General features: G+C 37.2%; 165 protein-coding genes, 1 tRNA gene, 3 pseudogenes and 4 riboswitches. Of the genes and pseudogenes, 131 read left to right on the forward strand and 38 right to left on the reverse strand.

All coding sequences use genetic code 11. From position 1 onward, the window contains the following. Positions 1-329 precede the first annotated feature (329 nt). From FCI53_RS08240 to FCI53_RS08255, 5 genes are all read left to right on the forward strand, one after another. On the forward strand, positions 330-836 hold the full coding sequence (locus tag FCI53_RS08240; RefSeq protein ID WP_138417721.1) for a CBO0543 family protein: 507 nt from the start codon (positions 330-332) through the stop codon (positions 834-836). Positions 837-1,028: 192 nt separating this feature from the next. Beyond that, on the forward strand, positions 1,029-1,244 hold the full coding sequence (locus FCI53_RS08245) for a hypothetical protein (protein WP_138417723.1): 216 nt from the start codon (positions 1,029-1,031) through the stop codon (positions 1,242-1,244). Positions 1,245-1,936: 692 nt separating this feature from the next. Further along, entirely contained in the window at positions 1,937-2,494 is a 558-nt protein-coding gene (locus tag FCI53_RS21805; RefSeq protein WP_246050052.1) for a phage integrase N-terminal SAM-like domain-containing protein, read from the forward strand. A gap of 39 nt (positions 2,495-2,533) precedes the next feature. Continuing rightward, on the forward strand, positions 2,534-2,920 hold the full coding sequence (locus FCI53_RS21810; protein WP_246050053.1) for a tyrosine-type recombinase/integrase: 387 nt from the start codon (positions 2,534-2,536) through the stop codon (positions 2,918-2,920). A gap of 303 nt (positions 2,921-3,223) precedes the next feature. Next, entirely contained in the window at positions 3,224-3,700 is a 477-nt protein-coding gene (locus FCI53_RS08255; protein ID WP_138417725.1) for a CarD family transcriptional regulator, read from the forward strand. Positions 3,701-3,843: 143 nt separating this feature from the next. Here FCI53_RS08255 and FCI53_RS22295 read toward each other — a convergent pair. From FCI53_RS22295 to FCI53_RS08275, 4 genes and pseudogenes are all read right to left on the reverse strand, one after another. Next, positions 3,844-4,233: pseudogene (locus tag FCI53_RS22295) on the reverse strand (transposase); the annotation flags it as partial. Between the two features lie 179 nt (positions 4,234-4,412). Continuing rightward, positions 4,413-4,604 (reverse strand): hypothetical protein, encoded by a 192-nt coding sequence (locus tag FCI53_RS08265; protein WP_138417727.1) that lies wholly within the window; start codon positions 4,602-4,604, stop codon positions 4,413-4,415. Positions 4,605-5,075: 471 nt separating this feature from the next. Further along, complete coding sequence (locus FCI53_RS08270; RefSeq protein WP_138417729.1) at positions 5,076-5,279, reverse strand: cold-shock protein; 204 nt, start codon at positions 5,277-5,279, stop codon at positions 5,076-5,078. Positions 5,280-5,804: 525 nt separating this feature from the next. Next, a complete protein-coding gene (locus tag FCI53_RS08275) occupies positions 5,805-6,425 on the reverse strand; it encodes a hypothetical protein (protein WP_138417731.1) in 621 nt (206 codons plus the stop codon). A gap of 385 nt (positions 6,426-6,810) precedes the next feature. Here FCI53_RS08275 and dprA point away from each other — a divergent pair. The 3 genes and pseudogenes from dprA (at position 6,811) to FCI53_RS08295 (ending at position 9,985) form a co-directional block, all read left to right on the forward strand. Continuing rightward, positions 6,811-7,604, forward strand: a pseudogene (gene dprA / locus FCI53_RS21815) (DNA-processing protein DprA). Between the two features lie 27 nt (positions 7,605-7,631). After that, complete coding sequence (locus FCI53_RS08290) at positions 7,632-8,156, forward strand: hypothetical protein (RefSeq protein ID WP_138417737.1); 525 nt, start codon at positions 7,632-7,634, stop codon at positions 8,154-8,156. Positions 8,157-8,212: 56 nt separating this feature from the next. Then, positions 8,213-9,985, forward strand: a complete 1,773-nt coding sequence (locus tag FCI53_RS08295; protein ID WP_138417739.1) for an ankyrin repeat domain-containing protein — start codon at positions 8,213-8,215, stop codon at positions 9,983-9,985. 891 nt (positions 9,986-10,876) lie between these two features. Here FCI53_RS08295 and FCI53_RS22195 read toward each other — a convergent pair. After that, positions 10,877-11,249, reverse strand: a pseudogene (locus tag FCI53_RS22195) (helix-turn-helix domain-containing protein); the annotation flags it as partial. A 190-nt stretch (positions 11,250-11,439) separates the two neighbouring features. On the opposite strand from FCI53_RS22195, the gene FCI53_RS08305 reads away from it, so the two are divergent. The 11 genes from FCI53_RS08305 to FCI53_RS08355 all read left to right on the forward strand — a co-directional run bounded on the left by FCI53_RS08305 (position 11,440) and on the right by FCI53_RS08355 (position 25,375). Beyond that, on the forward strand, positions 11,440-12,183 hold the full coding sequence (locus FCI53_RS08305; RefSeq protein ID WP_171038109.1) for a MurR/RpiR family transcriptional regulator: 744 nt from the start codon (positions 11,440-11,442) through the stop codon (positions 12,181-12,183). Between the two features lie 89 nt (positions 12,184-12,272). After that, positions 12,273-13,724 carry a glycoside hydrolase family 1 protein gene (locus FCI53_RS08310; protein ID WP_138417743.1) on the forward strand — a complete coding sequence of 484 codons (1,452 nt, stop codon included), beginning with the start codon at positions 12,273-12,275 and terminating at the stop codon, positions 13,722-13,724. A gap of 121 nt (positions 13,725-13,845) precedes the next feature. Continuing rightward, positions 13,846-14,496 carry a histidine phosphatase family protein gene (locus FCI53_RS08315; protein ID WP_171038110.1) on the forward strand — a complete coding sequence of 217 codons (651 nt, stop codon included), beginning with the start codon at positions 13,846-13,848 and terminating at the stop codon, positions 14,494-14,496. A gap of 227 nt (positions 14,497-14,723) precedes the next feature. After that, on the forward strand, positions 14,724-16,670 hold the full coding sequence (locus FCI53_RS08320) for a beta-glucoside-specific PTS transporter subunit IIABC (protein ID WP_138418016.1): 1,947 nt from the start codon (positions 14,724-14,726) through the stop codon (positions 16,668-16,670). A 395-nt stretch (positions 16,671-17,065) separates the two neighbouring features. Continuing rightward, complete coding sequence (licT, locus tag FCI53_RS08325) at positions 17,066-17,923, forward strand: BglG family transcription antiterminator LicT (protein ID WP_138417747.1); 858 nt, start codon at positions 17,066-17,068, stop codon at positions 17,921-17,923. 167 nt (positions 17,924-18,090) lie between these two features. Beyond that, positions 18,091-19,941 carry a beta-glucoside-specific PTS transporter subunit IIABC gene (locus FCI53_RS08330; RefSeq protein WP_138417749.1) on the forward strand — a complete coding sequence of 617 codons (1,851 nt, stop codon included), beginning with the start codon at positions 18,091-18,093 and terminating at the stop codon, positions 19,939-19,941. Between the two features lie 260 nt (positions 19,942-20,201). Continuing rightward, positions 20,202-21,638 carry a glycoside hydrolase family 1 protein gene (locus FCI53_RS08335; protein ID WP_138417751.1) on the forward strand — a complete coding sequence of 479 codons (1,437 nt, stop codon included), beginning with the start codon at positions 20,202-20,204 and terminating at the stop codon, positions 21,636-21,638. 230 nt (positions 21,639-21,868) lie between these two features. After that, positions 21,869-22,135, forward strand: a complete 267-nt coding sequence (locus tag FCI53_RS08340; protein ID WP_138417753.1) for a phosphocarrier protein HPr — start codon at positions 21,869-21,871, stop codon at positions 22,133-22,135. 6 nt (positions 22,136-22,141) lie between these two features. Further along, a complete protein-coding gene (gene ptsP, locus FCI53_RS08345) occupies positions 22,142-23,857 on the forward strand; it encodes a phosphoenolpyruvate--protein phosphotransferase (RefSeq protein WP_138417754.1) in 1,716 nt (571 codons plus the stop codon). Between the two features lie 466 nt (positions 23,858-24,323). Further along, on the forward strand, positions 24,324-24,944 hold the full coding sequence (locus FCI53_RS08350; RefSeq protein WP_138417756.1) for a hypothetical protein: 621 nt from the start codon (positions 24,324-24,326) through the stop codon (positions 24,942-24,944). Between the two features lie 86 nt (positions 24,945-25,030). Next, positions 25,031-25,375, forward strand: coding sequence for a four-helix bundle copper-binding protein (locus tag FCI53_RS08355; protein WP_138417758.1), 345 nt, complete (start codon positions 25,031-25,033; stop codon positions 25,373-25,375). A gap of 120 nt (positions 25,376-25,495) precedes the next feature. Here the strand turns inward: FCI53_RS08355 and FCI53_RS21380 are convergent, their stop codons facing one another. Beyond that, positions 25,496-25,648 (reverse strand): hypothetical protein, encoded by a 153-nt coding sequence (locus tag FCI53_RS21380; RefSeq protein WP_171038108.1) that lies wholly within the window; start codon positions 25,646-25,648, stop codon positions 25,496-25,498. A 15-nt stretch (positions 25,649-25,663) separates the two neighbouring features. Further along, positions 25,664-25,906 (reverse strand): hypothetical protein, encoded by a 243-nt coding sequence (locus FCI53_RS08360; protein WP_138417760.1) that lies wholly within the window; start codon positions 25,904-25,906, stop codon positions 25,664-25,666. Between the two features lie 530 nt (positions 25,907-26,436). Between FCI53_RS08360 and FCI53_RS08365 the strand changes: the two genes are divergently transcribed. The 8 genes from FCI53_RS08365 to FCI53_RS08400 all read left to right on the forward strand — a co-directional run bounded on the left by FCI53_RS08365 (position 26,437) and on the right by FCI53_RS08400 (position 33,467). Then, positions 26,437-26,979, forward strand: a complete 543-nt coding sequence (locus tag FCI53_RS08365) for a CueP family metal-binding protein (protein ID WP_138417762.1) — start codon at positions 26,437-26,439, stop codon at positions 26,977-26,979. A 443-nt stretch (positions 26,980-27,422) separates the two neighbouring features. Continuing rightward, positions 27,423-28,256, forward strand: a complete 834-nt coding sequence (gene lgt, locus FCI53_RS08370; protein WP_138417764.1) for a prolipoprotein diacylglyceryl transferase — start codon at positions 27,423-27,425, stop codon at positions 28,254-28,256. A gap of 123 nt (positions 28,257-28,379) precedes the next feature. Beyond that, positions 28,380-28,997, forward strand: a complete 618-nt coding sequence (locus FCI53_RS08375) for a class I SAM-dependent methyltransferase (protein WP_138417766.1) — start codon at positions 28,380-28,382, stop codon at positions 28,995-28,997. Between the two features lie 75 nt (positions 28,998-29,072). Further along, the gene (locus FCI53_RS08380; RefSeq protein WP_138417769.1) at positions 29,073-29,330 is read left to right on the forward strand and encodes an amino acid decarboxylase; all 258 of its coding nucleotides are present in this window, start codon (positions 29,073-29,075) and stop codon (positions 29,328-29,330) included. 205 nt (positions 29,331-29,535) lie between these two features. After that, positions 29,536-29,988 (forward strand): CopY/TcrY family copper transport repressor, encoded by a 453-nt coding sequence (locus tag FCI53_RS08385; RefSeq protein ID WP_138418018.1) that lies wholly within the window; start codon positions 29,536-29,538, stop codon positions 29,986-29,988. A 20-nt stretch (positions 29,989-30,008) separates the two neighbouring features. Then, a complete protein-coding gene (locus FCI53_RS08390) occupies positions 30,009-30,224 on the forward strand; it encodes a cation transporter (RefSeq protein WP_138417771.1) in 216 nt (71 codons plus the stop codon). A 17-nt stretch (positions 30,225-30,241) separates the two neighbouring features. After that, positions 30,242-32,698 (forward strand): heavy metal translocating P-type ATPase, encoded by a 2,457-nt coding sequence (locus tag FCI53_RS08395; RefSeq protein ID WP_138417773.1) that lies wholly within the window; start codon positions 30,242-30,244, stop codon positions 32,696-32,698. Between the two features lie 466 nt (positions 32,699-33,164). Beyond that, positions 33,165-33,467, forward strand: coding sequence for a DUF2933 domain-containing protein (locus tag FCI53_RS08400; protein WP_138417775.1), 303 nt, complete (start codon positions 33,165-33,167; stop codon positions 33,465-33,467). Positions 33,468-33,735: 268 nt separating this feature from the next. On the opposite strand, the gene FCI53_RS08405 is transcribed toward FCI53_RS08400, so the two are convergent. Further along, positions 33,736-34,596: a glycine betaine ABC transporter substrate-binding protein gene (locus FCI53_RS08405; RefSeq protein WP_246050060.1), complete on the reverse strand. Its 861-nt coding sequence runs from the start codon at positions 34,594-34,596 to the stop codon at positions 33,736-33,738. Between the two features lie 414 nt (positions 34,597-35,010). Here FCI53_RS08405 and rlmD (FCI53_RS08410) point away from each other — a divergent pair, with 414 nt between their 5' ends. Next, a complete protein-coding gene (rlmD, locus tag FCI53_RS08410) occupies positions 35,011-36,504 on the forward strand; it encodes a 23S rRNA (uracil(1939)-C(5))-methyltransferase RlmD (protein WP_138417779.1) in 1,494 nt (497 codons plus the stop codon). A 7-nt stretch (positions 36,505-36,511) separates the two neighbouring features. Here rlmD (FCI53_RS08410) and FCI53_RS08415 read toward each other — a convergent pair whose 3' ends face one another. Both FCI53_RS08415 and FCI53_RS21385 read right to left on the reverse strand, forming a co-directional pair. Beyond that, positions 36,512-38,002, reverse strand: coding sequence for a recombinase family protein (locus FCI53_RS08415; RefSeq protein WP_138417781.1), 1,491 nt, complete (start codon positions 38,000-38,002; stop codon positions 36,512-36,514). Continuing rightward, a complete protein-coding gene (locus FCI53_RS21385; RefSeq protein ID WP_171038111.1) occupies positions 38,002-38,148 on the reverse strand; it encodes a hypothetical protein in 147 nt (48 codons plus the stop codon). Before FCI53_RS21385 ends, FCI53_RS08415 begins: the two co-directional genes overlap by 1 nt. A 495-nt stretch (positions 38,149-38,643) precedes the next feature. Between FCI53_RS21385 and FCI53_RS08420 the strand changes: the two genes are divergently transcribed. The 3 genes from FCI53_RS08420 to FCI53_RS08430 all read left to right on the forward strand — a co-directional run bounded on the left by FCI53_RS08420 (position 38,644) and on the right by FCI53_RS08430 (position 40,251). Beyond that, positions 38,644-39,024: a hypothetical protein gene (locus FCI53_RS08420; RefSeq protein WP_138417783.1), complete on the forward strand. Its 381-nt coding sequence runs from the start codon at positions 38,644-38,646 to the stop codon at positions 39,022-39,024. Continuing rightward, positions 39,011-39,583 carry a helix-turn-helix domain-containing protein gene (locus FCI53_RS08425; protein ID WP_138417786.1) on the forward strand — a complete coding sequence of 191 codons (573 nt, stop codon included), beginning with the start codon at positions 39,011-39,013 and terminating at the stop codon, positions 39,581-39,583. Before FCI53_RS08420 ends, FCI53_RS08425 begins: the two co-directional genes overlap by 14 nt. A gap of 353 nt (positions 39,584-39,936) precedes the next feature. After that, positions 39,937-40,251 (forward strand): hypothetical protein, encoded by a 315-nt coding sequence (locus FCI53_RS08430; RefSeq protein ID WP_138417789.1) that lies wholly within the window; start codon positions 39,937-39,939, stop codon positions 40,249-40,251. Between the two features lie 170 nt (positions 40,252-40,421). Here the strand turns inward: FCI53_RS08430 and FCI53_RS08435 are convergent, their stop codons facing one another. Together FCI53_RS08435 and FCI53_RS08440 are read right to left on the reverse strand one after the other, a co-directional pair. Next, complete coding sequence (locus tag FCI53_RS08435; protein ID WP_138417791.1) at positions 40,422-40,805, reverse strand: hypothetical protein; 384 nt, start codon at positions 40,803-40,805, stop codon at positions 40,422-40,424. Further along, the gene (locus FCI53_RS08440) at positions 40,798-41,481 is read right to left on the reverse strand and encodes a hypothetical protein (RefSeq protein WP_138417793.1); all 684 of its coding nucleotides are present in this window, start codon (positions 41,479-41,481) and stop codon (positions 40,798-40,800) included. The genes FCI53_RS08435 and FCI53_RS08440 overlap by 8 nt, the downstream gene beginning before the upstream one ends. Positions 41,482-42,101: 620 nt before the next feature. Here FCI53_RS08440 and FCI53_RS08445 point away from each other — a divergent pair. From FCI53_RS08445 to FCI53_RS08490, 10 genes are all read left to right on the forward strand, one after another. Further along, complete coding sequence (locus tag FCI53_RS08445; protein WP_138418020.1) at positions 42,102-43,064, forward strand: tRNA dihydrouridine synthase; 963 nt, start codon at positions 42,102-42,104, stop codon at positions 43,062-43,064. A 223-nt stretch (positions 43,065-43,287) separates the two neighbouring features. Continuing rightward, complete coding sequence (locus FCI53_RS08450) at positions 43,288-44,250, forward strand: DMT family transporter (RefSeq protein ID WP_138417795.1); 963 nt, start codon at positions 43,288-43,290, stop codon at positions 44,248-44,250. Positions 44,251-44,362: 112 nt separating this feature from the next. After that, the gene (locus FCI53_RS08455; protein WP_138417797.1) at positions 44,363-44,821 is read left to right on the forward strand and encodes a Dps family protein; all 459 of its coding nucleotides are present in this window, start codon (positions 44,363-44,365) and stop codon (positions 44,819-44,821) included. Positions 44,822-45,001: 180 nt separating this feature from the next. Beyond that, positions 45,002-46,375 (forward strand): TrkH family potassium uptake protein, encoded by a 1,374-nt coding sequence (locus FCI53_RS08460; RefSeq protein WP_138417799.1) that lies wholly within the window; start codon positions 45,002-45,004, stop codon positions 46,373-46,375. A 31-nt stretch (positions 46,376-46,406) separates the two neighbouring features. After that, positions 46,407-47,774, forward strand: a complete 1,368-nt coding sequence (locus FCI53_RS08465) for a TrkH family potassium uptake protein (protein ID WP_138417801.1) — start codon at positions 46,407-46,409, stop codon at positions 47,772-47,774. Between the two features lie 438 nt (positions 47,775-48,212). Next, on the forward strand, positions 48,213-49,172 hold the full coding sequence (locus tag FCI53_RS08470; RefSeq protein WP_138417803.1) for an AAA family ATPase: 960 nt from the start codon (positions 48,213-48,215) through the stop codon (positions 49,170-49,172). Then, positions 49,173-50,438, forward strand: coding sequence for a DUF58 domain-containing protein (locus tag FCI53_RS08475; RefSeq protein WP_138417805.1), 1,266 nt, complete (start codon positions 49,173-49,175; stop codon positions 50,436-50,438). It begins immediately after the preceding gene. Continuing rightward, on the forward strand, positions 50,438-52,657 hold the full coding sequence (locus FCI53_RS08480) for a transglutaminase TgpA family protein (protein ID WP_138417807.1): 2,220 nt from the start codon (positions 50,438-50,440) through the stop codon (positions 52,655-52,657). The genes FCI53_RS08475 and FCI53_RS08480 overlap by 1 nt, the downstream gene beginning before the upstream one ends. A gap of 79 nt (positions 52,658-52,736) precedes the next feature. Next, positions 52,737-52,838, forward strand: a riboswitch (purine riboswitch). A 142-nt stretch (positions 52,839-52,980) separates the two neighbouring features. Beyond that, positions 52,981-54,501: a glutamine-hydrolyzing GMP synthase gene (gene guaA / locus FCI53_RS08485; protein ID WP_138418022.1), complete on the forward strand. Its 1,521-nt coding sequence runs from the start codon at positions 52,981-52,983 to the stop codon at positions 54,499-54,501. 93 nt (positions 54,502-54,594) lie between these two features. Then, positions 54,595-54,696, forward strand: a riboswitch (purine riboswitch). 121 nt (positions 54,697-54,817) lie between these two features. After that, the gene (locus tag FCI53_RS08490; protein ID WP_138417808.1) at positions 54,818-56,122 is read left to right on the forward strand and encodes an NCS2 family permease; all 1,305 of its coding nucleotides are present in this window, start codon (positions 54,818-54,820) and stop codon (positions 56,120-56,122) included. 318 nt (positions 56,123-56,440) lie between these two features. Here the strand turns inward: FCI53_RS08490 and FCI53_RS08495 are convergent, their stop codons facing one another. Continuing rightward, positions 56,441-56,878 (reverse strand): Hsp20/alpha crystallin family protein, encoded by a 438-nt coding sequence (locus FCI53_RS08495; protein ID WP_138417810.1) that lies wholly within the window; start codon positions 56,876-56,878, stop codon positions 56,441-56,443. Between the two features lie 779 nt (positions 56,879-57,657). On the opposite strand from FCI53_RS08495, the gene FCI53_RS08500 reads away from it, so the two are divergent. The 14 genes from FCI53_RS08500 (at position 57,658) to purD (ending at position 72,054) form a co-directional block, all read left to right on the forward strand. Further along, positions 57,658-58,251, forward strand: a complete 594-nt coding sequence (locus FCI53_RS08500; protein ID WP_138417812.1) for a DUF2179 domain-containing protein — start codon at positions 57,658-57,660, stop codon at positions 58,249-58,251. Next, positions 58,199-58,444 carry an NETI motif-containing protein gene (locus FCI53_RS08505; RefSeq protein ID WP_138417814.1) on the forward strand — a complete coding sequence of 82 codons (246 nt, stop codon included), beginning with the start codon at positions 58,199-58,201 and terminating at the stop codon, positions 58,442-58,444. Before FCI53_RS08500 ends, FCI53_RS08505 begins: the two co-directional genes overlap by 53 nt. Positions 58,445-58,555: 111 nt before the next feature. Next, a riboswitch (purine riboswitch) is annotated at positions 58,556-58,657 on the forward strand. Between the two features lie 141 nt (positions 58,658-58,798). Beyond that, on the forward strand, positions 58,799-59,290 hold the full coding sequence (purE, locus tag FCI53_RS08510; RefSeq protein ID WP_138417816.1) for a 5-(carboxyamino)imidazole ribonucleotide mutase: 492 nt from the start codon (positions 58,799-58,801) through the stop codon (positions 59,288-59,290). Next, the gene (purK, locus tag FCI53_RS08515; protein ID WP_138417818.1) at positions 59,277-60,413 is read left to right on the forward strand and encodes a 5-(carboxyamino)imidazole ribonucleotide synthase; all 1,137 of its coding nucleotides are present in this window, start codon (positions 59,277-59,279) and stop codon (positions 60,411-60,413) included. The genes purE and purK overlap by 14 nt, the downstream gene beginning before the upstream one ends. Before the next feature lie 18 nt (positions 60,414-60,431). Continuing rightward, positions 60,432-61,724, forward strand: coding sequence for an adenylosuccinate lyase (gene purB, locus FCI53_RS08520; protein WP_138417820.1), 1,293 nt, complete (start codon positions 60,432-60,434; stop codon positions 61,722-61,724). Positions 61,725-62,203: 479 nt separating this feature from the next. Then, positions 62,204-62,917 carry a phosphoribosylaminoimidazolesuccinocarboxamide synthase gene (purC, locus tag FCI53_RS08525; RefSeq protein WP_138417822.1) on the forward strand — a complete coding sequence of 238 codons (714 nt, stop codon included), beginning with the start codon at positions 62,204-62,206 and terminating at the stop codon, positions 62,915-62,917. Next, positions 62,914-63,165 (forward strand): phosphoribosylformylglycinamidine synthase subunit PurS, encoded by a 252-nt coding sequence (gene purS / locus FCI53_RS08530; protein WP_138417824.1) that lies wholly within the window; start codon positions 62,914-62,916, stop codon positions 63,163-63,165. Before purC ends, purS begins: the two co-directional genes overlap by 4 nt. Continuing rightward, on the forward strand, positions 63,162-63,848 hold the full coding sequence (gene purQ / locus FCI53_RS08535) for a phosphoribosylformylglycinamidine synthase subunit PurQ (RefSeq protein ID WP_138417826.1): 687 nt from the start codon (positions 63,162-63,164) through the stop codon (positions 63,846-63,848). Before purS ends, purQ begins: the two co-directional genes overlap by 4 nt. Next, entirely contained in the window at positions 63,832-66,057 is a 2,226-nt protein-coding gene (gene purL, locus FCI53_RS08540; protein ID WP_138417828.1) for a phosphoribosylformylglycinamidine synthase subunit PurL, read from the forward strand. Before purQ ends, purL begins: the two co-directional genes overlap by 17 nt. After that, positions 66,033-67,448 carry an amidophosphoribosyltransferase gene (purF, locus tag FCI53_RS08545; protein WP_138417830.1) on the forward strand — a complete coding sequence of 472 codons (1,416 nt, stop codon included), beginning with the start codon at positions 66,033-66,035 and terminating at the stop codon, positions 67,446-67,448. The genes purL and purF overlap by 25 nt, the downstream gene beginning before the upstream one ends. Positions 67,449-67,463: 15 nt before the next feature. After that, positions 67,464-68,489, forward strand: coding sequence for a phosphoribosylformylglycinamidine cyclo-ligase (purM, locus tag FCI53_RS08550; RefSeq protein ID WP_138417832.1), 1,026 nt, complete (start codon positions 67,464-67,466; stop codon positions 68,487-68,489). Next, positions 68,486-69,106, forward strand: a complete 621-nt coding sequence (purN, locus tag FCI53_RS08555; protein WP_138417834.1) for a phosphoribosylglycinamide formyltransferase — start codon at positions 68,486-68,488, stop codon at positions 69,104-69,106. The genes purM and purN overlap by 4 nt, the downstream gene beginning before the upstream one ends. Next, the gene (gene purH / locus FCI53_RS08560; protein ID WP_138417836.1) at positions 69,084-70,616 is read left to right on the forward strand and encodes a bifunctional phosphoribosylaminoimidazolecarboxamide formyltransferase/IMP cyclohydrolase; all 1,533 of its coding nucleotides are present in this window, start codon (positions 69,084-69,086) and stop codon (positions 70,614-70,616) included. Before purN ends, purH begins: the two co-directional genes overlap by 23 nt. Before the next feature lie 166 nt (positions 70,617-70,782). After that, complete coding sequence (purD, locus tag FCI53_RS08565) at positions 70,783-72,054, forward strand: phosphoribosylamine--glycine ligase (RefSeq protein ID WP_138417838.1); 1,272 nt, start codon at positions 70,783-70,785, stop codon at positions 72,052-72,054. A gap of 117 nt (positions 72,055-72,171) precedes the next feature. Here the strand turns inward: purD and FCI53_RS21390 are convergent, their stop codons facing one another. Then, the gene (locus FCI53_RS21390; RefSeq protein ID WP_171038112.1) at positions 72,172-72,345 is read right to left on the reverse strand and encodes a hypothetical protein; all 174 of its coding nucleotides are present in this window, start codon (positions 72,343-72,345) and stop codon (positions 72,172-72,174) included. A 138-nt stretch (positions 72,346-72,483) separates the two neighbouring features. After that, entirely contained in the window at positions 72,484-73,722 is a 1,239-nt protein-coding gene (locus FCI53_RS08570) for a helix-turn-helix domain-containing protein (RefSeq protein ID WP_171038113.1), read from the reverse strand. Positions 73,723-73,925: 203 nt separating this feature from the next. Here FCI53_RS08570 and FCI53_RS08575 point away from each other — a divergent pair, with 203 nt between their 5' ends. The 4 genes from FCI53_RS08575 to modB all read left to right on the forward strand — a co-directional run bounded on the left by FCI53_RS08575 (position 73,926) and on the right by modB (position 77,105). Continuing rightward, positions 73,926-74,144: a hypothetical protein gene (locus tag FCI53_RS08575; RefSeq protein WP_138417842.1), complete on the forward strand. Its 219-nt coding sequence runs from the start codon at positions 73,926-73,928 to the stop codon at positions 74,142-74,144. A gap of 360 nt (positions 74,145-74,504) precedes the next feature. After that, positions 74,505-75,521, forward strand: a complete 1,017-nt coding sequence (gene moaA, locus FCI53_RS08580; protein WP_138417844.1) for a GTP 3',8-cyclase MoaA — start codon at positions 74,505-74,507, stop codon at positions 75,519-75,521. Positions 75,522-75,645: 124 nt separating this feature from the next. Then, positions 75,646-76,449 carry a molybdate ABC transporter substrate-binding protein gene (modA, locus tag FCI53_RS08585; protein ID WP_246050054.1) on the forward strand — a complete coding sequence of 268 codons (804 nt, stop codon included), beginning with the start codon at positions 75,646-75,648 and terminating at the stop codon, positions 76,447-76,449. Next, entirely contained in the window at positions 76,446-77,105 is a 660-nt protein-coding gene (gene modB / locus FCI53_RS08590; protein WP_138417846.1) for a molybdate ABC transporter permease subunit, read from the forward strand. Before modA ends, modB begins: the two co-directional genes overlap by 4 nt. Before the next feature lie 589 nt (positions 77,106-77,694). Here the strand turns inward: modB and FCI53_RS08595 are convergent. After that, the gene (locus tag FCI53_RS08595; protein ID WP_246050055.1) at positions 77,695-78,009 is read right to left on the reverse strand and encodes a YgaP family membrane protein; all 315 of its coding nucleotides are present in this window, start codon (positions 78,007-78,009) and stop codon (positions 77,695-77,697) included. A gap of 148 nt (positions 78,010-78,157) precedes the next feature. On the opposite strand from FCI53_RS08595, the gene FCI53_RS08600 reads away from it, so the two are divergent. From FCI53_RS08600 to FCI53_RS08680, 16 genes are all read left to right on the forward strand, one after another. Then, positions 78,158-79,900 carry an adenine deaminase C-terminal domain-containing protein gene (locus FCI53_RS08600; RefSeq protein ID WP_138417850.1) on the forward strand — a complete coding sequence of 581 codons (1,743 nt, stop codon included), beginning with the start codon at positions 78,158-78,160 and terminating at the stop codon, positions 79,898-79,900. A gap of 54 nt (positions 79,901-79,954) precedes the next feature. Next, positions 79,955-81,031, forward strand: a complete 1,077-nt coding sequence (locus FCI53_RS08605; RefSeq protein ID WP_246050056.1) for a DUF3048 domain-containing protein — start codon at positions 79,955-79,957, stop codon at positions 81,029-81,031. A 25-nt stretch (positions 81,032-81,056) separates the two neighbouring features. Continuing rightward, positions 81,057-81,359 carry a YerC/YecD family TrpR-related protein gene (locus tag FCI53_RS08610; protein ID WP_138417852.1) on the forward strand — a complete coding sequence of 101 codons (303 nt, stop codon included), beginning with the start codon at positions 81,057-81,059 and terminating at the stop codon, positions 81,357-81,359. A gap of 71 nt (positions 81,360-81,430) precedes the next feature. Next, positions 81,431-82,420, forward strand: a complete 990-nt coding sequence (locus tag FCI53_RS08615; protein WP_138417854.1) for a Gfo/Idh/MocA family protein — start codon at positions 81,431-81,433, stop codon at positions 82,418-82,420. Positions 82,421-83,152: 732 nt separating this feature from the next. Next, positions 83,153-83,839 carry a heptaprenylglyceryl phosphate synthase gene (gene pcrB / locus FCI53_RS08620; RefSeq protein ID WP_138417856.1) on the forward strand — a complete coding sequence of 229 codons (687 nt, stop codon included), beginning with the start codon at positions 83,153-83,155 and terminating at the stop codon, positions 83,837-83,839. Between the two features lie 30 nt (positions 83,840-83,869). Further along, positions 83,870-86,086, forward strand: coding sequence for a DNA helicase PcrA (gene pcrA / locus FCI53_RS08625; RefSeq protein WP_425457168.1), 2,217 nt, complete (start codon positions 83,870-83,872; stop codon positions 86,084-86,086). A gap of 19 nt (positions 86,087-86,105) precedes the next feature. Then, positions 86,106-88,118 carry an NAD-dependent DNA ligase LigA gene (ligA, locus tag FCI53_RS08630; protein ID WP_138417860.1) on the forward strand — a complete coding sequence of 671 codons (2,013 nt, stop codon included), beginning with the start codon at positions 86,106-86,108 and terminating at the stop codon, positions 88,116-88,118. 2 nt (positions 88,119-88,120) lie between these two features. Further along, positions 88,121-89,296, forward strand: coding sequence for a CamS family sex pheromone protein (locus FCI53_RS08635; protein ID WP_138417862.1), 1,176 nt, complete (start codon positions 88,121-88,123; stop codon positions 89,294-89,296). A gap of 613 nt (positions 89,297-89,909) precedes the next feature. Next, on the forward strand, positions 89,910-91,436 hold the full coding sequence (putP, locus tag FCI53_RS08640; protein WP_138417864.1) for a sodium/proline symporter PutP: 1,527 nt from the start codon (positions 89,910-89,912) through the stop codon (positions 91,434-91,436). Between the two features lie 528 nt (positions 91,437-91,964). Then, positions 91,965-92,255, forward strand: coding sequence for an Asp-tRNA(Asn)/Glu-tRNA(Gln) amidotransferase subunit GatC (gatC, locus tag FCI53_RS08650; RefSeq protein ID WP_138417868.1), 291 nt, complete (start codon positions 91,965-91,967; stop codon positions 92,253-92,255). A 13-nt stretch (positions 92,256-92,268) separates the two neighbouring features. Next, the gene (gatA, locus tag FCI53_RS08655) at positions 92,269-93,738 is read left to right on the forward strand and encodes an Asp-tRNA(Asn)/Glu-tRNA(Gln) amidotransferase subunit GatA (protein ID WP_138417870.1); all 1,470 of its coding nucleotides are present in this window, start codon (positions 92,269-92,271) and stop codon (positions 93,736-93,738) included. Then, positions 93,738-95,168 carry an Asp-tRNA(Asn)/Glu-tRNA(Gln) amidotransferase subunit GatB gene (gatB, locus tag FCI53_RS08660; protein ID WP_138417872.1) on the forward strand — a complete coding sequence of 477 codons (1,431 nt, stop codon included), beginning with the start codon at positions 93,738-93,740 and terminating at the stop codon, positions 95,166-95,168. The genes gatA and gatB overlap by 1 nt, the downstream gene beginning before the upstream one ends. A 99-nt stretch (positions 95,169-95,267) precedes the next feature. Further along, on the forward strand, positions 95,268-96,182 hold the full coding sequence (locus FCI53_RS08665; RefSeq protein WP_138417874.1) for a diacylglycerol kinase: 915 nt from the start codon (positions 95,268-95,270) through the stop codon (positions 96,180-96,182). A gap of 227 nt (positions 96,183-96,409) precedes the next feature. Then, positions 96,410-97,798, forward strand: a complete 1,389-nt coding sequence (gene rlmD / locus FCI53_RS08670; RefSeq protein ID WP_138417876.1) for a 23S rRNA (uracil(1939)-C(5))-methyltransferase RlmD — start codon at positions 96,410-96,412, stop codon at positions 97,796-97,798. A gap of 108 nt (positions 97,799-97,906) precedes the next feature. Continuing rightward, a complete protein-coding gene (locus tag FCI53_RS08675) occupies positions 97,907-98,341 on the forward strand; it encodes a CBS domain-containing protein (RefSeq protein WP_138417877.1) in 435 nt (144 codons plus the stop codon). Positions 98,342-98,820: 479 nt separating this feature from the next. Further along, positions 98,821-100,101 (forward strand): MFS transporter, encoded by a 1,281-nt coding sequence (locus FCI53_RS08680; protein ID WP_138417879.1) that lies wholly within the window; start codon positions 98,821-98,823, stop codon positions 100,099-100,101. Between the two features lie 73 nt (positions 100,102-100,174). Here FCI53_RS08680 and FCI53_RS08685 read toward each other — a convergent pair whose 3' ends face one another. Next, positions 100,175-100,357, reverse strand: a complete 183-nt coding sequence (locus FCI53_RS08685; RefSeq protein ID WP_138417881.1) for a helix-turn-helix domain-containing protein — start codon at positions 100,355-100,357, stop codon at positions 100,175-100,177. A gap of 369 nt (positions 100,358-100,726) precedes the next feature. On the opposite strand from FCI53_RS08685, the gene FCI53_RS08690 reads away from it, so the two are divergent. The 8 genes from FCI53_RS08690 (at position 100,727) to FCI53_RS08725 (ending at position 110,048) form a co-directional block, all read left to right on the forward strand. Next, positions 100,727-102,187 carry a SulP family inorganic anion transporter gene (locus tag FCI53_RS08690; RefSeq protein WP_138417883.1) on the forward strand — a complete coding sequence of 487 codons (1,461 nt, stop codon included), beginning with the start codon at positions 100,727-100,729 and terminating at the stop codon, positions 102,185-102,187. Between the two features lie 38 nt (positions 102,188-102,225). Further along, positions 102,226-102,642: a universal stress protein gene (locus tag FCI53_RS08695; RefSeq protein WP_138417885.1), complete on the forward strand. Its 417-nt coding sequence runs from the start codon at positions 102,226-102,228 to the stop codon at positions 102,640-102,642. A gap of 234 nt (positions 102,643-102,876) precedes the next feature. Beyond that, a complete protein-coding gene (locus tag FCI53_RS08700; RefSeq protein ID WP_138417887.1) occupies positions 102,877-104,283 on the forward strand; it encodes a response regulator in 1,407 nt (468 codons plus the stop codon). A 217-nt stretch (positions 104,284-104,500) separates the two neighbouring features. Next, positions 104,501-105,760 (forward strand): ABC transporter substrate-binding protein, encoded by a 1,260-nt coding sequence (locus tag FCI53_RS08705; protein ID WP_138417889.1) that lies wholly within the window; start codon positions 104,501-104,503, stop codon positions 105,758-105,760. A 67-nt stretch (positions 105,761-105,827) separates the two neighbouring features. After that, a complete protein-coding gene (locus FCI53_RS08710; RefSeq protein WP_138417891.1) occupies positions 105,828-106,751 on the forward strand; it encodes a carbohydrate ABC transporter permease in 924 nt (307 codons plus the stop codon). Between the two features lie 19 nt (positions 106,752-106,770). Further along, the gene (locus tag FCI53_RS08715) at positions 106,771-107,625 is read left to right on the forward strand and encodes a carbohydrate ABC transporter permease (protein WP_138417893.1); all 855 of its coding nucleotides are present in this window, start codon (positions 106,771-106,773) and stop codon (positions 107,623-107,625) included. Positions 107,626-107,640: 15 nt separating this feature from the next. Beyond that, positions 107,641-108,267, forward strand: a complete 627-nt coding sequence (locus FCI53_RS08720) for a YesL family protein (protein WP_138417895.1) — start codon at positions 107,641-107,643, stop codon at positions 108,265-108,267. A gap of 53 nt (positions 108,268-108,320) precedes the next feature. Beyond that, entirely contained in the window at positions 108,321-110,048 is a 1,728-nt protein-coding gene (locus FCI53_RS08725; RefSeq protein WP_138417897.1) for a sensor histidine kinase, read from the forward strand. 161 nt (positions 110,049-110,209) lie between these two features. On the opposite strand, the gene helD is transcribed toward FCI53_RS08725, so the two are convergent. Together helD and FCI53_RS21395 are read right to left on the reverse strand one after the other, a co-directional pair. Further along, complete coding sequence (gene helD / locus FCI53_RS08730) at positions 110,210-112,492, reverse strand: RNA polymerase recycling motor HelD (protein ID WP_138417899.1); 2,283 nt, start codon at positions 112,490-112,492, stop codon at positions 110,210-110,212. Positions 112,493-112,498: 6 nt separating this feature from the next. Beyond that, entirely contained in the window at positions 112,499-112,669 is a 171-nt protein-coding gene (locus FCI53_RS21395; protein WP_171038114.1) for a hypothetical protein, read from the reverse strand. Positions 112,670-113,069: 400 nt separating this feature from the next. On the opposite strand from FCI53_RS21395, the gene FCI53_RS08735 reads away from it, so the two are divergent. From FCI53_RS08735 to rnjA, 3 genes are all read left to right on the forward strand, one after another. Then, complete coding sequence (locus FCI53_RS08735; RefSeq protein WP_138417901.1) at positions 113,070-113,687, forward strand: class I SAM-dependent methyltransferase; 618 nt, start codon at positions 113,070-113,072, stop codon at positions 113,685-113,687. Between the two features lie 544 nt (positions 113,688-114,231). Continuing rightward, positions 114,232-114,651 (forward strand): universal stress protein, encoded by a 420-nt coding sequence (locus FCI53_RS08740; protein ID WP_138417903.1) that lies wholly within the window; start codon positions 114,232-114,234, stop codon positions 114,649-114,651. A gap of 314 nt (positions 114,652-114,965) precedes the next feature. Beyond that, complete coding sequence (rnjA, locus tag FCI53_RS08745; protein WP_138417905.1) at positions 114,966-116,636, forward strand: ribonuclease J1; 1,671 nt, start codon at positions 114,966-114,968, stop codon at positions 116,634-116,636. A gap of 115 nt (positions 116,637-116,751) precedes the next feature. Here the strand turns inward: rnjA and sstT are convergent, their stop codons facing one another. Further along, positions 116,752-118,011: a serine/threonine transporter SstT gene (gene sstT, locus FCI53_RS08750; RefSeq protein WP_138417907.1), complete on the reverse strand. Its 1,260-nt coding sequence runs from the start codon at positions 118,009-118,011 to the stop codon at positions 116,752-116,754. A 554-nt stretch (positions 118,012-118,565) separates the two neighbouring features. Here sstT and FCI53_RS08755 point away from each other — a divergent pair. The 8 genes from FCI53_RS08755 (at position 118,566) to scpC (ending at position 126,490) form a co-directional block, all read left to right on the forward strand. Then, complete coding sequence (locus tag FCI53_RS08755; protein ID WP_138417908.1) at positions 118,566-120,002, forward strand: glycoside hydrolase family 1 protein; 1,437 nt, start codon at positions 118,566-118,568, stop codon at positions 120,000-120,002. A gap of 572 nt (positions 120,003-120,574) precedes the next feature. Next, positions 120,575-120,919 (forward strand): ArsR/SmtB family transcription factor, encoded by a 345-nt coding sequence (locus FCI53_RS08760; protein ID WP_138417910.1) that lies wholly within the window; start codon positions 120,575-120,577, stop codon positions 120,917-120,919. 16 nt (positions 120,920-120,935) lie between these two features. Further along, entirely contained in the window at positions 120,936-122,234 is a 1,299-nt protein-coding gene (locus FCI53_RS08765) for an arsenic transporter (protein WP_138417912.1), read from the forward strand. Positions 122,235-122,253: 19 nt separating this feature from the next. Further along, on the forward strand, positions 122,254-122,673 hold the full coding sequence (gene arsC / locus FCI53_RS08770) for an arsenate reductase (thioredoxin) (RefSeq protein WP_138417914.1): 420 nt from the start codon (positions 122,254-122,256) through the stop codon (positions 122,671-122,673). Positions 122,674-122,967: 294 nt separating this feature from the next. After that, a complete protein-coding gene (locus tag FCI53_RS08775) occupies positions 122,968-123,342 on the forward strand; it encodes a fluoride efflux transporter FluC (protein ID WP_138417916.1) in 375 nt (124 codons plus the stop codon). Next, the gene (gene crcB, locus FCI53_RS08780; RefSeq protein WP_138417918.1) at positions 123,339-123,701 is read left to right on the forward strand and encodes a fluoride efflux transporter CrcB; all 363 of its coding nucleotides are present in this window, start codon (positions 123,339-123,341) and stop codon (positions 123,699-123,701) included. Before FCI53_RS08775 ends, crcB begins: the two co-directional genes overlap by 4 nt. Before the next feature lie 471 nt (positions 123,702-124,172). Continuing rightward, on the forward strand, positions 124,173-124,817 hold the full coding sequence (locus tag FCI53_RS08785) for a LytTR family DNA-binding domain-containing protein (RefSeq protein WP_138417921.1): 645 nt from the start codon (positions 124,173-124,175) through the stop codon (positions 124,815-124,817). Between the two features lie 158 nt (positions 124,818-124,975). Next, positions 124,976-126,490 carry a succinyl-CoA:acetate CoA-transferase ScpC gene (gene scpC, locus FCI53_RS08790; RefSeq protein WP_138417923.1) on the forward strand — a complete coding sequence of 505 codons (1,515 nt, stop codon included), beginning with the start codon at positions 124,976-124,978 and terminating at the stop codon, positions 126,488-126,490. Positions 126,491-126,641: 151 nt separating this feature from the next. Here the strand turns inward: scpC and FCI53_RS08795 are convergent, their stop codons facing one another. Both FCI53_RS08795 and treP read right to left on the reverse strand, forming a co-directional pair. Continuing rightward, entirely contained in the window at positions 126,642-127,976 is a 1,335-nt protein-coding gene (locus FCI53_RS08795; RefSeq protein WP_138417924.1) for a sulfatase family protein, read from the reverse strand. Between the two features lie 180 nt (positions 127,977-128,156). Then, a complete protein-coding gene (gene treP / locus FCI53_RS08800) occupies positions 128,157-129,611 on the reverse strand; it encodes a PTS system trehalose-specific EIIBC component (protein WP_138417926.1) in 1,455 nt (484 codons plus the stop codon). A gap of 370 nt (positions 129,612-129,981) precedes the next feature. Between treP and FCI53_RS08805 the strand changes: the two genes are divergently transcribed. The 3 genes from FCI53_RS08805 (at position 129,982) to FCI53_RS08815 (ending at position 133,374) form a co-directional block, all read left to right on the forward strand. Further along, positions 129,982-130,902 carry a LysR substrate-binding domain-containing protein gene (locus tag FCI53_RS08805; protein ID WP_342774185.1) on the forward strand — a complete coding sequence of 307 codons (921 nt, stop codon included), beginning with the start codon at positions 129,982-129,984 and terminating at the stop codon, positions 130,900-130,902. 269 nt (positions 130,903-131,171) lie between these two features. Continuing rightward, positions 131,172-131,273: riboswitch (purine riboswitch) on the forward strand. A 169-nt stretch (positions 131,274-131,442) separates the two neighbouring features. Then, positions 131,443-132,039 carry a xanthine phosphoribosyltransferase gene (locus FCI53_RS08810; RefSeq protein ID WP_138417927.1) on the forward strand — a complete coding sequence of 199 codons (597 nt, stop codon included), beginning with the start codon at positions 131,443-131,445 and terminating at the stop codon, positions 132,037-132,039. Between the two features lie 18 nt (positions 132,040-132,057). Beyond that, complete coding sequence (locus tag FCI53_RS08815) at positions 132,058-133,374, forward strand: nucleobase:cation symporter-2 family protein (RefSeq protein ID WP_138417929.1); 1,317 nt, start codon at positions 132,058-132,060, stop codon at positions 133,372-133,374. 146 nt (positions 133,375-133,520) lie between these two features. Here FCI53_RS08815 and FCI53_RS08820 read toward each other — a convergent pair whose 3' ends face one another. Further along, the gene (locus FCI53_RS08820; RefSeq protein WP_171038115.1) at positions 133,521-135,254 is read right to left on the reverse strand and encodes a methyl-accepting chemotaxis protein; all 1,734 of its coding nucleotides are present in this window, start codon (positions 135,252-135,254) and stop codon (positions 133,521-133,523) included. A 370-nt stretch (positions 135,255-135,624) separates the two neighbouring features. Next, complete coding sequence (locus FCI53_RS08825) at positions 135,625-135,981, reverse strand: helix-turn-helix domain-containing protein (protein ID WP_138417933.1); 357 nt, start codon at positions 135,979-135,981, stop codon at positions 135,625-135,627. A gap of 191 nt (positions 135,982-136,172) precedes the next feature. On the opposite strand from FCI53_RS08825, the gene sda (FCI53_RS08830) reads away from it, so the two are divergent. Further along, positions 136,173-136,304: a sporulation histidine kinase inhibitor Sda gene (sda, locus tag FCI53_RS08830; RefSeq protein ID WP_138417935.1), complete on the forward strand. Its 132-nt coding sequence runs from the start codon at positions 136,173-136,175 to the stop codon at positions 136,302-136,304. Positions 136,305-136,376: 72 nt separating this feature from the next. Here sda (FCI53_RS08830) and sda (FCI53_RS08835) read toward each other — a convergent pair whose 3' ends face one another. Next, complete coding sequence (gene sda / locus FCI53_RS08835; RefSeq protein ID WP_138417937.1) at positions 136,377-136,520, reverse strand: sporulation histidine kinase inhibitor Sda; 144 nt, start codon at positions 136,518-136,520, stop codon at positions 136,377-136,379. A 374-nt stretch (positions 136,521-136,894) separates the two neighbouring features. Between sda (FCI53_RS08835) and FCI53_RS08840 the strand changes: the two genes are divergently transcribed. The 3 genes from FCI53_RS08840 (at position 136,895) to gndA (ending at position 140,530) form a co-directional block, all read left to right on the forward strand. Beyond that, the gene (locus FCI53_RS08840; RefSeq protein WP_138417939.1) at positions 136,895-137,584 is read left to right on the forward strand and encodes a Na-translocating system protein MpsC family protein; all 690 of its coding nucleotides are present in this window, start codon (positions 136,895-136,897) and stop codon (positions 137,582-137,584) included. A gap of 614 nt (positions 137,585-138,198) precedes the next feature. Further along, entirely contained in the window at positions 138,199-138,939 is a 741-nt protein-coding gene (locus tag FCI53_RS08845) for a Cof-type HAD-IIB family hydrolase (protein ID WP_281279517.1), read from the forward strand. 172 nt (positions 138,940-139,111) lie between these two features. Beyond that, complete coding sequence (gndA, locus tag FCI53_RS08850; RefSeq protein ID WP_138417941.1) at positions 139,112-140,530, forward strand: NADP-dependent phosphogluconate dehydrogenase; 1,419 nt, start codon at positions 139,112-139,114, stop codon at positions 140,528-140,530. Positions 140,531-141,503: 973 nt separating this feature from the next. On the opposite strand, the gene zwf is transcribed toward gndA, so the two are convergent. After that, the gene (zwf, locus tag FCI53_RS08855) at positions 141,504-142,985 is read right to left on the reverse strand and encodes a glucose-6-phosphate dehydrogenase (RefSeq protein ID WP_138417943.1); all 1,482 of its coding nucleotides are present in this window, start codon (positions 142,983-142,985) and stop codon (positions 141,504-141,506) included. Positions 142,986-143,275: 290 nt separating this feature from the next. Between zwf and FCI53_RS08860 the strand changes: the two genes are divergently transcribed. After that, a complete protein-coding gene (locus FCI53_RS08860; RefSeq protein WP_138417945.1) occupies positions 143,276-144,043 on the forward strand; it encodes a TIGR01457 family HAD-type hydrolase in 768 nt (255 codons plus the stop codon). A gap of 682 nt (positions 144,044-144,725) precedes the next feature. Beyond that, positions 144,726-145,241 carry a GNAT family N-acetyltransferase gene (locus FCI53_RS08865; protein ID WP_138417947.1) on the forward strand — a complete coding sequence of 172 codons (516 nt, stop codon included), beginning with the start codon at positions 144,726-144,728 and terminating at the stop codon, positions 145,239-145,241. Positions 145,242-145,467: 226 nt separating this feature from the next. Here FCI53_RS08865 and FCI53_RS08870 read toward each other — a convergent pair whose 3' ends face one another. Further along, complete coding sequence (locus FCI53_RS08870; protein WP_138417949.1) at positions 145,468-145,698, reverse strand: DUF2164 domain-containing protein; 231 nt, start codon at positions 145,696-145,698, stop codon at positions 145,468-145,470. A gap of 72 nt (positions 145,699-145,770) precedes the next feature. Between FCI53_RS08870 and FCI53_RS08875 the strand changes: the two genes are divergently transcribed. Then, positions 145,771-145,977 carry a YdbC family protein gene (locus FCI53_RS08875; protein WP_138417951.1) on the forward strand — a complete coding sequence of 69 codons (207 nt, stop codon included), beginning with the start codon at positions 145,771-145,773 and terminating at the stop codon, positions 145,975-145,977. Between the two features lie 466 nt (positions 145,978-146,443). On the opposite strand, the gene FCI53_RS08880 is transcribed toward FCI53_RS08875, so the two are convergent. The 3 genes from FCI53_RS08880 to FCI53_RS08890 form a co-directional block, all read right to left on the reverse strand. Next, a complete protein-coding gene (locus tag FCI53_RS08880) occupies positions 146,444-147,928 on the reverse strand; it encodes a UDP-N-acetylmuramoyl-L-alanyl-D-glutamate--2,6-diaminopimelate ligase (RefSeq protein ID WP_138417953.1) in 1,485 nt (494 codons plus the stop codon). Positions 147,929-147,997: 69 nt separating this feature from the next. Beyond that, entirely contained in the window at positions 147,998-149,005 is a 1,008-nt protein-coding gene (gene mreBH, locus FCI53_RS08885; protein ID WP_138417955.1) for a rod-share determining protein MreBH, read from the reverse strand. Positions 149,006-149,729: 724 nt separating this feature from the next. After that, the gene (locus FCI53_RS08890; RefSeq protein ID WP_138417957.1) at positions 149,730-149,861 is read right to left on the reverse strand and encodes a YflJ family protein; all 132 of its coding nucleotides are present in this window, start codon (positions 149,859-149,861) and stop codon (positions 149,730-149,732) included. Between the two features lie 146 nt (positions 149,862-150,007). Between FCI53_RS08890 and FCI53_RS08895 the strand changes: the two genes are divergently transcribed. From FCI53_RS08895 to FCI53_RS08925, 7 genes are all read left to right on the forward strand, one after another. After that, the gene (locus tag FCI53_RS08895; RefSeq protein WP_138417959.1) at positions 150,008-150,664 is read left to right on the forward strand and encodes an MOSC domain-containing protein; all 657 of its coding nucleotides are present in this window, start codon (positions 150,008-150,010) and stop codon (positions 150,662-150,664) included. A gap of 251 nt (positions 150,665-150,915) precedes the next feature. Then, complete coding sequence (locus FCI53_RS08900) at positions 150,916-151,290, forward strand: DnaJ family domain-containing protein (protein WP_138417961.1); 375 nt, start codon at positions 150,916-150,918, stop codon at positions 151,288-151,290. Positions 151,291-151,369: 79 nt separating this feature from the next. Continuing rightward, entirely contained in the window at positions 151,370-152,038 is a 669-nt protein-coding gene (locus FCI53_RS08905; protein ID WP_138417963.1) for an SOS response-associated peptidase, read from the forward strand. 620 nt (positions 152,039-152,658) lie between these two features. Continuing rightward, entirely contained in the window at positions 152,659-153,237 is a 579-nt protein-coding gene (locus FCI53_RS08910; protein WP_171038116.1) for an RNA polymerase sigma factor, read from the forward strand. Next, a complete protein-coding gene (locus tag FCI53_RS08915; protein ID WP_171038117.1) occupies positions 153,237-153,644 on the forward strand; it encodes a zf-HC2 domain-containing protein in 408 nt (135 codons plus the stop codon). The genes FCI53_RS08910 and FCI53_RS08915 overlap by 1 nt, the downstream gene beginning before the upstream one ends. After that, a complete protein-coding gene (locus FCI53_RS08920; protein WP_138417969.1) occupies positions 153,644-154,747 on the forward strand; it encodes a hypothetical protein in 1,104 nt (367 codons plus the stop codon). Before FCI53_RS08915 ends, FCI53_RS08920 begins: the two co-directional genes overlap by 1 nt. After that, positions 154,747-155,622 carry a hypothetical protein gene (locus tag FCI53_RS08925; protein ID WP_138417971.1) on the forward strand — a complete coding sequence of 292 codons (876 nt, stop codon included), beginning with the start codon at positions 154,747-154,749 and terminating at the stop codon, positions 155,620-155,622. The genes FCI53_RS08920 and FCI53_RS08925 overlap by 1 nt, the downstream gene beginning before the upstream one ends. 186 nt (positions 155,623-155,808) lie before the next feature. Here FCI53_RS08925 and FCI53_RS08930 read toward each other — a convergent pair whose 3' ends face one another. Continuing rightward, entirely contained in the window at positions 155,809-157,179 is a 1,371-nt protein-coding gene (locus tag FCI53_RS08930; protein WP_246050057.1) for an alanine/glycine:cation symporter family protein, read from the reverse strand. Positions 157,180-157,355: 176 nt separating this feature from the next. On the opposite strand from FCI53_RS08930, the gene FCI53_RS08935 reads away from it, so the two are divergent. Genes FCI53_RS08935 through FCI53_RS08945 form a run of 3 tightly spaced genes read left to right on the forward strand, consistent with a single transcriptional unit; the run spans position 157,356 to position 159,009 of the window. Continuing rightward, a complete protein-coding gene (locus tag FCI53_RS08935; protein WP_138417973.1) occupies positions 157,356-157,826 on the forward strand; it encodes a low molecular weight protein-tyrosine-phosphatase in 471 nt (156 codons plus the stop codon). Positions 157,827-157,843: 17 nt separating this feature from the next. Then, a complete protein-coding gene (locus FCI53_RS08940) occupies positions 157,844-158,149 on the forward strand; it encodes a YtxH domain-containing protein (RefSeq protein WP_138417975.1) in 306 nt (101 codons plus the stop codon). 32 nt (positions 158,150-158,181) lie between these two features. Then, on the forward strand, positions 158,182-159,009 hold the full coding sequence (locus FCI53_RS08945) for a YihY/virulence factor BrkB family protein (protein ID WP_138417977.1): 828 nt from the start codon (positions 158,182-158,184) through the stop codon (positions 159,007-159,009). Positions 159,010-159,450: 441 nt separating this feature from the next. Here FCI53_RS08945 and FCI53_RS08950 read toward each other — a convergent pair whose 3' ends face one another. The 3 genes from FCI53_RS08950 to FCI53_RS08960 all read right to left on the reverse strand — a co-directional run bounded on the left by FCI53_RS08950 (position 159,451) and on the right by FCI53_RS08960 (position 163,540). Further along, a complete protein-coding gene (locus FCI53_RS08950; protein WP_138417979.1) occupies positions 159,451-161,385 on the reverse strand; it encodes a heavy metal translocating P-type ATPase in 1,935 nt (644 codons plus the stop codon). Positions 161,386-161,719: 334 nt separating this feature from the next. Further along, positions 161,720-162,895 (reverse strand): MFS transporter, encoded by a 1,176-nt coding sequence (locus FCI53_RS08955; RefSeq protein ID WP_138417981.1) that lies wholly within the window; start codon positions 162,893-162,895, stop codon positions 161,720-161,722. A 291-nt stretch (positions 162,896-163,186) separates the two neighbouring features. Next, positions 163,187-163,540 carry a hypothetical protein gene (locus FCI53_RS08960; protein WP_138417983.1) on the reverse strand — a complete coding sequence of 118 codons (354 nt, stop codon included), beginning with the start codon at positions 163,538-163,540 and terminating at the stop codon, positions 163,187-163,189. A gap of 387 nt (positions 163,541-163,927) precedes the next feature. On the opposite strand from FCI53_RS08960, the gene FCI53_RS08965 reads away from it, so the two are divergent. The 3 genes from FCI53_RS08965 (at position 163,928) to FCI53_RS08975 (ending at position 166,233) form a co-directional block, all read left to right on the forward strand. After that, entirely contained in the window at positions 163,928-164,320 is a 393-nt protein-coding gene (locus FCI53_RS08965) for an OsmC family protein (protein WP_138417985.1), read from the forward strand. 139 nt (positions 164,321-164,459) lie between these two features. Beyond that, positions 164,460-165,290 carry a YfkD famly protein gene (locus FCI53_RS08970; RefSeq protein WP_138417987.1) on the forward strand — a complete coding sequence of 277 codons (831 nt, stop codon included), beginning with the start codon at positions 164,460-164,462 and terminating at the stop codon, positions 165,288-165,290. Between the two features lie 664 nt (positions 165,291-165,954). After that, positions 165,955-166,233, forward strand: coding sequence for a transposase (locus FCI53_RS08975; RefSeq protein WP_342774190.1), 279 nt, complete (start codon positions 165,955-165,957; stop codon positions 166,231-166,233). A gap of 14 nt (positions 166,234-166,247) precedes the next feature. Here the strand turns inward: FCI53_RS08975 and FCI53_RS08980 are convergent, their stop codons facing one another. Next, positions 166,248-167,063 (reverse strand): mechanosensitive ion channel family protein, encoded by an 816-nt coding sequence (locus tag FCI53_RS08980; protein WP_138417991.1) that lies wholly within the window; start codon positions 167,061-167,063, stop codon positions 166,248-166,250. A gap of 118 nt (positions 167,064-167,181) precedes the next feature. Here FCI53_RS08980 and FCI53_RS21400 point away from each other — a divergent pair, with 118 nt between their 5' ends. The 4 genes from FCI53_RS21400 (at position 167,182) to pdaA (ending at position 170,361) form a co-directional block, all read left to right on the forward strand. After that, the gene (locus FCI53_RS21400) at positions 167,182-167,343 is read left to right on the forward strand and encodes an SE1561 family protein (protein ID WP_171038118.1); all 162 of its coding nucleotides are present in this window, start codon (positions 167,182-167,184) and stop codon (positions 167,341-167,343) included. Between the two features lie 201 nt (positions 167,344-167,544). After that, entirely contained in the window at positions 167,545-168,852 is a 1,308-nt protein-coding gene (locus tag FCI53_RS08985; protein ID WP_138417993.1) for a Na+/H+ antiporter family protein, read from the forward strand. Between the two features lie 215 nt (positions 168,853-169,067). Beyond that, positions 169,068-169,232 carry a hypothetical protein gene (locus FCI53_RS21405; protein WP_171038119.1) on the forward strand — a complete coding sequence of 55 codons (165 nt, stop codon included), beginning with the start codon at positions 169,068-169,070 and terminating at the stop codon, positions 169,230-169,232. A gap of 343 nt (positions 169,233-169,575) precedes the next feature. Next, positions 169,576-170,361 (forward strand): delta-lactam-biosynthetic de-N-acetylase, encoded by a 786-nt coding sequence (gene pdaA, locus FCI53_RS08990; protein ID WP_138417995.1) that lies wholly within the window; start codon positions 169,576-169,578, stop codon positions 170,359-170,361. A gap of 255 nt (positions 170,362-170,616) precedes the next feature. On the opposite strand, the gene FCI53_RS08995 is transcribed toward pdaA, so the two are convergent. Both FCI53_RS08995 and ppx read right to left on the reverse strand, forming a co-directional pair. Then, a complete protein-coding gene (locus FCI53_RS08995) occupies positions 170,617-172,704 on the reverse strand; it encodes an RNA degradosome polyphosphate kinase (RefSeq protein WP_138417998.1) in 2,088 nt (695 codons plus the stop codon). A gap of 31 nt (positions 172,705-172,735) precedes the next feature. Beyond that, complete coding sequence (ppx, locus tag FCI53_RS09000) at positions 172,736-174,280, reverse strand: exopolyphosphatase (RefSeq protein ID WP_138418000.1); 1,545 nt, start codon at positions 174,278-174,280, stop codon at positions 172,736-172,738. A gap of 135 nt (positions 174,281-174,415) precedes the next feature. Here ppx and FCI53_RS09005 point away from each other — a divergent pair, with 135 nt between their 5' ends. Next, positions 174,416-175,300 carry a DNA-3-methyladenine glycosylase family protein gene (locus tag FCI53_RS09005; RefSeq protein ID WP_138418002.1) on the forward strand — a complete coding sequence of 295 codons (885 nt, stop codon included), beginning with the start codon at positions 174,416-174,418 and terminating at the stop codon, positions 175,298-175,300. A 112-nt stretch (positions 175,301-175,412) separates the two neighbouring features. Here the strand turns inward: FCI53_RS09005 and FCI53_RS09010 are convergent, their stop codons facing one another. After that, positions 175,413-176,792, reverse strand: coding sequence for a tetratricopeptide repeat protein (locus tag FCI53_RS09010; protein ID WP_138418004.1), 1,380 nt, complete (start codon positions 176,790-176,792; stop codon positions 175,413-175,415). A gap of 161 nt (positions 176,793-176,953) precedes the next feature. On the opposite strand from FCI53_RS09010, the gene mbcS reads away from it, so the two are divergent. The 9 genes from mbcS to FCI53_RS09055 all read left to right on the forward strand — a co-directional run bounded on the left by mbcS (position 176,954) and on the right by FCI53_RS09055 (position 185,661). Next, positions 176,954-178,534 (forward strand): acyl-CoA synthetase MbcS, encoded by a 1,581-nt coding sequence (gene mbcS, locus FCI53_RS09015; protein ID WP_138418006.1) that lies wholly within the window; start codon positions 176,954-176,956, stop codon positions 178,532-178,534. A gap of 880 nt (positions 178,535-179,414) precedes the next feature. After that, a complete protein-coding gene (locus FCI53_RS09020; protein WP_138418008.1) occupies positions 179,415-181,541 on the forward strand; it encodes an ATP-dependent Clp protease ATP-binding subunit in 2,127 nt (708 codons plus the stop codon). A gap of 383 nt (positions 181,542-181,924) precedes the next feature. Then, positions 181,925-182,776, forward strand: a complete 852-nt coding sequence (locus FCI53_RS09025; protein WP_138418034.1) for a dimethylarginine dimethylaminohydrolase family protein — start codon at positions 181,925-181,927, stop codon at positions 182,774-182,776. Between the two features lie 97 nt (positions 182,777-182,873). Then, on the forward strand, positions 182,874-183,077 hold the full coding sequence (locus FCI53_RS09030) for a PLDc N-terminal domain-containing protein (protein ID WP_342774187.1): 204 nt from the start codon (positions 182,874-182,876) through the stop codon (positions 183,075-183,077). Further along, entirely contained in the window at positions 183,077-183,913 is an 837-nt protein-coding gene (locus FCI53_RS09035) for an ABC transporter ATP-binding protein (RefSeq protein ID WP_342774188.1), read from the forward strand. Before FCI53_RS09030 ends, FCI53_RS09035 begins: the two co-directional genes overlap by 1 nt. A 75-nt stretch (positions 183,914-183,988) precedes the next feature. Beyond that, complete coding sequence (locus FCI53_RS09040) at positions 183,989-184,765, forward strand: ABC transporter permease (protein ID WP_138418010.1); 777 nt, start codon at positions 183,989-183,991, stop codon at positions 184,763-184,765. A gap of 127 nt (positions 184,766-184,892) precedes the next feature. Beyond that, positions 184,893-184,965 (forward strand) — tRNA-Ala (locus FCI53_RS09045). 122 nt (positions 184,966-185,087) lie between these two features. Beyond that, positions 185,088-185,354 (forward strand): type II toxin-antitoxin system Phd/YefM family antitoxin, encoded by a 267-nt coding sequence (locus tag FCI53_RS09050; protein ID WP_138418012.1) that lies wholly within the window; start codon positions 185,088-185,090, stop codon positions 185,352-185,354. Beyond that, entirely contained in the window at positions 185,341-185,661 is a 321-nt protein-coding gene (locus tag FCI53_RS09055) for a type II toxin-antitoxin system RelE/ParE family toxin (protein WP_138418014.1), read from the forward strand. The genes FCI53_RS09050 and FCI53_RS09055 overlap by 14 nt, the downstream gene beginning before the upstream one ends. The last annotated feature ends 1,078 nt before the right edge of the window (positions 185,662-186,739 follow it).

The following is a 186,739-nucleotide window of genomic DNA, read 5'->3' on the forward strand; positions in this document are numbered from 1 at the left end:
CTTATGAGTAAGTAGGAAAATTATAAATGGAATTATGATTGACCTGAGTTTGTGAATGAATACAATTGACTATAGCCTTAGCGGTGTGGAATAAGGAAAGTTGTCATTTCCTTAATACGTAGTAGACTTATACTGCGCAGTAAATATTTTTAATTTTTAATTGAATTTGTGAAAAAGCAGTACAAATTATCTGATTGTCTTTCTTATTTACTAATACTTTGCAACAAAAATCTTCACAATGATAAGATAAAAAAGTTATTGTGTATCCCTATAACTATATCTGACTTGGGAAAGGATAGTAATACGAATATCCGCGGAGGAATGGTTTAATGTACATTTTAATTAATGTTTTCTACTTAATAGCAGGATATATATGGGGAGATTTGAAAAACTGGAAGAAGTATTATTCAACCATCTTATTCCTCATTATTGGAGATTTTCTATATAATTTTCTGCTTTATAATGAGTCCATGTGGCTTTTTCATGATTTAATATTACCTAATCATACTCTGATTACAATCTTAGCTATGGTTGTTTCTTATTCTGCGACAGTGTTAATTTATCTGGGAAGATTTCCTGAAGGATGGCAAAAACGTTTTCTATGGTTTTTATTATGGGTTGGACTATATATGACAATAGAGTTCATAAACAGTAAATTAGGGTTTATCACATATCATAATGGTTGGAATTTGTGGTGGTCTTTCTTATTTACAGGTATTATTTTCTTCATTTTACCTATACACCACAAACGACCTATCCTAGCTTGGTTAATATCAATTGTAATTATAATCTCTTTATTGGGTATTTTTGATGTGAAAATAAGTGATATGAAATAGAGTAGACTAATCTTTGGAAGAAGAATAGTTGAAGATGATAAACCTAGAATACACTATCATAAAAATACAGAATAAAGATAACTTCTAGTGTAAACATACAAAAGTTTTATGGAGGTATTTCTATGCCAGAAAACCCGAAGATTACGCGAACTAGGCACATAATGGATTACATATCAAGAGAAATTAATGATAATGCGAATGTTAGTATATTTTATAGCAGATGATAAAAAGCCAAGGGAATTATGGTTAATTTATTATGAAGAACTTGATGTTTATATTAGTAAAATAACAGGGGCTTTGAGATATGAACGAGCTACAATACCAGTCGGATACACTTCTGAAGCTGTTAATAAAGAAGTACCGAGCAAAGCCGACATAGTTATGGGGTGTGTAATTTGTGGATACTAATTTTTATTGTATTTATCTTTTTTAACATAATTGCATATTTTGTTCCCAAAAAGATAACTAAAATAGAAATCTATGCGACATGTTTTTTTGCTTATGCATATGGTATGACTACTGATATGATATTAGATTTGCATCTTAACCTTTATGGTTATTTTCAGAAGGGATTTCAATGGATGGGGCTTCTCGGTATCATTTTATACTTTCCTTCAATAAGCTTTTTATTTCTAAATTATTATCCTTCTAAAAAAAGGTGACCAAAAAATGGTTTTACATTTTGCTTTGGTCTGTGTTCGCAGTTATTTTTGAATGGCTTTCTGTACAAGCTGGATATTTTTATTATAATGGGTGGAAACTTTGGTACTCTGGAGCGCTATATCCATTCATATTTTTAATTCTTGTGATGAATCATAAATTGGTTAAAGGACTGTTAAAAAAGTTCCATAACTCTTCTTAAACTATCGGGATTTTTGAAGAAGAAAATACGAAATAACTACAGAGCATTTGCTTCGCAGTACAACGATACTGTAAATACAAAACCATTAAGAGACGATTACTCCAAAGTAATTGTCTCTTTCTTACTTAAAGGCTAATTTCTAAGAAAATAAATAATCTACGCATACTTAGTTGGTATTTTTGGTGTTTGAATGGGTAATCCTTAGTTTACTAATTAAAACTAAGGAGAGTTGATCTTTATGAACCTAGCAGAGCAAATATTATCAGATTTAGTGGTAGCTTTAAAAGATTTGTACCCTAACATCGAAGTGGAAAATACCAAGAATAAATTGTCTACTGTTTTATCTGAGTATTATATTCAAAGAGTTGGGTTAGGTGAGGTTCATCCTGATCTTGAGGATAAAATACAATTGTTCATTTCGGCAAAAAGACTTGAAGGATTAAGTTCTATTACTCTTGATAACTATCTCCTAGAATTAAGTATGTTTGCTGACATCGTAAAAAAGAAGGCTGAGGACATAGCTATAGCAGACATTCGAATGTACCTAAGTAAAGAGGGGACGTTAAAAATGAGCACAATTAGAAAGAAACTATCTATTTTAAAGAGTTTTTTTAGTTGGTTAGTTTCAGAGGAATATATTAAACATGATCCAACTACTAAATTGAAAGCTCCAAAAGACGAATACAGACTTCCTAAATCCTTATCAATTGAAGAACTGGAAATGTTAAGAGAAGCCTGTGAAACAGATAGACAACGTGCTTTTCTTGAAGTATGCAACTGGCTGTCGTTTATCTGAAGTTCATGGATTAAATAAAGCTGATATCAATCAACAGAATTGAGCACTTTAGTTATAGGTAAAGGTGATAAGCAAAGGGAAGTCTATTTTTCAATTAGAGCAATGTATCATTTAGGTAAATATTTAAAAGAACGAAAAGATGATTGTGAAGCCTTGATGATTACAGATAGACAACCTTATAGAAGATTATCTAAACGAGTAATACAAAGAGAAATAGGAATAATCGCGAAAATAGCAGGTTTGCATGACAAGGTTAGTCCCCATGTTTTAAGACATACTTTTGCAACATTAACATTAAATAATGGAGCTGAACTCGTAGCAATTCAAGAATTGTTAGGTCACAATTCGCCGGATACCACACTAAGGTATGCAAAAATAACTCATGAAAGAAAACGTGAGCAGCATAAAAGATATCTAATTCAATAAAAGTGATTGTCATTAGACGGATACTGTGCAATAAATGTTTTTGAATTCAGGTGGCTTTGTGAAAAAGTGACTGGACCGATTTAGTCGTTTTCAATGGAAAGCTGATCTACGCTAATTATTAGGGGTTTTGAATATATGCTGGGAAATTAACCTTCCTTTATTGGTAATCAGATAAAATCCCAATTGTTTTTGTTTTTTTATATTTTTAAAGATAAATTAGTTGACTGTGAAGATTAAATTATGGTATTATTAAAAATTTGATAAAAAACAATAAATATGATATACTTAATAAGGTTACCATATATGGAGGTGGTTTTTTTGTTTGAAATTGGCGATAACATTGTTTATCCAATGCACGGAGTAGGTATAATTAAAGCCATAGAAGAAAAGGAAATCTCAGGGGAAAAACAACAGTATTATGTCATAAAAATGTTAATCAGTAATATGCAAGTCATGATTCCTACGGGTAAAATATTGAGTTCAAGTATACGCCCAGTTACTGACATAATTGCATTAAAACACATCACACACATTTTTCTGCATGGAGAATCAGATAGATTACTGCCGTGGAAACAGAGGTATAAAGTGAACACGGACAAAATAAAAACAGGTAAAATACAAGAAGGTGCTGAAGTTGTACGTGATTTAAAGCGTATGAAGAAAGAGAGAGCGCTTAATACAAGCGAAAAAAAAATGTTTGATAACGCACATGAATTTTTGATTAGTGAACTAAGATTAATTAAAGGGATCACTGAAAATCAAATTAAAATTTTCTGTTAAGGTTAATTATAGATAATGTATTACATCTCCCGAAAATATCCTGAATTTTTTGGGGATATGATTATTATTAAAAGTAAATCATTTCAAAGACATTCAACTTACTTTTAGTGCATTGGTATGTCAACACTAGACTGGACAAATAATTAAAGGTGCGTTGCTTTGTATTCAGCTGGTGTTTGATAATCTAATGAACTGTGGATACGAACATGGTTATACCAATGGACGTAATCAAAAAGTTCAAGGAAGTTCTTGTTGGTTAAGGAAAACACGACCATGTACAAATTCAGTTTTAATAGTTTTAAAGGTAGCTTTTTCTACGGCATTGTCAAAGGGTGTTCCTTTGTTACTTTATGATCGCTCGATTCCAAATGTCTTTAAAGCCTCATCAATAAGTGTTTTTAAATTCACTTCCCCAATCAGTGTGAAATAACTCCAGGCGATGAAGATTATATAGAACCGTTGCGAAAGCACGCTGAACTAATGCTGCATCCTTGTTAGGACCAGCACTTGTATCCTATAATTTCACGGTTATATTAAGTGATCGTCTATCCTTCGTATTTGACTGATACTACTCAAAAAAAGTTTGTTTGTGAAAGAAGTACTTTATAATAAAGAAGTTTTATTGAGGAAATAGTTGGCCTAACAATTGGATATTTATGCGTATGTATGTTTGTACCAAATTGCATTTTAAAGTTTAAAGGTAAGATGTACGCTATCCAATTTTTACCTTGTTCTTCAGCATATTAACAATTATGGAGGCGTTTGATAATAATTGTTCACGATAGCTGTCCTCGACTTCCTTAGAAGCCAACAAAGGTTCCATTTTTTGATGTAAGTAATCTTCTAATTTTAATTGGTTTTCCATTAAGAATGCGTTTAAATTTTCCTTTGTTGTGATTTTCATTTTCAATCTCTTCCTTCAATAATTTTTCAACTTCTAATTTATTTAGTATGAAAGTTCACTATATATATTAAAAAAAACTTTAAAGAAAAATCAATACTTAAATTATATTTCCACCACCATAGTTCTAAGAACAATATCAATTGAAGGCTTAGGTTCAAACTGTATATTTAATCTTAAAGAAGATTACTGCCCGTTAGACAGTTCAGATTAAAAATTCAAATTGAAAAAGTAGCTCAATTGAGGGTACAAATTGAACTTCTGTACTCCCAAACTGAACTACTTATATATACATTTAACATATTGTCAATCCAGTATGTTATACTGTAAACAACCTTTGAAGTTTTAAACTTTTTTTATTACTTGTACCATCTCCCTACTCGAACGTTGAGTAGGGTTTTTTATAGGATTTTATACAGACAACAAAAAAACAGGCCCCCATATAAAGAGCCTGTTTGTATAAACTATTTAAGATTAAGCACCTTTTTCAACGTTAGCAGCTTGTGGTCCACGGTTACCTTCTTCGACATCGAAAGTTACGCTTTGACCTTCTTCAAGTGTTTTAAAGCCTTCACCTTGGATAGCAGAGAAGTGTACGAATACATCGTCTTGTCCTTCTACTTCGATAAATCCAAAACCTTTGTCTGCATTAAACCATTTTACTGTACCTTTTTCCATTTTTGTTGCCTCCTAGTGCGTTACCACACATTGTATTACTATTCTTGCCCAAAAAGTATCATCAAGACGAAACGTCAATATTCATACTATCCTTTACACCGAACAAAAATAATTCTTATTCATCATAGCAGTAATCGATAGTAATTGCAAATCTTTGGGTTTAACTAAAATAGTAAAAATCCCATAAAGAAAAAGAAGAGCAACCATGCAATACAAACAAAGATCTTATAATTATCATTCTAATTAAGTTATCTTTGTTGAACTGAACGGGCACTTACTTTGAGAAGAACAACTAACAAAGCGAAGCCCTTGCTGCACAGTACAAATATACTGTTCAAAAGGAGCATGCAAGATTAGGTTAGTAAAGTTAAGTAACTGACTTCTTTTTTCTACTCTATTAAATAGAACCAAAAACGGGTCGGGCTTTTCATTGTAACCTTGGATATAAAAAAGTGTTTATTGTATATGAGTTTTTATTAAAAAACAGAAAAAGAGATGCTAGGATTTACTCCCAAGCGTCTCTTTTTAATGTAATCGGAACCTATACCCTTTTTGGGTCTCCTCGCTAGTCAATTTATCAAGTGCCCGGTTTACTTCTTGATTCGAATCATCTGCTTTGTATTCTTGCTTCCAAGTCCACGATAGTGAATTCGTTAAGCGTGAAAGGCTCGATCGTAAATGTTCTCTTTGCATTTCAGTTGCGTTCGATTGAATATCCGGATGGATAATTTCCGTGAGTTCTGTTAGTGTACGTGCGAGGTAATTTATCCATTCAAAAGAATTCTCAGAATAGTAGTTTGGTTTTTCTTTCATTAATTCGGCTAAAATAATTAATCTAGCCTCTCTATCTGTAAACCGTGATTGATCTAATACTTTTTTTATTGCCCTGGATTTTTGAAGATTAGTTAAGTCGTCAAAAAGGGCATCCTTATCAAGTTTCTTTAATGCATCAGCATCTATTCCAGTTATTTTACGATTAAGTAATAAATTGTACAGGCTAGTGAACTGCTTCTTAGATATGGACATATTAACTATTACCTCAAGTGCGTGCTGACTTGCTCTCTTCTTTGCAACCTCATTGTTTAAGTTCTTATCAATCTCGCGACTCTTTTTCATGCGTTTCATTTGAGCGGGTTTTGGCTGCACTTTGTCTATCAGTTCCTTGTCAGAATAATTTCCTATATTTTGTATGTACTCTATTGCTGATTGCTCTTCTGCACCAATAATTTTTTTAGAAGTATTATTGAGATGAAAACGTATTGTCTCCCTTTCTAATTTTGTACCAATTTTTATGCTGATTCTTGTAACTTGAACTTTTTTGTACTCATGATTAGAAGGATAGACTTACCAGATGAAATCATTATGGGTTGCATTGACAATGGTTAAGGGGTTAGGACCAAAAAGAATAAAAAGTCTGTACTACACTTTTCCAAAGTTAAAATTAGTAGATTTTAAAACTCCAAGAATTGAAGAGATAAAAAAAGTAATAAGAAATAAAAAAGTAAATGAATCGTTATCAGACTATACATTAATGGAACAGTATGTAAAAAAGGCAGAAGCCGACATAAAATATCATAAAGAAAATGATATAGAAGTTATTACTATAGTTGATAAGGAATACCCCGAAATATTAAAACAAATTGATAACCCTCCTATTGCCTTATATTGTAAGGGAAACATTGGTCTATTACAGTCACAAAAGACTTTGGCTATTGTGGGTACGAGAAATCCAACAAATACTGGTGAAAAGATGGCAAGAAGAACTGCCGAAATCTTTTCAAATAAAGGTTACGTTATTATAAGTGGACTAGCTTTAGGAATTGATACGGAAGCTCATATTGGAACCCTTGAGTCGAACGAAAAACGATTGCTGTTTTAGCCAATAGCCTAGATAAAATTTTACCTAAAGAGAATCAGCAATTAGCATTCGATATTCTTAATAAAGATGGTTTACTTGTCTCGGAATATCCGTTAAATGCCAAAACATTTCGTGCCGCCTTTGTTCAAAGGGATCGCATTCAAAGTGGGCTATCACTTGCTGTTTGCCCAGTACAAACAGATATCGTGGGAGGTACACAACATACTATTGAGTTTGCAAGAAAACAGGATCGTGTACTATTTTGTCCTGCCCCGACGGAAGATGTACCATCAACAAAAGGGATTAGGAAATTGCTAAAAGAAGGTGTATTACCAATTAATAACGGTCAAGACATTCCAGTTATTGAAAGGGCTATTTCAGAAAAAACACAAGAATTGTCTGATTCAAATCAATTAATCTTTGAAAGTGATAATAGCAACCTTCAACAGTTGAATCTGTTTGATTAAATTAGTCTGTAAAGGGGGGAGTTAATATTGACAAGTCTAGTTAAGGAGAATTTTGACACTCCAGAGGATATTTTTAATGAAATTGAAAAGGCTCTAAACGAAAATGATATTGAGGTGTACTCGAAAATAGATCATGACTATCATTTTATAATAGAGATTGGTTCGGATGAGAAGAAGATTGGTCGACTGAAAATTTATTATAATAAATTTTATCAATGTACATCTGTCTATATTATTGATCCAATAAAACCTAGTTATTTTAATATACTTTCTCAATTATTGCCGATTAAAAAGAAAAATGTCATACAGGAAGATCAATACATATCCTATTTACAGAATAATTATCACGCAAAAGTTGTATGTTTGTATGAGACGAATGACTATGTTTGCTATTCGATTTCTATGAAAAATGAGGATGTTTGGGTCAAAATAATAAAAAATGAAAAATTAGAATGTCAATTCTTAATGGGAGATTTTGACCTATTTGATCAAGTTCAATGTGTATTTGAAGATGAAATGTCAGCCTACTTAAATCTTGCATTAGCTGAATGAAAGATATTTTGGATAAAAGTGAGAGGGGGTAATTTAATGGTAAAGGTGGTAATCTCATGACTAAAACATTCTTCAACTTGGTTAGTGAAGGAAATGAACAAGAAATTAAAGATTTACTAGTGCATGGCCAGCAAGCTGATATTAAGGATAAAAACGGAAGGACCCCCTTGATGTATGCAGCATATTTTAACCATATTCGTATTATAGAAATGTTGGTTGAATATGCCCCACATAATCTAGATGTAACTGATCGTTATGGAAATACAGCATTGATGTTAGCATCTTATCGGGATAATGCAGATAGTGTGAAGTTATTATTGGTATTTGGAGCAAATTATTCTATTAGAAATGAAGATGGATTAAGGGCATATGAAATTGCCAATAAGTATAAATGCAATTGTGAAATAATACTACGTAATCGTTATATTGAAGGAAATATACAAAATTGGCAGTTATCTGCTGCCTATTCTGGAGATTTAAATATATTAAAAAAAATTCCTCATTCTAATTTGTGTCAATTGGATATTATTGTTTCAGCAGCACATTCTGATAATCGTGAGATAATGGAATGGACTTTTAAAAAAGGAATAAATAATTTCAATCAAATTCATAGAGCTTTTATTAGATTGATAATTAATAAAAATAATGAACTTATAAGTTTTATTGCAGATTTTATAGATATAGAAGAGCATATTAATTATACACATAATTATTCTTTTAATGAACTTGCTGTAATGAATCTACAAATGCAACAAGATTTAACTCCATTAAAGGCTTGTGTACAGTATGGAAATGAACATATTCTAAGGAAAATACTAAGTTATCTTCCTAATATAAATATGCAATCTGGATATTATAAGCAAACGCCCCTTATGTTAGCGTGTAAGCTTGGTAAATTAAAAACTGTAGAAATTCTCTTAAATGCAGGTTCTAATCTCGTAGTGGAGGATAAAGATAACAAGAGAGCTATAAATTATGCAATCGAAAATGGATATGTGGAAATTACAAGACTCTTGTTAGAAAGAGGATCTGAAATTGGAGAAACTATTGCGGATATTAAAAGTCTAATTGAAATATTTGTTAATGACAACACTAAAATGCTTGAACTGCTGTTAGAATATGGTCTAAATCCTAATAAAGACTTTAATGACAGGTACTTGCCTTTTGGTATGGAGTATTCATTTATAAGAAATATCAAATTCCGGAGTTTATTATCTTTTACGGCTGTAACTTTATCTTGTAATTGCATGAGGTTATTATTAGGTTCAGGAGCAGATACAAATCTAGGGTATCCATACACTGCTTTATCTTCTTTAGTAAGTGCAAGGAATAACGATTTCCCTTTACATATTAATCTAAATAGAAATTTAACTAAATTTAGAAATGAATGTTTAAAATTATTACTTGAGTATAACGGTGATGTTAACGTTATCACAACTAATGGAGAGCATATAATAATTCATGCTTTTGAAAACTTTATTCCATCAACTATAAATCTATTACTAAAATACTCCAAATGCTTGGATGTTAATATTGACCATCCGACAGTTTTAAATTATCTAAATGAAAAACATAATTTAGACAGTAGAATAATATCTACATCAACTATTGAGTTAGTTACGAAATTATATAATCTAAATTTGATAACAAGACAAATTCTAACTAAATATCAAACATCTTATGATAGATCTTGCAAAATATTATCTGGTAGAAATACAGTTTGTTTTAGTTGTTATAAGCCAATCTCAGAAGTAGAAAATAAAAAATGTAACAAATGTAACTGGATAATATGTGAATGCGGATCTTGTGGATGTAATTATATTGGATAAACGAACTGTTGAGGTTTATATAACCAGTGTAAAAAAACAAATGAAAAAAACTTTTTATTTAATGCAGCTATACAATATAAAAATGAGAATACTCAAAGATTTATTGATATGTTTATAGAAGACATACTGACAAAACACTCCATCTTCCATTTTATGTTGTCAAAAACTAATTTATACGTTAGCAAAATGCTAACATTTTGCTAACGCAATCAAGTGAATAACAGTAAATTCACGTTAAAGATGTTACACCTCTGATTTGCAAAAACGTTGTTATACCGTACCTTTGTAACACGTCGTTAACGATATTACACACTCTCACCTTAGGGGCGGCATGATGTAAGATAAAAAGTGGTACAGGCTCGCCCGGATGCGCACGCATAAGCAAAACCGCGTAAAGTCCCTGAAATTGGGGCTTGGAGAGGAATTGCTTATGACGGGAGCATCTAGCCTGTGCAACTAGATTGCCGTTCCAACCTATGATATGAGTGGGTTTTTAACTAAGGTGAGAGTGAAATGCTAACATTTTGCTAACATTGAGGTTTTTAACGGAGGCTTCTCATAAGTTCACTGAACTTTTGAGAGGCTTCTTTTTTCATCTTTTGCCGTTTGGTCATCTGTATTACCAAGCCTATTCTAAACTGTTCTAGTGCGACACCAACTACATAAAAGGAGTAATGGATTAGAGGAAATTTAGAAGTAATTTTCATTGCCTATTCCGTTTTCCATACAGACATGTTGAAGCTTTCGCAGAAACTGTTTTGAAAGAAAGGCGGTAGCGTAATAAAGATCCCCCTGTTAGTCACAGACTATTTTTCAATGTCTATAACTACAAGGAGATCTTTTTATTATTGATTTAAAATGAATATTATTCACACACAGAATGGCTCTGCTTTATCCTTTGTCTGATTTCTCCTTCATATGATTTATATCATCTCTTGGTGGGAGACCAAACATATGGGAATATTCTCGATTGAATTGTGACGGGCTTTCGTATCTTCTCAAAATGCGCCATCGGTAATATTTGTCCAAATTACTAATAACATTCGCCTAGCTTCCTGTAGTCTCAATTGTTTTTGGAACTGAATAGGGTTTATAGCCGTAACCGCTTTAAAGTGGCGATGAAGAGAAGCAACACTCCTATTTGCATATTCTGCAAGCTCATCAATTTTATAGGACTCGTCATAATTATTGATATATGTTCAATAACGTCTCCTATTCGCCTACCGTTGGTCCCCTATATTGCCATTTGCTTTAAATCCTCTCCATCCCAAACCTTGTAAAATCCAATAGAGACCTTATTTACCGTGAGGAGGAACGAGAAATGCTACCACCTTGTATGGTAGTAAGAGAAGCCATTTCCTAATTAAATTTAGCCGGAAGACAAAAGAACCCATAAAGTCGTATAATAATAATGTGGCATGCAGGATAATAAGATAGTAGTTGAGGTGGGGAACTTGGAACAACTAATTTATACTCTCTTAGCGTACATAAATAATTCTCTTGAAAAGGATATTAACTATTCGATAGCATTAAGTCTATTGGAACAAAGTGATAAAATAGAGGGATTCTCATTAGAAACAGCAGCTGAAGCGTGTAATGTTGCGCCGTCTACCATCAATCGTTTTTGCAAAAGGATAGGATTTAAAAATTTTTCACACCTAAGAAATAGTGTTGGTACATTTTCGAATGAACGTAATGATGAATTCTTGAACAATGACAGGTTTGAAGAACAACTAAAAGAAAATGTTGAAATGATTGAAAATATCAAATTAGAACAGATGGAGCGGATTGTTACAACAATTCACAAATCTAGAAAAATTGTTCTTTTAGGTTTTGAAAAGAATCAAGTCCAAGCGATGGAGCTACAAAAGAAATTGTTCCATCTAGGGAAATTCTGTGAATGTAGTACGAATCTTTTTAAACAAGTGGATGCTTTGTCTCTATTAACAGAGAAAGATATGATTATCACCATTTCTATTCAGGGAAACATCTTAATGAAGGATTTCTCCATCATTGATAAAATTAAAGCATCTAAAGGTAAGAAATTACTTATTACCTTTTCTGATGACTTCCACCAGACAGAAGTGTTTGATGAAGTTCTACAGTGTGGAAAAATTGAAAATAGTGTGGTTAGCACCTATACATTATTACGCTTGTTTGATGTACTGGTCCACAGGTATCAAAAGCAGTATCCATAAAAACTGGTCTCAATGAGACCAGTTTTTTTCATGTCATAAGTGTATCATTAATGATAGCTACTAAATAAAAAAATTGGGAGGTAACATTTATGACTAAGAGTCGTTTTCCAGAAGGTTTTTTATGGGGGGGAGCAACAGCTGCTAATCAGGTAGAAGGTGCTTATAATGAAGGTGGTAAAGGATTATCGATTTTTGATATGGTTCAGTTCGTTCCAAAAGAAGAACGAGGCAATGACATTGAGATGGATGTTAAAAGTAAAAAGGAATTAGAAGAATTATTGGCTGGTAAGGAGGGTGACAACTTCCCAAAACGTCGGGGGATTGATTTTTATCATCGCTATAAGGAAGATATTGCGTTATTTGCGGAAATGGGATTCAAAACCTTCCGTATGTCCATTTCATGGCCGCGTATTTTTCCTAATGGTGATGATAGTGAGCCGAATGAAGAAGGCTTAGCATTCTACGATAAAGTGTTTGACGAGTTGTTGAAGTATGGTATTGAGCCATTAGTGACACTATCTCACTATGAAATTCCATTAAGCCTAGTTCAAAAATACAATGGTTGGGCAGACCGCAGTGTAGTAGATTTGTTTGTTAACTATGCAGAAACAGTGTTTAACCGTTACAAAAATAAGGTGAAATACTGGTTAACCTTTAATGAGATTAACATTTCTGTATTCTCGCCATACATTGGAAGCGGAATTTTAATCGACGAAGTAGATCATAAGGAGCAAGCTGTATACCAAGCACTACATCATCAATTTGTCGCAAGTGCTAGAGCAGTAAAAGCATGTCATGACATCATACCAGATGCAAGGATTGGCTGTATGCTTGCGCGTATGGAAGTTTATCCCGAAACGTGTAATCCAAATGATGTCTTAGCTACTTTAGATGAGGATCAAAAGAATTTATTTTTTACGGATGTTCAAGTACGAGGTTACTATCCAAGCTTTATGCTTCGTTATTTTGAAGAGAAAAATATTGAGATTGACATGCTTCCAGGTGATGAAGAACTTTTATTAAATCACACAGTAGACTTCCTGTCGTTCAGCTACTATATGTCGATGGTTGCTACCGCTAATGATAAGGAAAAAGAATTAGGAAACTTCTTCACGGGCGTGAAAAACCCATACTTGAAAGCATCCGATTGGGGCTGGCAAATCGATCCTAAGGGGTTACGCATCACGTTGAAAAAAATGTATGACCGTTACCAAGTTCCTTTATTTATTGTAGAAAATGGATTGGGTGCCTACGATAAAGTGGAAGAAGACGGTTCGATCAATGATGATTATCGCATTGACTATCTAAAAGCGCATATTGAACAAATGGGAGAGGCAATAAAAGAGGGGGTGGATCTAATGGGTTACACTAGCTGGGGTTGTATTGACCTTATTTCTGCAGGTACCTCTGAAATGTCTAAGCGTTATGGGTTTATCCATGTAGATCAAGATGACTATGGTAAAGGGACACTAGCAAGAACGAAGAAAAAATCGTTTGACTGGTATAAACATGTTATTGCAACGAATGGGGAAAAGCTGTAATTGTTAAATAGACAGTGTTCTAATCCTTGAATGGGTTGGAGCGCTGTTTTTATGAATATTCATAGACATATCAGACTGTAACGAATTGTCTTTGAAAATGGAGGAGATTGAAGGTGTTCTCATGGGGAAAGTAAAATTATATCTAATCAGACATGGAAAAACATATTTAAATCAGTATGAAAAAATGCAAGGTTGGGCGGATAGCCCCTTAACAGAAGAAGGTAAAGTAGTTGCGCTCGAGACGGGGAAGAAATTAGCTAATATTTCCTTTGACCGTGTCTACACAAGCGATTTAGGAAGAACGGTTGAAACTGCAGAAATTCTTCTCGGACAAAATCATTATAACGACAATTTAGCCATTAGAAAGACAAAGGAATTTAGGGAATTATTTTTTGGGAGCTTTGAAGGGGAGTATAATGAGGTTGCTTGGAGTAAGGTAGCCAAGGAGAAGGGGCTGTCGAGCAATGAAGAAATGATACGCGACCACCCAATGGAAGAAATAGTGGAGTCCATGCATAAGGCGGACCCACTACACCAAGCAGAATCTTTCGAAGAGTTCTCAAGACGTATTAAAAAAGGGTTAGAACTCATTATTGCTGAAAGACAAAAAGAGGATGAAAATATACTGCTTGTTAGTCATGGTGTTGTGATCATGCATTTAATTCATAAGTTTTCCGATGAACCGATTATCCCAATAGAAATTAACAACTCTAGTATTTCACATATCGAGTATGCTGAAGATAAATATAAAGTCATTTCTTATAATCAATAAAGCAATTTGGCAAAGTGAAAAACATTTAAAAAAAGCGCTTGAAAACGTTTTATTTGCATGCTATAATTTCCTTAAATTCAATAAAACATTTAGGAATGTTACCAATTACGGGCATAACCTGAATGGATAGAAACGCACTACTATGTGTGCATTCTGTCCATTCAGGTTTTTTTATTCCCTAAAATTCATTCCTAATAAAAAATTATAAAAGGAAGAAGGTATTCATGATGAAATACGAGCAACTGGCCAAAGATATTATTAAAAATGTCGGTGGAAAAGAAAACGTTAACAGTGTTGTGCATTGTGTGACTCGTTTGCGATTTAAGTTAAAAGATGAAAGTAAAGCGAACACAGAAGTATTGAAAAATATGGATGGGGTAGTTACGGTCATGAAAAGTGGTGGCCAGTATCAAGTGGTTATTGGAAACCATGTCCCAGATGTGTACAAAGAAGTTTTGGAGGTTGGAGATTTTTCCAAAAGTCAAAACGAAAGTGATACGGAAGAAGAAAAAGGAAGTATTCTTAATCGATTTGTAGATATGATCTCTGGAATTTTTACACCAATTTTAAGTGTTTTAATTGCAGCCGGTATGATCAAAGGTTTAAATGCATTGTTTGTTGCACTTGGATGGCTAGATGATACAAGTGGAACTTACCAAATTTTAAATGCAACAGGCGATGGTCTCTTTTACTTCTTACCAGTCCTATTAGGTTACACAGCAATGAAAAAGTTTGGCGGTACACCGTTTCTAGGTATGGTTATTGCAATGGCGCTTGTGTATCCGTCTTTAGAAGGAATACCAGGGTCTAGTGAGCCGCTTTATACATTGTTTGCAGGAACTGTATTTGAATCACCTGTTTATATTGAATTTTTAGGTGTTCCAATTATTTTAATGACTTATTCTATGTCTGTTATTCCAATTATTATTTCAACGTTTTTCGCAGCAAAAGTAGAAAGATTCTTTGCTAAAATAACACCAGCTGTTGTAAAAACCTTCGTTGTACCAATGGCAACGCTGTTAATCATTGTACCGATTACCTTTATTGTTATTGGGCCAATTGCAACTTGGGCAGCACAATTGTTAGGTGATGGAACGGTTTGGATATATGATCTAAGTCCTGTTATTGCAGGTATCTTTGTCGGTGCTTTTTGGTTAGTATTTGTAATGTTCGGACTTCATTGGGGACTTGTTCCTATTGCCATTAACAACATAACAGTTCAAGGCGCTGATCCGGTAATTATACCAATGATGTTTGCGCATTCATTCGCTTTAGCTGCAGCAATTTTAGCTGTATGGATTAGAACAAAAAATAAAAAGACGAAAACACTAAGTGCACCGGCATTTATGTCCGCTCTTTTTGGTGTAACTGAACCTGGTATGTATGGTATCGCATTACCACTTAAAAAACCATTTATCTTCACACTGATCGCATCAGGTATCGGTGGAGGTATCTTAGGTCTCTTCGGAACAACTGCTTATGTAATGGGTGGTATGGGTATATTCCAAATTCCAAGTCATATTCATCCAGAAGAAGGGATGAACTTGGCGTTTGTCGGGTCGTTTATTGGTATTGGTGTAGCTAGTGTACTAGCATTTGTATTAACTTATTTCTTTGGTGGATTTGGAAAAGAAGAATCTACACAAGAGACTTCGAAAGAAAATGAAACAACACTATCTTCAAATGAAGGTGGAAAAGTTGAAATCGTAAGCCCATTAAAAGGAGACATTGTTCCATTAAATCAAGTTTCTGACGAAGCATTTGCAACAGGTCTTCTAGGTAAAGGTATTGCAATTGAGCCTTCAGAAGGTAAACTAATTGCACCAGTATCTGGTACAGTAACTGCTTTATTCCCAACTAAGCATGCTGTTGGTCTTACAACGGATGAAGGAGTAGAGTTATTGATTCATGTTGGAATGGATACGGTGAATCTTGAAGGTAAATTCTTCACGGGACATGTAGCACAAGGGGACCGTGTAGAAAAAGGAACACTACTTGTAGAATTTGATATTGCATCTATTAAGAAGGCTGGTTATAAACTTACTACACCTGTACTTGTAACCAATCATGATGCCTATGAGCTGACAACTACAGATCAAAAACAAGTCAATGTAGATGATGTATTAATCATAGTAGAAGATGGTACTGAACAAACTGCAAGCAATGCAGTATAAATAGTTATATGGAACAGCAATGTAGTACACCTCCTTGCTGTTCCTTTTTTAGATTAAAATGATAAAACAGTAGTTACAAGTAAATACGGTTGAAGTAACACAGCATCACAACGTCGCCTCGTTTATTGGAGGGTTGGGAAATAATCCATTGACAATATAGTATTAGAATGTTATAAATTATAAAAGATACCGTTTACAATTAAATGAAGTGGATTGTTACTGTTCGGCAGGCAAAACCTAAATTTGTAGAAGAATATTTGACTTTTCGATATTCTTTATACTTATTTGGGTTTTTTTATTTTTAAAAAACTAATACTATAAAAAAAGTGGCGTGCTCGGAAAAATGCCAAGTTCTTTCTATATTAAGTATAAATTTTTGAACAAGGGCTGATTAAATGGAGATCAAAAAAGTATTTAATAATAATGTAGTTTTGACCGAAAATGACAAGCAGCAAGAAATGGTTGTAATGGGGAAGGGATTAGCGTTTCAAAAAAAGGTTGGACAACCGATTGAGTTAGATAAAATTGAAAAAAAGTTTGTGCTAGAGGATCAAGGGTTGTCAGATAAATTAGCGGAATTACTCGTAGATACGCCAGAGGAATACTTAGAACTTTCTCATCGTATTTTGGATTATGCAAAGTCTCAGTTATCCTATAAAATTGATGATTACCTTTACGTAGCTTTAACAGACCACCTGCATTTTGCTGTTAGTAGGCAAAAAGAGGGAATTGAAATTAAAAATCCACTCGTTTGGGAAATCAGAAAGTACTATAAAGAAGAATTTCAGGTTGCATTAAAAGCCCTTGATTTCATAGAAGAAGAGACAGGGGTTAGATTTCCTGAGGATGAAGCGGGATTAATCGCTCTTCACCTATTAAACAGTCAGCTGACTGGAGACAATATGGACGCTGCTATTCAAGTAACGAAAATGGTCAATAATATTCTAAATATAGTCAAATATCATTTCGATATGAAGCTTGATGAAAGTTCTATTAATTACGAAAGGTTTCTAACTCACTTGCGTTTCTTTGCTATGCGTTTTGTTCGTAAAGAAATGGAGCAGGAAAGTCAGACGGATGAGTTTTTATTTGAGCAAGTGAAAAAGAAATATGAACAAGCTTACTTGTGTAGCGAAAAAATTGCCAAGTATGTGGCAAAGACGTATGATTGGAACATTTCTAATGATGAAAAAATATATTTAACCTTGCATATTCACCGTGTAACAAACCGTCAAGCATGGATTAATAACTAATATTTATAGATTGTCTCGATAGAAACTAAATTGCCTTTTGTTAGTATATGTAAAAGGATATTAGACCTTTGCAATACTTGGACAAAGCCAGTTTAGTTTTTTCTTATGTCAGTGACAAATAAGGCGTACACCACTAAAATTGAATCATGACTAAAGGAGGCACGGCAATGGATTATGCACAGATAGCTAAAGATATAGTAATGTATGTAGGTGGAGAAGACAATATTAGTTCAGTAGGCCATTGTACAACTCGCTTAAGATTTAAACTGAAAAATAGTGATTTAGTTGATAAAGCTCTAGTTAGTAAATTACCTGGTGTAATTCAAGTGAAGCAAATTGCAGGCCAATTTCAAATTGTAATAGGAACAGAAGTAAATGATGTTTTTCGAGAAATAATGAAACAGACACAGTTAGAGGACACGAATAAAAAGCAAAGTCGTGACGAAAAAGGATCGCTATTTAATGGAGCTATTGATATAATATCAAGTATTTTCACGCCTTTATTAGGGACGATGGCTGGTGCAGGTATTTTAAAAGGATTCTTAATCGTTGCAACTTCGCTAGGTGTGTTAACAGAGGCGGATGGAACGTATATCATATTACATGCTGCAGCAGATAGTCTATTCTACTTTTTACCAGTTCATCTTGCCTTCACAGCTTCCAAGAAATTTAGTACTGACCCGCATGTGGCGGTTGCTATTGCATGTGCACTATTTTACCCTGATATTATTAATGCATATAATCAGGAATTGGACCTCAATATTTTTGGGATCCCTGTTGTGTTGATGACGTATGCCACTTCAGTTATCCCAATTATACTAGCAATCTATGTTACCTCTAAGATTGAGTCCATTTTGAATAAAGTTTATCCAAGCACCATAAAAAAATTCTTTATACCATTAACCCTAATCGCTATGATGGTACCTTTGACTTTATTAATTTTTGGTCCAATAGGAAACACTCTCAGCGAATGGCTTGGGGGCGGTTATTCCTTTGTTTATGATAATAGTGCATTAGTTGCGGGAGTGTTACTGGGGGCTTCTTGGCAAATTTTGGTTATCTTTGGATTACACTGGGGGCTTGTCCCAATTGCATTAAATAATTTAAGTCAATTTGGCCAAGACACATTTACTGCTATGATTACTCCAGCTATTTTTGCTCAAGCAGGCGCTGCTTTAGGTGTTTGGCTAAAAACGAAACAAAGCAAGGTGAAATCTATTGCTGCACCAGCAACAATCGCTGGCTTGTTCGGTGTAACAGAGCCAGCAATTTATGGAGTTACGTTGCGTTTTAAGAAACCTTTTATTATTGGGTGTGTTGGTGGGGCCATTGGTGGAGCCATTGTTGGTGTCTCAGGTGCAGGATCCTCCTCGGTAGGTGTACCAGGAATTACTACCTTACCTATTTTCTTCGGTGAGGGATTTGTGTTGTTTTTATTAGGTACCTTGATTGCCTTTTTAATCTCGATGATTATTACTTACTTCTTAGGTTATGAAGTGGAAATAGAAAGTGAAATGATCAAGGAAATCGATGACCGATCCAAAGTTGAGAATAAAGCGCTTGATGACTCGATTGTACTTAGTCCGCTAACAGGTGCAATCATAAGCTTAGAAGATGTAAACGATGATGTGTTTTCCTCGGAGGCAATCGGGCCCGGTGTTGCCATTGTCCCAATTGAAGGAAAACTACATGCACCATTTACTGGTTCCGTTACATCCATATTTCCAACGAATCATGGCATTGGTCTCACCTCAGATGCAGGCATTAAAGTGCTCATCCATATTGGTATCGAAACAGTGCAGTTAGACGGTAAATTTTTCGATATGAAGGTAAAGTATGGAGATAGGGTAGAGCAAGGGCAAGTGCTTGGGACATTTGATATTGAAGGTATTACAAAGGAAGGTTTCGAAATCACTTCCCCAGTTGTCATTACAAACTCTCATGAATACTTAGATGTGATCAATGGAGAAGATGAAAATACAGTGGCTGGTGATCGTTTATTGACAGTCTTAAAGTAAATATGAAGTATTTGTTAAGTATAATAGAAGGTAGTAGGTAAACCTTTACATTCTAACAGTAGAATGCTATATTATATATACAAATAAATATAATTTATGGATTGTTACTGATAAGCAGGCAAAACCTAAGTTGCTATAGAAATGGGAGAGGTTCTTCCAATTTTCTATAGTGGCTTAGGTTTTTTTATTGGTAATGACCCAGTTATCTCTTAATACAAGAGAAAATAATGATTTATAAATTTTAATTGAGGTGATGAATAATGACAGTTAAATTTCCAGAAGGATTCCTATGGGGCGGTGCAACTGCTGCAAACCAACTAGAAGGTGCATATCAAGAGGGTGGAAAAGGGCTTAATTTGGCTGATGTATTACCAGGAGGTAAAGAAAATAGATTAAAACTTTTATCATCAACTGGATTCGATTTTGAAATCGATAAATCAAAATACACTTACCCTAACCATGAGGGTATTGATTTCTATCACCGCTATAAAGAAGATATTGCTTTATTTGCAGAAATGGGATTCAAAACATTCCGTATGAGTATTGCTTGGTCTCGTATCTTTCCAAACGGAGATGAACTAGAGCCAAACGAAGAAGGGCTAGCATTTTACGATCGGGTATTTGATGAACTAGCTAAATACAATATCGAGCCATTAGTAACGATAGCTCACTACGAAACACCACTACACCTTATCAAAGAATATGGTGGTTGGAGAAATCGTAAATTGGTTGAATTCTTTGAACGCTATGTAACCGTTCTATTCAACCGCTACAAAGATAAAGTGAAATATTGGTTAACATTTAATGAAATCAACGGTGCGACACACATGCCACTACTTGGACTTGGTTTTTCACCTGAAAGTGAAGAAACACGTCTGCAAGACAGCTTCCAAGGACTTCATCATCAATTTGTTGCAAGTGCCAAAGCTGTGCAACTAGGACACGAAATTATTCCAGGTTCACAAATTGGTTGTATGTTAATCTATGCACCTGTTTATTCTTATGACAGTAATCCTGAAAATGTTGTCTATGCACAGCAAGAAGCCCGTATATTTAATAATTTCTGTGGAGATGTACAGGTTCGTGGTGAATATCCAAGTTTCATCGACCGTTACTTCAGAGAGAATGATGTCAATATTGAAATGGAAGAAGGGGACCTTGAGCTAATTAAAGAAGGTACAGTTGATTTCATTTCATTCAGCTATTACATGTCACGTACGGATAAAAAGAACAAAACACCTGAAGAGATCGGTCAAGGTAACTTAATTGGAGGAGTAAAGAATCCATTCTTAAAAGCTAGTGATTGGGGATGGGAAATCGATCCAGTCGGTCTACGTGTTTCTTTAAATGAATTATATGGTCGTTACCAAAAGCCTTTATTTGTAGTCGAAAATGGTTTAGGTGCCTATGATAAGGTTGAAGAAGATGGAAGCATTAACGATGACTATCGAATTGATTATTTAAGAGAACACATTAGAGCTATGGGCGAAGCGGTTGATGATGGCGTAGAATTAATGGGCTATACGTCTTGGGGGTGTATCGACTTAGTTAGTGCATCTTCAGGTGAAATGTCGAAGCGTTATGGCTATATCTATGTAGATAAGCAAGATGATGGCAGTGGTACATTTGAACGTAGTAGAAAAAAATCGTTCTTCTGGTATAAAAATGTGATTGCAACAAATGGTCAAGAACTTTAATAAATGGTTGGTATACAGATACTTCTTATTTAGGTTGAACGGAGAGAGAATAGATCTTCTATTCTCTCTTTATTCTTAAATCTTTTAAATATGAGTTGAGAATTATAGATGAGTCATGCAAAACATCTCCAATCAATCCTGTGCGTAGGGTGGAAATTCGATTACATTGGAAATTAAAGCAGAAATGAATAGATAAATAGTGTAAAAAAATGGAAGTGAGGAGAATAGGAATGGTACAAAAAACATTAACAATTACAGATAATACAGGAATTCATGCCCGACCGGCGACGACTCTAGTAAATAAAGCAGGAACCTTTAATTCAGATGTTACATTAGAATATAACGGTAAATCTGTAAACCTAAAATCAATCATGGGGGTTATGTCACTAGGTGTCCCTAAAGATGGAAAAATTACAATTAAAGCTGAAGGTTCCGACGAGCAAGAGGCCATTGACGCAATTTACGAAGTGATTAAACAAGAAGGATTAGGAGAGTAATCACATATGAGTAATGTAATCGGTATAGCAGCTTCAAAAGGGATTGCCATTGCTAAAGCATATGTTTTGGCTACTCCTGATCTGTCTTTTGAGAAAAAGAAAGTAGAAGACTCAGAATCTGAAATTGAACGCTTGGACCAAGCAATACAAATTTCAAAGCAGGAATTAGAAAAAATCAAAGAAAACGCTAGAAAATCATTAGGGGATGAGCATGCAGAAATTTTTTCAGCTCACCTATTAGTATTAACAGATCCAGAAATGATAAATCCGATTCAAGATAAGATTAAATCAGAACAAGTTAACGCAGAGGCTGCGCTTGAAGAAACTGCAAATATGTTCGTAGACATGTTTAAAGCAATGGACAATGAATACATGAGAGAACGTGCAGCAGATATTCAAGACGTAACAAAACGTGTGAAGGCACACTTGTTAGGTGTTACATTTCCTGATCCTGCATTAATTGATGAAGAAGTAGTTGTTATAGCAGAAGACCTTACACCATCAGACACAGCACAATTAAATAAGCAATTTGTAAAAGGATTCACTACAAATATTGGTGGGCGTACATCTCACTCCGCTATTATGGCAAGATCGCTAGAAATCCCAGCTGTAGTCGGGACAAAGACAATTTTAAGTGATGCTTCTGACGGCGACATGATTATTGTTGATGGTATTGATGGCATAGTTATCATTAACCCAAGCGAAGAAGAACTTGCCTCTTACAAAAAGAAACAAGAAGACTTTGAAGAGCAAAAACGTGTTTGGGCCAAGTTAAAAGATGAACCAACTGTTTCTGCTGACAATGTACATGTGGAGTTAGTTGCTAATATCGGTACACCCGAAGATGTTACAGGTGTTATAAACAATGGTGGTGAAGGGGTAGGGCTTTACCGCACGGAGTTTTTATACATGGGTAAAAGTGAACTGCCAACGGAAGAGGAGCAGTTCGAAGCTTATAAATCGGTTCTAGAGCAAATGGGAGAAAAACCTGTTGTCGTTCGTACATTGGATATTGGTGGTGATAAAGAACTTAGTTACTTAAAGCTTCCAGAAGAGATGAATCCATTTTTAGGTTACCGTGCGATTCGTCTGTGCATAGAGCGTGATGATATTTTCCGTATACAGTTACGTGCACTATTACGTGCTAGTACATATGGTAACCTAAAAATCATGTTCCCAATGATTGCAACTTTGGAAGAATTCCGCCAAGCAAAGGCAATTCTTTTAGAAGAGAAAGAAAATCTTAAGAGTGAAGGATATGACATTTCTGAATCTATCGAAGTGGGAATTATGGTTGAGATTCCTTCCACTGCAGTAGCTGCTCGTCAGTTTGCGAAAGAGGTTGACTTCTTCAGTATCGGAACAAACGACCTTATCCAATATACCATGGCTGCAGACAGAATGAACGAACGTGTTTCATACTTATATCAACCATATCATCCAGCAATACTAAACCTAGTTAATAATGTGATCGAGGCTGCACATGCAGAAGGTAAATGGGCTGGAATGTGTGGTGAAATGGCTGGAGATTCCATTGCAATTCCAATTCTATTAGGTTTAGGCCTTGATGAATTTAGTATGAGTGCAACTTCAATCTTACCTGCACGTACACAAATTAAAGACTTGTCTAAGGAAAAAATGACTTCTTATAAAGACGACTTTCTTTCTATGGATACTGCTGATGAAGTGGAAGCATTAATTAGAAAAATATCTAAACAATAATTCAAAACACTCTCACCGTAGGGGCGGCATGATGTAATAATAGAAAGCGGAAAGGGATTGCCAGGCGCGACACGCATAAGCAGAGCGCCGCAAATGATCTGCTCTTTGGTCATTGGAGGTGAACTGCTTATGACGCTAGCGACTAGCCCTTGTAGCTGGACTGCCGTTCCAAACCTTGATGTATAAGCATTTCGGGGCAGTATGCTAACAAACTGCTAATATAAAGTTTAAAATATGACTTCTCATTAATTTCTTTGAAATTTTGAGAAGTCTTTTTTCTTGTGCTTACATTAAAAGTAAATTTAAGATGTTAATATAATAATTAATTGACAAGGTTGATTTACCTTAACGATGTACAGATTGTCATTATAAATTTAAAATTTGGATGTTTATTTTTAAGGGAGAGAACGGTTTGAAAACTATCGATACTATTTTTGAGGAATTTTTAGAACAATAGAAAATGAGGTTGAAAGAAAAAACATTTCGTGAATATGAAGGAGTACTTTTCCTCTTTAAGGATTATCTGAATATGTATGGATATCTAACTTTAGATGATGAAAAACGTAAGAGATGGGAAGCTCAATTTGAAGAAGATGAAGAGAGTTTCACGAAGTTATTTGGTCAGGAAGAAATAACAGAATATCAAATAAGTGAATTTCTGGACTATTTTATGATACGTAAAGTAGTGGCATCGAAATCGTTAATGAAGAATTCCGTTCGAGTGATGAAGAAGTTTTCAAAATGGATGACGGAAGAGGGCTTTAGTGATCATAATTATCAAGATTTTTTTGAAGAAGCGAAAGATCTCCCAAAAGTTGAAAAGCTTGCTGAATTGCTTTTTTATTACGCTCGAAATGCTCCGCAATTACCATACGAGGATGTAATAGAAAGTTCATTTCTAGTGGAAAAGATAGAAAAAGAGAAGTTGTGGTTAGAAGATGACTTTGGGGCTGATATGATTGGTCCTGTCCTAGTTTCAAAGGAGATTTCAAATTTATGTCAGGAAGGCTGGAGAATAAATCTGGAAATAGGCAAATCTGCAGACAACTGGTATATTTTGGAGAGTGGAAATGTGTATCGTTATTAATACCGACATTCATTTCCTTCTCTTGAATAGGAGTTCATGTTGGTACAAATACTAATCTCGAAAAAATTATATGGAGGTTTTTAGATATGGGTGTATTATCAGCATCACCAACTAACATGGATAACTGTATTGATGCGTGTGTGAAGTGTGCGAGAGCTTGTGAAGAATGTACAACTGCTTGTTTACAAGAACCAGACGTACAAGCCAGAGTTCATTGTATCCAAACATTAAATGATTGTGCAGAAAGTTGTTTACAAGCAATAGCTTATATGGCAAGAAATAGTGCACTTTCACAACAACACTGTCAACTATGTGCAGCAATCTGTGAAACATGTGCGATCGAATGTGAAAAGTTTCAAGATGCACATTGTCAAGAGTGTGCGAAAATTTGCCGAGAGTGTGCAGAAGTTTGCCGTATGATGGCTTCTTAATAATGTGATTTTCCCCCTTTTAAAAAGAAAGAGGTTATGGAGTGTACGTGCTTTGCACGCAAAGGAGCAAAAGTGATACTCGTATCTCTTTTGCTCCTTTGATATTTTTGTATATTTCATCTACTTTTCTTGTTCTTTATTATAATTTTTCAATGCTAACTTAGTAGCATAGTACACAACAGCCCCTATTATGATAAGGTTGATTAACCAACCTAATATTCCAAAACCCATCATTCCAATACCATATCCATTCATCATTCCACCGCCCATCATGTTCAAGCCCTCCTACTAGAAGTCACTCATCATGTTTTGGTTGTTATCGTTTTGCATATAGCCATCTTGGCCATGGCAGTTATCAAACATTTCTTTCTGTTCTTTTGTTGAAAGGTCAGGATGCATTTCTTCAATATATGGCTTCATTTGTCCAAAATTAACAAGTCCTTCCCCTTCCCCATTTGTTGCAGCCGAAGTGAATGTTGCACCACCTAATAGAACAGCTCCTGTTAGTACACCTACTACGATTTTTTTCATTTGTAACATCTCCTTTCTTGATTACTATTATTATATCTCTGTTAAATGAAGATTTTATGTAGAACTTATGTGGAAGTTGTGAAGAATAACAAAAGCAGATGTATAGGAACTTTCCAAAAACTTAAAGGCTTTGTTGTATAATCATCCGATCCAATGATGTTGCATTGAAGAATTGTGTTATTAGGTGTAATGTTGCAGGATATCTTAGCAATATAACGTAGAGTGGAAAAAAACTGATAATGTTAACCAATTTAATTTTATAGGGTAAGATTTAGTGATGAAAAAAGAAGTTGTTACGTATAAGTTCCCTTACAACCAACGTATACAAATAAATTTCTACTGATAATGGTTTGTTATCCAGGTTGAATTTATAGTCGTGCAGGCTTGTTGGAGAAATTCAATAAATCTTCATAGATTCTGCAAAATTAACTATTATAATAAATGAGATCATAAAGATATAAAAGAACTATAATGTAAGCTTGTATGGGATATTATTTTAGCTAAAGTAATACTAGAGGAGCTGAAACAAGATGAACAAAAAAATAATGATTGCAGGAATTGCAGTTGTTGTACTTATCGCATTAGTTGTATTAACTAACGTAAGTGATAATCTAAATCAAAATAAAGGGGAAGCACAAGATATAAAAAAGTTGATCAATGATTACACGTTAGGGAACGTACAAGCCCAAAATGCTTCAGTAACGTCTGAGGAACTAATTGTAACGGGAAGTGACAGCAATGAGGAAGTTTATGAAATGCCTGAAGATGAGTTTTTTGTATCTATTGCACCATACGTCGAACAAACACATCCTTGTTCCAACCATAGCTTAACTGGTTGCCAAGGTGAAATGGCAAAAGAAGATTTTGAAGTGTATATTGAGGATGAAGAAGGCAATGCAGTAGTGGATGAAACGATAACATCGCAAGCAAATGGATTTATTGATTTATGGCTCCCGCGTGACAAAACCTATAGTATTAAGATTTCAAACGAAGGAAAATCTGTAGAGTCCGATTTGTCCACATTTGAAGGAGATAACACTTGTATAACAACGATGCAGTTAACAGACGCTTGAGAGAAACTATCCTCATTTATCGGATAGTTTCGTTTACGCCTACGAACCGGCAACATATGACGTAGGCGTTTTTCTATAGGTTTATACTCCTATCTTGTATTATCTGTCATCTTACTATTTAGAAATAATCCAAACGTTTATAAATAGAAGATCAGACGATATGCTTCGTTTGGTTCTGTTCCATTTACTCTAATAACAGAAAAGGGGGTAAAGCAATTTATCTATCCCCAATTCTCCCATAATCATCTTCGTTTTTAAAATCTCTTCCTTTAATTAGCAATCAATAAAAAGCTTTTAGAAATTTATTTAATTTCTGCATGAAAAATCGATAATTTATATTTATAATTCTGTCATACGAAAGGTATAGTTATTGTGAATGGTAATTAGTTAGACATATACCTTTTCTAATTTACAAATAAATAAAGGTATGAGGAGAAGTATAAATGAAGCCATTGATCAGTATTGGGCCCTTTACCCTGTATTTTTTTGGGTTAATGATTGCAATAGGAGCAGTAATTGGTATCTTCCTATTTATTAGAGGGGCAAAGAAACACGGGATGAACCATAATGTATTGTTAGATGTAGCAGTTTATTCTGTAATTGGGGGAATTATAGGGGCAAGGCTGGTTTATGTCCTTGTTTATAACCCTTCTTTTTATTTAGCGAATCCTATAAACATATTATTTGTTCATCAGGGAGGACTTTCTATTCACGGTGGAATAATAGGAGGTCTGTTAGTAGGGTATTTGTTATTAAAGTATCATAAGATTCCGATTTGGAAAACACTCGATTTAGTTGCACCCTCGTTGATATTAGCACAAGGAATAAGCCGAATAGGGTGTGATGTATTTGGCGGTCCTATTTCTTCAAGTTTGCCTTGGGGGATGGAAGTAAATGGAGACTATTTACATCCTGCTCAGGCATATGAATTTATATTAGACTTTATCTTATTTGGTTATTTATGGTTGAGGTTAAAGCGAATCTCTTATAATGGCCAGGTATTTTTACACTATTTAATAGGGTTCATGATTATCAGAGGAATTGTAGAATTTTCAAGAATAAACCCAATTATTTTGGGACCATTTACAGTTAGTCATTTAATGAGTTTGTTAGGAATAATTGTTGGAATTATTTTAATCAAATATCGTAAAAAAACAGAATTGGTTAAAAAACATCATTTCATTAAATTCAAAAGTAGCGATTTTATAAAGGTTGTTCTATTGGTGCTAGTTTTGATCTTATCGTCGCTACTATTATATTTTGGTGTGCAAGGCTAAGTTTTCCATCAAGTTGTGAGGAGGATAGGAATAAAAAAAAAGGATTTCGATTCTACAGTCTATAAATTAATCACATATAACAAGTAAATACTTACACTGATGTACTTCTAGGAGAGATTCCTAATGGAAAAGAATTTAACTGAAAAGATCAAGAACCGGTATAATTGGGTATCAAGTATATATGATTCCATGGATAAGATGATAAAGGAGAGTTGGAGGGCAGACTTGCTCAAAAAAGTAAAAGGTAACGTTCTAGAAGTAGGTGTCGGTACTGGTGCAAATTTGCCTCTTTATCCTGACAATATTCATTTGACAGGCGTTGATTTTAGTTTAGGTATGTTAAAGCAGGCAAGGGAAAAAGTGAATTCTCTTGCGCTACCATATCCAATAACTCTTATAGAAATGGATGCACAACAAATGGACTTTCCAGACAATACGTTTGATAATGTCGTAGCCACATGTGTTTATTGTTCCGTGCCTGACCCTGTACAAGGACTAAAAGAAATGGGCAGAGTCTGTAAACCTGATGGAAAAATCATCTTGTTGGAACATATGAGAAGCGAAAATGAAGTAATAGGAAAAATGATGGATATATTAAATCCTATTACAGTAAATATGTGGGGGGCAAATATTAACCGTAAGACATTGGATAATATAAATCAGGCGGGCTTAATGATTGAACGGAAAGAGGATTTACTTTATAGCATTGTTAGAAAGTTGGTAGTTAAACCTAATAAATAACCATACAAATAGCTATATTCATTGTGTCTTTATTCTACGATGTATGTTTTCATTAAAATCCTAGGGGGGATCGACTTGATAGATATTCAATTAGAAGGAAAGCGGGCTATCATCGATGTTCGACTACAAGCTTTAGCAGGGGAACATCCCGGTAACGATGTTATAAATTATATAAAAAAATCACCATCGGATAGAGATTTTGAAATACATGTCCCTCACAAAGCAAACCCTTTGTTAAAGAAACTAGAAGATATTGGAATGAACGTAATTAGGCATAAAGTGAAAGAAGACCACTATTACTTAATTATAACTAGAAAGCAAATAACTAATTAAATGAACGACAGTTAATCGATTCAAAAGTATCGATTAACTGTTTTTTTGAAATAATCATGGGTATGTTCCGTTCCGTGAGGACTATATAAAAATTATGAAGTAATTGTGAATTAGATTAAATTTGATTGACAATTATTGTTTACAGTCGTAAACTTAAAATATAAACAGATTACAATTGTAAACAAAAAAGGTGATAAAAGTGAAAATGGAAGATAAGTTTCAAATAACAGATGCTGAATGGGAAGTCATGCGTGTAGTTTGGACGCTTCAACAAGCAACCAGCAAAGATATTATAGAGGTTTTACAATCAAAGAAAAACTGGAAGCAGGCAACAGCGAAGACATTGATCGGTCGATTAGTTCAAAAGGGGATGTTAGATACAGAAAAAGATGGAAAAAGATATCTTTACACTGCTGCTGTCGATGAAAATGAAAGTGTTAAAATGTTGCAGGATAGATTGTTTGAACGTATTTGTAATAAAGAAGTAGGCAAAACAATTGCAACAATGATCCTAGAATCAACTTTAAGTCATGATGATATTAAATTATTAGAAAAAAATTTAGAGATGAAGAAAAGTCAAGCGGTAGAAGAAGTGAAGTGCAATTGTGTACCAGGGCAATGCCAATGTAAAGGGCATCTTCATCAAAATCATCATTAAAAAATAAGAAGTGTTAAGGAATGGGAAAAGTAACTATAAATATTACAGGTATGAGTTGTGGACACTGTGTCAATAAAATTGAAACGGCACTAAAAGAGCAGAAGGGTGTAGGGAAAGCGAAAGTTAACCTTAAAAAAGGTACTGCTGTTGTAAAGTACAATGAATCCATACTGACATCTGACAAAATAACAGAGGTAGTTGGTGAAGTAGGGCATCAAGCGGAATTAGCTAATTAAGCGAAAGGGTGAGAAAGGTGACTACAAAAACATTAAATATTGAAGGAATGACGTGTGCATCCTGTGCACAAACAGTTGAAAAATCTACAAAAAAGCTTCAGGGTGTTAATACTTCAAATGTTAATTTAGCAACTGAAAAACTCAGTATAGATTTTGATGAAAATAAAGTTTCTATAGAAGACATTCAAACTGCTGTTGATAAGGCAGGTTACAAGGCAATAGCAGATACAGAAAAGAAGACCTTTTCTATTTCAGGGATGACGTGTGCATCCTGTGCGCAAACGATTGAAAAAGCAACTAGCAAGCTAGATGGTGTAATCGATTTAAACGTAAATTTAGCAACTGAAAAAATGAATATTCAGTATGATTCTTCTGTTGTTACTGTTTCTGATATTACCGATGCTGTAGCAAATGCAGGGTATGAAGCGCGTGAAGATGTCGGTTCATCCTCAGAATCAGTAGACGAAGACCACGAGAAAAAGGAAAGAGAAATAAAAAGTTTGTGGAAAAGATTTTTAATTTCAGCTATTTTTGCAACACCATTGCTCTATATCGCAATGGGACATCTAATAGGAGCACCATTACCACGTTTTATTGATCCTGAATTTAATCCAGAAGCATTTGCGCTGGTTCAGCTTGTACTAACGTTACCTGTAGTGGTTGTGAACAAAAGTATTTATTTTGTGGGTTTTAAAACGTTATTTCGTGGACATCCAAACATGGACTCTTTAATTGCAATTGGCACAAGTGCTGCATTCTTATATGGTGTTTTTGCAACTGTTATGATCCTTTCTGGGGAAATAAGTTTTGCAAATGATTTATACTTTGAAACAGCAGCAGTTATTTTAGCGCTAATTACATTGGGGAAATATCTTGAAACCTTAACAAAAGGAAGAACATCAGAGGCAATTAAAAAGTTAATGGGCTTAGCACCTAAGACAGCTAGGCTTTTCAGGGATGGAAAAGAAGTAGAAATATCGATTGATGAAGTAGTTGTAGATGACATTGTAATTGTTAAACCTGGTGAAAAGCTACCTGTTGATGGAGTGGTTACAGAGGGGACGACAGCTGTAGATGAATCGATGCTTACCGGCGAAAGTATTCCTGTTGAAAAGAACACGGATGACCCTGTCATTGGTGGAAGTATTAATAAAAATGGAACGATTCAATACCGAGCAACAAAAGTCGGTAAAGATACAGCACTATCGCAAATAATTAAATTGGTTGAAGACGCACAAGGATCGAAAGCACCAATAGCTAAAATGGCGGATATTATTTCAGGTTACTTTGTGCCAATTGTAATAGCACTTGCAATACTTTCTGGCTTAGCATGGTACTTTGCAGGACAAACTGGATTATTTGCATTAACAATTTTTATTTCGGTATTAGTTATTGCATGTCCTTGTGCTTTAGGTTTAGCAACTCCAACAGCTATCATGATTGGTACTGGTAAAGGTGCTGAGAATGGTGTACTCATTAAAAGTGGTACTGCACTGGAAACAACCCACAAACTAAAAACAATTGTATTTGATAAAACTGGGACGATTACAGAAGGAAAACCTAAAGTCACTGACACCGTTACAGTGAATGGACTATCAGAATATGAGTTGTTAAGTTTAGCAGCTTCAGCTGAAAAAGGGTCTGAACATCCTTTAGGGGAAGCGATTGTAAGAGATGCAGAAGAAAAAGGATTAGATTTATGGAAAACAACTGCATTTAATGCTATTCCAGGACACGGAATTGAAGTAACAGTAAATGATAAAAATTTGCTATTAGGAAACAAAAAATTGATGGATGATCGTAATATCTCATTAGGTTCACTTTCAGGTACTTTAGATCAGCTAGCCGATGGTAAAACACCGATGTATATTGCAATAGATGATAAAATTGCTGGAATAATTGCTGTAGCAGATACCGTTAAGGAAAATAGTGTGAAGGCAATTGAGAAACTGCACCAAATGGGAATAGAAGTAGCAATGATTACTGGTGATAATAAACGAACAGCTGAAGCAATTGCAAAGCAAGTAGGTATCGATAGAGTACTGAGTGAAGTATTGCCAGAAGACAAAGCTAGTGAAGTGAAAAAACTTCAAGGGGAAGGTATCAAAATTGCGATGGTTGGAGATGGAATTAACGATGCACCGGCGCTTGCTCAAGCTGATGTTGGGATTGCAATTGGATCTGGAACAGATGTCGCAATGGAATCAGCTGATATTGTTCTAATGAGAAGTGACCTAATCGATGTTCCGACAGCAGTACAGTTAAGTAAATCTACGATAAGAAATATCAAAGAGAATTTATTTTGGGCATTTGCCTATAACACGGCTGGCATTCCGGTTGCGATGGGAATACTATTCCTATTCGGAGGACCACTGTTAAGTCCTATGTTTGCAGCAGCTGCTATGAGCTTTAGTTCTGTATCTGTATTACTAAATGCATTAAGACTAAAAAGGTTTAAACCCTCTACTAATTAACACAAAAACTAATATAATAAAGACGAAGTGTAAAATGCAAACAAAGGTAATGGTGTTTGTGTAAAATTCACAATCTTGGCAAAAATTTTGCATTAATTCTGCACAATGAAGCCTTAAGATAAGCTTATAGAAGTTAAATAAAAACCAAAACGGCTCAGACGACGTGCTGAATTTTATCCAGGTGCAACCGTCCGTAAGACTCCCACTGCAAAACATGAAGTGAAACGGAGATGTTTAACTGGGAGTAAAACTATCGCTTTCACCCCGAATGGATCAACTAACACTCAGTGGGGGAAGAGCAAAAACCCACACTGAGTGAAGTTTCACTTTATATAAATATTCTAAATCTATTATAGGAGTGAACAATACGAACTAATGAAGATGCACTAAAAGAAGTTATTGGTGACAGAGGATGTGAGGTCGTAGCCTAAACGGCGTTTGGTAATGATTGTTGGAGGTGTTAATTATGGACTGGGCATTGCTTTTAGTTCTTCTGATTTGTCCATTGATGATGCTTTTTATGCACGGTGGTCATAAGGGGCATAAACATGGTGGTCGAAAAAAAGGCAGTCACTCACACCATGGACATGGTGAACAAAGCCACAAATTAAATGAACATGTAGGTAGTTCTAGTGGAGTAGAAAGACTAGATAGTTATAAAGTAAAGCAATTAGAGGGAGAAATTGAGTTCTTAAAAGAACAAAATGAATTACTACAAAAGAAAGTAGAAGATCTTTCACATGATGTTACTCATAAATCGAAAATCTAAATAAATTAAAAGAGGGTGTTACTAAAAGATAAGCTTTAGTTACATCCTCTATTTTCATAATTTGCAAACAGTTTATCTATATTTTTATTCATAAAATCTGGATTATGACTATTACAAACAATCATCTGGTTATCTAATTTTGCTCTCGTCTTCAAACCGTTCTTTTAAGTATCGGGTTTATTGATTCTTTGTTTTTTTAGAAAAAAAATTTTATCACTTTATCATATGTAAAAAAGGATACCTTGCTAGAGGTATCCCTTTTCATAGTTTATTCTGTTGGCAACTCCTCAATACTATCAATATCCATATACGCTGGCACAACAAAACCTTGTTGAGCACCTTCTAGACTTGGTCCCAAGTCCACAATTTCATCTTTATACTGCTCAGCATAGGAGGCAGCACCTACAGGGAGCCAGGCGATTAACATTCCATCGATTTCTCCTTTAGAAAGAGATTCGAATGCGATCCCCATATCGAGTGATGTTAATTCGACATTGTAGCCCAATTCTTCAAGAACAAGGGTAACAACATTGGTGGAAGAAAGTTCAGTATCCCAGTTTACATAGGCCAGTTCAACGGTGTCTCCATCTACTGGTTCAATACCTTCCATCCAGCCTTCCACTTTATCTCGATTGTCTGCGATCCATTCTTCTGCCGCATCTCGAGGCTCTATATCTTCGTCCTGGCTGAATAGTGACATCACGGCATTCATGTCAGCTACTTCCCAATAGAAGTTGTCTAGCAGCTGATAGGCTGATGGATGTTCATCTTCAAGGCCGTGCCGTACCATCGTATGTATGTTTTCCTCTGCCCCTAGAGTTCCTTTAGGATCCTCTAAGAATTTCAAATCATTTTCACTGAACATCCAATGCGGTTGCCAAAGAGTAACCACAATTGGTTCTTCATTTTCTATGGCATTTTGCAGCTCCGTGATCATTGCTGGTTCGGAACTTGGCGTCAGTTCCACATCTAAATTATATGCATCAACGGTTTCTTGCGCGATATTCATCGTTCCGGATCCTGGCTCAATCCCCACAATTTCATCAATTTCAGCTGAAGTGTTTTCTTCGGTGGTATTTTCTTCGCCATCAACATCTCCCGATTGGCAGCCTACTAACAACAATAACATCCCTATGCTGAAGAGGATGATGCCTTTATTTACTTGTAATCTCATCTTCTCGTAAACCCCTTCCATAAAAGTTTTTACTAAAATTGCCAATAATTTTATGATAGAGCAGAACAAGTTAAAGGGCAAAACCGATAACAGCGATTCTAAGCCAATCTTAGAGGAAACATATAATTCAGTGAGGTTTATCGGCAATTTTTGTCAAAATTCTGCCATATTTGATTTTTAAAATGGATATTTATGTAAACAGCATCCGAAAAAACGGGAGCTATTCTATTATCTACTTTATGTTGAACCTGCTGATGAAGAATTGCTAATCCAGTATTTGGAGGGAAGGTTTTTACGATAGGCGTTTTACTGCTAACTTCGTGTAGTATATAATGTAAGTTTAAGTAAGAAGAAAGATGGGAAGTGCCTATGACGAAACAAAAGAATCGTGGATATAATAAAACGCAAAAAAAACACAACCGTTCTAATAAAAAATATAATAAACAGAGCCCTTCACAGGGAGGCCGTAAAAATAGCAAATCCCAAGGCAAGCCTGCAATAACCAATGTGGGTCGAGGTAAACAGAAAACTGTAGCAGCGCAGGTTAGTTGCTCAGGATTGACTGATGAAGGCAAAGGTATTGTCCAGTGGGAAGGGAAACAACTAGAGGTAGCGCATCTGATGCCTGGGGAAAAGGCTGAGGTAGTTATATCCTCAAAAGGGCGATATGTAAATGCGGAGTTGAAACGGGTGATTACACCGTCTAAGGACCGAGTGAAGCCAGCATGCACCTATTATTACGAATGCGGTGGGTGTCAGCTGCAACATATGAACGCACAGGCGCAAATGCGTTTTAAACAAGAAACGATCGATGCACTGATGCAGCCGTTCGGTAAGCCGGAAGCCATTTTAACGATGGACGATCCGTATGATTATCGTAATAAGAGCCATATGTCATTTGGTCTGAATAAGGAGCGGCAAATCATTGGCGGGCTATACGCCCAGAATACCCATCAGATCATATCGATGGAACAGTGTCTCATTCATGATCCGAAAGCCGATGAGATAGGGGAAACCATTAAGGATTTGATGAAATCCTTTAAAATGCAGCCATATAATGAAGACACTGGACGAGGCTTCTTGCGTCACGTGCTTGTGAAAGTTGGTAAGGTAAGTGGCGAGATTATGGTCGTGTTAGTAGTCGCATCATCTGTTTTTAAGGGTAAGAATAACTTTGTTAAAGCATTAAGGAACGCCCACCCAGAGATTACCACGATATTGATGAATGTGAATAACCGGAACACAAGCATGGTGCTCGGGGATCAGGAAAAGGTGCTGTTTGGTAAAGGAACGATAACAGACACTCTTTGTGGGTTGAAGTTCGATATCTCAGCGAAGTCTTTTTATCAGATTAATCCGATCCAAACGGAAAAGTTGTATGCAAAGGCGATTGAAATGGCACAGCTGACAGGTAAGGAAACGGTGGTGGATGCCTACTGTGGAATTGGTACGATTGGCCTAGTTGCTAGTCAAAAAGCTGGAAAAGTCATTGGCGTGGAGCTGAACAAAGATGCGGTAGGCGATGCAATACGCAATTCTAAGCGCAATGGTGTGAAAAATGCTCGTTTCTACCAAGGGGATGCCGGTGAGTTCATGGTACAAATGGCAGGCCGCGGCGAAAAAGCCGATGTGGTGATTATGGATCCGCCAAGAAGCGGTAGTGATGAAGCGTTTTTGTCTAGCGTGGTGAAGTTGAAGCCGAAGCGAGTCGTATATGTCTCCTGTAATCCAGTGACACAAGCACGAGATATGAAGTACTTGGTGAAGAACGGATACGAAGTGGAAGGTATTCAGCCAGTAGATATGTTTCCACAGACAGTGCATGTGGAGTGCATTTCACAGTTAGTTTTAAAAAATGATTGAGGGGGAATTATAACCCCTCAACCTTAGAAAACTTGTAGTAAATCTTAATATCCTTACTTTCTCTCACTTCGATTTTATCAATAAAACGTAGTAACATTTCGGATGTTAATTTGTTGAAATGTAAAAATCCTTTAAGTTGTTCTAAGATGGCAGATATTTTACTTGTTTCGTGACTTTCTGCCATCTCTTTTTTTATCTCTACTTTTTCTAATTCTAGTTGTTTTAGTTTTTCTTGTGTCAGATTTACAAATTCGTCATAATCCTTTTTAGAAATCTCCTCGCTAATAAACTTTTGCAAGGCATTCCGCTTCAGTTCCATTTGTTTCTCAATCTGTTTTTCAATAGTTAGTAGTCTAGACTCACTCTTTTTTGTAGCATCCTTGACCTTTTGTTTAATCTTATTTTCTAGGTTAGGTTTATCTAAACTACTAGATATTTTCTTGAGGTCATCAAGGATTATTTCAATCAGTTCTTGTTCCTTAACTACATGGTTAGAACATGCTTTATTACCATGTTTAGCGTGAGTGCCACAAATATAACCTTTACGGTTGGCACGATACCACATTCCATTTCCGCATTTGGAGCAGTATGCGATATTAGTAAAAAGGTGTTTTTCCTTTCTAGTTCCACCCCTACCTCTTCTAGCTTTTTGTTCAAGTATCTTTTGCACTTGTTCAAAAACATCTCTTGAAATTACAGGTTCATGAGTATTAGGAATAGTTATCCATTCGTTTTGGTCATTTGCTTTACGTGTCTTGTTTGTCACGTTTGTAGTGGTTTCTCTGCCTTGTACAAGGTCTCCTACATAGTGAGGGTTCTTTAATATCTTCTTAACGGTTGAGCCTTGCCAATAAACCCCTGCATTAGCTTTTCCAATAACTTGCGAAGGAGTTGGAATATCCTTATTAGTGAGATACCTTGCAATTTTATCATGTCCCCAACCTTCTATATACTTGTCAAAGATGTCACGTACAATATCTACCGTGTAATCACCTCTTATTAGTAGCTTCCCCTTATTAAGATTGTAGCCATAAGGGGGAATGCTCCCCATAAATTTTCCGCTCTTGTATTTCATGTGATAAACAGATTTAATACGGTCACTAATTCGTTGGCTTTCACTTTCATAAATCCAAGCATATAGACCGAACATAGCTTGTTTTGAGAAATCTTGTGTATCTACTTTTCCATCTAAAGTTATCAAGCGAACCCCTTTTGTTTCAGCTACTCGCTTAAGTTGATATAGTAGTTCCACATTCCGCCCTAATCTGCTTAACTCTTTAGCTACTATTACATCAAATTCCTTGTTCTCAGCATCACAAAGAAGTTTTTTTAACCCCTCACGTTTGTCTGTTGTACCAGTTTGAACATCGGTATAGAAGTCGTAAAGGTCTAAGTCATTTTCATTGATGTAATCTAAAATCATATGCTTTTGATTTTCAGGTGATTCTTTTTGCCCATCGTTATTGGTAGAAACCCGAACATATCCTACTACTTTCATTATTGTCGCCCTCCATTGGTAGCGACTATATCTACTTGTTTATTATTGTAAGCGGCAGATAGTACTTTTTCAATTTCTTTATCTAACTGATTTAGAAGTAATAACATAAATTCTTGTTTTCCAATAAATTCCCTTTCAATTTTCATTATTATCTCTCCTCTCAACGTAGCAATCGTTATATGTGAAAAATAGTTGCCATTATTTTTGGGAGAGAAGAAAGACTTTCTGCTGAATTCAATATTTATATTTACCTTATTACTGTCTGTACTACCCCCATGGAGTGCCTAGTCAACGAAATGTCCTAATATTCTTTTAGGTATCCATCGTGTTACTTATACAAAAAAATTGTGAATCGATTGTGTGTACAAAGTTTATAAAAGTTTAACCTAAATGCAGAAATTAAAATTTTATGAAGTTCTTACTATTAGCTGGTATTCTCTCGGCTCATTTATATAGGAAATATTAAGGTATCTTTGTTATTTCTATAGAAAGGTAAGGGCTATTCGTGTGGTCGTCTATTTAATTTAATTTAATTGTACGTAAACATTTCTAAAAAATTGGGCAACTATTTAAGAGTAAAATCGATTACTAGTGTGTGAAGCGGATAACCGCTAAATATTAACAAAGAGGAGAAATGTATAATGGGGAATTTGTTATTGCATTACACGAAGAAGGAAGTAAGAACAGGGTTTGAAAATTTAATGAAGGAAAGGGAGGAAATTAAATATCAAGCTATTCTTTATTGTGTTGAAGAGGGGTGGTTAGAGGTTGGTCTATCAGAGAATGACAGAGTTATTGTGTTTACTGAATTATCGAATGAGTGTAAATCGGTTGATGAATTACTTATGAAATTAAATAAAGGTTATGGTAAAGATGCGATGATTATGGAATGTTTAACTGAAGGTTACTTAACTCTAGTAGATTTACCTGATGGTTCATATATTGTGTGTGAGGAACTTCCATTTACAAACCATGACTTAACACTTGTACTAGAGGTAGGTGATAAAGATGATAAAAAATAAAGAACAAATAGTTAAAGAACTTCCTAATCATATAGTTAATAAAGGGTATTCTCAGATACCAGACTGTGTGACTATGTGCTATGATTTAACAACTGACGAGAAAGCACTTTATTGTTTTCTATTGAAAAACTTTAATTCCAAGATGGGGTATGCTTACCCATCTTGGGATTACATCAAACTGATCCTGAACAGAGGAGATGGAAAAGTTAATAAAACTATTCAAGGATTAGAGGAGAAGGGACTTATAAGAAAGAAAAAAGTAAGAGGTAAAAGAAATCGCTATTATCTATGTACCTTAAAAAACGTCCCTTGCATAAATTTGAGTGAAGCTACATTCTACTTTAAGAAAATCGTTGAGGAATATGATATAGAAGTTGAAGTATGGAATGTTATAAAAGAAGTAATAAGGAGTGAGAAGTATAATTGGTATAAAGAGAACTATTGTGATGAAATTCTAATAGATTATTATCTCTATCTAAAAGATGTTGTAAGTAATAGTCTTGGTATAGATATTGAATTGGGTTTCATAAAAGAAAACAAGAAAGAGTTTCCCTTTTAATTTAGGCTCTGTATACTTTGTGTACGGAGCTATTTATTTGCTTTTTGGTAAGAAGAGTACAGCGTTTTGAGTAATAAGTTCTTACATTCAGCAAAGGGTTTTATTAAAGGATAGAGGTAGTTCTGTTGAATGAGAGTAGGTGGTTTTCATTTAGCATACAATACATACTTATTAATATATATTTAGTAATTTATATTTCTAAAATAAAGATTAAGAAAATAAAAATGCTTTTAGGTGTTGGTATTACTTCAATATTAATTTTCGGCTAATAATAATTGGAAATTTACGATTGGAAATATTAAATAGTTTAATGTAACATTTATAAAGACAAATGTTTAAAGGAGAGTGTAAAATTGCAAGCAAAAAAAGTTTCAACTCAATCTAATGTAGTAACAAAACAAGATTCAAAGGATAGACTAGGTTCAGCTGTTGTTTCATTAATAATAGGTATTTTTTCTATATTACTACTTCTTCTTGGTCCTGTAGGTGTGATTATTTCTGGTATATTATCGATTGTTGGTTTAACCTTGGGGTTAAAAGCAAAGAACTCGTCTAGTGGTAGAGGATTAGCTATTGCAGGTATTACATTAACTATAATACCATTAGTGATTTTTGTGTTGGTAATTATCGCATCAATTGTACTAGCTATTGCAGGCTTATCTCTATAGTAGGTGTAATTATCGATGCTTCGTTTTTATAATACATAAGTTAGAAGTGAAATTAAGTTTTGTTAGTGTTGGTTGTTCTTATATCATAAGAAGAGTATAGAACTTTATCGTGTGCTATTACTTAACAAGGTAATAGCCTTTTACTTTGAAAAATTTGTATACACCAAAACTTAATTGCGTTTAATCCGTTTATAATTAGAAAAACTAAATTTAGCAGCAAAATAACCTCCAAATTTAGTATCTTCAATCTGTACCTCTTCAACGAAATACCTAACCCCATTATTATAGCCGATGATAGCAATATCATCTCTATCAATAAATTTATCTGGAAATATAAAATCTGAATAAGGCGGGGAAGAAAAGTATCCCTTATTAACTCTTTCTTTTTTTAAGTGATTTTGTACCCATTCATGCCTGAATTGTTCTACTTTATTAGTATTTTGTTTAGTGAAGATATAAGTAGTATTTATATCATAATAGTCTAAACCGATAAATAGTGTGCAATCTTGTAAAATTAAAGGGTTATTTTTCTTAATAAACAAATTTTCAATCATCTTCTTTACCTTCAATCCTAGAAATAATTAACGCATGCTTAAGTTCCTCTATTTCTTTAACTAAATCTGTTAAATCTTTCTGTATAATTTGCATTTGTCCTTCGCGTTCATCTAAATTTATCTCTATATTTCTAATAATTTTTCTTGATGCACGGTTATCTTTTGGGTAAGTATAATATGTGATTTTTGCATTTACACTTTTGGGATTATCAGAATTAAAATAACTTATTGCTGAATCATAAAAAAAGATTACTTCTTCACCTTTTTCTAGTAAAGGCGTTCTTTTAAACATTGGAAGTTTATTGAGAGTAGAATTGCCATAAGGTATATCAGGATCCAATATAATATTAATATCATATGCAGCACCACCACCAGAATTTTTAAAATGAAAGTTAAGAAAATTGGAGTTTTTTACATCTGGTATTAGTCTAAGAGTGACAACAGGTTCTTCTTGTGCAATTCTTTGTTTTCTAGTTTCATTAAACATTAGAAAATTTACAAATAATAAACTTAATCCACCTAATGTTGCAATTGAAGTTGATATTGCTGAGATACCAGTAAATAGATTATTACTAATACTAATATTTAATAGTTGTTTATACAACAGAATAATCATTAGGGAAAAGAAGCTTAGAAAACAAGTGAAAATACCTAGACCATATAAAAGCTTTTTCAAAATTAAACAACTCACTTTCCAATAAATGTTAGACTCGGTTTGTAGAACCGCCGATTATGTTTATATTTCGACATAAAATTTAGATATCCTTTTCGTTTAAGCATATAGGAAGGAACTATTCGGATTTGTAAGTAAGCTACTTTAATTTTTTAAGAGCAACTGAATGCAATTTATAATAAAAAAAGAGCGGTTCTAATTACCGCCCTCAGCTATAACATAAGTAGATATAGTTCACTAGTAGTTTATTTTACCCGTTAAAAACACTCAACACACGTTGAGTCTGTCGCACAATTAACATTAAAGTCGTCTAACTAAAACACTCATGCTAGTTTTAAAAAAGTTGTTTGTACGTTTTTAATTTCGTTGCTTCAAATTTAATAAATTCCCGGGTTTTCCATAATCTCCCGGGGTTTTTTATGTTTAAAACAAGGTGCTGTGCCATGCTCCAGGTCATCTTAACTTACTCGATTTTCTTTGAACTTTTTATTTGTTATATTATTGTGTGTGTAATAAATTATAGTTTGTTAAAAACTATTTAATAAAGGTATAAGTGTGAAAGAACTAGGTTTTTTAAGTTAGGATCAAGTAGACCTTATATCATAATGAGAGGAAATATATATATGAATAAGATAGATAATTTTTGGCATGACTTACCACGGCCATTTTTTGTACTGGCACCAATGGAAGATGTGACAGATGTTGTTTTCCGTCATGTAGTAAGCGAGGCGGCTAGGCCTGATGTGTTTTTTACAGAGTTTACAAACACGGAAAGTTATTGTCATCCCCAGGGGCGCGATAGTGTGCGTGGGCGCTTGACTTATACAGAAGATGAACAACCAATTGTTGCCCATATATGGGGGGATAAACCCGAGTATTTCAGGCAAATGAGTATTGGAATGGCGAAAGAAGGTTTTCGCGGTATCGATATTAATATGGGCTGTCCTGTACACAATGTGGCTGCGAATGGGAAAGGATGCGGTCTAATCCGTCGCCCAGAAGTTGCTGCAGAGCTAATTGAAGCTGCTAAAGCAGGGGGATTGCCCGTCAGTGTGAAGACGAGACTTGGTTACACGGATGTAGACGAATGGCGCGACTGGCTTACCCACTTATTGAAACAAGACATCGTGAATCTTTCTATTCATCTTCGTACTAAAAAGGAAATGAGTAAAGTCGATGCGCATTGGGAACTAATCCCAGAGATTAAGAAGCTTCGTGACGAGGTGGCGCCAGATACACTGTTGACGATCAATGGGGATATTCCTGACCGTCAAACAGGCTTGGAACTCGTTAACAAATACGGTGTAGATGGGGTTATGATTGGGCGAGGTATTTTTAATAATCCATTTGCCTTTGAAAAAGAGAAGAAAGATCATAGCAGTATGGAAATGCTCGATCTCTTAAGATTGCATCTCGATCTCTATGATAAATATACAAAGTTAGAACCCCGTCCATTCAAACCTCTCCGTCGCTTTTTTAAGATATATGTTAAAGGATTTCGAGGGGCGAGTGAATTAAGAAATCAATTGATGGAAACAGAGTCAACAGATGAAGTACGTGCATTGCTCGATAATTTTGAGTTATAAAATGTTGATCGTACGGGGCGCAATGTCTGGATACAAGGTGAAAATGAAGTGGGACTGTTAAGTTGTCTAAAGAAGCAGAGACCTAAAGGGGTTCCTGCTTCTTTTTAATGGTGTAATCCTTCAATAAATTACCACCGAAAAGGGTAAACACATCATTTGCTTCTCCTATGACAATGCCGTATTATATGCTTATTTGAATTCATAGATTTAGGAGATGACATAGATGAAAGGGATATTCCAAAATAAATGGTCCGTCATAGCAATAGCGGTCTTTTGTTCGATTTTATGGGGGAGTGCTTTTCCAGTCTTGAAAGTAAGTTATGAAGAATTGCAAATGGCTCCAGATGATACGATTGCTAAAATTGTCTTTGCAGGCGGTCGATTTCTACTAGCTGGCCTGATTGTTTTGGCGTTCCTATTAATTTCGAACCCAAAGCAGATCAAGATCACAGCAAAACAATTATTAGTACTAGTGATCTTGGGGCTAGTACAAACGACATTACAATATTATTTCTTTTATAATGGCTTGGCGAAAGTTTCTGGTATGCAAGGTGCCATCTTGTCTTCAAGTGGAACATTTTTTGCGGTGCTTCTCGCGCATTATTATTACAAAAATGACCGAATGAATTGGCAAAAAACGGTGGGTCTGATTGCTGGTTTTTCAGGAATTATTATTGCGAATTGGGGACAAGCTTTTCAATTTAGTTTCACATTAACTGGTGAAGGGTATATGATACTAGCGGGAGTTACTAGTGCAGTAGCTACAATAATGGCAAAAGAATTGGCAACAGGAATTCATCCGTTTGCCATTACTGGCTGGCAATTAACACTAGGAGCAACGATTATGTTGTTCATAGGTCTCCCGCAATTAAGTGAGGGTGCCATCGTTTTCACACCGTTTGGTTGGGGCTTGTTTATTTATTCGGCATTTCTGTCCGCGGCTGCGTTTGCGCTATGGTATTCGATGTTGAAATTCAACAATGCAGGTGAATTAAGTATGTACAAGTTTATTGTTCCTGTATCCGGTTCGATGCTATCTGCACTGTTTATTCCTGGTGAAAGACTGGATTGGTTTATACTTGCTGCGATTGGATTAGTTGCAGTTGGAATTATTGTCGTGAATTACCGTTCGAAAACAGCTGTTTCGCAAAAAGAACTATCGCGATCAGCAACAAATGCTTCCTAGATGCAAAACATCAATGAACCTGGATGGAAAAAATGTGATACTAATCACAGAATGTAAGGTTAAAAAGTAGTAGGGTAGAGTTGAGGAAATATTATCCAAGGGAGTGTTGATAATGGAAAATACATCTGTTATTGAAAATGTTCAATTAACCGAAATATTGAATCAACAATTAGCAAATTGGAATATTATGTACACAAAACTACACAATTATCATTGGTATGTAAGTGGGAAAGATTTCTTCACGCTTCATGAAAAATTTGAGGAACTTTACAATGAGGCAGCGCAGTATATCGATGAAATTGCAGAAAGAATTTTAACAGTGGATGGCAAACCATTGGCAACATTAAAAGAGTATTTAGACAAAGCGACAATAAGCGAAGCAACTTCCACCGAAAGTTCAGAGGAAATGGTTGCATCCATTGTGAAAGACTTTGAAATTATTATTCAAGATGCACAGGACGTTGTCCGCGTAGCAGAGAAAGACGATGATGAGGTTACTGCTGATATGTTTATTGGCTTACAAGCATCCCTGCAAAAGCATCGTTGGATGTTAGAAGCTTATTTAAAATAGTAAATGGAATGATGGATCTGGCTCCTAAATAGGGGTCAGATTTTTTTCTTAAAAAATTCACTTGCAATCAAATCAGCAAATGATTAATATATGGTATTAGGTATGTAAGATAGTAGAGTGGTTACATAGAAAAAATGAATATCACATTTAAATGTCCATTTAACCGAAGATGAGAGAGTGATGAAATTGATCAAAAAAATCTCACGTGAAAACAAATCGTTTAAAGATCTATCTCCTGTTCATCTTATTGTAACTTTTTATATGGTGGCAGTCAGTTTTTCGACATTATTATTAAGCCTCCCATATTTCCATAAGCCAAATGTAGACCTATCTTTCGTAGATTTGTTATTTACTGCAATCAGTGCAATAAGTGTAACGGGGCTCACAGTTGTATCGACTGCTGAAACGTTTAACGCTTTAGGCAAAATTGCCTTAACGTTTGTACTGCAATTCGGTGGTATCGGAATTATGACGTTAGGAACGTTTCTTTATATTTTATTTGGTAAAAAAATTGGCTTAAAAGGTAGACAGTTAATTAGAACAGATCAGAATCAAAATAATTTATCTGGTTTAGTAAAATTAATGTTAAAGATCTTACAAATTATTATTGTGATCGAAATTATCGGAACGATTATACTTAGTACCTATTTTTTAACTTATTTTGATACTTGGCAAGAAGCATGGTTGCAAGGTTTCTTTGCCGCGATTAGTGCAACCACAAATGCTGGGTTTGATATTACTGGATCTTCCTTAATTCCATTTGCACATGACTACTTTGTTCAATTCATTAATATCGTGTTGTTAATCTTAGGTGCAATTGGCTTTCCTGTATTAATTGAAGTGCAAGAATTGATAAAGGGGAAACCTAATGCAGGAAGTAAGTTTAGGTTTTCATTATTTACCAAAATAACAACGATTACTTTCTTTGGCTTACTGCTAGCAGGATGGTTTTTAATTTATTTGTTTGAACGGAATGCTTTTTTTGCTGATAAGTCATGGCATCAGACATTTTTTTATAGTTTGTTTCAGTCTGTAACAACTAGAAATGGTGGATTAGCAACGATGGATGTTAGTGACTTTTCTGTACCAACATTAATCGTCATTTGCATGCTTATGTTCATTGGTGCATCACCTAGTAGTGTGGGTGGTGGAATTCGAACGACGACGTTTGCGATTATGTTATTAACGATATATAACTTTGGGAAAGGTAATACGTCGATTAAAGTTTTCGATAGAGAAGTTGACCCTGAGGATATTATGAAATCCTTTGTCGTCATTACGACAGCTATTTTAATATGTGCGATGGCTATTGTTTTTCTAACCTGGACAGAAGATCTCCCGACACTTTCCATTGTATTTGAAGTATCATCTGCGTTTGGTACAACAGGCTTATCGATGGGAATTACTTCAGAATTATCACTTATTGGTAAATGTGTTATTATGTTTTTAATGTTTGTTGGTAGAATTGGAATTTTTTCTTTTATCTTTTTACTAAGAGGAAAACAAACAAAGGATGTTTATCATTATCCAAAAGAAAGAATAATAATAGGATAAGTATCATTATGGGGTTCTAAGGGGTTCAATTATGAATTTATTTTCTAAGGAATTTAAACTATCTAAACAATTATCTACCATCCATTTAATTGTCATGTACTATTTATTAGCAATAGCTGTATCTACGATCTTATTAAGTGTACCAATATTTCATCAACCCAATGCTGATTTAACCTTTTTGAATACATTGTTTACCGCGGTAAGTGCAATTAGTGTAACAGGACTTACGGCTGTTTCGATACCGGATACATTTAATACCTATGGCCAACTTGCCATCACTGTTGTTTTGCAGTTAGGTGGTATTGGAATTATGACGCTAGGTACATTTATTTGGATACTTTTGGGAAAGAAAATTGGGCTAAGGGGTAGACAATTAATAAGGATTGACCAAAATAGTAAGACACTATCAGGTCTAGTGAAACTGATGTTAAAAATCTTCACCATTGTATTAACGATTGAATTGGTTGGTACAATTATTCTTAGTGTTTATTATTTAACATACTTTGATAGTTGGCAAGAAGCGCTGATGCAAGGGTATTTTGGTGCGGTAAGTGCCACTACAAATGGTGGTTTTGATATTACAGGTGCTTCTTTAATACCGTTTGCGGATGATTATTTTGTTCAATTTGTTAATATTATGTTAATTATTCTTGGTGCAATCGGTTTTCCGGTTCTAATAGAAGTGCAGGAGCTGTTAAAAGGGATTAACAAAAGTACCAATGAAAAATACACATTTTCATTATTCACGAAGTTAACAACTTTTACATTTATGTGTCTTGTGCTTGGTGGTTGGTTATTAATTTATTTACTTGAAAGAACGCAATTCTTTGCGGATAAAGCATGGCATGAAACGTTTTTCTACAGTTTATTTATGTCTGTAACATCTCGAAGTGGCGGATTAACAACGATGGATGTAAATGAATTATCAATGCCAACATTATTATTATTAGCGTTGCTTATGTTTATAGGTGCTTCACCTAGTAGTGTAGGTGGCGGGATTCGAACAACGACATTTGCTATAATGTTGTTATCCATCTATAACTATGGAAAAGGAAATACAAATATTAAGGTCTTTGGAAGAGAGATTGAGCCTGAGGATATTACTAGGTCATTTATTGTTATATCAACAGGTGCTATGCTATTTGTTACCTCAACAATAGTATTGGCTTCTACAGAAAACTTTCCTATTATAGCGATTATTTTTGAAGTGGCGTCTGCATTTGGTACGTGTGGTTTGTCGATGGGGATCACACCAGACCTTTCTACATTTGGAAAATCGGTGATTATGGCATTAATGTTTATTGGTCGAATTGGAATATTCTCTTTCGTCTTTTTAATTCGAGGCAAAGAAACAAAAGATGTATTCCATTATCCGAGAGAGAAAGTGATTATTGGGTAATATTAAGACCGTATCTAAGTCGTGTATAGAAGACAGTTCCACTGGATTCTTAAGAGAGCGTAAGTCGGTAAACGAAAAGTGAGAATAGCAAAAAATTGAGACTGGGACATAACGTTTTAGTCATGTTAAAACCCGAACGATGGTTGGAAAGTCTACCAACCATTCGTTCGGTTTTTTTATTGTTGATCCCGATACTTGATAATAGTGGGAGAAGTGCAACATAACGGAATGAGGAACCGCGCAAAAGAAGTAGTGGATCGAGTGAGGCTATTTTAAGAAAATTAATTGAAAAGTAGTCAAATCTGTATCCAGCGATCTAAGTTCCGCCAAATAGTCGTTTTCCATTTCTAACCGCTTGGTTCGCGCTCCTTACCTGTAGTATAGTTATAGTATGTATGTGTGCTGACACATTTAAAAATGGAAGGGGTTAAGTTAAACATGCAGCATAGTTATTTGAACAACTCCAAGATTCGTGATGTATTAGAAAATGTGAATAAAGTTATGGTTGGAAAACAAGAAGAAACAACGTTAAGTTTGGTCGCACTGTTGGCGCAAGGCCATGTGTTACTAGAAGACGTTCCTGGTGTTGGGAAGACGATGTTAGTTAGATCGCTTGCCAAGTCATTAAACTGTGAGTTTAAGCGAATCCAATTCACCCCTGACTTATTACCTTCAGATGTGACTGGAGTCTCGATCTATAACCCTAAGGAACTAGAGTTTGAGTTTCGGGGTGGACCGATTTTAGGAAATATTGTGTTAGCAGATGAAATTAATCGAACCTCTCCAAAGACCCAATCTTCGTTGCTTGAGGCAATGGAAGAAACGAGCGTTACAGTTGATGGAAATACCATAAACCTTCAGCAACCTTTTTTTGTAATGGCAACACAAAATCCGATTGAGTATGAGGGAACCTATCCATTACCAGAAGCACAGCTTGACCGTTTCTTGCTTAAAATGAAAATGGGCTATCCAACCAAGGAACAAGAGTTAGAGATGCTTCAAAAAACGTCTGATCAACATCCAATTGAACAAATACAAGCAGTTATGACAAAAGACGAACTAATTGCACTGCAAAACGAAGTGAAGACTGTATTTATTGAGTCTAGTATTCAACAGTATATCATCCAGTTGATTTCTGAAACTAGGACCCATCCATCCGTTTATTTGGGGGTAAGCCCAAGAGGATCGATTGCATTAATGAAAGCAGCTAAAGCCTATGCATTAATCGATGAACGTGATTACGTCATTCCTGATGATGTGAAGTACTTAGCCCCATTTGTTTTAGGTCATCGTATCCTGCTAAATTCCGAAGCTAAGTTTGAAGGGGTCACACCGGAACAAATTATTAGTGAATTGTTAGCGAGAGTATCTGTTCCAGTTAGAAAGGAATTCCAGTAAATGCTGCGATCGATAGGAACAGTCTTTAAACTGTTGCAGCTGATTGTTCTTTTTGGTTTATTGTTTTCCTATGCGATGTTTCAAGGGGGATTTGTGAGCTGGTTTTTATTTTACAGTTTTTTACCTTTCATGGTTTACATGGGGCTGTTTGTCTTTTATCCAGTTTCCAAATGGGATGTTGTTCGAAATGTAACACAAGATACGACATATGTTGGGGAACAAATTTCCGTTGAAATAAAGATCCATCGACGAATGCCATTTCCAATTTTTTATTGTTTGGTAGAAGACTTCTTACCGGGATCCCTCCAGCAAAAAGGGACGAATAGAAATAGTTATCATCATTTTGATCAAAGCAAAGAACGATCTGAAACGAGAAAAGTGAAAAAAGTGTTTTTTCCATGGTTTAAACGAAAAATTCATTGTACCTATTTGTTAACTGATGTACCTAGAGGGGAACACGAGTTGCATGCTATTCGTATTAAAACGACTGATTTATTAGGATTCATCAAAAAAGATTATGTATTTGAAGTGGAGGATTCTTTATTAGTTTATCCAGCTTATCGTGATGTCGTCCGCACCGAAAGCATGACGAGCAAACAAACAGGAACAGCTCCTTCGAACACGCTAGATCAGCAACAAACGAATATGGTGACGAGTATTCGAGAATATGTGCCAGGGGATCGATTTTCTTGGATTGATTGGAAGGCAACTGCGAGGAAAGGTGCGATGATGACGAAAGAGTTTGAACAGGAGAGAAGTTCGGAAAGTTTGGTAATTGTTGATGGTGTCGCCTATCCAGGGCTAAATAAACTAGCATTTGAAGCGTCTGTAGAACTTTCTCATTCCTTGATTGAAGCTTATAAACATCAAGCCTCTACATTATCTTTTTTATCAATAGGGAAGGAAGCGGTCTGGTTTTCTGGACAACAGGGTGCTGGGCAAACGACCGCATTGAAAAAATTTTTAGCTAAAGTGGAGCCGAGCGGTGATGTCCCTTTCCCGCTACAACTATCACAACAAGCTAAACGGATTGAGCAAGGGTCGACGATTCTATTAGTGATTACTTATCTCGATGAGTCGATGCAACAAGCTATTATGCAACTAAAGCAAAAAAGCAAACAAGTGATAGTATATATCATTCAACCAGCTTCAACCATAAGTGAACAACAGACCCGATTGATGTATCAATTACAAGTTCAAGGTGTTCGTGTGAATGTGCTAACAGAGGAGCAGTTAATCCAAAAAGAATTTGAGGTGAACATGTAATGGATCGTTCGTCTTCAAATTATCAAACGGTAATCTATCAAACTATTATTTACTTTTGTGGTTTTATTTTATTTTGGGAATGGCTCAGGCCTTTAGAAGAAGTGTCAGATACAGGAAGTCTTTCGGTTTTTATCACTTTTGCTGCTTTTTGTTTCTTTCTTTCTTTGTTACGACTACGTTGGTGGTGGTCGATCCCTTTAAAGTTGGCAGGGGTTATCCTTATTATTGATGGCTTATTTATTTCAGAGCGTTTATTTAGCTCATCGTGGTTTTATGTGATCGCAATCCATGTACGTGCGAATATTGAGTTCATGTGGAACGAGCAATGGACGGAAATGACTTCTTTATTTAGAAGTTTATTATTTTTAGTGTTAATTTGGCTGATGATTTATTTATTATACTATTGGTTTGTGGTAGTAAAGCGTGTATTCTTCTTTGTGTTACTTACGATGATTTATCTTACCTTATTGGATACATTTACGATGTACCAAGCCAATGCTGCAATTGTTCGTACTTTTATCGTTTCTGTTATTGCTTTAGGTATGTCTAGTCTCCTAAAAGAAATGGACCGAGATGCAAATACGACATTTCAACGTAATCATTTCGTTACTTGGATCTTACCATTTACTGCTGTTGTATTATTTGCTGTGATGATAGGTGTTTTTGCACCAAAACTGGAGCCGCAATGGCCAGATCCAGTACCATTTATAACGAGTACAGCAGAAAATGCTGGCATGGGAGATGGTACTGGTAGAAATGGATCGTTGCAAAAAGTAGGGTATGGGGAAGATGATTCCAATCTAGGTGGTTCGTTTGTTCAAGATGATACTGTTGTTTTTGAAGTAGCAGCCCAAGAAGAGCACTATTGGCGAATAGAATCAAAGGACAGGTATACCGGTAAGGGGTGGGAACGAACTTCGGACCTTAATTATCAGTCCCAAGATGGTTCAACTATCCATATGCAAATGGTTGATGATTCAGTGCAAACAACGGAGCAAATGGCGCTGGTCAACTTCACTGATACGAACGATTTTGACAAGTTTGTCTATCCATATGGAATAGGGGAGATTGTCAGTGATGAATCTGGTGTCCAATATCTACTAGATCAGGAAACAGGTACGATCAAAGCAGATAATGATAGTCCATCTACCGCTTATGATCGTTATCAAGTGAATTATCAATACCCGTCCTATTCACTAGATCAATTAAGGGCAAACAGTGAACAAGGTGCTGATCAGATTGAGGAACGTTATTTACAATTACCTGAAGATCTACCTGAACGAGTCTACGATCTAGCTGCACAGGAAACGGAAGATGAAGACTCACGGTATGATAAAGTCAAAGCGATTGAAAGTTACTTCAGATATAATGGCTTTCGTTATCAAACGGAAAATGTGGCGCGACCGAGTGAAGAGCAAGATTATGTTGATCAGTTTTTGTTTGAAACAAAAGTCGGTTATTGTGATAATTTCTCTACTTCCATGGTTGTCATGCTTCGTACATTAGGTATTCCTGCTCGATGGGCAAAAGGCTTCACTTCAGGCGAACAACTGATGCAACAACCAGAGGGCGTACCTGAAGGGTTGGATGTTTATCAAGTGACGAATGCTAATGCCCATTCCTGGGTAGAGGTTTATTTTCCAGAAGTTGGTTGGGTTCCATTTGAACCGACTCAAGGTTTTTCGAGTCCTGTAGATTTTTATCAAGAAACTTCAGCACCAGAACAATCAGAGGAAGAAATTGATCGTGAAGGTGGGGAAGAGGAAGAGCAAGAAGATCAAACGGAACAATCATTGACTGAAGAGGAAGATCGTGATGATGCTGCGGTGTCAGGACAAAATCAACGAACTTTAATACCTTGGTTTTGGGTGATCATGACAATTAGTCTAGCTATAATAAGTATTGTTTTATATATGACTAGACTTCGTTGGCGAGCATGGATGCTTATGCGAAGTTACCGAAACAATTTAACAGAACAAAATTTTCAAGCAATCTATCATCATTTGCTGAAAGTGCTGGATCATAAAGGGATAAAAAGAGGCCAAGGACAAACGTTACGTAGTTATGCCAAAGATGTTGATAGCCAGTTAGCAACAACGGACATGAGTCAGCTTACTTCTTATTATGAACGGTTACTTTATGGGAATGGTAATGAAAAGATGGATTCTCATAAGACGCAAGAGTTGTTAGAAAATTTAGTTAAACGAGTATTGTCTTGACCTATTAGAACTAGGTTGATAGAATGAGATAAATTTTAAAAATATGTTCAAGATTTGTCGAAAGTTATGCTTAGAACTACAACTTAATAGTGATAACCTTCATATATGCTCAATAATACGGGTTGAGCGTTTCTACCATGGTACCGTAAATACCTGGACTATGAAGGTGGGAATGTGTGATCTTTTTCTATACTGTTTCCACCTTCATATTTGTGAAGGTGGATTTTCTTTATTGTATATGAAATGATAGTTCTAAATTTCGTTCTCTAGAATAGTGAAGCTATTAAAATAAGGAGTTGGGTGGATTGGACGTTAATAACGAAATGATTTTAGTGTTGGACTTTGGTAGTCAGTATAATCAGTTAATCACAAGACGGATTAGAGAATTTGGTGTATATAGTGAGTTGCATTCCCACCGATTAACTGCCGAACAAATAAAGGGGATGAATGTAAAAGGAATCATCCTATCAGGTGGCCCGCATAGTGTGTATGATGAAAATAGTTTCCGCTGTGATGAGGAAATATTTAATCTTGGCATCCCGGTGTTAGGAATTTGTTATGGAATGCAATTGATGACACTGCATTATGGAGGCGAAGTAAGTAGAGCGAAAGATCGAGAATACGGAAAAGCGGATATTACACTTGAGCATGATCCTATATTATTCAAAGATACTCCGCGTACGCAAACAGTTTGGATGAGTCACGGGGATAAAGTGTTGGAAGCACCAGCAGGATTTACGGTTGATGCTACCAGTTCCTCTACGCCTGTTGCTGCTATTAGTGATGATGACCGCAAATTTTACGGCGTACAATTCCATCCTGAAGTTCGGAATACAGAATATGGTAATCATTTGTTAAATCAATTCGTGTTTGATGTTTGTGGTTGTAAAGGCGATTGGACAATGGAAAACTTCGTTGACCAGGAAGTAGAAAAAATCCGTGAGCAAGTTGGCGACAAAAAAGTGCTCTGTGCTTTAAGTGGTGGTGTTGATTCTTCAGTAGTAGCTGCTTTAATCCATAAAGCAATCGGCGATCAGTTAACATGTATCTTTGTCGACCATGGCTTATTGAGAAAAAATGAAGCAGACACGGTGATGGAAACGTTCCGTGATGAGTTCCATATGAATATTATCAAAGTCGATGCACAAGATCGGTTCCTTAACAAATTAAAAGGTGTTTCCGATCCGGAACAAAAACGAAAAATAATCGGAAATGAGTTTATTTATGTGTTTGATGATGAAGCAGACAAGTTAAAAGATATGGACTTCTTAGCACAAGGAACATTATATACAGACATCGTCGAAAGCGGAACAGAAACAGCTGAAACGATTAAGTCACACCATAATGTCGGTGGCCTGCCAGAAGACATGCAATTTGAATTGTTAGAGCCATTAAACACATTATTCAAGGATGAAGTACGCGCATTAGGAACAGAGCTAGGCGTTCCAGATGACATTGTGTGGAGACAACCATTCCCTGGACCTGGCCTAGGTATTCGCGTATTAGGTGAAATTACCGAAGAGAAAGTAGAAATGGTACGTGAATCAGATGCAATTTTAAGAGAAGAAATTAAACTTGCTGGATTAGATCGCGACATCTGGCAATACTTTACCGTTCTTCCAGATTTCCGAAGTGTTGGCGTAATGGGAGATGCTAGAACATATGATTACACGATCGGAATACGTGCTGTCACATCGATTGATGGCATGACTTCAGATTGGGCAAGGATCCCTTGGGATGTATTGGAGAAAATTTCAACGAGGATCGTTAATGAAGTTGAACACATTAATCGTGTTGTCTATGATGTGACAAGTAAGCCACCTGCGACAATTGAGTGGGAATAAAATCCGAACGTTTTGTTTATGGAAATCAAAAAACATTCGTTTTTAGTCTTGACTGATTGCAAGGTCATTAGTATGATAAAGATGTACTCATTATAAATAGAAAAATAAAACCGTCGTATAATTTTGGGGATATGGCCCATGAGTTTCTACTGGACTACCGTAAATGGTCTGACTACGTTGGTGAATTGCAATTGATATTTAACATTATGTTAACCTTGCAATTTCCCTATCGTGTGTCATGGTAGCACTCTTGGACTTGTCCAGGAGTGCTTTTTTTATGTGATCGATCAATCGACGGAAAGAAGGGGAGAGTCTTATGAAGAAGTATTTTCAGTTTGAGGAGTTGGGAACAAATTATCGTCAAGAATCAATGGCAGGTTTAACAACGTTTCTTGCAATGGCTTATATTTTATTCGTAAATCCAGACATGTTGTCTGCAGCAGGGATGGATCAAGGGGCTGTGTTTACTGCAACTGCACTTGCAGCCGCACTTGGTACACTCATTATGGGTGTTTTTGCCAAATACCCGATTGCACTCGCTCCTGGTATGGGATTAAATGCTTTCTTTGCTTTCACAGTTGGTATCGCTTGGGAAATTCCTTGGGAAACAGCGTTAGCAGGGGTACTAGTATCTGGAATTATCTTTATTTTTTTAACTGTTACAGGGTTGCGTGAAAAAGTCATTAACGCCATTCCGGTAAATCTTAAACTAGCCGTTGGTGCTGGTATTGGTTTGTTTATTGCATTCATAGGATTTCAAAACGCTGGAATTATTGTTGGGGATGATGCAACCTTACTTGCTTTGGGAGATTTAACTGCTGGTCCAACATTACTAGCTGTTTTTGGTGTTTTTGTTACGGTTATTCTTCTTGCTGCGAATGTAAAAGGTGGCGTATTCTACGGGATGATTATAACAGCAATTGCTGGAATGGTCGTCGGTCAAATTGATCCACCTACTGGTTTGGGTGATATTGTAGGTCCTGTACCAAGCTTGGCACCTACATTTGGGCAAGCATTCCTACACATGGGTGATATTTTTACGATTCAAATGTTAGTAGTTATTCTAACCTTCTTATTCGTCGATTTCTTTGATACTGCAGGTACATTAGTTGCGGTAGCTTCAAAAGCAGGATTAATGAAAGATAATAAGCTTCCACGTGCAGGAAGAGCTTTATTCTCAGACTCGGCTGCAACTGTTGTTGGTGCGGGATTAGGTACTTCAACGACGACATCTTTTGTAGAGTCTACGACAGGTGTAAGTGCTGGTGGTCGAACTGGTTTTGCATCGATCGTAACAGCTGCTTTATTCTTGCTTGCGCTTATTTTTTCACCGTTATTGGGGATGGTTACATCATCTGTTACGGCACCAGCATTAATCATTGTTGGGGTGTTAATGTGTTCATCCTTAAAAGATATTGAATGGGATCAATTTGAAGTGGCAGTACCAGCTTTCTTGACTGTTATTAGCATGCCGCTTGCGTATAGTATTGCAACAGGTATCGCAATTGGTTTCGTATTCTATCCTGTCACAATGGTTGTAAAAGGAAAAGTGAAAGAAATTAACCCAATTATGTGGCTGTTGTTTGTGATCTTTATTTTATATTTTGTTTTCTTAGCTTAATAGATTATAAGCGAATAAGGTTAATAGCATGCCGTTTAGCGGTATGCTATTTTTGTTTTACAGTGAGCGTTTTATAAGCGAAATATCAATAGAGGAATATATATCCGATTAAGGAGTGGCAGCGGACATTTGGTTCGTTAATTGCTCCGAAAAAAGGGTTTAGGCGCCGTTTGCGGACATTTATTCCTTTATTTGCGCAAAAAATGAACAAATCGACTATGAATCTGGTCAAATAAGGCAATGTCCGTCCTACCGTGTAAATAGCGCTGAATTGAAGAAATAAGGTACCAAATGTCCGCTCTGTCCAAAAAATAGAACTTAATCATCATCTTCTAAATTTTGGATCTGTAATTTATTTTTGTGTTTGCTGTCACTTATTAGCCGATGTAGCTGAATGACTAGTAAGCCGTGTTGATAGGTAGCATTAATTTTATCATTGCGAACAGGGTATGGAAGATCTACTTGTCTTTCGAAAACCCCTTGCAATATTTCATCTTTAATCACTTGCCCACCAGCATGATTAAGATCAATCATTCCTTTTAAATGTAAGGAGGCATAATCAACAAACACATCAATCTTTTCTAAATCCTTTACACCTGGTAAATTAACATAGCAAATCAACTCATTTTCAAATTGATATAAATTAACTTGAGGCATTGGTGGTTTTAATACATCCTCAAATTCACTCCAAAAATTCTCACCAAAAAACGAATCCATATTCTTTTTCCATTCCCCCATGTTACGAAACGGATCCATTAAATTACCTCCTAATAAAAAAATTAGAATTGCGACGTAATAACATGTGCGGTATAGTGTATGCATGTTTTTTTTATAGGTGAGTATCTTGATAAGGGTTAAGTTGGAAATCCATGGTTATGAAATGTGCTTTGAGGGGAAAATGAATGAAAAGCTGTTGTTTTTTAGAAGATTATTGTTTTGTTGCAATAAATATAAAAACTGACGTTGTTTTAACTGAGTTTATACCTAATTTATGTTGGATGTAATAATAGGGGGAAGTTTCAGCAATATTCAATGCTCATATCTGTCGAGAGAGCCCTTGTCACGACAGTTCCAGTAAAAAAAAGGGCTCGAAACTGTCGAGAGAGCCCTTGTCACGACAGTGTCCCGGTAAAAAATAGAGCCCGTAACTGTCGAGAGAGCCCCTGTCACGACAGTTACAGCAAAAAAAGAGCTCGAAACTGTCGAGAGAGTCCCTGTCACGACAGTTCCAGTAAAAAAAAGAGCTCGAAACTGTCGAGAGAGCCCCTGTCACGACAGTTTCGGCAAAAAAAAGAGCTCGAAACTGTCGAGAGAGCCCTTGTCACGACAGTTCCGGCAAAAAAAATGAGCTTGAAACTGTCGAGAGAGTCCCTGTAACGGTAGACTCAGCAATATTAAAACCACGAATTCTACCAAGAGCCTTTCAAAAAAATGCTGTTACGAGAATGTATGCATGCATATTTTAAACACTGCGCACAATAGAGCAGCCAAACGACCAAAGAGTCAAAATAAAGCAAAGTTAGGGAGGAACACCATTGTTAGATAATGCACTCACGATGATTGCTATCATTCTTACGATAAATATCGTATACGTATCACTTTCAACCATTCGTATGATCTTAACCTTAAAAGGTAAAAGGTATGTTGCGGCCGGAATTAGTATGTTTGAAATTACAATTTATACCGTCGGGCTAGGGTTAGTTCTAGACAATTTAGATCGGATTGAGAACTTAATTGCCTATGCTGTAGGTTATGGGATTGGTGTTGTGGTTGGTTCTAAGATAGAAGAAAAATTAGCATTAGGTTATATTACAGTCAATGTTATTTCAAGTGATCCAGGTATTGAATTTACTAGAAAATTGCGAGATAAAGGATATGGTGTGACAAGTTGGTATGCTTACGGGATGGAAGGTGACCGGCTGGCGATGCAAATACTGACACCAAGAAAATATGAATTGAAATTATATGAAACGATAAAGGAAATTGATCCTAAAGCATTTATTATCGCTTATGAACCAAAACAAATTCGTGGAGGCTTCTGGGTAAAACAGGTAAGGAAAGGGCGTTTGTTTAAAAATGAAAAGAAAAAAGCAACACAAACAACAACAGAACAACAAGCAAAAGAATAAGAAGCGATTTGAACTACAAGATGGGGAATCAATTGATCAATGTTTAGATCGGATAAAATCACAAGGGTATACACCAATTCGAAGAACAGAACAACCAATATTTCAAGAAGTGGAACAAAACGGGGAAGTTTCCTATCAACCCCATGGAAGAAAGATTATATTTGACGCAGTTTTGAAAAAAGGCGAACAATAAATCGGACATTATTAAAAATGTTCGATTTTTTGTTGCGATATCTGTGAAAAATTGTTATGATTAGTTTGAAATAAGTTAGTAAAAAAATCTGACAATAATATTGAAAATCGTATAATGCTTTAAAGCATACCTCATATAATCTCGGGAATACGGCCCGTAAGTCTCTACCCATCTACCGTAAATGGATGGACTATGAGGGGGGATGGATCATTGTGTCATGTAAAACAATGATGTTTGATATGCATAGATTGTTAACTGCCTATTCATCTTCTCTCATTTTATGGGGAAGGGAATAGGTATTTTTTTATATTTAAAAGTTGTTTGAATCTATTAAATGGAAAAGAGGGATTCTCTATGGCAGGTGTCGGTGTCATTATGGGGAGTATTTCGGATTGGGATACAATGGAGCATACGTGTGATGTGTTGCAACAATTAGACATCCCTTATGAAAAGCAAATTATATCTGCGCACAGAACACCAGATGATATGTTTCGATTCGCAGAAGAGGCGAAAGACAAAGGGTTAAAAGTTATTATTGCTGGAGCAGGAGGAGCGGCGCATTTACCTGGCATGGTTGCAGCGAAAACAACACTTCCTGTTATTGGTGTCCCTGTTCAATCCAAAAGTCTAGACGGTTTAGATTCGTTATTATCGATTGTGCAAATGCCGGGAGGAGTTCCGGTTGCTACAGTAGCGATTGGTCGTGCAGGTGCTAAAAATGCGGGGATCTTAGCTGCGCAAATCTTAGGTTCATTTGACGAAAATGTGTCGAATAGATTAGTGGATTACCAGAATCAAATGAAAGAAAAAGTGACAGAAATGAGGGATCAACTTGCCACAAAATAAGGTGTTACCTGGAAGCACAATAGGGATTATTGGTGGCGGACAGTTGGGACGAATGATGGCAACAGCCGCTAAACATTTAGGTTATCGCATTGCGGTATTAGACCCTACACCAAACTGCCCAACAGCACAGGTTGCAGACGAACAAATTGTAGCGGCCTATGATGACCTAGAGGCGGTCGGACAACTTGCAGATACAAGTGATGTCATTACCTATGAGTTTGAAAATGTTGATCTCGAAGCAGCGCGCTTGTTAGAAACGAAAGGCATGTTACCACAAGGGGCAGACTTACTTCGGATTACCCAAGATCGTGAACAGGAAAAACGAATGATGGCGGAGAACGAGCTGCCTATTTCCCCATTTGCGATTGTTCATAATCAGGAAGAATTACAGCAAGCAATCCAACAAAAAATCGAATTACCGGTAGTTGTCAAAACCTGTCGAGGTGGATATGACGGGAAAGGTCAGTTTAAAATAGAAAATGAAACAGACATAGAAGGTGCAAGTGAGTTTGTAATGAAAAACAAACGTTGTATTGTAGAGAAGTGGGTGCCATTTGAGAAAGAAATATCAGTTATCTTTACCCGATCCCAAAATGGTGAGATTTCTCTTTTTCCGGTTGCTGAAAATGAGCATAAAGACCATGTGTTACATCAAACAATCGCACCTGCTCAAATAAGTGAAACAGTCAAGCAAAAAGCGATAGCTGCAGCGCGAACAGTTGCCGAGGGTATAAATGTGGTCGGGACTTTCGCAATCGAAATGTTTGTCCAACGTGAGGAAATTTATTTAAATGAAATGGCACCGCGGCCACATAATTCAGGCCACTACACGATTGAGGCTTGCAATGTCTCCCAGTTTGAACAGCACATACGAGCGGTTTGCGGGCTTCCGTTATTACCTGTATATTTTCACGGTGCAGCAATCATGCTCAATTTGTTAGGGGATGATGTCGACTATTATACAAACAATCTGGATGTCGTATCGTCTGCACATGTTCATGTCTATGGTAAAGGGGAAGTAAAGCCAAAAAGAAAGATGGGGCACCTTACATTTGTTGGAACACAAATTCAGCAGCTTCAACAGTTAGTTACTCAGCAAACAAAACAGCACATAACAAGTTAAGTCTAGGAGGAAATCGTTATGATAGGTCGTTACACACGAGAAGAAATGGGAGCGATTTGGACGGAAGAAAACAAATATAATGCCTGGCTAGAGGTTGAAATTTTGGCATGTGAAGCATGGAGTGAACTAGGCATTATCCCAAAAGAAGACGTTCAAAAACTAAGAGAAAATGCTTCATTTGATGTGAATCGTATTTTAGAAATCGAACAGGAAACAAGACATGATGTGGTCGCATTTACTAGAGCGGTATCTGAGACACTTGGTGATGAAAAGAAATGGGTGCATTACGGGCTTACTTCTACTGATGTAGTTGATACGGCACTTTCTTATCTATTAAAACAAGCGAATGATATTATCCGACAAGATGTAGAACGTTTTATCGAAATTTTAGCAACGAAAGCACAGGAACATAAACATACAGTCATGATGGGAAGAACCCATGGTGTTCATGCGGAGCCAACAACATTTGGGTTAAAAATGGCGCTCTGGTATGAAGAAATGAAACGTAATCTAGAACGTTTCAATGCGGCAGCAAAAACGATTGAAACAGGTAAACTTTCTGGAGCGGTTGGAACGTATGCCAATATTGATCCATATGTAGAGGAATATGTCTGTGAAAAACTCGGTTTAAGCCCTGCGCCTGTTTCCACACAAACATTACAACGTGATCGTCATGCGCAATATGTTTCAGCGCTTGCTTTAATTGCGTCATCGATTGAAAAATTTGCGACAGAAATCCGTGGTTTACAAAAAACGGAAACAAGAGAAGTAGAGGAGTTTTTCGCTAAAGGACAAAAAGGATCGTCTGCAATGCCACATAAACGTAATCCGATTGGCTCAGAAAATATGACAGGGATGGCACGTGTTATTCGTGGGCATATGGTGACAGCTTATGAGAATGTTTCCCTATGGCATGAACGTGATATTTCTCATTCTTCAGCGGAACGTATCATTTTACCGGACTCAACGATTGCTCTGAACTATATGTTAAATCGCTTTTCCAACATTGTGAAGAATCTAACCGTATTCCCTGAAAATATGAAAGCTAACATTGGCAAGACATACGGCGTTATTTTCTCTCAACGTGTATTGCTTTCTTTGATTGATAAAGGAATGAGCAGAGAAGAAGCGTACGATATTGTTCAACCAAATGCAATGAAAGCATGGGAAAATGGCATTCCGTTTAAAGAATTAATCGAATCCGAATCGAAAATTACCGAAACATTGACAGCAGAAGAAATCGAAGCATGCTTTGATTACACGTACCATTTGAAAAATGTTGATCGTATATTTGACAAAATAGGATTATAAGTGAGCTTAGTTGAGGCTTGTTCTCAAACATAGATTTTGAAATGTTAGATAGAAACTTTGACGTAATAAAGGCGAAATAACGGAATGAGATACCGAATCGAAAGGGAAAGAGGATCGAGGTTCCGCTACTTCTCGAAAAAGAGTCTAAAAACAGAGCAATCCGGTTCGTGATTCCGTTATTAGTGTGAAAAGAGGCTAAAGTCGCTAGGAAAAAGGCAAATAGCGGAATGAGGATCCGCTTAATGCCTTAAAAAGGGGTGTTTTTGCGGAATAGCTGAATGAGGGACCGCATCCAAAGGTGAAGGGGATCGAGGTTCCGCTATTTCTCTGAAAAAGAGCCAAAAGCGCTGAATTATTCCTTAGTACAGATAGTCTCATAGCATAATAAATGTTATGTCGGAGTTTTTCTCAAATGTGATCGTTAAAATAGCGAAAAATAAGCCTAAGTTCTAAATAAAATCCGAGGGGATGGGGTTAAGATGAAGGGCGATTTATTATACGAAGGCAAAGCCAAGAAAGTATTTAAGGTTGAAAATAATGATACACATCTGATTCTTTCCTATAAAAATGATGCAACAGCATTTAATGGAGAGAAAAAAGCTAGTTTCCAAGGCAAGGGAAGGTACAATAACTTAATATCTTCCAAAGTATTTGAGTATTTACATGGCAAAGGGGTAACGAGTCATTTTGAGCGATGCTTGAATGACACAGAACAGCTTGTGCAACGAACAACCATTATACCATTGGAAGTGGTTGTTCGTAATATCGCTGCTGGTAGTATTACGAGACGGTTAGACTTCGAAGAGAAAACACCATTTAATCCGCCGTTAGTCGAGTTGTTTTACAAAAACGATGAACTTGGCGATCCATTGATTAATGATGATCATGCATTAAGGTTAACGGATATAACGGAACAAGAATTGCAACAAGTGAAAAAAGATGCTCTAGCGGTTAACCAACACTTGCAGACATTTTTTAAAGAAGTGGGTCTCGCAATTGCTGATTTTAAATTAGAGTTTGGTCGAAATGTGGATGGTGCGATTGTACTGTCTGATGAAGTGTCACCTGATACATGCAGACTTTGGGATATCACAACTGGTGAGAAAATGGATAAAGATGTCTTCCGTGAGGGCACTGGTGATCTATTGCAAGTGTACGATAACATACTTAAACGACTGGAGGCGGCAAAATGAAAAAAGTAAACATTCATATCACATTAAAAGAAGGGGTTCTGGATCCACAAGGAAAAGCAGTACAGGACTCACTAAATACACTAGGGTATCAGGAAGTGAAAGGTGTACGAGTTGGGAAATTTATGGAGCTAGAAGTGGAAGATGGTGTCGATGTAGACAAACAAGTGTCAGAAATATGTGAAAAATTACTTGCGAATCCAGTTATTGAAGATTATGAGTACAAGGTTGTAGAGGAGGTCATCCAGTGAGGTTTGCTGTCATTGTTTTTCCGGGTTCGAATTGTGATCGCGACATGTACCATGCTGCCAAAGATGCTTTAGGAGAAGAAGCGGAATTGGTTTGGTATCAATCTGATGAGAATCTAGCAGACTATGATGCTATTTTACTTCCAGGTGGGTTTTCGTATGGGGATTATTTACGTTCAGGAGCGATTGCTTCCACTTCTTCCATTGTAACGGAAATTAAACAGCAAGCGGCACTTGGAAAGCCAATCCTTGGTGTTTGTAATGGATTTCAAGTTTTGCTGGAATCGGGATTACTACCAGGAGCGATGTTGCGAAATAAGCGATTAAAATTTATGTGTCACTTTGAAGAATTAGTTGTCCAAAATAACGAAACAATCTTTACAACTAGCTATCAGAAACACGAACGTATTTCATTACCAATTGCGCATGGCGAAGGGAATTATTATTGTGATCCAGCTACACAACAACAGTTAGAAGCCAACGGGCAAATTGTGTTCACCTATGGGGAAAACCCGAATGGTTCTGTTGCGGATATTGCAGGAATTATTAATGAACAAGGAAATGTGCTTGGGATGATGCCGCATCCAGAACGCGCGGTGGAAGAACTATTAGGAAGTGCTGATGGCCTAAAACTATTTCAATCAATCTTGCATAATTGGAGGGAATCACATGTTACAAGCGCCTGAAATGACCCCGGAAGTAGTCGAGCAAGAGAAATTATATCGTGAAATGGGTTTAACAGATGAAGAATATCAGTTGATTCAGCAGATCATGAAGCGAAAACCAAACTTTACGGAGACAGGTATTTTTTCAGTCATGTGGTCTGAGCATTGTAGCTATAAAACCTCCAAGCCATTATTGAAAAAATTCCCTACAGAAGCTTCCCATGTCGTGCAGGGACCAGGGGAAGGGGCAGGTGTCATCGATATTGGCGAAGGAAAAGCAGTTGTATTTAAAATTGAAAGTCACAATCACCCGTCAGCGGTGGAACCCTACCAAGGTGCGGCGACAGGTGTAGGAGGTATTATTCGCGATGTCTTTTCGATGGGGGCAAGACCAATTGCACTATTAAATTCACTTCGTTTTGGTAATTTGTCGTCCAATCGTGTCAAATACCTATTTGAAGAAGTAGTGAATGGTATTGCTGGCTATGGCAACTGTGTTGGGGTACCAACAGTTGGTGGGGAAGTGCAGTTTGACAATTGCTATGATGGCAATCCACTCGTCAATGCGATGTGTGTCGGCTTGATTGATCAAAAAGATATCCAAAAAGGAATTGCAGCTGGTGTCGGTAATACCGTGATTTATGCTGGTGCAGCAACAGGTAGAGATGGGATTCATGGGGCAACCTTCGCATCGGAAGATTTGTCGGAAGAATCAGAAAGTAAGCGGTCATCTGTTCAAGTTGGCGATCCATTTATGGAAAAATTGTTAATCGAAGCTTGTTTAGAAGTGATTCATTCCGATGCCTTAGTTGGGATTCAAGATATGGGGGCTGCTGGTCTTACGTCATCAGCCAGTGAAATGGCAAGTAAAGCCGGAACTGGTATGGAAATGAATTTAGATTTAATCCCACAACGGGAACAAGACATGACACCTTATGAAATGATGCTGTCCGAATCACAAGAACGTATGCTTTTAGTTGTGAAAAAAGGTCAAGAACAAGAAATTATTGATGTGTTCACAAAATACGGATTAGAGGCGGTTGCTGTCGGTCATGTCACAGAGGATAAGCAGTTCAGATTGTTGCACAAGGGAGAAGTTGCAGCAGATATCCCTGTCGATTCACTAGCAGAAGATGCACCAATTTTCCATAAGTCTTCGAAGAAACCTGCCTATATAACAGGATTTGAACAAATGGACACCTACATTCCAGAAGTACAGGATCATGGGGAAACGTTAAAAACGTTATTACAACAGCCAACGATTGCAAGCAAAGAATGGGTATACGATCAATATGATTCGATGGTGCAGACAAACACAGTACTTGCTCCAGGTTCTGATGCTGCAGTCTTGCGAGTAAGAGGAATGGATAAAGCAATTGCGATGACGACGGATTGTAATTCTCGCTATATTTACTTAGAACCAGAAACGGGTGGGAAGATTGCTGTTGCAGAAGCAGCCCGAAATATTGTTTGTGCAGGCGGAAAGCCAATGGCACTAACGGATGGGTTGAATTTTGGTAATCCTGACAAGCCAGAAAACTTTTGGCAAATGGAAAAAAGTGTCGATGGTATGAGTGAAGCAAGCTTGAAACTAAATACACCGGTGATTAGTGGTAATGTGTCGCTTTACAATGAAACAAACGGGCAAGCGATATTCCCGACACCGGTAGTAGGGATGGTTGGCTTAATCGAATCGTTAGAGCATATTACCCCATCCTTTTTCCAACAAGAAGGTGACGCGGTTTATGTCATTGGGGATGCTGAACAAGAGTTTGCTGGTTCAGAGTTACAAAATGTGTTGGAAACTAACTATTTTGGAAAAGCACCTAAGATTGATCTTGACGTAGAAACCCTGCGCCAACGTCAATTGTTAGAGGCGATCCAAACAGGACTAGTGGAATCAGCGCATGATATTGCAGAAGGTGGATTAGCTGTAGCATTAGCGGAAAGTCTATTTGATCAAACATTAGGCTGTGAAGTAACACTTGATGGCGACTTAACAACTGCTTTATTTAGTGAAACACAATCTCGCTTTTTAGTATCGGTCAAACAAGAAAACAAACAAGCATTTGAACGTGTCGTGGAGGATGCGACGTATCTTGGTGACGTAACAAATAATGCCAAACTCCAAGTGATTTCAAAAGGGAAGCTAGCAATCAGTGAATCTGTTGAAAACCTAAAAGCATTATGGAAAGGAGCTATACCATGCATGCTGAAATCAAAGGGCTAAATGAAGAATGTGGTGTGTTCGCTATCTGGGGTCATGAAAATGCAGCAGAACTGACTTATTATGGATTGCACGCCCTGCAACATCGCGGTCAAGAAGGTGCAGGGATTGTCACGAGTGATGGGGATACGTTGCATTTGCACAAAGGAAACGGCTTAATTAATGATGTTTTTAAACAGGAAGGGTTTAGTCGTTTAGCAGGGACTGCAGCACTTGGACATGTTCGTTATGCCACACAGGGTGGTGGCGGCTATGAAAATGTCCAGCCCTTAGTATTTCGTTCGCAAAAAGATAGTATGGCATTAGCGCATAACGGAAACTTGGTGAATGCGCATGCGTTGAAAAATCAACTAGAAGCACAAGGGAGTATTTTACAAACTTCTTCGGATACGGAAGTGTTAGCTCATTTGATAAAGCGTAGTGGCCACTTGCCGATGGAAGATGCGATCGCAAATGCATTAGGAATGATCAAGGGTGCTTATGCATTTTCAATATTAACAGAAAATCAGTTGTTTGTTGCCTTAGATCCACGTGGACTTAGACCACTTTCAATTGGCATGCTAGGTGGCGCATATGTGGTTTCCTCGGAAACTTGTGCGTTAGATATAATCGGTGCTACCTATATTCGAGAAGTACATCCTGGTGAACTGCTAACGATTGATGATAATGGCATGACAACCAAACGGTTTGCTTCCCCACTAAAACGAACCTTGTGTTCGATGGAGTATGTTTACTTCTCAAGACCTGATAGTGATTTAAATGGTATCAATGTTCACGCATCACGAAAAACGATGGGGAAGCAATTAGCGGCTGAATCACCAGTGGAAGCTGACGTCGTTACAGGCGTGCCAGATTCAAGTATATCGGCGGCGATAGGTTTTTCGGAAGCAACGGGTATTCCATATGAATTAGGCTTAATTAAAAACCGCTATGTTGGTCGTACGTTTATTCAGCCATCCCAAGAACTAAGGGAACAAGGGGTTAAAATGAAGTTATCGGCTGTCCGCGGTATTGTGGCTGGCAAACGGGTCGTCATGGTAGATGATTCGATTGTACGTGGAACGACATCGAAACGGATTGTACGGCTTTTAAAAGAAGCTGGAGCAACTGAAGTCCATGTTCGGATTGCTTCTCCACCAATTCATAACCCTTGTTATTATGGAATTGATACGTCCAATAAAGGGGAACTTATCGCTTCTACTACGAATTCGATTGAAGAAATTAGAGAACTGATTGGCGCAGATAGTCTAGAGTATTTAACAACGGATGGTTTGGAGAAATCAATTGTGCAAGATAAAGATTCCGTGGAGCACGGTATTTGTAATGCTTGCTTTACCGGGAATTATCCGACCGAAATCTATCCTGAAACGTTGTTGCCAGTATATAAAGGTTAATAAAGGGGCGGTCACATGAGTGAAATGTATAAGCAAGCAGGTGTCGATGTAGAAGCAGGTTACAAGGCAGTCGATTTAATGAAAAAACATATCCAAAAAACGAATCGTCCTGAAGTATTAGGAGGTTTAGGTGCTTTTGGTGGATTATTTGAATTGACGTCGTTTACTTCTTATCAACAACCAGTTTTAGTTTCTGGCACCGATGGAGTTGGGACAAAGCTTAAGCTGGCTTTTGAAATGGATCAACATGATACGGTTGGAATTGATTTAGTTGCAATGTGTGTGAATGACATTATAGCTCAAGGTGCAGATCCATTATTTTTTCTAGATTACATCGCATGTGGGAATAACCAACCAGAAAAAATCGAACAGATTGTAAAAGGAATTGCGAATGGTTGTGCAGAAAGTGGCAGTGCGTTAATTGGGGGAGAAACAGCAGAAATGCCTGGGATGTATCAAGCAGGTGAATATGATTTAGCGGGCTTTGTCGTTGGGATTGCCGATAAAGAACAACTAATTACTGGTTCAACCATTGAGCCAGGTGATAAAATTATCGGACTAGCATCAAGTGGCGTCCATTCCAACGGCTTTTCGCTCGTGCGAAAAATTATCGATGAGGAGCAATTAGGTTTAACCGCGGACTATGAATCCTTGGATCAATCACTTGGCCAAGTGTTGCTAACACCGACACGCATTTATGCCAAAGCCATTCAGCAACTCAAACAGGACTTAACGATTAAAGGAATTAGCCATATTACCGGTGGTGGGTTCTATGAAAATATTCCGCGTGCTTTACCAGCAGGATACGGTGCAAGGATTGATACAGGTAGCTGGAATGTTCCTGCGATATTCTCCTTTTTACAAAAACATGCTGATCTATCATTTGCGGACATGTGTGGCGTGTTCAACATGGGGGTTGGCATGGCGATAATTGTTTCGCCACATGAAGTGGATATGGCATTGCAACTGCTTGGCGATATCGACGAACAAGCATCTGTCATTGGTGAAGTCGTGGAAGGTAATGGAGTGGATTTAGTATGAGCAGACGAATAGCGGTGTTTGCTTCAGGAACGGGAAGCAACTTTGATGCTATAATGAAAGCTGTGGAAGCGGATCGGTTAGATTGTGAGGTTGCTTTACTTATCTGCGACCGACCAGGCGCTAAAGTAATCGAAAAAGCCCGGACTTATGGAGTAACAACTTTTGTATTTGATCCAAAAAACTATCCATCGAAAGCAGATTTTGAACAAGAAATCGTAACAGAATTAAAAAAAGTAGAGGTGGAATGGTTGGTATTGGCTGGTTATATGCGTTTGATCGGTCTGACATTATTACATGCCTATCCTTCTAATATCATTAATATTCACCCATCTTTACTACCTGCCTTCCCTGGTAAAGATGCGATTGGTCAAGCCTTTGAAGCGGGTGTGAAAGTAACAGGTGTTACGATTCATTATGTGGATGAAGGAATGGATACTGGTAAAATTATTGAACAGGAAGCCTTATATGTAGAAGAAGGGGAAAGCCGTGATTCCTTGCAACAACGAATCCAAGCAATCGAACATAAACTTTATCCAGCAACGATCCAAACTATATTGAATTTAGGGGATAAGAGACGAGAAAGGGGAACCAAACATGAAGAAAAGAGCACTACTTAGCGTATCAGACAAAACAAATCTAGTAGAATTCGCCCAAGGATTAGACAAACTAGGGTATGAACTGATCTCTACCGGTGGCACCTTAAAAAAATTACAAGAAGCAGGACTGCCAGCACTTCCAGTTTCAGCTGTAACAAATTTTGAAGAAATTTTGGATGGCCGTGTCAAAACCTTACATCCTTTCATCCATGCGGGGTTACTAGCGAGACGTGACGATGAGTCCCATCAGCAGCAATTACTAGATCGGGATATTTCTCCAATTGATGTTGTTGTTGTTAATCTTTATCCATTTAAGGAAACGATTGAAAAGCAAGGAGTTACCGAGGAAGATGCAATCGAAAACATTGATATCGGAGGACCAACGATGCTTCGTGCTGCATCGAAGAATTTCCGTGATGTAACGGTTGTTGTCGATCCTAGTGATTATGACGACGTACTTGCCCAACTGCAAAGTGAAACGCCATCTGTTGCGTATCGAAAACAATTAGCAGCTAAGGTATTTAGACATACAGCAAATTATGATGCGATGATTGCAGGCTATTTTACGGAGATCACCGAACAACAAGATCCTGAAACCTATACGGTTACATATGAAAAAGTACAATCCCTACGTTATGGGGAAAACCCTCACCAGCAAGCAGCCTTTTATAAAGAGCCAACTGTTAAAGGTGCATCGATCGCGAATGCAAAGCAGCTTCATGGTAAGGAATTATCTTATAATAATATCCAAGATGCCAATGCAGCCTTGGAAATTGTGTTGGAATATCAACAACCAGCAGCAATTGCTGTAAAACATATGAACCCATGTGGTGTCGGAATCGGAGAAACGATTTCTCAGGCATATGCAAAAGCTTATGATGCTGACCCAGTATCCATTTTCGGTGGGATTGTAGCGCTAAATAGACAAGTAGATGAGGAAACTGCTAATCAATTAAAAGACATCTTTCTAGAAATTATTATTGCGCCATCCTTTACTGAAAAGGCGTTGGAATTATTAACAGTTAAAAAGAATATTAGATTGTTAGAAATTCCAATGGAAGAAACGAATACGAATCCTAAAAAAGTCGTTAGTGTTGTGGGAGGTTTACTCGTTCAGGACCGTGATCAAGGATCTGTAACAAAAGAAGACCTCACCTGCCCAACAGATCGACAACCAAGTGAGCAAGAGTTAGAAGAATTATTGTTTTCTTGGAAAGTAGTGAAGCACGTTAAATCCAATGCGATCGTTGTAGCAAAAGGGGATCAAACAATTGGCGTTGGTGCTGGACAAATGAATCGTGTCGGTGCAGCGAAAATTGCTTTAGAACAAGCTGGTGAAAAAGCAAAAGGTGCTGTTATGGCTTCTGATGCCTTTTTCCCAATGCCGGATACTGTGGAAACTGCGGCTCAGGCTGGAGTGACAGCAATCATTCAACCAGGTGGGTCTAAGCGTGACCAGGATTCGATTGATGCTTGTAATCAACATGGTATTGCAATGGTATTCACTAGCATGCGTCACTTTAAGCACTAAGTTCATGAATTTAAGAAAAATCGTGTTGTTTTATACACGTAAAGGCCAAGAAGTTATTTTGACGTACTAAAATTATCAGGTGCTAAGTATGAGTGCAACGAAGCCTCTGCCTGCACCTTAAACTTGGCACTTGCCAAGTTTTGTTTAAAATCAAGGGGGGAGAACGATGGACGTGTTAGTCGTTGGTGGCGGTGGTCGCGAACATAGCCTTGTTAAAAAATTAGCAGAAAGTGAACAGGTAGCAACGATTTATGCTGCGCCAGGAAACGCGGGGGTGGAGACTTTAGCGACATGTGTAGGAATAAAAGACGATGAGATTGATGCTTTAGTTGCTTTTGCCCAAGACCATAAGATTGATTGGACAATTGTTGGTCCGGAAGTTCCGCTTAACGCTGGAATCGTCGATGCTTTCCAACAAGTGGGCCTAAATGTGTTTGGCCCAACTAAGCAAGCGGCCTTGATTGAAGGTAGTAAAGATTTTGCGAAATCATTTATGAAAAAATATGCTATTCCTACCGCTGATTATCAAACATTTACGAATGCGTCAGAGGCGAAGCAGTATATTGAAGCCAAAGGTGCACCGATTGTTGTCAAAGCAGATGGCTTAGCTGCAGGCAAGGGGGTGGTTGTCGCACAAACAGTGATAGAAGCACTTGATGCAGTTGATCAGATGCTCGTGGGTAATCAATTTGGTGATGCAGGTAGTCGTGTTGTGATTGAAGAGTTTTTGGACGGAAATGAGTTTTCGTTGATGGCTTTTGTTGATGGCGAACATGTTTATCCGATGTTGCCTGCCCGCGATCATAAGCGAGCGTTTGATGGTGACAAGGGACCTAATACTGGTGGCATGGGGGCTTACTGTCCTGTGCCAGACTTACAAGCGCAAGAGATTGAATTTGCAGTGGAGCATATTCTTCATCCTACTGCAAAAGGCATGGTAGAAGAAGGTCGTTCGTTTACTGGGATTTTATATGCTGGTTTAATCGAAACGCCTCAAGGTCCAAAGGTTATTGAGTTCAATGCTAGGTTTGGTGACCCAGAAACACAAGTTGTTCTCCCGCTCTTAAAAAATGATTTGCTACAGGTTATTACCGATGTAACAAGTGGAAAAGATCCAGCGTTAGAATGGAAAGATGCTTATTGTATCGGAACCGTTGTTGCTTCGAAAGGTTACCCTGGTAAGTACCAAAAACAAGTTCCTTTACCACGATTGGAAGAGAGTGATGATTGCTTTGTAATTCATGCGGGGACAGGTAGCGATCCAAGTGGTGCTTATTGTGCCACTGGAGGAAGAGTCTTATTAGTAGGGTCCCTACAAGCAAGTCAACGCCAGGCACAACAAGCAGTCTATGAGTATTTACGTATATTTGATGAAAATGATGATTTTTTCTATCGTAGTGATATTGGGTTTAATCAAAAACAGGTGATAGATTCATAAAATAACAAAACGCGTGGTTGCTGAAGGGGGCAATCACGCGTTTTGTTATTTGCAGTGCGCTTAAGGAAAAGAAACAACGACTTAATAATCGCTGTTCCAATAATAATTATTATTCATTTATAAATCGTCCGGATGTTCTGATCCATTACTAGAAGCTTCGCTTACTAACGAATATTCTTGGTAAATGCTATCTGGGTACTCTGATTCGTTACTAACCTGTTCAGAAAAGGTGTTATGGACCATTCCAATGCTTAAAATACAAATGATTAAAATACTTAAGAGTTTTTTCATTGTGTATTCCTCCTTATTTTACCCCTGTACACCCATCCGTAAGAACTCCCTGCGTCAAAACAGAAGTTTAAAGGGGAGTAAACTTTCTTCATCCGAATTGGTTCAGGCTAATAGAACAAAAATGCCCGCTGAGTGAAGTTATAATGTATCAGTAACCATCTTATAGAATTGTGCAGATAGCTTGTACAATCGATTTTTATAGTAAACATCACCTAAGATCTTTAATAAATTTCTATATTCTAACAGTTCTCCTAATTCCTTGAAGTAAGATAATACTTCATTTTGCAATTTCTCTAATACTGATTGATCGAAATTGCATCCGTCCAACCTATAATTTAAAACATAGAATTTGTATTCAAATTTCTTGTTTTGATGCTCAATAGCTAACAAATAACCTTTGTTAGCCAATGTTTTTGCCTTTTCGTTGTTTCCTTTATACATATAGATCAATGATTTAAGATGAATCGTATTTATACTCAATGCTTCGTTTTCTTTTAGTTTGATAGATTTATCAGCGTAACGAAGCGCACTTTCGTATTCTTCTAAATTCATATGGATATAGGATAAATTATGATACGCGCCGGCGAGTTCTTTAGGTGATTTTTCAGTCCCAAGCGATAGCATTCTTTCCATGTAATAGACAGCTTTCTCATAATCTCCTAACAAATTAAAATTAATTCCTAATATCATACAGCAATCAGATACACGATTATAATCGAATGATTTCTGGTATATTTCTAAAGCTTTATTTGCATATATAATAGAATTAGCTAGCTTATTTAAACGACTGTATATAATAGAAGTATAATAATCTAATTCTGGGTCAACGGTGTGTAGATTTTCATTAATGGAGTCAACGATGTCAAGTTGTTCTAAGGCTTCATTCAAGCGACCTTTCTTATTTAAAAGCATTGCTGTGAATTTATGGTAATTATAACGTTGTTCTTCTGTAAAAAACTCACTAACATTTTCTAATTCTAGTAAAAACTCAGTTGCTTGATCTAATTTGTTTAAGTAAATAAAATATCGAAATGAAAACAGTTTATAAATCGTTTTTAATTCAGAATTATAATTATTTGACATACTTTTTGTAATTTCTTCGTAAAGCAAGTTACTTTCTTCTCTATTTTTTCTTTTTATATAGTCATACCATTTGTACATTTTTTGCTTCAATTTAGGGTCAAATTCGAATGTTTTAATAGACTCTTGACATATGTTTAGTCGTTGACTTAATAAGGTAAGGATTTCCTCGCTAGGAACAGTCGTTTCATTCTCTATTTTACTCAAATATGAAATAGAACAAATACCCTTTGCTAGTTGTTTTTGTGTAACACCTTTTTCTTGCCGGTGATACTTAATTAGACTTCCTCTGTTCATTCTATATGCCTCCATAAAATTAACGCGATTTTTGTGTTGGGAAATACATAAGGGTATTTATGAATTTAATTTGGTTTTTAATGGATACATTTCCCAACCTCTAACCTATAGCGTACAGTACTAGTTTAATGTATTTTGAATATAAAAATAAACAATTTTAACTATTAGTGTTTGAATAGTAATAAAGAAGGGAAATAACAAGTATGAATACAGATGCATCAAATAAAAAAGCGAATAACTTACGAGAAGGACTCACATTTCAATATGAGAAAATAAATGATGAACAATGGATACAAAACCAAATTTTAACGATGTGTAATAAAATAATAGCAAATCCTGATAAGTTTAGTAATCATATACAAAATGAAGCTAAAATGATAAAGAGACGATTAATGAAATCAAGCAAAAGCAAAAGCGGATGAACTAACGTTGGTATAACGCTAGGTAGTTTTATTTTAACGGCATATTTCCCCCTTATTGCAACAAATCCTACTACTTCATACCTCGTCAGGTTGGAGTCATCGAATAAGGTCAACAAAGCAGAATAAGTTACTTGAACCTGTGAGAAAAGGTAAGCGAAGTAGGACAAACTTCCCCCAACGCAATTCGAAACCAAGTTATACAAATATTTTGTTGCAGTTCTCGATATGTATAACAAAAAGTACAGTCTGGCCACAATCTCCTAGGCAATTCGTTTACTAGCCACACCTATTCACATAATGTAAGGTGGAGATAAATAGGATAGTTAAATACGAAAACTTTTTGTAGAGGAGAATTATTGCATGAAGGATAGTACGGTACAGGATCAGTTTGGACGACCACTTCGAGATTTGCGTATTTCAGTCATAGACCGCTGCAACTTCCGGTGTACCTATTGCATGCCAAAAGAGATTTTTGGTAAAGATTATCCGTTTTTACCTCAGGATCAACTTCTATCTTTTACAGAGATTGAAAGATTGGTTACTGTTTTTGCTGGGTTAGGTGTTAAGAAAATAAGATTAACTGGCGGAGAGCCGTTACTTAGGAAAGATTTAGATCAATTAATTAGGAAGATAAAAGGTATTACAGGCATAGAAGATATTGCGTTAACAACCAATGCCGTGCATCTCGTTAAACAAGCAAAAGCGTTAAAGCAAGCAGGGCTAGATCGTATAAATGTCAGTTTAGACGCGTTAGATGCTAAAACATTTCAAGCGATCAATGATCGAGGTGTCAAGCCGGACTGGGTTATAAAAGGGATTGATCAAGCACTGGAAGTAGGTTTGGACGTTAAAGTTAACATGGTCGTGAAAAAAGGAATGAATGACCATGAGATCCTACCGATGGCTCGTTATTTTAAAGAGCGTGGAATAGCATTACGATTTATTGAATTTATGGATGTTGGGCAATCAAATGGTTGGGACTTTTCTTCTGTGGTTACGAAAAAAGAAATCTATCAACAGTTAGCCTCCGAATTTGAGTTAGAGCCTGTGGAACGAGCGTATTTTGGGGAAGTTGCGAAACGTTATCGTTATAAAGGTACGAAGACAGAAGTTGGTTTTATTACTTCTGTTTCGGAATCATTTTGTTCAAGTTGCACACGGGCGCGGATTGCTGCTGATGGAAAATTTTTCACTTGTTTATTTGCAACAGATGGTTTTGACCTAAGAGAATTAGTTCGGACGGACCTTAGTGATGAACAGATAGAAGAGAAAATAACTTCTATTTGGGGGAACAGAACTGATCGCTATTCAGATGAACGCACAGAGGAATCGGTCAAAAATAGGGCTAAAATTGAAATGTCTTATATTGGAGGATAAGCATATATCGTATATCAATAGTTGGCAATCTTGTCAACTAATTTTGTACTGTTTTAAACGAGAACAAATGATAAAATAATACCATCACAACGATTTTATTAAGATTTTTAAAAGAGGAATGAACATGTTAAAGCGAAACATTAATAAATTATGCCTGTTTTTTACCGTGATGACTGTTTTATCAGCTTGTTCACCATCTCAGCCAAATGAGACTTCAAAAAATACACAATTAACTGTATCGGTAGCGGCGAGTATGGCAGATGCACTGGATGAAGTTGTGACAAAATTTGAAGAGGAACATCCCGATATCGACGTCTTACTCAATGTCGGTTCTTCAGGGGGGTTACAACAGCAAATTGCACAAGGGGCACCAGTTGATCTATTCCTGTCTGCTGCAAGTGACAAGATGGATGTTCTTCGCGAACAAGGGTTGCTTGATGAAAGGTATACAACTCCTTTAGTTACCAATCAAATTGTTTTAATTAGGTCAAGCGATGTTAAACAGCTTGTTGAAGGGTTTCGGCAACTCAACCAACCGGCAATTGAAAAAATTGCGATCGGTACTCCGGAAAGTGTTCCTGCTGGTATGTATGCGAAACAAACATTAGAGAGTAGGAATGTGTTTGAAGCGGTTGAAGAAAAAATAGTGTTTGGAAAAGATGTTACACAGGTTTTAACGTATGTGGAAACGGGGAATGTACAAGTTGGAATGGTTTATGCAACAGATGCTGTAAAGTCAGATAAGGTGGAAGTGGTGGGGATTGCAAATGAAATTGATCATGACAACATTCAATATCCGTTGGCAATCTTAAAAGATACCAAACATCCTCAACATGCCGTCAAGTTTTATCAATTTTTAACGAGTGAACAGGCTGTAGAGGTTTTCCAAACATATGGCTTTACCCCTATTGAGGTGGCTGAGTCATGACGGTACAAGCGTTTTGGCAACCGATTCAGCTGTCATTTCAAGTGACCAGCCTTGCCGTTACAATCGTGACTATTTTCGGTATTTTAATTGGGTGGTTCATGTCTAATCACCATTTTAAAGGAAAAACAGCAGTAGAAACGCTTATCTTGTTGCCTGTTGTACTACCGCCGACAGTCGTCGGTTTTTTATTGGTGGTGGTATTTGGTGGATCAAGTATCATTGGGCAGCTGATGGATTATTTTTTTAATCAATCCATTATGTTTACGATGGTAGCTGCTGTGATTGCAGCGGTGGTCGTTTCTTTTCCATTGATGTACCAATCTGTGAAAACGGGATTTGATACGGTAGATCAAGATGTAGAGAATGCAGGTCGTGTCGACGGAGCGAATGAATGGAAAGTTTTATGGTATATTACGTTACCGCTTTGCTATAAATCGATGATTACTGGTGTCGTGTTAAGCTTTGCAAGGGCGATTGGGGAGTTTGGGGCGACAATGATGTTTGCTGGGAATATACCAGGAAAAACACAAACAATTCCTACAGCTATTTATGTTGCGATGGAATCGAATCGTATGTCACTTGCCTGGGCATGGGTCATCGCCATTGTTGTGATATCCTACCTTGCATTGTTTTTGCTACGAAGATCATCGAAGTAGCCGTTTTTAAAGAAACTAGCTGATCTAAAAAAATATTGTTAATGCATGTAAACTGTATGCTGCGCAATAACGTGTACTGTTTTCGTGCTTAAGAGCAGATCCGGTTAACGATTAGCACGAAGTCGTGTACTGTTTTCGTGCTTAAGAGCAGATCCGGTTAACGATTAGCACGAAGTCGTGTACTGTTTTTATGCTTAAGAGCAGATCCGGGTAACGATTAGCACGAAATCGTGTACTGTTTTCATGCTTAAGAGCAGATCCAGGTAACGATTAGCACGAAATCGTGTACTGTTTTCGTGCTTAAGAGCAGATCCGGTTAACGATTAGCACGAAATCGTGTACTGTTTTCGTGCTTGAGAGCAGATCCAGGTAACGATTAGCACGAAATTAAGAGCAGATACAGGGGCTGAGACCTTGGCCCATACGAGACGAGTATTCTGTCGAGGCGAACTTATAGCGTTCTTTTCAATTAGCGTAAACAAAAGTTAAAGCTATTGCATAATAAAGCTATTGCGCATAATACAGCTACTCCGCATTAAAAAACGTGCCCTTGTTACAGTTTTTCCTGTAAAAGGCACGTTTACTTGAATTATTTAGTATAGTTTTCCATAAAATCATTTTGTAATTGCTCAATTTCTTGATCTTGAATGCTAGGAAATGTTTGCTTATTCGCGTTGTTGGTGGGTGCACTTGCTTGATTGTCCATCGATCTTTTCACAACATCTGTCACAGGACAATAGCGCACAATCCCTTCAGCCACCTTCAACGCAGCCATGATTAACATGAAAATTGAACCACCACGTTCAGGTCTGCGTATCATTCTGACGGTTGCAATTGCTACATACGTCAAGCCGCATGTGATGCGAAGTAGTGCATTAAGAATGCCAATGTTTTGTTTAATCAAAATTTTCTCAATCCTTTCGTTTTTTTTTAATGCATCGCGCTAAATCATGTGATAGTATAGAGAAAACTTAAGGTTTTTAGTTAGATAAAGTTACAAACTAAAAAGCAATTTAAACGTATAAAATCATAGACAAAAGAAGGTGACCTAAATGAACGATCATCTATATCGTTGGCGTAACCGAGAACTTAGGGAACATACAGCTGTTATAAATGGCACAATAGCACCAACAATTGTCATAAAGAATGCTACGTATTTAAATGTATTTTTAAAAAAATGGATGCAAGCAAATATTTGGATATACCAAGATCGTATTGTATATGTTGGTGAACGTTTACCAGATAACAATGCAAATACGGAGACGGTAGATGTAGAAGGTAAATTCGTTGTTCCAGGCTATATTGAACCACATGCACATCCATTTCAGTTATATAATCCCCATGAGTTGGCAAAATATGCAGCTCAAACTGGGACGACAACATTAATTAATGATAATTTAACGTGGATATTTCTAACTAATCAAAAGAAAGCGTTTACACTACTGGATGACTTTATGGAACTGCCTGTGTCCATGTATTGGTGGGCCAGGTTTGATTCGCAAACGAAATCAAACTATGAGCAGGAATACTTTGAGAATGGGGTCGTTCTTGATTGGTTAAATCACCCTGCTGTTGTTCAAGGTGGGGAGTTAACATCGTGGCCACAAGTATTACGAGGCGATGACCATGTGTTATATTGGATGCAAGAAACAAGACGTTTAGGAAAACCTGTAGAAGGTCACTTTCCAGGTGCTTCTGAAAAAACATTATTGAAAATGAAGTTACTTGGAACTAGTTCGGACCATGAAGCAATGACAGGGGAAGAAGTATACAAGCGTTTACTTATGGGGTATCAAGTTGGGTTAAGGTATTCTTCAATTCGACCTGATTTACCTAATATTTTAAAAGAGTTATTACAATTAGGTGTTGACCAATTTGATTCGATGATGTATACAACCGATGGTTCACCTCCTGCTTTTTATGAAGATGGGGTGATTAACCAATGTATCGCGATTGCGATCGAGCAAGGTGTGCCGATAATTGATGCCTATATGATGGCAAGTTACAATTCGGCTAAACATTTTAATATGCATGAGCGACTTGGTAGCATCGCGCCTGGTAGAGTAGCGCATTTGAATATATTAGAAGCACAAGATAATCCAATCCCAACTTCTGTGATCGCAAAAGGTAAATGGTTGCGTAAAGAAGGAACAACCATTGATCACAACAAAAACATAAATTGGCACCACTATGGCTTGAAAGAATTAAGGATTGATTGGCAATTACGAGAGGATGATTTACAGTTTTCCTCTCCATTAGGTATGGTGTTGGAAAACGATGTGATCACGAAACCATACGCGATTAATATTGATACAAACATAGAAGAATTGAGTCATTCACACGACGAGTCATTTTTAATGTTAATCGATCGCTATGGAGAATGGCGAGTGAACACCGTTATAAAAGGGTTTACTAGTCAATTAGGGGGATTGGTTAGTTCCTATTCCGGTACAGGTGACTTTATTTTTATTGGTAAATCTAAAACTGACTTAATGCTTGCTTTTAATAGGATGAAAGAAATAGGTGGCGGGATTGTCCTTGCTGACCAAGGGAAAATCGTGTTTGAGCTTCCATTAACATTAGCAGGAATGATGTATGATGGGAACATGCACGATCTAATTAAATTAGATAACCAATTCAGACAGGTGCTTCAAAAGTATGGCTTTAAATATAATGATCCACCATTTACTTTATTATTTTTATCGTCCATTCATTTGCCTTTTACTCGCATTACTCCACAGGGAATTGTAGATGTTAAGAAAAATGAGGTGCTATTTCCTGCTATAATGAGGTAATATTTGATATAATCGCAAAAAAGAGACAAATTTTGTAAAAGGTGTGTGGAGTAAGTGAATAAAAAGAACTGGTTAATAGGAGCTATTATAGTATTAACAATGGTACTTACCGCTTGTTCAAACGATGAACAAGTCACTGAAACAGAATCAGAACCAGAAACGGACGATGAACCAGTCTATGCAGTCGAGGAAGGGGAAACGGACCTTGATGAGGAAGACGAAGAGGAACCTACATTTGAATATGCCTTCCCTTATACAGGTGAAGGGACCAATGAAGAAATAACGAATCGGGCAGTGGCAGTCATGGTCAATAATCACCCAAAAGCAAGGCCGCAATCTGGGTTAACGAAAGCGGATATCGTTTTTGAGATTTTAGCGGAAGGCGATATCACGCGTTTGATGGCTTTTTTTCAAAGTGAGCAACCAGATATAGTTGGACCAGTACGAAGTGCACGACCATACTATTTTAATTTAGCAGATGATTATAATGCGCTCTATGTCTATCACGGTGCAGCGACATTTATCGAGAATATGTTACAAGCTGGGGCTGCTGATAATCTTAACGGGGCTTATTATGATAATGACCGAAACCTTTTTAAACGAGAAGATTTTCGAGTAGCGCCACATAACTCTTATCTTTTGTTTAATGCTGTTTACGATGTTGCATCCCAAAAAGGGTATGATGTAGAGGTAGAGCATAAACCTTTACCGTTTTTATCAACAGAAGAAATGGATTCCTTGGATGGTGAACAAGCAACTGAAATTAGCTATGCCTATGATACAACTCCTGTAAGATATGAATATAATTCAGAAACGGAGAAGTATAGTCGTTTCAATGGTGATGTTGAAACATTAGAATTGGCAGACGGGGAAGCAGTCCAACTGGATAATATCTTTTTCATTGAGGCACATCACCAGGTCATTGATGATGCTGGACGAAGAGAGGTTGATTTTCAATCAGGTGGAGATGCCTACCTTTTCCAAAAAGGTACCATGAAACAGCTACAATGGAAAAATGTGGATGGTCAAATCATACCTGTGGACGATGGCGAACCAGTTGGTTTAGTTCCCGGCCAAACATGGGTTAATGTTGTACCTAGTTCTGGATTAGCAGAGTTGTCGTTTCAATAGGATGGAATAAAGAGAGGTGAGTGACATGCAAATTGATAAACTACGTGGTGAGCAATTGGATCAACTATTTGAAGCGATCCTATCATTAAAAGACAAAGAAGAATGTTATCGATTTTTTGATGACATTGCCACAATAAGCGAAATACAATCACTTACCCAACGGTTACAAGTAGCAAAAATGCTTCGAGAAGGACATACGTATCAAGTGATTGTTAATGAATCGAATGCTTCAACAACGACGATTTCGCGAGTGAAAAGATGTCTTGATTATGGGAACGATGGCTATCAAATGGTACTTGATCGTGTGGAAGATAAACAATCGGAATAGAATCAAAGTAGGAGTCGATTTGCATCTTAGTAGCGATCGACTCTTATCGTGTTGAAAGGGGTATAATAAATATGGTGCGATTCGGATTTATAGGAACGAACTGGATTACGGATTCGTTCATTGATGCGGCACAACAAATAAATGAATTTAAAGCAACGGCTGTATATTCGCGGACAGAAGAAAAAGCAAATCAATTTGCTGATAAACGTGGTATCGCAGCTACATACACAAATTTAGAAACATTTGCAAATAGCGAGGAAATAGATGCTGTCTATATCGCTAGTCCTAATGCATTTCATGCGGAGCAAGCGATGCTCTGCATGAAGAGCGGGAAACATGTCATTGTAGAAAAAGCAATGGCTTCTAATGCAGCAGAAGTTAAAGAAATGATTCAAACAGCGAAAGAAAACAATGTTTTGCTAATGGAAGCGATAAAAACGACACATATGCCTAACTTTGAGGTGATTCGAGCTAACCTAGATAAAATTGGAACGGTGCGACGCTACTTTGCCAGTTACTGTCAATATTCATCTCGATATGATGCCTATAAACAAGGGACGGTACTTAATGCGTTTAAACCAGAGTTATCGAACGGCTCATTAATGGATATTGGAATATATTGTATCTTCCCAATGATTAGCTTATTTGGCAAACCTACCGATCTTAAAGCAAACAGCTATATGCTAGATTCAGGTGTTGATGGTCAAGGGAGTATTTTGTTTGACTATGCGGATCAAGGGATAAATGGCATGGTGATGTATTCGAAGATTTCCAATTCCTATGTTGCTTCAGAAATCCAAGGTGAAAAAGGAAGTATCATCATGGATAATATTAGTCAGCCGCAACACGTGGAAATAAAGTATAATGATGGAACAACGGAAAACTTATCACAAGAACAAAAAGCCAATACGATGTATTATGAAGCAAAACATTTTATCGAGCTAATTGAGAATAATAGAACAGAGTCAGATGTAAACACGTATAAAAATTCACTCATAACAGCAGAAGTGTTAGAAGAAGCTAGAAAACAGTTTGGATTAGTTTTCCCAGCAGATCAATGATTGTTGAAGACAAGAGGCTGTCCTTTTTAGAAGCTACCTTACTAGTTAGGTAGCTTCTTGTTTTTTATCTCTGCCCCGAAATGGAGCGGGATACAACGGATTTACTGTCCGAAACAGAGATGGTTGCGACATTTCGGTACAAAAAACGGATTTACTGTCCCAAACCGAAGCGAGATGCGACATTTCGGTACAATAAATGGATTTACTGTCCCGAACCGAAGCGAGATGCGACATTTCGGTACAAAAAAAGGATTTACTGTCCCGAACCGGAGCGAGATGCGACATTTTGGTACAAAAAACGGATTTACTGTCCCGAACCGAAGCGATTAGCGACATTTTGGTACAATAAATGGATTTACTGTCCCGAACCGGAGCGAGATGCGACATTTTGGTACAATAAACGGATTTACTGTCCCGAACCGGATCGATTAGCGGCATTTTGGTACAATAAACAGATTTACTGTGCCCCCACAAAACGTTCCCTTGATTTAAGTTTTTAGTGAATTGGAGTGCGTCTACACTCTTTTTCAATCACCTTTCGTGCTAATCGTCGTATACTTGTAGGCGAAAATGGGACGTTTTTCTATTAGCCCCCTATTCAATTCACTACCTGGTTTTTGGTATAATACAAAGTTGTATGCTTTAATAGGATAGGCCCGTTTTTAACACGAAAAAATAAATGTAAGTATAAACAGGAAAGCTAGAATGTAGCTGGATACAGGAGGACTGTTTGTGTATAACATGAGTGAGTGGGAACACGTGTTTAAATTAGATCCAAACAAAGAAATATCTGACGAAAATTTAGCAAAATTATGTGAGTCAGGGACTGATGCAATTATTGTTGGTGGTACAGATGGTGTTACGTTAGATAATGTACTTGGTTTGTTAAGCCGTATTAGACGTTTTACTGTTCCGTGTATTCTTGAGATCTCGAATATGGATGCCATTACACCAGGATTTGATTATTATTTTGTTCCATCTGTTTTAAATAGTAAAGATAAAAAATGGATGATCGATATTCAACATCAAGCCGTTAAAGATTTTGGTCATTTTATTGACTGGGAAGAGATTTTGACTGAAGGTTATTGTATTATGAATGAAGAAGCGAAAGCCTTTCAACAAACCGATTGTTACATACCTACAAACGAAGATGTGATCGCGTATGCACAAATGTCAGAACATATGTTTCGAATGCCGATTTTTTATTTGGAGTATAGCGGGACATATGGTGACCCTCAGCTCGTACAACAAGTAAACGAGCAATTATCTTCCACATTGTTTATTTACGGTGGTGGAATTACGACGCCAGAGCAAGCGAAAGAAATGGCAGCACGTGCCGATATTGTTGTTGTTGGTAATGTCATATACGATAATGTCAAACAAGCATTAAAAACTGTGCCAGCAGTGAAAGAAAAATAAGATAAGGGTGGTGTTCTTGTGAGTCAAACGATGGATGACTTACTAAAAGGATTAAATAACAGGCAGAAAGAAGCTGTTCAACATACAGAAGGTCCATTATTAATCATGGCAGGTGCTGGGAGTGGGAAAACTCGAGTGCTTACCCACCGTATTGCGTATTTGCTAGGGGAGAAAGAAGTATCCCCTCGTAGTATTCTTGCCATTACATTTACGAACAAGGCTGCTAGAGAAATGAAGGACAGGGTATACCGTTTGGTTGGTCCAGAGGGGGCAAGTATCTGGGTGTCAACGTTCCACTCGATGTGTGTTCGGATTCTGAGAAGGGATATTGACCGGATTGGATATAGTAGTAATTTTTCCATTTTAGATAGTGGCGACCAGCTAACGGTGATCAAAAATATTGTGAAAGAACTCAATATTGATCCGAAGAAATTTGAACCACGAGCTATCCTTGGGGCAATTAGTTCTGCTAAGAATGAATTAGTAAGTCCTGAAGAATATAGCCAAAAGGTTGGAAATTTTTACGACCAACAAATTGCAAAAGTATATGAAAAATATCAAAAAACATTAAGAAAAAATCAATCATTAGATTTTGATGATTTGATCATGCAGACAATCCGATTGTTCGAACGTGTACCGGAAGTATTGGAATATTATCAGCGTCGTTTTCAATATATTCATGTTGATGAGTACCAAGATACGAACCATGCCCAATATTATTTGGTGAAGTTGTTAGCAAAACGATATGAAAATCTATGTGTGGTTGGGGATTCCGATCAGTCGATTTATCGCTGGCGTGGGGCTGACATTCAAAATATTTTATCCTTTGAAAAGGATTATCCAAATGCGACGGTTGTTATGTTGGAACAAAACTATCGTTCAACCAAGTCAATCCTAGATGCAGCTAATACAGTGATCGAAAACAATACAGGACGGAAACCAAAGAAGTTATGGACGGATAACACAGAAGGATCAAAAATCAATTATTATCAAGCATCAACTGAACAAGAAGAAGGGTTATTTGTTGCGAATAAAGTGAAAGATTTTATTGCCTCAGGTGAGTATGAATACAAAGACATTGCGATTCTTTACCGCACAAATGCGCAGTCGCGTTCGATTGAGGAAACATTTGTGAAATCGAATATTCCTTATCAAATCATTGGTGGTACCAAGTTCTATGATCGGAAAGAAATTAAAGATATGTTGGCTTATTTACGGTTAATCGTCAATCCCGATGATGATTTAAGCTTCGCCCGTGTTGTTAATGAACCAAAACGTGGGATAGGGAAAACATCTGTCGAAAAATTACAAGCCTATGCTGCTGATCATGATATTTCGTTATTTACCGCTGTCCAAGAAGTTGATTTTGTAGGTGTCAGTGCTAAAGCAACCAAATCACTTGCTGAATTCGGGGCGTTAATTAAAAATTGGACACAACAACAAGAATTTTTGACAGCTACCGATATGGTTGATGAGGTGTTGCGACGGACAGGTTATGAAGACATGTTGAAAAATGATCGAAGCATCGAAGCCCAAAGCCGTTTGGAAAACTTAGAGGAATTTAAAACCGTTACAAAGCATTTTGAAGAACAAAGTGAAGATAAAACATTGGTCGCATTTTTAACAGACTTAGCATTAATCGCGGATATTGATAAGGTCGATGAAGATCCAACTGCGGATGATAATATTACATTAATGACTCTACACTCGGCAAAAGGGCTCGAATTTCCAGTGGTATTCCTCATTGGTTTAGAAGAAAATGTATTCCCGCACAGTCGTTCGATTATGGATGAAGAAGAAATGGCTGAAGAACGCCGTTTAGCATATGTTGGGATTACAAGAGCCGAAAAACAATTATTCCTCACTCATGCTAAGATGCGAACGTTATACGGAAGAACCAATATGAACCCTGTTAGTCGTTTTATTAATGAAATTCCAGATGAGTTAATAGAAGGAATGGAACAAGAGAAACCATCGTCATTTGGGTCTTCTATGTCCCAACAAAAAACAAGCCCATTCGCTACAATCCAACAACGTCCGAAGAAAAGAGCAAAACGTACCACGACGACTGGTGGCGAGTCAATTGGATGGCAAGCAGGTGACAAAGCAACCCATAAAAAATGGGGACAAGGTACTGTTGTTAGAGTACACGGCGAAGGAGAAGCAATGGAGTTAGATATTGCATTCCCTGCACCAACCGGCATTAAAAGATTATTGGCTAAATTTGCACCAATAACAAAAGAATAAGTAGAGGTGTGTGTCACATATGGATCAAACAGAAGCCAAAAACCAAATAGATGCCTTACGTACACAATTGAATCACTATAATTATCACTATTATGTGTTAGACAATCCAACCGTGTCAGATTTTGAATATGATCAAAAAATGCAAGAGCTCATCAGGTTGGAAGAACAATTTCCCGAGCTAAGGACAGAAGATTCTCCTTCAATGAGGGTTGGAGGAGAACCTTTAGATGCGTTTGAAAAAGTGCAACATGAGATTCCAATGCTTAGCTTAGGGAATGCCTTTAGTGAAGACGATTTGCGCGATTTTGACCGTCGGGTACGTGAAGGCTTGGAAATAGAAAATGTGAATTATGTTTGTGAGTTGAAAATTGACGGTTTAGCTGTGTCTTTACGTTATGAGAATGGAAGGTTTACGCAAGGTGCGACTCGTGGTGATGGTCAAACTGGCGAAGATATCACCCATAATTTAAAAACGATTCGTAGTATTCCACTCAGAATTGATGAGACAGATACGATTGAGGTTCGTGGTGAGGCGTTTATGCCGCAAAAATCGTTTATTCATTTAAATGAAAAAAAGGAAGAAAATGGTGAAGAACCATTCGCGAATCCGCGTAATGCGGCGGCAGGATCTTTACGCCAATTGGATCCGAAAATTGCTGCCAAACGAAATTTAGATATTTTTCTATATGCAGTGGGCCAGTGGGAAGCAGGGACATTAAGTTCCCATAGTGAGCGGTTGAAATATTTGAAAGAATTAGGGTTTAAAACAAACCCAGAAACGAAACGGTGTGATGGCATAGAAGAAGTGATCGACTATGTGAACAGTTGGGTGGAAAAGCGTCCGAATTTAAACTATGACATTGATGGCATTGTTATTAAAGTGGACCGTCTCGATTACCAAGAGCAATTAGGTTATACGGCTAAAAGCCCACGCTGGGCAATTGCCTATAAGTTCCCAGCGGAAGAAGTGGTAACCAAACTTTTTGATATCGAATTAAGTGTAGGAAGAACCGGTGTGGTGACGCCAACTGCGTTATTGGAACCTGTAAAAGTAGCAGGAACGACGGTGCAACGGGCCTCTCTACATAATGAAGACCTTATTCAGGAAAAAGACATTCGGATTGGCGATACGGTCGTGATTAAAAAGGCTGGGGATATTATTCCTGAGGTTGTTCGGGTATTAGTAGACCAGCGAACCGAGGAACAACAGCCTTTCCGCATGCCTACGGAGTGTCCTTCTTGTGGCAGTGAGCTGGTTCGATTGGAAGAAGAGGTAGCCCTTCGTTGTATTAATCCTAGCTGTCCTGCCCAGTTGAAAGAAGGTTTAATCCATTTTGTTTCTAGAAATGCAATGAACATCGATGGTCTTGGGGAAAAAGTGATTCAACAATTATTTGAAGCAGATTACGTTCACACGATTTCCGATCTTTATCGATTGGAAAAGGACAAATTATTGGAATTAGAACGAATGGGAGAAAAATCAGTTGATAATTTGTTACGCGCGATTGAAAACTCAAAAGAAAATTCCTTAGAACGATTATTATTTGGTCTAGGAATCCGATATGTTGGTTCGAAGGCTGCACGTACGCTAGCAGAGCATTTTGAAGAGATCGACCAATTGATAAACGCCAGTTTTGATGATTTCGTTGCGGTTGATGAAATTGGTGAAAAAATGGCTGATTCAATCGTACGTTACTTTAGTGAACAGCAAGTGTTAGAATTGATTGACGAATTACAAGGCTTAGGGTTGAATATGTCCTATAAAGGTCCTAAAAAGTCAGATCAACCTGAAGACTCACCGTTCATGAATAAAACCATAGTGTTAACTGGTAAATTGGAGATCTACTCCCGTCAAGATGCGAAACAACAAATCGAGGCGTTGGGTGGTAAAGTAACCGGAAGTGTGAGTAAGAAAACAGACCTGTTAATTGCTGGAGCGGATGCAGGATCCAAATATGATAAGGCAAAACAATTAGATATTACGATTTGGGATGAACAGCAATTAAAAGAGGCATTAGAAAGTAGGGGATAACGATGCATGTAAAAAAAATGATGTTTCTATGTGTAGGCTTTGGTATCCTTTTGCTTGTGACCAGTTGTGCCCCTTCTTTTGAGCAACGGGATGAAGTTGTGGAAGAAAATCAAGATGAAACAAGTGACGAAACAGCGATTATTCCAAGGTACAATATTTCGGATGAAAATTATCGGATGCTAATTGATAATAAATTAAGTAAAGCACGTGGAGTGATTGTCAATCAAGTTGCGAATCGTCTAGATATTGATGAGTTTGAAGAAGGACTGCGTCGACACTCCAAGGAACATTTCTCAACGGATGATTACTATTTTCAGGAAGGCCAATATATAAGCGATGATATTGTTTATGATTGGCTAGAGCGGTATTCGGATGAAGAACAAAGCTCCTCCAATCCTCTAGGGTTAAATCCTGAAATTGAAGATGAAACAAGTCATGAACAACAACAAGATAATCCCAAATACTTGTCACATGTATTAGAACAAAATTATTTGCGGAGAACAGAAGACGATGGAGTTGAACTTGGAGGGGTGTCGATTGGTATTGCAATGAAATCTGTCTATCGTTATCAGGTTGAAGAATACGGTGATTATTTCTTTGAAGATATACCGCAGGATGAAATGCTGTCGGAAGCAAATAAAGTTGCAAAAGAAGTCTTACAAAGAATTCGAGAAGACAGCTCGTTGTCTGATTTAAGTGATGTGCCAGTAATGATAGCTATATATCGTGAGGAAGACCGAGCATCAATCGTTCCAGGTAACTTCGTGGCGAAAACCTATGTGCCTGCTGATCGTTCAACCATTGATAATTGGGAATCTGTTAATGAGGAATACATTCTATTTCCTTCTTCAACAGCAAGACAAAAGTATCCAGATATTTCTACCAATCTTAGTGACTTTGAATCAGATGTTGCAGATTATTTTCCGAATTACGTTAGTGTGATCGGAAAAGGATTTTATATTAACGAACAATTACAAAAGTTAAGCATTGAAATACCGATTTCCTTTAATGGGAAAGCAGAAGTCATTGGTTTCACCCAATATGTATATGGATTGGTAACAGAAGGATTTCAAAACTATTATGATCTAGAAATTAATATTACCTCCAGTGGTGATCAAGAAAGTTTAATCTCACGCAAAGCTGGTGAAGAAGAACCGTTTGTTCATGTTTACAATTAATTGAGATAGGATTTTGGCGAGTTACTGATTGCAGGTGAGGGTTGCTGCGGACATTGAGTGCGCTATTTTACATTTTCGGCTCGACTTCGAGAGTGAGCGGACTTTGAATACCTTATTTGAGCAGATTTATAGAAAATCTGCTCATTTTCTTGCGAATAGAGGAATAGATGTCCGCAAATGGGCAAAAAAGCCTCTTTTTGTTGTAAATAGAGGAACAAATGTCCGTCAGCCTGTTCCCCAAATCGGCTACGCTACCCAAACTTACAACTACCCGAACTTAATTTTATTATTTTTAATGAATACTTATCGACTTTTTCCAATATATGAGTTATGAAAACGATGTCATGTGTATAAATATGCATGGGTGGACAATTATTGGAATAAAGTTAATGTTCTGATATATTTAATATGTTATAGTCGTTTATAGTTTGTTTGTAATTTCTTAAATGCTTCAAATTGGAGCTTTTGTATAGGGGATGCATACAAGTGTATAAACAAGGAGGGAGTGTGTATGTTGACAGGGGCGACTTTATTTTGGTTATTTGTCCCAATGCCACTAATCGTTATTTTATCATTCATTACGTTATTTACTGAGGGGAGAGAAAAGTAGTACATGGGTACAGCAACATTAGTAACATTTATTGTTTATTTGATAGGTATGCTTCTTATTGGGGTGATATCTTATCGGCTAACGAATAATTTATCAGACTATGTACTTGGTGGGCGACGATTAGGTCCTGGTGTGGCCGCGTTAAGTGCTGGTGCCTCTGATATGAGTAGTTGGTTGCTCTTAGGTTTACCAGGTGCCATTTATGCTTCTGGTTTAGCTGAAGCTTGGATGGCAATCGGATTATCTGTTGGTGCGTATTTAAACTGGCAGTTTGTCGCTAGAAGGTTAAGAAATTATACAGAGGTATCGAATAACTCCATTACAATCCCGGATTTTTTAGAAAATCGTTTCCGCGATTCATCTCACTTATTACGAGTGATCTCTGCACTAGTTATATTATTATTCTTCACTTTTTATACTTCATCAGGTATGGTTGGTGGCGCGTTATTGTTTGAGGCGTCATTTGGATTATCTTACAATCAAGCTTTATGGATAGGTGCCATTGTGATTATCTCTTATACGTTCCTTGGTGGATTTTTGGCAGTAAGTTGGACGGACTTTATTCAAGGGATTTTAATGTTTGTCGCATTAATCGTTGTTCCAATACGAGCTATTTCCATTATTGGTGGTTGGGGTGCTACCATGGAAGCAGTAGAGACCATTTCGCCTAACCATTTAAATATGGTAACTGGTGTTGGTACGATAGCAATTGTTTCCTCACTCGCATGGGGACTTGGCTATTTTGGTCAGCCACATATTATTACACGGTTTATGGCATTGCGTTCAGCGAAAGATGTGCCAAAAGCTAAGTTCATTGGTACAACCTGGATGGTGTTTGGTTTATATGGTGCCATTTTCACTGGTATCGTGGGGCTAGCTTTTATTAGCAGCCAAGATGTTAGCCAACTTTCAAGCTATGGGATTGAAGTGGTGACCAATGAAGCCGGAATTCAAGTGTTGGATAATTCTGAGAAAATTTTCATTGCATTATCACAACTGTTATTTGATCCAGTTATTGCTGGTGTTTTATTAGCAGCGATTTTGTCTGCCATCATGAGTACAATTGACTCCCAATTACTTGTTTCTTCTTCTGCCGTTGCAGAAGATTTCTATAAAGCTATTATCCGAAAGAATGCAACAGAAACGGAATTAGTTTGGGTTGGCCGTGGCGCGGTTATTGTGATTGCATTAGTTGCCGTGTTCATTGCTACAGACCCTGATAGTTCTGTGTTAGAACTTGTAAGTTATGCGTGGGCAGGTTTTGGTGGTGCTTTTGGTCCAATTATTCTCCTGTCACTATTCTGGAAGGGCCTTACACGAAATGGGGCGCTATTAGGTATCATTGTTGGTGCGGTTACGGTAGTTGTTTGGGCGGAAGTATTAACCGCTAAAATGGCACCAATCTTTGGACTTTATGAAATCGTACCTGCTTTTGTGTTAAATCTTATTGTGGCGGTTATCGTTAGTTTAATTGATAAAAAGCCATCAGCAGAAATTCAAGCAGAGTTTGAAGCTGCAGCGAAAAAATAATAGACAATATGATGGAGAGTGCAAATCGCATCGCGGTTTGTGCTCTTTTTTTTGCGGATTAGATACGCGTAAGTCCGAGCAGGATACGCGCAAGTCCGAGAGAGATACGCGCAAGTCCGAGCGAGAAACGCGCAAATCCGAGCCGGATACGCGCAAGTTTGAGCAGGATGCGCGCAAGTCCGATCGAGATACGCGCAAGTTCGAGCGGGATGCGCGCAAGTCCGATCGAGATACGCGCAAGTCCGAGAGAGATACGCGCAAGTCCGAGCAGGATACGCGCAAGTTCGAGTGAGTTACGCGCAAGTCCGAGCCGGATACGCGCAAGTCCGAGCGAGAAACGCGCAAATCCAAACACGGTGCTTATTATGAAATACGCAAAGTTGGACATACTGATAAAATATGTTCAATGAAAGTAGGTACAAGTTGCCAATGTTCCCTATTTTTTGCTATTATCATAAGTATTGTAGTTATTTAATAATGAGCGATACGTTCATAAAGATACGGTAAAATTATTTGGAGGTGAAGGATATGGCTGAAATATCAAAAGAACAAGTAAAACACGTGGCACATCTTGCGCGTTTAGCGTTATCAGAAGATGAAGTAGAGAAAATGACCAAACAGCTTGGGGATATTATAGATTACGCAGAACTTCTGAACGAATTAGACACAGACAATGTGGAACCAACCACACACACACTAGATTTGAAAAATGTGATGCGTAAAGATGAACCAAGAAAATGGATTAACAAAGAAGACGCACTGAAGAATGCTCCAGATCAACAAGCTGGTCAATTCCGCGTGCCGTCCATATTGGAATAGGGAGGGAAAATGTATGTCACTGTTTGATTACACATTAAAAGAGTTACAAGAGAAATTACATAATAAAGAGATTACAGTTTCTGACTTAGTGTCCGATTCCTATACACGTATTAGGGATGTCGATGATCAAGTGAAAGCATTTTTAACATTAGATGAAGAAAATGCAATGGAAAAAGCAAAACAGTTAGATGAACAACTTGGAGCTGATGCGTCAATTCTTTATGGTGTGCCATTAGGAGTAAAAGACAATATTGTTACAAAAGGGTTAAGAACGACTTGTGCAAGTCAATTCCTAGATAACTTTAATGATCCACTTTATGATGCGACCGTTGTGCAAAAGCTTGATGAACAAAATACCGTCACCATTGGTAAATTAAACATGGACGAATTTGCAATGGGTTCCTCCAATGAGAATTCAAGCTATCAAAAGACTCGTAATCCATGGAATACTGATTATGTACCAGGTGGTTCTAGTGGTGGCTCTGCTGCAGCAGTAGCAGCTCGTGAAGTGTTCTTCTCATTAGGTTCAGATACAGGTGGTTCCATTCGTCAACCGGCAGCATTTTGTGGCGTTGTTGGCTTGAAGCCTACTTACGGTCTTGTATCCCGTTTTGGACTTGTTGCATTTGCATCTTCACTGGATCAAATTGGACCAATTACGAGAACTGTAGAAGATAATGCACATCTCCTGCAAGCCATTGTCGGACATGATCAAATGGATGCAACTTCTGCAGACATAGAGATTCCGAATTATAGTGAAGCATTACATCAAGATGTGAAAGGCTTGAAAATTGCGGTGCCTTCTGAATATTTACAAGAAGGTGTTAACCAAGAAGTACGTGAGTCAGTCCTAAATGCATTAAAAGTATATGAAGACATGGGCGCTACATGGGAAGAAGTATCACTGCCACATTCGAAATATGCTGTTGCGGCTTATTATTTACTATCTTCATCAGAGGCTTCTGCTAACCTAGCACGTTTTGATGGTGTGCGTTATGGAGTACGCTCTGAAAATGCAAACAACATGCTAGACATGTTCAAAATGTCTCGTAGTGAAGGTTTTGGTGATGAAGTAAAACGTCGTATTATGCTAGGTACGTTTGCACTATCTTCTGGTTACTATGATGCTTATTATAAAAAAGCACAAAAAGTACGTACATTAATTAAAAATGACTTTGACAAAGTGTTTGAAGACTATGACATTATTATTGGCCCAACAACACCAACACCAGCATTTAAAATTGGTGAAAAAATTGATGATCCACTAACAATGTATGCCAATGATATTTTAACAATTCCAGTAAACTTAGCGGGGGTTCCTGGTATGAGTATCCCTTGTGGGTTCTCAAGTGAAGGTTTACCAATCGGTTTACAATTGATCGGAAAACACTTTGATGAACAAACGATCTTTAAAGCAGCACATGCGTTTGAAAAAGCGACAGATCATCATAAGAAAAGACCTGCATTAGGGGGTGACCAGTAATGAATTTTGAAACAATTATCGGTCTTGAAGTACACGTGGAATTAAAAACAGACTCTAAAATCTTTAGCCCAAGCTTCAACGGGTTTGGTGCGGAACCGAACGAGAATACCAACCCGATCGATTTAGGGTATCCTGGTGTGTTACCAGTGTTAAATGAAGAAGCAGTGAACTTTGCGATGAAAGCTGCGATGGCATTAAACTGTGACATTGCAACGAACACAAAGTTTGATCGTAAAAACTATTTCTACCCAGATAATCCAAAAGCTTACCAAATCTCACAATTTGATCAGCCGATTGGGGAAAATGGTTGGATAGAAATCGAAGTAGATGGGAAAAAGAAAAGAATCGGAATTACTCGTCTACATATGGAGGAAGATGCGGGTAAGTTAACCCATAATGATGATGGCTATTCACTTGTTGACTTTAACCGTCAAGGTACCCCATTAGTAGAGATCGTTTCCGAGCCAGATTTGCGTTCACCTGAAGAGGCTTATGCATATTTGGAAAAGCTTAAAAATATTATTCAATATACTGGTGTATCCGATTGTAAAATGGAAGAAGGTTCACTAAGGTGTGACGCGAATATCTCGCTTCGCCCAATTGGACAAGAAGAGTTTGGTGTCAAGACAGAATTGAAAAACTTAAACTCCTTCTCCTTCGTGCAAAAAGGGTTAGAGTTTGAAGAAAAACGTCAACAAAAAGAGTTGCTTGCAGGTGGAGAAATCCTTCAAGAAACGAGACGTTATGATGAACAAACAAAAGAAACGATTTTGATGCGTGTCAAGGAAGGTTCTGATGATTATCGTTATTTCCCAGAGCCTGACCTAGTTCCATTATATATTGATGAGGCATGGAAAGAGCGTGTTCGTGCTGAAATCCCTGAGCTTCCAGATGCGCGTAAACAGCGTTATATTAATGAGCTGTCGTTACCAGCCTATGATGCAATGGTATTAACAAGCACGAAAGAAATGTCAGATTTCTTTGAAGCAACAATTGACCAAGGTGCTGATGTTAAACAAGCTTCCAACTGGTTAATGGGCGAAGTTTCTGCTTACATGAACAAAAATCAAAAGGAACTTCATGACCTTGCGCTTACACCTGATGCTTTAGCGAAAATGATTCAATTAATTGAAGATGGTACAATCTCTTCTAAAATTGCAAAAAAAGTTTTCGCCGAGTTAGTTGAAAAAGGTGGAAATCCTGAGAAAATTGTAAAAGATAAAGGGCTTGTGCAAATTTCTGATGAAGGTCAATTGAAAGAAATCATTACCGGAATTTTAGATCAAAACGAACAATCGATTATTGATTATAAAAATGGAAAAGATAAAGCGCTAGGATTCCTAGTCGGTCAAGTGATGAAACAGACAAAAGGACAAGCGAATCCTCCAATGGTAAATAAAATACTTTTAGAAGAAATGGATAAGCGATAAGGAAAAATGGGGGGCTGTTTTCATATGGGAGCAGCCCCTTCCGATTGAAGTGACATCGTATGAGTAAGAATGGACTTAGTATAGATAGGGAGGGCGCCTATGAAACGTGCTCGTATTATTTATAATCCAACATCCGGACGTGAGTTGTTTAAAAAAGAGCTACCAGTTGTTTTGCAGCGTTTTGAACAAGCAGGATATGAAACATCTGCCCATGCAACAACAGGTGTTGGTGATGCAACGGAAGCTGCGATTTCAGCTGTTGACCGAAAATTTGATGTCGTTGTTGCGGCTGGAGGAGATGGCACCATTAATGAAGTGATCAATGGGATAGCAGAAAAAGCCCATCGGCCTAAGTTAGGAATTATTCCAGCAGGTACGACCAATGATTTTGCTCGAGCTTTAGAAATACCGAAAAATATCCATAAAGCAGTCGATGTAATTCTTGCCGATCATTCTAAACCTTTAGATATCGGGCGTGTGAATGGTCAATATTTTATGAATATTGCAGGTGGAGGCAAGCTAACGGAACTTTCCTATGAGGTGCCAAGTAAGTTGAAGACGATGTTAGGTCAACTTGCTTATTATCTTAAAGGCGTTGAAATGCTTCCGTCTTTACGTCCCACTAAAGTTCAAATCGAATACGACGGAAAATGGTTTGAAGACGAAATTATGTTGTTTCTAGTTTCCAACACCAATTCGGTTGGAGGGTTTGAAAAGTTAGCTCCAGCAGCGTCGATAGATGACGGCTATTTTGATATGTTAATTTTGAAAAAGGCCAATCTAGCGGAATTTGTTCGGATTGCTACGTTAGCGTTACGAGGTGCCCATTTGGAAGATGAGCATATTTTCTATGCAAAAGCAAATCGAATTAAAGTTCATTCAGAGGAAAAAATGCAATTAAACATCGATGGCGAGTACGGTGGCATGCTACCTGGTGAGTTCGTTAATCTTTATCGTCATATTGAATATTTTGTTGCAAAAGAAGATACAGATCTAGATAATGATGATATGTAAATGAAACGAGCGAAATTTTTGCTCGTTTTTTGATTTTTTGTATGGAACTATTTATTTTTACAAAAAGTACAAATATCTAACTTAAATTTCCCAAAAGATTGTTGATGGTGCAGTTTTCGATAAGATCTTTCATATTTCCTGGGAAATTCAGACAAATTATGCAGGTAAGCTATTACCTGATGATTCACATATAGAAAATTACGTCAGTGAAGGACGGTTATGAAGACATGGTAAAACAGAAAACACCTGTACAAAAAAATGATACAGTAGATTTAGAGTTTGTTGATATTACACATGATGGAGATGGGGTGGGTAAGATCAATGGTTATCCCGTCTTTGTCCCATATGCCCTTCCTGGTGAGAAGGCAAAGGTGAAAGTAATTAAAGTGAAGAAAAACTTCGGGTTCGGTAAACTATTAGATGTGCAGGAACCAAGTCCTGAGCGCGTTGAGCCACCATGTGATGTATACATTCAATGCGGTGGGTGTCAACTTCAGCATATGAGCTACAAGATGCAATTAGATTTAAAACAAAACCAAGTAAAAAGTACGATGAAGAAAATTGGGCACATGGAAGATGTCCCTATTCATCCAACGATTGGTATGGAGGATCCATGGCGTTATCGCAATAAAGTACAAATTCCAGTTGCGCACCGACATGGTGAGTTGATTACAGGTTTTTATCGAAAACGGAGTCATGACATTATTGAGGGAATGGACCGTTGTGTGATCACAGCTGAAGTGAATGACCGGATGGTGGAAGCCGTACGACGCATGGCAGATCGATTAGGAATCTCTGCTTATGATGAAAAAACGCATCAAGGTGTATTGCGTCATATTATGGTTCGTACTGGTCAAGAAACAGATGAGACCATGATTGTGCTCATTACAAGGACAGAAAAAATCCCGCACCAAGAAGAATTAGTAAAAGAATTACAAGAGACATACCCACAAATTAAATCGATCATTCAAAATGTAAATAAAGAAAAAACAAATGTCATTTTAGGAAAGAAAACGAAAGTGCTTTGGGGAGAAGAGTATATTCACGATACAATCGGTGATATTAAATTTGCTATTTCAGCAAAATCATTTTATCAAGTCAATCCGCCACAAACGAAGAAACTTTATGATAAAGCACTCGAATATGCTAACTTAACAGGTGGCGAAACAGTAGTTGATGCGTATTGTGGGATTGGTACGATTTCCTTATTCTTAGCGCAAAAGGCGAAAAAAGTCTATGGGGTCGAAGTAGTACCAGAAGCAATCTCCGATGCAAAAGCAAATGCGAAACTGAATGGAATAGAAAACGCAGAGTTCTATGTTGGACAAGCCGAAAAAGTGATGCCATGGTGGACAGCCCAAGGACTAAGGCCGGATGTGATTGTTGTCGATCCACCAAGAAAAGGCTGTGACCAAGCATTGTTGGATGCGATGGTCGAAATGAAGCCATCTCGAATTGTTTATGTTTCTTGCAACCCAGCAACATTAGCACGAGACTTGCGAATTTTAGAAGATGGTGGATATGAAACCAAACAACTCCAACCTGTTGATATGTTTCCGCAGACAGGGCACGTGGAGTGCGTGGCGCAGCTAGACTTGAAACTGGAAACAAACTAAACTTCTGATAATACAGTTTTTTTAAATAATAAAATAAGTTTTATCGTTGTTGCTGGTGAAGCATAAAAAAAGACAAACGTGATAACCTAAGCTCGAGGAGGTTATAGCATGCAACAACAACTAAGAGAAATTATGACTTCAAATGTGTTTACTGTTAATGAATCACAGTCAGTACAAGAAGCAGCGGCGTTAATGAGTGAGCACAATATTGGAGCAATCCCTGTTGTGAATAACAATGGCCAAATGACAGGGATTGTTACAGATCGTGACATTACACTTCGTACAACTGCGCAAGGTGCTGTTGCGCAAACACCAGTGAATCAAGTGATGAGTTCTGAAAACATGGTGCAAGGTACACCTGATATGGATGTTCATCAGGCGGCGCAAATGTTAGCGCAACAACAAGTTCGTAGACTTCCGGTAGTGGAAAACGGACAAATTGTCGGCATGGTAGCATTAGGTGATATAGCGGTGAACCGTCAGTTTGATCAAGACGCTGAACAAGCGTTATCAAATATTTCAACGCCGTCCAGACCACAATAATGAAGAAACCAAAGAGAAAAGGTTGTCCCATTTATAAAGGGGGCAACCTTTTTTGTGTGAAATATATGTTATCATTCATTTTATTTCCTTAATTCAGAAATAATTGATATTATATTCTATGTGTGTTTCTGTGTATCCATCCAGTTTGCATATAAGTGGCACTTTCAATCCCTCTACATACCCTCGCAATACTATCTTCCTTTTCATTCGTAAGCCTCCCAATTCAAAGCATGAGGCAGGGAGTAAACTTTTTGTATTCACTCTGATTGGTTCAGGCTAACACTCCGTGGGGGAAGAGCAAAAAATCTAATGGGTGAAGTTTTCACTTTATTCATAATAGGTAGTAAGCTCCCACTAATGTGACTGAAAAAGATTATGTGCGGTTAATTGCCGTTAAAGATACATTCGGTCTGGCTGGCATCACTGTAGGAGCCCTTTCGTTGATGGAAGTTTCACTTTATTATAAAAGGTGGTGTTGATTGTTGGTTAAGTCTAGTATTTTTCAACGCATTTATTATGGCTGGTTTATTGTCTTTATTGCAGGCTTAGGTATTTTCTTTTCTGGTCCGGGTCAAACTTATTCGAATTCCCAATTTATCGATGAGTACATAAGAGATTTTGGATGGTCGCGCTCTCAAGTTTCTAGTCTTTATTCAGTGGCTACATTAATCGCTGGTTTGATCATGATATTTGTGGGACGATTTATTGACCGGTTTGGTCAACGAATGATGATGGTGAGTGTTGGGACGTTATTTGCACTAGCATGTTTTTTTAATAGTATGGTTTCTAGCATGTGGATGCTCGCAATTGGTTTTTTCCTTGTTCGGTTATTGGGGCAAGGTAGTATGTCGCTTATTCCTAACACATTGGTCGCGCAATGGTTTATTAAAAAACGTGGAAGAGCATTTAGCATCATGACTTTAGGTAGTTTTGCAAGCGCTATGTCTTTTCCAATTATTAACACGTGGCTAATTGGCGAATGGGGTTGGCAATTTGCGTGGAGATTTTGGGGTGTGTTATTACTTGTTTTATTCGTCCCTATTGCGTTGATTGGTGTTCGAAACAAGCCGGAGCAAATTGGCTTAGTACCTGATGGGCTATCGCAAAATGAGCGTGGTGATGCGGGAGTAACTATTGGCGCAAAGGTGACGGCTTCGGAACAAAATTGGACTCTAAAGGAAGCGATGAGAACGAAGGCATTTTGGGCAATCTTGGTTTGTGTCGGTATTCCATCAATGATTAATACTGGTATTACGTTTCACATCATTTCTATTCTAGGAACGAATGATCTTTCTCCTGAAATTGCAGCGATGGTGTTAAGTTTAATGGCTGCTGTTGGTATACCGATGTCGCTTGTTTCTGGCTATTTAACAGAAAAGGTGAAGACAAACTACTTGTTGCTAGGGATATTTATCATTGAAATTATGCTGTTATTATTGTTGCTCATAACGAATCACCTAGTAATAGCTATTGTGTTTGGAACGCTTTGGGGAATTGCCAATGGTTTCGAGCGGATTGCATTGAATGTAATTTGGCCAAATTATTTTGGTCGCAAATATGTTGGAAGTATAAATGGATTTGGAGTAACGATGGGAGTGCTTGGGTCTGCATTTGGACCATTGCCATTTGGTGTGGGATTTGATCTTTTCCAAAGCTATACACCAATTTTATTAATTTCCTTAGTATTTCCAGTTATTGGTATCCTATCTGCATTAATTGCAAAAAAGCCAGACAAAACGCAATTAGTAGAACAAAGTTAATATACTACTTAGATATAATATAAAGAGGTTTCCCTATTAATTGCTTGGGAAACCTCTTTATGTGTCGTACCAGCTATAATTTTTCTCCATTTTTAAGACGTTCGATAAACTCATTTAAATCCTCTTTTTTCACCCTCCAATGTCTACCGATTTTGAAACCAGGTATTTTTCCTTCTTGAACTAATTTATATGTCGTCACTTCGCTTAATTGTAAGTATTCAGCAACTTGTGAAACGGTCATGATTTCCCTTTCCATTTAACGAATCCTCCAAATTATCAACTATATGTATCATAACACAATTATGTGTTGTTTGTTAAAAAAACATACTAATGATTACTCAATTATAAATGATTATACTCAAATGTGTAATTTTGAACTTTTTGTTAAAAGAGGGTGTATATGAAAGTAAATAAGAGTATTTGGTAGTAATAATCAAATGATCACGTTTCCATGGCGTTTTGCATTTGAGCGTTGGTGTGATATTATTCACTTTGTTGAAAACGGAGCTTACCTTTTGTTTACGAGAAGTATGAAAAACGAAAATGACATCTAGGGGGAAGATGAAGGTTCGGTTTTTCGACTTAAACAAAGGTTACTAATAAAAAATTGAAAGAGGTGCAAAGTTTGAATTTACAAAGTTTGAAAGAAACATGGTTTGGAAATGTTCGAGGTGATGTGCTTGCAGGTATCGTAGTGGCGTTGGCCCTTATCCCAGAGGCAATTGCCTTCTCGATTATTGCGGGTGTAGATCCAATGGTTGGTCTATATGCATCATTTTGTATTGCAGTCGTTATCGCATTTGTTGGAGGAAGACCTGGAATGATTTCAGGTGCAACAGGGGCTATGGCTTTGCTCATGGTTACATTGGTTGCAGATCATGGATTAGAATATTTATTTGCTGCAACGATTTTAACAGGAATCATTCAAATATTATTTGGTGTTTTTAAACTTGCTAACGTTATGAAGTTTGTGCCAAGATCTGTAATGGTTGGATTTGTAAATGCACTTGCCATTATGATCTTCACTTCACAGCTTCAACATTTTGTGGGGGAAACTTGGGTGATGTATGGTCTTGTTGCACTGACATTAGCTATCATTTACTTATTCCCTAGAATTACAAAGGCCGTACCATCTACGTTAGTTGCGATTATTGCTGTTACAGCGCTTGCTATTTTTGGTGGCATTGGTGTTCGGACAGTAGGAGACTTAGGAAGCCTTACGCAACAATTACCAGTTTTCCTAATTCCAGAAATACCATTAAATTTTGAAACATTAATGATTATTTTCCCATATTCCCTATCCCTAGCAATCGTAGGGTTACTAGAATCTTTATTAACGGCTAACATAGTCGATGATATGACAGATACAGAGAGTAATAAAAATAGAGAAAGTCGTGGTCAAGGGATTGCCAACGTGGTAACAGGATTCTTCGGAGGTATGGCTGGTTGTGCGATGATCGGTCAATCTGTTATAAATGTAAAATCTGGTGGTAATGGTAGACTTTCCTCGTTAGTAGCCGGTGTTTTCTTAATGTTCCTAATCATCGTATTAGGCGGCGTGGTTGTACAAATTCCGATGGCAGCATTAGTCGGTGTCATGATTATGGTATCGATTGGTACGTTTGATTGGTCATCTGTAAAGAATCTTCACAAAATACCTAAGACAGATGCAGCGGTCATGGTTGTAACTGTTGTAACAGTAGTCGTTACGCATGATTTATCTAAAGGTGTACTTGCTGGTGTTGTATTAAGTGCTATTTTCTTTGCTGCGAAGATTTCTAAGGTGAAAGTCAACGAGATTGTCGCATTAGAAGGTTCGAAAAAGATTTATAAAGTTCATGGTCAAATCTTTTTCGCTTCGGTTAATGATTTAGTAGAGAAGTTTAACTTTAATGATTCTGTAAAAGAGGTTGAAATTGATCTGACTAATGCACACCTTTGGGATGATTCAGCAATAGGTGCGTTAGATAAAATAGAGATGAAATTTGAACAAAACCATATTAAAGTCGAATATACTGGTTTGAATGAAGAAAGTAAGCATTTGAAAAAACGTATTGGCGGAATGTCAAAGGCATCAGGCCATTAATTGTTTGATATATTTATATATTATTAGAGGTGGAGTACTTGTTTAAAAAAATATTACTAGCAACAGATGGATCTGCCCATTCGATTCGTTCGGCAGATCATGCAATTAAACTTGCAGAAAATTTTGGTGGAACAGTTGATGCGGTTTACGTTGTGGACGGTAAGAAATCTAAAGAAGACGTGTTACACAGCGTGGATAAATATGAGGTTAAGCGAGAAAGAAATGAAAAAATAAAAGCTGTTAAAGAAATGCTAGAGCAGTCTAGTGTTGAATTCAATACCCACATTCTACATGGCGAACCAGGACCGACAATTGTTGAATTCGCTAATAAGAATGACTATGATTGTGTTGTTATTGGTAGTCGAGGGTTAAATGACTTACAAACGATGATTCTTGGAAGTGTCAGTCACAAGGTTGCCAAACGTGTAGAGTGCCCGGTATTGATCGTGAAATAGTTATTTGAGTGAATAATATTAACTGAAAACACTCTATAGAGCAGTCATCTCTATAGAGTGTTTTTTTATGTGAAATGGACATATAATATATCAACATAATCTAAATAAAAGGTTGGCAATGATTGCTTTTTCTTTTAGAATCATTGTTAATACTCTATTTTGTAATAGGGGCTATTTATTTTTTTATTATAATCTATAATCTGAATGTTAAAGAAATCAAAAGGAGAGATTTTTTTGATTAAAGTCTTAATTGTTGAAGATGATCAATTAGTACGAAAAGGTTTGATATCTGCGATGCCTTGGAAAGACTATCATATGCGCGTTGTTGGTGAAGCGAGTAATGGGAAGAAAGCGTTAGAATTTTTAAAAGAAAATCAAGTGGACTTGGTTTTTACAGACTTAAATATGCCGATGATGTCAGGTATTGAATTTATGCGTACGGCGCGAAAGTCATATTCAGATCTCTTCTTTGTCGTTCTGACGATCCATCAAGATTTTGAATACATTCAGGAAGCGCTTCGGTTAGGTGCGATTGATTTTATTACAAAAGTACAACTAGAGAAAGAGACTTTTCACAAGGTACTAGAACGCATATCAGAAAGACTATTGGAAGAGATGTCGCTGAAGAAAGAGTCCTTTATAAGTACTTCGTTTCGAGTAGATAGCGGAATAGCAGTATACATGGAAAAAGAAATGGTTAATCAAAGTTGGATAAATGATAAAGAATTAAAATTACAATGTGATATTCAACAAATGGATGATAAAATACTGTTTTGTACACCTAATCAAGACTTGATTTTAGATGATTTGTATCAACTATTAAACAGAAAATTAAATGGTAGACCATGGTTAGTGAAAATTGTAGGGATTAAAGATCAATATATAAATAAAGTACATCAACTTTTAGTTGCCTATCATGATACGTTATTATTTTATGGAAATAGCGAGGAACACGTCATTCATTTTAGAAAACTAAATGAACTTGTAAAGGATAATCGTATGTCTTATCCAGATACATACCAATTTAAAAAATTACTTTGTTCATTTGAGTGGGTATTTAAAGAAGAAAAATTTGCAAAAATGATAGAAGAGATAAGGAATCGAAAAATTCCACAAGATTCATTGCATCAGTTGTTAAATGAAATGGTAGATGAATGGAATAATAAATATGTGTTTAGTTCTTCGTCAGAAATGAGTCATCCTGGAAGCTTTTACAGTTGGAAAGAAGTCGAACGGTGGTTAGATAATTTCCGTCACATGACAAAGGTGACAAAAGAGACGAATTATGCAAGCGATGTCATTGATAGCATATTAGTTGCTGTCAGACTTATTCAAGATAACCTTGGTGAGGCGATTACAGCTGCTGATGTAGCTTCTCAAGTGTCAATGAGTCGAAGTTATTTTAATAAATGCTTTAAAGATATTGTAGGAAGATCATTTCACCAATACTTACGAGAAATGCGTATTGAAAAAGCTAAAGGGTTGTTGAGAGATACAAATGAATCAATTTATTGGATTGCAGAAAAAATGGGATACTTAGATGAAAAGTATTTTAGTAAAATATTTCGAGAACAAACAGGTATGTTGCCCAGTCAATATCGACGTAACTTAAAAAGGAGGAAGGAAGAACAAAGTAAGTAGGAGAAATGACTTTTATAATTTTAAAATTCTTTATTAAAAAACACTTATCTAACTATTCTTAGTAACTACTCATAAATGTAAGCGCTTTAAAATTGGTATTATTAAAAGTGTAGAAGGCAGCATCACATGAAAGGGGTGTGAGTTTCACTTTATTAATGGATGGAAATGAAACATCAACCATGTAAGAAGCATCTTTAATTATTAGGGAGGTCGAAGTATGAAAAAAGCTTGTTCGGTATTATTGTTTATTTTTGTGATTGGACTCCTTTCAGCTTGCGGTGACAGTGAAGGCTCTTCTTCAGATGCTGATGGACAAAAGGTAGTGGAAGTTTGGTTTGGAAGAGAAGACTTTATTCCAGAGGATAATTTTGAGAAATTTCATGAAGAACATCCAGATATAAAAGTAGAAGCTGATGTCGTACCCTTAGAACAGGCAGTTTCAGATTTTATGAGAAACCACAGTGCAGGAAATGAGCCAGATATCGTTCAAGTATTCCATGATAATGTTGGTACCATGGTAAACCAAAATGCTTTAATGGATATTTCTGAGTATGTCAGTCAATGGGAAGATAATGAACCAGACACGTTTAATAAAATTCTTAGTCAGGCGTGGGATATAGCAAGCTGGGAAGATAAGGTATACGGAATGGGGGTCCACGTAGGTCCATATTGGCATGTTTACCGTAAAGATTTATTTGAAGAAGCCGGGCTAGAAATTCCAGAAACATATGATCAGTTATTAGATGCAGCAAGGGAATTAGATACAGATGAACATGAAGGGTATGCACTCGTAGGCGGTCGTGAACATCCAGCGTGGTGGTTTAGTTCCTTATTCGTATCTATGGATGGGGAATATACAGATACAGGTTTACCAGTGATCGATTCGGAAGCGGGACACTATTTAATAGAATTTTATCAAACATTAATGAGAGAAGAACTAATAGATCCTAGTGCTATTTCCTGGTCATCAGGGGAGATGAGAGGTGCGTTTATTGGTGGTAATGCAGCAATGGCACCTATTGGCGATAACATCTTTCCATTAATACAAGAGGAAATGAATTATGGAGAAGAATGGACCGCGGCACCACAACCAGCTCGTCCAGGTGTAGGGGATAATACACACGAAATCTGGGGTTGGCCTATGATGGTTAGTTCAAATGCAGAACACCCTGAAGCGGTAATGGAAGTTTTTAAATATTTAAGTGATACAGAAATTGTTTCAGAAGTAGCACAGCGTTACCAACCTACAACCAACTCAGAAGTAATGTCTAGTGATGAATATCAAGAAGCAAAACCTTGGGCAGCTGATTTTGAAGAAGAATTCGCTAATACAATTATTATGCCATCCCACGTGAAGCAAGGAGAAGTTATGAATATTTTAATTGACATTCAACAAGAAGCACTTCAAAACCCTGATAAGAATCCAGCAGACATTGCTGCAGAGTTTCAAACCGAATTGAATGCTTTAGATAATTAGTATGAAGTAAAGAGAAGGGGTTCCTTCTCTTTACTACTATAATTACGAATGAAATGAGGAGGTAAGTATGGCTTCAACTCAGGTCGAAACGAAAACTTCACTTACACAAAAACTTAAGAATTCATCATTAAAAAAGAAATCTATTCCTTATCTATTAGTTTTTCCAGCAATCTTATTTGTAGTTGGTGTGTTAGGCTATGCCATTGTAGCTGGTGTACTAATGTCACTTTATGACATGCAGCTTTCTTTTGCGGATGCTCCTTTTATCGGTTTGCAAAATTACATTTACTTGTTTACCGATTCGACGTTTTTAAATTCTTTGTTTGTTTCTTTGATCTTTGTTTTTGGTAGTGTTGTTTTGGGATTAACACTTTCATTAAGTTTTGCACTAAGTTTATATAAATGTAAAAGAAGTGGAAACTTTTTTAAGGCTTTGTCATTAGTTCCATATTTAATTTCAGGTATTGCAACTGCAATAATGTTTCGCTTCCTATTTAGTGGTGATGTTGGATTAATTAATATGATCCTATCCACTTTTGGACTTGATACAGTAAACTTCTTAGCAAACCCTTGGTGGGCATTACTAATTTGTATTTTGGCTAATGTTTGGTTTGTCTGTCCATTTGCTACATTAATTTTACTATCAGGCATTCAAAGTGTAGACCAAGAGTTGTTTGATTCGGCCAAAATAGATGGAGCACATAAACATCACATTCTATTGAAAATTATTCTTCCATTAATCGCGCCGATGATGGGTATTAGTTTAATTTGGTTAAGTTTCGCGAGCTTTAATATGTTTGATGTTATCTTACCGTTAACAAATGGAGGACCAGGTCGAGCGACAGAAGTAATGGCATTATATATGTATAATGTAGCATTTGATGAATTGCAATATTCTTTAGGTAGTACTGTAATGGTTATCATTTTATTCTTTAATGTGCTGACTAGTCTTATTTATCTCAAAGTATTCAATGTTAATTATTCGGAGTAAAAATTAAGGAGGGATCAGAGTGGAAGGTACCGGATTTATTAAAACTACACAATCGTGGATGGGGAAACGTTGGCATTGGATCCCGTTAATTATTTTACTGGTATGGACGATTCTTCCATTAGTTTGGGCGGTTTCTGCATCATTTAAGGAAGCTACAGAAGTCTATCAAACTCCTGTTTCATTAATACCAGAAAGTTTTAATTTCGATAACTATATTCGTGTATTTGATTATCCAAATTTTTGGAGATATTTATTTAACAGTGTTTTTCTTGCGGTAACAACAACTGTATTAGCAGTTGCTGTTAGCATTTTAGCGGGATATGCTTTTGCTAGATATGCGTTCCGATTCAGACATATATTGTTAATCTTTATACTAGTGCCAAGAATTATACCGAGAGCAAGTATAATTGTTCCGTTATTTACAGGAATAGCTTTCTTAGGTATATTGGACAGTTATTTAGCGTTGGTTTTGACTTATACGGCAACTGCAGTTCCTCTGGCCACTTGGATTTTAGCAGGATTTTTTAAGGTTATACCAAAAGCACTTGAAGAAGCTGCAGCTATTGATGGTGCGAAGCCATGGCAAATCATTTGGCATGTAGTAATTCCAATCTCATTACCAGCGATTATTACAGTTAGCATCTTTTCCTTACGTGAGGCTTGGAATGAATTCCCATTTGTATTAGCCTTTACCTCTTCACAAGAAATGCGTACACTACCATACCAGCTATTTATGTTGAAGGATAGTATGGGGATGCAAGATTGGCCGATGGTGTTAGCATTTACGATTGTAACCATTTTACCATTGTTAATTCTTTATATCATCTTTGAAAAGAAAGTCGTAAATAATATTTTAAGTGGTGCTGTTAAATAAGGGGAGATATATAACATGGGTTATTTTGGATTAACAAATTTCGTTTATCAAGTCACTCTGTGGATCGCTCGCTTATTTTATTTAAATGTATTGTGGGTTTTGTTTACCATTTTAGGATTAGTATTATTAGGATTTTTTCCAGCAAGTGCCGCTACCTTTTCTTTAATAAGACTATGGATTCAAGGACGATCGACCCCAATTTTTCAAAAATTCTGGTCTGAATATAAACAATCATTTTTAAGGGCCAACGGCTTAGGATGGCCGTTGGTTCCCATCTATTTATTTGCGGTAGTTCTATTAAGGTGGTCGTTGGTAAACGATAGCTCCTTTAGTTTAATCGTAATGCTACTTGTGACAATTTCGATAATGATTGCAAGTTTTTATACGATTTATTTGTTTCCAGTATTCACTCATTATAACGTAGGAGTAAAGGACATATTAAAATATACTTTTTTCATAACTGCTGCTTATCCTCATTATGCATTTGGAATGTTACTTACTTGGGTGTTAATATCCGTAGTGTTTTTATATACTGGATTTCTAGTATTCTTTTTTGCTAGTTTATCAGCACTAATCTTAATGTATGGAGCTCACATCACATTTAATAGTATAGAGCGTAAACAATTAAAAGAGCAGATTTAGAGTGCATAATCACCTGCTTATCAAAGTAGCGTAGGGATATGGGGGGGATATAAGTGTTTAAAAGTTTTAAAAAATATTATAAGAAATTACCTTTGAAACGCCGTATTGTATATCTTTTCTCATTAGCAACTTTTATCCCCTTTTTTTGTGCATTTATCCTTTCTTATAATGCTATCTATAATATATTAGAAAATAAGTTAGAAGAAGGCGCTCGAAGTCATTTAAAACAAACTGAAATTACGTTAATGAATACTATTGATAATTTGGCTCAAATTTCACAGCAATTTGTCTATCCTAGTAATATCGCTATGAAGTTAAATGAATGGAGGGAAACAGAAGACCTTAGTGTTAAGACTTCGTTAAATGAACATATCCAACGAGAGTTAGATTATTTATCTTATACGAATTCTACTTCTGGCTTAACCATATACATGCAACAGGATGGTACTTACCTGTTTCGTAATATGCCCATTAGAGATGGCTTTTCATTGGAAAAACTACCAGTACTTGATGAATATAATAAAATCACATACTATGGGCCTCATATTAGTAATAACCCATTAAATACCCAATATGTTATTTCAATTGATAGAGAAGTAGAGTTGCCTAATGGAGAACCTATTCATTTATACATAGAAGCGAGTTTTACTATTACGCAAAGTATTTTAAATGCAAATAATAAAGCAAATGATTCTTTTTATTTAATTTTAGATAGTGATGATCGTATTTCTTATAGCGAGTTGACTAACAAGTTTCCTGTCGATACTAATTTTAGTACAATTGCTGGTCAGGATATGTCAGGAAAGCAGGATGGTTTTTACTGGTTTAAGACAACAAGTAATCAAGGATGGAGTATTGTTTCATTAATTCCGCAGAAGCAATTTAACCAAGAAAAGACAAAATGGATCACGCAAATGCTCATTTTGGCTGTTGTGTTTGGTGCTTTAACTTTGATTATAGCTTGGTTAGTTTGGAAAATGATTTACAAGCCCATTCGTAATTTTGACTCTGAAATTAAAGCGGTAACAGACAATAATTTCCAATTTCAGTCCGCAGCCACAGATATTCCTGAGTTTGATCAAGTTTTAAAGCAGTTACAGCGTATGAAGAAACAAATAGTTGAATTAATAGATGAAGTAGGTGAAGAGGAAAAGAAGCGAGCAGATTTAGAGATAGAAAAGTTAATGTATCAAATAAATCCGCATTTCTTAATGAATACACTGGACACAGTTCATTGGCTTGCTCTCATCAATAAACAAGAGGATATAGACCAAATGGTTTCTGCATTAAATAAATTATTATATTATAACTTAAAGAGAAGCGGCAAAATGTCAACGATAGAAGAAGAGTTGGATTCACTTGATCAATATTGTAAATTACAAGAATTTCGTTATCAGTTTTCCTATTATGTTAATGTAAAGGTTGATCAAGACCTATTAAAGACTACTGTCCCCCGTTTTATATTACAACCTCTTGTTGAAAATGCTATATATCATGGACTAGATGACGATGGTTACATCGAGGTGGTTGTTGAAAGCTCAGGCAGTTCTGATTCTATCATTATCTCCATTCATGACAATGGATTAGGTTTATCTGAAGAAGAAATAGCATGTATATTGAACGGAACTAATCAAAATCAAAGAAATGGTATAGGAATTGGGATGAATTATGTTAAACGGATGCTTGAGTCTCACTATAACTCTCGAGCGGAGTTAGACATAAAAAGTACGCAGGGGAAAGGGACAACTGTAATCATTAAACTACCAATAGAGTATGAGTGAAGGTAGTTATTCTTATGTTACGTTTTACTATTACACAAAAAGGGTTAGCATAAAAATTTAGCGATGATGAAATATCTATGTAGGTTGAATTTTTATAAATCAGAATAAGTGTAATTAGGGATCTGCCAACGCCTAAAGGCTTGGTAGATCCCTAGTTTTCTTTACATATGCTCCATTTCTTTTTCATCCAAATGAAAAACAGATCGGTCTTTCCCAATTAAAGTTAGACTGTGCATCCCTCTTGTCATCGCTACATACAGTAACTTCAAATCAATTTCTGTTTGTTCAAATTCCTCATCATAGGAAACAATCAACACAGCGTCGAATTCAAGTCCTTTAGCCAAATAGGAAGGGACGACAACTACTTTACTATCGATCTCATCATTTTCATCTAACATTTGTATATCGATTGATTTCTGTTTTTTCAATGCATTCATGATCCATGTGCACTCTTTTTCGGTTTTACCGATGATTGCAATCGAAGAGTAATTTTCTTTGTCAAGTTTTGTTAATACTTCTTCTATATACGTAATGGTTTGTTCTTTCGTTTCGGTTTGATAATAACTAGGCTTGTCCCCGTGGCGAACGACGGGCTCTGCTGTTGGTAATTTTGTATGCAAATTTTTAAGTAGTGTATTTGCCAAGTCCATAATTTCAATTGTTGTTCGGTAACTTTTTTGTAAGGTTAAATAGTTTGCTTTAGGTAATGCATCCCTTTTAATAGACTCCCAATTGTTTGTTCCGCGATAAGCATGGATTCCTTGGGACAGATCACCAAGGATAGTGAATAGTTGTGTACCTGTAGCTTTACTTAATGCCCTGATTTGGAATAGACTATAATCTTGTCCTTCATCAATGACAATATTTTTCATTTTTAAATCATCTCGAATACCGAATAGATACGTATGCAAATAAAGTAGTGCAGCAAGGTCTTCGATTTCAAATGTGTTATTCTGTAAGAGTTCTTCGGAATGCTGGGTAATGGTAGCGATTTGTTCAGCTGTTAAATCTTCCTCCGCATATCTTCTTAGTAATCTTTCATCAGTCATCAATTCTTTATAATAATCTGTTGTCTTCTTTTTAGGGAATAATTTCATATAATCGGAAACAATCTTAGTTGTTTGCGCTTTTACTTCTGCTACTCGTTTCTCTTTATTATCAATTAGTTTTGATGTTTTTTTTCGTCGATCCTCTGGGTCTTTGTTGTTGGCGACGATACGGTCATACTTGTCTTCAAATTGTTCCTCTAGTTTTTCTAAGATATCTAGTTTGCTTTTTTTGAAATTGGCTTTTAGTAATTGCTGAATCTTGTCTTTCCTTTTATCGAAAGGTAGATAGTTATAATCCTTAATAAATAACTTCTTAATTTTCTTAGCGTGATGAAAACGAAATTTACCGATAAAGAGATCTTGATCAGGAACGTAATGATTGCGAATATCCTTTAAATATCGCTTCAATATCGTTTCAAATCGCTTCGAACCTTTAAATTCAGATAGCCATTGAATTTTTTCTTTGTTTTCTGTTGTAGGATCTACTAATTGTTTTAACTTGTCGTCTGAATCTGTTAACTTTAATTTCTTGCCTAGGCATGCTGTTACATAATCGGTAAATGTCGTTTGGTTAATCTTATCCACACCAAGTTCTGGTAATGACTCCGCAATATAGTTGATAAACATCTTGTTTGGGGCTAAAATCATGATTTGCTCGGGTGAAAATTTATCCGCATAGTTATAAATGAAGTAGGAAAGGCGATGAAGTGCAATCGTTGTTTTTCCACTACCAGCGACACCTTGAACAATCATCGGTTTTTGTAAATCTGCACGGATCACTTGGTTTTGCTCTTCTTGAATGGTAGCTACAATATCATTCAAGCGCTTATCTGCTTTCTCAGATAGTGACTTTTGTAAAAGCTCGTCCCTAGTTGTGATATCGATATCTCTTATTTCATCTAAGTTTCCAACTTCAATGATATATTGACGTTTTAGATCTAAACTTCCGGTATGTTCTCCATCTTCCGCTTGATACGACACCTCACCAAGTCTTCCTTCATAATAAATATTGGCAACTGGGGATCTCCAGTCAACAATGATCGGTTCTTGATTATCTTTTCGGTAAAGGGATACCTTTCCAATATAATACTTTTCTGAATGATTTGTTCCTTTGCGAGTAAAGTCAACCCTTCCAAAATACGGCTTATCTTTCACGTTTTCTAAATTTCGTCTGTCCCCTTGGACCATTTCCAATAATCGTGCATTGGTCAGGATATTAATATAACTTAAACTACTATCTAAATAGTCCAAGTTAATAAAAGCGTCTTTAATGTTTTCTTGATAGTTGGTTTGGGTTGATTCAGCTACTTCTAATATCGATTGGATATAGTCCTTTGTATAATCCAGTCGTTCTTTTTCTTCGTGGTAATCTGGATGGTTTTTTGGTGAACTCAACAATCATTACTCCTCTCTCGAACTTTGTATTGCGTTCAGACCTTTTATTTTTAACATAACTAAATATGGTATATATTTCTTTTTTATGTTAAAGTCTTCTTCATTTATAAATTGAGTGAATAGCCGCTTATAATCACGTTGCTCTTCGTTCGATAAACCTTCAAAGAAGTTTTTCAATTTATGAACTCCTCTATTTAATATAAAATACTCCGTTATTAGCAATGAGTATAACCATTTATAATGTACTATAAAAAAGTAAAATCTTCACATATGTGATATAATTAAATTAAATATGTGTCGAGATAAGTTGGACTATTTAAAAGTTTGGAAACATGAATTTTCACAAGGTTTGTGTATATCGCTTTGCCCCGGTGTAATCAGCCGCTTTCACCTAATTGGTTCAGGCTAACACTTAGTGGGAGAAGAGCAAAAAATCACCACTGAGTGAAGTTTCACTTTATTTGTAGTTACTGCTTATGTTTGTAAAGAAAATTAAAATAAATTATTATTACAATGCCGGTTAGATATGAAAAAAGAGGTAATTTATCGTAGAAAAAATGAGTTAGGATGAGACAACGTGTTAAAAGATACAGGTGAAAGAGTTATACCAGAAAATATGAAAATTACAAATGAGCTATTGCTTGAACATATTGCAAGATACCATTTTGCGGCCCCTTATGTACATGGGCGAGTATTGGATTTTGCTACAGGTGCAGGTTATGGAGCACATATAACCGCAAAGAAGGGGAAGAAGCGAGTAAGTGAGGTGATAGGAGTAGATATTGATCAAGAGGTTGTTGATTACGCCCAAAAGACTTATTACCATCCACTCACCAAATATATTCAAGGGGATGTAACAGACCCACATTTACCTGATAGATTAGGTCAGTTTGATACCATTTTAAGTTTTGAAACAATAGAACATGTGGAAGACGAAAAGCAATTTTTATTGAATATTTATCAACTGTTGAAACCTGGGGGTACATTGGTGTTATCGACTCCTTTTGGGCAAGGAAGAGGAAAACCGTGTGGGTCACCGTTTCATGTCCATCAGTTAACGATTGAGGAGTTCAAAAATTTGTTTCATGATTATACGGAAGCTCGCTTTTACTATCAAAAAGGGGCATTAATCGAACCTGATGGTTTTGAAACAAACGATCATAAACCACTTGGAATTGTGGTGTGTAAAAAATAAACGATAGAATAGAGGGATTGAGGATATAAGTGAAAGTATACACGCTATGTGTAAAATGTAATGGGATTGGCTATAAAACAAAAAAGTTTTTATTTTTTTCTTTTAAGAGAAAGTGTTCGTATTGTAAGGGAAATGGAAGGGTTAAAAGCAATAACATTCATTTATAATTAACCATGTTATATTGCATAGACTTGTAATTAATTATAAAAGACTGTACTATTGTTAGAACAACCCTAATATTTTTCTTCCCAAAAAAAGATCACTTTTTTAAGTGGTCTTTTTCTTTTATCCCGGTGCTATCGTCCGTAAGACTCGAACTTCAAAACAGAAAATGAGACGGAGATGTTAATATGGGAGTTAACACTTGGTTTCACCCCGAATGGTTAAACGAACACTCAGTGGGGGAGAGCAAAAAAACTACTGAGTGAAGTTTCACTTTTATTATGAAGTTTTCTATTATACTTAGTAGTTTGAATGGAGACAGTACATCGTTAATTCGAAAATTATTCTAAATTGCCTTCAAAACGCTAAGGGGAGATGTGCCATGTACCAAAAAATATTACTTGCTACTGATGGTTCTGAACATTCGAAAAGAGCTGCAGAAAATGCATTTCGTATTGCACAAACTAGTTCAGAGGCACAGGTTGAAATGGTATATGTAGTGGATGCCACTAAGGCAAAAACGGATGTTTTAACTAATTGGAATGCTGTTGATGTAAATGATGTAAGAAAAAAGCAGTTAGATGAAGCAGAGAAATTAGCTAAAGAAATGGGTATTGATTATCAAGTGAAAATACTACATGGTGAACCAGGTCCTTCAATTGTTGACTATGCAAATAAGCATAACGTTGATGTCATTATTATTGGCAGCAGAGGACTCAATGGATTACAAGAGTTTGTGTTGGGAAGCGTCAGTCATAAGGTTGCGAAACGAGCGAATTGCCCCGTACTTATTGTCAAATAATAGGTATAATAGGGGTGTAAAAAGATCCGGCTTGTACAATGGAAATAGGTAACGAATAGAAGGATTCGTTACCGGGTATCTTGGTTGTATGCGTGATGAAGTTAACGGAGCTTGTCATTATTCTTTCAATACCTTTTTGATAAAATCTAATGTTAAAAAATTTAATACATAACAAATAAGGAGAGTTTTTTTATGATAGACAAGAAAGAATTATATCAAGAATTTGAAGACCGCAAACTACATGCTGATCACAGCCAGCATGTAATAGGAACTTATTACAATCTGAACACTTCGCAATGGAGAATGTTTAAGCGATGAAAGCTGTAAAAAATGATCAAACTGCAGTTTTTGCCTTAGGTGGATTGGGTGAAGTTGGGAAAAATACGTATGCTGTGCAATTCCAAGATGAGATCGTGCTTATAGATGCAGGGATTAAATTCCCTGAAGATGAGTTGCTTGGAATTGATTACGTAATTCCGGATTACAGCTACCTAGTGCAAAATCAAGATAAAATAAAAGGACTATTTATCACCCATGGTCACGAGGATCATATTGGCGGGATCCCATTTCTATTAAAAGAAATCAACATCCCAATTTATGCTGGAAAACTTGCGTTTGGATTGATCAAAAGTAAATTAGAAGAACACGGTCTATTACGAAACGCGGAACTTCACACCTTTAAAGAGGATGATGTAATAAAATTTCGAAAAACATCTGTCGCGTTTTTCAGAACGACACATAGTATTCCAGATTCATACGGCATAGTGGTCAAAACCCCTCCAGGTAATGTGGTTCATACTGGGGATTTTAAATTTGATTTTACACCAGTGGGTGAACCTGCCAATTTAACGAAAATGGCTGAGATTGGTAAAGAGGGAGTGCTATGTTTATTATCAGATAGTACAAATAGTGAGGTCCCTGGATTTACCATGTCGGAACGCGTCGTGGGTGAAAGTATTAACGAAATTTTTAATCGAGATGAAACGGGAAGGATTATTTTTGCAACCTTTGCATCAAACATTTATCGATTGCAACAAGCTGTGGAAGCTTCTGTGAAGCATAATCGAAAAATAGCAGTGTTTGGTAGGAGTATGGAAAAATCTATTACAATTGGACAAGAACTAGGATATATTCGTGCTCCAAAAGATACGTTTATTGATCACAATCAAATAAATCGTCTCCCAGCAAATGAGGTGACGATTCTATGTACAGGGTCTCAAGGTGAGCCAATGGCCGCACTTTCTCGAATTGCGAACGGTACACACCGACAGATTCAACTCATTCCTGGCGATACGGTTGTGTTTTCTTCTTCACCAATCCCAGGAAATACCGTTAGTGTGAATAGAATTATTAACAAGCTTTATCGAGCAGGTGCAGCGGTGATTCACGGTCCGTTAAATGATATCCATACATCAGGTCATGGCGGACAACAAGAACAGAAGCTGATGTTACAATTAATCAATCCAAAATTCTTCATGCCAATTCATGGGGAATATCGAATGTTAAAAGAGCATGCCAAACTAGCGCAAATGTCTGTTATGGATCCCGAAAATTGTTTCATAATGGATAATGGCGATGTACTTGCCCTCGGAAAAGATCACGCATCGATTGCAGGCAAAATACCATCAGGAGCGATCTATGTAGATGGAAGCGGCATAGGGGATATAGGTAATATTGTGCTAAGAGATCGACGAATTCTGTCTGAACAAGGGTTAGTAATGGTTGTTGTAACGATTAATATGAAGGAATTTAAGATTGCCTCAGGACCTGACATCATCTCAAGAGGTTTTGTTTATATGAGGGAATCAGGAGATCTTATCAAAGAAGCTCAAAAAATCGTTTCAGTACATCTAGAAAAAGTGATGGAAAGGCGTACGACACAGTGGTCTGAAATTAAAAATGAAATTACAGATACGATCGCACCGTTCCTTTATGACAAAACAAAACGTAGGCCAATGATTTTGCCTATTATAATGGAAGTTTAATGAAAAATTTCTAATGTGTAGGGGAAATAGAGAACGCTATTTGAATCTTTTCCCTCAATCATATATTCAAATAGAAAGAGAGTAGCAATTGCTACTCTCTTTCTATTTGGCACGTTTAAGCCTTTTTTTCCAAATGTGAATCGCTGGCATGAATACTGATTTCTTTTCCTTCTTTACGCCTTTTTCTATATTCAGCTGTTGCTGTGAAAATAACGTCAGAGGAAGAATTAAGTGCTGTTTCACAAGAATCCTGTAAAATCCCGACAACAAAACCAACAGCAACGACCTGCATCGCAATTTCATTTGGAATTCCAAATAAACTAGATGCTAAAGGGATAAGAAGTAGCGATCCACCTGCTACCCCAGATGCGCCAGTAGCGGATACAGCTGATAGAACACAAAGGAGAAGGGCAGTTCCAAAATCAACTGGAATATCAAGTGTATTTACTGCTGCAAGAGTTAACACAGAAATGGTAACGGCTGCACCTGACATATTGATCGTAGCGCCTAATGGAATCGATACGGAATACGTATCTTTATCTAAATTTAACTTTTCGCATAAACGCATATTAACTGGAATGTTAGCAGCTGAGCTACGTGTAAAGAATGCTGTAATAGCACTTTCCCTTAAAGCTTTAAAGACGAGTGGATAAGGGTTCTTACGAATCGAAATAAATACAATAATCGGATTGATTACAAGGGCGATAAAGAGCATACAACCGAGTAAAACAGCTAGTAATTTTCCGTAACCCAGCAAGGCAGAAAGTCCATTTGACGCGATTGCATCAAACACAAGCCCCATAATTCCAATCGGTGCTAGATTAATCACCCATTTCACTATTTGAGAGATGGCGTTTGAAAAGCTAGCAAGCATATCTTTCGTACTGTCACTAGCATTTTTTAATGCGACACCAAGCAGTACTGCCCATGTAAGTATGCCGATATAGTTTGCATTTAATAAAGCGTCTACTGGATTATCCACGATATTTAACAGTAATGTTTGAATTACTTCAACAATTCCGCCGGGTGGTGTCAGGCCTTCCGCACTTGTACCAAGTGATAAATTTACGGGAAATAGAAAGGTAGCACCAACTGCGATAAAACCAGCTGAAAGTGTACTAATAGCATAAAGCCCAATAATCGACTTTATATTCGTTTGTTGACCGCTCTTATGCATGGAAATGGCTGACATCACTAACAATAAGACTAGTATTGGTGCAACTGCCTCTAATGCTCCTACAAATAACGAACCAAAAATTGTTATCCATTTTGCTTGATCAGGGATGGTAATAGCTAATAAGATACCGATAATAATGCCAATTAGGATTCGCTTTACTAGGCTAATTTGATTCCATCTACGTATTAAGTTTTTCATCATTTTCCCTCCGTTTTATGCTGACCCGTTACTAATAGAAATAGGAGTTTCTATTATAGGAAGACAGTTGTATTCTAGATATGTACATATGTCAGTTTAACACGAATATTGTAAATTATTAAATAACTAAATATTACCAATATTAGGAATATCCCCGGGCGGTATCGTGCGAGTAGGACTTACCGAATAGAATCAATCCGCTATTGGTTGTTCACCTTTCTCTTTTAGAAATGAGGGAAACTTCTTCCAGTAATGGATGATAACCTATCAGATAATGAATTATCTTGTCAATTATTTGAAAGGGGAACGGTGTGATCAAGTCTCCACACATGTTGAGTTACTATCGTTATATATTTTTTAGCTATTGTATCACATGAAGTTACACATTGTTACATTCTTGAAACAAATTACTTTTCATGTTTCTAGCCACTAGATATTATTCAGATATTTACTTATAAGGAAATGATCGTTATCATGTTCAATATTGACAATGTTATAAGTTTAGGATAGAACGAAATACTAGTAAAACAGATAAATGAATCGGAGGTTAATAAATGAAAACATATCAATTTCCTAAAGGATTTCTATGGGGAGGAGCAACTGCTGCCAATCAAATCGAAGGTGGATTTGGGGAAGGAAATAAAGGATTAAATATTGCTGACGTTCTACCAGGTGGAAAGGGAAGATTGGATATCCTACAATCTCCAGGCTTTGATTTCGAAGTGGACCGTGACAAGTATAATTATCCCAACCATGAAGCAATTGACTTCTATCACCGTTATAAAGAAGATATTGCGCTATTTGCTGAGATGGGTTTTAAAGTTTTCCGTATGTCGATTGCATGGACACGAATTTTTCCAACTGGTACTGAAATGGAACCAAATGAAGAAGGATTGAAATTCTACGATAATGTGTTTGATGAATTACATAAACATGGAATTGAGCCAGTTGTCACGATTTCTCACTATGAAATGCCTCTGCATCTTGTTAAAGAGTACGGTGGTTGGAGAAGTCGAGAAGTCATTACATTCTTTGAAAGATATGTAAATGCGCTATTTCATCGCTACAAAGATAAAGTGAAATATTGGATGACGTTTAATGAAATCAATAGTGGGTTTATCATGCCGATTCAAGGGCTAGGTTTTGCGATCCAAGAGGAAGAAGACAAATACCAACCAACATTCCAAGCTTTTCACCACCAATTTGTTGCGAGTGCGATTGCGGTTAAAGCTTGTCATGACATCATTCCAGAAGCTAAGATCGGTAACATGATTCTTTATGCACCAGTCTATTCCTATGATTCTAACCCAGAAAATGTGATGTATGCTCTACAAGAAGAGCGCATGTTTAACTATTTCTGTGCAGATGTGCAAGTGAGAGGGGAATACCCGGCATTTATTAAACGGTATTGGAAAGAACACGGTATTGAATTAGATATACAAGCTGGTGACCTAGAATTGATAAAGGAGGGGACTGTCGATTATGTTGGCTTTAGTTACTATATGTCCCGCACGGAGAAAGTAGATAAGACTACAGAGGAAGCGGCTGAAGGCAATTTAATTGGCGGTGTAAGGAATCCTTTCTTACAAGCGAGTGAATGGGGCTGGGAAATTGACCCAACCGGATTGCGTATTAGCTTAAACAATTTATATGATCGCTACCAGGTACCATTATTTGTTGTGGAAAATGGATTAGGTGCATATGACAAAGTGGAACAAGATGGTTCCATTAACGATGACTATCGGATTGATTTTCTTCGTGAACATATTAAAGCTATGGGCGAAGCGTTAGAAGATGGAGTGGAATTAATGGGCTATACAAGTTGGGGCTGTATTGATTTAGTTAGTGCTTCATCTGGCCAATATTCGAAACGTTATGGGTACATTTATGTCGATAAGCATGATGATGGTAGTGGAACATTAGAGCGTAAAAGGAAAAAGTCCTTCTACTGGTATAAAGACGTGATTGCATCCAATGGGGAACAGTTATAGTGTTGCTGTGAGGAGTAAGCAATTAGGACATTTAATCCGCTATTTTAGGTGAAAACCGCTGATTTAGTGGTGCTACGGACATATGATGCGTTATTTTTCAAAAAAGACTCAAAATGCTGTCATTTTCATTAAATAAGGAACTAAATGTCTGTCATTCCCTTAGAATGAATGGCAGCTTTTTGTGCGAATAAGGTATTAGATGTTCGTGAAAAATCAATACAGGGGATTCACAGCAGAAAGCACCAACGTCAAAAAGCTCAGAATTCAATCTGGGCTTTTTTATTGTCAGGAAATTATAAAAGTGTGCCGCTGTGGATACTAATTGCAGTGCAAGCCACGTCCGCGAAGCGCTAAAGCTGTAGCGCAACTTCCCTCACCTCTTGATTTTTGTAGTTTTCGAGAATCAGCCGAGAGAACTTATCGCGGTAGATTCAAGAGGATTATAATATATGGTTAATGGAATCTATATGGATAGTCCTAGATCGTGATCTAGGAGAGACAAGAGAAAAAGGGTTGCTTATATAAGCAAATTATTATATAGTAATAAGCAGATAAACATGGAGGTGCTCTGTATGGTGAAAACATCAATAGAAATGGATAAAGCGGCAATGGTATTAAAATTGTTGGGAGATAAAACTCGGCTAACAATGGTGAAGCTTTTGGAAAATAATGATTGTTGTGTTTGTGAATTTGTTGAAATATTCCAGGCAAGTCAACCATCTATCAGTCAGCACCTTCGAAAATTAAGAGATGTTGGCTTAGTGAAAGAGGAAAGAAGAGGACAGTGGATTTTTTATTCGATTAATCAAGATAATGCTTACTATCCGTTTGTCGAACACATTCTCAAGCAAGTCCCTAATCAAGATCATAAGTTAAAAGAATTGGAAGCAAACGGAACACGGATTACGTGTTGTTAATAGGAGGAGGATATTTTTGACATCATCAGTTATACTCGCATCGATTATTTTCTTGGCAACGCTAGTTCTCGTGATTTGGCAGCCAAAAGGCTTGTCGATTGGATGGTCTGCATGTGGTGGGGCGATTCTTGCATTACTAGTAGGTGTCGTAGGATTTAACGATGTCATCGAAGTAACAGGCATTGTATGGAATGCAACGCTTGCTTTTGTGGCTATTATTCTTATTTCATTAATTTTAGATGAGATTGGATTCTTTGAATGGGCTGCCCTACATATGGCCCGAGCAGCCAAAGGACATGGTATTAAGATGTTCGTTTATGTCAGTTTATTAGGTGCCGTTGTGGCCGCGTTTTTCGCAAATGACGGGGCGGCATTAATTTTGACACCGATCGTGCTGGCGATGGTGCGTAACTTGAACTTTCAAGAAAAAATGGTATTTCCGTTTATAATGGCGAGTGGTTTTATCGCTGATACAACTTCATTACCACTAGTGGTAAGTAACTTGGTAAACATTGTATCTGCGGATTTCTTTAACATCGGTTTTGTTGAGTATGCATCACGAATGATTATTCCAAACTTGTTCTCACTTGCGGCAACGATTTTGGTGTTATTAATTTATTTTAGAAAAAGTATTCCAAGAAACTATGATTTTACGCAATTAAAGGATCCTGCTGAAGCAATACGAGACACGAAAATGTTTCGGTTATCGTGGTATGTACTTGGCGTGTTGTTAATTGGTTATTTTATTAGTGAGTTCATCATGCTTCCTGTATCAATTGTTGCAGGTGTGATTGCAATATTCTTTTTAATCATGGCGCGAAACAGTAAGGCTGTTAATACAAAGGCGGTAGTAAAAGGTGCGCCGTGGGATATAGTCTTTTTCTCGATTGGGATGTATGTGGTTGTGTTTGGACTGCGAAATGCCGGACTAACAGATGTGTTGGCATCCGTCATCCAAGCTAGTGCAGAACAAGGTTTATTTGTCGCTACTGTTGCGATGGGATTCATTGCAGCAATTTTGTCTTCGATAATGAATAACATGCCAACTGTCATGATTGATGCGATTGCAATCGCTGAAACGGATACATCTGGTGTGATCAGAGAAGCACTGATTTATGCCAACGTAATTGGTTCTGACTTAGGACCGAAAATCACTCCAATTGGTTCCTTAGCTACTTTATTGTGGCTCCATGTCTTATCACAAAAGGGAGTTAAAATTTCTTGGGGAACGTATTTTAAGACAGGGATTATCTTAACGATTCCTATCCTATTTATTACATTGATAGGACTTTATCTAACACTACTAATACTTTAAAAAAAGGGGACAATCAGTTATGACTAAAAAAACAATTTATTTCTTATGTACCGGAAACTCTTGCAGAAGCCAAATGGCAGAAGGGTGGGGAAAACAACATCTAGGTGATGAATGGGAAGTGTATAGTGCTGGAATCGAGGCACATGGATTAAATCCAAATGCAGTCAAAGCAATGAATGAAGTAGATATTGATATATCGAATCAAAAATCTGAAATCATTGATCCGGATATTTTAAAAAATGCGACGTTAGCCGTAACGTTATGTGGAGATGCAAAAGATAAGTGTCCTGTCACACCACCAAACGTAAAACGGGAACATTGGGGATTTGACGACCCAGCTAAAGCGGAAGGAACAGACGAAGAGAAATGGGCTGTTTTTCAGCGTGTACGTGATGAGATTGGTGAGCGGATTAAACGATTTGCGGAAACGGGTGAGTAAGGCCGTGTCAGATCAGGAGTGAATTAATAGGACCCACCTAAAACACATAGTCAACAAAAAAAATACGGGCAGATACAACATTAGTATCTGTCCGTATTTTTTTGTGGATGACAAATTTTCGGAAAAGGAAATATTAAGCTAAAAGTTACCTGATCGCACAGCATGTATTTAGACGTAAAAAAGCTAACTCATATAACAGATATATTGTGTATAATGGTTATTGTGAAAAACAATAAATCTTTGATCATTAGAAGCACTTTAAATAAAAAAGTCACCCTAACACAGGAGGATTATATGGTTTATCTTTTAATCGGCTTAGCCGGTGCATTAGGCGCAATGCTACGGTACATGGTTGGAATCACTTTATGGACAGACAGTATCTTTCCATTTGCCACATTAACTGTTAATCTACTAGGAAGTTTTCTATTAGCTTGGCTAACAACTGCCTTATTCAAAAGGATTTCTATTTCGCCGATGCTAGCTAGTGCAATTGGCACAGGCTTTGTCGGTTCGTTTACAACGTTCTCAACTTTAAGTGTGGAGACGGTTGAGATGATGACAAATGGACATGCTATCCTGGCGATTTTATATGTTGCGATTAGTATTATAGGTGGAATGTTTATGAGTCGTATCGGTTTTAAAGTAAGTAGAGAGGGAGAAGGGATATGACACTATTCAATCTAGTTTTAGTCGGAATAGGTGGCTTTGCTGGAGCTATTGCCCGTTTTACAGTGAGCAAGTCTTTAAATAATTCTTCAACAACTATGCCAATTGGGACTCTTGCTGTAAATATATTAGGGTCTTTCTTGCTTGGGCTAATAACAGGTATGCAAGCAAATGAAGCAATTATTTTGTTAGTTGGGACTGGCTTTTTAGGAGCATTTACAACGTTCTCTACATTTAAGTTAGAAGTCATACAAATACATTTTAAACAATACAAAAAAGCATTGATTACATATATTTTACTCACTTATGGAGTGGGGATTGTTATGTCGTTTATTGGATATGTAGTGGGGAGGTTGTTTTAATCCCAGTGAAACCGTCCGTAACACTCCCACCTCAAACCTGAAATAAAACGTGGATGTTTATGTGGAAGTGAACGGTCGTTAAACCCCGATTGGTTCAACTAACATTCAGTGGGAAGAGCAAAAGCCCCCCACCGATTGAAGTTTCTCTTTATAAGAAGGCTGTTTTTTAAATATTGTTGTTTTGTCATAGAAAACATAAACTGCGAGGTAACTTTTACTGGATGTAACCTTCTGATCTGAATTGGATGTAATAATAGGTTCAATAGAATTGGGATTTCGAAATTCGTCGGAAAAGAACCTATCACGACAGTTCCATCGACAATAAGACCTCGGAAGTGTCGAGAGAGCGTGGTGTATTTCCGTAGTGCTAGATTACCACTCATTCCAACAATGCTATCACATGCTAAATTATGTAGATGATAGTACAATAGAATTAACTAGGAATTAGCAAAAAAAGAAGGGTGATCAGGTATGGAGGGGTTGTCATTACATTCTCTTTTAGATGTCATGGTCGAATTGTTTTCTGATGAGATATCGATTGCTGTTTCCAATACAACGGAATATGTTTATTATTGTCCTAGTAAACGTATAAACTTAAAAATCGAACCAGGAGATCCAGTAAAAGAAGGAACCATTGCGCATAAAGCCTTATCTTCTGGACAAAAGGTGTCAGAACTTATTGATCGTGATGTATTTGGGATTCCTTATCACGGGATGGCTGTTCCGTTTTATAACCATGAGAAATTGGAAGGGTGCGTGACGGCTATTTATCCAGCCTTAACGGATGGTGCGTCTGTTGTAACGATTAAAACTGAGGATGGATGGAAGCCAATACCATTTGTAGATGTTAGTTATATTGAAGTTCATAATCGTAAAACATATGTACACACGAATGAGTACGTAGGGAGTCACAAACATACATTACAAGAGTTTGAATATATCTTACCGCGACATTCATTTGTACGTTGCCATCGTTCGTTTATTGTAAATGTTCATGCTATTAAACATATTTATCCAGATACCCATTCAACATTTGTACTTGAAATGGAGAATGGTGTGCAAATCCCTGTTAGTCAATCTTATTCGAGTTATTTTAGAAAATTGTTGGGTTTTTAGGTGAAAAACGTTCCGTTCACATTTCAGACACATAAATCGCATTAATGGCTTGGAATTTCTGTTTTGTCAAAATATTCTCTCTTTTACACGAGATTATCTCTTGTGTTAATCCCTTTACGTTATAATGAGCACAAACAGACAAGGAAAGAGGGATACGTATGGGAAATCGTGAGCAGAGAATAAAGCATGCAGATTTACAAGATCGTGTAGTATCTCCAGGGGAAGCTGCGTCATGGATTGGGGATGGAATGACGCTAGGGTTAAGTGGTTTTACTCGAGCAGGGGATGTGAAGGCAGTGCCTTCAGCATTGGTCAAACGTGCAGAAACAGATAATTTTAAAGTTAATGTGTATACAGGGGCTTCTTTAGGTTCTGATATCGATCGCTTATTTGCTGAAGCGGGCATTATTCATAAACGTCTCCCTTTCCAAGCGGATGCGACAATGAGAAAGAAGATCAACGGAGGAGAACATTTATTTGTTGATCATCATTTATCACACACTGCAGAGTTGGTTCGAGCGAATGCTATAGAGTCCATTGATTACGCAATATTGGAAGCGGTTTCGATTACGGAAGACGGGTTGGTGATTCCAACAACATCTGTCGGAAATTCTTTAACATTTGCTACACATGCAGACAATATTATTATTGAAATCAATGAGTCGCAGTCTCCATTGTTAGAAGGGTTACATGACTTGTATGATCCAGGTAACCAAGGGGAAAGGGAACCAATCCCGTTAACAAAAGTCGATGATCGAATTGGAACGGTAGGTATTCCGGTTGATGTAGATAAAATAAAGGGAATTGTATTTACTAACCAACTAGATTCTCCATCAACTATTGTCGCTCCTGATGAAGAGACAAAGCAAATGGCAGATCATTTACTAACGTTTTTACGTTCAGAAATTAGTGCGGGGCGATTAACAGAGAAACTAGCGCCATTACAATCAGGAATAGGTTCTGTTGCTAATGCAGTCCTACATGGAATGATTGATTCAGAGTTTAAAGGGTTAGAAGTGTATTCTGAGGTACTACAGGATGCAGTTTTTGACCTAATTGATGCAGGGAAAGTGGATGTTGCTTCTTGTTGTTCCATCACATTGTCAGAAGCAAAAATGAAACAGGTTTTTAATAACTTTGAGAAGTATCGTGATAAATTGGTGATGCGGCCACAAGAGATTTCCAATCACCCTGAAATTATTCGTCGTCTCGGGTTAATTTCTATTAATACTGCACTAGAGTTTGATATCTATGGGAATGTTAATTCGACGCACGTAATGGGAACAAAGATGATGAATGGTATTGGTGGATCAGGGGATTTTGCAAGAAATGCCCGACTAGCCATTTTTGTAACAAAGTCAATAGCTAAGAATGGGGATATTTCAAGCGTGGTTCCATATGTCACCCATACAGATCATACCGAGCACGATGTGGATGTTGTAGTGACAGAACAAGGGTATGCAGATTTACGAGGATTGGCTCCAAGAGAACGGGTCGGTAAAATCATTGAACATTGTGCTCATCCTATGTATCGCAGCCAATTGTGGGACTATTACCATGAAGCATTAAATCGTGGGGGACAAACGCCACATGTATTAGAAAAGGCATTCTCATGGCATGCAAATTTTCAAAAGAATGGAACGATGTTAGAAAAAGTTCCAACAAGTGTTTAAAATGAAAAGAGTCTTTCGGTTGAAAGGCTCTTTTTTAAAAAAATAAAAAAGTTTGCAATAGTAGTTCGTGCTGCTGGATACGTGGAAGCCTTAATTGAAGTCGCAAAAAAATAGACGACCACGGTTACTAGATCCGTAGTCGTCTATTTTATTATTTTCTACCTTGATACGTTGTCCCTTTAGCTTCTTCTTCCGCCCATTGTTTTGATTCAACGCCTTCAACAGTACCGTGTAATAATGGATCATTGGTTTCTTTCATCCAGTTATTCACTTTCGTACGTAGTTCTTCAGCGATTTGTAAATATGCTGGGTCACTAATCCTATTCTTCTCTTCTAGAGGGTCCTTCGTTAAATCATATAATTCCTCTTCTTCATTAGGAACATAATATTGCTCCTGGACATCTTGTCCTGCAATACTCTTATGCGTATCGACGGGCATGTAGATCATTGGTCCATCTTCTAAGTTCAATACGTATTTATAATTTTCAGTACGAATTCCGCGCATTGGATGGTAGCGGTCGTGCCAGGTCATTTCACAGAAAAATTCTTCTCTTACTTTCTCCTCACTTCCAGTTAATAAGGAGGCAAAACTTTTTCCATCTAAGTCATCTGGAATTTGTGCACCTGCTAATTCTAGCAATGTAGGCATCAAATCAATATTACAAAGTAGTTGATCCATTTCTTTATTGCGCTCAATTAAATTAGGTGAATAGGCGATTAATAATGTTTCTAATCCTGCATCTTTCAATGACCCTTTCCCGCGTGGCACAGGAAGGCCGTGATCGGTTGTAAGGATAACAATCGTATCTTTATCTAGACCAGTTTCCTCTAATTTTCGAATAATACGTCCAACAGCTCGATCAAAGACTTTCACGGAACCATTTAATAATGCGAGATCTTTACGGATATTCTCGGTATCAGGCAGATAGGATAAAACTTCCACATCATTAATATCATCTGCCTCATCCTCGTAATGATCGAAAGGCCGGTGTGTTTCCTCAAAGCCAATATTAACAAAGAATGGTTTGTTATCTGTTGTTGTCGCTTTGTTGTCGAGAAAATCTTCGACGTGATCCGTGACTTGAGGAGCAAAGTTCCCTGGTACTTCTTGGTAATTATCATAGCCAAGCTTATAAGTGGAACTTACGACGCCTTCCGGTTCATCACCAATCGTTTCGTGGCTAAAGCCAATTAAATTGGTTTCATATCCAGCCTTCTTTAATTCTTTAGGAAGCGTTGTTTTGTCTCCATTAATGGAAAAGTTCTTATGGGCTAGGCCTAACATTCCATTATTGTGTGGATATAGACCAGTCATAATACTAGCTCTACTTGGGCTACATTGTGGTGCAGGGCAGTAGAATTGGTTAAATTTAATTCCTTTCTCAGCCAGTTCATCAATATTAGGACTTTCTACTTTATGACCATATGTACCTAAATATCTACCTGTATCATGAGAAATCATAAAAACAATATTTGGTTGATTCATATTTATTCAATCCTTTCAAACTTGATTATTGATAAAAGTATTCCCAAAACATATTCCCTTTACCATCAGTAGGTTTTAACTAACAATTATGTAAAGGAAAAGTTCTTTCAGGGGTATGTAAAAAACCAAGGCATTCGCTTTTTGGAGCGAATGCCATCTAATAAGGTTATGAATTCGTAATTATGCTGCTTGTTTTTTAGAATTTTTGTTTGAACTGCTTGTCTTGCTATTATTTTCTTTGTTCTCTTTATATTTGGCATAAACGATGGTCAATACAAATGGGACGATTAATGCAATCCCCATTGCTAAGAAATAGACACCCCAGAATTGAGTGAAGATGTTTAGGAATCCTGGTAGTCCTCCGATTCCAATTGTACCTTCAACTCCATTCATCGCAACAACCATACCAGCAATTGCTGCACCAATCATGGCGCTAATAAATGGAAATTTAAAGCGGATATTAACACCGAACATTGCTGGTTCCGTAACACCAAGAAAAGCAGAGATGGAAGATGTTAAAGCAGTACCTTTTAGTTTTTTGTTGTTTGTAACAAACATCATTGCAAGAGCTGATGACCCTTGTGCGATGTTTGACATTACTCGGACTGGCCATAGATATGTCATCCCAACTGCAGCAATTAATTGTAAGTCAAGTGCGATAAAGGTGTGGTGCATACCTGTAACAACAAGTAATGAGTTAATACCACCATAAATAAATCCTGCAAGACCTCCATAATTTCCGAATAAAGCCATCACAGCATCTGTGATCCCAGTTCCAATTGCTAAGGAAAGTGGTCCAATCACAATAAATGCAATGAAACCAGTTAGTAGTAATGTTACCGGCGCTACAACTAGTAACTGAATTGAATCGTGCACACGATTTTTAAGAAATCCTTCAATCTTAGCTAATACATAAGCTGCTAATAAAACAGGTAATACTTGTCCTTGGTAACCAATTTGGTTTACACCGAACCCGAATAAATCCCATTGAGGAATTACTTCTTGTTGAAGGGCTTCATTTGCACTCATCAATGATGGGTGAATCAACATTAACCCCATTACAATACCTAATAACGGACTTCCACCAAACCTAGTAACAGCTGACCAACCAACTAAACCAGGTAAAAAGGTGAAGGCGGTATTGGCAATTAAGTTAACGATTTCAGAAAAGCCTTGCCACTGCGGATAGACATCGATAATCGATTGATTGTCAAAGAAAATCCCTTCCCCGACTAGAATATTATTTAATCCTAGTAAAAGACCTGCAGTGATAATAGCTGGCAATATTGGAATAAAGATATCGCCTAATACTTTCACTAAACGTTGAAAGGGGTTTAGTTTTTTCGCAGACTCTTCTTTAACCTCCTTTTTAGATGAACCATCCATTCCAGTGACATCTAGGAGTACCTCATATGCTTTGTTAACTGTTCCTTGTCCAATTACTACTTGAAATTGGCCGTTAGACGAAAAGGATCCCTTTACAAGATCGATGTTTTCGAGTTCATCAACATTTACCTTGTCTTCATCCTGTAATGAAAAACGTAACCGTGTCACACAATGAGCAACTCGGTTAATATTATCTTTTCCGCCGATGGCTTCAACAATTTGTTGTACAGATTGCTTTGATACACTCATGTTTTCTCCCCCTATGTCGCTTTATGATCTAAAGATGCGCTGTAAGTCTTATGGAATCGATTTCTTTTTTAAGGTGAATAAGAATGTTATTCATAACCTAAATAAAGAAATCTAATAATAGCGGTTACAATATAGTTAGAAAAAATTAGTTCAGCTAGCAAAAAAATTATTGTAACGGCTTTCTTTTTTTGACTTGTATATACACCTCGTTGATGTATTGTTAGTATAACTTGTATATACATGAAAAGCAATGGCAAATTCATCCATAATTGTTATAGGTTATAACCAAAAGATATAGGGGTAGTGCTGATAAGGCGATCAGCAAAACTAGCTATAGTATAAAAATCAACTTGGAGACAAGGGAAGGGCTGTGACAATCGTGAACATGGAAAGTTTGAGAATGTTCTGTGATGTAGTGGAACAAGGGAGTATTAGTAAGGCGGCAAGAAAAGGATTTGTATCACAACCGGCTGTAACGAAACAAATACGTCAATTAGAAGATCGTTATGGTGCAAAATTATTTGATCGTTCGGAACAGAAACTTGAACTAACGGAAGCTGGTTCAACGCTGTATCCATACGCAAAAGAAATAATTGTTTACTATCAACGCTCACAGGAAGCGATTAGACAGGTGATCGGGGGTGTGATTCCGACACTGAATATCGGAGCAACTTTGACGATTGGAGAATATATCTTACCAGAAATACTTGAGAAATATTCGAGAAATAATCAAGATACAAAGTTTAACCTACGATTAGGCAATACACCAGATATATTATCTAAATTAAAAGATACCACGATTGATATCGCATTGGTGGAAGGTATGGTAGATAACGACAAGCTTGATGATGGATTAGTGGCTGAAAAATTCTCGACTGATGATTTAGTTTTGATCACCCCACCTCAACATGCGTGGAGTGATTGTGATGAAATAAACCTTGATGAAATAGCTGATGAAAAAATGATTTGGCGAGAATCTTCATCGGGGACTAGAATACAAGTTGAAACCGAGTTAAAAAAGTATGGCGTAGATCAAAAAATACAAGCATCAATGGAAATGGAGAGTATACAAGCAATAAAAAATGCAGTAGAGGCAGGGCTAGGGGTGAGTATTGTTCCGAAAATAACGGTTCGAAAAGAGTTACAATACGGTATGTTAGCTGAGGTAAATATAAAGGATTTTCATCTTACTAGAGATCTATATATGGTGCAAAGAAAGACCCGGTTCAAGAAAGTGGGTTTACAAAACTTCGTGAGTGTTTTACAAACTTACTTAAAAGAACTCACCTAATAAAATGAAACTTCACACAGTATGAGTGTTACTACCACAATGGTGGGATCCGTGGGCCTTTGAACCATCCGGGTGAAAGCGAAAGTTCACTCCCGCTTAAACATCTGTGTTTCCTATCATGTTTGGAAGTAGGAGTCTTACGGACAGTTGTACTAGAAAATGTGAATAATAAAAGCGATTTTTGGTTAAATAGTTCGTTAATTAGTCAAAAAAATTAATTTTTTCTTATTTAATGTTTGCATTTTGTTTAAAATCCGTTACAATGCAATATATAACAAAATATTTTCACTCGTATAATAGCAGGGATATGGCCTGCGAGTTTCTACCAGATAACCGTAAATTATCTGACTACGAGTAAGCTTAATTTGATGGAAATGTTTCTTCTACATGTTTACGTGTGGATTATTTCTGTTACCCAAAACAGCAGCTTACTCTAGTAGGCTGCTGTTTTTTTGTACTTGGATGGTCGTGTAAGGAAAACTTGGCTATCTATAACGTTTTCTACTATTAACAAGCTTAAAAAGGAGCGGGTGGCATCGCATGGAACTGTTAAAAAAGAAAATTAGGGATGAAGGTATGGTTTTAAATGAACACGTTCTAAAGGTGGATTCATTTATTAACCATCAAATGGATCCAGTACTGATGAAGGAGATGGGGAAAGAGTTTGCTAAGCGGTTTAAAGACAATGGGGTTACGAAAATACTTACGATTGAATCATCAGGGATTGCACCAGCAATTATGGCAGGACTTGAGTTAGATATACCGGTTATTTTTGCACGTAAGAAAAAGTCGTTAACATTAACAGATGATTTGTATACTTCAAAAGTTTATTCGTTTACGAAAAAAGAGACAAACACGATTACAGTGTCTCGTAAGTTTTTTTCTGAGGATGACACGATTCTTATTATAGATGATTTTCTAGCAAATGGTCATGCTGCATTCGGTTTAGCTGATCTTGCCAATCAAGCAAGCGCAACAGTAGCGGGAATTGGAATTGTGATTGAAAAGGCCTTTCAACCTGGAGGTGATGAACTTCGGGCAAGGGGATATAGAGTGGAATCATTGGCAAGAATAAGCTCACTTAAACATAAAACGGTTAAATTTGTAGAAGAACAGAAGGAATTAGAAATTTACTAAAAAAGGGGACTGTTTAGGATGCAGGGGAATTCTTTTAAGACATTATCAATCGGTTTTCAACATGTGTTAGCAATGTACGCTGGTGCAGTCATTGTTCCGCTCATTGTAGGTGGGGCGCTTAATCTATCATTTGAACAACTAACTTATCTTGTGTCGATCGATTTGTTAGCGTGTGGGGTTGCAACGTTATTACAAGTTTGGAAGAATAAATTTTTCGGTATTGGTTTACCTGTCATGTTAGGGTGTACTTTCACAGCGGTTGGGCCAATGATTGCCATTGGTAGCCAACATGGTATTTCTTCGATTTATGGTGCGATTTTAGTATCTGGTCTTTTTGTTGTTCTTATCTCTAAATACGTTAGTAAATTAGTTCGTTTCTTTCCGCCAGTTGTCACAGGTTCTGTCGTAACGATTATTGGGCTTACGTTGATCCCGGTGGCGATTACTGATATGGCTGGTGGAGATGGTAGTGCAGATTTTGGGAGTGCGACGAATTTACTGTTATCTTTTGGTGTTTTAGCTATTATTATTCTCATTAATCGATTTGCAACTGGTTTTATGCGTGCGGTCTCTATTTTACTTGGAATTATTGTAGGGACAATTGCTGCAGCTTTTATGGGGATGGTTGACTTTTCGGAAGTTGCAGAATCATCTTGGTTCCATACGATCCAACCATTTTATTTTGGGATGCCCACGTTTGAACTATCATCGATTATCACCATGGTGTTAGTTGCGATTGTTAGTTTAATTGAGTCAACTGGGGTTTATCTTGCTCTTGGGGATATTACAGATCGAGATATTGAAGAAAAAGATTTAGAAAAAGGATATCGAGCAGAGGGATTAGCTATATTTCTGGGAGGGATTTTCAATGCGTTCCCATATACGGCCTATTCACAAAATGTTGGTTTAGTTCAACTAACAGGAGTGAAAACAAACAAAGTAATTGTAGCTGCTGGTGGGATATTAGTTGTTTTAGGGTTTTTACCAAAAATTGCTGCCATTACAACACTGATTCCAACTGCTGTATTAGGTGGTGCGTCTGTTGCTATGTTTGGTATGGTGGTTGCCTCCGGTATTAAAATGTTAGGTAAAGTAGACTTTGATCGTCAAGAAAATTTACTAATTGTTGCATGTTCCGTTGGGATGGGACTTGGGGTTACGGTTGTTCCGGAAATTTTCGCACAATTGCCTCAGGCCATCCGCATTTTAACAGAAAGTGGTATTGTTGCCGGCAGTTTAACGGCGATTGTATTAAACCTTATCTTTAATGTGCTTACAAGTGAGAAGCCAGGTAATGTTCGAGATGTAAAGGCTCGGGAACAACAAGCGTCCTAACGATTTATCCGGATTGGTTGAGGCTAATACTCGATTAAGTGATAGGGTCCTTTAGCGATTACAAGAGAAAGTAGATGGTAAAGAAAGAGGAACTGCTGACGTAGTGCACGCGTTGGAGGTTCCTCTTTCTGCATGGTCGCTCGTTATTATCTGTATGGCAGCACTTCTGTTTGCAGTTTCTCAAGTAGTTGAATGATTTCGTTCGTTTTCGTGTTTAATTGGCCAAACAGTTGTTCAGATTGCTGAGAGTTTGATGATTGGGCCGTTTGTTTAACGTGCTCAACTAGTTGGTGAAACGCTTGGTGCGGCTGTTCAAGCGCTTGGAAAGTTGGTAAGGAAGCAAGGGAACTGCCCTTCATTTCTTCATACCATGTACCGAAGCGACAAGTCTCATGATCGGCATGCAAATCATCGATAGAATGATAGCCTAGTAGTGCGTTATAGGCCCACCATTGATAGAGCGCATGTTCGGTTTGAACAACACGTATTAATTGTTCTGGTGTTAATTCTGGTATCGTTTGGATCGTGTTTTGACGCAAATCATCAACTTCCGAACTCACTTCATAAATGGACTGCCCTGTTTCTTTTGCATGAAGTTTTATATCCTCTGTATGTTGATGGACATTTCCCATACGAGTGGTAATGTCTTGGGTTGCAGCTGCTTCTTCTTGAGAAATCGTTGCGATCGTATGGATTGATTCCCCAACCTCATTAATATGGCGTGTAATAGTATTCATTGTTTCAATCGATTGTTTTGCATATCCAACCCGTTGGTGGATCGTGTTAGCCATGTAGTTTGCATTGTCTGCCACCTCATTTGAATTTGTTTGAATTTGTTCAATTGTTGATGTTGCTTGATCGACATAGGTTTTGGTTTGTTCTGCTAGCTTGCGAACCTCTTCGGCCACAACTGCAAACCCTTTGCCATCTTCACCAGCACGGGCAGCTTCAATACTTGCGTTCAATGCTAATAGATTTGTTTCTTCCGCAATATTTTTGATAAACGTAATGACTTGATTAGTACTGGAAATCTGCTCCATTAAATGATCAATTTTATCTTTTGTATCGGTGAATTCTTCCGCAATTTTGATAAAATCATTTAATGTTCCCTCAATTACTTTTTGGCCATCTTTTGCTTCGTCCATCATTTTTTCTGCATTTTTAGCAGCCTTAATCGCATGTTCAGAAACTTGTTCAATCGCGGCACTTAACTGTTGTGAAGCTGCACTGACACTTGATGTTTCTTCAATGGTTGAGTCAACACTGTCTAACAGTAACTTCATTTTATCGGCTCCAGTGATATATTCCATCACTTTACTAATATTATGGACGAGTTGGTAATCATTTGCTTCTTGCGTCGATCCAATCACAACTAAGGTATCAAAGCTAATGATTCGTATGAGTGACAGAATGATGTTAGTAAGGTCCCTAGGTGAGTTCCGATATTGCTTGATAATATGTGGAAGTAAGTATTCGTAAACCCTTATGTATGAACCGATAAACCACTCATCTGTTAACCCAATTTTACTATGGATTCTGCCAATCTTTTTTCGGTACATGACATATTCCTTTGAGAGGGTAGGTTTAGTAAGTTGTTTGAAATAGGTGGTAATCGCCTCGACGTATCGTTGGTAATTTGAATTTTGTTCCATTATTTGTCGAATTTCTGGAATTTTCATGATCATTTGGAAATGTCGATCAGCGATTTCAGGTGCACATTGTTCCATGAGTGGATCGATTTTATGAAGATGTTCGATATCTTTTTCCGTTATTTGCAATAATTTTAACATTTGATTGATTCTGTCACTCACACCATCAATGGTTTCGGAATCGTTACTTAATGGTTGAATTTTGTTTTGTTTATTTCTAAAAGATAGCAAGAGAACACACCTCATTCTTCTTCGTAAAGTTTTAGAGACTATTTCCGTTTAGTATAATATACTTTTGATTTTAAAAAGTTGATATAAATCAATGATTTAAAAAAGTTTTGTTATTAAGTGATCAGAATGGAGCGTTCGTTAGTGAGAAAATGTGTTATCACGGTAGAATCGGTGGAAATTATGAAGTGAATCACCCGATAGAGAGGTTATCACGTTAGATTCAGCAGAACTTTGAAACTGATCAACCGAGAGTCTTTAGAATTGGCAATAAAAAAAGACACATTTTTCTAAAATGTGTCTTAGGACATTATTGATGATACTTGCATCATTGACAAAAAAGGAAGACTATTTTTTGCTATGTTTGAGGGGGTTATGTGAGACTTTTATTTGAAGTGCGCTTTTTCCATTCTATTAAGACATCAATGATTTTTAAGATGGTTGCACGGTCTTCGGCATCTACCATTTCTAACTGTTGAAGGATTTCTAATTCGTGTTGAGAATTGTTAGGATCTTGAAACTGAAATAATTCTTCAATAGAAATTTCCAAAGCGGAGGTCACTTTTTCGATTGTATTTAACGTAGCGTTTTTTTCGCCTCTCTCCAGTTGACCAATATAGGTAGGATGTAAACACGACAAATGAGCCAATTCTTCTTGGCTAAGTCCTCTTTTTTTTCTAAGTAAACGTAAGCGTTCACCAATAATGCTGGCTAACTCTTTTTGGGCCATCCTGTTTCACCTCTAATAAACTATACTCTCATTTCGATCAAATGCGAAGATACTTAAAATATTTTTTTGAATTTTTTGGAATACTATAAATAGTCACACAAGATAATCTTTGATAAAATATAATTTTGATATCTTTAATTACGTGTCCCTTCTAAAAAAGAAGGGGATTCTTTCTTAAAAGGGTGAGTGTCATGTATGAATGTTTATCTGATCACAAATTGGTAGATGCTTTTAAAAAGGCCAAGGAATTAAATCTAGAACAGGATTTTATCCATCTATTGAAAAAAGAGTTAATAAATCGAGGTATCACGATTCCGAAATAGTTAAAATATAAGAAAGGATGAAGGGACAGTTCCATCCTTTACTAGTTTGTATCTATTCATTTATTACCCATATTAACTTCGATTTAAAACCTCAATTATGCTTATATCTCTAGACTTTATTTCTGCTTCTAATAAGTGGATAAAATCTTCGTTGTATCCTAGAGTTATAGCCTTTATAAATGCTTCTACTAATAACTCATCACTTAAAAAATACAAGGTCTAACGATCTCCTTTTTAGTGAATGGCGTTCTATCCCTTCACCAACTTTAAGTATAAGTGTTACTAAAATTTATTCATAGTGGGAAATACTACCATTTTTGAAAAAACTTGTACATACACTAAGAATAGGTTGAGGCGCCCAGTTAGTTTCGTTACGAAATATAGGTGGTTCGATGTTGGGAATAGGAAATACTACCTATAAATTCGAATTTCATTTAAATTGGCATTCATCTATATTTGAATCCATATTGATCTATACTAAGGATGAGCGTCTGATGTTGAATTATCCTTATCTTAGCGCTGGTTGTTCATGCTTATAACGGAAGATGGGCTTCTATGGTGCTAATTGCGGAAGGAGTGTGTATTAAGATATGGAAAAAGTAACAGCGGAATTAAGCACGTACATTAGTAAATTTCTACGTGATAATTTTGGCAAGGGACCAGAGTTTGTTCATTGTTCGATTTATTCGACATTTATCACGATATATATAAGAAATTTTATCACCCCACCTGAGAGCATATTAGTTAGCCAAAATAAAACGGAACGGATGATCGAAACGAGAGATTTGGTGATCAATTCACTTGCGCCAGAAATAAAGGCAAATATCTATCATATAACAGGAATGAAAGTGAATGAATTTTATTATGATTGGGGTGTTCATAATAAATCAGCTATGTTTACGTGTGTCTGTACAGATGAAAACGATCACGATAAGAAAATTAACGGCAGCTATCCTCATCAAGTAGAGATGGAGAAAGAAATTGCCCGTCTTAGCACTGTCGCACAAAAGGAACCTGAAGAATTGATCTCTTATCAACTAAATAACAGAACGTTGTTATTTATTCGAAATGGAATTCTTGTCAGGATCGAGAAAGAATTAATCCGGGATGGTCTTGAGGAACAGTTGAAACTGGCAAAACGTAGATTAGAAAAAGGGTTATTACATAATAACACCCACTTTGAAGAAATTTTAGGAACAAAAGTCATTGATATTTTTGTTGATTGGGATTTTGCGCTTGATAAGAGTGTGATGTTGTTTATCATCAATCCAACCAAATAGAAAAAAGGGCTACCGCTAATCGGTGCCCTTTAAAGTGTAACTTGTTATATTCTTATTTCATTACTAGTATGCCGCGGTAAAAATTCTACCTTATTATTTGTTAACCTAAACGACGTAAGCCCTGCCTCTCTTACATCCTTACGACTCCGAAGTCGATCCAGTGTGAATAAGTCTTGCTACAAATCAAAAGTTTTATCCCGGTGCAACCGTCCGGTAAGACTCCCACTTCGAAACATGAAGGTGTTTAAGTGGGAGTAAACGGACGCTAACACCCCCGATTCGTTCAACTAACAATCAGTGGGGAGGACAAAAACCCCCACTGATTGAAGTTTCACTTTATTTTAAAATAGCAGAACGCCAGTCTATTATTTATCTATTTAGTAATTTAAGAAGCAATGGTATTCAAATTCGGACATTGCTTTATTTCAAGTTACTTCTATGGCGAAGTAGAATAGTAATTATCTCACCAATTTGTTGGTCTGTCAATGTTTGTGGCTATCCAAGTTTAACCAGCAAATAATAATTGGTTTATTCTGACATTTTTTGGTATAGTTTACAACAAGTGAGTAACAAGGAAGATTAAAATTAGAGGCTGTCATGAAAGGAGTATATAGTTGAAGAGTACATCAACGTATCGGTTAATTGCATTAGATATGGATGGCACTTTATTGGATCATAAGCAAGAGATACCAAGGGAGAATCGAAGGGCGATAGAACAAGCGCGGAAAAATGGGGTAGAAGTTATCTTATCCACTGGTAGACATTATATGACAACTCATCCGTTCGCTGAGTCTCTTGGCCTTTCATCCTATTTAATAACAGTGAACGGAAGTGAAATTTGGACAACCTCTGGTGAATTGGTTGATCGACAACTGATCGATCTTGAGGTCATGAAGATTCTTGTTGATTTGCAAAAGAAACATAAGGCATGGTCATGGATGTCCTCGACTAAACAAGTGTGGCGCGGAGAAATACCTGATGATTTGGGTGCGCATGATTGGCTCAAATTTGGGTTTAATATTGAAGACCCTGATTTACGGTCAACTGTAATGGAGGAACTTTCCAAAAACGACAAAATTGAGTTAAGTAATTCGAGCCCTACGAATATTGAAGTGAATGCGGTTGGTATTAATAAAGCGAGGGCGATTGAGAAAGTGTGTGGGGAGTTAGGGATCTCGATGGATCAAGTTATCACCATGGGCGATAGTCTTAATGATATTAAAATGATTGAAGAAGCAGGGTTAGGGATCGCCATGGGCAATGCACAGGAACAGGTGAAACAGGCAGCTGACTGGATAACCACAACAAATGATCAAGCAGGTGTAGCTCGAGCAATTGAACATTGGATCTTGTAGTTTTACTTGAATGATAGGCTAGATTGTATTAACGTATTAAAAAAGGTTTTTCGTATGTCTATCATAATGCCAACATGTTTCAGCGAGAATATACATAAGTTGCTATAAAGCGACAATTAAGGGTATGATAGGGGTATGTGTAAAAAAAAGTAGTTGATAAGGAGCGATGTACATGGCACAGCAACAAATTGGTGTAATAGGGTTAGCAGTAATGGGGAAAAACCTAGCTCTAAATATTGAAAGCAGAGGAAATTCAGTTTCAGTTTTTAATCGTTCTTACGAGAAAACAGAAGCATTCCTGAAAAATGAAGCAGAAGGTAAGAATTTCTACGGGGCAGAAACAATTGAGGATTTTGTTAACTCATTAGAGAAGCCTAGAAAAATTATGCTAATGGTAAAAGCAGGTGCACCAACAGATGCAACGATTGAACAATTAAAACCTTTATTAGATGAAGGCGATGTTTTAATCGATGGCGGTAATACGTTCTATGAAGATACGATTCGCCGGAATAAAGAGTTAGAAAAGTCTGGCATCCACTTTATCGGTACTGGTGTATCTGGTGGGGAAGAAGGCGCGTTAAAAGGTCCTTCAATCATGCCTGGTGGCCAAAAAGAAGCGTACGATTTAGTAGCACCTATCTTTAAGTCAATTGCAGCTCAAGTAGATGACGAAGCATGTACGACATATATTGGTCCAGATGGTGCTGGGCATTATGTGAAAATGGTACATAACGGAATCGAATATGGAGATATGCAGCTAATTTGTGAAGCATATTTCATTATGAAACATGTGCTCGGTTTAAGTACAGAGGAACTTCATGAAGTGTTTGCTGAGTGGAATCAAGGGGAACTTGATAGTTACTTAATTGAGATTACGGCAGATATTTTCACTAAGAAGGATGATGAGACTGGTAAACCAATGATTGATGTCATCTTGGATACAGCTGGTCAAAAAGGTACTGGGAAATGGACAAGTCAAAGTGCGCTTGATTTAGGTGTGCCACTACCAGTTATCACGGAATCTGTTTTTGCACGCTTCATATCCGCGATGAAAGAAGAACGAGTGAAAGCAAGCAAGATTCTTCGCGGACCATCTGCGGAATCAACATCTTTTGATGGAGATAAAGCAGAATTAATTGAAGCGATTCGCCAAGCGTTGTACATGAGTAAGATCGTTTCTTATGCACAAGGTTTTGCGCAAATGCGTCAAGCATCTGAAGAATATGATTGGAACTTACGCTATGGGGATATAGCGATGATCTTCCGTGGTGGTTGTATCATCCGTGCGCAGTTCTTACAAAAAATTAAAGAGGCGTATGACCGTGAGCCAGGTTTAACGAACTTGCTACTTGACCCATATTTCCAAGAGATTGTGGAAAGCTATCAGGCTTCCCTACGTAAAGTATTGTCACTAGCAATTGAAAAAGGTATTCCAGTACCAGCGTTTTCAAGTGCGTTAGCTTACTTTGATAGCTACAGAACAGAAACGTTGCCTGCAAACCTTTTACAAGCACAACGTGACTACTTCGGTGCTCACACGTATCAACGTGTTGATAAAGAAGGTACTTTCCATACTGAATGGTTAAAATAAAACTGTATGAGTATTTGAACGAAAAGCCAATTCGCTGATAGCGGATTGGCTTTTCTAATTCGTACGAAACGAAGTGGATATTTAACAAGAAATCACTTTAAATATGGGGGAAACGTGCATATTAGAAGTGAAAAACGTGTCAGATGTTGATGAAAACGCAAAGATTGTGCATATTAGGAGCTGAAATGGCCTCAGATGTACACGAAAAAGAGAGAAACGTGCACATTAGGAGCTAAAAGAGCCTCAGCTGTGCACGAAAAAGGTAGAAACGTGCACATTAGGAGCTAAAAGAGCCTCAGCTGTGCACGAAAAAGGTAGAAACGTGTACATTAGGAGCTAAAAGAGCCTTAGATGTGCACGAAAAAGGTAGAAACGTGTACATTAGGAGCTAAAAGAGCCTTAGATGTGCACGAAAAAGGTAGAAACGTGCACATTAGGAGTCAAAAGAGTCTCAGATGTGCACGAAAAAAGGAAGAAACGTGCACATTAGGAGTCAAAAGAGTCTCAGATGTGCACGAAAAAAGGAGAAACGTGCACATTAAGAGCCGAAAGAGCCTTAGATGTACATGAAAAAGAGAGAAACGTGTACATTAGGAGCCAAAAGAGCCTTAGATGTGCACGAAAAAGGAAGAAACGTGCACATTAGGATCCAAAAGAGCCTCAGATGTGCACGAAAAAAGGAGAAACATGCACATTAAGAGCTGAAAGAGTCTTAGATGTACATGAAAAAGAGAGAAACGTGTACATTAGGATCCAAAAGAGCCTTAGATGTGCACGAAAAAGGAAGAAACGTGCACATTAAGAGCCGAAAGAGTCTCAGATGTGCACGAAAAAGAGAGAAACGTGTACATTAGGAGCAAAATGCACAAATACCTCAATTAAAGGAAACGCCTCTCTGATAGTTTTTAATAAATAAATAAAGCTATAGAAAAGAACGTAAATGCTCTTCTCTATAGCTTATTCATCTTAATTATTATTTAGAAACGTCCCACCAGTGGAAGCCATCTTTTGCTAGCAAGCCATCTGAGTGTTTGGGGCCGTTTGATCCGGATTCATAGTTTGGAAAGTCCTCAGCCTTATTGTTTTCCCATGCACGGGAAATAACATCGACAAATTTCCAAGATAGTGCCACTTCATTCCAATGCGTAAAGTTGGTTGAATCACCGCGCATGCAGTCATAAAGAAGTACCTCATAAGCTTCGGGTGTATTCATTTTATCCTGACCATTGTTGTTATAGTTCAACATGATTGGTGTTGAAGTGGTGCCGTAATCACCTTTTTTAGCATTTAAGTGTAATTCAATTCCTTCATTAGGTTGAATGTGAATCACTAACAAGTTCGGGTGAATCTGTTCCCCGTTTTCATAATATAAGTTCATTGGTAGGTCTTTAAATTGAACGACAATTTCTGTTGATTTCTGTTTCATACGTTTACCAGTTCGAATGTAGAACGGAACACCAGCCCAGCGGAAATTATCAATCATTAACTTACCAGAAACAAAGGTTTCCGTGTTGGATTCGGGATCAACACCCTTTGCTTCACGGTAGGAAATTTGCTCTTCCCCTTTTACAATTCCTCGATCGTATTGTCCGCGAACAAAGTATTCTCCGACATCTTCTTCATTGATTGGCTTTAATGCACGAAGTACTTTAACCTTCTCGCTTCGGATTTCATCAGGTGTCAGTTTAATTGGCGGTTCCATTGCGAGTAATGCGAGCATTTGTAACATATGGTTTTGGAACATGTCACGCAGTGCACCAGAAGATTCATAATAGCCCCCGCGATCCTCTACACCAAGTTCCTCACTAGAAGTGATTTGAATATTAGAGATATGTTGATTGTTCCATAGTGGCTCAAATAATGCGTTAGCAAAGCGTATCACTTCAATATTTTGAACCATTTCTTTACCAAGATAATGGTCAATTCGATAAATTTGATCTTCTGTAAATGCATGGCGAATTTGATTGTTTAATTCCTGTGCAGATTCAAAATCATGTCCGAATGGTTTTTCAATAACTAATCTTGACCAACCATCTGTCGTCGTTAAACCTTGTTCTTTTAGGTTTGTCGCAATTGTTCCAAAGAAATTAGGCGCCATTGCTAAATAGAAAATTCTATTTCCCTCGGTATGATGTTTTTCATCGAGATGGTTTAATAAATTATTTAATGATTGGTAATGGCTTATATCTTGAACATCAAATGGGTGATAATGAAAGTGATCAGCAAATGTGTCATGGTCCAGATCATCTTCTTCAAAATGGCTGATGGAAGTCTTGACGTTTTCTCTGAACTGATCATTTGTAAGAGGTCTTCTCGCAACACCGACTACTGCAAAGTCTTCTGTTATCTTTCCATTGCGGTAGAGTCGATAAATAGAGGGATACAACTTTCGGTTTGCTAAATCACCAGTTGCACCGAATATTACAATGATCGATTTTGGGGTATTTGTTGTCATGAACTTAACTACCTTTCTGTCTGTTTTATAATTTTGTATAATTAACTTAACAAATCTTTGGAAATAGTTACATCATCTCTTATTAGAATACCACTATAAGTAGTATTAATAAAATTATAAAAATGATTTACTATTTCTACAAGTAAAATTGTTAAGTAGTTTGTGTATTTTCATTTTTCTTAAAATTTGTTTATTATGTAATATATTAACATTTGTACAATTATTAACAAGTGAAAAGTACGGACAAAAAATTGATTATAGGCATTTATAGACAAGCTAGGAGGAAAAAAGTGCATAATTATCGTGGATTTTTAATTGATTTGGACGGAACTGTGTATCGTGGGACAGAAAAAATTGATGAGGCCGTTGCGTTCGTCAAAGAATTGCAACGTAGACAGCTACCGTATTTGTTTGTAACAAATAATTCAACCAAACGCCCTAGTCAAGTGGCAGAAACCCTAACAAGTATGGATGTTCCAGCAACAACAGAGCACGTGTTTACAACTAGTATGGCAACAGCAAACTATATCGCAAACCAAAAACCAGGTGCGCGAATATTTCCAATTGGTGAAGAAGGATTAATCACAGCTATTGAAGAAGCAGGGTTAGAAATTGTCGAAGATGACGCTGATTTTGTCGTGATGGGGCTAGATCGAGCGATTACTTATGAAAAATTGACTGTAGGCGCGTTGAATATTCGTAAAGGTGCCTCCTTTGTAGCAACAAACAGTGATGTAGCATTACCAACAGAAAGAGGATTTCTTCCAGGAGCAGGCTCCCTTATTTCGGTGTTATCCGTAACTACAGGCGTACAACCTATATTTATCGGAAAACCGGAATCTATTATTGTTGAACAAGCACTTGAGGTGTTGGGTACCAAAAAACAAGAGACATTGATGATTGGTGACAATTATGATACCGATATTTTAGCTGGTATCCAGGCAGGAATTGATTCATTGCTTGTCCATACAGGGGTAACCACTCCAAAACAATTACAAGCAGTTGAAAAACAACCGACCTATACGGCTGCCAACCTTAGTGAATGGACATTTGAGTGAAAACTGTTGTTTTTTTAATGCACATAAGCTGTATTATGTGCATTAGTTTTATGGTAACTTTTTCATTTTTAATTATGATGTCTGCTGAACAGCGCTACGGAAATACACCTACGCTTTCCGTGGGTGGCTGATGAGCCTCCTCGTTCGTCCCTCACTGCGGGGTCTCATCGAGGCCATTAGTCCCACAGGAGTCTCCGGTGTATTTCCTACGCTTTTTCCAGCACTTTGAAGTTTTATAGAGCATTATTTAATAAAAATCAAATAATATACCTTTTTATTGTTAATTGACATGTTGTAACACAATACTGCAATAAATAAATTTACTAATTTCTAATTTATTGCGTATAACACCTACCAATAATCCAGAAAACCTAATCTAGTGGAGGCAGAATACGGAGACTCCTATGGGAACAGCACGAGCCGAAGATCCACTTGGTAAAGTGGTTTTCTTTACCAAGTTAGCTGAGACCGCGCCCATGGAAAGCGGAGTATTCTGCTGGAACGATTGTATAATACATATTAAAATCAGACAGAAAGGAACACAAACTAATTAATTTTATGTCGTATAATACAGCTTATGTGCAGCAATCTTTTAGATAATGGTAAGACAACAAAAAGTTTCTTATGCTATGCGTATTCTAATAGAAATGGAAAAAGAATCATAAATAACGGGAGCGAACTTATGTCAAAAACAGTACTGGAGACGGAAAGGTTACGCCTGCGAGAGATGGATATGCATGATCAAAACGATTTGTTGCAACTTTTTCAAGATCCGATGGTGATGAAGTATTATCCACAGCAGAAGAATTTTGAAGAAACAATACGATGGATTACGTGGAATAAAAATAATTATCGTAAGTTCCATGTTGGGTTATGGATTGTAGAGGATAAAGCTACTGATCAGTTTTTGGGCCAATGTGGATTGGTTCCGAAAAAAGTCGAAGGTGTGGTACAAATGGAAATAGGTTATCTATTTGTCCGAAAACAATGGGGAAATGGGTATGCGACAGAAGCGGCACAAGCCTGCGTTGATTATAGTTTTCGAACTTTGCAAGTGCCTACACTTATCGTTTTAATTGATCCATTGAATCAACGATCGATTCAAGTTGCTAAGAAAATTGGAATGCATTATGAGAAAACGGTGAAAAAATGGGGTGGAGACCAATATATATATTCAATGGTAAATCCCAATGGATGAGTTTATCTCGATGCAACTGGCCATAAGACGCCCACTCAAAACATGAAGTGAAATGGAGATGTTTAAGTAAGAGTAAAACTTTCGCTTTCACCCCGAATGGTTCAAGGGTCTGCGGGTCTCCCTTGTGGTACTACCACTCAGTGAAGTTTCACTTTATCTCCAGTATCATATAAATGGGAAAGTATACTTAAGAAAGAGGTGAGGCACCCGTTTGTTCGGGTGAACCTCACCTTTTCTGTATCTCAAACAGATCATCTAATTTTTCATTTAAATAGGCATGTGCATCTTCTACCCCTAGGTTATAAAAAGTAGGTGCAAGCTTATCAATGAAAAAATCAAGCATTAGTGTAGCAGCCAAGTCACCGATTTGTTCATTTTTTTCTTGTTCAAAGTATTGCTTAATTTCATTTGTCATGTATTCTCTGTCTTCTTTACGTAAGTTAAATTGTTGATTCATTATTTTGCTCCTTTGTATTCAACCAAATATGTCATTATAATAAGTATAGCAAAAAGCTAGGGGGATGAGTATATGGCAGAGTTAAAGTATGAAATTGTAGAACATATTGGCGTGTTATCTGAATCCAACAAAGGTTGGAGAAAAGAACTAAATTTAGTTAGTTGGAATGGCCGTGATCCGAAATATGATTTACGTGATTGGGCCCCTGATCATGAAAAAATGGGTAAAGGTGTGACGCTATCGAAAGAAGAGTTAACCCAGTTGAAGTTATTGTTGTAGTGACTATCTTTCGATTATGAACATTTTTTTAATAAAAAAATAAAAAGTGGTTTGGAGTAATGTTACATGGGGTATACCTACATTAGACAACAACTAGGGCATCAAGGCCCTGTTGTTCAAACGTTTGATCAATTAACTGGTTTCATTGTCGGGACAGCAATTAGAGACATTTAATTAAACGTTTGAACAGTGAAAATTGTCTGTTACCACCACCCAATAGAACTGAATTAATCAAACGTTTGATTAATACACTAGAAATATATTTAATCAAACGTTTGATTAAAAAAAGACAAAGGGTCAGCCCATTCTAATAGGCTGACCCTTTGTCTTTTCTATTGTTGGCAAATTAGTAAGAGCCGGGATATAACAAATAGCGGAATCAGGAACCGACACAAAGGAAAAAGCTGATCCTCATTCCGTTAAAGGGAAAACGATAAAAATCAGTTGGGAGCTAATCCTTATAGCGCTATTGAACGATATTGTTTATAGGATACTTTTTGAAGCACTGTGTTTTGATCGTTTCAAACTCACTATGCGGTATTTTTTTGTTTGCTATAATTTGATAATCTTCATGTCCGTTTCCAGCGAAAATAATGATATCACCTGGTTCACTTACTTGAACGGCGTGTCGGATTGCTTCATTTCGATCAGCTACACAAGCATAATGTTCGTGCTTCATCCCCTTTTCCATTTCTTTTACAATTTGATTAGGATCCTCATGGCGGGGGTCTTGAACTGTCAACACAACATAGTCAGCAATCGAAGCTTTCTCAGCCATTAATGCCCGTTTATCGCGGTCTCTTTCACCAGCAGTTCCTGCAAGGAAAATAAGTTTATTTGTTTTAAACGGCAAAACTGAATGGATAGCTTTTTCAATTGCATCAGGTGTATGGGCATAGTCAAGGTAAAGGGTCACAGGAGTATCAATGTTTAGTCTTTCCATCCGCCCTTTAATTGATGAAATTGTTTTTAAGTCCTTGACCATCTGTTCCACATTCAATCCTTGAGCAAATAAGGCCGCCATAGCAGCTAATATGTTATAAATATTAAATTCACCTAATAGACTTGTTTCAACTGGGAAAGTCCCTTGTGGTGATTTTAGTACAAATTTAGTTTTATCTTGTAAGTATTCGATTGCCTCTGCTTTAAAATTTGCCTCTTCCTTTATTCCATACGAAATAACTTCAAAAGGAGACCATTTATTATAGACAGAAAACCACTGATCATCTTGATTTAACACAATATATTTATCATTGATTAAATCTTGTCCTAATTGTGCAAATAAAAGCCCCTTCACATACCCGTATTGTTCCATTGAATGATGGTAATCCAAATGATCTTGACTTAAGTTTGTAAATACAACCACATCGAAATTAATTCCCCATAATCTGCCCTGTGCCAAACCGTGTGAAGATACTTCCATCACCATGTGGTCGATCTTGTTATCTACTGCTTCCGCTAATAGTTTTTGGTTGGTAAGCATGTTACAAGTCGTATTACTCGTTTTATAAATAGCATCATTTATTTGTAGGCCGTTTGTACCTAGTAGTGCAGCTTGTTTTCCACTTGTTTTTAGTAACGAATGAATCAAGGTCGTTACCGTTGTTTTTCCATTGGTACCTGTCACCCCAATGACATCTAATTTGTTAGACGGCGACTGGTAAAACAGATTGCTAATGTGCGCGGTTGCTTTAACTGTATCGTTGACAATGACAAGTGCGGTACGGTCTTGATCTACTTCCAAGTACTTTTCTGAGACAATAACAGAAGCCCCTTTTTGAATGGCTTCTTGGTAAAAATCATGACCGTCCACGGTATACCCTTTTGTACAAATAAACATACTACCAGGTTCCACTTCACGAGAATCATCATGGATGCTTGTTACTTGTGTTGGTAAAGTACCAATCACTGTTTTTATTTTAAAATATGAAATTAGTTCAGCTGTGTGCATGGATCCACCTCGGTTGTAAAAGTTCTTCTTAAAAATACACCCGCATCATTTAGCGGGTGTATGACATTATTATTTTACAGCTTTCTGTAATTTATGAATCATTTTTAGTGAACGTCCAGTTCCAATTGCGACAGACTCAAGTGGGTTAGGAGCCAGATGAACTGGTACGTGTAATTCATTGGCTAACCACTCTTGCATGCCTTTTAATAATGCGCCGCCGCCTGTAAGGGTTACACCATGATCTACAATATCACCACTTAATTCAGGTGGGCAATTCTCTAGTGTAGCATGAACCGCCTCTAAAATGGACTCTAACGATTCACGTAGTGCTTCTTGAATTTGTTTGGATGTTACGGTAATTGTTCGTGGGAGTCCGGTTACAAGATCACGCCCGCGCACATCCACTTCTTCTCCTTCGTGCTCAATTAACGCATAGCCAATATGCATCTTAATATTCTCAGCTGTACGTTCCCCGATTAGAATGTTAAATTTCTTACGAATAAAATGAATAATTTCTTCATCCATTTTATCTCCGCCTGTGCGAACGGAGTGACATGACACTACCCCGCCAAAAGAGATTATACCAACTTCACTAGTTCCGCCACCAATATCAACAACAACATTGGCGGTTGGCTCGTCCACAGGCAAGTCTGAACCGATGGCAGCTGCAATCGGTTCTTCGATTAGATGCACCTCTTTAGCACCGAAGCTTTTTACCGCATTGTGAATCGCTCTTCTTTCAACAGACGTACTTCCAGAAGGCGTACATACAACAACAGTTGGTTTACGTACGGATAAGCCCATTTTCTTGCTAACTTTTTTTAAAATGGCCTTTAACATTTGTGTGGTCACATCGTAATCAGCAATCACCCCATCTTTAAGTGGGCGAATCGGAATAATGTTTTGTGGTGTTTTTCCGACCATTTCTTTTGCTTCTGTTCCGACAGCAACCACTTGGTTAGTACGAGTATCTATTGCAACTACGGACGGTTCGTTTAAAACGACTCTCTTTGTTTTTGTATATACCAGTATATTTGCGGTACCTAAGTCAATTCCAATTTCTGTATTTGAAAACATGATTGTTCCTCCATCGATGTAAGTTATCTTCTATAGTATAGCATTTCCTTAATTATGAAACATATATTGGTAATTATGCCATAGTAATAAATGGAATTTATATAAAAAATAATAAATGTAATATAGTTGTAATTAAATATTAATAGGAAGCGGTATATTTTTGGTTGGGAGCTGTATTTTTAAATGCCGTAGTTGATAGAAACTCTGACGTAACTACTGATGAAATTGCTTGATGTCACTATATTTGATTGACTGTTATACCATCGCTTCAGCAGAATCCTCCGCTTTCCGCGGGCACGGCCTCACCCTCCTCGTGAAGGCCGCACTGCGGGATCTTCGGACTCATGCTGTTCCCGCAGGACAAGGAACGCTACGGTAGAGATGCATAGCACGAAGAAAATTGAACTTTATTTTCGAGGAGTCTCCGTATTCTGCCTAAGCTGATGAATGTTTTCTGATTAGTGATACATGTGTATACATAATCATTCAGAGATAAAAGAAGAGCCACTCTTAATTATATGAAACATCCAACTCTACATAATTCAATGTACACAATCAGTGCAGTGTATTTCCGCAGCGGAATAATAGCTCTATTTTTCAAGGGTGGTAGTGAGCAGGATAAATTTACGTTAGGGTTTATAGTTATGTTGACAACACCCACCTTTGAAGAAACAGGTTGAATAGCATAAAAAAAGCAGGAACAAATTGTCCTGCTTTTGTGTTTTTAATTTTTGGCTTCATCTAATAGGTTTGCAAGTACGTGGGATTTGAATTTTTCGATTTTTCTTCCCTCGAAATAACGTACACCGTGTTTCTTTAATTCCTCAACGTACCAACCTTTGCTTCCTGTGTGCATCCCTATCATCCTCTCCCAAAATATATATTTCTAATTGATTCGACGCCATTGTAACATCTCACTTTTTTTAACGAAATAGTAAACATTAAGTTTTTAAAATGGTAGCGATTTTATATAATAATAGTAAAAAGTGTAGGGGGAATTACGTGAATTATCACATTCGTTCGTTAAATGTAGGCAAGCCGACAACATACCATATAAATGAGAAAAAATTACGGACTGGCTTCATAAAAGCACCTGTTGATCAACCTATATGGTTATCAAAACTTGGCTTTGAAGGAGACGGTCAGGCGGATCTGAAAAATCACGGTGGCGAAGATAAAGCATTGTTGATGTATGCGGATCATCATTATCGTTATTGGCAAGATTATTATCAGAGGCATTTTGATATTCCGGCTTTTGGGGAAAATGTTACGATAACAGGGCTTACAGAAGAGGATGTACATATAGGGGATGTGTTTCAGTTAGGAGAAGCAGTAATTCAAATTTCACAACCAAGACAACCTTGTTACAAAATTGCAGAAGTCCATCAACTAAAGGATTTTCCTGCATTGGTGACAGAAACTGGCTTTAGTGGCTATTATTTTCGCGTGTTACAAGAAGGAATTGTTTCGCCAACAGATGAATTAATTCTGAAACAAACAGATCCCAATGCCATCACTGTCGCTTATGTTTTTCAAACACTATTCCATCACCGGAAAGATCGGGAACGAATCGAGCGACTATTACAACTAGAAACAATGGCCACTTCCCTTAGGGAGTCCTTTTTGAAGAGATTGGGAAAAATTTCTGTTAACGATTAAATAAGGGTTGTTGTGATCTGTATAGAAGCTATATTATCCTAAATATGATTTATAAACTTTCTCAAGTAGCGCGTATTTATAGCTTTTCTATAAATTGCGTATATTTGAAAAATATTGTACCTCACTAGTTTAATTAATTCACAATCATATATCACATGCGCATCAAATTATCAATGCGTACAAAAAGAGTGTGTAAACAGAATCATGTTATACTAATAGTTAGAAATCTACGTCTCTTAAGGGGGATGACCATGGATTTTGCCAGCAGAATGGCCGAGGAAAAAATTCAACAAGCAATTCGTGATGGAGAGTTAGATCATCTTGAAGGTAAGGGGAAGCCACTGCAATTAGAGGATTTATCCGGTATGCCAGAAGATATGCGGATGAGTTATCACATGATGAAAAACGCAGGGTACTTACCTGAGGAAGTGAAGCTTAACAAAGAATTAATCAGTCTAAAAGATATGATTGCTGCTTGTAAAGATGAAGAAGAGAAACAAAAGTATCAAAAAAAGCTTACAGAAAAGGAATTGCAGTACCGCCTATTAATGGATAAACGAAACCTGAGCAAATCTCCAGCCTTTAAAAAATATAGTGGGAAAATCAATCGGTTATTTGGGATTTAAACAAATACATGCAGCAGTAGTGTCTGCTTGAAAGAGGCAACAAAATCGAACATCCTAATTGTTAAAAGGAGTGGTACATGTGTGTGGACGATTTACGATCGATGCGAGTGAAAAGGAAATCCTTGATGAATATGATCTACAAGGGCCCATTCATGATTTCCAGCCAAGGTATAATGTAGCACCAGGTCAACCGGTGCTAGCTGTCATTCATGATGGCCAGAAAAAACGAGCAGGATTTCTTAAGTGGGGATTGGTTCCGTCATGGGCTAACGATCCTAAAATTGGCTATAAAATGATCAATGCTAGAAGCGAATCGGCCCATCAGAAGCCAAGTTTTAAACGGTTATTAGCTAGAAAAAGGTGCTTAATTATTGCTGATAGCTTTTATGAATGGCAAAAGACGGAAGAGGGAAAACAACCGAAACGAATTTCCCTTGAAAACCGTAAGCTATTCACGTTTGCAGGTCTGTGGGATAAATGGGACCAAGATGATGAAGCCATGTATACATGTACCATCTTAACAAGAGAAGCGAACGACTTTATGCAGCCGATTCACCATCGTGAACCGGTTATTTTGCCAAAAGATAAAGAGGACGATTGGATTGAGCCAATTGTACATGACCCGCAAGACATGCATCAGTTTGTGATGAGTCTTCCGGATCAACCTTTGCATGCTTACGATGTAAGTACGATCGTAAACTCAGCCAAAAATGAAAGTGAAGCATGTATTAAGCCGTTAATTTCATAGGTTATATTTTTTACCCGGTGCAACCGTCCGTATGATTCCCACTTCAAAATATCAAATGAGCCGGAGATGTTTAAGTGGGCGTTAACTTTCGCTTTCACCCCGAATGGTTCAAGTAATCACTCAGTAGGGGAGGAGCACAAATCCTTACTGAGTGAAGTTTCATTTTATGATGAGCGTTTATCACTTTCCAGAGCTGAAAATGTTTAATGGAACCAGGAACCGCCTTAACATGATAAGCCGGTTCCTGATTCCGTTATTCAACTGATATGGACCCTTTTTGGTGGCTGTTCGGTCCCTTATTCCGTTATTCGTCTTTTTGAGCCCTTTTTTACCTCATTTTGGGAAAATAGCGGAATATGAGCCCGCTTCACCTTGAAATTTACCGCTTTTTAAGCAAATAACGGAACTGGGAACCACCTTTCTGATCTGGTTCGGATTCTCAGCCGTTATTTGCTTATTCCAGTCGAAAGATAAAAAGTAGTAAGCTGCCATAATCATAAAGAAGGAACGCTTGGTTCAATTAGTTGACCAAGTGTTTTTTTATATATCTATCTGTTGAACATTTCTTCAAAAAATTTTTAAAAAAGTTGTAGTACTTTTCTAAATTGGTGTCGTCTATTGTGTCAGAGAAAGAAAGCGAAGGGGGGAGAGAAACCATCAAGGATGATCAATTAATCAAAAAAATACGAGCAGGGAACAAACAAGCATTGCGGCTCTTAATTGAGAAATACAAACAGCATGTATTTAAGGTTACATACAGTGTTGTTCATGATGAAAAAGAGGCGGAAGACTTGGCACAAGAAACATTTATTAAAATGATGGATGCTCTCCCTTCATACAAATCTCAAGGATTCAAAACATGGTTGAGTCGGATTGCACTAAACAAAGCAATTGATTTCAAGCGAAAAAAGCAACGGCAAAAGGAAGATTTGACTTTCTTTGATAAAGAAGCAACTTTTCAATCACCAGGAGAGAGTGCCGAGGAACAATTCATCCATCAAGAAAGGGAAGAGAACGTAAGAAAAGCGATTGATAACATGCCTGAAACACTTCAGGCACCGGTGCGTTATTTTCACTTGCAAGGATTGTCCTACAAAGAAATAGCAGAAAAGTTAGAGGTTGAAGAAACGACTGTCAAAATGCGTCTGTATCGCGCAAGAAAATGGATGAAAGCGAATTGGAAGGAGGAGGAGTTTTAATGTGTCATCGAAGCAAAAGTGAGTTAGAAGCGTATGTACAAGCAACCATGTCACTCGAGCAACAAGACCAAATCGAACAGCACCTAGAGGAATGTGAAGCATGTTTTACCATTTATTTAGATGTCATTGAAATGCAACCAATGGATGTTGCACTTTCGGAAAATTTTACGACAGACACGATGGAACAACTTGAGCACTTAAACCTTACTCCAAAAAAATCCAATCAAAACAAGATCGTCGGGCACTATTTACTTGCAGCAGGTTTAACGATTGTATTGATGTTATCAGGAGTGTTTCAGAACTTCTTATCTGTGACAACAAATCTTGAAAATAAATCGTCATTAACGGAACAGTTAATGGAAAAAACGAATGTCGTACTTGAGGAAATGAAAGGGGAGTACAAATAATGAAAAAGTCACCATTGTTAGCTTTTTTCCTAGCCTTTATACCAGGGTTTGGACATATGTATTTAGGACATAGAGTGCGAGGGTTTCTATATTCTTTATTCTTTTTTGGGGCATTAGCGCTGGCGTTTATCTCCGTTATTGTTTTTTATAGAGAACTAACAATCTTATTTGTCCTACTTGCAGCTTTAATTTGGGGAATAAATGGGATTGATATGGTGATCACCTTGTTAACACGTAACCCGAACAAGCAAACAAGTGTAAGTGCAGCGGGTATAGATGCTGATTGCACAGCAACTACAGGGGATGATTCTGACGAACAAAACGAACGTTTTTTTACGATTCTATTGTCACTCATTCCTGGGGTGGGGCATTTTCATCTAGGATTGAACCAACGTGGATTAACATTGCTTGCGGGATTTTTTGGGATTTTCACGATGATCTTCTTTATCGCGATTGTAACCAATCAAGGTGGCTTTTTAATTTTCCTTTTGGCGTTACCGATTATTTGGATTTACAGTTTATTTGATTCCATTCAATTACTTAATAAAAAACAGGCAGGAGAAACGCTTGAGGATAAAACGATTATGGATGATCTAGAACGTTTCCGCGAAGATGGGAAAAAGAGTAAGATGCTGGCTACATTATTGGCGATTTTTCCTGGTGCTGGTCATATGTATTTAGGATTACAAAGACGCGGGTTACAGTTAATGATAGCTTTCTTACTGTCAATTTATATTTTAGATATTCTTCATTTGTCTATCTTTTTGTTTTTAATTCCGATTATCTGGTTTTATAGTTTCTTTGATGCCTTACAACAAGTAAGTAGAGTAGAGGCAGGAGAGATAGAGGATGTACCAATTGTGAATTATTTAGTTAATTATCAAAAATGGATCGGTATTGGATTACTCGTATTAGGTATATTCTACTTATTTGATTCTGTCTTACTGCCGGTCGTGGCTGACGATATACTGGCTGCGTTAAATATAGATCTTTGGTATTACTATCGTCGTTATTTCCAAGTTTCGATTGTTTGTTTATTATTAATCGGCGGAGGAATCAAGCTAATTCGTGGTTCAAAGCAGAAGAAAACGGGGGATAAATAATGAGAAGGTGGCGTGTAGGTTCTATATCGATGGGGCTGTTGTTAATTTTTTTAGGTGTGATGTTGTTGCTTTCCCAAATGATTGGCTGGGATATGGCGATGGTCGCGATGGGATGGTTACCAGCTGTCCTAATTGTTTTGGGCATAGAGGTACTCATCTATCTCTTTTTATCAAAACAGGAACAACCAATTATTAAATATGATATCTTCTCAATTTTATTGATTAGTATCATTGGGGTGCTTTCGGTTGGGGCTTATGTTGTATCATCCACTGGTATTGCTGGTGCGTTTGAGCAAATGGTGGAGGCAGAAGAAGTAGAAGGAGCACTTCCGGTTGTTGAACATCAAGTGGATGAACAAGTGACACGGATTGTGATTGACTCCTCAGAATTTGATGTATCTCTAGAGGGGGATAACACGGAGCAAGTAACCATTTTAGGTGCATTTCGTTCCAATGTCTTAAAAGCTGAAGATATAGAAGGAAGTGACGTTGCTTCGATCCAACAAATCGGGGATACATTGTATGTTCGCTTATTTCAAGCGCCAAGGCAACAAGGATTACGTTATGATCATTCTCGGTATTCTTACACGGTTTCTGTTCCAACGGATATCGATGTAGAGGTTCGGTCTAGAATTAACGATGCACATATTTCGGTGGATGAGTTACAGGCAAATTGGTATTTTGAAGAAGTCGAAGAAGTGATGTTACATCATCAACAACAAGCAAACCTTACCTTGCAAGCGAATGTCAGGGACATGGAATATAGGGAAAAAACAGGAGGAGATTCTCCGTATCAACCCGTGGATCGGACTTTTGGCGAAGGGACTTACCACTTGCATATAGGACAAGTGGAGCAATTGCATATAAAGGATTAACGGGAGAGCATCTTTTTCTTATTGGAGAAGATGCTCTCTTACATTCTTAACTAGATTTCCGCTTCAGAAATACATGACGCGCATCCTAAGGTGGCTGATGAACCTCCTTTGAAAAATAAAGACCAATTTTCTGCGTGCGATAATGAAAACATCCCCCACGAAGGTGAGGGATGTTTTTATTACAAGTTATGCTGTTTCGTTCTTGCGTTGTTCTTTTTCTTCTTTAGCCACTTTCAAGAATCGGTTTGTTTCGGACACTACAACACCAGATAGACCGAGTAGTCCGATTAAGTTCGGGAAGGCCATTAGACCATTCATAATATCGGCCATGCCCCATATAACATTTAACGATTCGACTGCGCCATAAAAGACGAGTGCAACGAAGAGAATACGATAGTATGGAATGAAACTATCTTTAAATAGATAACTGAAGCATTTTTCCCCATAATAGGACCAACCAACAATGGTAGAAAATGCAAAGAAAATGGTTCCAATCGTGACAATATAACTTCCAGTCTCACCAAGGAATGCGCCGAATGATGCAGATGTTAATTCAGCACCAGTTAATCCCTCAGTATATAGTCCACCCATCACAAGCGTAATCCCAGTAATTGAACAAACAATGATCGTATCGAAAAACACTTGAGTCATCGATACTAATGCTTGCCGACCAGGATAGTCTGTTCTAGCTGCTGCAGCTGCGATCGGTGCAGAACCAAGACCTGCTTCATTGGAGAATACTCCACGTGCAACCCCATAACGAATAACTGTACCTAAAATACCACCACCAACAGCACTACCAGTAAACGCATCTGAGAAAATAAGACCGACAGCGCTTGGCACAATATCAATATTAATAATCATAATAATTAGTCCACCAATAATATAAAAGGCAGCCATAATCGGTACAAAGAATGCTGTTACACGTCCAATACTCTTAATGCCGCCTAAAATAACGAGGGCAGCTAAAACAGCAAGGATTAGTCCAGTTACCCAGCCAGGTACATTAAAAGATGCCTCTAATACATCGGAGACCGTATTTGATTGAACCATGTTCCCAATACCAAATGCGGCAAATGCTCCAAAAATGGCAAATAAGACACCTAGCCATTTGGCTTTAAGGCCATGCTCTAAGTAATACATTGGTCCACCGGAAATTTGCCCTTTGTCATTTGTAACACGGTATTTCACTGCCAAAATGGCTTCTGCATACTTAGTAGCCATCCCGAGTAGTGCTGTAATCCACATCCATAAAACAGCACCAGGACCACCAAGCACAACTGCGGTAGCGACACCGGCGATATTACCTGTCCCAATGGTAGCGGCCATCGCTGTGGTTAGGGCTTGATAGTGGGTAATATCCCCTTTTGAATTTTTATCCTGTCTGGCAGGACTAAACGCTAGTCTTAAGGCATAGGGTAATGTTTTGAATTGTAGAAATCCAAGCCGAATAGTTAAGTAAATACCAGTACCGACTAAAAGAATTAATAAGGGCGGTCCCCAGACGAAACCACTAATCTTATCCACGACTTCTAACAAAGCACTTTCTTCTCCCATAAACTTTTCCCTCCTTAATAATTATTTAAAGATTACAATTAAATTTTCTGAAATTTCCGACAAAAAGTCAAGGGTGAATTTCAAAAATATAAAGTTAAACCAAACATATGCGTTAACGAAGGGGATAATGTTTAGTATAATAAAAAGAAAAATAAATGAGAAGGGTGTTTATGTAAATGGTCAATATACTTTTTCTATGTTTAGGGAATATCTGTCGCTCACCGATGGCGGAAGCGATTTTTCGTGATCTAGTTGAACAGGAACAATTGCAGGATAAAATAAAAGTTGATTCGGCTGGAATTGGCAAGTGGCATGTAGGGAAACCACCACATCAAGGTACTAGAAGGTTATTGGATCAGTACTCTATTTCCTATAAAGGATTGCAAGCAAGACAAATTCAAAGAAAAGATTTCCGTGATTTTGATTATATTATTGCGATGGATGATAACAATATAAATGATTTGCAACAAATTGAGCAGGTAACCAATGAAGTGGTCGTTGCTAAATTAATGGATTTTGTCGATGAACCTCAAGAAGTAAATGTTCCTGATCCGTATTTTACGAACAATTTTGAGTATACATATGAATTGGTTCAAGAAGGATGCAAGCAGTTACTACAACATATTAAATCAACCCATCAATTATAAGAAGGAGTGGAGCAAAGATGAGTAATCGAAAATTTGTGAGAGGTGTTATCATCGGTGCGGCAGTTGGAGGATTAGTGACATTGTTTGATAGGGAAACGAGAAATGATGTCGTTGGAAAATTAAGATCAACAGGAAATGCGACAACGTACTATGTAAAGCATCCATCTACCGCATTTCATGATCTGACAGCAGGTTACCAACAACTGTCTAACCAATTAGCTACAGGGCTGAATAGTACCTTGCAGATGCTGGCACAATTGCAAGACTTGCTAGATTCCATTGATGTGGAAGAAAAGAAGGATACACCTCCTGCAAAACAATAACCGACGCATCACTCTAAAGGAGAGGAGAGAGGTTGCAAAAGACATTTAAGTTTATTAAACGGCTATTCAAACGGATACAAGATGATGATGTCTTTGGTATGGCGGCACAATTAGCTTACTTCTTTTTGTTATCGTTATTTCCTTTTCTAATCTTTTTGGTGACATTGGTAGGTTATTTACCAATCCCACAACTAGACATCATCGAGTATATTTCAAGATATGCACCAGATGAAACTGTCGCTTTATTAGATGAAAATATCGACCAGCTTGTCCAAGATCGAAATGGTGGGTTGTTGTCGATTGGGATCATCGCTACCTTATGGTCCGCCTCTAATGGGATTAATGCGATTATGCGCTCCTTTAATGCAGCATATAATGTGGAAGAAAGTCGGTCGTTTATTTTATCTAGATTAATTGCCATTGTGTTAACGATTGCCATGATCGTTGTAATTGCAGTTGCTTTTTTACTACCAATATTTGGTAAAATGATTGGTACTTATTTATTTTCGTTCTTTGGATTATCGGAAGATTTTTTACAGGCATGGAATACATTACGGTGGGTTGTCTCTTCTGTTGTATTTTTTATTGTGTTATTGGCTTTATATATGTTAGCGCCAAACAAAAAAGTTCATATTAAGGATGTAACGTTTGGAGCAGCTTTTGCAACAGTTGGGTGGCAATTGGTATCGCTCGCCTTTTCCTATTACGTTAATACGATGGGAAACTATTCTGCAACGTATGGCAGTTTAGGCGGTGTAATTGTCCTTATGATTTGGTTTTATATATCAGGAATCATCATCATTACAGGCGGCGAAATAAACGCATTGTTAAAACGTATACGAATAGAAAAACGAACCTAACTTCTCGAGCGGGAGTTAGGTTTTGTATTGTTGGATTTAGCAGTCGCTGTTGAGAGGACTTTGTATATTAAGCAAAGAATTTGTTGCTAATGTGCTGCACGGTAATGGGAGGGAAACGTGCACATTAGGAGCGTAATTGTTCTCAGATGTAGACGGAAACGGAATAAACGTGCACATTAGGCGGGAAATTTGTTTCTAATGTGCACGATAATGAGAGAAACGAGCACATTAGGAGCGTAATTGTTCTCAGATGTAGACGGAAACGGAATAAACGTGCACATTTGGCTCAAAACTAGCCGTTAATATACAGGAAAACAACAGTAACGTTCACATTAAGAGGGCAAATCGCCGCAGATATAGACGAAAATAAATTAAACGTGCATCAACGGCCAGTATATGCCCGATTTTATTTCAAGGGCCTGCGTTGCGGGTTTTTTCTTGTTATCTCAACAATCGCAGCCCATTCAAAATAACTAAAATCGTACTACCTTCGTGTCCGATCACACCAAGTGGTAAATCTAATACTTGTAAAAAGTTCGATACGACTAATAACAAGATCACGCCGATGGAGAAGACAACATTTTGTTTCACAATTCGGTTCATTCTATTGGAGAGGGAAACAGCATGAGAGATTTTATCTAACTTATTTTTCATTAACACAATATCAGATGTTTCTAAAGCGACATCTGTCCCTGCTCCCATCGCAATCCCAACATCGGCAGTTGCTAATGCTGGTGCATCATTTATGCCATCACCAATCATCGCAACATGTTTGTACTTGTCTTGTAGTTTTTTAATTTCTGCCACTTTATCTTCTGGTAAGCATTCAGCAATAAATTCGTCAACGCCTGCTTCTTTGGCGATGGCACCTGCAGTTGTTTGATTGTCTCCTGTAAGCATAACAGTATGAATACCGTGCTCTTTTAATCGTTTAATTGCGTCTAATGTATCTTGGCGAATTGTATCTTTTAGTGCAATAACTGCGACAACTCCATCATCATTCGCAACAAAGACTAGTGACTTGGCTTGCTCAGCAAGTGTTGTTACAATGTGACTGTGGAATTGGAGTGCCTCTTCTTTACCGACAAAATCTGCTTTCCCAATCTTCCACGTTTGATTCCCAATTTTTGCAGTGACCCCATTGCCACTAATATCTTGCATTTCTTCTACTTCAAGATTGCTGTGATTGGAGGCTTGCGATTCGCAATAATGAACAATTGCCTGTGCTAATGGGTGGTTGGATTGACGTTCGATCTCATGCACAATAGCTAATATCTCTTCTGCCTGATCGGAATCTTGAAAATAAACATCCGTTACGACTGGTTTTCCGTTCGTTAATGTACCTGTTTTATCCAAGGCGACGGCGCCAACGTGACTTAACGTCTCTAAATGGACACCACCTTTAAACAATACCCCTTTGCGAGCGCCGTGTGAAATGGCGGAAAGAGTTGCTGGCATAATTGAAGCAACTAATGCGCAAGGTGAGGCAACAACAAGCAAGACAATCGCACGGTAAATACTATCAACCCAACTCCAACCTAGTAAGAAGTGCGGTAAGAACATTACGAAAACAACAGAAATCAGTACTACATGAACATAGGTCCCTTCAAATCGTTCAATAAATTGTTGTGAAGGGGACTTTTCACTTTGTGCGGATTGAACTAGGTTGATAATCTTTTGAAAAAGGGATTCATTTGCTGTTTTGGTGATTTCTACTTCAATGCTGCCATTAAGATTTACTGTACCAGCAAACACATTTTCATCTAATTGTTTGCTGACGGGAATGGATTCACCAGTTATTGCACTTTCATCAATCGAAGTAGTCCCGTTTGTTATCATTCCATCGGCGGGAATTCGTTCACCAGCTTTTACAAAAATAGTATCTCCAATTTGTAAATCTCGTACATCGACAAGTTGTTCGCTACCATTCGTAATTCGTAATGCCTTTTCTGGTTGCAAATTCATAAGAGAAGAAATTTCTCGTTCACTCTTATTCATGGTATAGGTTTCTAAAGCTCCAGATAATGCGAAAATAAAGATAAGGATTGCCCCTTCAGTCCAATAGCCAATAATTGCCGAACCAACTGCAGCAAAAACCATTAACATCTCCACATTTAATTGTTTATTTGCGATTGTTTCGGTTATCCCTTCTTTTGCTTTGTAAAACCCACCAATCGCAAAGGCGATTAAATGAAGGATCACCCATGTTGATTGATTAATTTGACCTTCGATGAGCCAAGCGGTTAATACAATCACACCGCTTAATAAAGCAGCGATTAACTCCATGTGTTTCATAAGGGAAGAGCGTTTAGTTTTATTTTCTGTATGTGGTTTCTGGGGTTGTTGATCACTTTGTACTTGTGCCAACGTGGACATGTTATCAACTCCCTATATCTAATTGAGAATAATAATCACTAACAAACATTGAATTTCCGTGTCTAATTGATAATGATACTCAAAATTAATTATAATTATTATAAAGTAATACTTTATTTAATGATACCATAAATTAGGGATTGGTCAACATCTTTGGCGAATTTTTAGATACAAAGTGTTATTTTTAAGGTGAAGAGGATTTGATGGAAGAGAAGTTACTATGAAAAGGTATAAAAGATGGTTTTTAGAATGTCAGCTTACCTAGTGAATGTTAAGGTGAGAACTGTAAAAGCTACTCACTCAATTTTTTATATAAAAAAGAGCTCAGGACCCCCTAACTAGTCATAGGGGACCCAAGCTCTTTCTTTTTCGTCGCAATGGCAAACAAGACAAGCAGTAACATTCCCATAATCACATAGAAGAAAGAGGTGTTTGGGAAAATATCAATAAATATACCACCAAAATAAGGCCCTATGATGCTACCAATACTAAAGGCAATCCCGCACATAATATTGCCGGCAGGTAGTAGTCCCTTTGGAAGTAGGTCAGTCATGTACGAAATTCCAAGTGAGTATAAGGAACCAATACACATCCCGCCAAGTGCAAAGGTGATAAATAACCAGCTAACCGAATGTTCTAATTGGGAAGCAAGGAAAAATACAAATGCTCCTAAACTAATAATAATCATAAGTAATTTTTTCCGTCCTAATCGGTCACTAAGAATCCCTAAAGGAATTTGCGTAATTAAGCTGGCAGCAGCAAAACATGGAATAATTAGCGAAATCATATCGACATCATGTCCGATCCGCATGCCATAAACAGGAAAAATGCCGTGCAAAGTAGATTCCAATACACCGTATGTAAAAGGTGGAAGAAAGGCTACCCAAGCAATTTTCCATGTTTGCCAAAAACGCCCGATAGATGATGTTGCGTTTGAAGTATTAAGGTCTTCCGTATCATTAGGAAATTCATTGCGGACGAACAACATCAATGACCACACTGCTAAACAAAGAACCGCAGCAATGATAAAAGGAAGACTTTGATGAATGGCGAGTAGTCGTGTCATCAAAGGACCAATCGAAAACCCAACGCTAAAGAAAAGGCCATAATACGCAATGTTTCGCCCTCTACGTTCTGGTGCAGATGTGGAGGTAATCCATGTTTGTGTACCGAAGTGAAGCATTTGATCGCCAACTCCAATTAGCAACCGTAGAATAAACCAAAACCATAGTGATTCCCACAAAGTGAAAAAAGTTAGTGAAAGAATGACGAGCAATCCGCCAGTTAGAATTAACGGTTTATATCCTACTCGCTGAAGTGGTTTTTCCATAAATGGGGAAGCAATGAGTACCCCGATATATAGACCTGTTGCATGTAACCCATTCACAGAAGATGGGACACCAGCTTGTTCGAGTATGACCGCTAATAATGGCAAAATCATTCCTTGAGAAAATCCTGATATGGTTACTAGACCAATTAAAATCCAAAAACGTTTATTTGATGGTGACATACGTTGTACTCTCCATTGAAATTTTTTTCTTAAACGAACTTTTTATAATGTTTTATTACTCTCTATTGTACATAAGCTGTATTATGTGCACGAACATTTATATTAGTTTTTTAATTGTTGTTTTAGTCATGATAATGTGTATTTAGGTTTTTCTTGATAGCACGTATTTATAGAATTAGCATACATTATCCAGCGCTTTTTCTTTAGACCCTATACATTTAGAGATTTTTCTAACATAATCTAGCTTTTATTCTCAAGAAGCTGCGTAATTAGGGAATTTTCTAACATAATCTAGCTTTTATTCTCAAGAAGCTGCGTAATTAGGGTTTTTTCTAACATAATCCAGCTTTTATTCTCAAGAAGCTGCGTAATTAGGGAATTTTCTAACATAATCCAGCGTTTATTCTCAAGAAGCTGCGTAATTAGGGAATTTTCTAACATAATCCAGCGTTTATTCTCAAGAAGCTGCGTAATTAGAGATTTTTCTAACATAATCCAGTTTTTATTCTCAAGAAGCTGCGTAATTAGAGATTTTTCTAACATAATCCAGCGTTTATTCTCAAGAAGCTGCGTAATTAGAGATTTTTCTAACATAATCCAGCGTTTATTCTCAAGAAGCTGCGTAATTAGAGGTTTTTCTAACATAATTCAGCGTTTATTCTCAAGAAGCTGCGTAATTAGAGGTTTTTCTAACATAATCCAGCGTTTATTCTCAAGAAGCTGCGTATTTAGGGATTTTTCTAACATAATCCAGCGTTTATTCTCAAGAAGCTGCGTAATTAGGGACTTTTCACGCATTATCTAACGCTTTCTCACTTGATTCCGCTTGATTCCGTATTTTGGAAAATCCACTGAAAGAATTCACCAAATATTCCTAGATAAAGTTATGAATATTTGGTGAATTCTTTTTAAATCAGCACCCTTTAATGTAATATGGAATTAACAAAAGGTCAATTTTTATGCACTGTTGTAGAAGTATTTATAGACCATGGCCTAACAGGGAAAGCTAGAAAAAAAGGAGGAGATGATAGGATGCAATTATTTTTAAAAGAAACAGGATTTCGAATGGCATTTCCATATGGTAACTTGGAGGTTTCAGGTAATGAGGATTATGGTTTTAGACCATATGAATTAATGATAGCTTCGATTGCGGGGTGCAGTGCATCAGTGTTTCGAAAAGAGTTAGACCGCAAGAATATTGAGTATGACGATATTTCAGTAACGATAGAGTATAAAAGAAATCCTGAACAAGCAAACAGAATTGAGAAAATTGAACTTCAATATATTGTGAAAGGTCCCCACCTAGATGATGAAAAGCTCTACAATAATCTTGACATTGCCCATAAGAATTGTTCTATGATTAGGTCGGTTGAAGATAGTATTGAGATTCAACATACACTTGAATCCATCGAAATAACTCGCTAAAAGCTAGGAAAGGCTGTTTGTTTGGTACGCGTCCAAAAATAGTCTTTCCCAAATTTTAGCAGTGGTGCTGTATCACTGATCTGCATAACGGACGTGCATCCCGAAAATACTAATAAAAAACAAGAAAGGATTGGGATGCATGAAAAAATTTATATCCTATTTAATTTTAGTACTTTTATGTAGTGTAATTGCTCCCTTATCAATACATGCTGAAGATGCAGAACAAGAAGATCAAGAAGAAAGCGAGAGCGAAAGCAAAGAAGAACAAAAGGAAGATAAAATTCCGAGTCATGTGTTAACCATTTCAAAGGAGAATACTTATCCAAATTCGACAAAAGATGAAGTAGTTCTTGAGCCGAGTGATTTAGTTGAAGAGTTGATTGAAGATGCAGAGGTAAAAATTGAAAATCCTGATTTAATCAAAATGTTAAATGAAACGTCCTTAAAACCGTCCCCAATTGCTTTTGGTTATCGTGGGATGATTTATTTAGGACATTGGCCATTGAGCTATAAATCAGATGAAACGAACGTTAACTGGGAATACCAGAAGATTAATACAAATGAGTTAAACAATCTTGGTGGCGATAACCAAAAGACGATGAGTTACAATCAAAAAGAAGAAAAGCACGTAAAAGGTGGCTTAACAGCTAAAATTGACCGTCCAGATCAAATTAAGAAAATGATGTTGTTAAACGCTAAAGAAAATGTTGACCTACCATTATCCTTTCACACTGTTGTAGGGAAAGGCACGAAAAAGGATAATTCCTATGGCGTTCCAGTAAAGAAAATCGGTTCCTTAAGTGCTTTTGCACCAGCAGTCAGTGAGAAGGGACAGGTTACATTTGGTGAAGTTTATGTGGAACTAAAAGGATCGAAAAAGCGACTTGTAGTTAAAAATGTAACGAAACAAGGAATTGGAGCATGGATCCCTGTTCAAGATCACTTGTCTTTTTCTTTTCAGCTTAAATAATTAGCGGGTGGAATGATTAAAAGAAAACGCTCATTGGTTTTTGAAAAACTGATGAGCGTTTTCTTTATCCCGGTGCAACCGTTCGTAAGACTCCCATTTCAAAGCATGTTATGAAGTAAAACGGTCGCTAACCCCCGATTGGTTTCAGGTCCTGTGGTTGCAATTTGATCAAACGAATCCAGTCTTTCAAAGCATGTTATTTTGTCACAATAACTATAGAATCCGACGTAACTCATAACCTAATTACTCATATTCACCGAAAATTTTAAGCCAGATGTTTACAATTAACTAGTGGCGCCTATATTTGAGGCGAAATTTCCTCCTAAATGTGCACGTTTATTGGGTATTCGTCTATATTTAAGGTGATTTCCCTCCCTAATGTACACGTTACTTGAGTTTTCGTGTACATTAAGATCAATTTTTAAGCTAGATGTGCACGTTTCTTGAGTGTTCGTGTACATTAAGATCAATTTTTAAGCTGGATGTGCACGTTTCTTAAGGTTTCATCTTGTTCTACGTCGGAGTTCCTATCAACTGCGACACAAAATAGCCAAAAACCAACTTGCCAAAAAATAGCTAGAGTTTAATCGCATTAGCTTCATTACCTGTTTAAACTTCTTATCGTAGGATAAGAATGATACTGGAGGTGATCCATGTGAAGTTTATGTTAATGATCAGTAGTATTATTTTGCCAATTATTATGGTTATATTGCAGCGTAAATGGAACAAGATTCAAGTTTTATTTCATGTACTAGCCATCATTTCAGCACTTATTTTTGGCAACATTGCAGCCATTGCCATTTATACCATCATTCAAGATGGGACAGTGTTCATGACAAATATCCATGGTTTATTTCTAAACCCATTTTTCCTGATGACAGGGGCCTATTTAGGATTGTTCACAGTTTATCGAATGATCCTGAAGCTTGCTCAAATAGTATAGTGAACCCCTTCAAACTATTTGAGATAAACGCGTTGTTCTGCCATTGAAATCTGGTGTTCAAACATTCCTGTTGCGATCATTTGCCGTGCTTGTTTTGCTGCGGTGAAATACAGGTTGTCATCGCAAAGCCCTGTTATGGTGTATTGGTAGCCATTGAATTGGTTGTTTAGTGAAGATAATCCATAAACTTGAAAAGCTTCAACAGGATTTCCATTGTCATCTTTTTTTAAGTAATCCACTAACTCTTGATTAAGCTTTTGACAAATTTCGTCTAGAACAGCCAAAACATGGGCAGGGTGTTCTTGAAAGCTAACGGTAATATGCTCAATCACCCTCATCTTATCGATATTGAAATTTTCCATTGTTTGTAGTTGACCATGACTAATCGTTAACAATACACCAGACCATTCCCGTATCTTTAAAAAGCGAAAGCCGATCTCTTCCACAGTACCTTCGAACGTTTCGTTTACTCGGACCCAATCCCCTTTATGTGCTTGCTTCTCATAGATTAAAAAGACTCCGGCCAAGAAATCCTTTATTAAGTGTTGCGCACCAAAACCAACAATAATACCGAGTACACCTGCACCAGCTAATATTTTTCCTACTTCCACATCAAATACACGCAAGACATAAAAAAGATAGCCAAAAGTAGCCGAATACTTAATAATCGAGTATAGGACGGATTCAATCGTTTGCTCTTTTTTATCACGAAAAAAATCTGTTTTCTGGAAAAACTTGCTGATTAATTTGCGTGAAATTCTAACAATGAATAGGGTAAGCACAAGAGCAAGTATAATTTTTGCGATGGAGTGAACAAGGATTTGTTCCATAACAAGACAACTCCTTATTATTGTCCTATAGTGTATTAATTTCTGTCATGAAACGTTCGACAATGGTTAGACTATCTACTAAGATGGATACGGAGATATATGCAAAGGAGTTACAATCATGGAAAATACAAATGAAAAATTAAATCAGTTAAAGTCTTATTTAAATGGATTTATGACAAAGCTAGATAACTTAGATCCAAGTGAAACTTCTGTCCAAGATATTGATCAATTAATTGAGATTGTGGAACAAATGGAAAAAAACTTAAAAAAAGAAGGATGAAGCATGTTTTGAGTGATGGACACATAAAGATTAAATGACAAAGAGAAAAAGTTTCGTCCCCACTAATACTTTGTTTCATGTCTCTGGGTCACTCACTTTTAAAATATGCCAATAACCGGTAATTAAAATTACCGGTTGATTTTTTTTGTATTACGCTTTATCATGGTAGAGTGTTAAAGAGAAAAGAGAGGGGCATTCACTATGGCATCAGTCGTCATCATATCTGTACTCGTCATGACTGTACTAAGTTTGGCAAGAGTACACGTCATTTTAGCAATTATTATTGCTGGATTAACTGCAGGACTGCTTTCGGGCCTATCGATTGTAGATGCTGTTGACCTTTTTGTAGAAGGTATGGGAGGGCAATCAAATACAGCATTAAGTTATATCCTATTAGGTGCTTTTGCAGTAGCGATTAATTATACAGGAATAACGAACCTATTAGTTAAAAATTTAATTCGTTTATTAAAAGGTAAAAAGGCATTTATGGTGTTAGTAATTGCAGCTATTGCATCGTTATCACAAAACGTGATTCCAGTTCATATTGCATTTATCCCAATATTAATTCCGCCATTATTAAAATTATTCGATGAAATGAAACTGGATCGTCGTGCGGTAGCAACTGCATTAACATTTGGATTAAAGGCACCATACATGATGATTCCAATTGGATTTGGTTGGGCATTCCACACCACAATCAAAGATGCGGTGGAAAATAGTGGGCTGTCGATTTCGATGGATGAAATAGCTATATCGATGCTCATTCCAGGTGCAGGGATGATATTCGGTCTGTTAATTGCAGTATTTTTCACGTATCGCAATGATCGAACGGTCGAAGGTATTGGAAAAGAAGTAAATCTATCTTCTGAAGAAAAACAAGTACCGACTTTTAACATGCAGCACTTATTAACTTTAATTGCTATTATTGCTGCACTAATTGTTCAAATTATAACGGAAAATCTTATTATAGGTGCATTAACAGGATTATTGCTTATGTTTGTATTTTTTGTTGTTCCATTTAGAAAAGTCGACAATGTGATTAGTGATGGTGTGGTCATGATGGGTAACATTGCGTTTGTCATGTTAGTGGCATCAGGCTTTGGACATGTCATTCAAGAAACAGGGGCTGTGACAGCGTTGGTAGAGGCATCTTCTGATTTACTTGGAGATAATAAAGCGGTGATTACCTTCGTCCTACTATTAGTTGGTCTAGTTATTACGTTGGGAATTGGTTCATCATTCGGAACAGTACCAATTCTAGCCTCCTTATATGTACCAATTTGTTTAGCGGCCGGTTTTTCACCAATGGCTACGGTTGCGTTGATCGGGACAGCTGCTGCGTTAGGGGATGCTGGATCACCTGCTTCAGATAGTACGCTTGGACCAACCTCAGGGTTAAATGCAGATGGCAAACATCATCACATTTGGGATACTGTTGTACCAACTTTTATCCACTTTAATATACCAATTTTTATTTTTGGTTGGGTTGCGGTGTCATGGATCTTTTAATGCGTTACTATTTATAAAAAAACAAGCATAGTATATAGGAGTGCGAGTTGTATAACAATTTGCACTCCTTTTAATGTTGTTGTAAAAACGGAATGTATTTTTGTCGAATAGGTTGATTCAGATAAACGAATTTAATGAATGTTATGTTAAAATTAAATTGTGGAACTTTGTTTAATCAATAACGTTAGTTAAAATGTAAAAAAAGAGGTGATGGTATGAAATGGGTAGGTTTAACGTTAATGATATTGGCAGCTTTGGTATATTGGGTTTCAAAGGCCATTCATTTAAATCCTGTTTTCACAAATGTTTCTTTAGCATCTGTAGCTTTGGGTGCTATCATAATGGCTAGCGGGGTAATCATTAGTAAAGGTGATAAATAGGTTAACTACTTGTTTTTGTTTTCTATTTTTATTGTTCGCTTGTTGTGGAAATATATACGAAAGAATGTTACCGTTTTCCTCTCTAGAAACTAAACTTGCACTATTTACATTTTAACGATCGGTGCAACCGACCGTAAGACTCCCGCTTAAAAATATAAAGTGGGAGTAGAGTTTCGCTTTCACTTCGATCGGTTCAAGGGTCTGCGGGTTACCCTTATAATACTCACCGTTCAGTGGGAAGTGCAAAAACGCCCCACTGATTGAAGTTTCACTTTATATAGGTGTAGTGTATAAAAAGGGCAATTCGGCGAGAAAATAAGAGAAAAAAACGGGTGGTTTTTATATGAGACATACATTCATTTTTCTCCTAAGTTGCTTATTAATAATAAGTATATTCCCCACTTCTACATCGGCAAGCTATGGTTGGGGATATAATAAGAGTACGAATAATCAGCCACCTAAGGCAGGAAAATATGGTGACATTTTAGAAGAAAATGGGAGTTATTACATTGATCAATCAGGAGATAAAGAAATTTATCTAACGTTTGATAATGGATATGAAGAAGGGTATACAGAACAAGTACTAGATGTGTTAAAAGAAAAAGATGTTCCAGCAACGTTTTTTGTTACGGGGCATTATGTTACTAGTAATAAACAGCTAATGAAACGCATGGTTAAAGAAGGGCATATTGTTGGAAACCATACGTACCACCATCCAGATTTAACGACGATATCTAAACAAGAAATGAAGCAAGAATTAGATAGTTTAGAGGATGCAGTCGCAGAGGTTACCGATCAAAATTCAATGAAATATGTGCGTCCTCCTAAAGGTACATTTAGTGAACAGTCGCTACAATGGGCTAATGAACTTGGATATATTCACATGTTTTGGTCGTTAACGTTTGTTGATTGGAATACGAACAGTCAACAAGGATGGCAACGTGCATATAAAAAGGTTGTGGATCAACTTCACCCTGGTGCGGTCATCTTACTCCATACTGTCTCTAAAGATAATGCAGAAGCGTTAGAACACTTAATTGATGATATTAGGCAACGAGGATATACATTTAAAAGCTTAGACCATTTAGTAATGAAGGATATGGTACCGACATCGTTATATGGTATGTAATAGGAGCCCTCTGGCAGATGCTAGAGGGTTTATTTGTGTTTTAGGAAATCGTAGTCGTTGGTGAGGTCCTGGATTAATCAAGAAAAGGAGTGTCACGGTAGGTTCGGTGAAAATCAGGGAGCGAATCAACCGAGAGAGTGTCAGTCACGGTAGGGTCGGTGGAAATCAGAGAGCGAATCAACCGAGATGCACCTGTATTAAAATGAAAAAAGACCGCGTAACCATCACGCGATCTCTCCTAATCTTTATTCGATTTTACATAGACTCCTCATTATCAGAACGATGACATAATGCCAATTGGCTATTTACTTTCGCTTGGCCTTGCTTAGGCAAAACATAATGATAAGTCCCATCGCTTGCTAATTGTCTAGCTTTTACATTATCGCTTAGTAGTAGCAGCAAAATGTCTTTAATACGTTGCTTAATCGAATTGTCGACAACAGGAAAAAGCACTTCTACACGTTCAACCATATTTCTTTTCATCATATCTGCAGATGAAAGAAACAGTTTTTCATCACCACCATGGTGAAAGTAGTAGATGCGACTATGCTCTAGGAAACGCCCGACAATACTAATCACAGTTATATTGTCACTAACGCCTTTGATACCTGGTTTTAGACAACAGATCCCTCGAACGATAAGGTCAATTTTGACGCCAGCTTGGGAAGCTTGGTAAAGTTTTTTAATTAATGGTTTGTCTGTCAGAGAATTCATTTTCGTAATAATTCGGCCATGGCCTTCTTGGTGATGGTAATTCATTTCAGCATCAATTAAGTCAATAAACTTCTGACGCATCTCGAAAGGCGCGATCGATAAATGGTGGAATATTGGTTTTTCGGTATAACCACTCATATAGTTGAAAAAATTAGTCGCATCGATTGCGAATTTCCGTTTGGTTGTGATTAAGCCCATGTCTGTATATTGTCTAGCGGTTTGGTCGTTATAGTTGCCTGTTCCCAAATGGACAAAACGTTGGGGTTTCTCCTGTTGTTTACGCACAATTAAAATCACTTTACTATGGGTTTTTAATCGGTCCATCCCATAGATCACATGACAACCCGCTTGTTCCAATTCCTTTGCCCAATGAACATTTTGTTCTTCATCAAACCGTGCTTTTAGTTCGACTAGTACGGTTACTTGTTTCCCTGTCTCTGCTGCACGTTTTAACCCAGAGATAATCGGGGAGTCGCCACTAACCCGATACAATGTCTGTTTAATTGCTAATACATCTGGATCATCAGCAGCCTGTGTTATTAAGTCAACAACTGGTGTGAAAGCTTCATATGGATGATGAATAAAAATATCCCGTTTAATGGCAGCATCAAAAATATTTTCGTGTTTCTCTATAGCTTGAGGATGGTTTGGTTCAAAAGTTGGGAAGGTGAGTTGTTTGTGGTCACTCGATACTTGCTGGTAAAAGCTAAACAGAAACGTTAAATCCAGTGGACCATTCACCTTGTAGATATCTTTTTCTTCCAGTTCAAGTGTATTTTGTAGAAATGTAATTGTTTCAGGGGCATGTTGATGGTTGCGAACTTCAAGGCGTACAGCTGCCCCACGTTTTCGTTTCTTTAATTCTTGTTCCATTGCTTCCAATAGGTCACGTGCACCATCATCACGAAAAGTAAGATCGGCATTGCGTGTAATTCTAAATTGTGTAATCGATTGTACGTGATAACCTTGGAAAAGTTTATTGATAAAGGTGCTCATAACATCTTCAATTAATAGGTAATGGTGTTGATTGTTCAATTGGACATATCGTCCTAAAAGCGCTGGTACTTGTACAATCGCCATATGTGACGTTTTGTGCTCCCTAATGGACTTTAATGAAACAGCAATGTTCATGGAACGATTCATCAACATTGGAAACGGCCGATATCTGTCAATCGCCATTGGTGTTAAAACTGGATAAATGTATTCATCAAAGTAAATCTCGAGATTCTGTTTTTCTTCCTTAGTTAGCGAATCCATTGTCCGTAAGTAAATGTTCTCTGATTCTAATTCTTTTTGTAGCTGATCAAAGCTATGGTATTGCTGTTCCACTAATGAATGATTCAACCTTGCAATGTGCTCTAGTTGTTCGGTTGGTGTTAGTTTTGCGGTTGGATCAGGGGTATGATGCCCAAATTTTAGTTGATCCTTTAACCCGGCAACACGTACCATATAAAATTCATCTAGATTGGAACTAAATATGGCAAGGAATTTCAGACGTTCTAATAGTGGATTCGTTGTATCTTGTGCTTCTTCTAATACGCGCTTGTTAAAAGCTAACCAACTTAGTTCACGGTTGAAGTAGTGATTAGGATTGTCTAAGCTATTGTTTGAATGTTGGAAGGGTGACATCTTGTATCATCCTTTGTTGGTAAATTGTCCACTATTTATTTGCTGCATCATCTTCTGTAGTATTTACAAAAGTAAGTTCAATATTTTTGTCTAGTTCTCTTTCAAGATGTTTTTTCTGTTTTTCAGCTTGGTACTCCTCAGGCATCCAATCCTGGTCACAGAACACTTTAATTGTTAAGGTATTGTTCGTTGCTGTGCCATCTAGTTGTGTCACAATTTTTCGATTGGTTGTATTTAAACTGTATCCGAATTTTAGAAGCGCCCCTAATAGGCGTAACTTTCTTTGTTCCTGTTTGGTAAACCAATCCTCCACAGGTTCGATAAACTGTTTAAACACCGATTTACTTTTAAACGATGCAATTAGTGCTAGTTGTAAACGATCGCGGTGCATGAGACCATCCATTGTGCGGTTGGCCAGTAGATAGAAAGTATGTTGTGCACTTGATTCCGAATCGATATAATCACCAAGGTTAAAGACATAACTAGCTAAGCTCAAAAGTTCCCAGTCCTGTTTTGTTAACGGATTGTCTAATTCGATAACGTCATGTAAATACGAAACTAGTTGTTGTACGTGGTTGCTTTTATTAGCGTCTAAATCATAATAATGAACGAGTTCTTGAATACTATCTTCCACCACATCTGGTAAAAGGTCTGTTCCTATATGGTCTGCCAGTTGTTGATAAAACATACCATCTCGAAGACCCTTCCTACTTAGTATGAAACTTGTAGCGCCCACTGTCTCGAATAGGCAGTCAAACACTTCGATTGCAGGAAGAATAATATCTGCACGGTCTTTTGATAACCCCTCGACTTGCTGGCGTTGTTCAATCGTTCGTTGACTGATTAGTTCGCTAATTTCTTTTATATCTGTTCCTTGCATTTGGTATTGGTGCAATCCTGCAAATGGGTAATTTTTTCGATGTTGATCGATTTGTACGACATTACGGGCACTGCCGCCTATTGCGATGATTGGAACTTGTTTATTGGTAAGCCATGGTAGCGTATCAAATTGTTGATACACAAAGGATCGTAATGCTTGTCGTTCTTTATCCGTTACAGGATCCTGATTGAAAAAATCCTTCAATGTAATAGTCCCGAATGGAAAACTATGTGATTCGACGATTTCTCTATTTTTAAAATAGGTTAGTTCTGTACTTCCGCCACCAATGTCTATCGTGATCCCATCTGTAATTGATGTTGAATGTACGACTGCGAGATAACCGAAATAGGCCTCTTCTTGTTCAGATAGTATTTTTATCGTTAAGCCAACCTCTTGTTGTATTTTATCAAGGATGGATGCTTTGTTGGTGGCTTGGCGGATCGTAGCAGTGGCAACACAGACCAAGTCTTCGAGTTGATAGGTTTGAATAACTGCTTTGAAACTTTGTAAAGCAGTTTGTAATTTATTTATTCCTTGATCGGTAAGATGGTTGTTCTGATCAAGGTGATTACGTAACCGAGCAACAGATTTTATACTTTCAACGTCACGTAAACGACCAGCATTTTCTTGTGCATAAATGACAAGTCGTATTGTATTAGAGCCAATATCTATAATGCCGAAATAATTTTTATTCATGTTTATCACCTGCCTATCGATTAGATTGTGATAGATGGCGCATTCGTAATCATGCAATCGATGAATTCAAAAATTTGGTTAGTAGTGGTAACATTTGGTACCCTAACACCACTAATATACGAAGGAGTAAAAAATATGTGGACAGAAAAAATGGCATTAGATACGATCTATGATTTTGATTATGTGTTAAAACGCTTGGCAATGGACCCGTTACATGTTGTGGACCTTGATGAAAAGTATATCTACATCCCTGTTTTATTACCGTCAGGAAAACACGTTGTCAGACTCACCTCTCTTGGGACGACCACACAACCTGTTGTGGAACTAGCTAGTGACAGCTTGGAAGAAAAATCAAAACTAATCGATCATGTTTTCGATCTATTCCGGTGGCAGGTGAATTTATCTGACAAAGCCAACCATTTTAAAGGAACCAATTTAGAGTCCCTTTTCATTCGACGATATCCTGGAACTCCGGTAGTGAAAGAATTTCATCCATATGCTTCCTTAATGAAAACGATTATTCATCAACAATTAAATATGGCATTTGCCCATACTTTAACGCGAAGGTTTGTCGAACAGTACGGCTCTAAAGTGGAGGGGGTTTGGTTTTACCCAACACCAGAAGAAGTGGCTAGTATTAGTTATGAAGACTTACGTCAGTTGCAATTTAGCCAACGGAAAGCGGAATATGTGATTAATACGAGTAGGTTGATTGTGGATGGGGAATTAAACTTAGAACAGTTAGCGCAAGAATCGGACGAACAAGTGATGAAAACCTTAGTGAAAATCAGAGGGATTGGCAATTGGACAGCAGAGAACTGGCTGTTATTCGGTGCTGGACGTGAAGATTTATTACCGAAAAAGGATATTGGGATTCAAAATGCTTTGAAACATTATTTCGGAATGGACCGAAAACCTACGTTGCAAGAGATTGATGACATGAGTAAGGAATGGATGCCATTTCGTAGTTATGCAACGCTGATTCTATGGCGAACGATGGAAGAACGGCAGATGGGGTGAACATGGACCTAGGAGAGAGAAGTAAGGTAAGGGGGGTAAGGCAATTAGCGGAAGGGGGGATCCTCAAGGATAACTTCGGATCACGATTCCGCTAACCCCTTAGCACTGGCTGTTATTTTTTCATCTGGATAAGTAACTGCTGGTAGGCATCCGCCTCTTTTTCCCTTCCTAATTGCTGGTAAGCCTTCGTTAGCGACTTTACTGGTTCAGGGTTGGTTGGATTTAATTCCATTTCCCATTTAAAACAGTCAATCGAACGTTCGTATTGGTTGAATTCCTGATACAGTTGGCCTAATGCACACTGCCCGTCAGGATCATCTTCTAGAGCCTTCATTTTGGCTAGTTTTTTCTCAATTGGTAATGGAATACCGGCATCATGAAATGGAGCAAACCAATCGATAATTGTTTCTAAACGATAGTTGTTGAAAAAAGCTATAACACAATGATTGACTGTGGATTCAAGCAATTTATAATCTGGTGCAAACATTGAAAGTATTTTTTTGTTTAATGAATGAAAATACGGATGTAAGATTTCCGGTTTTGCTGTTGAAAAACTGGCTGCAATCTTTGGTAGTTGGTCCTGACTAGGTCGGATTTCAGATGTCAATACGGTGTGAATGATCTCTTCGTCTGTGCCATGTGTGAGTGCAAGGTCAAGTAGATGCTGACGGACAAGAGTGTGTTGGTCAGCCTGTTCTACTAATGAAGTGAGTAAGTGTACTTGTTGGTGAGGTTCGAAATGTTCTTGGATCAAATTTTGTAAAAGAATAAAATCCTGATCTTTTGTTATGTTTGTAAATTGTTTCAGTCGTAATGCAAGTTCATCCATCCAACGTCCTTGCTCTTGATAGAGGTCGAATAGTTGTTTTGCATAGCTAGGATGATGATAGGAATCAAAACAAACAGACTCTAAATAAATGGAATCAGTTTTCTTCAACTTGTCGAGGTCTTGATACATCACTTGATAAGATTGGAATTGCAGATTGTTTAACATCGATTTAGGGAAGGTATCCTCATTGTCATACATTTGATAAATTTTAAGGATTTTGAAAGCGGCTAATAATTGTCCATTGCGGCGATATTGATAATACAACTTCTTTATTAATTTATTTAATTCACCTTTAGGGATAAAAGAATCAAAAAATGTAAATATAAGCGCAGTCTCAGAAGGGGAATATTTTTGTTGAATTTTCTTAAGTAACGGATTGAAACGAGAATGAGAATAGTGCTGGTGTTTAGACAGTAATGCTTGTGTTAACGGATGGTTAGCATCAAAGGTGATCCCTTGGGTAAAGGCTTTATGTACATGGGAGTTTAGGACGATCTTATTTGCTCTTATGCCATTGAGGAAGTTGTATTTATAAAAAACTAAATAATAACTATTTTGCTTCTTGTCGATTGCTTCGACAATTTCACTTTGTTTATAGATAGACATTCGTGTTGGCTGTAAGTGGATATCTTTTTTATTAACCGTTAGTGTGATGGTGGTCATAGAAACGCCTCCTTATTATTTCCATCATAACATAGATTACTTCATACATCGAAATGGAATTAGCCCTTTTCTGAAAAGTAGAAACCTGCTATAATAAGATAATTATGACCTAGTACTAATATCTAGTGAATATTACTAACTAATAAAAAAGGGTGATAGCAATGAAAAGAGAAGATTTAATTGCCCCAAAACATTACAATATTGCAACTGAAATAGAAAAATATGCGAAAAATCCGAACCATCAAGCTTTAATTTGGGAAGATGACGAGGGGAATAAGAAAGAAATTTCCTATACAAATTTGATCAAGCAAGCAAATAAAATTGGAAATGTATTGAAGGAGCAAGGTTTAAAAAAAGGTGACAAAGTACTTGTGATGATGCCACGACTAATCGAAACCTATCAAGTATATATTGCTGCTTTAAAGCTTGGCGTGATTCTCATTCCAAGTTCTGAAATGCTACGAACAAAAGACTTGCAGTATCGTATTACCCATGGTGAGGCTAAAGGAATTATTAGTTATTATCCATTTGTTGATCAGTATAAACAGATCAAGGAATATGATCAGTTGAAAAAGTTTGCAGTTGGCAAGGCGGTAGACGGCTGGTTAGATCTTGATAGCATGATGGAACAAGCTTCCGATCAATTGGAAACAGTACCGACAGATAGTGGGGATACAGCCTTTTTACCATATACGTCTGGTACAACAGGAAATCCAAAAGGCGTGGTACACACACATGCGTGGGGATTTGCTCATTTACGAACCGCTGCAGACAATTGGTTAAGTATTAAGGAAGGCGACAGAGTATGGGCAACGGCTGCACCTGGTTGGCAAAAATGGGTTTGGAGCCCATTGCTATCTGTGTTGGGTACAGGCGCAACAGGATTCATTTATAATGGCAAATTTGATCCGAAGAAATATTTATCACTACTTGACCAATATGAAATGAATGTTCTATGTTGTACTCCAACGGAATACCGTCTAATGGCTAAGGTCGATAATTTACATGATTATACACTTGAGTCCCTTCATAGTGCAGTTTCTGCAGGGGAGCCGCTTAATCGAGAAGTGATTGATACATTTAAAAACAATTTCAACATAACGGTTCGCGATGGTTATGGTCAGACAGAAAGCACGCTATTGTTAGGATTTTTAAAAGGAATGAAAGTCAAGCCAGGTTCAATGGGAAAACCAACACCAGGTAATGAAGTCGTCTTAATTGATGAGGATTGCAATAAAGTAGGAGTTGGAGAAGTTGGAGATATTGCGATTCCACTTGATACTCCTGCGTTATTTAAAGAATATTATAAAGATCCTGAACGTACAGCTAAGGCTAAACGTGGTGACTATTTTGTTACAGGTGATCAAGCGAAAATGGACGAAGAAGGCTATTTCTGGTTTGAAGGACGTAATGATGACATCATCGTAAGTTCTGGCTATACGATCGGACCTTTTGAAGTGGAAGATGCATTGGTCAAACATGCAAAAGTCAAAGAATGTGCGGTTGTCGCAAGTCCTGATGAAATCCGTGGCAATGTAGTCAAAGCATTTGTTGTTTTACAAGAAAATGCCGGTAATGCCGATGAGGATCTAGTTAAGGAATTACAAAAACATGTCAAAACATCGACTGCACCGTATAAATATCCAAGAAAAATCGAATTCATGGATGAATTACCAAAAACCTCCTCAGGCAAAATTCGCCGTGTCGAGCTACGAGAAAAAGAACAAATGGCAGTTAAATAATGTTTAACAAACTACCAATTCGTAAACAGTGTTTATGGGTTGGTAGTTTTTCTTTTGAATTATTATATAAGCTATATTATATGAAGTAAGTTCACTTCTTATCTTGTTGAGTGATAATATGCCGCTGCGGAAATACACTACGCTTTCCATGGGGGGGCTGGTGAGCCTCCTTGAAAATAAAGAGCCATTTTCTGCGTGCGATGTATCGCTGCCGAAGCCTTCCTTGTCCTCGTTCGTTCCTCACTGCGGGGTCTCACCGATGCCACTAGTCCCATAGGAGTCTCCGTGTATTTCCTCCGCTGTTTGTGTACTATAAACATTGTCAGAATTTATAGTCTAAAAAGTTTAAGGAACTTCTATAAAAACGCTACATGTGGCATTATTATGTACGCAGATAAACGCCTAATATTTTTTTCTGCCAAAGTTCATCGATAATCAGAAAACTTATAACAGTGGAGGCAGAATACGGAGACTCCTCGAAAATAAAGACCAATTTTCTGCGTGCGATGTATCGCTCCGAAGTCTTCCTTGTCCTATGGGAATAGCACGAGCTGAAGATCCACTTGGTAAAGTGGTTTTCTTTACCAAGTTAGCTGAAGCTGTGCCCATGGAAAGCGGAGTATTCTGCTGGAACGATTGTTTTGCACTTATTTCAATTAGACTGCAAGAAAGTAAATTCGAGCATAGTTCATGCGTATAAAACACCTTATCTGCTAGTAGTCAGAAACTGTAATGAAAAAATTTGATCAAACCTCTTGAAAGTCAAAAAAGGTCAGAGTATAATACAAGTACAAGGTCAAAGATAGTCAAAGTCAAACATTGACCAATAAAATCAAAACAACCATTAAACTAATTTTTCTAATTGAAGGAGGAATGACTCATGCAATGTCAACATTGTGGAGTTCGTGAAGCGAATATTAATGTAACCCTTCGATTTAATAATCAAATGCAACAACTACACGTCTGTGATAAATGTTTTAAAGAATTGAAACAACAAGCACACAATCCAGCTGGTTTCTTCTCGGGACAAGATAACCAAGATTTCCAATCATTCTTTGGCGGAGGACCAGGATTCCAAGCGAATCAAGGTCAGCAACAAGCTTCCCAAGGTGGAAAAGGTGGCGGCTTGTTGGACGAATTAGGTCGTAACTTAACACACGCAGCTAAAGCTGGTTTAATCGATCCAGTTATTGGCCGTGACCAAGAAGTAAAACGTGTAATTGAGACATTAAATAGAAGGAACAAAAACAACCCAGTCTTAATTGGTGAACCAGGAGTAGGTAAAACAGCAATTGCTGAAGGTTTAGCATTGAAAATTACCAATGGAGATGTACCATCCAAATTAATGAATAAAGAAATCTATATTTTAGATGTAGCATCATTAGTTGCTAACACAAGTATGAGAGGGCAATTCGAAGAGCGAATGAAACAACTAGTTTCAGAACTACAAGAACGAAAAAATGTGATTCTATTTGTTGATGAAATTCACCTATTAGTTGGTGCAGGTACAGCAGAGAGTTCACAAATGGACGCTGGAAACATTTTAAAACCAGCACTAGCACGAGGCGAATTACAACTAGTGGGTGCTACAACACTCAAAGAATACCGTCAAATTGAGAAAGATGCTGCACTAGAGCGTCGATTCCAACCGATCATGGTCAAAGAACCAACAACAGAAGAAGCTGTACAAATTTTACAAGGATTACAAGATCGTTATGAAGCATTTCATAAAGTCAGCTATTCAGAAGAAGCCATTCAAGGGGCGGTAACCTTATCACAACGTTACTTACAAGATCGTTTCTTACCTGACAAAGCAATTGACTTAATTGATGAAGCAGGCTCTCGTTTGAACTTAACCCAATCTGAAACAGATGCAGAATCAATCCAAAAGCGTTTAGATGAAATTTCTAAACAAAAACAAGAAGCAGCTGAAAAAGAAGACTATGAAACGGCAGCCCATTTAAGACATCAGGAAATTAAATTGGAGAAAAAACTAAACGACGCTGAAGAAGAGCCATCAGCAGAGGTGACCGTACAAGATATTCAAGAAATTATTGAAGAAAAAACAGGTATCCCTGTGACAAAGATTCAAGCAGATGAACAACAAAAGATGAAGAATTTAATTCCAAATCTTTCTGCCAAAGTAATCGGCCAACAGACAGCTGTTGAAAAAGTAGCCAAAGCTGTTCGTCGTAGCCGTGCAGGGTTGAAATCGAAACATCGTCCAATTGGTTCGTTCCTATTTGTCGGACCTACTGGTGTTGGGAAGACAGAACTAACAAAAGCATTAGCGGAAGAACTGTTTGGTACGAAGGAATCGCTTATTCGTCTGGATATGAGTGAATATATGGAAAAACACTCCATATCTAAAATCATCGGTTCACCACCAGGATATGTAGGCCATGAAGAAGCAGGTCAATTAACAGAGCGTGTGCGTCGTAATCCGTATAGCTTAATCTTGTTAGACGAAATTGAAAAAGCACACCCTGACGTGCAAAACATGTTCCTACAGATCATGGAAGATGGTCACCTAACAGATAGCCACGGCAGAAGGGTAAGTTTTAAAGAAACAGTCATTATTATGACAAGTAATGCAGGAACTGGTGATAAGAAAATTACGGTAGGCTTTAATAGCGACAATAATGAAGCTGTGTCAACACTTGAAACATTGAGTGCATACTTTAAACCAGAATTCTTGAACCGGTTTGATGCGATCATTCCATTCAATCAACTTGAACAAAACGACTTGATTCAAATTGTTGATCTAATGATTGACGAATTAGCTGAAACATTAAAAGAAGAAGACCTAACCATCACAGTTACAGATGAAGCGAAACAGTATCTGGCTGACAAAGGTTATGACCCACGTTTCGGTGCACGTCCATTACGTCGTGTCATCCAAGACCAAGTGGAAGATAAAATTACGGATCTAATCCTAGATGAAGAAGACGTGACATCTATGAAAGTCGATTTCGTTGACCAAGAAATCCAAGTAACGAAAAATTAACAAGAAATTTTAACAAAGCCACCTATTCAAGCGCATCCCCCTTTTTGCGTGAGAATAGGTGGCTTTTTTTGTTGGTTGGGTTTGGAAACAAGCTTCGGCTTAACTTCACAGGAATTCGCGGCGGAACCTCATTCCATTATTTAACAAAATCTCCCTATTTTAAAGGATGAAAGTGTTTTTTATTCCGCCCCAACTTACCTAATGCGTCGGTGAATTTAATTGATATAAATATCGATTATTAAAATTGGATGTTTTGGAGAAAACAAAAGGTAGGGCAGTGTTAACAGAAATGAGTGGCCTTTGTCATTTTTTGGTATACTTAAAGAGGACAATAAGGAATTATATAATATTTCTATCATGATATGGAGGTAATAGATGTGGCTATGCAATCGTCTGAGCAATCCAATCAGGTAAATTGCCAAACGGAATATGATGTACTAAAAAAAGTTATTGTTTGTCCACCGAAACATATGCGAATTGGTACGGTTATTAATGAAACACAAAAACGTTATGTATCAGAGAATATTAATGTGGATATTGCAATGGAACAACATCGGCAGTTTGTCGATGTGATGAAAAAAAATAATGTTGATGTGATTGAATTAGAAACAGAGGAAAAGCTAAATGAGCAAGTTTTCACTCGTGATATTGGATTCACAGTAGGCGAGCAGTTATTTGTTTCCGCAATGGGAAGTGGGATTCGTACTGGCGAGGTTGGTATTTTAAAGGGAAGACTCCACCAGGACAACATTCCATTTAAAGATTTAGTACAAATGTCGATCGAAGGTGGCGATGTTGTCATCGATAAGGAAAAGGTTTGGGTGGGGCTTAGTACCCGTACGACTTTAAAGGCAACTGAGGCATTACAAGCATTGTTACCAAACCACCAAGTGATTCCAGTCTCTTTAGAGCGAAGAATTCTACACTTAGATTGTGCGTTCAATATAATTGGTGATAATTTGGCATTGATTTATCCGAATGCTTTTTCGAGTACGAGGGTAGATAAATTAAGAGAACATTACGAGTTGATTGAAGTAAATGAAGAGGAACAGTTCACATTGGGAACAAATGTGTTATCAATTGGAGAAAAGAAAATTATCAGTATGCCACAGAACAAGCAAGTGAATAAAGAAATGGAACAAGCGGGATTTGATGTTATAGAAGTGGAATTTAATGAAATAATAAAATCAGGTGGTTCTTTCCGCTGCTGTTCTATGCCATTGTTACGTATGTAACAGAAAAGGAGGTCGAGTGCTAGTGCTTGGCCTCTTTTGTGTTATTTGAAGGCCTTCCTGAATATCGAATAGATAAAAGCGTATCATACTAGTGGGGGTGAACCTATTGGAAATAGCGGAAGTTTTACCAATATTAGCACCACTATTTCTATTAGAAGCGATACTTGCGATTGTGGCTATTATTTCATGGTTTAAAACCGATGAAACCAATGGTCCGAAGTGGATGTGGCTTCTTATAATCCTATTGATCAGTATTATCGGCCCAATCTTATTTTTTGTGATTGGAAGGAGACAGCGCTAATGGCGATGATTAACGTAGAGAAATTGAAAAAGCAATTCGATGATAAAGATGTTGTGAAGGGGCTGTCCTTTTCGTTGGCGCCGGGGAAATGTGTGGCTTTATTAGGGCCAAATGGTGCAGGTAAAACAACGACATTACGATTGTTATCAGGGTTGTTGAAGCCAAGCAGTGGATCAATTCAATTTGAAGGAATCAATCAAACTGCAGATATCCGTGCACACATTGGGTATTTACCGCAATATCCCATCTTTCATGAGTGGATGACTGGTAAAGAGTTTTTAGTCTATGTTGGGCAATTAGCCAAACTATCTAAAACAGAAGCGTCTGAGCGAGCGGATCAATTATTAGAAAAAGTCGGGATTGCCGAAGCAAAGCACAGGCGGACAGGTAAATATTCGGGTGGTATGAAGCAGCGACTTGGCATTGCCCAAGCTATGATTCACAAACCAGCATTAATCATGTTGGATGAACCTGTATCATCTCTTGATCCAATTGGTCGTCGTGAAGTTTTAACGTTAATGGAAGAGTTAAAACAGGATACAACCATCTTGTTTTCGACCCATATTTTAAGTGATGCAGAAGAAATTAGTGATGATTTGCTATTAATGCATCAAGGACAAATTGTCGAGTCTGGTTCGATACGCGAGCTACAAAATAAGTATCAAACAGACAAAATACATGTCGCTTTTCAAGTTAAAGCAGATACATATTTGGATAAACTTCAAGCATTGCCGTCGATAACAGAGGCCGGCCGTGGTAGAACGGGAAGAAATTCAGTTACTAGTAGAAGATACTGGCCAGGCCCGTGCACAAATTATGCGGTTAGTTGCGGATGAGGATTTACCATTAATCAAGATTGATGTCAGTCGTACGTCACTGGAAGATTTGTTTATGAGGGTGGTGAAGTAAACGTGCAATGGACAACCATCTTTAAAAAAGAAATGTTGGAATACGCACGGAATTATAGCTGGATATGGGTGCCGATTGTGTTTATTATCTTGGCGATTATGGACCCACTCACTACTTATTATTTGCCAAAGATCTTAGATACGGTCGGAGGCTTGCCTGAAGGAGCAACTTTCGACATCCCACAACCTCCTCCAGCACAAGCACTTTATATGAGTTTATCAGAGTTTAGTATGTTTGGTGTTGTGATCGTCGTTTTGATCACAATGGGTACCATTGCTGGAGAACGACAAAGTGGGGTAGCAGAACTTGTGTTAGTGAAACCTGTTGGTTATTTTACTTACATTAGTAGTAAATGGGCTGCCAAGCTTTTATTGATTTGGAGTTCGTATATCGTGGGGATGCTGGCAAGTTGGTACTATGTTAACTTGTTGTTTGGCGAAATCGCCTTTACGACTGTTGTACAAGTGATTTTATTTTACGGATTATGGCTAACACTTGTAACTACCATCACCATCTTCTTTAATACGCTAGTGAAGACACCATTACTTGTTGGATTTCTGTCGATTGCGGTGATGATTGCTATGAGTGTAGTGAATAGCGTTTTTTCGCATCGTCTTATATGGTTTCCGAACAATCTGAGTTCTTACATTTTACAAATGATGGATACAGGCACAATTCCAACAGATTTGTGGGCGACAGCCTTGATAATTATTGGGTTGATTGTGGTCTTGTTAGTGGCAGCTTTATTTACGTTTCGAACGAGGGAAATGGCGAATTAGTGGGGCTCTCTTGTGAAAGAGGGCTTTTGCTGGTGGTTTAGTGATAGGTGGATTTTGATAAAAAATGGTTGTCATCGGTAGGGGATTTTTATATAATGTAATTGTTGAAAAATTCATTAATCCTTATGGGGCATTAGCTCAGCTGGGAGAGCGTTTGTCTGGCAGACAAGAGGTCAGCGGTTCGAGCCCGCTATGCTCCATCGATTAAAAAAACGTAACCAAAAGTGGTTGCGTTTTTTTTTTGCTTTTATAATACGATTTTGTGCGTTGTGACATAATTATGCTATAATTATGTCAATAATGATTATAGGAGTTGATTTCAGTGCCTGAAATTCGACCAATGAAGGATTTAAGGAATACTAATGAGATATCTGATCTCTGCCATAAAAGTGGAGAACCGATTTATATAACGAAAAATGGTTACGGTGATTTAGTCGTGATGAGTATGGATGCTTATGAAAAAAAACTCGCCAAATTAGATATGTATGAGAAGCTTGCAAAGGCAGAAAAGCAGTTAGAAGATGGTGAGGATTTATTAGATGCAGAAGAAGTGTTTAAAGGGTTAAATAAGAAATATGGACAAAAGTAATTATTCATTAAAGGTTACCCCTGTTGCAAAAGATGATTTAGAAGCGATATATGAATATATATCAAATGAAATTTTTAATGAACCTGCTGCAAGGCAACTTTTGAACAAAATTGAGTCAGCCTTCCTGAGGTTGAGAGACTTTCCTTTTTCCTGCAATTATGTAGCTGATGAAACATTAAAAAATAAAGGCTATCGAAAAGTGATTGTAGATCATTACATAGGGTTTTATATCGTGGATGAAACAAAGCAAGAAGTAATTATCATGAGAGTGCTATATGGAAGGAAAAAATATCAAGATTTTATATAGATGTTAATTATTTGGTGCAGAGTAACTCTGATGGATGGCGTTTGTCTGCCAGACAAGAGGTCAGCGGTTCGAGTCCGCCATGCTCCATCGACGAAAAAAGCAATCTACTTTTGTTTAGTCAAAAGTAGATTTTTTTAATGCATTCATTTCTATTCAAGTATGAGGATTTATGGAGGTTCAAGTGACTAACGGAATGAGAGCCCGAAAAGTAGCGCAAAACAATGATTTTGAAGGGGATAACGGAATGAGAGCCCACCTTGGTGAACAAAGTGGTTCGTCATTCCGTTAAAGGTGCCAAAAAAGGCAAATAGTAGATAGAAGCGGTTCGAGATTCCGTTATTGGTATGAAAAGAAGCAAAAATAGGGTGGAAAAGCTTGAATAGGGGAAAGAGAGCCCGGAAAATAGCGCAAAACAATGATTTTGAAGGGGATAACGGAATGAGAGCCCACCTTGGTAAACAAAGTGGTTCGTCATTCCGTTAAAGGTGCCAAAAAAGGCAAATAGTAGATAGAAGCGGTTCGAGATTCCGTTATTGGTATGAAAAGAAGCAAAAATAGGGTGGAAAAGCTTGAATAGGGGAACGAGAGCCCGAAAAGTAGCGCAAAACAATGATTTTGAAGGGGATAACGGAATGAGAGCCCGCCTTGGTGAACGAAATGGTTCGTCATTCCGTTAAAGTTAATTCTAGATTAATTTCTATTAAGTTGATATGTTCGTGCACGTTCTTTGCCACTGACAACAACTAAAATTCGTTTCGTTACTAGTCCATGTAAGACTTTTCGAGCATGGCGGTCGCAAATGTGAAGGTGTTTTGCAATCTCTGTTGGAGTAATTGGTCGTAGCATGCGTCGGCAATAGCGTATAACTTCTGCTTCCAACCAGGATAAATCAGAAGGTGCTTCACTCGAAATAAATTTGCCAATAAAAGAGAGAATCAGTTGTTGGCATTTTAAAATGGTACCTGTAGTTAGGACACTTGAAAAAGAGTGTTTAAACTACAGGTATTTTTTTATATACTTAAGTTTCAAGATATGGGGAAAAGAGGACAACATGAGTAAAATAACATTTTCAACTAGA

The sequence above is a fragment of the Aquibacillus sediminis genome (assembly GCF_005870085.1).
GTDB lineage: Bacteria > Bacillota > Bacilli > Bacillales > Amphibacillaceae > Aquibacillus_E > Aquibacillus_E sediminis.

What these genes read in the sequence shown, in the direction of transcription:
- FCI53_RS08240 (WP_138417721.1), top strand. Translation starts at nt 330, where the DNA reads ATGTACATTTTAATTAATGTTTTCTACTTAATAGCAGGATATATATGG.
- FCI53_RS08245 (WP_138417723.1), top strand. Translation starts at nt 1,029, where the DNA reads ATGCGAATGTTAGTATATTTTATAGCAGATGATAAAAAGCCAAGGGAA.
- FCI53_RS21805 (WP_246050052.1), top strand. Translation starts at nt 1,937, where the DNA reads ATGAACCTAGCAGAGCAAATATTATCAGATTTAGTGGTAGCTTTAAAA.
- FCI53_RS08255 (WP_138417725.1), top strand. Translation starts at nt 3,224, where the DNA reads ATGGAGGTGGTTTTTTTGTTTGAAATTGGCGATAACATTGTTTATCCA.
- FCI53_RS08265 (WP_138417727.1), bottom strand. Translation starts at nt 4,604, where the DNA reads ATGAAAATCACAACAAAGGAAAATTTAAACGCATTCTTAATGGAAAAC.
- FCI53_RS08270 (WP_138417729.1), bottom strand. Translation starts at nt 5,279, where the DNA reads ATGGAAAAAGGTACAGTAAAATGGTTTAATGCAGACAAAGGTTTTGGA.
- FCI53_RS08295 (WP_138417739.1), top strand. Translation starts at nt 8,213, where the DNA reads ATGACTAAAACATTCTTCAACTTGGTTAGTGAAGGAAATGAACAAGAA.
- FCI53_RS08310 (WP_138417743.1), top strand. Translation starts at nt 12,273, where the DNA reads ATGACTAAGAGTCGTTTTCCAGAAGGTTTTTTATGGGGGGGAGCAACA.
- FCI53_RS08315 (WP_171038110.1), top strand. Translation starts at nt 13,846, where the DNA reads ATGGGGAAAGTAAAATTATATCTAATCAGACATGGAAAAACATATTTA.
- FCI53_RS08320 (WP_138418016.1), top strand. Translation starts at nt 14,724, where the DNA reads ATGAAATACGAGCAACTGGCCAAAGATATTATTAAAAATGTCGGTGGA.
- licT (WP_138417747.1), top strand. Translation starts at nt 17,066, where the DNA reads ATGGAGATCAAAAAAGTATTTAATAATAATGTAGTTTTGACCGAAAAT.
- FCI53_RS08330 (WP_138417749.1), top strand. Translation starts at nt 18,091, where the DNA reads ATGGATTATGCACAGATAGCTAAAGATATAGTAATGTATGTAGGTGGA.
- FCI53_RS08335 (WP_138417751.1), top strand. Translation starts at nt 20,202, where the DNA reads ATGACAGTTAAATTTCCAGAAGGATTCCTATGGGGCGGTGCAACTGCT.
- FCI53_RS08340 (WP_138417753.1), top strand. Translation starts at nt 21,869, where the DNA reads ATGGTACAAAAAACATTAACAATTACAGATAATACAGGAATTCATGCC.
- ptsP (WP_138417754.1), top strand. Translation starts at nt 22,142, where the DNA reads ATGAGTAATGTAATCGGTATAGCAGCTTCAAAAGGGATTGCCATTGCT.
- FCI53_RS08355 (WP_138417758.1), top strand. Translation starts at nt 25,031, where the DNA reads ATGGGTGTATTATCAGCATCACCAACTAACATGGATAACTGTATTGAT.
- FCI53_RS21380 (WP_171038108.1), bottom strand. Translation starts at nt 25,648, where the DNA reads ATGATGGGCGGTGGAATGATGAATGGATATGGTATTGGAATGATGGGT.
- FCI53_RS08360 (WP_138417760.1), bottom strand. Translation starts at nt 25,906, where the DNA reads ATGAAAAAAATCGTAGTAGGTGTACTAACAGGAGCTGTTCTATTAGGT.
- FCI53_RS08365 (WP_138417762.1), top strand. Translation starts at nt 26,437, where the DNA reads ATGAACAAAAAAATAATGATTGCAGGAATTGCAGTTGTTGTACTTATC.
- lgt (WP_138417764.1), top strand. Translation starts at nt 27,423, where the DNA reads ATGAAGCCATTGATCAGTATTGGGCCCTTTACCCTGTATTTTTTTGGG.
- FCI53_RS08375 (WP_138417766.1), top strand. Translation starts at nt 28,380, where the DNA reads ATGGAAAAGAATTTAACTGAAAAGATCAAGAACCGGTATAATTGGGTA.
- FCI53_RS08385 (WP_138418018.1), top strand. Translation starts at nt 29,536, where the DNA reads ATGGAAGATAAGTTTCAAATAACAGATGCTGAATGGGAAGTCATGCGT.
- FCI53_RS08390 (WP_138417771.1), top strand. Translation starts at nt 30,009, where the DNA reads ATGGGAAAAGTAACTATAAATATTACAGGTATGAGTTGTGGACACTGT.
- FCI53_RS08400 (WP_138417775.1), top strand. Translation starts at nt 33,165, where the DNA reads ATGGACTGGGCATTGCTTTTAGTTCTTCTGATTTGTCCATTGATGATG.
- FCI53_RS08405 (WP_246050060.1), bottom strand. Translation starts at nt 34,596, where the DNA reads ATGTTATTGTTGTTAGTAGGCTGCCAATCGGGAGATGTTGATGGCGAA.
- rlmD (WP_138417779.1), top strand. Translation starts at nt 35,011, where the DNA reads ATGACGAAACAAAAGAATCGTGGATATAATAAAACGCAAAAAAAACAC.
- FCI53_RS08415 (WP_138417781.1), bottom strand. Translation starts at nt 38,002, where the DNA reads ATGAAAGTAGTAGGATATGTTCGGGTTTCTACCAATAACGATGGGCAA.
- FCI53_RS21385 (WP_171038111.1), bottom strand. Translation starts at nt 38,148, where the DNA reads ATGAAAATTGAAAGGGAATTTATTGGAAAACAAGAATTTATGTTATTA.
- FCI53_RS08420 (WP_138417783.1), top strand. Translation starts at nt 38,644, where the DNA reads ATGGGGAATTTGTTATTGCATTACACGAAGAAGGAAGTAAGAACAGGG.
- FCI53_RS08425 (WP_138417786.1), top strand. Translation starts at nt 39,011, where the DNA reads ATGATAAAAAATAAAGAACAAATAGTTAAAGAACTTCCTAATCATATA.
- FCI53_RS08435 (WP_138417791.1), bottom strand. Translation starts at nt 40,805, where the DNA reads ATGATTGAAAATTTGTTTATTAAGAAAAATAACCCTTTAATTTTACAA.
- FCI53_RS08445 (WP_138418020.1), top strand. Translation starts at nt 42,102, where the DNA reads ATGAATAAGATAGATAATTTTTGGCATGACTTACCACGGCCATTTTTT.
- FCI53_RS08450 (WP_138417795.1), top strand. Translation starts at nt 43,288, where the DNA reads ATGAAAGGGATATTCCAAAATAAATGGTCCGTCATAGCAATAGCGGTC.
- FCI53_RS08455 (WP_138417797.1), top strand. Translation starts at nt 44,363, where the DNA reads ATGGAAAATACATCTGTTATTGAAAATGTTCAATTAACCGAAATATTG.
- FCI53_RS08460 (WP_138417799.1), top strand. Translation starts at nt 45,002, where the DNA reads ATGAAATTGATCAAAAAAATCTCACGTGAAAACAAATCGTTTAAAGAT.
- FCI53_RS08465 (WP_138417801.1), top strand. Translation starts at nt 46,407, where the DNA reads ATGAATTTATTTTCTAAGGAATTTAAACTATCTAAACAATTATCTACC.
- FCI53_RS08470 (WP_138417803.1), top strand. Translation starts at nt 48,213, where the DNA reads ATGCAGCATAGTTATTTGAACAACTCCAAGATTCGTGATGTATTAGAA.
- FCI53_RS08475 (WP_138417805.1), top strand. Translation starts at nt 49,173, where the DNA reads ATGCTGCGATCGATAGGAACAGTCTTTAAACTGTTGCAGCTGATTGTT.
- FCI53_RS08480 (WP_138417807.1), top strand. Translation starts at nt 50,438, where the DNA reads ATGGATCGTTCGTCTTCAAATTATCAAACGGTAATCTATCAAACTATT.
- guaA (WP_138418022.1), top strand. Translation starts at nt 52,981, where the DNA reads ATGATTTTAGTGTTGGACTTTGGTAGTCAGTATAATCAGTTAATCACA.
- FCI53_RS08490 (WP_138417808.1), top strand. Translation starts at nt 54,818, where the DNA reads ATGAAGAAGTATTTTCAGTTTGAGGAGTTGGGAACAAATTATCGTCAA.
- FCI53_RS08495 (WP_138417810.1), bottom strand. Translation starts at nt 56,878, where the DNA reads ATGGATCCGTTTCGTAACATGGGGGAATGGAAAAAGAATATGGATTCG.
- FCI53_RS08505 (WP_138417814.1), top strand. Translation starts at nt 58,199, where the DNA reads ATGAAAAGAAAAAAGCAACACAAACAACAACAGAACAACAAGCAAAAG.
- purE (WP_138417816.1), top strand. Translation starts at nt 58,799, where the DNA reads ATGGCAGGTGTCGGTGTCATTATGGGGAGTATTTCGGATTGGGATACA.
- purB (WP_138417820.1), top strand. Translation starts at nt 60,432, where the DNA reads ATGATAGGTCGTTACACACGAGAAGAAATGGGAGCGATTTGGACGGAA.
- purC (WP_138417822.1), top strand. Translation starts at nt 62,204, where the DNA reads ATGAAGGGCGATTTATTATACGAAGGCAAAGCCAAGAAAGTATTTAAG.
- purS (WP_138417824.1), top strand. Translation starts at nt 62,914, where the DNA reads ATGAAAAAAGTAAACATTCATATCACATTAAAAGAAGGGGTTCTGGAT.
- purL (WP_138417828.1), top strand. Translation starts at nt 63,832, where the DNA reads ATGTTACAAGCGCCTGAAATGACCCCGGAAGTAGTCGAGCAAGAGAAA.
- purF (WP_138417830.1), top strand. Translation starts at nt 66,033, where the DNA reads ATGCATGCTGAAATCAAAGGGCTAAATGAAGAATGTGGTGTGTTCGCT.
- purM (WP_138417832.1), top strand. Translation starts at nt 67,464, where the DNA reads ATGAGTGAAATGTATAAGCAAGCAGGTGTCGATGTAGAAGCAGGTTAC.
- purN (WP_138417834.1), top strand. Translation starts at nt 68,486, where the DNA reads ATGAGCAGACGAATAGCGGTGTTTGCTTCAGGAACGGGAAGCAACTTT.
- purH (WP_138417836.1), top strand. Translation starts at nt 69,084, where the DNA reads ATGAAGAAAAGAGCACTACTTAGCGTATCAGACAAAACAAATCTAGTA.
- purD (WP_138417838.1), top strand. Translation starts at nt 70,783, where the DNA reads ATGGACGTGTTAGTCGTTGGTGGCGGTGGTCGCGAACATAGCCTTGTT.
- FCI53_RS21390 (WP_171038112.1), bottom strand. Translation starts at nt 72,345, where the DNA reads ATGAAAAAACTCTTAAGTATTTTAATCATTTGTATTTTAAGCATTGGA.
- FCI53_RS08570 (WP_171038113.1), bottom strand. Translation starts at nt 73,722, where the DNA reads ATGAACAGAGGAAGTCTAATTAAGTATCACCGGCAAGAAAAAGGTGTT.
- FCI53_RS08575 (WP_138417842.1), top strand. Translation starts at nt 73,926, where the DNA reads ATGAATACAGATGCATCAAATAAAAAAGCGAATAACTTACGAGAAGGA.
- moaA (WP_138417844.1), top strand. Translation starts at nt 74,505, where the DNA reads ATGAAGGATAGTACGGTACAGGATCAGTTTGGACGACCACTTCGAGAT.
- modA (WP_246050054.1), top strand. Translation starts at nt 75,646, where the DNA reads ATGTTAAAGCGAAACATTAATAAATTATGCCTGTTTTTTACCGTGATG.
- modB (WP_138417846.1), top strand. Translation starts at nt 76,446, where the DNA reads ATGACGGTACAAGCGTTTTGGCAACCGATTCAGCTGTCATTTCAAGTG.
- FCI53_RS08600 (WP_138417850.1), top strand. Translation starts at nt 78,158, where the DNA reads ATGAACGATCATCTATATCGTTGGCGTAACCGAGAACTTAGGGAACAT.
- FCI53_RS08610 (WP_138417852.1), top strand. Translation starts at nt 81,057, where the DNA reads ATGCAAATTGATAAACTACGTGGTGAGCAATTGGATCAACTATTTGAA.
- FCI53_RS08615 (WP_138417854.1), top strand. Translation starts at nt 81,431, where the DNA reads ATGGTGCGATTCGGATTTATAGGAACGAACTGGATTACGGATTCGTTC.
- pcrA (WP_425457168.1), top strand. Translation starts at nt 83,870, where the DNA reads ATGGATGACTTACTAAAAGGATTAAATAACAGGCAGAAAGAAGCTGTT.
- ligA (WP_138417860.1), top strand. Translation starts at nt 86,106, where the DNA reads ATGGATCAAACAGAAGCCAAAAACCAAATAGATGCCTTACGTACACAA.
- FCI53_RS08635 (WP_138417862.1), top strand. Translation starts at nt 88,121, where the DNA reads ATGCATGTAAAAAAAATGATGTTTCTATGTGTAGGCTTTGGTATCCTT.
- putP (WP_138417864.1), top strand. Translation starts at nt 89,910, where the DNA reads ATGGGTACAGCAACATTAGTAACATTTATTGTTTATTTGATAGGTATG.
- gatC (WP_138417868.1), top strand. Translation starts at nt 91,965, where the DNA reads ATGGCTGAAATATCAAAAGAACAAGTAAAACACGTGGCACATCTTGCG.
- gatA (WP_138417870.1), top strand. Translation starts at nt 92,269, where the DNA reads ATGTCACTGTTTGATTACACATTAAAAGAGTTACAAGAGAAATTACAT.
- gatB (WP_138417872.1), top strand. Translation starts at nt 93,738, where the DNA reads ATGAATTTTGAAACAATTATCGGTCTTGAAGTACACGTGGAATTAAAA.
- FCI53_RS08665 (WP_138417874.1), top strand. Translation starts at nt 95,268, where the DNA reads ATGAAACGTGCTCGTATTATTTATAATCCAACATCCGGACGTGAGTTG.
- rlmD (WP_138417876.1), top strand. Translation starts at nt 96,410, where the DNA reads ATGGTAAAACAGAAAACACCTGTACAAAAAAATGATACAGTAGATTTA.
- FCI53_RS08675 (WP_138417877.1), top strand. Translation starts at nt 97,907, where the DNA reads ATGCAACAACAACTAAGAGAAATTATGACTTCAAATGTGTTTACTGTT.
- FCI53_RS08685 (WP_138417881.1), bottom strand. Translation starts at nt 100,357, where the DNA reads ATGGAAAGGGAAATCATGACCGTTTCACAAGTTGCTGAATACTTACAA.
- FCI53_RS08705 (WP_138417889.1), top strand. Translation starts at nt 104,501, where the DNA reads ATGAAAAAAGCTTGTTCGGTATTATTGTTTATTTTTGTGATTGGACTC.
- FCI53_RS08710 (WP_138417891.1), top strand. Translation starts at nt 105,828, where the DNA reads ATGGCTTCAACTCAGGTCGAAACGAAAACTTCACTTACACAAAAACTT.
- FCI53_RS08720 (WP_138417895.1), top strand. Translation starts at nt 107,641, where the DNA reads ATGGGTTATTTTGGATTAACAAATTTCGTTTATCAAGTCACTCTGTGG.
- FCI53_RS08740 (WP_138417903.1), top strand. Translation starts at nt 114,232, where the DNA reads ATGTACCAAAAAATATTACTTGCTACTGATGGTTCTGAACATTCGAAA.
- rnjA (WP_138417905.1), top strand. Translation starts at nt 114,966, where the DNA reads ATGAAAGCTGTAAAAAATGATCAAACTGCAGTTTTTGCCTTAGGTGGA.
- sstT (WP_138417907.1), bottom strand. Translation starts at nt 118,011, where the DNA reads ATGAAAAACTTAATACGTAGATGGAATCAAATTAGCCTAGTAAAGCGA.
- FCI53_RS08755 (WP_138417908.1), top strand. Translation starts at nt 118,566, where the DNA reads ATGAAAACATATCAATTTCCTAAAGGATTTCTATGGGGAGGAGCAACT.
- FCI53_RS08760 (WP_138417910.1), top strand. Translation starts at nt 120,575, where the DNA reads ATGGTGAAAACATCAATAGAAATGGATAAAGCGGCAATGGTATTAAAA.
- arsC (WP_138417914.1), top strand. Translation starts at nt 122,254, where the DNA reads ATGACTAAAAAAACAATTTATTTCTTATGTACCGGAAACTCTTGCAGA.
- FCI53_RS08775 (WP_138417916.1), top strand. Translation starts at nt 122,968, where the DNA reads ATGGTTTATCTTTTAATCGGCTTAGCCGGTGCATTAGGCGCAATGCTA.
- crcB (WP_138417918.1), top strand. Translation starts at nt 123,339, where the DNA reads ATGACACTATTCAATCTAGTTTTAGTCGGAATAGGTGGCTTTGCTGGA.
- FCI53_RS08785 (WP_138417921.1), top strand. Translation starts at nt 124,173, where the DNA reads ATGGAGGGGTTGTCATTACATTCTCTTTTAGATGTCATGGTCGAATTG.
- scpC (WP_138417923.1), top strand. Translation starts at nt 124,976, where the DNA reads ATGGGAAATCGTGAGCAGAGAATAAAGCATGCAGATTTACAAGATCGT.
- FCI53_RS08795 (WP_138417924.1), bottom strand. Translation starts at nt 127,976, where the DNA reads ATGAATCAACCAAATATTGTTTTTATGATTTCTCATGATACAGGTAGA.
- treP (WP_138417926.1), bottom strand. Translation starts at nt 129,611, where the DNA reads ATGAGTGTATCAAAGCAATCTGTACAACAAATTGTTGAAGCCATCGGC.
- FCI53_RS08810 (WP_138417927.1), top strand. Translation starts at nt 131,443, where the DNA reads ATGGAACTGTTAAAAAAGAAAATTAGGGATGAAGGTATGGTTTTAAAT.
- FCI53_RS08815 (WP_138417929.1), top strand. Translation starts at nt 132,058, where the DNA reads ATGCAGGGGAATTCTTTTAAGACATTATCAATCGGTTTTCAACATGTG.
- FCI53_RS08825 (WP_138417933.1), bottom strand. Translation starts at nt 135,981, where the DNA reads ATGGCCCAAAAAGAGTTAGCCAGCATTATTGGTGAACGCTTACGTTTA.
- sda (WP_138417935.1), top strand. Translation starts at nt 136,173, where the DNA reads ATGTATGAATGTTTATCTGATCACAAATTGGTAGATGCTTTTAAAAAG.
- FCI53_RS08840 (WP_138417939.1), top strand. Translation starts at nt 136,895, where the DNA reads ATGGAAAAAGTAACAGCGGAATTAAGCACGTACATTAGTAAATTTCTA.
- gndA (WP_138417941.1), top strand. Translation starts at nt 139,112, where the DNA reads ATGGCACAGCAACAAATTGGTGTAATAGGGTTAGCAGTAATGGGGAAA.
- zwf (WP_138417943.1), bottom strand. Translation starts at nt 142,985, where the DNA reads ATGACAACAAATACCCCAAAATCGATCATTGTAATATTCGGTGCAACT.
- FCI53_RS08865 (WP_138417947.1), top strand. Translation starts at nt 144,726, where the DNA reads ATGTCAAAAACAGTACTGGAGACGGAAAGGTTACGCCTGCGAGAGATG.
- FCI53_RS08870 (WP_138417949.1), bottom strand. Translation starts at nt 145,698, where the DNA reads ATGAATCAACAATTTAACTTACGTAAAGAAGACAGAGAATACATGACA.
- FCI53_RS08875 (WP_138417951.1), top strand. Translation starts at nt 145,771, where the DNA reads ATGGCAGAGTTAAAGTATGAAATTGTAGAACATATTGGCGTGTTATCT.
- FCI53_RS08880 (WP_138417953.1), bottom strand. Translation starts at nt 147,928, where the DNA reads ATGCACACAGCTGAACTAATTTCATATTTTAAAATAAAAACAGTGATT.
- mreBH (WP_138417955.1), bottom strand. Translation starts at nt 149,005, where the DNA reads ATGTTTTCAAATACAGAAATTGGAATTGACTTAGGTACCGCAAATATA.
- FCI53_RS08890 (WP_138417957.1), bottom strand. Translation starts at nt 149,861, where the DNA reads ATGCACACAGGAAGCAAAGGTTGGTACGTTGAGGAATTAAAGAAACAC.
- FCI53_RS08900 (WP_138417961.1), top strand. Translation starts at nt 150,916, where the DNA reads ATGGATTTTGCCAGCAGAATGGCCGAGGAAAAAATTCAACAAGCAATT.
- FCI53_RS08915 (WP_171038117.1), top strand. Translation starts at nt 153,237, where the DNA reads ATGTGTCATCGAAGCAAAAGTGAGTTAGAAGCGTATGTACAAGCAACC.
- FCI53_RS08920 (WP_138417969.1), top strand. Translation starts at nt 153,644, where the DNA reads ATGAAAAAGTCACCATTGTTAGCTTTTTTCCTAGCCTTTATACCAGGG.
- FCI53_RS08925 (WP_138417971.1), top strand. Translation starts at nt 154,747, where the DNA reads ATGAGAAGGTGGCGTGTAGGTTCTATATCGATGGGGCTGTTGTTAATT.
- FCI53_RS08930 (WP_246050057.1), bottom strand. Translation starts at nt 157,179, where the DNA reads ATGGGAGAAGAAAGTGCTTTGTTAGAAGTCGTGGATAAGATTAGTGGT.
- FCI53_RS08935 (WP_138417973.1), top strand. Translation starts at nt 157,356, where the DNA reads ATGGTCAATATACTTTTTCTATGTTTAGGGAATATCTGTCGCTCACCG.
- FCI53_RS08940 (WP_138417975.1), top strand. Translation starts at nt 157,844, where the DNA reads ATGAGTAATCGAAAATTTGTGAGAGGTGTTATCATCGGTGCGGCAGTT.
- FCI53_RS08950 (WP_138417979.1), bottom strand. Translation starts at nt 161,385, where the DNA reads ATGTCCACGTTGGCACAAGTACAAAGTGATCAACAACCCCAGAAACCA.
- FCI53_RS08955 (WP_138417981.1), bottom strand. Translation starts at nt 162,895, where the DNA reads ATGTCACCATCAAATAAACGTTTTTGGATTTTAATTGGTCTAGTAACC.
- FCI53_RS08960 (WP_138417983.1), bottom strand. Translation starts at nt 163,540, where the DNA reads ATGTTAGAAAAACCTCTAATTACGCAGCTTCTTGAGAATAAACGCTGG.
- FCI53_RS08965 (WP_138417985.1), top strand. Translation starts at nt 163,928, where the DNA reads ATGCAATTATTTTTAAAAGAAACAGGATTTCGAATGGCATTTCCATAT.
- FCI53_RS08970 (WP_138417987.1), top strand. Translation starts at nt 164,460, where the DNA reads ATGAAAAAATTTATATCCTATTTAATTTTAGTACTTTTATGTAGTGTA.
- FCI53_RS08975 (WP_342774190.1), top strand. Translation starts at nt 165,955, where the DNA reads ATGTTAATGATCAGTAGTATTATTTTGCCAATTATTATGGTTATATTG.
- FCI53_RS08980 (WP_138417991.1), bottom strand. Translation starts at nt 167,063, where the DNA reads ATGGAACAAATCCTTGTTCACTCCATCGCAAAAATTATACTTGCTCTT.
- FCI53_RS21400 (WP_171038118.1), top strand. Translation starts at nt 167,182, where the DNA reads ATGGAAAATACAAATGAAAAATTAAATCAGTTAAAGTCTTATTTAAAT.
- FCI53_RS08985 (WP_138417993.1), top strand. Translation starts at nt 167,545, where the DNA reads ATGGCATCAGTCGTCATCATATCTGTACTCGTCATGACTGTACTAAGT.
- FCI53_RS21405 (WP_171038119.1), top strand. Translation starts at nt 169,068, where the DNA reads ATGAAATGGGTAGGTTTAACGTTAATGATATTGGCAGCTTTGGTATAT.
- pdaA (WP_138417995.1), top strand. Translation starts at nt 169,576, where the DNA reads ATGAGACATACATTCATTTTTCTCCTAAGTTGCTTATTAATAATAAGT.
- FCI53_RS08995 (WP_138417998.1), bottom strand. Translation starts at nt 172,704, where the DNA reads ATGTCACCCTTCCAACATTCAAACAATAGCTTAGACAATCCTAATCAC.
- ppx (WP_138418000.1), bottom strand. Translation starts at nt 174,280, where the DNA reads ATGAATAAAAATTATTTCGGCATTATAGATATTGGCTCTAATACAATA.
- FCI53_RS09005 (WP_138418002.1), top strand. Translation starts at nt 174,416, where the DNA reads ATGTGGACAGAAAAAATGGCATTAGATACGATCTATGATTTTGATTAT.
- FCI53_RS09010 (WP_138418004.1), bottom strand. Translation starts at nt 176,792, where the DNA reads ATGACCACCATCACACTAACGGTTAATAAAAAAGATATCCACTTACAG.
- mbcS (WP_138418006.1), top strand. Translation starts at nt 176,954, where the DNA reads ATGAAAAGAGAAGATTTAATTGCCCCAAAACATTACAATATTGCAACT.
- FCI53_RS09020 (WP_138418008.1), top strand. Translation starts at nt 179,415, where the DNA reads ATGCAATGTCAACATTGTGGAGTTCGTGAAGCGAATATTAATGTAACC.
- FCI53_RS09025 (WP_138418034.1), top strand. Translation starts at nt 181,925, where the DNA reads ATGCAATCGTCTGAGCAATCCAATCAGGTAAATTGCCAAACGGAATAT.
- FCI53_RS09035 (WP_342774188.1), top strand. Translation starts at nt 183,077, where the DNA reads ATGGCGATGATTAACGTAGAGAAATTGAAAAAGCAATTCGATGATAAA.
- FCI53_RS09055 (WP_138418014.1), top strand. Translation starts at nt 185,341, where the DNA reads ATGGACAAAAGTAATTATTCATTAAAGGTTACCCCTGTTGCAAAAGAT.